We start from the raw sequence: 197,649 nt of genomic DNA, 5'->3' as shown, positions 1-197,649 counted from the left end.
AATATATATACAGTAGTTTTGCCGGTTTTGCCGGTCAATATCGGCTCCAGCTATCAATCTCCAGCACTGAAATAACTCCTTGATGTCACTGAAGGTCACCGTCGTCGGTGGCGAACCGTTTGCTGCTTTTGCGCGCAGCCCCTCTCCCGCGCGAGGTGGCGGATACGCAGCGCCTCGGCAATCGCTTGACACTGTACATTAATACAGTAAAACTATCGCCCGCGATCAGCATACAGAGGACAGAATATGTTTGTGGAACTGATTTATGACAAGCGCAATTTTGCCGGGCTGCCGGGCGCCAGAGAGACCATTCTTAACGAGCTGACCAAACGCATGCAGCGCATTTTTCCGGAGGCGGAAGTGCGGGTGAAGCCGATGATGACGCTCCCGGCGATCAACACCGACGCCAGCAAGCATGAAAAAGAGCTGATCAGCCGCACGGTGCAGGAGATGTTTGAAGAAGCGGATATGTGGCTCACTGAAGAGTGATGCCGCCCGTCGTTGGCGGCGCCCCCCTCTTTAAGAGCTTTCCCGGATGTGGCAGAGCCACGGGCAACAGTACAATAGCGGCGGTTGCAGACTGGCAATGCAACCTTCGCTCACCTGCTGGCTCTTGCATACGGCCAGCAGGTGAGCCTCCCCTCATCGCCTCACAGCGTCTCCGGCAGCGCCGCCATTATCCGATCCACCAGCTCGCGATGCTGATGCACCTTCCCGCATTTAACGATAACCTGCCTGGCGTTGTCATAGCCCGGCGCCCACAGACGGTTGTTGAGCAGAACGTCCTTGTAGACCGCGATCAGCGGTTTGTTCCACGCCGCCGCCATGTGCACCACCGAGGTGTCCGGGGAGATAATCAGCTCCGCCTGGGCAATCAGCGCCATCGCATGGTGCAACGTGTTAAATGGATTAACCACCACCTCCGGCGGCAGCGGGATGCGGATCTCGCGCCGGTGATCGAGCAGAATCACCGCGATCCCCGGATGGCGAGCCAGCAGCTTGTCGAGGAGTTCGGCCAGCTGCGTCTGGGAGAGACTCCGGTCGGCATGGCCGGCAAAAATATTAATCACTACCGCTTTTCCGCTCAGCGACGCCAGATACTGCGCCACCTCCTGCATAATCGGCCCGGGGATCGCCAGGTCGTAAGCATCCAGCCCGCAGGTGTCCAGTTTGAGATAGTCGGCGATCAACTCGAACGTTTTCGTCACGTGCCAGCGCTGGCAGTCAAAATCAAATGAGTGGGAGTAGTGCTTAATCGACGGCCATTTATTAAACCCGAGCACCGATTTCGCTTTTATTTGTCGGAAAAGCCGTAGACGATGCACGGGAATATCGAACAGCGAAGGGTCAATAATAATATCGTACTTATTATTAGCCAGTTCATTAATAACGTCGCGGGGAACGTTATGATTAAATTTTCGCAAAAAATCGGCGGACGTGACCGGGTCAGCTTCATAAATATGGCGGATCCGCGGGTTATAACGCATCACCTGGCTATTAGAGGTCGTCAGCAGGAAATCAACGATATAGCCTGACTGATGCAGGCATTTCACCAGCGCGGAATCCACAACCACATCGCCGACCGCCCCCTCATTGCGCATCAGTAAGACGGTTTTCGCGGACGACAAATCCACCGGCTGACGGCGTCGGCGATCCCAGAGCGCTTTCGCCACTCCCACCCGCAGGGCATTACGTACTTTCTTAGTAAAGTAATTTCGCCGTCTGTTGAGCTCCCTTATTTTATTAAACTTCTTGCGTGGGGAACCCTGCATGGTTGCATCGTGCATCATCCTAACCTCATTACGGCAATCATTAATATTCTGTGTCGTCCGATAAAGACTGAGCGAAATAAAAAAAGTTCGATTGAAAATGAAAATCATTCTTTTTTTTATTTACAAAACTCATCCAGCCCTGCGGGATTGCAACACAGCACTGTGAAGCAATAATGAGCGAATGATGAATTTCCCGGCCCACCGTTGGCAGGCTGGCGCAACAGCGCTAAGCTGGCTGCTTTATGCTGTCAGGAGGACGCTATGCTTGAAGCAGTAGAAGGTAATATCCACCAGCGACTGTGCGCGCTGCTCGACGAACACCAGGCGCGCTACCGGGTGATGGCGCACGACGCGGTCGGCCAGTGCGAAGCTGTCTCGGCGATCCGCGGCACCGCGCTTGGCCAGGGCGCGAAAGCGTTAGTCTGTAAAGTAAAAGGAAACGGCGTCAACCAGCATGTGCTGGCGATCCTCGCCGCCGATCAGCAGGCCGATCTGGCCAGCCTGGCCCGGCATATCGGCGGCAGCAAAGCCTCGCTGGCCAGTCCGGCGGAAGTGGAGGCGCTCACCGCCTGCGTGTTCGGCGCCATTCCCCCCTTCAGCTTCCATCCGGCGCTGCGCCTGCTGGCCGACCCGCTGCTGTTTGAGCGCTTTCCACAAATCGCCTTTAACGCCGGGCGCCTGGACCGGTCGATCATTCTCGATACCGAAGACTATTTACATATCGCCCGACCGGAGATCGCGACCTTTCGCCGTCTTAGCTAACCGGGCATCGGCCCTGATTTCCGCCGCATGGCGCAAAAATCCTGTTTATTCACGCCACGATGCGTAGAGTAAGCGGGATATTTTTTAGCTTTCTTTTTTTGGCAAGGACCTCTGTACATGTTTGATACCACCCTGTTGATCCTGCTGGGTCTGGCGGCGCTCGGCTTTATCAGCCATAACACCACCGTAGCGATCTCCATCCTCGTGCTGATTATCGTGCGCGTCACGCCGCTGAACGCCTTCTTTCCCTGGATTGAGAAACAGGGACTGACCGTCGGGATCATCATTCTGACTATCGGCGTGATGGCGCCCATCGCCAGCGGCACGCTGCCGCCGTCGACCCTGATCCACTCCTTTATGAACTGGAAATCACTGCTGGCGATTGCGGTCGGGGTGTTTGTTTCGTGGCTCGGCGGGCGCGGCGTCTCGCTGATGGGCTCCCAGCCGCAGCTGGTGGCCGGACTGCTGGTCGGTACGGTGCTCGGCGTCGCCCTGTTTCGCGGCGTCCCGGTCGGGCCGCTGATTGCTGCCGGGATCATCTCGTTGTTTATTGGGAAGTCGTAGCCAGGCTGCCGTGATAGCGGCCCGGCGTCTGTCCGAGCCCTTTCTTAAACATGGTGATGAAGGCGGTGGTGGAATCGTAGCCCAGCGCCTGGGCCGTCTGCTGCACCGTCTGCCCGCGGATCAGCTGCTGCAGCGCAAGGATCAGCTGCAGCTGATGGCGCCAGCGGCGAAAGCTCAGCCCCGTTTCACGCACTACCAGCCGCGCCAGATTGCGCTCGCTCATCGCGAACTCCGCCGCCCACTGGCTCAGGGTCTGCCAGCGCGCCGGATCCTCGGCCATCATCGTCACCATCTGACGAATTTTCGGGTGGTTCGATACCGGCAGTTGCAGGTGCTCCTGCGGCTGCCGGGGCAGCTCATCAAACAGCACCTGCACCAGCCGGGCCGTGGCGGGGGCGGCCAGCGACTCGCCGCCGCGTTCCGCCAGGGTGAGGATCAGCTCCCGCACCAGCGGGGAAATCTTTAACGTACAGCAGCGGTCCGGCATCGGCGCGGCGCCCGGCTCAATGAACAGGAAGCACACCTGGGCGCCGGGGGTGGCGCGGTTACTGTGGGAAAGCTGCCCCGGGACCCACACCGCATACTGCGGCGGCACCATCCACATCGCGTTCTCCACCTCGCAGGTCAAGGCGCCGTGCAGGGCGAGGATCAGCTGCCCCTTACGGTGGGAATGCGCCGGAATATACTGCTCCGCCTCCACCACCCGAATACGAAAGGCAATAGCCGATTCGTGGCCACTGTCCGGTTCATAACCATCCAGACCCAGTCCGATCATCATGTTGTCCGATATTAGCGATAATCTGTCATTTTAGCTTGATTTAAACAGGGGACAAAGTCGCTATCGTAACCCCCCTCGTTAGTTACCTTGAGAATGATATGTCTTCTGTGATCTCCTCCACCGGCCGCCGCCCCGCGCTGCTGATTGCCGGTATCCTGCTCATCGCCACCACCCTGCGCGTGGTCTTTACCGGCGCGGCGCCGCTGCTGGACGCGATTCGTAGCGACTATGGCCTGACCACCGCGCAGACCGGGCTGCTCACCACCCTGCCGCTGCTGGCCTTTGGCCTTGTCTCGCCGCTGGCGGCTGGGGTTGCCCGCCGGTTCGGCATGGAGCGCAGCCTGCTGCTGGCGATGCTGCTGATCTGCGCCGGCATTGCCCTGCGCTCCCTGCCCTCCGCTGCATGGCTGTTTATCGGCACGGCGGTGATCGGCTGCGGCATTGCGCTGGGTAACGTGCTGCTGCCCGGGCTGATTAAACGGGATTTCTCGCAGCATGTCGCCCGGATGACCGGCGCCTATTCCCTGACGATGGGCGGCGCGGCGGCGCTTGGCTCGGCGCTGGTGGTCCCCGTGGCGATGGCCGGATTCGGCTGGCGCGGGGCGCTGCTGCTGCTGATGATCTTCCCGCTGCTGGCGCTCGTCAGCTGGCTGCCGCAGTCCCGGCGTCAAGCGGAGGCGCCGCTGACCGGCTCAGGCGCCATGCATAACCGGGGGATCTGGCGGTCGGCGCTGGCCTGGCAGGTGACGCTGTTCCTCGGCATCAACTCGCTGGTCTATTACGTGATTATCGGCTGGCTACCGTCGATTCTGCAGAGTATGGGCTATAGCGAAGCGCAGGCCGGCTCGCTGCATGGCCTGCTGCAGCTGGCGACCGCCGCGCCCGGCCTGGCGATACCGCTGATCCTGCATCGGCTGCGCGACCAGCGCGGGATCGCGGTGCTGGTCGCCCTGATGTGCGCCATCAGCGCCGCCGGGCTGTGGCTGCTGCCAGGGCTGGCCATCGGCTGGACGCTGCTGTTCGGCTTTGGCTCCGGGGCCACGATGATCCTCGGCCTGACGTTTATCGGCCTGCGCGCCAGCTCGGCGCACCAGGCCGCGGCGCTGTCGGGGATGGCGCAGAGCGTCGGCTATCTGCTGGCCGCCTGCGGACCGCCGCTGATGGGCAGGATCCACGATGCCAATGGCGACTGGCATATTCCGCTGCTGGCGGTGGCGCTGATTTCGCTGGTGATGGCGGTCTGCGGCGCCCTCGCCGGGCGCGACCGGGAGATTCATCCCTGAAGATGACCGGCAGCGCCCGCTGCCGGTAGGGTTATTGTGCCGCGGCGCGCAGCAACGCCTGCACCAGCGGCGCAGGACGCCCGTCCAGCGCGTGGCGTTCATGTTGAAACAAGGTGGCGACAAAAAACGGGTGCGTCACCAGCTCGACGGCGCGGATCTCGCCCTCTTCATCCCAGCCGGTGACGCGCAGATCGCCCTGCTCCAGCTCCGCGGCAAACGCGCTATCCACCCCGTAGCGGCAGTGGTAGCCCTCTTCAATGCTCTCCCGACCATAGGCGCGGGCAATCAGCGTATTCGCCCGCAGCTCGACGACGGCAGAAGTCTCCACCAGCGAGCAGCTGAGGGGAGCGATCACCATCCGCCCTTCGCTGTCGGTTTCCGCATGACCCGCGTCCTGCCAGCCGAGCACGTTACGGGCGTATTCAATCACCGCATGCTGAAAGCCGCCGCAGGTGCCGAGGAAAGGAATGCTGTTTTCACGGGCATAGCGGATAGCGGCAAACGCGCCTTCCGGGTGACGATACGGGCTGCCGGGAACGACCCAGACGGCATCGTACTCCGCCAGCGCGTCGCCGGAGGCGATCGACGGGGTGGCGAGCCAGTCATATTTCACCGGCTGCTCCAGCACGGCGGCAGCATCGTCTATCGCCAGGGGAATGGCCTGATGGGCAACAATATCGGGGTGATAATCGCCGACGAGGGCGAGGCGTAAAGGGGTTTTCATAGCAGGTTCCTTATGTCTGGACGAGACGAGCAGCACAAGGCACGTCAGGATAGCGATCCCCTCCGCGGAACACAATCCTTATTTTCACCCCACCGCCGTGGCCGGTGGGTGAGGTATACTGGAGCAAGCGCAAAAGGGAGAAAGGATGAAAAGTAAGCTTTTGGTCAGCGCCTGCCTGATGGGATTCCAGGTGCGATATAACGGTAGCGAGAAAGCGCAGCTGGCGGCGACGCTGTCCCGCTGGCAGCAGGCGGATCGTCTGGTAATCCACTGCCCGGAGCTGGCGGCCGGTCTGCCGACGCCCCGCCTGCCGGCGGAGATCCTCGGCGGCGCCGGCGGCGATGTGCTTGCCGGACGGGCGCGGATCGTGGAAAGCGACGGCCGCGACGTCACGGGACATTATCAGCTGGCCGCCTGGCTGGCGCTCAGCGCCGCCCGGGAAGCGGGATGTCAGGCGGCATTACTCACCGACGGCAGCCCCACCTGCGGCAGTCAGTTTATCTATGACGGTTCCTTTCGCGGGCGGCGCAAAGCGGGCGCCGGCGTGGCCGCCGACCTGCTGCGCGCTCACGGCATCACGGTATTTTCCGACGGGCAGATCCCGCAGTTGCTCGCCTGGATGGTACAGAGGGAGCAGGATGATGATTCAATGTAAACGGGTGTACGATCCACAGGAAAGCAGCGACGGCTACCGGGTGCTGGTCGACCGTCTCTGGCCGCGGGGGATTAAAAAAGAGGTGCTGGCCTGTGATGAGTGGTGTAAAGAGTTAACGCCGTCCGCTGAGCTGCGGAAAGCCTTTCACGGCGAGGCGATCGATTTCGACCACTTCAGCCAGCGCTATCGTCAGGAGCTCGACGCCCATCGCGAAACGGGCCTGCGGCTGGCGGCGCTGGCGCAGCGCCAGCCGCTGACGCTGCTGTACGCCGCGAAGAACACCGAGCAGAATCATGCCCGGGTGCTGGCCGCCTGGCTGGCGGCCCTGCCGGTTACGATTTAGCCGGATGGTCCCGGCGCCATAGCGCCCACTCATCGAGGGTTTCGCCGCTGGGCAGCTTGCACTGGGTGCTGACGCCCTGCGGCGTTTGCACCGGCACCCGGGTGCCGCCGGATTGCTGACAGTAGACCGACGCGGGATTGGCCATGCCGATGGTTTTCGTCGGCGCGGTGGGCTGCGGCTGGGCGCAGCCGGCCAGCGCCAGGGGCAAAATAGCCAGTAACTTTTTCATCTTTTCTCCCTTTCTTCAATTCCCGGGGATTTTAGCCTGAATCTCCACGTTTTCTCCATCTTGCCTGCACTTTTCCCCCGTAGAGTAGCCCCTGTTCTCGAACTGACCAGAGAACAGATCATTCCATAATCAATGAGTTTTTCCCCGTCGCCCCCGACGGGGCTTTTTTTTGGGATTTAATAAATTGAAATAAAAGGATTTATTTCAAAAGTGTCCACATATCGACCACATTGACAAGAATAGCCCCCTTTACAGGGGGCTATTTTTATACCGCAAGACTAAGTTGACTGTTCCCGTAATGAGAAGCCGGGAAAGCGTCGCCGGGGATAAATCCAGGAGGCAAAGGATCTGCGCTGGTTGAGCGCTTCGTTACTCTGCGCTCTACGGTGTTAAGTGTCGTGAATGACTCGCTGCATTCAAGATTCTGGCATTGATGATATTGCCGGATGGTGAACTCGCTTAACCGGCGGCTGGTGCGGGTGCGGGCGTTTGCGCCGCAGTAGGGACAAACAAACATGATGATCTCCCATAGGGAGTTGAACTCACGGCTATTATGGCCGCTACTGTTCAGTTTCTGCAATCCAGTCGCTTATTTTCGCCTCAAGCTCCATTTTCGTGGTAAATCCGTTATCACCGATCACATGTTCCGCTCTGGCAATGATCCAATCCTGAGTATCAATTTCAGGCTTAAAGCCCGACACGGTCAGATGCATACCCGGATATAAATCGGCGCGGCCGCGCGCCAGGGTTATCGAAAACTGTGCCGCGCCTTTCTGGAGTTGTATCCATTTTGCCGCAGCTGCGCGCCTGGCCGCCGTTTCGTTCTGATAGGTTTTACGCAAAACATACACGTTACCTTCAGCGCCCTCCATGTAATCCCCCTCCGGCCGGCTGCTTTTCTCCTCAGCCTTTTTTCTGGCAGTATTTGTTTTGCGCTTAGTGACCTTGACCGGTTTTTTCTTGCCGAAATTAAGATCCAGCCAGTACGCCCGCACGCCGGTGTAAGCATCGCGATCGGCAATGCGGAACCTGTGACGATCTCCGCTGGCACGGGTTATCTCAGCCGATGGCAGCGCCCTACCAGATGCACTAACGCCGCCCCCAGGCAGGATAAACAGCAGACAGCCATTTTTCACGGTGGCAATGGCCCCCAACATCTCCGCCATGCGCGTTAAAAACGACATGTCGCTCTCTTCGGTCTGATCCGCATGGTCGATCTCAATGTCGATCAGGGCCTCGCTAATCATCGGCTTCAGGTCATAGCGCCGGGCAATGGCCGATACCACCCGCTCTACCGTCAAATCATGCCAGGACACCTCCCGCCTGACGTTCATCTCTTCGCGAAAATCAGCGCTGTGCGCGGTGATGTCGATAACATCCGGCGGCCCGCTATGCCCCACCTCGTCAACGGTGTAGAGACCTTTGTAAATCAACGCCTCACCCATCCAGCCGATGGACACCGCCAGCTCCGCACCACGTGGGGGTAAATCTGTTACCCCGTCAGAGTCATCTACTGACAGGGTTAGCTGGTCAGCATCAAAACCGTTGTTATCTGTAACAGATAACGAGGTGATGCGGTCGGCCAGTTCGGTCAGGGCAACCCCACCCAGCGTGATACTAAAATCCGGTGTCTTTACGACCTCACTTAATTTTTCTACATACGCTTCGGCTGCTGTTGTCAGCGTGTCTGCTATCGACATAACTCCCCCGTTTTATGCTGATGATTCCATGCCCGCGCGCGGGGCTGAATCCCTTTTTGTTGTCAGCGAACGGGCAGACCGGCAACCAGGCGACGCCAGCAGACTTAACGTTGAATATGGCCCTGAACTCAAAGAGCAACATGATGGTGAACTTATGTCTGAAACTCGTTTTCACGGCGTCCGCTCTCGCGAAAATACCGACCTACAGCAGGCAATCAATGACATTGATTCCAGTGTAATCGGTATTGTTGCTGTTGCTGATGACGCCGATCCGGAAACCTTCCCGCTCAATACGCCGGTTCTGCTGACACGGGTGCGTAACGTCCTCGGCAAGGCAGGTAAAACCGGGTCACTTTACAAAACCCTCAAAGCCATTTCCGATCAGTGCAGTCCGCGTGTTGTGATTGTCCGGGTGGAAGAGGCTTCCGGTAACGGCCCCAGCCAGTCTCAGGCCGTTATTGGCGGAACAGATGGCGACAGCTACACGGGAATATATGCCCTGCTGACAGCGGAAGCCAAAACCGGCTATCGGCCGCGCATCCTGGCGGTGCCGGACTACGACACCGAGGAAGTGACGTCACAACTTTGCGTGATTGCCCAGAATCTGCGGGCTTTTGTTTATGCCGGTTGCAACGGCTGCGCGACCATGGCGGAGGCTATCGCTTATCGCAAAACCTTCGCATACCGCGAGCTGATGCTGATCTGGCCGGACTTTATCGCTTACAACCCCCTGACGGATGATAACGAAACGTTTCCCGCCCCGGCTTACGCCTGCGGCCTGCGCGCCGCTATTGATAACAGCCAGGGCTGGCACAAATCGCTGTCGAATGTTGTGGTGAATAACGTTCTGGGTATTTCGAAAGATGTGTTCTGGGCATTGCAGGCAGAAGACAGCGACGCTAACGAGCTGAACAACAACGAAATCACGACGCTTATCAAGCGTGACGGTTTCCGCTTCTGGGGTAACCGCACCACGGACACCGAAACCTACACTTTTGAGGTGTTTACCCGTACCGCGCAGATCCTGGCGGACAGTATTGTGGAGGCGCAATTTACCTCTGTTGACAGCCCGCTCACTCCGGCCAACGTGAAAGATGTGGTAAGCGGCATCCGCTCTACTCTCAGCAAAAAAGTCACTGCCGGCCAGCTTATCGGCGCTGACTGCTGGTATGACACGCTGGACAACGGCACCACGGATTTGCGCCAGGGAAAACTGATTGTGCGCTATAGCTACAGCCCGGTCCCACCGCTTGAAGATCTGACGCTATACCAGACCTTTACTGATGATTTTTACGAACCGGCGTTCGCGTCGCTCGGGGGTGAATAATGGCTATTCCTCACAAACTGCGGCTTTTTAGCTGCTTTGTTAACGGCGACAACTATCTGGGAAAAGTGACCTCTTTCACTCGCCCCAAACTGTCACGAAAGATAGAGGACTATCAGGGTGGTGGCATGCTGGGTGCGGTCGGTGTTGATCTCGGCCTTGAGGCTGGAGCGCTGGATTCCACCATTGTATTTGGTGGTGTCATCAAAGCACTGTTTCTCGAATACGGGGCAGAAATTGACGGCACGCGGCTGCGCTTTGCGGGTGAATATTTCACTGATGGCGAAAGCCAGCTTGTCGAGGTGGAGCTGCGCGGGCGATTTACTGAACTCGACGGTGGAGACTCAAAACAGGGGGAAGACACGGAGGAAAGCTACACCTTTAAATCCACCTACTACAAATTCTCCATTGATGATCAGCCCATTATCGAAATCGATCTGCTGAATTTCATCTACAAAAAGAACGGTCAGAACATGTTCCCGGACCGCATCACCTCCGCCCTTGGCATGGGCAATTGATAACCTTTCAGAGGGTGGCGAAGATGCCGCCCGGAGATTTTAAACATGGCTAAAAAAACTAAAAACCTGTTCACGCTGATGCAGCCGGTAGTTCGTAAAGACAGTGAGATCGGTCAGGTGGAAATTACCGGCGCCATCAGTCAGGCAGGATCGCTGCGCGGCCTGAATCTTATCCGCGTTGCCAATATGGATGCAGACTCAATTGCCACGCTGTTGACGCGAGTCACCGCGCCTGCGCTGACACAAAAAGAAATCAACGAAATGCACACTCTGGACTTTATCGGGCTGGCAGAGCTTCTGGTCCCTTTCTTGAATCCGCCGGAGCCTGGAGCGTCGAACGTGGCGGAGACGGAGAGCGAGTAATCACCGTTGCGTTTGACCAGATCGACGATCTGGTTGCTGATATTGCCGTTATTTTTAACTGGCCGCCCTCTGAAGTTTTCGGCATGGATCTTGGCGAGGTGATAGCCTGGCGCAAGCGGGCGGCGCTTCGAAGTGGTGCCAGTGATGAAGAGTCTTGATATACGCGTTGCTTTCAGCGCGATCGACAGATTTACCCGCCCCGTTAATGCTGCCCGCCAGAGTGCGGGCGGCCTATCCGACTCCCTCAGAAAAACACAATCCACCCTGAAAGGGCTCGATAAGAGCAGTGCTACTTTTCAGCGAATGACCGCGGCCGTCGGCAAAACCGACCGTTCCATCTCACGTGCCCGTGCCCGCTTTGATGGCTTGTCAGAAGCACAACGTAAAAACGGAACGCTGACGGAAAAACAGCAAATACTGATGTCGCGACTGGGTGAGCGGCTTGATCGGTTGACCGCAAAACGTGTGACGGAAGTGGCCCGCCTTCGTGAAAGTGCATCAGCCCTGCGCCAGCATGGCGTCATGCTTTCCGGTAGTAGTGCCACCATCGGTAACGCGATACGCCGCACAGAACAATACAACCAATCCCTTGAACGGGAAAAACGGCAACTTGCTGCGGTCACTCAGGCTAGTAAACGTTACGAGGGTGCACAGCAGATGGCCGGAAAGTTGCGCTCTGGCGGTGCCATAGCATTAGGTACAGCAACCGCTGCCGGGTACGGCGCCGGACGCTTCCTGTCGCCTGCGGTTGGTTTTGATGAGGAAATGTCAAACGTTCAGGCGCTGACGCGGCTCGATAGAAGCGATTCACAGCTAGCCGCCCTGCGTGCTCAGGCAAAAAAACTCGGTGCTGAAACCGCCTTCACTACACGTGACGCCGCCAGCGGCCAGGCCTTTCTGGCAATGGCGGGCTTCACGCCAGATGCTATCCGTGCCGCACTGCCCGGCGTGCTCAATATGGCGCTGGCAGGCAGCATGGAACTGGGCGAAACGGCAGACATCGGCTCAAACATTCTTTCTCAGTTTTCCCTCGATGCCGGAGAAATGGACCGCGTCAGCGATGTGCTGACAGGTACATTTACCCGTACCAATACCACGCTTAGCAGCCTCGGCGAGACAATGAAAGTTGTCGGGCCGGTAGCGGCGGGACTTGGGATTAGCCTGGAAGAAGCCGCAGCCATGACTGGCACGCTGGCGCGCGTGGGTATTCGCGGTAGCGAGGCCGGTACGGCAATGCGTCGCTCCCTCTCCCGCCTGGCCTCCCCCACTACGGCAGCCAAAAAGGCGCTCAAAGAGCTGGGAGTGGAAACTGCCGACGCGAGCGGAAAGATGAGACGTCCGTTCGATATTCTTCTCGATCTACAAAAACGCGTTTCCCGCTTTGGCGAGGTGGATCAGGTTTCATTTTTCAAAGATATCGCCGGAGAAGAGGGTTTTACGAGCCTCCAGTCTTTGGTCAACGGCGCAGGTGATGGCTACCTCCAGTCACTCTATGAACAAATTGCAGAAGCACATAAAAATCAGGAGGCCTTCGCCGTCGCTAACAAGAAGAAAGACAACCTGGGCGGCGATTTGAAGGAGCTGGACAGCGCGTGGGAGGCGTTCCGCATTTCTGTGGCTGAGACAGTAGACGGCCCATTACGCAGGCTGACACAGGGGCTTAGCCGGGTTATTGGCACTATTCAAAGCTGGATAGAAGAAAACCCCAGACTTTCACGAACGTTGTTACTCGCCGGTGGTACTGCACTGGCATTAACCGCAGTAATTGGCGGTATGTCATTAGCTGCTGGTCTACTTTTAGGGCCGCTAGCGAAGCTCAGACTGGGGTTTGCGCTTCTGTCCGGCGGGAGAGGAATCGGAGGTACGGTATCAGCGTTCCGCATGTTGAGTGCTGCGGGCGGTAGCTCACTGGTAAAAATTAACGGATGGGGTGCTTTACTCAGCGGCCTGGTCGGACGCCTCGGCGTATTAACCAGATTGATGGTACCCCTGCGCGGTGCGTTACTTGGCGCCTTTACCTCTCCGGTGACTGCTATTGGCGCCCTGTCAAAAAGCATTGGCGGGCTGGCACTGCGGCTAACCGGGATCCCTGCTCTCTTCGGCATTGTGAAAGGCGGAATTGCGGCGCTGAGTGGCGGCTTATCAATGCTATTGAGCCCAATCGGCTTAGTGGGTGCTGCGTTTGTAGCGGCTGGGGTACTGATCTGGAAATACTGGGGATCAATTAAGGCCTTCTTTAGCGGTTTTTTTACAGGCGTCATCCAGGGGTTAGCGCCTGTTTATAACGCATTTTCCAGGCTGGCGCCCGTTTTCGGTGCCATGGGGGATGGCGTTAAAAACGTCTGGAACTGGTTTAAAAAAGTATTAACGCCCGTTGAGGAGAGTCGCGAGGCGCTAAACAAATGCGCCAGCGCCGGGCAGACTTTTGGCGAAGTCCTGGGGACCGCACTTAGCGTTCTGCTTTGGCCGCTTCAGAAGTTAATGGAAGGCGTCGGCTGGTTACTGGAGAAGCTCGATCTCATCCCCGATGGCATTGAAAGAGCCAGGTTGGAAGCGGCCAGACTCAGGGCTATTCCGGTTATGTGGGAATGGGATGAAAAATCCGGGCGCATGGTTAAAAGGGAGTGGCAATGGTCATCTGAAAAGCCTGCAAGCAAAGGCAGCGCCCCGCCGCCCAATGTGCTCGGGGGCAACTCTGGAACAGAGCGGCGGCTGGGCCAAATCGCGGATAACACCAAAGGCCTTTTAGATGAGGAAAAGCGCAAACGTATCGGGCCGGGTGACATTGTATTTAAAAATCTCCCTCCAGCCTTTGCTGTGCGTGGTGAATGGCAGGAATCTCGGCTTATTCGGCAACCTGTTAGTGCTCGTCCGGTTATTGCTGCCGGAGAGCCATTGATTAAGCAGGCACCCGCCTGGCAGGCAGTCCGCCGAAATGAAATCAAGCGCCCGGCAGCTTCGGTGCCGGCAGATGGTTTTTCTGGTGAGATTCACGTCCATTTGCATGGCATCAAGAGCGACAATCCGCGCGAGCTGGCTCGACTTGTCGGGGAGGCTGTCCGTACAGAGATGGATAAACAACAACGTGCTGCCCGGGGTTCGTTCCGGGATAGCGATTGACTGGAGGTAAAACTATGATGATGGTATTTGGGCTTTTTGTATTTGAACTCAGGACACTGCCCTATCAGCAATTACAGTTATCTCGTAACTGGCGGCACGTAAAGAATGACCGTGTGGGCCGGAGCGCAAAATGGCAATACATTGGTGCAGGCGAGAACCAGCTGACGCTTGGCGGGTTGCTGTACCCTGAAATCACCGGCGGTAACCTGTCGTTGGGTGCAGTCTCAACAATGGCCTACACAGGGCTGGCCTGGCCGCTGATTGATGGTGTCGGGTCTATCTACGGGATGTTTGTCATTACAGGATTGCAGGAGACGCATCAGGAGTTTGACCGCTATGGTAAGGCGAAAAAAATTGAGTTCACGCTTTCGTTGCAGAGGGTTGATGAGGATATCCGGGAGCGGCTGCAAAGTTCCTCTGTCAGCGAGCTGATGGCAACCATAAAGGATGGGGTTGAAACTGCGTTGAATTAAGCCCAGGTGAAGCTTGATGGCCAAACTTCTTAAGCAGCAGCAAGAACATTTATGCATGCCTTAGATAAGATTCGGCCTAATACATCCATAGCAAAGAGGTATAACACTAAGCCAAACATAATCTTACAACAGTTCCATACCCAAGCGGGGTGAAAAACTAAAAAAGTTGGAGAAATGCAACTAATGTTAAAAATAGTTAGTCTGGAAAGTCCTTTCGAGAGGAATCAAACTCAAGGACTCAGTAGGTAGCATTGAATCTAATGTTTTTTTTTCACTATACGTAAGGTATAATTTTACAACACAGCATACCTATAATCCTATCAATGATGCGTATATAAATCACTCAAAAGGAAATTTTATGTCCAGCTACTGCTTTTACTCTCAAGATGCATTAGCACTCGCTCAAAGTTCTGGGATCGATGTGCTTATCAATGATTATGCAGAGCAGCACAAAAAACAAACATACATTCTTTGCAGACCATTATCTAATGAGGATGTAATATATGATTACGATAAGGCAATAGCTGTATTTTCATCTGGAATAAAACCTTTTTTCATAGATATTGGCAACAATTTAGAATTATTTGAAGAATATCAGGAAGATTTTCTAGAGGATGTTTCATTCTTAGCTGAGAAATTCAAATATAGAGAAAAAATTGGTAGGAAAAAATCATGGCAAAGCCTATTCGTTTCACTTCCCATAGATGATCTTGACTTCAGTAAATTAGAAGTTGAAACTAAAGAAAGTCGAGTGATTGACCTAATAATTTCACTTATCGTTGGAAGTATTAATGATACCTCTAGAATAAATCTGGAAGCGAGTAACCTGTTAGATACAATTAAGTCTAAAATTATCTTATTTGACACCGATCAAACAAGATTTGTTTTCCAAAGTGGATTTGGGAAAAAAAGTGTAATTCAGGGATTAGCTGGTTCTGGTAAAACGGAGTTATTATTACATAAGTTGAAAGAAATCTATTCTAAAAATCCGGATTCTAAAATTGCCTTTACATGTTTCAATAAAATCCTCGCATCTACAATGAGAACAAGGATTCCTGAATTTTTCGATTTTATGCGAGTTGAAAAACAGATTGAATGGGGCACAAAACTTTTTTGCTTCAACTCTTGGGGTTTGACTAAAGATCCTCTCTCTGGAATGTATAGATACATTTGCCATTTTTATGAAATCCCATTTGGTGGTTTTGGAAACGGAGACTTTGACTTCCTTTGCAAGAAAGCCATTGCAGATATAAATAATAGCGGACGATCAGATAAAAAGGCTCTTGATTATATCTTTATCGATGAAAGTCAAGATTTCCCGCAAAGTTTCATTGATCTCTGTGAAATGGTAACATCTAAAAAGCTGTACGTTGCCGGAGATGTTTTTCAAAATATTTTCATGCCTATAAATGATAATGTAAATCGGGCCGATATCGTTCTTAAAAAATGTTATCGCACAGATCCAAAAAATTTAATGTTTTCACATGCTTTGGGAATGGGTCTTTATGAAGAGCCTGTTCTACGATGGTTAAAAGAGGCTGAGTGGGATTCTTGTGGCTATAAATACAACAAAATAGGCAATAGAGTTGAATTGTCAAGAGATCCGCTAAGGCGCTTTGAAGATATTCCAAAAGATTATAAAAGCACAACTCTACATTTAATGGAGAGGACCGATAATGGACCAGATAAAATAATTGAAATAATAAAAGATATTAAACACCGCAATCCTACCTTAGCAGAAGGCGATATAGCTGTTATATTCCTTGATTCCAGTGGATATATATATGATTACATTCAATCTCTAAAATTGAAAATTAAGCAACAACTTGGCTGGGATTCTAATATCTCACATGAAACAAAAGCCAAACAAGATGGTAAATTGTTCATTTCGAACATTAATAACGCTAAAGGTCTAGAGTTCCCTTTTGTAGTTTGTTTTGCCATGAAACTGGTTAAAAGATCAAACTTCCGAAATGCACTCTATACTATGATGGCACGGTCATTTCTCGAAAGCCATCTAGTTTTAAATGATGATAAAGAAAATCCATCGATGCCAACTATTCTTGAAGGCTTACATTTCCTAAATAACAATAATTACATGAATGTAAGACTACCCTCTGAAGAAGAAATAAGAAATCAAAAAGATTTCATTGTGTTGGATGAGTCTATTTCTATACCTAAACTAGTAAAAGCCTATTGCTCAGACAAGAGAGCATCACCTTTATTAATTGCCAAAATAATTGACAAGGTTGAAAGAATGATTTCAGAAGATGATGATGACGTTGATGGAGAATACATTAAGAGCCTGATTGGACTAGAATATGAAAGGAATAGAAAAAAATGAGCCAATATCTATTCAATAACATACCCGGCGAATATTTTGATAAATTTCGCCCTGTTAGAGATGTGTTTTCTAATTTAGAAAACCTCCTTGTGATTGCGGAAATCGTGAACACTTGCCATAGTTCATGGAATAAAAAAACAAATGATTTTGATTTACTAATAACAACTGGCACTCACAAAAGAATACTTATAAGAAAACCAGATGGTTTTTTTACAATGAACCTTCCCTTTCAGGTAATAGAGTTTGAAGAAAACATCAGCTTTAATTATGACGCCTATGGATTAGCAGTTAATGCCGAGTTCATTTCTAGATGCAGGAATGTTATTACAACTTGCGATAATGGATTCTTTTCTCACGAGGCAATAGCTGTTGATTTATGTGATAACTTTGATGGAGACATGCAACAAGCTATACATTACTCTGATGCAATTTCAGCCTTACTATTATTAGACCATGGATATTTTAGGTTTGATGATGATCCAATAAGGGTTAATGGTAAAATACATCCAAGATATCATTTCGATTTCTTCTGTAATAATTCAACAAATGTGAAGATTGGTTCTAATACTCGTATAGAAGATTCGTTTTTTTTGAACTTATTTGATGTTAATAAAGATCGACCTTATCTTGCTTAAATCATAGGCGCTCAATTGAGCGCCTATCTTATTTTATAATATTGATTATTAAAAAATCACTCGATAACCGCAAGCATAATATTAGCTGAATTCTATTATTATACTAATTAAAAAACATAGAATGTCACTTTCTATTGTGTGCTATATGTGAAAACTTTCAGGTTAAGTTTGTAAGGATACATGTCTGATACTAGCAGATATCGGCAAACACGGTCATTACTGACCGTGTTTTGTTATGCTGAGCGTATCCACATGCAGAGGCTAACATATTCGTTAGTCACATCAATCGACTCATTTGTGGATTCCGTTAAGCCCTTCATATCAGTGTAAGTCCCATCAGTGAGGGCTAGCGGACCGCTTTTCTGGTTATCTGTGCCGTGTGTCGTGTTTGGATCCCATGTAGCCCCCGGAGATCGGTCGCCAGACCGGTGCCAGTGCGGCGGGAGATTATTGGCTTCAATTTTGACCTTATGATTAGAAGTGAGATAAATGGACAGGGATAAGCGAGATAATTGTGGGATTCTGTGGCAGGTTCCAAGATTTATCGGGACGTGAGTGTAATTAATTTGCAAATACTGAAAAAAAACACGCCCCTATAATTTATTGCTTTATCGCCCATTCAAGTATGGATTCAGCATCCTTTTTCAAATCCTCAAGGATATGCTCTGGTGATAGCTTAGCGGCAATCTGTAGCGCTGATAGCTTTAGGCTTGCCAGCTCATATCGACTCCCTACATGAAGGCCCAAGATCTCCTCCCGATGCTTTATAGCATAACGGTTGATCGCGGACCTCGCGATTGGATAGCCTTTCTCTTCAAGCCAGAAAGTTAAATAATCAAAGTTACTAAAGTTGGTTCTGATCAATACGTCATTCAGTTCCTGACGAATTTCCGGTGGTAACTTATCTACAGCAGTCGTTCTAGCCATATTTTATCCCATTATACTGCGGTTGATATGAAAAAAAGGGCAGAAATTCTGCCCATAATTTTACTCGTTATCGCCGAACGAAAACAGCTGTGGTTGGCGGTGAGCCATCACTTGTTTGTGTACACGGTGAATCAGTTTCCGTAGCCCCCGTTCAGTAATGCCGTATTTCGTACTTAACTCAGCCCAGTTATTCCCCCGGAACTCTTCATAAATCTGCATATCACGCAGAGAGAGCTTATATGCGTAGTCACGAGGAAAGGTGAAGTTTTGCCCGCCAAAGTGAGATGCCAGAAAATCTGCCACAGCCAGCCCCAATTGTTCAGCCTGTTCGGATGATAAACCGTAATCAACGCCAGTCTCAGTAACGTGGTCGGCAACTTCAGACAGCAGTTTATGCCGCTTATGCTCCATTGGTGTTGTCATGGTGACCTCCAGAAATCACTTTGCGCCCTGCAGTTCTTCCAGAGCCTTGCGTTCGCGAGTCTGCCACTGCTTGAGTGTCTCAATCACACGGCTTGCTGCCGATGTATTGAGCCAGTCAAGGCGGCTGACGCCCGTAATGCGATGCACATAGACGTTGATTGCCCGTTCGGTGCGGTCGTGAATAAAACCTTCGTCAGCCATTTCCAGCCACAGTGCCCGGATTTTCTTCGACTGATCGTCGGTGGCCGTGAGCTTTTCTTTCTTCTGAGTCCGAACCTTAAACCCGATTTTTTTCATCGCATCGAGGATCTGGTTCAGTTGCCCAATATTCATTTCTCGCGTGGATTCAATGCCAGCGTAGGTATTCAGCAACTGGCGGTAAGTATCTTCATCCATGCGCAGCTCACGCTTTGCCACATGGATTATTTTAATCAGCTGGGTTCGTGTCATTTACCTGCCTCCTGAGTAACAAGGGGCGAATCCGGGGCATTGACCTTGCCCGGACCATGAGCCAGGGCAAGTGCTGCAATAACAATAACTGAACCGATGACTCCCAGCATGGCTGGTACAGGGCTTAGGTTATTTGCCGATAAAGACCCAGCCATGATAGCGAGTAAAAGGCCGATAATGGTTAAAATCAGTGCGCCAATAATCATTTTATCTCCATCAAAGTAAATTAAAAATGAATAAAACAATTAAAGCAGCAACTACAGTTCCCAGAATTAACCACCAGAACCCTTTTCGCTCTTGCGATGACTGAAAGCGGGAGGCTTCAGCTATAAGTTTTTTATTCATATATGTAAGTCCCTTACGGTTTATTAAAATAATCCAGGGCAGCGATAACGGTGTAATAACCGATAAACCCGACAGCAACCCAGATGACAAGGCAGCCCAGTACGCACAATAAAAGGATATTCCCGACAGTCAGCTTCATGACTTGTACTCCAGAGAAAGGGCAGAATCTTTACTGGATACGCCGTGATTTAAACGCGCTTTTAATCCCTCGTTAAACCCCGCTTCCGCTGCATCCTGATCACCCCGGCATTTTTTAGCTTCACGGGGTTTCAGATCGGATAATTCCTGCTCTTTCTTCATCTTCGCCAGAAAATTCGCCATCAATGTTTCTTCGCTTTCAGTCACTATAAATGGCTCTATCGCCTGATACGCGCCTTCAGCCCACCCTTCGCAGAACTGGTCTGCGCGGGCCGTTTTAGTGGAAGGCTTAATATTCTTACGCAGAGAGCTAATAAAGATACGGCGGGCTTTGACCATCTGGCGGGAAAGCACATCAAAGGCATAAGCGGCAATTTCCGGGCGCTCATCCGGACCATAAAAAATGACGGTATTTTGCTTCTGGCCGTTCATATAGTTGCGGCGGAAAGAGTAATAGCAGTTAACACCCATAGCACGGCAAATTAACTGGCCCAGAAACGTCATGTAACGGGGGATGCTTTGTGCATGGGATGGCGCACCTTTACTGGCCTTGCTGGTGATATCCATCAGATCGATATCATTCTGGCTCAGCTTGTGCTTACGCATCAATGCCTGCGCCTGATTGAGCGCAGTGGCCGCTTCATGAGAATTCGAACTGCGACGGGCCAGATTCAGAAGCTTTTTGATTTTTGCCAGGTACTTTTCAGTTTCATTTGTCATTTTCATCACCAGTCAGAGGTTGTAATTCAGCGGTGGGGACAAAAGCGTTATAGGAAAGTCCGCAGTGAGGGCATTTCAGAATCAGGTCGATACACCACGTACCATCAAAACTTTCCATAATGGTCGCTTGCTCAAAATCCAGATCATCGACCGGGTTGTCGCAACGTTTGCATAACAGAGACATTTATTCTTCCTCCCGCCAGACTTCCCCACAAATCAATAAAGCGCCCGGTGAACGCTCATGAATGACGTCTGCGACCAGCTCGCAGGACTGCTTATTCAGATAGATATCTTCAGTAACAGGCAGTGCGTCACAGGCATCTGTTCCGCAGGCTGATACCAGTAAAATAAAACCGGCTAATGTCAGCATAAATAGTCCTATTGCTAAATCCGGCGTGCAGAATCCCACGGCACTGACGCCGGATTAAAAAGAAATGGAGAAATAAATTAAATAGCAGCGATATCTAACGGTATATTAACCAGCTTCCCGGACTTATCTTTCTCCCGGAAATTAATATAGGTTTTGGACATGGCCACCTGCAGCGATTCCGATATCGCATCCATTGCCTTAATCCAGCGCTCATCCTGGATTTTTACCCTTCGCAGGGAGAGAATACGCCCGGTGTTAAGCTGTCCCTCTTTATCAACCTGGAAAGCATCGCTCACAATAGCCCGCAGGTTAACATTGGCATCTTTCGACCATTCAGTGACGCATTCATCAAACAGATCTTTAGCAATCTGTAGCTCCGGCCCGAACGTCAGCGTTTCCTGTACACGAATAGTGATTTGCTCGCTACCGTCAAAGCTGCTGAATGTCACATTACCCTTTGCGCCGCCGCGAGTTCTGCCATATTTTTCAGCCACAAGGTCAAGCCAGGCATAACATTCATCAAAGGCGCGACGTTTAAACTCGCTGAGTTCATCACGCTTTATCTTTGCAGCAGAAACCTGTTCCCGGACAAAACTGTCCATTGCCAGATCGTAATCAGAAATCTGGCTTATCGGAACCAGGCGACCTTTACGGTCTTTCATGTATTCGTCCTGATTAATTGTCGTCATAATATGACCTCAGTGTTTAATGTGATTTGCCGGAAGGCTGCAGATAATCAGCTGCAACCCGATATCCGCTCTGTTTCAGTTTGTTGAGAACAGATTCATTTACAACGGGCTTTAATGACTCAAGCGTCGCCAGCTCACTTTCACTCGCGTCTTTTGTATTTGCGCCGGTCATTTTGCAATAGATAAATCCTTCTGGCGTCAGCGCGATTAAAATCTCTATCTTTATTGCCATTATATTTTCCCTTCAGTGAAGTAATGACTCTGACCAGATAACCCTGCAACCATACATCTCAACTTCCCCCTGACGGTAACGCCCCTGATGGTCAATACCTGTCATGGTATAACCCGACTTTTTCCCCCTGAAATGACTGACGCACGGACTGTCGCGAGAAACACGAATAACCGGCTTTCCTGAATAAATCATGATGCTGGTGACAGGCGTATTCATTGCATTGAGTGCCGCAATGGCATTCATCAAATCAGCCAGCTGTTTATTAACGTTCGGTATTGTTTTCATTTAAACCGCCTTAATAACGTCGGCATTAACAACCGGAACACCGAGCTGCGCCGCCATATTCATGGCTGCAATCACCAGATTGCTGACCGCCAGAGGATATAACAGGCTGACAACCCCTCTGCGACCGCCGATATTGTTACTGAGGCGGGCACGGATAGCGTCGACAGCGGTGTTATCCAGCACATCAGTTATTGGTTTTCCGGCTCGTTCGAATTTGAACTTCAGAAAGCGCTCCAGCTCTGTGTCCAGCGGCAGCAGTTCAACTACTTCGCAGCGCTGAACTACCTCACGGACTTCCTGGTTGCGTTCAGACAGCTTCATCGCCAGTTCCGGCTGGCCAATCAGCACGATGGACAGCAGCTTTTTAAAGCCATGCTCCAGCTCAAAGAAGCGTTTCAGGTGCTTCAGCGTGGGCAGCGGCAGTGAATGTGCCTCCTCAATCACCAGAACGTGGCTGTAACCGGCGTTGCTGGAGTCCTTCAGTACGCGGTGTAACTGGCGAAAACGGGCCTCCTGACTGCGTTTGACGTTCTCCAGAGGCGCAATGGTGTTAATGATGGCTTCGGCGATGCTGGCCGCTTTCAGGGTCTTCCCTTTGTTGTCGTTGTCTTCCATCGCGATGATATAGGGCTCAATGACGATGACCGGCGCATTTTCGCGGTGAATACGCTCAATCAGGTCGCGGCGCAGCGTGCTTTTCCCCGCGCCGGATTCCCCGATAACCGCCATAAATCCGCCAAAACGGGCCGTCTGATACAGTGCCTCGCGGACATAGCGAATATCCGGCGTGGTGAACACGTCCTCTGAACTCTGCATGGCGTCATCCGCAAACGGGTCACGGAAAATACCGAATTGCTTTTTGGTGACTGGATTTAATACCTGTTTTGCCAGTAACATATTTTCGTCCTCTTCGTTATTTGCCTGTTGCGGGACGGAGGTACTGGCGGGTTCCGCCGTCAGTACCTCATCAAACGCCCGGGATAATTCCTCCCCGAGCCCGCGTGATGCCAGGAATGTCATAATATTCTGCCGCACTTCTTCAGGGCGACGCTTTGGCCAGATGCCGTGGTTAATCAGCTGTGAAACGGCGGGCTGCGAAACAGCTGCTGCTGCAGCGACTTCCGTCTGTTCAATACCGTGCTGCTTCATCAGGTCTTTCAATACCAGCATGGGTGCCTCCCGTTAATGGCCGTTAACGATGCTGAGCCGTGGCGCTTTGTTCCCGGCCAGCTCCTGCGCGATGGCGTCAATATCTTCTGCCGGAACGCCTTCCGGAAAGCGACTGACCAGCTGCGCGTAGTGTTCCGGGAACCAGTTATGGCCAGTTGCCGTCAGACGCTCACGCAGTAATTTAGCCGCCTCAACATGGGATAACGGACGCTGCTCGATGCGCGGGCCACGAACCTGACTTTCCTGGCCGCGTTTTGGCAGGTAGGTCGGGTGATCGTCGCGTTCAATATCGAGATATGGGTTGAAACGTCCCCCGAACGGCAGGGCTTTGCCTTTTCTCGCGGCCTCGGTTTCTTCTTTACTGGCCGTGCCGAAGACGTGCTGCTCAACTTCATCAAGATGCTGCTGAGCAACGGTCTGGGGCAGCGGTTTAAAGCTCTCACCGATAACCGGGGCATCAACAGCAAAGCCGTGTTCGTCTTTCTGCACCTCGTCAACCAGGAAGAACGATTTCAGACCATCCTCACCGGTCATCACCACCTGAGCCTGATCGTCCCGGTAGAGGTTGCGGGCAACCATCACCCGGTCATTCACACAGACACCCGGCACAGCGGAAACGTCGTACTGCCGCCCCCGGAAACGTACCCGGACAAAGCTGTCCACCTTACAGCAGACCGGCGCTGACACTGCTGCTTCCCGGCAGACCTCAACAGAGGGGGCCTTGACCAGCTGCTCTTCGGTGATCAGCAACCATTTATCCGTGCGGGCCATGCCGTAACGGCTGTGAATGGCCGTGCGGTTGAACTTCATCCGCCACAGACGCGCCAGGCGGTTCAGTTCGTCGATGCTCTCCACCCGACAGAAGCGCAGGCCATGTTCGAAATCCCGTTCGAGAATGTCACGGGCCTTTTCCACCGAGCCGGTGGCCCGGGCGTTGCGGGCTTTGTGCGCAATCAGCCTGATACCCAGCGCCTGGCACAGATTGCCCATCGTGGGGGACTTCAGGGCTGCGCCGGGGTCTGTGAACAGCACCTTCGGCACCCCGTGCAGCACGTCAGCGCCGCCGCGCTCCTGCATCATATTGATGAGCACCGAGGTGAAGTTCTCGGTGGTTTCGCCACCGAACCGGTACTCCAGGTAGATCCACCCGGTAGTGTGGTCGGTTCCTTCAAAAGACCAGACGCGATCATTGACGACTTTGGCCACGTTGGCAGGTTTATTTTTGTTGAACTCTTTCTCATCCATGATGCGCAGTCCGGTATCACCTTTAACCCCTTTGGCCGGGTTCTTGAGGTAATAAAGCACGCAGATAGACGCATCCAGCTGCCAGACGTGGTTCGGGTGGCGGCTGGCCAGCTGCACTGCCGGAGCCGGTGCCCGCAGCTGGTCAGGGTGCAGGCGGTACTGGCGCAGGGCGCGGATAATGGCGCTGGCCGACAGCGGCACAATCTCACCGGTGGTCTCATCAAGCCTGCCGCTGACGATCAGACCGTTATCGCGCAGGCTGTTGATGGCTTTTTCCACGCTGAGGGTACGTTTGCCCGTCCCGCGAATGGTTTCCATCAGAGTGCCGGAAATGGTCATCGCCTCCTCGCGGGTCAGCGCGGAATCACCGGCATCAGAGCGTTGTTTTCTCGGCTTCTGCAGGCGGACAGCATTCAGTTTTTTGAGCAATGTGGCACGTGACATACACAATTCCTCGCAGGCGGCCTGATACACCGCTTCTTTGTTGCCATGACCGGCTGCACTGGCCGCTTCAGCAATGGCAACGAGTCGCTGAGTAAGGACTGGATTCATAGTTATTGCCCTTATTTATTGTGATACCTTGAACTCTCTTCCTTTGAGGCAGGATGTTTAAATAATGAAAAGCAACGAATACGAGCAATTAAAGAAAGAAACCGACCACACGGACGACTGGGCGAGTGGGGTTTTTGTTGCATTGTTTGATGTACTAATGGCAATGGCGCATGAGCATCCTGAAGTCCTGAGCCGCCTTGAACCCCAGTGGAAAGAGGCATATGACGATTACAATCATGCTGTTCAGAACCGCCACGTAGGGCAGTCTGCCCGATTACTTGAGGCCCGAAAGATGCTTTATGGGATGCTGAAAACTCAGGGGGCATTTGATTTACATCGTCCTGATTAAGCAGACATTTACCATTAGCTCTGGTTGCAGCCTGCAGTAACTGGTTTGTTTTATTCGTCATCATGATTGCTGGCCTCTTGCTGTGCTTCTGTTACCCAGTCCGGTATCACGCTGGTCTCGCGGGCTTCCGGCAGGCTGAATTCCTGACGCAGCTCTTCAAACTGCGCCTGAAGGTCATCGAGCAGGCCCGCCATCATGCCGGTATGGTTGATGCCGGTGCGTTCGGTGTGCTCGGTCAGCGCGTTGAAACCGCTTTTAAGGTCAAAGAATGCGCTGAGAACCCCGCTTTTAAAGCCGGTGACTTCCGTCTCAAGCGCCACGCCTTCTTCGTCCGGGGTTTCAGTGGTGGTGCGGCGAACCAGACGGGACTTGAGTTCTTCTTTTTCATTGCGCATCGTGCCGAGTTCTTCCTTTTTCTCGGCCAGCATCTGGCGACTGATTTCAAGGTCGGTCTTCAGCTCTTCCTTCTCGCGAGCATGTTTGGCGATCATTTCTTCGGCCAGTTCAAGCAGCGCGGTTTTGTCGCCTTCTTTGGCCACTTCGATCAGGGCACTTTTCTGGTCTTCCGGCAGGCGACGGAACTGGCGCAGTTCGCGGTAGCCGATGCCCATGCGGGACATGGATTCAAGGGCTTCTTCGCCGAAGGCGGTAAGATTGGCAATATCTCTGTCTACTTGATCAACAGACCTGCCCAGCAAGCCGCAAAACTCTTCCCAAGTTCCAGATAGTTTTTCCGCACCGTGCGGATTTTTTGCATCCTTTAAATTCCGGTACAGCTTGTTTTCCTTAACAAAAGCCAGTTTAGAAGTCCGCACCGTGCGGGAAAAATCTTCGAAAGCACCCGCCATCTGAGCCTGACCAAGTAGCTGGTTCAGCAGGTCACGTTCGTCATTCATCTGGCTGCTGACCGTGGCTATCAGGTTCTGGGTGGCCTCAAGTTCTGGATTTAACGCGACGTCCGGTATTAGTTCAGCAGGTTGCGATTTGGTACGTGCCATTTGTGTCTTTCCTTAATTAGTGGCTACCAGAGACGATGCGCTGGTTCATCTCATCAATGCGGCCCTGAGCACGAGCCATTTCATTGCTGTGAGCAAGGGCAATTTGCAGAAGCTGAACGCTCAGAGCGAAACGACCATTGTCCAGCTTCTGGGCCAATCCTTCTTCAATAAGGGTATTGAGGGCGCGGTTGATATTGGCCGGTGATTCGTCCAGTGCTTTAGCAAGCTCGCTGTTGGAGCGGCCTGTTAGTGAGGCACCTTTAAGCGCCTTGAGCACCCGCAGGATGCGACCACCGGATGTGGATGTGATTACCTTGTTCATGTCACATACCTCTTTTCTATATACGAAACACTGTTACACTTATTGCAGGTATTTCAGGCTGCAACGTTGCCGGATTTGAGGCCCAACTTGACGGCGATCTCGTGCGATTTACCGTAGTTGGCTTTGGTCTGGCCGTTGAGAACCCGGTAGACCTCGTTCCGGGAGTAGCCATGCTCTTCAGCCCACTGGGTGAAAGTGACCCCTCGCTGGCGAAAGAGTGCTTTGACTTGTTCTGCAGTCATCGTTGTCCCCTTTATTGATGCAATGATGTTTGCCTTATGTGTGTTAGATTATTGCTCATTATTTTGAGCATATCAATGTCGAGATTCATTTTTATGAGCATTTCTGTGGGTGAGAGAGTGATTTCTATTCGAAAACAAGCTGGATTAAACCAGCGTGATTTTGCCGCTCGCCTGGGGATATCCAATGGAGGCATTAGCCAAATTGAAAATGGTAAAGCTATGCCTGGCGGAGATTTCCTCCTACGGATACATCAGGAGTTCGGCGTTGATATAACATGGTTGCTCACAGGAGTGAGCAATGATCATTCTGTAAAGGAGGTGCAGGCGATGTCTCCAGAAAAAAAAGAGTTACTGGATGCATTCGATGGGATGACACCAGAGCAACGGAGGGCGATTCTTGAGGTCGGCAAAGGGCTTGCACAACCAAAACCAAGCAAGTTCGCAAGCTAGTAATGAGAGTTTGGGAAAAGTAATGTGGTGAGCATTGCTGACTATCTGAAAAATAAAACGTCACCCGATAGTAATAATTGAGCTACGGGGATGTCTTTGGGGCTGATTTGCCCCACTAGCACAGCAAAGTAAGGAATAAATATGCGTTATCTCTGGGTTAGTGCAGTTGCTTTGGTTTTAGTGACTGGGTGTTCAACAAAGAATTATGGTCGACAAGGTGAACTTACTCAGTATGAGAAGGAGACTATGTCTTGCCGTGAAATAGAGTTAGAGGAAGCCAAAGTTCATGGTTTTCTGCAACATGTTGATAAAGAAAGTGAGTTCGATGGTCGTTCAGTTCTTTCCTTTTTGGGTGATTTTGGCATCGGCAATACTATGGAAAAAAATAGTGCTCTTGAGAGTGCAAATACCCGACTGTCACAACTGCAACTACTTAGGGTAAAAAATGGCTGTACTCCAGGTGTGTCCAAAACGCCCTCAAACGCATAGAACGCAGAGTAATTGAACTAGAGTCAGAATGGCCGATATCGGCCATTCTCTTCAGGATATGATTAGAAATTGCAGATAATTAGCTCTCGCTTGAGTTCAGCTTTACCCGTTGTCTGCAGGTTGTAGCGGATATCGACCGTCTGAATCCGTAGTCCGGCAAAGGTTTCCCTCATTTCCTCAATATCGTTCACCGATATAACCATTTTCCCGCTGATGGTGCGCGCCAGTTCCGCCATGCGCACATATTCCTCCAGCCCAAATTCAACGCCATACCCCTCAGTTTTCAGGTACGGTGGGTCACAGTAAAAAAGCGTATGTGGCCTGTCGTACCGCTTAATGCAGGTAGCCCAGTCAAGGTGCTCAATGGTGGTTCTGGAAAGTCGCAGGTGAGCCAGCGACAGTTCTTCTTCGATGCGCAGCAGGTTAAGGCGTGGTGCGCTGGTGGTAGTAGTGCCAAAGGTGTGATCGGCCACTTTGCCGCCAAACGCCTGTTTCTGCAGGTAGAAGAAGCGGGCCGCCCGTTGAATGTCGGTCAGTGTTTCTTCCGGGGTATCCTTCATCCAGCGGTATATCTGCCGACTGACCAGTGCCCACCTGAACTGCCGGACAAACTCATCAAGGTGATGCTTGATCACCCGGTACAGGTTAATCAGTTCTCCGTGGATATCGTTGATGACCTCTACCTTGCTGGGCTCTTTCATGAAGTAGAGCGCAGCTGCACCGCAGAACGGCTCCACGTAGCAGGTGTGTGACGGAAATAACGGAAGAATATGTCTGGCCAGGCGGCGTTTGCCCCCCATCCACGGTAATACTGGCAAAAACTGAGATTTCATATTCTGTAAGCCTTTTTCATTGAATGAAAATGCAGTAGGCTGAATCTGTCTCGCGAGACGGACTGAGCCATGATGTGACTCACAGGAATGCTCTGTGTGTTACTGGCCTGCAGGATGTTGACGCATCCCGCAGGCCGCTCTTTCTCCAGAAACGCTAACACTAAGAAAACAAGAATTAATCTGTCCGTGGACTAATAAACTCTGGGGGATTTGATGAGTAAATTTGAAGAGATTTGCGCAGCGTTTGATGAGTCACAAAAAAAATTTATTGTGTATCGCGCCCATTGTCATAAGTTCGCTCGTGATTTTGGAATGCGTTTTATCAGATACCTTGAGGTGCCTGAAGAAAACGTTGAATGGTTTAACCCTGATACTGTTGAGCCGTCCGAGGGTAGGGTCACTATACCAGGCGCTATGTATCTGGATGATGATACCTTCTGGCATTTTGGGGTGCGAATTACGGTATTTGATAAGCAAAAAAGTGATTTCAGACCACAAATTGAGATTGTTTTCATGGTGAGGAGACAATCGGATGGTGATTTCCAGGTTGCGGTTAAGCACATTGATAAAATCCATGACATTCAACCTGATAAGGATGCAAGCTATACCGTTTTTTTCAATGCATTACATAAAATAATACTGGCTCTTTACGAGGGCGATCTCGAAAATTTCCTCGCGTCCCAACAGCCTGTTAGACGTATTGGATTTATTTGACAAATCTGTAGACTTGAGAGGAGATATTAAAGATGAATGATAAATCAAAACAAAAACCATCTAATGGCAGGCCTCAAAGACCCTCCGGCCCAATAACAGAAAGCCATAAGGACAAGCGACCAACTGACTTTGGCGATATCCGTGATGGTATTGTAATATCGAACACATTCGCTCCACCGGACCCACTTCCAACAAAAGGGGATAAAAATGGAGGAAGCACAAGATAACATCACCAAAAAATGGCATCACTTGCTGTTTGATATCCGTCGTTCTGTAAGATATCACAACCGTCGTCGGGCGTTTTACGACAGGTTAGATCAAGTCAGCAATATGTTATCCGTGATGCTGGGTTCAACAGCCATTTACGGGGTACTCGAACAATCGTGGAAAACCGTGGCACTTGTTGCCCTTGGGTTGGTGACTGGTCTATCAGCTATTAATCTGGTGTTGGGGTCTTCTCAGAGGGCTCGACTTCACTTCGATCTGGCACGTCAATTTGTAGAGATCGAGAAGGCGATGATGAAAACCGAACCCTCGGAGGAAAACATTGCTGAATTCACAGATAAGCGCCTGACCATCGAAATGGATGAGCCACCGGTTCTCCGCGTGTTGGATGCGTTGTGTTATAACGAGCAGCTTCGTGCAATGAACTATCCGAAATCAGAAATGGTTAACATCGGCTGGTTCCAGCGTAAGATGGCTCCTTTTATTGACGTTCACAGCGATCAACTGAAGAAAATAGGTAATACACCTCAACAACAGAATTAACCTTCAGGAAGCCCGATATCTGTCGGGCTTTTTTCTGCCCGGGGGCAAATTACTCTGCACCCCATTCTGACACACACTATCTCCTGATCTATTTAGCCCACGGGCACATTCATCTTCAGGAGTCACCTCATGTCGTTACTTCACAAGGTCCGTCACCAGCGGCTGCGCAACTGGATCATCCTTGCCGTTGCGCTGCTGGCCGCTATTGCCGTCATTTCCCCGGAACAGCTCGGCGTCACGCTGTACAAGCTGTCGCTGGTTTCTATCGCCGCCATTCTCGGCTACCACCTTGATCGGGCACTGTTTCCCTATGCCAGCCCGGGGAGTTATCTGACTGAGAACTGGAAAACCCGAGAAGCGAAGAAGCGAAGCACCGGAAATAACAGCCATTCTGATGCCCCTCCACCACTACCTCACGGTTGCGAGGGAAGAGTGGAATTTCCGGTCTCGCACGGCTATGAGCTGATTTTTGCCGCCGTTCTGCTGCGACGGGCACTGATTGTCGCGGCGATTTGTATCGGCGTGACGATGGGGCTCTGACGATGATCCGACTCGCGCTGTCCCTCGTCCTGCTTTGCCTGCTGAGTGGTTGCCATCCGGTCTTTGCGGCCAGCATTCCGGTTGAGGCCCGGCAATACCAGCGCGAGCTGACCCGCAATGCCCGCGCTGTCTGGGGGCTCAACGCTCCGGTATCCACCTTCGCCGCCCAAATCCATCAGGAATCACAGTGGAACGCTCGCGCCCGTTCTCCGGTCGGAGCGCAGGGGCTGGCACAGTTTATGCCTGCCACCGCCAGCTGGATTGCCGGTATTTACCCCGACCAGTTGAAAAACCATCAGCCATACAACCCGTCGTGGGCCATGCGGGCGCTGGTACAGTACAACCGCTGGCACTGGCAGCGTATCCCGGGTACCGCCAGCGACTGTGACCGCATGGCTTTTGTGCTGTCGGCCTATAATGGCGGTCTGGGCTGGGTCCAGAAAGACCGGAAGCTGGCCACCAGTCGCGGGCTGGATGCCAGTCGTTACTGGAACCAGGTCGAAAAGGTGAATGCGGGCCGGAGCGCAGCCAACTTTCGCGAGAACCGGGGCTATCCCCTGAAAATCATCTACACCTGGCAACCGCGCTATCTGGCAGCGGGCTGGGGACCGGGAGAGTGCCATGACGTCGACTGAGTGGGTGAAAGTGTTCGCCCGTTATCTGTTGTGGGCAGCGCTGATACTGGGATCGGTCTGGTTTATCTGGCATCAGGGATACGAGCGCGGGGAAGCGGATGTGCGACTTGAGGTTGCGAATCAGAAGACTCAGCAGGCCGCCGACTCCCTGAATCAGTTTATCGACGGGGCCAGGCAACTGACTGCGCAGGCGAATCAGGCCAGCAGCTTACTGGCACAGCAAATTAACGCCCGCCAGCAGGCGGATGAAAAATCCACGGAGGCCATTCGTGAGGCTCTCAAAAAGAACGCTGCCAGCCGTGCTGGTTGCAGGTTTGATGCTGACGTCATGCAGGAACTCGCCGGAGCCCGTGAGAGAGCAGCAACAGCCGCTTCCTCGGGTCTTGCCCGCGAGGATGACCGTACCATGCCCTCGTCCGGTGTTTCCGGCAAGTAGCAGCATGGACGATCTCGCGGTGGCTCAGAAGCAGTTATATGACCAGTACGGCCTGTGCGCCGGTCAACTGGTTGAAGTCATCAAGTGTGCCCAGGAGGGTAACTGTGGGAATAAATGAACTGAGATTCGACTGGGCATTTTTGCAATGGGCAGTGATGGCGGTGGTCGGTGTCTATACCTGGCTGATTGGTCGCCAGTCCGCCAGTCAGAAGGAATTGCTGGAGCTGCGCACCCGCATCACCACCGTTGAGGCGCAGATTAAATCGGTGCCAACGCAGTCGCAAATCACCGAACTCATCGCAAAACTGAGCCGAACTGAAGCCCAGATGCACGGGATGCAGGAGCAGATAGCGGCCACCTATCGTCGTACTGAGAATATTGAAGCCTATCTGCTGCAGAAGAAATAACGGAGGACCCATGAACTTTGCCAGTTTTTTGCGTGAGGACCAGCGCCTCGTCATGCTGCGTTTTTTATCCGAAATGCCGAGCTACAGCTCCAACAGTTCCGTCATTTACCAGGCACTGACCCGCTATGGCCACGCCCCCAGCCGCGATCAGATTAAATCAGAGCTGCGCTGGCTTGAAGAGCAGGGTCTGGTGACAGTTGAAGATATCGGGACGGTGCTGGTTGCCCGCCTGACCGAACGCGGCGCTGATGTGGCTGCGGGTCGGGCGATTGTGCCTGGTGTGAAGCGTCCCGGCGCGGGGGGCTGATATGGGAAGAAAGTCCACGATTCACCGTCTGGAGCCTGACGTCCGCGCCCATATCGAGCGCCGTCTGCGGGAAGACCGTATGACGCTGGATGAGCTGCTGGCCGATATCCACGAGCACTTCCCGGGCGAGGATGCACCCAGCCGCAGTGCGCTGGGTCGTTATAAGCAGACGTTTGGCGAAATGGTCAGTCGCATGCGCGAGCAGGACCAGATGGCCCGCCTGCTGGTGAGTGAGCTGGGTGAGAATCCCGACGAACGCGCCGGTGCCCTGATGGTTCAGGCTGTCACCACGCTCACCACCCATGCCGCCTTTACCGCCCAACAGGAAGAAGATCCGGATATTGATACGGTGCGCCACCTTGCCCGGGCAGCAAAAGACGTCCTGCAGTCGCGTAAGGCCAGCCTCGATGAGCGCCGCGAGATTGAGCGTGCCGCCCGTGAGCGGCTGCTGCGCGAGCAGGAAGAGAATCTGAAAGAGACGGCCAGAGCGCAGGGACTCAGCGAAGACCAGGTGCAGTTCTGGCGTGAGCGCGTGCTGGGGATCAAGTGATGAAACCATTAGCGTCCACTATCCGTACCGTTGAATGGGATGAGCTTCCGGCGCGGGCCAGGGAAATCCCGTTCGGCTTCAACCCGTTTGCCGACGGCGTGCTGATGGCCCACCAGGTCGAATGCCTTAAGTATGACGTCTCTATTCTGGCTATCCCGAAAGGCCGTCGTACCGGCATCACCTTTGCCTGGGGGCTTAACTCGACCCTGATAGCCGGGGCGCAGAAAGCCGCTGGCGGCGACAACGTCTACTACATCGGTGATACCAAAGAGAAAGGGCTGGAATTCATCGGCTACGTGGCCAAGTTCGCCAGGGTCATCGCAGCACAGCAGGCACAGGACGTCTCTGCCATCGAGGAGTTTCTCTTCGAGGACCAGGACGAACAGGGCAACACCCGGATGATTGCGGCCTATCGGGTCCGCTTTGCCAGCGGGTTCCAGGTTGCTGCGCTCTCGTCCAGGCCAGCCAACATCCGTGGTCTGCAGGGCGTGGTGGTTATCGACGAAGCGGCATTCCACCAGGATGTACAGGGCGTACTGGATGCAGCGACGGCACTGCTTATCTGGGGCGGGCGTATCGTTATCATCAGTTCCCATAACGGCAAGAACAACCCGTTCTGTCAGTTCTGTAACGATATTGAAGCGGGCCGCTATGGCAATGACGCCGCCGTATTTACCGTGACCTTTGATGATGCTGTCGCCAATGGCCTGTTTGAGCGGGTCTGCGCGATGAAAGGCGAAGCGGCAACCGTCGAAGGGAAAAAGACCTGGTATAACCGCATCCGTAACGCCTATGGCCCGCGTAAAGCGGCGATGCGCGAGGAGTTGGACGCCATCCCGCGTGACGGTAACGGTATCTGTATTCCCGGTGTCTGGATCGAGCGGGCCATGCCGGAGGAACGGCCAGTCATACGTCTCGCGCTTGATGATGACTTTATCCATATGACCGAGGCAGAGCGCGCGTCATGGGGTAATGACTGGATTGACAGGGAGCTGCGCCCGGTGATGGCAGAGACTCTGAACCCGGAGCTGCGTCACGTGTTTGGTATGGACTTCGCCCGCCACCGTCACTTCTCCTCCATCGTACCGATGGCCATCATGCAGAACCTGTGTCGCGACGTTCCGTTCCTGCTGGAGCTGAACAACGTGCCCTCAGCGCTGCAGCAGCAGATTTTGTTCTGGATCATCGAGCATCTTCCCCGCCAGTCAGGCGGTGCGATGGATGCCACCGGACCGGGGATGGTACTGGCCGAGTATACCGCCGACCGCTATGGTCGCCCGCGCATCGCCGAGATTACCCTGAACCGCAAGTGGTACGGCTTCTGGATGCCGAAATTCACCGGTCTGTTTGAGGACTGCATGATCATTCTGCCACGCGATGAGAACACGGCGCAGGATCTGCGGGCAGTGGAAAATATCGATGGCGTGCCGATGGTGGCCAGTCTGGAGAAAAAAGACCTCAAAGACCCCGAACTGGTGCGTCACGGCGATACGGCGATTGCCGGTTGTCTGGCGAACTATGCCGCCCTGAATCTGGCCACTGAGATAGCATTTGAGTCCACCGGTGAGCGCGATATTTTCCGCGTGCTGTCAGGCTTCGGCGACAGCAGCAGCGCCGGTGAATTCACTGACACCGGGTTCGGTACCGTGCGTGGCATTAATGACTTTGGAGGATTCCTGTGAGTCGCAAAAAACAAAAAAGACAAATGCCATCAAAACCCTCATCCACACCGCGTCCTGAACTGGGGCGCGAGTTTGCCTCGACCGGTGACGGGCGCGATATCACCCGCCCGTGGATTGGTGCGCTGGCATTATCCGATGACAGCGTTCTGCAGCATCGCGGCGCACCTGACCTGAAGATTTACCGCGAGGTACTGAGTGACGATGAGGTCAAGTCAGCCTTCAGCCAGCGGCAGGATGCGCTGATATCCCGTGAGATTAAGGTCGAGGCCGGAGGCGAGCGCCCAGTGGATATCGAGGCGGCAGACGCCATGCGCCAGCAGATAGACGCGCTGGGCTTCGACCGCATCACCCGTCTGATGCACTATGGCGTGTTCTATGGCTATGCGGTGTCAGAGCTGATTTATGGTGTCCGGGATAATTTACTGTGGATTGACGACATTAAGGTCCGCGACCGTCGCCGCTTCCGTTTCAGCCCGAAAGGCGAACTGCGCCTGCTGACCCCACAGAACATGATGGCCGGTGAGCCCTGCGAGGGGCCGTACTTCTGGTCATTTTCCACCGGCGCAGATCATGATGATGAACCCTACGGTCTGGGGCTGGCGCACTGGCTGTACTGGCCGACGTTCTTCAAGCGCAACGATATCAAGTTCTGGCTGATTTTCCTGGACAAGTTCGGAATGCCGACCGTCGCCGGGAAACACCCCGAAGGGGCCACGCAGGAGCAGAAACGTAACCTGCTGGCGCTGACCCGGGCCATCTCTACCGACAGCGGCGTCATTATGCCCGAGGGGATGAGCGTCGAACTGATGTCTGCTGCCCGTTCCGGTGCAGCTGACTATCAGGCGATGTACAACGCGATGAATGAGGCCATCCGCCGCGTGACGGTGGGGCAGATATCCAGCTCAGGTGGTGCGGCAAAAGGTATCGGTGGTAACGAGTCCCTGCAGGACAAGGTGCTGGACTCCATCGTCAAGGCCGATGCGGATGTTATCTGCGAGTCCTGGAACCGGGGGCCGGGGAAATGGTTTACCGAGTTTAATTTCCCCGATGCCGCAGTGCCGGTGGTGTCCCGCGTCTTCGAAGAGGCGGAAGACCTGAAAGACCGGTCCGAACGTGACAAAACCATCAGCGAGAGCACCGGCTATCGCCCGACGCTGGCTTACGTCAAAGAGACCTATGGTGGCGAGTGGGAGCCGAAGCCTGAGCCGGTATCCGTTCCCCGGGGCGCTGCGCCATCGTCATTTGCGGAGCATGACCCGGACCATAACGATACCGCCACGCTGATGGCCGGTCGCCTCAACACCGAACTGCGACCGGTCATGGATGGCTGGATCAATCAGATAAAAGCGCTGGTCGACTCTGCGGAGACCGCCGACGAGCTGCGTGACGGCCTGACGGCGCTGATACCTGAGATGTCGCTTGATGACTATGCCCGTATTCTGGGCGAAGCCATGTCCGCTGCCGCCCTGGCAGGACGTAACGATCTGCTGGAGGAAATGAATGGCCGGTAACGTCAGCTATGGCTCGCTGCCGTTCAGCGAGCAGATCGCCTTCTTCCGTCGCAAGTTCAGCACGAAGACCGATGCCTGGACAGATGTCTATGGCTCCGCGCATGACAATGAGTTTATGGTTGCCGGAGCCAGCCGGGATGCCCTGCTGGCAGACCTGCGTACCGCAGTCGAGAAAAGTCTTGACGGTGGTACGCTGGAAACCTTCCGCAAGGATTTTGCGGCCATCGTTGCGCGATATGGCTGGAGTTATAACGGCGGCTTTGAGTGGCGCTCCCGCACCATTTACGAGACGAACCTGCGCAGCGCTTACATGGCCGGACGCTACCAGCAGCTGATGGACATGCGCGACACCCATCCGTACTGGGAGTATGTCCACAGCGATGCGGTGGAGCATCCCCGCCAGGAGCATCTGGGCTGGAACGGTATGGTGCTGCGGGCAGATGACCCGTGGTGGATTTACCATTTCCCGATCAATGCCTGGGGCTGTCAGTGCAGTGTGATTGCCCGCACCGAAGACGACCTGCGACGCATGGGCAAAGACGGCCCGGATACTGCGCCCCCGATTAAATTCATGGCCCGCGTGATTGGTCAGCGCAGCCCGGGTGGCCCGAGGACCGTTATTGTGCCGGAGGGGATTGACCCGGGCTTTGAGCATACCCCGGGCCGCAGCCGGTATTTCAGCGAGGTGCCCCCACCCCGGGGCAGTAACCCGGTCGGTGACGGACCATTCACGCCGGTGGCGGAATCGCCAGCCACAGCGGCACCGTTGCCAGCGCCCCGTCCGGCTCCGGTGCCTGAAGGCGATACTGATGCGGTGGACACCTTCCTGCAACTGTTTGGCGCGACCGCTGATCGCGATGCAGCGTTCCGGGACCCGACAGGCCAGCGCATTGCCATTGGCAGCGACATGTTCACATCGCCGAACGGTCAGGGCCAGATACCGCTGACACTGGCGCAGGCACTTCAGCTGGCCGAGGCTGTCCGTCACCCCGATGAAATATGGGCGCAGATTGTCTGGGAAGAACAGCAGTCGCTGGTGAGGCGCTATTACCTGGCACGCCTGCAGCAGGAAGGTGAAGCGGACCCACTGTCGGTGGTGTTCGCGACCGGGCGCGATGGCTGGGCCGGGAATATTTCAACTGATGATACGCTGCTGCAGTCCCTGCGACAGGGTATCAGCCTGTGGTCGCGGGAGGACTGACGATGTCGGGTGTGACGCTGACGTTTGATGCTCAGGATGCGCTGAACCGACTGTGGGATGCACGGACCGAAATGATGCGCCCGGCACCGCTGCTGCGTTCAATGGGAGAGCGCCTGCTGGAGTTTCACCAGCAGCGTTTCACGGAGCAGACATCGCCGGAGGGCGTACCGTGGCAGGAGCTGTCGGCCCGGTACCGGAAACATAAGCGGAAAAATGCGGACAAGGTTCTCACCCGCGACGGTTATCTGCATAACACCCTGCGCTGGCAGGTGAATGCTGATGAACTGCTGTTCGGTACGAACCGGGTCTATGGTGCCATTCACCAGTTTGGCGGGACCATCGAAATCGCCGCCCGCAGTCAGCAGGCGTATTACCGGCAGAAGAAAAACGGCAAGGTTGCCAGTCAGTTCGTCCGTAAGTCGAAATCAAACTACTCACAGTGGCACACCATTCCGGCCTACAAAATCACGATCCCCGCCAGAAAGTGGCTGGGTGTGTCGAAAGCGGAAGGGGAAACCCTTATCGATATGGCAAAAAACTACCTGCAGGGGGCGTTTAACTGATGTCGCCGTCAGACGCCCTGTAACGCGTTCTGGTGGTCGCCAGGCTACGATGACGCAATCCACGCTGGCGACCCGTATTATAATACGTTTTAATACGGTTCCCGGCCCTTTTCCTCCCCTGCGCTGGCCCTCAGTTTTACCTTCCGTCCCGTTTTATCTGTCCGTGGGCAGATTACCCCCTGAGCACGTTTCGTCATGATGTCGCCATAACCCCTGACAACCAGAATGACGACAGCCATGACGACGAGCACAGCTAAAGCGACACTTGCGGTTTTTGCCCCCGGCACCCACACCGCGATGGATGGCCGGACCATCACGTTCACCCCTGAAGACTGCATTGATCTGGCCAACAGCTACGATCCTTCAGTATCGGAAGCCCCTTTTGTCATCGGGCACCCGAGCCTGACCGCTCCGGCGTATGGCTGGGCGGAACGCCTTGAATACCGTGACGGCATCGTCTACGCCGCGCCGCGTCAGGTGAATCCGGCCTTCGCAGAAGCCTTCAACGCGGGCAGCTACAAAAAACGCTCCCTCTCTATTTATCAGCCTGACAGCCCCGGCAACCCGAAACCTGGTCATTTCTATGCCCGCCACGTGGGTTTTCTGGGGGCCGTCCCTCCTGGCGTCAAAGGGCTCCCTGATGCGCAGTTCGCAGAGGCCAGCGGCGATAACGGCCCGCTGGAGTTCGCGTTGCCGTGGGAAGCCGACAATCTGGCCAGCCTGTTTCAGTCGATTCGCGACTGGGTGATTCAGGAGACAACCATCGAGCAGGCCGATTCCATCATTCCTCAGTGGCGTATCCAGTCGATTCTGGACTCGGCCACCGATGAACGTAAGTCAATCTCACCACTGGCATATGCCGAGGAGAATAATGTGGATCCGAACCAAACGCCCACCGTTACGGCGGAGGAGCTCGCCCGGCGCGAAACAGCGCTGGCAGAGCGTGAAGAGAAACTACGCAAGGATGAAGAAGCCGCAAAACAACGCGATGCGAAGGTGCGCCGCGACGCGGTTGTCAGCTATGCAGACGGGCTGGTTAAAGCGGGATCTATCCTGCCACGCCAGAAGAATACTGTGGTTGAGGTACTGCTTTGCCTTGACTCCACACCGCTGTCTTTTGCTGATGGCGACGCCACGGTGAACAAAACTCCGGAAGAGCTGCTGCGTGATGTGCTGAGCCAGAAGCCCAAAGTGATGGACTTCAGCGAAAAAACCGGCACGGCTGATGCTCCGGTCGATTTCGCCGACGCTTCCGCGCTGGCCACTGCCGCACAGAACTATCAGGCAGAGCAGGCTAAACAGGGTCGCACCATCTCCATGACGGACGCCGTTAACCACGTGAAGAAAGGAGCCCAGCAATGAATATTCCGGGTCTGATTACCTGCCATAAGGCAGAAGTGGCACTGGCTGCGCGTCGTATGGTCACGCATGGAACGGTGCCGGACGAAATCACTCTGGCCGTCGATGGCAGCAAGCTGATTATCGGTGTCACCACCCTCGTTGCTGCCAGCGTCGGTGAACCCGCTGATGTGGTTCGCAGCCAACTGACCCCGGTCATCTATGGTGGTGATGTTGTCGCCGGTGACCCGCTGACGGCTGATGCTGACGGTCGTGCAATTCCGGCTACAGCGGGTCAGTTCTATCTCGGCTTTGCGGAGTATGACGGTGCCGAAGACGATCTCGGTTCTGTCTGGATTGCTCCAGGCAAACTTCCGGCCGCCAGTGGCGGTTGACAGCTAAACCGGCAGCAGCATCAGGAGAACACTATGTCGCGTATTGTACTGACCCTCGACCAGATACGGAGTCTTTACTCTTTTGCTGAGGGTGAAGGACAGCCCGCTTACATCATCACCGACGGAAGCATCCCGGCTTTTGAAGCTGACGATGGCTCGGTGGTTCCCGAATATACCGGCCTGATTGTTTATTCCGAATCAGAGCAAAGCGGCGTACTGCAGTTAGCTGACCAGTAACCGGCCATTTAACGTTTATGGCCGGTTTATCCGGCCCTTTTCAGGAGTTCAAGAGTATGTCCAAAGCACCGTTTCCCATTGACCCCCACCTGACGGCGATTGCCATCGGGTACCGTAACCTCTCCCTGATTGCCGACAGCGTGTTACCGCGCGTGCCGGTTGGGAAAGCAGAATTTAAATGGTGGAAGTTCGATCTCGGTCAGGGCTTCACCGTACCGACCACCACCGTCGGACGGACGTCGCAACCCAATCAGATTGAGTTTGATGCAGAGGATGAGACCTCCTCGACCAACGATTACGCCCTTGATGCACCGGTTCCGCAGTCCGATATCGACAATGCTCCGGCCAATTACGATCCACTGGGCCGTGCGACCGAGCGCGTGTCCGATATCATCATGCTCGACCGCGAAGTTCGCACCAGTAAAGAGGTGTTTAACGCGGCCAATTACCCTGTGGGTAATAAAGAAAATCTGGCTGCTGCTGACCAGTGGGACAACGACGCGAGCAAACCGATTAAGAAAATTGTCACTGCGCTCGACAAGATGATCATGCGTCCGAACGTGGCAGTACTGGGACGCTCTACGGCAACAGCCCTGCGTCAGAACCCGTCGGTCGTGAAAGCCTATAACGGCACACTGGGCGAAGATGGCCTGGTACCGCTGGACTTCCTTCGCGGCCTGCTGGAACTCGACGAAATCGTCGTCGGTTCGGCGTTCGTCAATATCGCCCGACCGGGCCAGAAGCCTGTACTGGTGCGTGCCTGGGCCAACCATGCCGCCTTTATCTACCGTAATCTGCTGGCTGATACCCAGGGTGGCGTGACCTTCGGCTTTACCGCGCAGTTTGGCTCCCGTGTCTCCGGTTCTATTCCTGATCCGGACATGGGTATGCGCGGTGGCCAGCGCGTCCGTGTCGGTGAGTCAGTGCGCGAGCTGATTGTTGCTCCAGACTGCGGCTACTTCTTCCAGAATGCCGTATCGGCATAAGCGGAGGCGAGTGATGGCCGTGACCTGGTATATCTCCCTTGCTGAACTGGCTGACCGCCCGGGCGCGGTCGAGCTGTCTCAGGTGACTCAGCTTCCGGGCAAGCCTCCGGCCCGACCGGAGCTGCTGGATGCGGTATTGCGTGGGGAAGAGACCACGTCATGGCCTCCTGCTGAAGTGGCGGTGGCCCTTGAGGTGGTGGAGCGCATTGGCGGGGCGGTGGAGGAAGCCCAGAACCTCATTGATGGTTATCTCCGTCAGCGCGGTTACACCCTGCCGCTGGTGAAGGTCCACCCAATTCTGAGCAGCTGGGGCCGCTCAGTTGTCCGCTACAAACTGCATCAGCATCGTATTTCTGATGAACGGACAGACCCTATCGTCCGTGATTACCGCGATGCAATGAAACTGATGGAGCAGCTGGCCAACGGCAAATTCAGCCTCGGCGCAACCGATACGCAGAAACCCGCTGGCGGTCCGCCGATGGTGGATGGCCCCGGTCGCACGTTCAGCATGGACTCACTGAGGGATTTCGGAAAATGAGCAGCGAACCGTTTTCCATCAGTCTGATCGTCGAGCGCCTGCACCCACTGACGCCGTCCCCGCTGAGCTTCCTTGGCACCATCGTCGAATACAGCCAGGTGACGGAGTTATCCGGTTTTGCGGTCCCCGGGGCGTATGTGCTGATGGGGCCTGAGCGCGGCGTTCCGGGGAACGGGAGTCGGGCACAGGTTGCCGAGGCGGTCTTCGGCGTGGCCGTTGCCGTGCGCAACTATGGCCAGGGTGCAGACGGTCTGACCCATGAAATCAGCCCGCTGGTAGGCCAGATACGCGACCAGCTGATTGGCTGGGTGCCCGGCAAGCTCGCGACCACCGGTATCCAGTGGCTCAAGGGCGACATTCTGGACTATGACGGCGGTACCCTGCTCTGGATGGATACCTTCCAGGTCAATCATGTTATCGGAGGCAGACGATGCCCGACGTAAAACTCCTGCAGCCGCATACCCATCAGGGTAAGCGCTTTGCAGCCGGTGAAACCATCACCGTGACCGAAGCCGAAGAAGTCTGGCTCCGGGACCATCAACTTATCGGGGTTGCCACTCCGGTCGTCAGCGACACTCAGGGCAACCGTGGCAAAAGCAAACAACAGGAGCCGGAAGACAATGGCACAGCTTGAAACCTACTACTACGGCCAGGGGAAAGTGTTTCTGGCCCGTCGTCTGGCTAACGGCAAGCCCGGTGCATTCCGCTGGGTTGGCGATGTATCGGCCTTATCGCTGGCGCTGACGGTTGAGCGTCTTAACCACAAAGAGAGTTATTCCGGACGCCGGGGCACGGTGCGCAGCTTTGTCACCAACCAGGACGGTACGCTGACGTCAACGTGGCACGATCTGGCCCCGGAGAATCTGGCCGTGGTGCTGTACGGTGAGCAGGTTGTGATCCCCGCAGGCACCATCACCGGCGAACTTCTTCCGGCAGGTATTGCGGCGGGTGAACGCTACATTCTGGACCATCAGCGCGTCAGTGACGTGGTTATCGGTACTCTGGTGGAAGGGACCGACTATGAAGTGGATTATACCTACGGGGCGATCACCTTCCTGACCGCTCAGGCAACGGCACCGTCCGTGAATTATGAGTATGCAGGTTCGGTCAACACCACACTGTTCACGCAGCAGCCGGAAGATTTTTACCTGCGTTTCGAGGGGATCAACCTTGCCGAAGGCGGTGCGGCGAAGATTCTGGAGCTTTACAAAATCTCCTTCTCCCCGGCCTCAGCGCTGGCGCTGATTCAGGGCGATACCTCGCTGGCCGGGCTGGAAACCACCTCCACCGTGCTGTACGACAATGCCCGCCCGGACGACCCGACCATCGGTCGCTTTGGCCGCGTCATTGATGTTGCGGAGCCTGTAGCATGAGCAAGCAGAAACCCGCCGATACCGAAGACGAGCTGAGCGTGCTGCTCTCGACCCGCAATATCACCATTGCGGGCCGGGGGCTGGTTATCCGCGAATACACCCTGATGGACATGCTGCAGCTGGGCGACAAGCTTGATGCGCTCACCCACAGTCTTGCAGAGGTCATGCAGACACCGTGGCCACCGCTGGAAGAGGTTGAATCCGTGCTGCGAAAGCATGCAGGAGATATCCCGGAACTCATTGCCTGTACCGTAGAACAACCTATCCCGTGGGTGGCGCTGCTGCCCGCCGGTGAGGGGCAGACTCTGATGGACTGGTGGTGGACCCAGAACCGCCGTTTTTTTATGAACGCTGTCGTCCGGCTGGAAACCATCAGGGCAACACGGGCGAAATTGTCGGCTTCGGCAGCATCTTCGCAACCCTCATCCGGGCCGGACACGACCCGGGCAGGCTCGGAACCTACACCCTCCGCCAGTTGACGCTGTATTACAGCGAAGCGCTACGGCAACACCGGCAGGCGTGCATTGACCGCGTATTTGACGTCAATGCCGCATTTGCCGGTGGCAATACCGCCACCCAGCGGGTGAATGCCCTGAAATCCTGATCGGGGCTTTTTCTTCCTTTATATACAGGTGCGTCATGGCCGATAACTCCACCCTCAATTTAATGCTGAAAATCCGCGCCGACCTCGCGGATGCCAGCCGTGCCCTGCAGGGGCTGGCCGGAGATGTGGAAGACGTTGGCTCTGCAGCAACAACCAGCTCGCAGAAACTCAGTACCACTGCCCGGGCACAGGATAGCGTCGCCGAATCAGCACGTAGCCACGCTCAGGCAGAACAGAGCGCCGCCGCCGCTGCGTCACAGACCGGCGATGCGGCCCAGCAGGCGGCGACAGATTATGCCGGTTATCAGGCAGCAATCGCCCGTACCCGGGCCGAGATGGGCTCGCTCCAGAATGGTATGGACGGCACCACGGCAGATATTGATACCCAGCGTGCTGCGCTGAGCGCCCTGGTCAACCGTATCGATCCAGTCGTCGCCGCCTATGGCCGACTGGATGACATGCAGGAGCAGCTGAGTGCATTCCGTGGCGCGGGTCTCGTTGGTGATGATGATTTCGAGCAGTATTCCTCGCGTCTGAACGAACTGCGCCTGCAGGTGGAAAAATCCGCTCATGCCGCGTCCGATGCCGGGCGCAAGGAAGCGGCTGCAGCCCGGGAAGCCGCTCAGGCTGAAGCACAGGCTGCGGCCACTAAAGAACAGTTCATCAACCGGCTGCGCGAGCAGGCCGAGACCATGAACCTGACCACCGCCGAGCTGCTGCAGTATAAAGCGGCACAGCTTGGCATTTCGGCGGAAGCTGCGCCGTTTATCCAGAAGATTACCGACCAGAACGCCGCCATGAACAAAGGTGGCATCAGCGCCGGTCAGTATGCTCAGGCCATGCGCTACCTGCCAATGCAGATAACCGACGTCGTCACCTCGCTGGCCAGCGGAATGCCGGTATGGCTCGTGGCCATTCAGCAAGGCGGGCAAATCAAGGACTCGTTTGGGGGCGTGGGCAACACCTTTAAAGCGCTTCTGAGTATCATCACCCCCGCCCGTTTAGCGATGGGAGGGCTGGCTGGTATTGTTGCTGCTGTGGGCATTGCAGCTGTTTCGGCGATGAATGACCAGGATGAATTAAACCGCTCGATCCAGAAAACCGGCAACTATGCCGGTGTGACCTCCGGCGAACTGGAGCAGATGGCGCAGCAAGGTGGCCAGTTGCGCGGTAATTACAGTCAGGTACGCGATATCCTGAATGGTCTGGTCAGTAGCGGCCGCTTTACCGGCGAAACGCTGACCTCTGTGGCCCAGGCTGCGACGTTGATGGCAGAGCTGTCCGGCGACTCGGCTGATCAGGTTGTGTCAAACTTCCTGAAGATGAGCGACAGCGCAACCACGTGGGCCGCCAACACCAACCAGCAATATCATTTTCTGGATCTGGAGACTTATCAGCGCATCCAGAGCCTGGAAGACCAGGGGAGAAAAGAAGAAGCGATAGAAGTCGCATCTCAGGCATTTAAGAAGGCAAGCGAAGAACGCCTTCGCACAATGGAGCAACAGCTCAACCGGGCTGCGAGAGCATGGAATAATGTAAAAATTGCGGCCACTGGCGCATGGGAATCGTTTAAAGATAAAGCCGGTGGTGCTCTTGGTTTGGATGTTCCGGCTGACGAACTGACAGATAAAATTAAGGAATTAGAAGCCAAAATTGCAGCTGCGGGTAGTGATACTGAGGTTGCCATGCAGCCTCGTGAATACCAGGAGTCAGTGAAGCGATACAAAGAGGATCTGGCTGTACTGAAGGAAAAGCAACAGGCTGAAGAAAAAGCCATTGCAGTCGAAGCAAAGCGCAAACAAACCGATGCCGAGAGCATTGCTGCAGCCGAGAAACTCCAGAAACTCTGGAAAGGCAACCGCTCCGAGATTGAAAAAGAAGCAGATGCGGTAGAAGAAACCCGTAAGAACTATGAAACGTTATGGAAGAGCGCCAGCGGTCGGGACATGCTCCAGTCCCGTGGCGTCACTTCCACCGACGGTAAAAACTTTTCCGGCGGTCAGTGGGATACCGACACAAAAGCGCTGGATAAATCTGGCCAGAAGGCGGAGCAGTACAACAAACAGCTGCAGCAGACGCTGAACCAGAAAAAAGCCATCACCGAGCTGGACCGCGTCGAGGCTGAAATCCGCAACGGCACGCTCTCAAGTGCGACCAAAGCACAACAGGATGAAGCCCGGGCGCTGGCCAAAAAAATTGACGCGGCCAACGCGGCCAATAAGGCGACAAAAGAAGGACAGTCGCTGGCCAAGCAGCAGGAAACCTCGAATAAAAACTTCGTCAAACAGCTTGAGGATCAGGCCGCAAAACGCACTCAGGGTGCCGCAGCGACCCGCGCCCAGGAGATTGCCACCCGCAACCTGACCGCCGAGCAACGTCGCCAGGCGGAAGCAGCCAACGCCGCCATCACCGCCCAGGAGTTTAAGGGGCAGAACCTCCAGCTGCAGCTGGAATACATGCGCGATACCGGCGACACCGCTGGCGCATCAATGCTCGAGCTACAGAATCGCGTATCTGACCTGCGCCGCGAGTTTGAAGCCAGCGGCAACACCGAAGGTCTGAACTGGCTCGATAAGCTGCTGCCGGTCGCTGAAACCAAAATCCGCGTCGATGACCTCAAAAAGCAGCTCGACGACCTGTTCACCTGGCAGTCCCAGCAGGAAACCAGCATTCAGGCGCAGGTTCAGGGTGGTCTGCTTAATGAGATTCAGGGGCGGCAGCGCCTCGTTCAGCTTCACCAGGAAGTTGGCGACAAAATCAAGGGCTACCTCCCGCAGCTGAAAGAGATGGCCACCGCCCCCGGTGAAGCCGGTGACAAAATCCGGGAGATGATCCGCCAACTTGAAGAAGAACTCGGCAAGCTAAATCAGGCGGGTAATGAGCTGACTCAGGCATTCCGCGACGGTCTGCAGAGCGGTATCGAAAGCTCTCTGATGGGGCTGGCCAAAGGCACCATGAACCTGCGTGATGCGGTGAAAAACCTCGCCCTCACCATCATTAACAGCATGGCACAGCTGGCGGCACAGCAGCTGGCGCAGATGGCGACGTCCAGCCTGATGGGAGCTTCAGGTGGTATGGGCGGACTGATGGCCAGCGTCTTTGCCGCCGATGGCGGTCAGGTTCGCGGTCCGGGCAGCACCACGTCCGACTCCATTCCGGCGATGCTCTCCGACCAGGAGTTTGTGACCCGCGCCGCTGTGGTTCAGCAGCCTGGTGCGCTGGACTTTCTGCACGCCTTTAACCGCCACGGTATGGCTGCGGTTGAAGGCTGGCTCCCGCGCGTTCGTCATGCCACCGGTGGTCTGGCGGGCATCCCCGCGCAGAATATGCCGGTCCCGACCTCCGTGCCTGAAACCGCGATGGCCACACCCGCCGCTGCGTCGCAGCAGCCCATCAGCCTGCAGCAGCAACTGGTGCTGGACCCGTCCGAGGTTTATACCGCCGGAGCGCAGACGCTGGCTGGCCAGCGCCAGTTCACCACGTCGCTCAAGGCGCAGGTGCCGACCCTGAAACAATGGCTGGGGCTGAATAAATGACAACGATATTTCCCTGGCTGGCAGATCCCGACTGGTCCCGTGGCGTGACTGAGACACTGGAGTGGAAGACCGAGGTACTGCAGTCGCCAACCGGTGCTGAGCAGCGGATTTCCCGTCGACTTTCACCGCGCCGGACGTTTGAGTTCACGGTAATGCTGTATGACACCGCCCGCCAGCGCTTCGAGCATATGCTCTGGCAGGGCTGCGCAGGTACCTGGGCCATGCCGGTTTATCCGGATGTTTACGCGCTGCCGGCAGCGGTGTCCAGTGGCGCGACCGCGCTCTCCATTCCGACCGCCGGGCGTGACTTTACCGTCGGCGGAACGGTGTTGCTGAAAACCGATGAGTCCTCTGATGCAACCAGCCGGATGGCCACCATTGCCGGTATAACCGGGGATACCCTGCAGCTGGGCTCTCCGCTGACCGACAGCTGGCCTGCGGGCTCGCTGGTTTATCCGGTACGCCCGGCAGTGCTGACGGAGCCGCCGTCGCTGTCACGTATCACCGATACCGCGACGACCGCGCAGGTGCGCTTCCGCATCGCAGAGCACAATGCCTTCAGCGATGCGCCGGTGCTCACACAGTACCGTGGCCACCCGGTGCTCGAGTCCGAAACCGACTGGGGTGAATCGGTCAGCGGGAGCTATCAGCCTCTGATCCGTGAGCTGGATAACGGCAGTAGCATGCCTCTTCGCATTGATACTGCAGGTCGTCCGTTCTGGCGGCAGACGCACAACTGGTTCACCACCAATCGTCCGGCACAGACTTCCCTGCGTCAGCTTCTGTGGTACCTACGGGGGCGTCAGCGCCCGATATGGGTGCCGGGGCAGACACTGGACTTTTCCCCGACGTCCGCCATCAGCGGCAATGCTGTTGATGTTGTCGAGGCAGGCTTTACTGAACTGGGCATCCGCCCGGGTCGCCGCGATATCTGCATTCTGCTAACGGATGGCTCCCGGCATTATCGCCGCATCACCGCAGTCAGTCTGGTCAGCGGTGCGGAGCGTCTTGCACTTGACGGCGACGCCATTTCAGCAGGCCAGCACCAGATTGTTTCCATTTCCCTGATGACCCTGGCTCGCCAGGACGCCGACAGCGTGTCCTGGGAGCATGCGACCGACGCCGACGGCGTGGCCCGGATTGCCACCACTTTTACCGGAGTACGTGATGAGCTGGAGTGAGTTTGAATATTCCGTGGCCGATGGCCAGCCGCTGACGCTGTATGAGTTCCGGCTGGGCGACAGCCTGTTCTGGCGTTATAGCAACGCCGACAAAGATATCGACTTTGCCGGTCAGGTCTGGGAGGCACAGGCCATCAGCAACAGCGGCCTCAGTTCCGGCAGCGGTGACGGAATGGATATCACTGTTCCGGCCAGTAATCCGGTGGCGCTACTGTTTCGTGCCACACCACCCTCGCGCACCGTCAGGGTGCGGGTCATACGCTGGCACGCGACGGATTCCTCCGGCGAGTTTCGCGTCGTCTGGATCGGGGAGATCAGCAGCGTCAAACGTGAGCAGATTGAATCCTGCAAGCTGATCACCATCAGCCTGGCCAGCACGTTTACACGGGTCGGACTCCGTCTCACCTGGGGGCGTCAGTGCCCGTATGCGCTGTACGACCATAACTGCCGTGTTGATCCTCTCCGATTTGCGGTCAGCGGTGTGGTGGTCACCGCCCTTGATGGCTCCTCCATTACCGCAAGCCTGCCAGCCGGGCTGGCCAGTGACTGGTTCTCGGGCGGTTACATTGAGTTTGACCGCAGTGGCTATACCGAGCGGCGCGGCCTGCGTGCGCAGAACGGAAACACGCTGCATCTGTTTGGCGGCACAGCCGGTCTGCAGGTCGGGCAGTCCGTCACGCTGTACCCGGGTTGCGACCGCACGATCGCAACCTGTGACAGCAAGTTTTCCAACCATCTCAACTACGGTGGCCAGCCGCATATGCCGGGTAAGTCGCCGTATACCATCATCAAACTGTTTTAGGAGGGATATGCCATGTGGTGGGTTGTAGCGAAATATGTGGCGATTCTGGTCGCATCGTATGTCCTCAACACGGCCTTAGCACCCAAGCAAAAAAACTCCACGCCGGAAGCGGCCACCGAGGACGACTGGAACATGCCCATGCCCGATGAGGGCACACCGCAGTGCGTCTTCTTTGGTGACTGCTGGACGGCGGACTGGTTCGTGCTCGGGTACGGCAATTATCGCTATCAGGCCATCAAAAAATAACGGAGGCGCTATGTGGATCACGATGGAACATATTCGCGCAGGTGGCGGCTGTGCATGGGGGCTGCGGACCTTCTTTTCCCGCTATAACCTCGACCTGCAGGCGTTCATCCGTGACGGCGGGATTGATTCAGACCAGCTGGCCGGAACCGGCGACGCGCTGGCGATTCAGATCGTCGAACTGGCGCAACAGACTCAGAAAGAAGCGGGAGCATAAATGGGCGGTAAAGGTTCAAAAAAAGTCACCGTTGGCTATCGCTATTCCTGGGATGTACAGGCGGGGCTGGGGCGCGGTCCGGTTAACGAAATTGTGTCGATCATGGCCGATAAAAAGACGGTCTTTGCCGGTACGCCGGGGCAGATTTCATCCAGCACCTCGGTGTACATCGACAAACCCGGTTTGTTCGGCGGCGATGATACCGGTGGTGAGGGTGGCATACAGGGTCAACTGGATATCATGATGGGCGAACCGGATCAGGTGCCACCGGCATCGCTCCTGAAGTTGCTGACGGGGTTAGTGCCGGGGTTCCGTGGCGTGGTGACCACCTTCTTCAGTGGCCTGGTCAGTTGCTACAGCGCCAGCCCCAAACCGTGGTTATACCGGGTTCGCCGTACAACAAAAGGCTGGGACGGTGATGTCTGGTACCCTGAGAAAGCCACCATCATGCTGGAGAACAGCGAGGCACAGCTTGATGATGAAGCTGATCTCCTTTCGGAGCAGCTCGCCAACCTCCGGGCCATTCATGCCATGAACCCGGCCCACATCCTTGTGGAATGTGCCACTAACCGCGACTGGGGACGCCAGCTGACGCTCGCAGATGATCTGAACCTCGATAGCTACCGTGTCGCCGCCGACACACTGTTTGATGAAGGTTTTGGCCTGTGCTTTCGCTACAACCGCCAAGATGGCCTGGACACGTTTGTGCAGCAGATCCTCGACCACGTGGGCGCGGTGCAGTATGCCGACCTCGAAACCGGCAAACTGACCCTGAAGCTGCTGCGCGGGGATTACCGTGTCGATGACCTGCCGCTCTTCACTTACGATAACGGCATTATCGCCGTTCAGGATGACGACAGCGCCAGCACCACGTCGAATCCGAATGAGATTGTCGTGACCTGGAATGACCCCGTTACAAATGCTGATGGCGAGGTCCGGGCGCAGAACCTCGGGGCGATACAGAATACCGGACTCAACAGCAGTTCGGTCGAGTACAAAGCGATCCCCACACATTCACTTGCCGCCCGCGTAGCCCAGCGAGACCTGGAGACGGCCCAGTCAGAACTGACCCGCCTGGTCATCCAGTTTGACCGGCGCGGGGGTATTCTGCGCCCGGGTGATGTTTTTCGCGTCCGGTTGCCCGACCGCAATATCGACAATATGGTGCTGCGCGTGGGGAAAATAGAGGAAGGCGACACCGGCGTCCTGACGCTGACTGTGGTTCAGGATGTTTTTGGCCTCCCATCCACCTCTTACAGCTCCGGGCAACAGGACAGCGGCTGGACACCGCCGGATAAATCCGCCCGACCTGTCACCATTCAGCGGCTGATTGAGCTGCCTTATGCTGTTCTGGCCGGGACCGTCAGCGAGGCTGAGCTGAACTATCTGAAACCTGAATCCGGCTATCCTGGCGTGATGGCCATCGCACCAACCTCACTCAGCATCAACTATCAACTGCAGACCCGCGCAGCGGGAGCCACGTTCGCCGACCGTGGCCAGGGTGACTGGACGCCATCAGGAACGCTGACGGCTCCCGTCGGGCGACTCGATACCGTCCTGCATGTCAACATGGCCATCTTCCCGACCGTTGGTGATGGTTTGATGGTTAATGATGAAATCATGCGTGTGGACGCGGTCGATATTCCTGCTGGCACCCTCGCGGTCGGGCGTGGTTGCATGGACTCCCTGCCGTCAGGGCATTTTGCAGGGGACCGCTGCTGGGCGTATCAGGATGCGCTGGACTCGGACGGGCTGGAATACCTGTCCGGTGAAACGGTTGAGGCTCGTTTGCTCACCCGGACCAGCACGGAGACGCTGGGGGAATCAGCTGCTCCGGTGGCGGCGCTGACCATAACCGGGCGTCAGGCCCGACCGTATTTGCCCGGGAATATCCGTGTGAATGGCGTGCTGTATCCCGATGTGGCGGCCAGCGCAGATAACTTTACTCTGGCATTCTCTCATCGTGATCGCCTGCTGCAGGCCGACCGCCTGATTGACTGTACCGAAAACAGCATCGGCCCCGAACCCGGAACAGAGTATGTGGTGAAACTGATTGCTCAGAGCACCGGGAGCGAGGTCTGGTCGTTGGCCACCAGTGACGCCAGCATCCCGATCCCCTATGTCACCGGTGATGATGATGCTGATGTGCATACTCTGACGCTGCAGAGCCGCCGTGATGGACTGATGTCGCTTTATACATTCGGGACGGGACTGCCTTCAGGTCGTTATAAGGCGTTCCCGCTCACCGTCACCCTGTCCCTGACTATTGTTGATGGTAGCGACTGGGCCACGGTAACGCCGGAAGATACCACTTCTGGTGCAGTGCCAGAGCTGCACGCTATTGCTGATGCTGCCGGAGTCACGGCCTGGTATCCACCCGACCTGTTGGCCAGCAGTCTTTCCATTCCAGGCGATGATATTGAATGGCCAGCCGGTACCTGGCCAACGTCGCCGTGGTCGTTCGGCCCCCATCCGGTGCTGGCCATCGCGCAGTGGACTGAAACCAGCGGGCCACTGACCGTGCTGGCGCTGGAAGGAGATGCCTCTGCGCTGCTGCTGGATTCCGTAACCGGGTCAGCCGCAGCTATCGAATGGGATGCCGGTATTTATCTCGCAGAAACGGATATCACTATTTTCACGGCAGGCGGTCCCGTTTTGAACGAGGGCATAATTTCCCTGGAACTGACTGAACGGAGTATCGGGCCATGAGGGAAAACTATTATTATGGTCAGGGTAAGGTGTTCCTGGCACCCAGAGATAATAAACGCGCATTCCGTTGGGTCGGCGATGTTTCATCATTGAAAATAGCGTTTTCGTATGAGCAACAAATAACAAAAGCATCACGTGGCGGACAGCTCTATCAGAATCAGCGAATCATTACCGGAGCCAGCGGCTCTATCAGTTCAACCTGGCATAATTTCTCGGTTGAAAATCTGGCGCTGTTATTGGGTGCTCAACCGGTGGATGAACCGTTTTCATTTAATGAGCAGTTCGCCGTACCTGATGGAGTGGTTAAAGGGGATATTATCGCGCTGCCCCATACCACGGTTTTTAACGTCAATATTAATGGGCTGGAACGTAATTCCGATTATGTTGTTGACCGCCAGTTCGGCACGATTGAGTTTCTGGTGTCCCCTGAATCGACAGGTCTTGTTGTTGCTTACGAGCACCTGTTTAACCAGTGGTTACCGTTTTTCTCAGCGAAAACGCAGGAGTTTTATTTGCGTTTTCAGGGAGTGAATATTGCTGAGGATTCAGATCCTGTACTGCTGGAACTGTACAGAGTTTCTGTTGATCCCCTGGCGACATTAGAAATGATTAGTAGCGGCACGGACATCGCAGTCATGGATATGACCTCGCTGATCCTTCCTGATTTTAATCAGCAGACAGGAGAGGCTTTCAGCTATTTCGGGCGGATGCAGGTTGTTGCTCCGCAGTCACCGCAACCACCGCAAATCGCCCTGACTTATGATGGTCGGGCCAATTATGACGGGCAATATCAATACCGAGGTAAGTAGTATGTCAAATCTGCAGGAAACTCCTGTCTGGGTAAGTGGTATCTACCAGCTTACTGAAGAGACCCCGGTACTCGGTAAGCAGGATGATGTCCCGGGGGATGGCCCGGCAAATCTTCAGGCGCAACAGCTTGCTAATCGTACCCAATATTTAAAAGCAATGATGGAATCTATTGCTGACTGGAAAGAGTATACATTTTATAAAACAGAATCTGATCCTGATGGCACTATTGCAGGGGTTCAGGGGACTGAGAGCGGAAAGGTTTTCCGGGTTGCTCAGGGTATTGCTGAAGTTATTTCATTCAAATATTACCTGAACGATTCAGGCACTCCAAGGTTAATTGCATGGTTGATTGGACAGGGCTCTATTTCCAACAACATTCGCATTTACTCTTCTGATATTAAAGCGAAGCAAGATGTAGATGCAGGAAATATCCTTGCCGGTGCTTATTGCTGGATTGTTAGTTCTTCTGATTCCATTCTTGCAGATGAGTTTATTAACGACGCAGGGGCATTGCAGCCCACTGGACGAAAAATTCCAACACATGAAGCTATTGAGGCAATTCGTGAACTTATCAAAAAATTGTCTACCATCGCCTTGGTTGATGACAATTTTTTCCCTTTTTTCGTGGATGGGACAGGAAATGTACCTGTGTACTGGGATAATGGTTTCGCTGTTTCCCGCATTGCCACATCGTTGTATCAGATGATTTATGCTGATGTTCACGCACGCCTGGGGGATGCACTGAATAAGCAGGTAACAGGGGTTTCCCCAGGTTTTTTCCCGTTATTCACTGACAGCGCCGGTAATGTTCCTGTGTACTGGGATGGCGGACTGTGCGCATCAGCAATATCAACAGGGCTGCTGGAAAAAATATGGGCTTACATCAATACAATTATTGCTGATGCCCTGAATTTAAAAGTTACGGGTATCTCGCCTGGATTTGTCCCTGGGATGACTGACGGTGCAGGGAATGTGCTGTTCTGGTTCCAGAATGGTGAGCTGGATGCAGGCGGTATTGGTCCAAACATTGGCGGATCGCTAGCCAGATTGTACCAGCGCCGGATGTATACCGCCGCTTATAGCATTCCGCTACATACTGACGGTCGAACCCTTTGGCGCTGGAAAGCGAAGAAAGCACAGCTCAAAGCAGGCCTGGCAGTCCGTCCACACTTCATGCTGACGGGGGACAGCTGGACGCAAAATAACGAACTTGCAACCGCTATTGCGGGAATACTGCACGCGGATTACGGCGATGCTGGTTTAGGCTGGCGTACCGTTAACTATGGTGCCGCGCGGGACGGTTCAAATATTTTCCGCTCCGCCGGGTGGGACCTGTACGACTCGTCACCGACCAGCGGAGCGCCGCTTTATGGCTGCGGTATTGATGGGCAAACCATTAATACGACGACAAACACCGCCTATTTCAATGTGACTAACGTGCGCTGTACTGATTGCCGGATTTACTATCAGGACCTGAACGGCAAGTTTCAGTACGGTTACGACGTTGGCGGCGTCACGCAGTGGACTGAAGTTATCTGCGGGAATTCCGGCACGACCAAATCAGTGCTGCTGACGGGAATGCCGGATGAGGTCCGAACTATCTATGTTAAAACCGATGGCAACGCCGGACGTGTTGCTATCCACGGATTCTATCTCTGGCGCAGTGGCGTGGCAGGCTGTGTGATGAGCAAAGCGGGTAATGCGGGGATTCTGGCGGACCAGTTCCTGTTGTTCTCAGACAAAATAGCGGAGTACCTGAGCACAATGCAGCCAGACGTCATTTGCATCGTGATCGGGAATAACGATTACCGAATTTCAGAATCGACAGCCACATTCCGTACTGCTCTGCAAACCTATATGGCTTCTTGTCGCTCAGTATTGCCGGACGTCGGCTTTATTCTGATGGCACCACCGCGAACAAACGGGACGGCAGTCACTCCCCTTGTGGATTTCCGCGACGTGATGTTCGACCTCTCGCAGACACTGAATGTTGAGTTCTTCAGTATTTACGACCTGTTTGATACCTGGACTGAGATGAACAGCCTGGGCTGTTTTGTTGACAATCTGCACCCCAGTGCTACAGGCAGCAACCTGATCGCATCCACTTTGAATACCGCACAGATTAAAGGCTGAATGAATTATGACAAATGATATCTACATTCCAAAACTCGGTGACGTCGTTATTCCGGGCACACATCCCAAAATCGGCCATTTTATGCAGCCTGACTTGCCTGTCACTGCAGGGTTAAAAGCGATGTACATCCACGGCGGTTCGGTTGATCTGAGCATCAGAAACCGGGCTGATAATTCAGCACCACTGACCCTGGTCGGCTCACCCGAGATTGCCAGCGGATTTGGGGCGGTATGTGGTTTTGGAAAATGTTTTGATACTGGAAAAGTTTCCACAAAAAACCAGACTCACATCGTGATCTGCAAACCGGTAAAGCCGACGGCGGCCACCGAGACCCAGCAGGCTTTTATGATGGGGAATTACAGCTATTCCGGTGCGCCTGCAGTCTACCGTGGTGACGGGCTCGCTTTTCTGTTCTCCGGGCAAAGTCTGTATGGAGCGTTCGTAGAAGACAATGGTGCTACACCGTTGAACATGATCAACTACTACAGCGCAGCATATGACACATCGAAGTGGGCAGCTTTCGTGGAACTGGTTGATGGTGATAACGGTATAGCGAGGATTGCCGCCCGGCAAGGAGGATCTCTTAACTGGCAAAACTCAAAGGCTCTGACCAACAGGACGGCATACACCGACCGGACTATTCGTATCGGGTCACATCATGCACCTGCTGCCTATCCTGCCGGTGCCAATATTACTATGGGGCTTGAACTCATATTCGATGTTGCATTGACTCAGGCACAAGTCGCATCAGTACTAGACAGCGTTAGCGCGTATCTCAGTACAGCCTGGGGAATAACCGAACTATAGTTTCTGACGAATTGCAGTTTTTAATAGAAAACTGCAATTCCTTTTCATCCACTGTAAAAGACATTCTCTGCATTTATCGCGCATCCACATCTGCATTTATCGCGCCCGGCATCAACCTTATTACTGCCGCCGGTCACACCATAATGAGAGCCAATCCTAACAACCCTATTCGCAAAGGTTTCGCTTAAGTCAGTCCATGTCTGCCAGGGGAACCGCTCCGCTGGACTTTGCTCGCCAGAGACAACAATTCCGACATAAAAAATGGCGTCAACAATTGCCTTATAGGCCGCTCCGTCGCTGTTGAGTCCCAGCGCCTTAAGGGCTTCGGATGTATCGCTCAGATCGGAAAGATTATTTTCTTTCTGAAGTGCACCGGTGATCCGCGAGTCATCCCCCGCAGCTACCGTTCCCGTCTCGGTGCCCACGTCCCGCGTGGCTGAGTTTCCCAGCTCCAGATTTTCCCGGGCCTCTTCTGTATCGTTTAAATCAGCAAGATTTTGTGCTCGCCGCAGATAACGTTTATCGCCCGTTTCCAGCGTGATAGTGGCAAGTGTCGGATCGATAACGAGCTGCACATTTGAGCTGTGCGTCAGCGTCAACACCAGCGTCAGAATGATCTCTTTGATAATGGAATCCGATTGCGCCGGGAGGTATGTCGCCGGGTATGTGCCGTAAGCGATGAGCGTACCCTTAGCGCTGACCAGCCCCGCTTCTCTGAGCGTTTTACCCGGATAATCCTGACAGTTGATAACGATCTGCCCGCTGATAAACCCCTCATAGCTTGAATCAGAGTCAAAGGTTTCACGGCCAAACTGTCCAAAAAGCGCCGTCACCGCCGCCAGCTCATCGGGATCGGTCGGCAATGTCACGCCGCCACCATCGCCGATCAGCACGGAGGTAATATCCACCACCTCCCCCGCCTGATACGCGGCCTCGATTTCGGCGGCGCCCGCCGTAGTTAGTGTCAGTCCCGTGGCCATTATACCTCCTCACTTTTTGTTTCTGGCTCAATGCCGTACACGCTGGCAAGTTGATCATAAAAATCATCACTCACGGTCTTGCGGTCAGCATCGATATCGCCTTCATCAAGATAAATCACACCAGCGATCTGAAGCCGGTTCAGGTGTTCCAGGAAAAACGCATCGGTCTGACAAAAGTCGATCAGGCTTTTTAATTGATTGAATGTTTTCATAGTTTGTTCGTTATCCAGTTGCCGGGTAAATCGTCGTAATCGTCCAGGCCCGCACAGGCATAAAACGCGTAATAGTGCGCGGTGACGTTCGGCACTTTGCCCATAAATACCAGGCCTTTGCCGGCGAGTAATGCGCAGCTCCTGAATATTGCCGTTGTGGTGACAATCTCCGGGTAACTCGCAAGATTAAATATCGTGTTAACGTCGCTGTGTAATGACGCGCAGCCGTCAAACAGATAACCCACCGTCGTTACCGCCGTGGTGTTGAGTAATCCCGCCCCGACGACTTCCAGCGCACTGCATTCCGAAAAGACATTCGTGAATACCGTGGCACTTATGCTGGCGGCAAAAAGACCGGCTGGCACTGAGCGCAGGTTTTTACAGCCCCTGAAAGTCTGGCCGTAAGAGGTCACCAGCGGGTTGCCGCTGAACAGGTTTTCCGGTATTTCCTCCACGCCGGTATTCTGGAACGTGGCGCCAAACGAGGTAATAAGCGAGCAGGACGCGAACAGCGTCGGCGGAATATTTACCAGTGAGGTGCAACCGTAAAACGTCGATCCGGCGCCGGACAGAAGAATGTTGTTTTTCAGCAAATCGCCGGGCAATAACGCCAGTGAGGTGCAGCCCGAGAATGTCAGCGTTAACGAAGTGAGATTGATGCAACCATCAAGCAGGCCGGATGGTAGCGAGATGAGTGCAGTACAATCCCGGAAAGTCGATCCCATGCCTTTCAAGGACACCATGTCGCTGAATAGCTCTTTTGGCAGTTCAACCAGCGCGGAGCACTTGTCGAATAAGAAATCGACGGCTGTCACTTTGGCGCAACCGGCAAACATATCTCCCGCGAGAGAAACCAGAGAGCGGCAACCTGAAAACGTATAGCCCAGGCTGGTTAACGCGCTACATCCCCGAAAAGCGCCGTCCCCCACAGAAACCAGCGAAGTACAGTTTACAAAAGCGTATGTGAATGTCGTGACCAGCGCTTTAACAGCAAAAGCATCTGCATCAATTTTCGTGAGCGATCCACAGTTAGCAAAAGCGTATGAGAAAGTGGTGACTTTCGCGCAGTCAGTAAAAGACGGGAGCGCCGTCAGGCTGCTGCACCCATAAAACGTACTGGCAAAGGTCGTCACCTCTACGCAGCCGCTGAAAATATCTTTCGCTACAGTTTCAAGAGAGCGGCAGCTGTAAAATGCAGAAGCGAATGTCTGCGCCTGGCTGCACCCGGCAAATAAACCCGCGCCGACCGTTTTCAGCGAACTGCAACCAGAAAAGACCGTGCCGAAATAGGTCACTTTCGACAGACCAGCAAACAGACCGGCAGGAACAGAAAGAAGCTGCGAACAGCCAGTGAATGCACCGCCAAAATGATTCGCTTCAGAACATGTTTTAAACAGGTTGGCGGGAATTGCCGTCAGTGCCGTGCAATTCTGGAATACGCCGGTGAATGCGCCGCCCGGAACATCCGCAAACATATCAGCAGGCAAGACAAGAAGATTTTTACACGCCCTGAAGCTATAAGAGAATGTCCCTGCTGAACCGCATCCTGTAAATATTCCCGTGCCGATATTTGCAAGCATTGAGCAACCATCAAACGCGTAACTGAAATTCACCGCAGATACACAGCTGTGGAACAGATTATTGCCGATACTGATCAGGCCGGTGCAGCCTGCAAATACCGATGAGAAGTCGATCGCATCGGGCTGGTTTGCAAATAGCCCCGATGGAACCTCTGTAAGCGATGTACACCCTCTGAATGCGTCTGAAAAATCCTCTATCTTCATGCGAGAAAACAACGATGCCGGAATACCTGTAAGCGACGAGCAGTGGGTAAAAATATTTTTGCAGTTATTCACGTTTGGCAAATCGTCAAATGCTCCGGCACGAATAGCCATTAATCCGGTGGTATCCAAAGCGAACCCTGAAAGATGACCTCTTTCCCCTGTAACACTAATCAATTCCACAACAGGGTTCAGTTTCGAAGAATAATTAGATAAACGGCTGCGCAGACAGGCAGTTTCCGTGTTCTTAACCGTGATGGTGTATTCCTTTCCCTGTACTAATTCACGTGTAGGAATAACCCAACCTGAAGCTTCACTGGCGGGATCGAAACGGTAATCCCGGCTGTCAATGCCGTCGCCATAGTCAACCGTGAAACCCTCGTCCATATGAGCAAAGAATATTGGCCTGGTTGCACTGTCGATGCGGGTAATGAACTTCATTACCGCGACCACTTTTATGCTTATCACCGCACTGACGCCATTAGTCGTCGTAACGGTGACCGAACAGGTACCTCGCTTCATGCCCGTAACCAGAATATCGCCGTTTACTATCCGGACGGTCGCGATTGTTTGATCCGATGTAGTTACCGTAAAGGTTTTATCTTCCGCGTATTCGGGGAGAATTGTCACCGTGACCGTTTCCGCGTCACCGGGGGCCAGATTCAGCTCGTAGCGGGATAAAACCACCTGCAACGGGACAAAGCGCGGCGTGATTTTCTCCGTGGCGTACATGTAACCGGCCGCATACGAGGTTCCCTGAAGTCGGCCAAATACATGAACGGAAAACCAGCTGCGCAGATTCCTGGCGCGCAGCACCGCCAGTTTTAGATCCTGCTGGTCGTATTCCGTCACCGGCAAATCGTTCTGATACACGTTCAGGCGAAAGGTATACGGATCCCCTTTCGGGTTCTGATTGAACCATTCAACAATATCCGTCCCGAAAGGACTGTCCACCAGGGCATGACGGACGGCGGCGACCGTACCACGATGGCGGTGGATGTAGTGGGCGCGCTTGATCGCATCGCGTTTCTTTTGTTCTGACCAGTTAATATTCCAGGTATCAACCTGATATTCCCACGCCAGCCACGGCAGCAGCGCCAGCGGGCAACTGTCCGGATCTTTAACCCAACGGATCAGATATACAGGCAACCTTTCCAGCGCTGCGGCGCTGGCTCTGTCGATGGCCCGCTCCACGGCGGTGGCGTTGGGGGGCAGAATGCTGGCGGGATAATTAGCGGTCATGGTCCATCACCACAAGATTGATTTTAACGGAGGTGCAATGCGGGGCTTCGCCCATCGTCGCAACGACGTCGGCGACGGGTGAATGCAAATCGACGGTGACAACGCCGTCCTGATGCAGCGCCCCGTCTATGCCTGACCGTGCAGCGGTGGCGTTGATAAGATGCACAGAGGCAGTGTATTCGTTCAGTGCTGCGGTGGCTTTTTCCAGCACCGTGGCGGTGTCCACGCCATAAGGGACGTAAATATCAGCAACCACCTGATAACTCACAATCACAGCGGAGCGGACATAATCAGCCACATAATCCGTAATCGGACGCACGTCTTCCGGGTTTACCGCTGACAGGACTTTATCAAGCAGCGCCTGCGGGGCAGTCCCATCTCCGGTACGTGACAGCACGTAGAGAAAAACTCGTCCTTCCTGGTTATGGGTTTCAGGGCCATAGGCGCGCACATCGAGCACATCCGCATCCGCACCTCGCGCAAAATAGTGATAGGCATTTCTGGCGCCCGCCGTGCTCAGGCGAGCCCATGAGAGCAGCGTGCGGCCGCGCAGCTCTTCGTCGCTTTCATATACTGCGTCCGTCTCGTCGGTGGCTTCGGTAATCAGCAGGCGTTCAGTGTCAAAATTCCCGGCGACCTGATCGAGATCCGCCCCCAGGGCGCTCGAAAGCAGCACCGCGCGCACGGCTTCATTGATACGTTGCAGCAGATGGATCTCGCGATAGGTGAAGGCTTGGGCCAGTGCCGCCATCGGTTCAGATTCCAGCAGCAGCGCAGCAGACACAGAAGCCTGAAGTTCCACAGGCATGGCCGCCACGATAAGCGCCCGGATATCAGCCAGCACCGTTTCAAAATCGGGCACCTCGACGATATCAGGCTGTGGGATCTGAGATAAATCGACGGACGTTTGCACACTAGCTCCTTAGCCTGATGGTGTTACTGGTTTCTGTCATGGTTTCCGTGATAGTGCCGGTCAGTTCAGCAGTCACCGCGCCTGTTTCTGAAAACACCACATTGACGGTGGTCAGACTGATCCGCGGCTCCCACTGCGCCAGCGCAATAGCGGTGGCGCCCATCAGTTGCATGCGGGTGACGGTGTTCTGTGGCGCATCGAGTAAATCAGGTACCACACTGCCAAAGTCCCGGCGCATCACACGGGAGCCTGTTGGCGTGGTGAGGATTTTTGTCACGGACTGCCAGAGCTGATCGTGATCGGTCAGCGCGCCGGTGCCTTCCGGGTTCATCCCGGTATAACTGGCTGTCATTGCGGACCTCCCGTGGTACTCCCGCCAGACTGCACGCCACCGTGTTTATGTTCATGTACGGTGATCCCGTTTGACTGCAACACGCCGCCGGAGTGGATCACATCACCGGCCATCGTGCCACCGTGGGTCAGCTCGAAAGTGCGCGTTTTGAGGTGGTTTGTGCATTCCACCTCCGGCGTGTCCAGCGTGACGCGGGTTTCGGCCTGGATATGCGCGGTATTAATGCCGGTTACGGCCAGCGCTCCGGCATCGGCGGCGGCGTCGTAATGCAGGCGCGCGCCATCCGGTGCGGTGATGCTTATTTCCAGCAGGCTGCTGCCCGTTGGCGGGTTATCTGCGTTGTATGCAGAGCCAATCACAAACGCGTTTTCAGGGTTGCCACCCGGACAACCGATCCAGACCTGCTCCCCTATCGAGGGCGGCAGCCAGATGCTGAATGCCCCTGCGCGGGTGACGTTCCAGCGGATCCAGGTGGTCAGCAACCTGCCGGAGCGAACGCGCACCGCTTTCTTATCGGCGCTGATTTGTTCCACGACGCCCAGACGCAGAATGTTTTCCAGCAGGCGCATCAGCTCAGCATTCATGACGCACCGCCCAGACTGCTGATAACGGCGTTTTCCGTAGCGATCAGGTCTGCCGGAGTCATGCCCAGCAGTTCGCGCGCTGGGTACTGCGCGTAAGCTCCCGGGCCAACCTCGTCTTTGAGGCCGTACTGGTGAATACGGGCAATGCGCGCGGCGATGCCATCAAATCCTACGGTGACGCCGCCCGCGTCCGGTCTGACTTTCATAAAACGCAGGGTGCGCAGGCGGGTAAACATCGGCGCTTTTTTTGTCTCTGTCTGCATCGCTGATTGCGTTTTGATTTCCAGATAGCGCTCGATATCGGCCCGGTAGAAGGTGCGTATACCGCTGCGTTTCTCATCAAAGCCCGTGATTGTCCGGCCATATTTACCGCGCCCGCCCCGCCAGTTTTTCAGCGCCCGGACCTCATTATTCCAGACGAACTTGATCCCCTGCTGGGTGCGGTAAACTTTGCGGCGGCGTACCGCGTAGCCGCTGCCGTCCGGGTTTTTCTGCGACGCGATACGGCGCTGCTGACTGCGGCGCACTGCCAGGCCAATTTTGCGCGCGGTACGGGTGCGCCCCGCCGGGCTGACGCCGTCGAGAATGTCCTGAAAGACCTGATCCAGCTCGCTGAACATCCGATCGCTCACGCTCCGGCCTCCTGAAGCATGCCTTCAAATACCAGCCCCCAACCAGAGGCGTGAGGGACCAGCACGCACGGGCGCGGCTCCGGCAAATGCTCGGCATACGGCACGCCGTTTTCATCCAGTTGCACCAGTACCCGCTGACGCACCGGCAGCTCAAACATCAGATCGGCGGTGTCGTCGTTGTTAATCAGCGTGGTGAATTTAATCTGCTGGTTTTTATCCGGGTTCAGCAGCAGATCGGGCTGATTAAACCAGAGCCAGGCCATCAGCGGCAGCGTGAAGTCGTCAATGCTCCCGGCGTAGTTCATGACGAACAGCACCAGAGAATAGCGATACATGAAAGACGGTGTTTCACCGGTGGTTTCAATGCCACCCTCTTCAACAAACACCGTCCAGGCTTCCGGGTTCGCCCGGCACCAGGTATTTGCTTTCTCTATTGCGGCGCGGAGTGTGTTTATCTTCAGCATTTATGGCTCCTTTCGGGTGTTCTGGCGCAGACTGTCCCACTGGCGGATCGCCGCTTTGTCAGCATTGCAGGCATCAAGCGCATCCATCAGCCTGTCGCTGAATATCGCCACCGCGCCCCAGGTCACTGGCTTATCCAGCGCCGGGCGTGGCGTCTCTTCGGTCAGGCTCTCCGGGACGGGTTCACGGACCAACTGAATGACCGGCGCGGGCGGCGCGTTTTTGCAGGCTACGACTGACAGCGTCAGGCACAGGAGTAACAGCGCACGTGTCACCATTGAACGCGGCCTGCATTGCTTCACGTCGTCGCTCCCCTTCTGCATTACGCTGTTGCTCACGGACTTTCACCTCTGCCAGTAACTTATGGGTTTGTATGGCGGTCGCTTTCACTTCCTGGATAACCTGGTCGTAACCGGTCGCCGTTTCGGTCAGCAACTTGTTGCGGGTCCTGGCCTCGCTCAGCTGGTCGGTCTGCCACCAGACAGCAGCCAGAAGGACAAGCATCACAATCACACTGCCCGCCCTCATGACGGCGTACTCAGGCCCAGCAGGCACCAGGCTTTAAAATCATTGCGCCGGTTAACCAGGCCGGCGGAGCGCTTACCGCCCACATTGACGAAATCAGTCAGCCTGTTGCACATCTGCGGCCATTGTCTGGCCTGGGCATGCTTCCAGATCGTGGTCCTCTGCTTGCGTCCGTTTTTATCGGTGAACCACATCAGCCCGGTGCAGCCCAGATTCAGGGCGGCATCCGTCATGGCCTCAAAGGTGAGCTGGGGCATGTCGGCGCCGTGGAAATTGTTATTGATGCAGTTTTCAGCCCGTTGCAAATCGTTAACCCAGCGCCGCGCTATTTCCTGGTTGCTGTATTCGCGGTTTTCCACGCCGCCCGTGGAGCCGACACCAATGGTCAGAGCGCCCGCCGTGCAGTAATAAGGCGTGCTGCGGCAGTCCTCCCAACCGGCAATTTTCTGCTGCCCTTCTTTCGATGTTCTGACGCTCCCGGGCGCTAGCGAAATACCCAGAGCCACAATCACCGCAATCGAACATTTTTTGATGATGTTCTTCATGTCGGGTTATCCCCGTGCAGTTGCTCCAGCAGCTGCCGCTCGCGGTCCGAAAGGTTGCGGGTTTCCGCCTGGTGGAGAATCTGCTCTATCAAATCGTTACGGCGCTGGCTGGCCTGCTCAATGCGGCGGCGGTGAATCGCCAGCCGGACGGCGGAAACAATCCCCAGAAGAAGGCCAGCCAGCGCCAGTTTTTCGCTGACGGTCATGACGCCTACGCCGGTCACCAGGGCGGATGTTGCAAACGCAAAATATTCGTTAATACGATCCAGAGTCATTCCCATAACTGGACGGTTACCCGTTCCACCTCGCTGGTTATCACGGGCATCTCGATCTCCTGCCCGGCATTCAAAAATATCTGGTTGCTCAGTCCCGGATTGGCTTCGAGCACCTTCTCCGTGACACCTGCGGTTTTGCCGTAATGACGCCAGCAGAGCTGATCAACCGTGTCATTTTGCAACGCCCTGACTTTCATCAGAACAGCTCCGCATAAATACGGGCTTCTTCCCGAATGTCCGCGATACTCCAGCGCCCGTCCCGCCATAGATCGTCGATCTGCCTGTCCAGGGCCTCCGCATCCTTGTCGCCCTTTGGCGTGGTGCCGACGTCCCTGTAACCTTCCAGTACGCTGGCGCGCGTGAAGGAGTAGACCGCGCGTCGGAAGCGATAAACTTTTGCGCTTTCGCCGTTAATCTGCTCGACAGGTTCACCGGCGGAAGTCAGCAGTACAGAAGCCAGTGACTCCGCGCCTTCCGCTTCCCTTTGCTTGCGCCAGTCCTTCAACTGATCCGCGACATGCAGCGCGGCCTCCGTTGCCATATGCATTAATCGGGATGTTGTAATGTCACCGGCGATGCGGGCAGCCAGGCGCAGATCGTGGAGTTTTACCGTCGGCCAGAAAGTTCCGATGGCAATCTGTGCGCCGCCGTCGTCCACGTCTGTCACATCACTTTCAGCAGGTCTGACGGGGCGCTGTGCGATAAAACTCATCGTCGTTTCTCCGGTAGGTCAGGCGGTGGGCGTCCGGTAAAAAGACCGCATTACGGGCAGATCGCCGGGCGCGCCGCCTGTGGCGCGGGGCCAGTTCATTACGCTCAGGCGTTTACTTTGTGGCGGTTTTCGTTGTCTTTTTTGCCGCCGTTTTGCGGGTGGCTTTTTGAGTGCCGGCCGCCGTTTTCGTCTGCTTGCGTGTTCGTGTGGCTTTTTCTGCTGCGGATGTTTCGGGTGCCGCTGCATCTCTGAATGAAGTCTCATCTTCCGCATAACCTCCCGCCGCGCTGATCTGCGGTGCCTTCTTCAGGGTGCTGACCAGAGAGGCGATCTCCCGTTTCACACCTGCACCCGGGTTCAGGCTCATGGCTTCCCGGAAGAGTTTCAGCGCTTCGCCTTTCGTTTCCGCGTCTTCCGTGTCACGGCGGCAAAATGCCCTCACCTTGCACAGCTTCGCGCGGACCTCATCCGGCATATCACTGTCAGCCACAATTTCGGCCAGCTCGTCCAGCATGGCGATATAGCCTGACAAATCGGCTCCGGCGTCCGTGGTGGCGAGGTTAAGAATGGGATTGCAGATTTCCTCGGTCAGCACCGTGGGTGCCGGGCGGCGATAGTTGTCATCCGGCATGCTCAGGCCATGCTTAACGACATAGCGCCCGATGCGCAGCGCCAGTGCATAGTCGGAGCAGTCCACCGCCCAAACCATCAGCGTAGTGATAACCGAATCGGCGCGTCCGCTGTCGCCCTCGATAGTTCCGTCAATCCATCCCTGAAACTCAGGAAGGATGCTGGCCTTTACAGCAGCCTTCGCCTGGCGGGACTGGATCTGGCTCAGCGAGGATTTATGCATATGCAGGCGAAAGAGGATCTGCTCATGCGCGGTGCGCGTCTCCGCGTCACGCTCATCACTGATGCCCCGCCTCTCTGCCATAACCTTCTGAAAGTGTCTTTGTGCCGGTGTCAGCATGCGTTCATTCTCCTGGGCGGGCTTGCTGCCCGCCATGTGATGGGGATTATCAGGCGAATGTCACGCCATCGATCATGGCAATCATGCCGTACTCTTCAATGACATAGTCATCATTGCTGGACTGGTAAGTCGCCACGCGGTTGTAGTGCGGCTCCTCCCGGATAGAGCGACGCAGGGAGCCTTTCTGGTAGTACACAGAGAGGTTTTTCAGGTTAGTGATGAGCACGACATCTTCAGGAATGCCCGGGACAAAGACCGTCGGCAGACCGCCGATCTTTTCCTGGCTGACAATGAGCTGCGCGGCCAGCAGTTCGGTATTCGGATTGGTCTGGCTGAGCGCGTTCACTTTCGGCAGGTTCACTTTCAGCAGCAGATCGGACGAGAGCACAGTCACCAGGCCGGGAGCGCGGCGGAACCAGGGATCCATAAGGCTGTGACGCGCATCAAGCACGGCGGCATCAATATTGCCGTAGGTGCCTGACGCAATTACCGCGTTATTCTCATCACGGGAGGTCAGCGTGATACCCGGCATAATGCGCTGCGGCGCTTCATTGCGGATTTTTTGCAGCCAGCCAACGCCGCAATCCTGCAATAACGGGTAGGTCGTGCGGTCGGAGTTTTCAGAGTAATGCGTGCCATTAAAGCCAATCATCTGGCGATCCAACCCCAGCTGACGAGCCATAGCATTACTGATTAATGACTGAAATTCAGGGTGACCGGCCCACGCGTCCAGCTCCGCATACGAAAGCGCATAGTCATAGTTGGTTTTGCGGCAGTGGTAGTTCTGCGGCTCTTTGTTATGGTTCGGTGCAGGGTTACGGCGATTGGTGCCGTCCGAGCTGTTATTAGTGCTCGCCATCGGTCCCTTACTGCCAATTTTTACTTTCTGCCCTTCCTGCTCTTTAACCCCAAAGTGGTTAACCAGCTTCATGAAGTCATCCGACTCCATGGCGGCCTGTTCCAGTTTTTGCTGGATAGTCGGATCGACGCTGAAACGATTGGCAACGGCTGAGGGTGAGACACCGTTCAGATGTGCCTGGCGCACAATGTACTTATCAAATAGTTCGCGGGTCTGGTTTTCCATGGTTACCTCTTAGAAGTCTGCAAGCTGCGCGCTGCTGTTGCCGGTTGCCGCCGGTCGTGCGCTGTAATTTTCTGCGGGCTGGAGCTGAAGCTGACCGCGCAGCTCGTTAAGTTCACTGGTCAGTTGCTGAATGGTGGCTTTATCCTGTTGGCGTTCCTGTTCCAGGGCTCTGAACCGGTCAATCTGGTCTGCCTGAGATTGAGCAACGGCTTCAACAACCTGATGCAACTGACTGAAACGCTGATCGTCGGTTTTCTGGCCTTTGCCAAGGATGCCCATCACTCGGTTGAACCAGTTGACGCCCTCCTCGCTGCGATGAGCTGCCAATTCGATCACTTCAGCTTCAAGCGCATCAGAGAACAGCGGCGCCTCGATCTGCTGGTTATTGAAGGCCATCACCTGCGCGCGCTGCTGCGCGGCAAATTTAAGGCGCTCAGTCCCCAGACTTGCCGGGGTGTCCGTCATCGCCAGGCCGACCACATACGCCTTACCGTTAAGGGCAAACTGCGGATGCAGCTCAATACTGGAATAGATTTTTTTTCCTTCATCGGTGAGCTGCTTCATTCGTGCCGAAGCGTCGATCTCGGCATAGAGCGCCGTACGACCGGCCAGCGGCCCTTCGGTGATATCCTCCGCGCTTAAAGCAACAACATCCCCCATGGCGCCAAAATTGCTATCAGGAAGCATGGAGAGATAGTGCTCCACGTTCACGCGGGCGCCGTAAACGGCCGGGTTGTAGCTCGCCGCCGCATCGCGGAGGTGCTGCGGCTGGATCTCGCGCCCGTCAACGGTAGCGCCGGAAACCGCAACGCGAAACTTTTTGCGGGCGGGTTTAGTCGTGCTGGCCATGTCGTTTTATCCTGTTGATTAATGTCAGTCGCTGCATCATCGCAGAGCCTGAAAGCCCGGCGCCACGCGGTTTTGTTGTCGGAGAACGGCCAGACCTGAAAGCCCGAGCCGCGAGGATCGCGCGCAGGTAATCTCCCTGCTCAAAAGGGGGAAGTGATGATTCAGGATGCGTTTATTCGATTGAGGGCAAAGCAGCTCTACTGGCAGGGTTACCCGCCCGCCGAAATTTCGCGACTCATGGGTATCAACTCAAACACGGTTTATTCGTGGAAAAAGCGCGACGCATGGGATGACACAACGCCCATCAAACGGGTGACGCAATCCATTGATACCCGTCTCTGCCAGTTGAGCGCGAAAGACAATAAAACCAGTGGCGATTTCAAAGAGATTGATCTGTTAACCCGGCAGTTGAAAAAGCTAGATACCGGGCAGGCCTCCACTATCAGCGGCGTAAAAAAAACCAGTCGTCGCAAGAAGAAAAACCACTTCTCCGAGGAGCAGATCGAGGCGTTGCGCTTAAAAATTCTCGACTCTCTCGCATGGCATCAGCGCGGCTGGTACGAACAACGAGATCAGCGTAACCGGATGATCCTCAAATCACGGCAGATTGGCGCTACCTGGTACTTTGCCCGCGAGGCATTGCTGGGCGCACTGAGAACAGACGTTAAGCACGACTACCAGCGCAACCAAATCTTTCTGTCAGCATCACGAAAGCAGGCGCTACAGTTCCGCAACTTCATCCGCAAAGCGGCTGAAGAGGTGGACGTCGAACTTAAAGGCGGCGAGCAAATCACGCTGTCAAACGGCGCAGAGCTGCATTTTCTCGGTACGTCGGCGGCGACGGCGCAGTCGTACACCGGCCACCTGCGATTTGATGAGTTTTTCTGGACAGGAAACTTTATCAACCTGCGTAAGGTCGCCGGCGCCATGGCAACACTTAAAGGCTTAACGCGTACTTACTTCTCTACTCCATCCAGCGAAAGCCATGAAGCCTATCAGTTCTGGACCGGCGATCGATGGAATGCGAAACGGCCTAAAGCGCAGCGCGTTGACTTTGACGTGTCCTGGAAGAAAACCCATAGCGGCGTGCTTTACCCGGACAAAACGTGGCGGCAAATCGTCACTATTCAGGATGCTATCAATAACGGCTGGGACTACACCGACATTGATGAAATCCGGGACGAAAACAGCCCTGATGAATTTGAAAACCTGTACATGTGCGAGTTCGTCAAAGACGGCGAAAGCGCGTTCAATCTTAGCCAGTTACTGGGGTGCGGCGCTGACGGGTATGACGACTGGCCCGACTGGAAACCGTTCGCCAGTCGCCCTATGGGCCAACGTGAAGTGTGGCTGGGCTACGACGCCAACGGCGGCAGCGGCAATGGTGATGCCGGTGCTCTGTCCGTGACGGTCCCTCCCCTTGTGGCTGGCGGTCGGTTTCGCACGGTTGAATTGAAGCAACTGCGAGGGCTGGAGTTTGAGCAGCAGGCGGCGGTCATCAAAGAGGCTGCCGAGCGCTACAACGTCACTCACATCGCCATCGACGGACAAGGCGTCGGGGAGGCGGTCTGGCAGATTGTTAAAAACTGGTTCCCGGCGGCTATTTGCTACCAGATGAGCCTCTCTTCCAAGCGCGCCCTTGTCCTCAAAATGTTGCAGGTCATCCGCGCCGGCCGCTGGGAATATGACCGCAGCGAGCAGGGCCTGGTGAGAGCCTTTAACGCTGTTCGCAAAGTTGTTACGCCCGGCGGTTTCATCACTTACGAAACTGACCGATCGCGCGGCGTAAGCCATGGTGATATGGCGTGGGCAACCATGCTTTCGATTATTAATGAACCGTTGGGCCAGGAAAGTGGCGGCGGTGGTTTCGCAATGGGATGGTAACTGTGAAAAAGAAATACGGTAAAAAGCCGATAGCCAGCACCGCCGGTTCTGACATTGCGGAGTCACTGAAGGCCGATCCCGCGTTGACAGCGTTCAGCTTTGATGGCCCTTATCCCGTGCGTGATATGGCCGATTTGCTGGACAATCTCTATTGCCTGGATAACGGGCGATACTATGAAACACCGGTAGATTTTTATGGGCTGGCTAAAGCTCCGCGCCAGAGCGCCTGGCATGAGTCTGCCCTGTACTTCAAACGTAATGTGCTCACCGGCTGTTTTATCCCGCACAAGCTGCTCAACCGTCAAACCTTCTCAGCCTTCGCGCTGGACTGGTTCACGTTTGGCAATGCCTACCTTGAACTACCGCGCAATCGCCTGGGCGGGCTACTTCCCTTCCGGCATTCACTGGCGAAATACACCCGGCGTGGGAGTACGGATCTCGATCAATACTGGTTCATCCGGCGCTGGAAAGAGGAACACTCGTTTAAACCGGGTTCAGTGTGTCACGTTCTAAATCCTGACATTAATCAGGAGGTCTACGGCATGCCCGAATATATGGCAGCGCTGCTGGCGGCCAGTTTGTCACACTCCGCTGATATGTTCCGCAAGCTGTATTACGACAACGGCTCCCACGCGGGATGCATTGTCTATATCGGCGCGGGACAAATTGACGATAAAAGCATGAAAACAGTCAAAGAAACGTTGACCGGCGCTCGCGGGAAAGGGGCATTTAAAAACGTACTGCTGCATGCGCCAGGAGGCGGCAAGGATGGCGTTCAGATCCTGCCGTTTCAACAGATCACGGCGAAAGATGAGTTTATCAACATTAAGAACGCCACCAGGGACGACATACTCGCGGCGCACCGTATCCCACCGCAGCTGATGGGCGCCATGCCAGCAGGAAATGGATCGTTTGGGGATATCGAGAAGGCCGCACGGGTCTACGCTATCAACGAGCTGACGCCAGTAATGGAGGCTCTGAAGGTGGTCAACGAGTGGCTAGGAGAAGAGGTGATCCGTTTCAACCCATATGCGTTGCTTACCCCTGAGAAATAACCGCCAAAAAAATTCAGTTTCTTTAAACAACATCAGCCATCTATACCAGGCCAGCGTTTTCGCTGGCCTCATCTTTACTGCTTAAAGAATCCCGCATCAGCGCCCCTCTGCGCGTCGCTGCTTTTTGCCTGCGCGAGAGGCATGCCTCTACCTAAAATCACCGCTCACCGTGACTCAGAACCCGTGAAATTGCGTATTCTTCCGCCTTCCCTACCCTGACCCGTTTGCGGGGGCTTGCCCCCCGTCACCTGCGCGCAGCTACCCTTCCATTTTTCGTGCATATACCAAACCGGCCTCAGACCGCACCTTGCATGGGCCTAAAAAGGAAAAAGTATATCAAAAAAATTGTGCAAATCTGCGCACTATTGTGCAAGAAAGAAAAAGACGAGGAACGGCCAACATGACCACAACTGGCTACACTGCACGTGAGCCCCTCAGCAGCCCGCTGGCAGGGGCTTTTCTAGTGTCTCAACCCAATACCCGATACGACGCAGATAATACCGACCCAATCCCTCTCTGTGCAGTGTTAATAAAAAAGCCTCAAACATGAGGCTTTTTGATGGATAATCAAGTTCTGACAGGTATAGTTGCTTGAGGCTGAATGGGTGCCAAGATCTGGTTATAACTTCGTAATATATCGTTATACAGATCCGGATGTTTATTTGCAGTTATCGTAAGTATCAATGCATATTTAATTTTCTCAGCTTTATTACCTTGTATCGCCCCTCCGCCTTGCCTCGCATTATAATGAATATCGAATACAGGTTTATTTAGAGAAGTGCCACGCATACTTTTTGATGCATGTAGCACTGTCTCCCACTTGCCCATATCAGAGCGACGCTCCTGCTCATTGGCATATTTTTTTAGTTCAAAAAAACCTTTGGTGTCAGCATTCTGAGCACCTTGTTTTTTCTTACTCTCATCAGGTCGGAACGATATTTCGAGTCCTGCTTTTGTGTAAGATGCTGAATCCTGAGGATCAACAGAAGTTGAAAAACAAAAGGTTGCAGTTAGGTTCACCATACCATTAAGACCGCCATCTGGTATTGGTAATGCTGCCCTCAGGTATTTGCCAGGTTTCAATTCTCCTTGATACACGATTCTGGCTACTCCATTGGGACTTACAATTATATCATTAATATTTTCAGGTAGTTTTCCCCAACCAACTTCTGCATGAGAATAATCTTTTTGAGAACATGAATGAATCATAAGCGCTTTGATCGCCAATGTTGTTAGATCTCCACCTAAAAGAGCTTTGATTCCAACCGCTGTACGTAATGCATATGGAGCGGCAAAACTTGTACCCATTTGAGGTGCGATTACTGGATTTGTATCGTCAGTTAGAACGTGAAAATATTCACGCTCTTCACCACCGAAAGTAACTAAGTCAGGTTTAATAACTCCAGGGCTTCTTCCAGGCCCCATAGCACTATATGAGGATCGCGCCCATTTGTTAGAGTCTGTAGAATTGGCTGCACCAATAGAAAGACCATTCACTGAGTCAGCAGGTACTTGAATTCTAGCATTGCCAGACTCTTTATCCATCTCACCATTATTTCCTACAGCGATTGTCATCAGCGTTTCACCATCGCTGAGCAGATCATCGATCACAGAAGTCCATGCATGAACTTCTGAATCCTCAATAGGCAAATTAGGCCCTAAACTTAAGTTAATGAATTGATACTGTCTAGAAAGAAGAACCTCTTCAATCAACCCTAGAGTTCTATAAAGTTCAAGAGGATGTTCATTACAGATGTCGGCATCTAAAACCCTCAAGTGATCAACATAAGAATATGGTCGAGGGGCCATGGTTCTGGCTTTTAAGGGGCCAAAAAGAAACGCTGATGTTACTGCGAGGCCATGCTGTAACGCATCGCTATCATCCGAAGCACCATCATCCATAACTCGATATGAATTAAGCCATTTCTGTATTGAGTGTTGTTTAGGCAGACCACCATCTAAAATAGCTACTCTTAAATCACTTACAGGTGGATCGCTGGGTAATAATGTTTGAATTTTAACACCCGAGGCTCTTTGTATTGGACGAATACCGCGCAGGGGAGGTACGGGGCGAATTACCCTAACAAATGTAAATAAGGATAAAGTCTCGATTTTTTCTTGACCGCACTGAACGGGGACAAACCAAAGATTACCCGCCGTAAAAGAAAGCTCTGAGTAAAGAGTAATGCCATTATCTTCGGCATAACCCATAAACGCTGATTGAACTAGGTCACTATTGTTACTCGGTAAAAGATGTATGCCAACCTCGAAGAACTCGCCGGCTTCCCTATTGCTAAAGGGGACTATTCTTTCTTCTGGCTTATAAGCAGAAAACATTTCAATTCGTGCGAAGTCTATCGCTTCGTCACTACCATCGTCTAAAGACTGTACCCATGGAATTATATTTTTGAAAGAAGAGCGTTTACCCGCCACAAAAATTTGGGTAGTTGGAAACTCTGTCACTTCGGTTTTGCGTTTCCAACCGTCAGGCTTAATTTTAACAGTCTTACTTCCTATTGATTGCAGGTTATTTTCCCGGAGTAAAGTATCCGGAAAAAAAGAACGAGCAATATAACTAGGGTTAAGTGTTAAAGTAGCTACAGCAAAATCATTTGGGCAAGCAACAGCTGGCAAATCATCCAAATCAGATGTTGCTTGTTCAACTTGAGGTATTAATCTCTGCTTTGCTTCAGCAAAAGTGTAAACCTCTGATTTATCCATTCCGCGTCGAGGGCCAACAACAGCACTTGCCAGCAATTCACCGCGACCTATTAAAAAATTAGTAGCCATTACCGTTCCTTTTATGCAACTGTGCCCTCAGAGGCACGATGTTTACGGATAGTATCTCGACTAACCCCGGTAATATCTGAGATAGAATGCTGTGAGAGCTTTGTCTCTTTACTGAGGCTTAAAGCCACCTCCAGCTTCTCAGTACGTTCCAATAGAGAAATCCTACTTTTTATAAACTCTTCAATTAATTCCTGATCAGATGCAATCCCTAATGCCACTGCTCTACGGAATTTATTTACTTCTTTTTCAATGTTGCTAAATGATTCATTTTTAAACGTTAAGGTCAAAATATCAACCCAGCGTGAAAACATTGCAAAATCAGGCCCTGAAAACCTTCTTAACGCATCAGAAATACTTGCAGCATCTGGTTTCTCGAAGTTAACTATCATATCGAAGCGGCGCCATAATGCAGGATCGATCAACTCCTCGTGATTTGTGGCCGCCAACAATAAAGAATTTGTCGGCCATTCATCAACTTCCTGTAAGATGACTGTTACTAGTCTCTTGAGTTCACCAATGTCAGAGTCGTCGCTACGTTTTTTAGCTATCGAATCAATTTCATCAAGTAATAATACGCATGGTTTTTTCTTTGCGTAATCTAATGCTGCTCGCAAATTATTACCGCTTTTGCCAAGATAACTACTCATAACAGCAGTTAAATCAAGGATATAAAATGGCACATTGAGTTGTTTTGCCAACCAAGCTGCCGTTAAAGTTTTGCCCACCCCTGGAGGACCTACGAAAATTGCAGATCGCGTCGGTGACAATCCCAAGTCGTTTAACCGTTGGATACTTTTGCGCTCGAGTATGAGCCTGTCTAATACCGATTCATTTTTTTCCGAAAGTACAGGTTTTTCAAGTTCATCTTTCAGAACTGGCGTCTTCAGTAGACTTAATCGCGATTCATCATCCACAGGCAAAGGCTGTGGGGAAACTGTGTGCGTGGGGCTAGATGCCTTACGCAAGCTGTTGTGGCTGTTCGCAGGTTTCGAACGCAAGTATTGATCAAGCTGAGCCGCCAATTCAGGTGATGAGTCACGATACTTACGAACTAAACGAGCGACATACAACCTAACATCATCATATTGTTCGGCTATCACCAGCCTAACCAGCTGGGCTAAATCAGACTGAATGCCGCTTAAATCGCCCATGGGAATCACAACCTCCTGATATACAACAAAAAAATAAAAACACATTCCGGACTATTTTAATAGTATTGCACTTATCATCCGAACATGAAAGCGTAATCCTATATAAAATCACAGTATGATTTGTGAATCACACTTCCCTAGCCGCCTGACGCCAACGGTTAATCAGAGTGTCCGCCTTGTGCTTCGCTAGAGTTTTTCGCCAGTGTATGTCCACCCCCGTAACTAACAGCTCACCAGTAACCGGATGTGCGCGATATACCGTATCCAGCACCGTCACTTCATTGCCGCGTGCCAGCTGTAAGGTCTGCGGTTTACTGATCAGCACCTTCTTCATTTTCGCCCATGACTGAACTAAGCCCGCCAGTCCGGCGATTTCCGGTGATAAAACCTGCTCTCTCCGCCTAATTTCCTGGGCGGCCTTGAGATAGCTTTCTGCCCTGCGGGTGTCATATTCGGTACAGTCGCCGACGGTAATGCTGTACGCCAGCGCCTCAAACTCATCGGCGGGGGATTTATGCCGCTGCTGTTTGTGGGTATGGATACCTCCCAACACTTGTTTTCGCTGTTCGCGTGTTAACTGACCAATCTCGAACTGTTCAGGCTCTTCCCGCTCATCTGGCACTGTCATTAATGGCGGTGAACCGGGATGCTGATTTGTTCGTTTTTTAACCTCGGGACAGTTATTGACACGAGTCCAAGGGGCGACGGGGTCGCCCTGGGCGGCGCTTTCAGCGCCTGGGTTAGCGGGAGCCTTCTTCACCATCTTCCAGGTATGGACATGCGTGCATATTTTGTTTTCCTTACCGGTGATTGGCGACCAAATGCCATAAATACGAATCCCGTGATCGCCATAGGTTCCTGGTTCGACTGTCGGCTCGTAGGCGGTATGAATGAGGTAATTTTTGCGGGGAACAAGTACACCGCCCTGCTTCATGATGTAAGTGGCAAAACAGCCAACATCAGCAGCTGCGAGCACAGCGTCCAGTTTTGGATCCATAAGTACCGGAGCACCCGGTTTGCTGGTTTTCATTGCACGAGATGCCCACGCAGCGACAAACTCAACGCTATCGCGAAGTAATTTCCTTGTATCCTTGCTGACGGTATCACCCAGACCACGCCCATCGATGTTTTTACGGATGTACTTTGCAATGTAACTGGCCGGGGTTTCCTTACGTGGGTCGGATGGGCTGGTAATGTTGAGGACATGGCACAGTCACCGCGCATTTCTACTATCAATTTCAAGTTCTTAATACAGGCCATCATCTCGTTACGGCGTTGTGCTGGGTTGCTACGACGCCACAGTTCGCGGCGCATTTTATAATTAATGGGGGAAGCATCATTATCATCACGTTGAAATCCACGGTTTCCTGAGTGATCTCCCCCCAACGGGGCTTTTTTCCCGCCGTGTCGACAAGTATTCCCCAGACAGATGTGATAAATTTAAAAATATCACTGTTTACTCGACGCTGATGTCCGTTTGCAGCCCAATATGCTGGGGTGACGTTTGGCGTGCTGGAGCTGTATTATTCATGTCAGATTTTATTCTTGCCCGGGTGTCGCAAACCCTCGCTACGGAACAGTCCCTGGAAACCCTGGTTCGCCAGCTGCTGGAGATGCTGGAGGCGGTGACGCGAATGGAGTCCACCTACCTTACCCGCATCGATATCAACGCCCAGCGGCAGCAGATCATGTTCGCCCACAACAGTAGCGAAATGCAGATCCCGGAAGGATTTTCCGTCCCCTGGGATGAATCTCTGTGCAAACGCGCCCTTGAGGATCAGTGTACGTTTAGCAATGACGTCGCCCGTCGCTGGCACTCCTGCATCGCCGCCCAGGAGCTGGGGATCGCCACCTTTTTAAGCATTCCTGTGCGCCTGGCCGACGGCTCTCTGTTCGGCACCCTCTGCGCCACCAGCCGGCAACAACAGCCTTATGACCTTGAAGGTGAACAGGTTATGGGCCTGTTCGCGAAGCTCATTTCCCACTACGTGGAAAAAGACACCCTGGTGCAACAGCTGCAGGCGGCAAACGTCGCGCTGGAGCTGCACTCGTCGACCGATGAGCTCACCCAGCTCCCTAATCGCCGCGCGCTGTTTAAGCAGCTGGCGCTACGCTTTGCCTCCGCCCGCGCTCAGCAGCAACAGGTCGCGCTCATTTTTATCGATCTCGACGGTTTCAAAGCCATTAACGATCGATTCGGTCATCCGTGCGGCGACAGCTTTCTGGTGCAGGTCGGCGAACGACTCACCGCCGTCGCGCGCCGTGAAGATATCGTTGGCCGCCTTGGCGGCGATGAGTTTTTGATCGTCGGTAGCGCCCAGCCGCCCGCGGCGCAGCAGGCGTATGTCACCACCCTGCGCCAGGCCCTGTGCGGCGTCTACTTCCTCGGCGAACAGCGTATCAACTATGAGGGCGCCAGCTTCGGGGTGGTCATCTGCGATCCGCAGAGTATCGATGTTGAAGCGGCCTTACGCGCTGCCGATGAGGCGATGTATCAGGATAAAAAGTCTCGTCGGCAGGAGAATTTTATTCATATTGACTAAAGTCACGCGATATCCAGTATCATGCTGGGCATCATTCGTGGGTACAGGGACACTATCATGAAATTGGGTATTCTTTTCCCGGTGGCGATCTTTATCATCGCCGTCGTCTTTCTCGGCTGGTTTTTTGTCGGCGGCTATGCGGCGCCGGGCGGAGCATAATGAAAAAAAGCACCATTATTATGCTGGTTGTCGCCATCGTGGCGGTGGCCGGCGCCCAGTTCGGCTGGTGGTGATCGCCGCGGCGATATTGCGGAGTTGTCCTATCCCATCAATAAGTTAACGCTTTACACTCACGTTATCCGCCGCGGCATTCTCGGCCCCGGGGAAAGTAAAATAGCGGGAGAAGTAAGGATGAAAAAACCGATCGTGTTACCGTTGATTATTGCGCTGTGCACGCTGTTATCGGGATGCATTGTTGACGATGGCTATCACCACCATCGCCATCACCACCATCATCACTATCATGACGATGATTAATGCTTCACGCTGTTGATGAGCCGATAAAACAGGGCGAACTTTGGTTCGCCCATTGACGCTTAATCCTGACGCTCGTCGCCGAGGAAAATAAAGCCGAGCGGAATAGCGAAGAGCGCGGTAAAGACGATGCTGTAAACCGTCACCATCGCCCCCTGCAGGAAGAACATGGACGTCGTCCACTCCGAGTACGGCATATTGTACTCGCTCACCACGCCGCCAAAGGTCGCCCGTCCCACCACCGCCAGCGCGATAGCAAACACCGCCGCGAGCGACAGACAGTATTTTTTGCAGTTTTTATTGCTGAGGAGTTTTTGCAGAATCATCCGGGCTTCCTTTTTGCTGAGCGATAAACGGCTGTATATGTAACACCAATGCAATAAAAAATGAAGGGTTTTTGTTACAGGGCAGAATAAGAGGCGGCGGGCCGGTCTGTGGGTAACCGGCCCGTGGGGATCAGGACTGCAGGGTAGCCAGGCGCGCGGCGAACCCAACGAAAACCAGGCCAATCAGGCTGTTGCCAAGTTTGGCCAGCTTCTTGCGGGTTTTGACGTAGCGGGTGACAAACGAGCCGGAGAGGATCAAAAAGCTCATATAGCAGAAGCTTATCACCTCGAGGGTCAGCGCCAGAATAAAGAACGCCACCCCGGGTGCTTTGGCGTTGACGTCGATAAACTGCACGAAAAACGACACATAAAACAGAATCGCTTTCGGGTTGGTCAGGCTCAGTGTCAGGGAGCGCTTGAGGATTGCGCTCGCCGGCTCTGCGCTGGCGTCGGCCTGGCCGTCACGCTGGGTCAGCACCGCATAGAGCATTTTGCCCCCCAGCCACAGCAGGTAAATCGCCCCGAGGTAACGGACGACGTTAAACAGCACCGGCGTGGTCTTAATCAGCGTCGCCACGCCGGCAAAGGCCAGAAACATCAGCACCGCGTCGCCAATAAAGACGCCCGCCGCCGCCAGATAGCCTTTCTTTACGCCGTGGGCAATGCCCGTCTTCAGCACAAAAAACGTATTAGGGCCAGGGACGAGGATGATAAAGACCGCCCCGACCAGGTAGGTCAAATAATTCAGAACACCAAACTCAGCGAACACTCTGCACTCCTTCGCGCACGACTAAAACATGATCCGGCTCACGTTACCCCAACTGTCGGGATTTTGAAAGCGCAGCCTGTGCGGGAAGGTTAATAGACGGAGGGTTCACCCAGCGGGCGGGTTTTAAAACGGCGATGCACCCACAGATACTGCTCGGGGGCGCGCAGGATCTCGCGCTCAATCACCTTGTTGATATAGCCGGCGGCAATCTGCTTATCCTCACCCGGATAGTCATTCATCACTTCGCTAATGTGTAGGCTGTAGCCCTGGCGATCCAGCTTGCGCACCATGCTGATGCTCAGCATTTTTGCCCCCGATAAACGGGAAAGCACATAGGTGCCGTTGGTGGTAGCCGCCTGCGGGACGGAGAAAAACGGCGCAAACACGCTGCCCTTGGGGCCGTAATCCTGGTCCGGAGCAAACCAGACGGCTTCGCCTGATTTTAAGGCATGTACCAGGCCGGTCAGGTTGTTGCGATCGATCATCGCTTTGTTCGAGCGCAGGCGACCGCGGGTTTGCACCCACTCCATCAGCGGACTGTTGTGCGGACGATAGGTGGCCATCATTGGACGACACAGCCCCATGGCGCGCCCGCCCAGCTCCAGCGACATAAAGTGTACGCCGACGACCATTACCCCTTTCCCGCCGCTAAGCGCATGATTAAGGTTGGCAAAGCCCTCGACATCAAACCATTTTTTAACCCGCTCATCGCTCCAGAACCAGGCCATGCCGGTTTCGATCAGTCCCATTCCCAGCGACATAAAGTTTTGATCGATGAGGGTCTCGCGCGCCGCCGGCGACATCTCCGGGAAGCAGAGCTCAATATTGCGCCGGGCGATATGTTCGCGGCGTTTGAGAAAGCGTCGGGAAAGACGACCCGCGCTGGTGCCGATAAAATGCAGCAGCGGATAAGGCAGTTGCACGATCAACCAGAGAATGCCGAGCCCGAACCAGGTCAGCCAGTTGCGCGGGTGTAAAAGTTGTTTATGAAATACGCAGGCCATGATTTTTCCTGTAAACATTAATTATGTGGTAACGCTTAAGGAAAACAGAGTCCATTTATCATCATTAGGCGGTACGTACAGCAAGTTCGACAATACTAATCCGGCGAAATTCCTTCCGGCAAGTAAAAAACTGCGTGCTGACAAAAAAACATAATTGCGGCACAAATGTTACTAAATGTAAACTTAAATCTCGCGACCCTTTTAATATATTCATCATGTATATCATTTTCACGCTAATCATCCGCGTTACTAGCAGAAAAAACCGAATTCTTCATCGGGGGCGCCCTGCCTGCGGGGAGATGTCGTCCGCTAAGCCGCGCGGCCAGCGGCGTGGCGCATCGCGTCGCGTCGTCATTTGTGGGCGTGATAATTAAAGCGCGCGCGCCGTGGAATGTATCATGTTTAATCTATCAGCATAAGGAAGATTAAATTCGCCTTAAGACAATAATTAAGAATAGGCTTATTTAAGCCTGCTTTAAAAATACTCGTCTTTCCCTGCGGAGGCATTTTAATGGCGCCCTCGCCGGCTGCTAAAAAAATATTTCTTTACGCCTCGCGCATAAAAACAGGCGGGGTGAATGACGGACAATGATCCGCCGCCGGTTTGCACTCGCGTCGGGTGATTGAGAGAACAACGCGGCCAGGGCGCGAACCACGCCCTGGCCGTAGAGGATCAATAGGTGTGGAAGTATTGCTGGATCAGCTGCGGATTTTTCGTCTGCGTCAGCGCCGTCATCAGCAGAATACGCGCTTTCGCCGGGTTGAGTGAATCGGCCACCAGCCCTGGCTGGCTGTCGTCCGGGGGCACCACGCCGCTGCCGGTGCGGGAGGCGCGCACCACCACGATACCCGCCTGCTGCGCTTTTTTAATACCAGCGGCGCTACGTACCGATACAGAACCCGCCCCCGTGCCGGCGTAAATAATACCGTCGGCATGATGGGCGATCGCCGCATCGTACATATACTCCGGGTCGTCCTGGTAACCATAGATGATCACCACTTTCGGCAGAGCCTTCAGCTGACGCACATCGAAGACCGAGCGCAGGGTATGAATTTTATCCACCCGCGTTTCAAACTGGGGTTTTCCCCCCACCACGACGCCAAGATAACCCTCCTCCGGCGCCCGGAAAGTATCCAGCGAGGTGGCATTGGTTTTGGTGACGAAGCGCGCCGCGCCGATGCGGTCGTTAAGCACCACCATGACCCCGCGCCCGCGGGCATCCGGGTCGGCGGCGACGGTGACGGCTTCCAGCAGGTTCATCGGCCCGTCGGCGCTGATCGCCGTCGCCGGACGCATCGCGGCGGTAAAGACCACCGGTTTATTGCTTTTCACCGTCAGATTGAGGAAATAAGGGGTTTCATCGAGGGTGTCGGTGCCATGAGTGATCACCACGCCATCGACATCATCCCGGGCTAATAACGCATTCACCCGCTTCGAGAGCTGCAGAATAATATCGCTGGTCATATTCTCACTGCCGATATTCGCCACCTGCTCACCTTCGACGTGGGCGATTTTACTTATTTCCGGCACGGCGTTAATCAGCGTCTGCACGCCAATTGCCCCGGCTTTATAGCCCGTCGTCTGGGTATTACTGGCCGCCGAGCCGGCAATCGTCCCACCGGTGGCTAAAATGACAATATGCGGTAAGCGCGTCTCGCTAAACGCCAGGCTGCTCATCGTCAGTAACGCAATGGCAAGTAATGCTCTAAAATTCATACAAGTCACTCCCTTCATAGACATTAATCAAACTTACGCTTGCTTAATGCAAAGGGCTTGCCAGAATTGATATCTTTTACGGGGGGTAAATGGTTAACTATCAGACAATAATAAGGTTCTCGCATCAACATCGCCCAAATCTGGTGCATGACTGGATCTGAACCGGGCAGGCGCCATGAACCCATACATTATGAGTTTTTACCCTTTCAGCAACACACAACACGCATTGGGATCAGATTATCGACACTTCCGTCACCCCCGAGGTCATTTATGCCCGCCGGGTGACGCGAACGGAGAACAGAAATGCGTATTGCCCTGAAGTCAGCCCTGATGCTGACCACCAACGTCATTCAGATCATTAACCCTGATCTGCACCGGCATATGCAACGAACGGCCTTAATCGCCCTGACGCTGGCGCAAAGGTTGGGGCTGCCTGCCGAGCGGCAGCAGACCATCTTTTGCGCCGCGCTGCTGCACGATATCGGCGTACTGGGTGATAGACGCACCATTCATTCGCTGGATGCCATCGATAATATTCACGATCCGCATCAGCGCCAGGGGGCGGCGATGCTCGAGGGGTTAGCCACCTTCCGGCCCATCGTCCCCTTTATTCGCGACCACCACTTTAGCCCGGAGCACCGCGGCAGCCGCGAACAGCATATTGTCTATTTCGCCGATGCCTTTGAACGGCTGCTGCCGGCGGATAGCCGCGTGACCGCCTGGCCCACGCGGGCAGTGGTGGAGCAGTTCGTCACCCTGCACCGGGAGATCGATCCGTTACTCTGCGATACCCTGTGCGAGGTCGCTGAAAATGCGAGCTTCTGGCAGCACCTGCATCCCGGGCATATTCAACGGCTGCTGGAAATTATTGCCCCCATCAACACGCTGTATCTGGATATTGACGGTCTGAAAGATGTCTGCCTGCTGATTGCCAAAATTGTCGACACCTACAGCAGCTTTACCGCCAGCCACAGTATTATGGTGGGGGAAATCGCCCGCCAGCTTGCCCACTGGATGCAGCTGCCGGAGCCCATCTGCCAGCAAATACAGGTTGCCGGCTATCTGCACGACATTGGTAAGGTTTATATCCCTCTTTCTATTCTGGAAAAAGAGGGGGAGCTGGATGACGACGAGCTGAGCCAGGTACGCGAGCACAGCTACATGACCGGGGATCTCCTTAGCGACTACAGCGAGCTTGGCGACATTATCAACTGGGCCTCGAATCATCATGAAAAACTGGACGGCAGCGGCTACCCTCTGCATCTCGAAAAGGATCACCTGACCCTCGCCGACCGCATTATCTCCATCGCCGATATTTTCACCGCCCTGACCGAAGATCGCCCTTATCGTAAAGGGATGGCCTGGCAGGAGGCCTTACAGATTATGGAAACGGATGTTATAAATGGCGCTCTGGATCGCGATGTCTTTCTCGTTTTGCGCCACCATGCGGAAACGCTACACGCCATCATTCTTCAGACCCTCGAACACCCCCGCAGCGAGCACCGTCCCTGAAGCGGACCGCCGTCGTGACGGGGACGGGTTCTATAATTAAAACAGCTTCATCTGCATGCAAGGAAACACAGGGTGAGAATCGCCACCATCACCAACTGGGCCTACGGGATCACCGTCGGCCTGACGCTGGCCTCCGGGAGCGCCATGCTCATGGCCTCCAGCGCCGACCGCGTCGAACGCCAGGCGGTACAGCAGCGCCAGGTCTTTGATACCCTCTCCGACAAGGTGGAAAACGACGCCTGGGCGCTGTCTGACCTCGCCCGGCTATACGTGGTTAAGCCCTCTCCGGAGACGCTGGAGCAGTACCAGCAGCTGCAGCGGACCGACAAAAACATTGAGCTGCGGCTGGCCAGATTGAAAGATAACGGCGCCAGCCGCGAGGAGCTGGCGCTGCTGCATGATGGCCTGCAGATTGCCGCTGAACTGCAGGATGAACAACAGGCCGCCCTGGCGCATGTCGCCCACGGCGATGCGCCAGCGGCCATCGCCGTGCTATACGGCAATGCATACGAGACCGAGCTGGAACGCATGCAGACGCTGATCGATCGCTTCCGCCAGATGCTCGAAAATCGCGCCGCCGTCGCCATTGACCAGGCCACCGAACGCTCGCGGATCTGGCGCACCCTGTCGGAAATCATGGTCGGCCTGACCGCGCTGATGTTTTTGTTCGTCCTCGGCTTTATTCTCAAGCGGCGGGTGCTCTACCCGGTGGTTCGCCTGAGCGACGTGGTGCAGCGTCTCGCCTCCCAGGACTATGCGGTGGAGACGCCGCAGTTTACTCAGGTGGATGAGATTGGCGATATGGCCCAGGCCATCCGCATTTTTCGCGAGAACGGCCTGGCCCGCCAGCAGCTGGAGCAGCAGCGCGACGCTGACTGGGCGATCCGCGAACTGCTGGCGCGCATGACCCAGCGTCTGCAGGGCTGTGAAACCATTGAGGATGTGATTAAGGTGGCGGAACTGTTTGCGCCGAATATCGCCCCGACGATCCCCGGGAAACTGTATATTCTGGATACCGACCCCTGGCAGATGCGCTGCGTGGCGCAGTGGCTGGCGCCCGCCGGGGAGACGACGCCCTTTTCACCCGACGACTGTTGGGCGATACGTCGGGGACTCAGCCATCCGCCGGTGCAGGGCGAACCCGATATCACCTGCTATCATCTGCCGGAGGCGCACGCCGGCCAGTCGCTCTGCGTACCGCTCATCGCCCAGGGCGAAGCCATCGGGCTGTTGACCTTTCAGAACGTTACCGCCAGTGACGCTCCTTCCCGGGCCTACCTTGAGCTGATGGCGGAAGCGCTGGGCCTGGCGCTGGCCAATCAGCGCTTACGCAGCGCCCTACTGGAAAAAGCGCTGTTCGATTCCCTGACCGGCCTGCGTAATCGCCATCATCTTGACGAAGCGCTGCATTCACAGATGGCGCTGGCGGTCCATACCCACACCCCGCTGAGCTGTCTGATGATCGACATCGATCATTTTAAAGCCATCAATGACCGCTACGGCCACGAGGCCGGGGATCTGGTGATTAAGAGCGTCGCCACCATCGTGCAGCGCGCGGTGCGCGATATCGGCACGGCTTTCCGCTACGGCGGCGAAGAGTTTCTGGTGCTGCTCCCCGGCCTTGACGAAGCCGAGGCGCACCAGTGCGCCAGCGAGATCTATACCCAGGTGCACGCGATGACGCTGCGCGATGGTCTGACCGAGATAGGCCAGGTGGATGTGTCGATTGGCATCGCCAGCTACCCGCAGCACACCCAAAGCGACAGCCTGCTGCGCGCGGCGGACGCCGCGCTGTACCGGGCGAAAGAGCTGGGCCGCTCAAGGATTGTCAGCTTTGGCCGCCTGAAGACCAGCTAACCGGATGATTGCTCGGTCGCATTGAGCAGCGAGATAACTTTCCGCACCACCGCCGAACGGATATGGCGGTGGTAAACTATGCTCAGCTCACTCTCCGCCAGCCGGTCCTGAAGATCGATATACACCACGTTATCGAGGCGTAAGGCCCGCGCCGAGACCGGAACCAGGGCCACCCCGACCCCGGCGGAGACCAGACTAATCATCGAGGTGACGTCGTTAATCCGCTGCGCCACCTGCGGCGTAAAGCCCGCGACGCGGCAGGCGTCAATAAACACCTGCTCCAGCCCGGTGCCCTGCGGATCGTCAAGCGAGATCCAGTTATCCGCGCGCAATGAGGCCAGATTGAGCGCCCCCACGCCCGCCAGCGGATGCTGTTGATAGAGCGCCAGGCAGAGCTTTTCCCGCACAAACGGCCTGACCACCAGCGCCTCCGGCGGCGAGGCCAGCGGCGCGCGGATGATGGCGATATCCAGGCGCAGATCCAGCAGCGCTTCGTAGAGCATTTGCACATCGCCATGCACCAGCGACAGCTCAATCCCCGGCCAGTCGGCGCGCAGCTCGCGCAGCAGCCCCGGCAGTTTACTGTCGTACATCGCGCTGGAGACATACCCCAGATGCAGCCTTCCCTGCTCGCCCCGCGCGGTGCGCTGGGCGTCCAGTGCCGCCTGGTCGACCATCTCCAGCGCCAGCCGCGTCTTCTGCCAAAAGGCCTCGCCCGCGGCGGTCAGGGTCAGACGGCGGTTGGCGCGGGAGAAGAGCACCACCCCCAGACGCTGCTCGAGCTGTTTAATCTGCTGGCTGAGGGCGGGCTGGGCGATATGTAACCGCTCCGCCGCCCGGTGCATATGTAACTCTTCGGCAACGACCACAAAATGGCGTAACGCTCGCAAGGACATGCCGGACTCCATAGGTTTTATTGATAACAAAAATCTTATCAATAACGCATGAATGATGCAATTGATAACCATTAGCCTGCGAAGCATACTGTGCGCATCGACACGCTAAGGAGAACATCATGACCGCACCGATTCAGGATCTGCGCGACGCCATCGCGCTGCTGCAACAGCATGACAATCAATACCTCGAAACCAATCATCCGGTGGACCCTAACGCCGAGCTGGCCGGCGTCTATCGTCATATCGGCGCCGGCGGCACCGTGAAGCGCCCCACCCGCATTGGCCCGGCGATGATGTTTAACAATATTAAAGGCTATCCGCATTCACGCATTCTGGTGGGCATGCACGCCAGCCGCCAGCGGGCGGCGCTGCTGCTGGGCTGCGAAGCTTCGCAGCTGGCGCTGGAGGTGGGTAAAGCGGTGAAAACACCGGTTGCGCCGGTGGTGGTTCCGGCCGGCAGCGCCCCCTGTCAGGAGCAGGTTTTTCTGGCCGACGATCCGGACTTTGATTTGCGCACCCTGCTCCCGGCGCCCACCAACACCCCGATCGACGCCGGCCCCTTCTTCTGCCTGGGCCTGGCGCTGGCCAGCGATCCTGACGACGCCTCGCTCACCGACGTCACCATCCACCGCTTGTGCGTGCAGGGCCGGGATGAGCTGTCGATGTTTCTTGCCGCCGGCCGCCATATCGAAGTGTTTCGCCAGAAAGCCGAGGCTGCCGGCAAACCGCTGCCGATAACCATCAATATGGGTCTCGATCCGGCCATCTATATTGGCGCCTGCTTCGAAGCCCCTACCACGCCGTTTGGCTATAACGAACTGGGCGTCGCCGGCGCGCTGCGTCAGCGCCCGGTGGAGCTGGTGCAGGGCGTCAGCGTCCCGGAGAAAGCCATCGCCCGCGCCGAGATCGTCATTGAAGGCGAACTGCTGCCCGGCGTGCGCGTCAGAGAAGATCAACACACCAACAGCGGCCACGCGATGCCGGAATTTCCCGGCTACTGCGGCGGCGCCAACCCGTCGCTGCCGGTGATCAAAGTCAAAGCGGTAACCATGCGGCACAATGCCATCCTGCAGACGCTGGTGGGACCGGGGGAAGAACATACCACCCTCGCCGGGCTGCCGACCGAAGCCAGTATCTGGAATGCCGTCGAGGCCGCCATCCCGGGCTTTTTACAAAACGTCTACGCCCACACCGCGGGCGGCGGTAAATTTCTGGGGATCCTGCAGGTGAAAAAACGTCAGCCCGCCGACGAAGGACGTCAGGGACAGGCTGCGCTGCTGGCGCTGGCGACCTATTCCGAACTAAAAAACATCATTCTGGTTGATGAGGATGTCGATATCTTTGACAGCGACGATATCCTGTGGGCGATGACCACCCGTATGCAGGGGGATGTCAGCATCACCACCCTCCCCGGTATCCGCGGTCACCAGCTCGATCCTTCCCAGACGCCGGAATACAGTCCGTCGATCCGCGGGGAAGGTATCAGCTGCAAGACGATTTTTGACTGCACAGTTCCCTGGGCGCTGAAAGCGCACTTTGAGCGTGCGCCGTTTGCCGATGTCGACCCGCGTCCGTTTGCCCCGGAGTATTTTGCCCGTCTGGAAAACGGCCACGGTCAGTAAGTCAGTCAAGCGGGGCGACAGGCGCCGGACACGCGGCGTCTGTCGTCCGATGCAGCGCCATCCGGAGCGGATGGCGAAGGCGGGTTAGTTGATCGCCGCGGCGAGGTCTTTTTTCACCTGCTCACGCTGCTCGGCGGTCAGCACCTGGCTGACGTCGAAGTAGTATTTCACGCGATAATAGCGCACCTGCTGATCCAGTTGGCTAAAGGCAGCCAGCTGCTGTTTGACTTTGGCTTCATCCCATTTCCCGGAGTGAATCACGTCGGCCAGGGCGCCGTCCTGATAGCCGCTGATTTTAATCTGGCTCACACTGTTTTCGAAGCCCTGACGCAGCGCCTGGATTTTGGCGACCTGATCCTCACTCAGCTTCAGGTGCTGGACGACCGGGTCCTGCGAGACAGACGGCACGTCAGCCGAGGTCGACGCCTGGCTGGCGGCGGTGAAGCAGGTGGTCAGCGCAATGGCGATCAGGGTGTTACGCAAGCGTGTATTCACAATGAGTTATCCTTCAGGCAAGTAAAAGAGACTGGATTATCATCGCGGGAATAAAGACTATCTGTAACAAAGCATTCGTTTAAAACTGGATAAGAAAAGAATGGCAGGTAACCGAAACCTGGCCCCGGCGGGCGCTCAGCAGCAAAGAAAGATATATTCATCCTTCCAGTAACGGCCCTGACCAATGATATCCCCGGCCGCAGTGATGAGCCGTTTTTGCTTTTCGGTTTCGATCCCCTCCACAATCACATGCCCGGTCAGGGTATGAATAGCCTGTAACAGCCCGGGCAAAGCGGGATCATTTTCTTTGTCCCAGAAATAGTCTTTATCCACTTTGACGCAATCAAAGCGAAATCGCTCCAGCAGCCGGAACGTCGTTCGTCCGCGACCAAAGTCATCCAGCCAGACCGGGCAAAGCGCCGCCAGCGTGCTCAGCGCCGTCAGTTCACGGCCAGCGATAAATTCATGAAAATTCTCATTTATTTCCAGAGCAATGTATTTACAGGAGCGCAGAAAATCACAGAGATAGCGGTCGGTCAGAATAAAATGGCTTAATAAATCATCAATATTTAGAGAGATCGGCTTATTATCGACCTGGGAAAAATCAAATACGGAAAGCAACTCGATTTGTCGGGTAAATAGTGCAAGTTTATCGCTTTCGGTGAGCGTGGAGAAAGAAAACGTGGGCGCTGAGGTGTTATTTTGTGCGGGTGCTATAATGTCTTTAGTGAGCAATTCCCACGAGTGGTAGCCGCCACCATCGCTAATAGCGGGCTCCAGAACGAAGCGATAAGAGGTATTTTTCACGTTTTCTTTAACCATTTAAAAAATACCAGAAATAAGAAAGGGTTAAAGCATGTCATATATTTCCCGCTAACAAAAATAGTTTAAAATGATCGATAAGAAACATTCGATAGCTAAAAGCTATCAAGATATAATTTATTGATCGGTAAAGTGAATTAATATAAATTTGCCCCCGCTGTCAGACCCGCGTAAATCACAATTAAAATATCGTTTCAAACCAGCCAGTTACAAGATAACCCCGCCGCCAGGCATGGCGACTTCATGCTTTTTCCCTGCAGGATAAAAAGCATGATGTAATAAAAACGAAAAAAACAAGCCGCCAATTTTGTCATATTGTTATGCCGAAGATGAATAACGCATCACCCGGCACGCCCCGCCGGCCATGCCTTCTGCGGGCGATAAATCAGGCAGCCGGGTCAACGAAACGTCATATTTTCCCGCTACCTTACTGGCAGAAAAGGCGAAGCGGGAAAAGGGAAGTGAAAAGAATATACGTGGTTCCGCTGGCGCTGATGCTGATCATGCTCAGCGTCAGCGCGTGGCGGGAACCGGCTCCGCGGCATGCCGCCAGAGGGCTGTGCGTCTGGTTTGATGGCGCAATGGTCGACTGCCTGCAGAGGCAGCGGCTGGGCGAAGCGAGACCCGCTCACGCGCTGGTCAGACGATAAACCGGTACCCGCCGGGTGGTATTGAACAGATTGTCGCTGACCTCCACCTCCTCAGTGACAATAGCCATACCGGACCGGCGCAGCTGGGCAATGTCCGCCGCCACCCGCTGACTGCCGAACCAGAACAGGGCATCAAGCGCGGTAACCGGCAGGCCGGCGATTAATGCCTGGCGGAGTCGATCCCGGGCAGGTTTAATCTCCCGGGCGATCTGCTGGTACGGCGCCGCCGTCAGGCCCGTCGCTTCGACGCGACGAATGCGGTTTGTCAGGTGGTAATGAAAGCTCTCCGGTACAGCCTGTAAATCCTGCTTCAAACTGTAGACGCAGCCGTAACGTTTGCCGTTGAAAACGGCGGCTTTACGGCTGAGCTGCAGCGTCTCGCGGACGTCGGCGATCAGCTGCGGCGCGCGGACCAGCAGCAGGCGAAAAGGCAGCTCGAAGCTGGTGACATAGTCGACGTTCAATAACGCAATGCGCAGGCGCTCCTCTGCCCCGGCCTGCAGCTGACGGCACTCCTGATAGACTTCGCGCCACTGCTCCCGCAGCCGCGACGTTTCACCGGCTTCGGTAAACTGGTATTTTTCAATATCGTAATCAACTCTCCCGGCCACCGCGCATTCCTTCCTGAATCAGTCCCGGCGTTATACTATCATCCTCCGGCGCTGTACCCTACGCCGAGCGCCGTCGCTGCTGTCGGTTATTTACGATAAAGATAACGGGTGATGACCACATCAAGAACAAACAGCAGGAAAATAACGCTGCTTAACCACAATAAGCCTGCGAATAAATCAAGTAATTGCATCGTTGTTCCCTCGCCGTTGGCCATAAAAAATAAAGCCCCATCACCATAAAGTAGTTAAGAACTACCTTATCAGCCACAGAATAAAAATTATTTAGCGATATGAAATCCCGAGCCCTTGCAGGTTCATTTTACTGACATCAAATTGTCATCAAACAATGTCTATCATCAGCCGACGCCACAGGATTGTTCCTGCCGTCATGGTATCGCCGGCAAACGCGCGACCGCACGGTTTAACAACACGGAATAATATCGCCCTACCCCACTCTTACTGTCATTGCATAATCTTATATCAGGCCCCATTGCCATTCTGCTGAATAATCCGGAAAGCGCGATAAGTCATAAACGCCCTGCTGATTGGTTGACCATGGAGAAATACGATGCCCAGCGAAAAAGCCCGCAGCCTTGACCATTTCTATGAATTACTGGCGACAGGACAACATCAGAAAATTGAACTCGATTTCGACGTCGCCGCGGACGATTTTTTTAAAATCGCCACCGAGTTTGGCGACATTGGCGCGAGGATCACCCGGCTGAATGAGCGATTTATTATTAAGATCAAGTCGCCGAAAGCCTAAGTCCCTGCCCGCCCTCTCTGGCGGGCGTCAGGCCAGCGGTCGTCGCCCGTCCCTTTTTCTTAACGAGTGCCGGTCTGCCGTTCGGCAAAATAGTGCGCCGGCGTCGTCCCCATCGTTTTTTTAAACAGGGTAATGAAAGCATTCACCGACTCATACCCCAGCTTAGCCGCCACGTTTTGTACCGAAACGCCGCTGGCCAGCTCCTGCAGGGCAATAATCAGATGAAGCTGCTGGCGCCAGCGTCCGAAGGTGAGGCCGGTCTCCCGCCGCATCAGGCGCGCCAGGGAGCGTTCACTCAGCGCCAGACGTTTCGCCCACACCGGCAGGGTACTGCGATCGTCAGGATGACTCACCAGCCTGTCGGCCATGGCGCGTATTTTGGGGTGCGCTGAGACGGGCAGATTCAGGCGCTGCGCCGGCATGGTCGCCAGCTCGTCAAGGGTCACCCGGGTCAGTCTCCCGGCATGGCTATCCGCCGCGTAGTACGCCCCTTCGCGGGTGAGCCGCCCCACCAGCTCATGGATCAGGGGAGAGAGCGCCAGCGCGCAGCAGCTGTCGGGCAGCGCCGCCGCCCCGGGTTCAATAAACAGGTAGTTGAGGCGCGCGTTCCAGGTGGCGGTCACACTGTGGGCAATACCGCCAGGGATCCATACCGCGCAGCGAGGCGGCACGATCCACAGGTTATTTTCCGCCCGACAACGCACCGCGCCATACAGCACGATAATCAGTTGTCCTTTGCGATGGCTATGCACCGGCACTTCGGCTTCATACTCGACAAAATCAAGATGACGCGCGACGGCCGGGCAGGAAGACGCGTCCGGATCGTACAGCGTATTGGCAAAAGGTGATGGCATACGGTTGGCAAGATTCAGGTATTTTTTGACAGAATAGAGTATTTCTCCGCAAGCGCAAGCCGGCAATAATCGGCGGCATGAACATCATCCTCTTTCGTCAGGCCCGCTGGCTATGGGCCGCAGGCGCCGTCGCGCGCCGTTTCATGCCGCAAACACCCTCAGCCACGCTGCGCAGCGATGGCCAGGCGGTGATCTATGCCGCGAAGAGTTTCGCTGCGGCGATGCTGGCTTACTATCTCGCGCTCTCCATCGGTCTGCAGCGGCCTTCCTGGGCCATCATCACCGTCTATATCGTCTCGCAGACCTCGGCGGGCGCCTCGTTGAGCCGTAGCGTCTATCGGCTGGTCGGGACCGTCGTCGGCGCGGCGGCCACCGTGATCATCGTGCCCACCTTCGTTAACCAGCCGATCCTGTGCAGCGTCGTGCTGGCCCTGTGGATCGCGGGTAGCCTCTGCCTGTCCCTGCTTGAACGCACGCCGCGCGGGTACGCCTTCCTGCTGGCGGGCTACACCGCGAGCCTGATTGGCTTTCCCGCCGTCTCCGCGCCCGGGACGATCTTTGACCTCGCCGTCACCCGGGTGGAAGAGATCGCCATCGGTATCTTATGCGCCGGCCTGATCCATCGCTTCGTGCTGCCGGTGCGCATCGCCGGGCGGTTTAACAGCACGCTGGCACAGACGCTGGCAACCGCCCGCCAGCGGATCGCCGATACGCTGGCAGGCAAGCCGGTGGCGGCGGAAACGCTGCGGCTGGCGCTGAGCCTGCAGTTTCTCCAGGGCATTAACCACCACCTGCCCTGGGATGACGGACTGTCTGTCCCTCACCGCCAGGCGAGAAAAGCGATCCACGACCGGCTGGCGCGACTGTTGATCGTCAATGGCGAATTGTATGACCGTTTACAGCGGAGCGGGCCGCCACCTGACGACCTGCAGGCGCTGCTGGCGGAGGCAGAGGCCTGGCTGACAGGCCCGCAAGCCGCCAGGTCGGCGCCCTCGGCAGACGGACTTCTCTCCCGCTGCGAGCGGCTCATCGTCCGGTACGCTGCTGACGCGCAGACCATGGACGAGGCGCTGCGGCTCAGCCTGGCGCGCCATCTGGCGGAAGCCATCCGCCTCCTGCAGGAGAGCGAGCGGCTGGCGAAGGCGGTTTATCGTCGGCGGTCGCCTGCCCTGCCCCCCGACGCCGGCGCGGCGAAGGGTTATGTTTTCCATCGCGATCCGCTCAGCGCCCTGCGGACTTCCTTCGGCGCCTTCGTCATCATCCTTAGCGGCTGCCTGATCTGGATAGGATCCGCCTGGCCCGATGGCGGCACCGCGGTCTCGATCCTCGGGGTCTGCTGTAGCCTGTTCGCCAGCTTCGACGCGCCGGCGGCGCATCTGGTGAAATACCTGATCGGCTGCGTGTGGGGCGTGCTGTTCAGCCTGCTCTACAGCTTCGTCCTGCTGCCGCAGGTGAACGAATTTGCGCTGCTGGCGGCGGTGCTCGCCCCGGTCTATCTGCTGGCCGGCTCGCTGCAGGCGCGGCCAGCCACCACCTTTATGGCGATGGGCATCACCCTGACGCTGCCGATATTGTGCGAGTTGGGGGCCAGCTACCGCGGCGACTTCGCGACGGCGATCAATACCGCGCTCGCGCTGTTTATCGCCGTCGGTTATGCGGCGTTTGGTATGCGCCTGCTGCAAACCGTGCAGGCGGAAACCGCTATCCGTCGTCTGCTGACGCTGTGCCAGCGCGATATCCGCCGCGCCGCTCGCGGCCGGCTGGCGCACAATGCCCACCGCTGGACCAACCTGATGATCGACCGTACCGCATTACTGCTGCCCCGCCTGCCGCAGAGCGGACCGGCAGCCGGTCAGTTGCTTGACACGATGCTGCGCGATATTCGTACCGGTCTCGCCGTGATCCATCTGCGCCGTCGCTATCAGCAGGCGGACAGTGCGTCGGCGGACGCAGTGCAAGCGCTGCTGGACGCGCTGAACCCGCAGCCGGACATAACGGCCCTGGAGCAACCGGTCAATGCGCTGCTGGCCCAGGCTTTACCGGCGACCGATGCCGCCTCGCGCGAACGCGCGGAAGCGCTCATCGCGCTGTATTGCGCCTTACACCTGCCTGAGGAGAGCCAGAACCATGCGTGACCTCGCGCTGGGCGGGGTATTTTTCCCCGGCCTGCTGATTGTCGGCCTTATCGCCCTGCTCGCTACACTGTTGCTGCAACCGCTTATCTTCTCCGCCCGCGGCCCGGGTCGCCTGCCGTGCCGGCCGCTGTGGGGGCTGTCCCTTTTTATCGCGCTTTTCTTCCTGCTCCTGCAGGGCGTTCACACGCTGGGGTTATCCGTATGACACTGTATCTGACACTTCTGGGCCGCTATGCCCTGACCTTAGGCGCCGTCGCCGCCGCCGCGCTACTGGCTTTCATTTTCTGGAAACAGGAGGCGCAGACGCCCTGGACCCGCGATGGCCGGATGCGGGCCGACGTGGTGCAGATCGCCCCCAATGTCTCGGGGCCGGTGGCCAGCGTGGCGGTGAAAGACAACCAGTGGGTCAATCGGGGAGAGGTACTCTATACCATCGATCCGCGCTGGCTGAAGCTGGCGGTCAGCAGCGCCCAGGCGGAGGTGGAAGCCCGACGCCAGGAGATGGCGATGCGCCAGGATGCCGCCAGACGTCGGGCGCAGATCCAGGGCGTCATCTCCAGCGAAGATCTGAAACAGACCAACAGCGCGGCCAGCGTCGCGGCCGCTAACTACCAGGGCGCGCTGGCGGCACTGGCGCTGGCGCAGCTGAATGTAGCGCATGCCACCGTGCGGGCGCCGGTATCCGGCTACGTGACCCATCTCCGGCTGCGCCCCGGCGACTATGCCACCGCCGGGGTGACGACAGTCGCCATTATCGATGGTCAGAGCTTCTGGGTGGTGGGGTATTTTGAAGAGACCCGTCTGCGCCACATCCACATTGGCGATACCGCGCACATCACGCTGATGGGCTATGACCCGGTTATTACCGGCCATGTGGAGAGCATCGGGCACGGGATCGGCGATACCAATGATGAAACCGGCGCCCTGGGCCTGCCGCAGGTCGAGCCAACGTTCAGCTGGGTGCGGCTGGCGCAGCGTGTGCCGGTGCGTATCCATATCGATACCCTGCCCGCGGGGGTGGAACGGGTCGCCGGTCTGTCCGCGACCATTTCGGTCATCCCTGACCGGACGGCGCGGCGCGCCGGTCAATCATCAGTAGCCGACTTGCTGTCCTCTCAGTGATAGCCTTCGCTGCCGGACACTTTGCCGCGAAAGACGTAATAGCTCCAGGCGGTATACATCAGGATCACCGGGATGATCAGCAGCGCCCCCGGCAGCATAAATACCTGGCTGGAGGGCGGCGCGGCGGCATCCCACAGGGAGATGTGCGGCGGAATAATGTTCGGCCAGACGCTGATCCCCAGCCCGCTGAAGCCGAGGAATATCAGGCCCAGCGTCAGGATAAAGGGACGAGCGTGGCTGGCGGGGCGCGCGCTCAGGCGCCAGATCCACAGGCTCAGGGTCAGCACCAGGATCGGCACCGGCACGAACCAGAAGAAATTGGGCAGCGTAAACCAGCGTTCCGCCACGTAGCGCCAGCCCAACGGCGTCCAGACGCTGACCACCGCGATCACCACCATCAGCGCCAGCAGCACCTTGCGGGTCAGCTCGCGCATCCGCTGCTGCAGCGCGCCTTCGCTTTTCATGATGAGCCAGGTGGTGCCCAACAGCAGATAGGCCACCACCAGCCCCAGACCGCAGAACAGGTTAAAGGGGGTAAGCCAGTCCAGCGTCGAGCCGGCGAAGCGGCGGTCGGCTACCGCAAAGCCGTTGATAAAGGCGCCGACGACAATCCCCTGGCTGAAGGTCGCCAGCAGCGAGCCGCCGGCGAAGGCATAGTCCCAGAAGGTGCGATGCGAGGGAACCGCTTTAAAACGAAACTCAAACGCCACGCCGCGGAAAATCAGGCCGATGAGCATCGCCGTCAGCGGGATAACCAGCGCATCGGTGATCACCGCGTAAGCCAGCGGAAACGCGCCGAACAGCCCTGCCCCGCCGAGCACCAGCCAGGTCTCGTTACCATCCCAGACGGGCGCCACGCTGTTAACCATCACATCGCGCTCTTCGGCGTCATGCACCACGCTGAACAGCATCCCGATGCCTAAATCGAAACCATCCATCACGATATACATCAACGTGGCGAAGACAATGATGACAAACCAAATCACCGAGATATCGATGCTCATGATGCGTTCTCCTCATCCCGCACCGGCTCTGCCGCCGAGAGCGGACGCGCCGGGGTGCCTGCGGTTTGCGAGGTCAGCTCCGTCACCGGCTGCGGCCCTTTTTTGATAAGCCGGAAGATATAGTAATACCCCACGCCAAACACCGCGCAGTAGACCACGATAAACACCAGCAGGCTGATAGCCATCTGCAGCGTACTGTGCAACGACACCGCGTCCCGGGTGCGCAGCAAACCGTAGATCACCCACGGCTGACGGCCCATCTCGGTGGTCACCCACCCGGCGACCAGCGCAATAAGACCGGCGGGCCCCATACAGAGCGCAAACCACTGGAAGGGACGCGAATGGTACAGCCGCCGCCGATAGCGCAGCCAGGCGCTGCAGATCCCTAAGGCGATCATCAACACGCCCATCCCAACCATGATACGGAACGACCAGAACACGGCGGGCGAATAGGGCCGGTCCTCTTTCGGGAAATCTTTCAGGGCCGGCACCTGCTTATGCAGGCTGTGGGTGAGGATCAGGCTGCCCAGCGCCGGGATCTCCAGGCCATAGCGGGTCCGCTCCTCTTCCATATCCGGCAGGCCAAACAGCAGCAGCGGGGTGGCCTCGCCCGGCCGGTTTTCCCAGTGTCCTTCAATCGCCGCAATCTTCGCCGGCTGATGCTCAAGGGTGTTAAGGCCATGCATATCCCCCACCACCGCCTGGATGGGCGCCACCAGCAGCGCCATCCACATCGCCATCGACAGCATTTTGCGGATGGCCGGCGAGTCGTTGCCGCGCAGCAGATGCCAGGCGGCGGAGGCCCCGACGAACATGGCGCTGCTGAGGAACGCGGCGATCGCCATATGGAACAAGCGATACGGGAATGAGGGGTTAAAGATAATCGCCAGCCAGTCCTGCGGGATAAGGTGGCCATTTTCGAGGGTAAAACCCTGCGGCGTCTGCATCCAGCTATTGGAGGCGAGGATCCAGAAGGTGGAGACCAGGGTGCCAAGGGCTACCATGCAGGTGGTAAAAAAATGCAGCGCCGGCGGCACCTTGCTCCAGCCGAACAGCATCACGCCGAGGAATCCCGCTTCGAGGAAGAAGGCGGTCAGCACTTCATACAGCAGCAGCGGGCCGGTAATACTGCCGGCAAACTGGGAGAATCCGCTCCAGTTGGTGCCGAACTGATAGGACATGACTAATCCGGAAACCACGCCCATGCCAAAATTGACGGCGAAAATTTTCAGCCAGAAGTTGTAGAGCGAGCGCCAGACGTTATCCCGGGTTCGCAGCCACATCCCTTCCAGCACCACAAGGTAGCTGGCAAGGCCGATGGTGATGGCCGGAAACAGAATATGGAAGGAAACGGTAAAGGCAAATTGCAGTCGGGCCAGATGAAACGCGTCAAATTCAAACATAATCCGCACCCATCATTATGAAACGCCCCGGCCGCAGCCGGGGCTTATGCGAACATCACTTAGCCGATGATGACGTGTTTTGCTTACCGGCGCCCAGTTCAGCGCCGGTCAATGGATCACCCTGCGGGTCAGACTCTGTTCGCTTCAGCATCGCTTTGCACAGCGCTTCCTGCTCCGGCGTCAGGCCGACAGAGGCGCTGCCATCTCCGCCATCCACGGCCGGCTGCGGATCCTTGACATAATCGAAGTGTTTGTCACTGTTCCAGCTGCCGCGTACTTCTCCACCTTCAGACATATTGTAGTAGGTGTTCGCGTACTCGCTAATGGGCGGCAGTTTGCCCGGCGGATAGTTGTTGCGAATTGACTGCAGCGCCTTCTCAAAAGAGAGCTGATGCGCCGCTTCGCGGGTCATCAGGAACGCCAGCGCGTCTTTTACGCCGGGATCGTCGGTCACGTTGATCAGCCGTTCATAGACGATCTTCGCCCTCGCCTCCGCCGCGACGTTCGACCGCAGGTCGGCGGTGGGTTCGCCGATAGTATCAATGTAGGCCGCCGTCCACGGCACGCCCGCCGAATTGGTCAGCGGGGTACCGCCGCCGTACAGTAACGACGTAATATGGCTGTCGTTGCCGTTGGCGGTGAGCGAACGATAGAGTTCCGCCTCGCTCTCGGTGCCCTCCGCCAGCGCCCCTTTGGCGCCTTTATTTAGCATGCCGACCAGGGTGCCAATAATCTCCAGATGGCTCAGCTCCTCTGTCGCGATATCCATCAGCATGTCTTTGCGGCCGGGATCGTCATCGCTTAATCCCTGAGTGAAATAACGACACGCGGCGGCCAGCTCGCCCTGAGGGCCGCCAAACTGTTCGAGCAGTAAATTCGCGAGCCCCGGATTGGGTTCAGCAACGCGCACGGTATACTGCAGTTGTTTCACATGACGAAACATAGGCCTGCCTCCTGGTTATTTTTTCGCTTCTACGCCGTCAGCATCTGAACGCAGGAGAAATTGCTCCGTGGTCTGAGGAATATGTTTGATCAGCCAGTCGGCCATGGCCTGCTCTTCCGCCAGGATGGCCTCAATGGCCGGAATGGAAGCGGTATCGCCCGCTTTTTCAGCCGCCGCCAGCAGAGAGGTATAGCAGGCGATCTCAAACTGCTCGAAGACGTACCCGCTGATCGAGCCTTTGACTATTTCATCGGAAGGAAACATCCCGCCGATGGACTGGCCGAGAGCCGCCATTTTACTCATCGAATCTTTAATCACCGAGCGCGAAATCTCGTTGCGGTCGAGGATCTCTTCCAGCACGGTAATTTGCCGTTTGGTCTCATTAATATGCTGTTCGATTCTGGCACGGAGATCCGGATAATTATCGATACGGCCAGCCATTGATTCCAGCATGGATTCTGCCTGTTTTTCCATGGCATGCGCATCTCGTAGCCAGTCATGATAATGTTCAATGTGATTCATCGTGATTTCCTCGTGTCAGGGAGCGTTTATTTTTCTGCTTTTTTATTAATATTACCTACCGCCAGGTCGGTTAATTTCACATCGGTTTGTTTTTCTTCTTCCAGGGTTTCGGCCAGCAGTTTGACCGCTTTTTTATAACCCAGCTGTTCCGCCAGGGTCACCAGGGTACCGTAACTGGCAATTTCGTAATGCTCTACCTTTTGCGCAGCGGCAATTAACGCGGCATCACGTACTTCATTTTTTTCCGTGCTCTCAACGACTTCATTGGCCTCTTCAATTAATCCTTCCATGGCCACGCATTTCATGCGTTTGATTTTCAGACCGGATTCCTGCTCAACGATCTGGTCGATACGTTCAATCTGGCCCTGGGTTTCTTCAAGATGAGCATTGAACGCCGCGCTGAGTTTTTCACTGGACGCCGCTCTGGCCAGTTTAGCCAGCCCGCGGGTTAATTGTTTCTCTGCGCTGTAGGTATCTGAGAGCAGGTGAATAAATACATCTTCAATGCTTTTCATATTCATAGAAATACCTTCCGGAGTCAGAAAATAACTGCGAGTCTGTGACAGACTCGCAGGAGATACTTTCACTTCAGGGTGCAAGGAAAAGGATAATCAGGAATTATCAGACTTGCGGCCACCGCCGTGGCTGTTTTGTCCGCCTTTTTTACCCGCTTCGGACGCACGCTGCGGATCATTTTTAAAGTTCCCGCCGCTGTGCTGACCACCTTTACGACCTGCTTCAGAAGCTTTTTCACGATCTTCAGCAAAATTACCGGAACCACCACGATGCTCTGCCATATTTTCACCTCATGTATATCGGTTATGTCAGTACGATACGAAAATATTCCGTATCACTCGTCGTTCGATATTTAAATCTAGCGGGTAATGCTGGTTAGTCAAATTATTATCCGGTGCTTTCGATGTCTTTTAGCAGCAATTCGGAATAATTCTACAAAACACATCAAAAACAACCAGACGGCACATTTCGGCTAACTTACTGTGTTCAGGGAAATAATGCATAGAGACCACCCATGCGGCAAAGAATTATTTATACCGGCGGGTAACTCCCGTTGGGTTATATAACGAAGCGGCAGTATTGCCTGTAGCCCGACTAAAATTAGGAATTTTTCTTGTTTTTAAGGAAAAAAAAGCCGCTGGGGAAGCGGCTGGAAAAATAAAATGGAGCGAATATCATGCCCGATTAAGCCTGGCATATTCAGGAGAAACAGGCAAATAACGCCAATAAATAAGCGAAGCGTGGAATATATTCAGCGACTGGAATATCACGCAGTTCCATTATTAGTACTCTACGCTTTATTTTCACGGTGGTTTATCGGCGGCAATAGCGTCAGGTCACTTTGCCTTTGCGCCTGATGCGATCAGCCATTCTCTCCAGGAGAAGACTCTATGAAAGCACTCACTTATCATGGCCCCCATCATGTCAGCGTTGACACCATGCCCGACCCGGCCCTTGAGGCGCCGGACGATATTATTCTGCGCGTCACGGCGACGGCGATCTGCGGTTCCGATCTGCACCTTTACCGCGGAAAGATCCCCGGCACGCACCATGGTGATATTTTCGGCCATGAATTTATGGGGGAAGTGGTGGACGCCGGTTCGGACGTCACCGCGGTTCGTAAAGGCGATCGGGTGGTTATCCCGTTTGTCATTGCCTGCGGAGACTGCTTCTTTTGTCGCCTGCAGCAATATGCCGCCTGCGAAAGCACCAATAGCGGCCAGGGGGCGACGCTCAATCGCAAAGGTATTTCGCCACCCGCTGCGCTGTTTGGCTATAGTGATTTGTACGGCGGGATCCCCGGCGGCCAGGCAGAATATGTGCGAGTTCCCAAAGCCAATACCGGCCCGTTTAAAGTGCCGGACACCTTACCCGATGAAAAGGTGCTGTTTCTGTCGGATATTCTGCCCACCGCCTGGCAGGCGGTAAAAAACGCCGAGGTCAAACCCGGCAGCAGCGTGGCTATTTTTGGCGCCGGCCCGGTTGGCCTGCTGTGCGCCTCCTGCGCCAGGCTCAATGGCGCAGAGCAGATATTCATCATTGATCATAACGATTACCGACTCGACTTCGCGCAGCAGCGCTATGGCGCGATCCCGATAAACTTCGACCACCATGACGACCCGGCGCAGTGGATTATCGACAACACCGCCGGCCATCGCGGCGTCGACGCGGTGATTGACGCCGTCGGCTTCGAGGCGAAAGGCAGCCTCACAGAAACCGTCCTCAGCACCCTGAAAATCGAGGGCAGCAGCGGGAAAGCGCTGCGCCAGTGCATCGCCGCCGTGCGCCGCGGCGGCATCGTCAGCGTGCCCGGGGTTTACGCCGGTTTCATTCACGGATTTATGTTTGGCGATGCCTTTGATAAGGGGCTGACCTTCAAAATGGGGCAAACCCACGTCCATGCCTGGTTGCCGGATCTGCTGGCGCTAATTGAGCAAGGGTTGCTCACCCCGGAGGAGATTATCACGCACCATATGCCGCTGGAGGAGGCCGCGCGCGGCTATCAGATCTTTGAGAAGCGTGAAGAGGCATGCCGCAAAGTGATCCTCGTGCCGGGGATGCAGCCCGGAAAGGCAACGCTTTGAGGCGGAGGTTACCGCAGCGAAACCCTTCGGCGGCCAGTGCGGGCCGTGATATAAAAACAGCATCCGCTGGCCCGCCGTGGCGGATACCGCCATTAACCACAGGAGAAGGTCATGCTCGAGTTACGCCCGAATTGCGAATGCTGTGATAAAGATCTGCCGCCAGACTCACCCGAAGCGTTTATCTGTTCGTTCGAGTGTACCTTTTGCCAGGACTGCATGACGGCCCGGCTGAACGGCCATTGCCCGAACTGCGGCGGCGAGCTGGTGCGGCGCCCGGTGCGTCCCGAAGAGGCGCTCCGGCGTCACCCCGCCTCCACCCTGCGTCGCCCTACGCAGTAAAACCGGATGAGCAGGCGTCGCAAACGGGAGCCCTCAGGCTCCCTTTCTTCACCCTTATTTCTCTGCCGAAAAGCGCCACTCTGCGGCGGTCGACAGCGTCACAAAGGGCCCCGCAAGGGTGACATTGTGATGGCCAATGATGTCAGGCGCTGATAAACGTTCGTTATCCATGGTTGAGTGCGCATCCGAGATTAACACCGTCCGTAATCCCAGCGCCGATGCCGCTCGGCAGGTTGTGTCCACGCAGAATTCGGTTTTCATCCCGGCAATAACCAGCTGTTTTACTCCGGCCTGGGCGAGCTGATGCTCAAGGTCAGTTTGCTGGAAACAGGAGGGGTATTTTTTAATCAAAACGATATCCCGCTCGCAGTTAACCCCCATCTCAGGCAGCAGTTGGGTTAATGGACTTTGCGCGGAGAACGGAGAGTCGTCAGGTCCGGTATGGCGGGCAAAGAAGACTGGCACCTCAGCCTGTCTCGCTTTTTCAATCAGCAGGCAAACGTTCGCCAGAAGCGCATCGGCCTGATACGGGGAAACCGGGCCACGGAAAAGCCCCTGCTGCATATCGATAATTAACAGGGCATGTTCAGATGAAATCATGATGGGTCTCCATTCAGTCTGTCACGAACGGAGAAGACGCTCCCCGTCCACATTGGCGGGGAGTGAGGATCTGTTTGTCAGGAGCCGGTCACAGATACGCCCACAACACCGCAGGTTACGGTGGTGGTGGTGACGGTGGTGGTTGGCTGCACTGACGTAATCATTATCTGACCTTCACTTATTCTTTACAGAAAAAACATAAGCGCCATTAAAACGGCTCTTTTCTTATAGCATTGAGCTGAGACGGATTGCAATTTATGCCTGAACAACGCAGCCGCTTTACGCAACCATTAACGGCTTACAATATAGGCGCGAAGGGTTTCGCCTGCTGAAAGAATATGTTTCACGGTATATGCCCGAGCCTCCTGCGGATTATTTTGCTGGCAGGCCATCAGGATCTGCTGATGCTCATCCTGGAATTTCAGCGTATCCGACAGCCGTCTGTTCTGAAAAAGCTCATATCTTTCAATCTGCTCGCGCAATTCACCGATCATCTTCAACAGGCGCTGATTGTTACACTTCCGATACAGCAGTTCATGAAACTCCCGGTTATACCTCCCCTGCTGCTCGGGTTCAGAAGCGCTGCTCAGCAGCTGATGCACCAGCTCTGCCCGGGCAAGCGTTTCCGGGTCCATATTCTTCAGGCTATGAAAAATGGCTTCACCTTCCAGGAGTGCCCGCAGCTGATAAATTTCATCGACATCTGCGGCCGTCAGCGTTTTCACCACCGCGCCGCGATTTCTGTAAATCTCAACCAGACCTTCGCGCTCAAGCTGCTGTATCGCTTCTCTCATTGGGATACGGCTGACAGAAAACTGGCAGGCCAGGTCGCGCTCCACAAGCCGGTCGCCATCTCGCAATGCCCCCTTGTTGATTAAGATTTTTAACTCACTGGCAAGGATGTCGGCGGTCGAACGGGTAGCAGCGTTCATTTGGCTCTCTTTACATCATTCATAAATGGTATACCATTATGCCATTCTAGCCAACGTTATGACAACCTTGCGATTCTACCTGCGGCTTCGTTCAGGCAATGCACCTGGACGATACCGCAGTGAAGAAATTCATCCCTCTCTAGAGAAAGGCAAACCAATGGAACATGCTTATACCAGTCACATCACATGGACCGGCAATCAGGGCACGGGTACCTCGGGTTACAAGGCTTATGCCCGAACCTGGGATATCGCGGTAAAGGGAAAAGAACCCATTCATTGTTCAAATGATCCATTACTGGGCGGCGATCCCGGCAAAATGAACCCAGAAGATCTCCTGCTCTCTTCTCTCTCTGCCTGTCACATGCTGTGGTACTTACATCTGGCCTCAGATGCCGGCATTACGGTCATGGAATATCAGGACTCGCCGGTGGCAACGGGCGAAGTATTAAAAGGGGGCGCGGGTCGCTTTATTTCTGCTACCCTCAGGCCGAAAATCACCGTATTACCAGGTACCGATCTCGACGCCGCCGCGGCCATTCATCAGCAGATCCATCACGTCTGTTTTATCGCCCGCTCGGTCAATTTCCCGGTCAGCTACCAGCCTGAATTTATTATCTTTAACGCAGAGTAACTCGTTTCTGGCGCGGTCATCCGGCGCTCAGGAAATGTGGCTGGGGTATCCAACCTCAGCCACATTTCGCTGCACACCGAAGCATCCTGCTCTGGCCGTCATTAGACTGCAGGGAAATTCACCACGGAGCAGACTTATGATTGCGGTACTTTTTGAGGCCGACGCCTTACCGGAAGCACAGGAAAGATATCTTCAGCTGGCGGCCGGGCTGACGCCTTTGCTTTCAGACACGCCGGGGTTTATCGCCATCGAGCGTTTTCAGAGCCTGAATTCACCCGGCAAAATCCTTTCGTTATCCTGGTGGGAAGATGAAGCATCGGTGGCCAACTGGCAGCAAAATGAGCGGCATCTGGCTGCCCAGCGCGAAGGCAAAGCATCGATTTTTTCATATTACAGAATACGCGTTGCCCGCGTGTTCCGGGATTACTCATCGGATCGGGGAGCACAGCCAGATGTATGATATTCACGTCATTCTCAGCAACACGCCGGGCTCGCTTGGCGCAATGGGTATAGCGCTGGGCAACAACGGTGTGGGACTCGAAGGTGGTGGGGTATTCACCACGCCTGATGCCGGACATGCGCATTTTCTGGTAGCAGACGGTGAGACAGCCCGCAGGGTGCTGACCGAGGCCGGATTTACAGTCAGCGATGTATGCCGCCCTCTGATACGCAAGTTACCCCAGGAACGACCCGGGGAACTGGGAGACATTGCCGACACCCTGGCCCGCAACGGTATTAATATTCTGGTACAGTACAGCGACCACCGTAACCGGCTCATTCTCCTTACCGATGATGACACCCGGGCAGCGGAAGTGACCAAAAAATGGGCCATACTTTCTGAATGAATCTCCTGAAAACGCAGCAAGACAGTGAGCCAGAGGCGGCGCTGGAAACCGCGATGGCGATGGTGGCCTCAGCCCTCTCTGACCCGTCAAGGGTGAGTATTCTCTGCGCGCTGATGGACGGGCGCGCATGGACGGCGACCGAGCTCAGCACGGTCGCCGAGGTCTCCGCCTCCACCACCAGCGGACATCTTGCCCGGCTGCTCAGCAACGGGCTGGTGGTGTGTCTCGCGCAGGGGCGCCACCGCTATTACCGCCTGGCGGGCCCGCATATCGCCGGGCTGCTGGAAAACCTGATGGGCGTCTCAATGCAGGCGCATAAGGCGCTGGCCACCAGCACGCCGGTTACGCTTCGCTACGCCCGCACCTGCTACGACCATCTGGCGGGCGAACTGGCGGTGAATATTTATGAGTTTATGCTGCGGCAGAAATGGCTGACGGCCGATGGGCAGTCCCTGACGTCAGCCGGTAAAACCCAGCTTGAAAGCTTGGGCGCAGTACTTAACGCTCGACCGCGACGTAAGCCTTGCTGCCCCTGTCTTGACTGGAGCGAAAGACGTTTTCATCTGGGAGGCGACGCCGGATCGGCGCTGATGGCGCTGTTTGAGCAGAAAGGATGGATCACCCGCACGCCGGGATATCAGGAAGTGCAAGTGACGGATAGCGGCAGAGCGGCGCTGTCCCGGCTGTTTAATCTGAAGGTGAACGGATAGCCTGAGTTTAGGCTACATCATATTTTCGCCGAACAACGCCGGTTTAAGCCGGTCGGGCCATCAGTATGGCCCCTGGCGTTCAATCCATTCCCACTCGCGATCTCGCGGTAAACTGAGCTATCCCTGTCACGAGGTGCATGGCTTTGATGGACATTGTGTTGCGGGAAATCGGCGATGGCACCGCGCAGCGAGCGCCCGGCAAAATAACGGCCTGCATGCGATAAAAAAACGGGAGCCCATCGGCTCCCGCTCTTACTTAATCCACCAACGGGATTACATGTTCGCGATAATCGCGTCGCCAAACTCTGAACATTTCAGCAGTTTAGCGCCTTCCATCAGACGTTCGAAGTCATAGGTCACGGTCTTGGCGGCGATAGCGCCTTCCATGCCTTTGACGATCAGGTCTGCGGCTTCGAACCACTGCATGTGGCGCAGCATCATCTCTGCGGACAGGATGATGGAGCCCGGGTTCACTTTGTCCTGGCCTGCATACTTCGGCGCAGTACCGTGAGTCGCTTCGAACAGCGCGCACTCGTCGCCGATGTTGGCGCCCGGGGCGATACCGATACCGCCAACCTGTGCCGCCAGCGCGTCAGAGATGTAGTCGCCGTTGAGGTTCATACAGGCGATAACGTCGTATTCCGCCGGACGCAGCAGGATCTGCTGCAGGAAGGCATCGGCGATCACGTCTTTTACCACGATCTCTTTGCCGGTGTTCGGGTTCTTGATTTTCACCCACGGGCCGCCGTCGATCAGCTCGCCGCCGAACTCTTCGCGAGCCAGCTGGTAGCCCCAGTCTTTGAACGCGCCTTCGGTGAACTTCATGATGTTGCCTTTGTGAACGATGGTCACAGAGTCACGATCGTTGGTGATCGCATACTCAATGGCTGCACGAACCAGGCGTTTGGTGCCTTCTTCAGAGCACGGCTTGATGCCGATGCCGCAATGTTCCGGGAAGCGAATTTTCTTCACGCCCATCTCATCGCGCAGGAATTTGATCACTTTGTCTGCTTCAGCAGAGTCGGCTTTCCACTCGATGCCGGCATAGATATCTTCGGAGTTTTCACGGAAGATAACCATGTCGGTCAGTTCCGGGTGCTTAACCGGGCTCGGGGTGCCCTGGTAGTAACGTACCGGACGCAGGCAAACGTAGAGATCCAGCTCCTGACGCAGCGCCACGTTCAGGGAACGAATGCCGCCGCCGACTGGGGTCGTCAGAGGACCTTTGATAGCAACGCGGTAGTCACGAATCAGATCGAGGGTTTCAGCTGGCAGCCAGACATCCTGGCCATAGACGTGGGTCGATTTCTCACCGGTGTAAACTTCCATCCAGGAAATTTTACGCTCGCCCTTATAGGCTTTCTCAACGGCGGCATCAACCACTTTCAGCATCGCTGGGGTAACGTCAACGCCGATACCGTCACCTTCAATGAACGGGATAATCGGATTATGAGGGACGTTCAGTTTGCCGTTTTGCAGGGTGATTTTTTGACCTTCCGCCGGAACTACTACTTTGCTTTCCATTAACCTCTCCTTCGAGCGCTTCTGGTTCTGCTCTTCCCTCTTCACGCGAGCCTGGTGTTGGCTGAGTCGGCCAGCTTCGGAGTACCGGGTCTTCCCGCTAACCGGAGCTATCGCGTCCGTGTCGCCTTCCTGCCTGTGTTGCGAATCGGTTTGAGCAATTTTTTGTTAATAATTTGTAATGAGCATGTCAATACTACCTGAATGTTTGCGTCCATGAAAGGCATTCGTAATTAGGCTATAATGCGGCAATTGATAGAGCCTGAAAATACCATGCAGAAAACTTCATTTAGAAAACATCGCGTTGAGCGATTCAGCACACAACAAGTCACCAGACAACGTAAAGAACGCCAGCCAAAAACTGTGATCTTGTTCAATAAACCCTATGATGTGTTGCCGCAATTTACCGACGAGGCCGGGCGCAGCACGCTGAAAGATTTTATTCCCGTGGCGGGCGTCTACGCCGCAGGTCGTCTTGACCGCGACAGCGAAGGGCTGCTGGTGCTGACCAACGATGGCGCGCTGCAGGCGAAGCTGACCCAGCCGGGTAAACGCACCGGCAAGATCTACTACGTCCAGGTGGAAGGCGAACCCACGCCCGAGGCGCTGGCCGCTTTGCGCGACGGCGTCACCCTCAACGATGGCCCCACCCTGCCTGCCGGCGTAGAACTTGTGGAGGAGCCCGCCTGGCTGTGGCCGCGCAACCCGCCGATTCGTGAGCGCAAATCGATCCCCACCCGCTGGCTGAAGATCACGCTCTACGAGGGACGCAACCGTCAGGTGCGCCGGATGACCGCCCACGTCGGCTTCCCTACCCTGCGGCTGATCCGCTACGCCATGGGCGGCTACACCCTCGACGGGCTGGCCAACGGCGACTGGCGCAAAGCCGAATAACCGAAAAGGAAAAGCGATGTTTAAACCTCATGTCACTGTTGCCTGCGTGGTTCACGCCCAGGATAAATTTCTCATCGTCGAAGAGACCATTAACGGCAAAGCATTGTGGAACCAGCCGGCGGGCCATCTCGAGGCCAATGAAACGCTGCTGCAGGCCGCCGAACGTGAACTGTGGGAAGAGACAGGCATTCGCGCCACGCCGCAGCACTTCATCCGCATGCATCAGTGGCTGGCCCCCGATAACACCCCGTTTCTGCGCTTCCTGTTCGCCATCGAACTTAGCGATCTGTGCGCCACTGAACCGCACGACAGCGATATCGATCGCTGCCTGTGGCTCAGTGCTGAGGAAATTCTTAACGCGCCAAACCTGCGCTCGCCGCTGGTTGCCGAAAGCATTCGCTGCTACCTGCAGGACCCGCGCCAGCCGCTGTCGCTGATTGGCGCATTTAACTGGCCGTTCACAGGGGGTGAATGAACGGTGAGCGCGTGCTAGAATACGCCGCCTCGAAGTTCAATGTAGCGAGTATTTCCATGTCAGAAAGCCAGAAAAAAGTGATCGTCGGCATGTCCGGCGGCGTCGACTCCTCGGTCTCCGCGTACCTGCTGCTGCAGCAAGGGTATAAGGTGGAAGGCCTGTTCATGAAGAACTGGGAGGAAGACGACGGCGAGGAATACTGCACCGCCGCCGCCGACCTTGCCGATGCGCAAGCGGTCTGCGATAAGCTGGGCATTGAACTGCACACCGTTAACTTTGCCGCCGAATATTGGGATAACGTCTTTGAGCTCTTCCTGGAAGAGTACAAAGCCGGCCGCACGCCGAACCCGGATATTCTGTGCAATAAAGAGATCAAATTTAAAGCCTTCCTCGAGTTTGCCGCCGAAGACCTCGGCGCCGACTACATCGCCACCGGGCACTATGTCCGCCGCGCCGATGTCGACGGTAAAAGCCAGCTGCTGCGCGGTCTCGACGGCAACAAAGATCAGAGCTACTTCCTTTATACCCTCAGCCACGAGCAGATTGCCCAGAGCCTGTTCCCGGTGGGTGAGCTGGAAAAACCGCAGGTGCGTAAGATCGCCGAAGAGCTGGATCTGATCACCGCGAAGAAAAAAGATTCCACCGGCATCTGCTTTATCGGCGAGCGTAAATTCCGCGATTTCCTTGGCCGCTATCTGCCGGCGCAGCCGGGCAAAATCCTCACCGTCGACGGCGAGGAGATCGGCACCCATCAGGGGCTGATGTACCATACCCTGGGCCAGCGTAAAGGACTGGGTATCGGCGGCACCAAAGAGGGTAGCGAAGACCCATGGTACGTGGTCGATAAAGACGTGGAGAATAATATTCTTATCGTCGCCCAGGGCCATGACCACCCGCGCCTGATGTCCGTCGGCCTGATTGCCCAACAGCTGCACTGGGTTGACCGTGAACCGCTGCAGGGCACCCTGCGCTGCACGGTGAAAACCCGCTATCGCCAGACCGATATCCCCTGCACCGTTACCGCGCTGGATGAAGACCGTATCGAAGTCCGCTTCGATGAGCCGGTCGCGGCGGTGACCCCGGGCCAGTCCGCCGTGTTCTATTTGGGTGAAGTGTGCCTCGGCGGCGGAATTATTGAACAACGACTGCCTCTGCAGTCCTGAACGCGCGTTATTTCCGCCGGGACGAACCGCCCCGGCGGCTGACAAGGAGTATGTGTGGCGAAGAATTACTATGACATCACCCTGGCGCTGGCTGGCGTTTGCCAGGCGGCGCGACTGGTTCAGCAACTGGCGCATCAGGGACATTGCGACAGCGATGCCCTGCATGTGTCGCTGAACAGCATCATCGACCTCGATCCCGAGTCGACGCTGGCGGTGTTCGGTGGCAGTGAAGCCAATCTTCGCCTCGGCCTTGAAACGCTGCTCGGGGTGCTCAATACCAGCAGCCGTCAGGGCCTCAATGCGGAACTGACCCGCTATACCCTGAGCCTGATGGTGCTGGAGCGCAAGCTCGCCGCCAGTAAAGGGGCGATGGACACGCTCGGCAACCGCATCGCCGGCCTGCACCGTCAGCTGGAGCACTTTGACCTGCAGTCCGAAACGCTGCTCAGCGCCATGGCGGGCATCTATGTCGATGTGATAAGCCCGCTGGGCCCGCGTATTCAGGTGACCGGCTCCCCTGCCGTGCTGCAAAGCCCGCAGGTGCAGGCGAAAGTTCGCTCAGCGCTGCTGGCGGGGATTCGCGCCGCGGTGCTCTGGCATCAGGTGGGCGGCGGACGTCTGCAGCTTATGTTTTCCCGTAATCGTCTGGTTAACCAGGCAAAGCAAATTCTTGCTCATTTAACCCCGGAGTTGTGATCTATGGAATTATCCTCACTGACCGCCGTTTCCCCTGTAGACGGCCGCTACGGCGATAAAGTCAGCGCGCTGCGCGGTATCTTCAGCGAATTCGGTTTGCTGAAATTCCGCGTTCAGGTGGAAGTACGTTGGCTGCAAAAACTGGCCGCCCACGCAGCGATCAAGGAAGTTCCTGCTTTTGCTGCCGACGCAAACGGTTTCCTTGACAAAATCGTCGCCGATTTCAGCGTCGAAGACGCCGAGCGCATCAAAACCATCGAGCGCACCACTAACCACGACGTGAAAGCGGTAGAGTACTTTCTGAAAGAGAAAGTCGCTGACGTCGCCGAACTGCACGCCGTGTCGGAGTTTATTCACTTCGCCTGTACGTCCGAAGATATCAATAACCTCTCCCACGCGCTGATGCTGAAAACCGCCCGCGACGAAGTGGTTCTGCCTTACTGGCGCAAGCTGATTGACGCGGTAAAAGATCTGGCGACCCAGTACCGCGATGTACCGCTGCTCTCCCGTACCCACGGCCAGCCGGCGACGCCGTCCACCATGGGTAAAGAGATGGCGAACGTCGCCTACCGTATGGAGCGCCAGTACCGTCAGCTGAACCAGGTGGAAATCCTCGGTAAAATCAACGGCGCGGTGGGTAACTACAACGCCCACATCGCCGCCTACCCGGAAGTCGACTGGCATCAGTTCAGCGAAGAGTTTGTCACTTCGCTGGGCATTCAGTGGAACCCGTACACCACGCAGATCGAGCCGCATGACTATATCGCTGAGCTGTTTGACTGCATCGCGCGCTTCAACACCATTCTGATCGACTTCGATCGCGACGTGTGGGGCTACATCGCGCTCAACCACTTCAAACAGAAGACCATCGCCGGGGAAATCGGCTCCTCCACCATGCCGCACAAGGTGAACCCGATTGACTTCGAAAACTCCGAAGGCAACCTCGGCCTGGCCAATGCGGTCATGCAGCACCTGGCCAGCAAACTGCCGGTTTCCCGCTGGCAGCGCGACCTGACCGACTCCACCGTCCTGCGTAACCTCGGCGTGGGCATCGGCTATGCGCTCATCGCCTATCAGTCCACCCTCAAAGGGATCAGCAAGCTGGAGCTGAACCAGGATCGCCTGCTGGACGAACTGGATCACAACTGGGAAGTACTGGCTGAGCCGATCCAGACCGTGATGCGTCGTTACGGTATCGAAAAACCGTACGAGAAGCTGAAAGAGCTGACCCGCGGCAAACGCGTTGACGCGGAAGGGATGAAGCAGTTTATTGACAGCCTCGCCCTGCCGGAAGAGGAAAAAGTGCGTCTCAAAGCGATGACCCCGGCCAACTATATCGGTCGGGCAACCACCATGGTTGACGAGCTGAAGTAATCGCCCTGCCCCTCTTTCCGCCGGAAAGAGGGGCGTTTTATCGCCGGAAGGCGATCAGATCCAGACGTCGTTCACCGCCGTCCGCTCGCCGCCCTCGTGGCCGGTATTCAGCACCCCGCGCGGTTCAATCAGCAGCAGCTTCGCTTCCATCTCCGCCGAGGTCTTATGTTCCACCCCGCGCGGCACGACGATCATATCCCCGGCCTTCACCAGCACATGTCCGTCGCGGAAGTCCACGCGCAATACCCCCTCCACCACCATCAGCGTCTCATCGGTTTCCGGATGGCTGTGCCAGATAAAGTCGCCGGCGATGCGCACGATCTTGAACTGATAGTCGTTCATTTCGGCCACCACTTTGGGCTGCCATTGTTCGCTGAACAGGGAAAATTTATGAGCAAGATTAACGAGTTGATACATAGGCTGTCTCCTTGTGATAAAGGCAGTCAGCATAGTTCGCCGCGCCGCGGTCACGCTTGAACGATTGTGCAACCTGCGCCGCCTTAGCCGCGGATCGCCCGCAGCCAGCGCCCCGGAGAGAGGCCAAAGCGGCTGATAAACTGGCGCGTCATGTGGCTCTGGTCGGCAAAGCCCGCCTCGGCGGCAATATCCACCAGACGCTCCCCGGCGCGCATCCGCTGGCGACAAAAATCGAGCCGGCGCATCATGACGTAACGCCACGGACTGGTGCCATACAGCGTTCTGAAATCGCGGCTCAGGCTCCAGCGGTCCCGGCCGCTGACCTGCGACAGGATGTCGAGGGTCATATCCTGCATAAAACAGGCATGGATATACTCCCGGGCCCTCTCCGCCGCCTGATAATCAAACGCCTGGCGACGGGAACGCTGCCCGCCGACCACGGCCAGGGTCTGCGCCAGGTCGTACAGGACGTCCTCTTCCTCCAGCGGCTCGAAGGTAGCCGTGACCGCTTTCAACAACGGTTGCGCGGCGCGACGTAGCCGTGGATCCGCCGACAAGCCGCCGGGGATAAACGGCAATGGCCTGCCGCCGAGTATCTTCTGGATCAGCGCGGGTTCGATATAGGCCATGCGGTAGTGAAACCCCGCCTCGGTGCCCGCCTCGCCATCGTGTATTTCGTCCGGGTGAAGGACCATCGTCCCGCCGGGCAGACTGTGCTGTAGCCCGCCGCGATAGTGAAAGCTCTGCACGCCGGCGATCGTCTGGCCGATGGCGTAGGTGTCATGCCGGTGCGGCTCATAGCCGTGGCCGCCGAAGAAGGCTTCGATGCGCTCCGTCCGACTGGGCGACTGCGCCAGCCTGACCCAGTCCGCGCTCTGCTGCTGAGACATAATGGATAACCTGCGGCGTCATTGAGGGATAATTCCAGCACTATTACACAAAAAATTAACATCACCAACCCGCCGCTGCCCGCGCCCTGCCGCTGGGCGTTTGCTGAAATTACGCATAGAATGAAGGAGTTCCATGCCCGTGCGCAAAAGGCGCCGCCCAACGCCGACCTGCCCGGCGATGCTGCACGCCGTTTGTATAAAAAGCTTTATTTAACAGCTGTTTATATTTTGCGTATATAATAAGCGTCAGACTACTTTCGAAATTGCAAGGGAGAACAGCCATGCGCGTACTCGTGGTTGAGGATAATGCCCTGCTGCGTCACCACCTCAAAGTTCAGCTACAGGAGCTGGGCCATCAGGTCGATGCCGCAGAGGATGCCAAGGAAGCGGATTACTATCTGGGCGAACATCTCCCGGATATCGCCATCGTCGATCTCGGTCTGCCGGACGAAGATGGATTATCGTTGATCCGCCGCTGGCGCAGCCACGACGTGTCACTGCCGGTGCTGGTGCTGACCGCCCGCGAAGGTTGGCAGGATAAAGTCGAAGTGCTGAGCGCCGGGGCGGATGATTACGTCACCAAGCCTTTCCATATTGAAGAGGTTGCCGCCCGCATGCAGGCGCTGCTGCGCCGCAATAGCGGCCTGGCCTCGCAGGTGATCTCTCTGCCGCCGTTCCAGGTCGACCTCTCCCGGCGCGAGCTGTCGGTGAACGACCAGCCGATCAAGCTGACGGCTTTTGAGTACACCATTATGGAAACCCTGATCCGCAATCGCGGCAAAGTGGTCAGTAAGGATTCGCTGATGCTCCAGCTTTACCCGGATGCCGAACTGCGTGAAAGCCATACCATCGACGTGCTGATGGGCCGGCTGCGTAAGAAAATTCAGGCTGTATACCCGCAGGACGTCATCACTACGGTGCGCGGCCAGGGCTATCTGTTCGAACTGCGCTGATGAAGGGACTGTTGCGGCATATTTTCCCGCTGTCGTTACGGGTTCGCTTCCTGCTGGCGACCGCCGGGGTGGTGCTGGTGCTCTCCCTGGCTTATGGCATGGTGGCGCTGGTGGGCTACAGCGTCAGCTTCGATAAAACCACCTTCCGTCTGCTGCGCGGCGAGAGCAATCTCTTTTATATGCTGGCCAAATGGGAGAACGGCGCCATTGACGTCGATATCCCGGAAAATCTGAATATGGAAAGCCCGACGGTGACCCTTATTTACGATAAGAAGGGCAAACTGCTGTGGGCGCAGCGCGATGTTCCCTGGCTGACAAAACGCATTCAACCGGATTGGCTGAAACGCAATGGCTTCCATGAAATTGAAGCCGATGTCGACAGCAGCAGTATGCTGTTGCGCAATAACCATGAGGTTCAGGAACAGCTGGACGCCATCCGCGAACAGGGCGACGATTCGGAGATGACCCACTCGGTGGCGATCAACTTCTACCCGGCCACCAGCAAAATGCCCCAGCTCAGTATCGTGGTGGTCGACACGATCCCGGTGGAGCTTAAGCGCAGCTATATGGTGTGGAGCTGGTTTATCTACGTGCTGGCCGCCAACCTGTTGCTGGTGATCCCCCTCCTGTGGGTCGCCGCCTGGTGGAGCCTGCGCCCCATCGAGTCGCTGGCCAAAGAGGTGCGCGAACTGGAGGAACATCACCGCGAGAAGCTCAATCCCAACACCACCCGCGAGCTGACCCGGCTGGTCAGCAACCTTAACCGGCTGGTTCGCAGCGAGCGTGAACGCTATGACAAATACCGCACCACCCTCACCGATCTTACCCACAGCCTGAAAACGCCGCTGGCGGTGATGCAGAGCACGTTGCGCTCGCTGCGCGGCGAGAAGATCAGCGTCGACGAGGCGGAGCCGGTGATGCTGGAGCAGATCAGCCGTATTTCGCAGCAGATTGGTTACTATCTGCATCGCGCCAGCATGCGCAGCGGCGGCACCTTGCTGAGCCGGGAGCTGCACCCGATCGCCCCCCTGCTCGACAGCCTGACCTCCGCCCTCAATAAGGTTTATCAGCGCAAGGGGGTCAATATCTCGCTCGACATCTCGCCGGAGATCAGTTTTGTCGGCGAGCAGAACGATTTTATGGAAGTGATGGGTAACGTTCTCGATAACGCCTGTAAGTACTGTCTGGAGTTCGTGGAGGTTTCCGTGCGCCAGACCACCGACAGCCATCTGCACATTCTGGTGGAAGACGACGGGCCGGGGATCCCGCCGAGCCAGCGCCGCGCGGTCTTCGACCGCGGTCAGCGGGCGGATACTCTGCGTCCCGGCCAGGGGGTGGGGCTCTCCGTCGCCCGGGAAATCGTCGAACAATATGACGGGGAGATCATCGCCGGCGAGAGCCTGCTCGGCGGCGCCTGCATGGAGGTGGTGTTTGGCCGCCAGCTGATGGAAGACAAAGAGAGTTAATCGTTGAGTTTTTTCACGGCGCCTGCATCGCCGGGGCGCCGCATCCGTTATAATCCCTGTCAGACACCTGCAGTGGAATATCAATATGGATTATCAATTAACGCTTAACTGGCCCGACTTTATCGAACGCTACTGGCAAAAACGGCCGGTGGTATTGAAGCGCGGCTTCGCCAATTTTATCGACCCGCTGAGCCCGGACGAACTGGCTGGACTGGCCATGGAGAGCGAGGTCGATAGCCGCCTTGTCAGCCATCAGGATGGAAAATGGCAGGTCAGTCACGGTCCCTTCGAAAGCTACGATCACCTGAGCGAAAACAACTGGTCCCTGCTGGTACAGGCGGTTAACCACTGGCATGAGCCGTCGGCGGCGCTGATGCACCCGTTCCGCGCCCTGCCGGACTGGCGTATCGACGACCTGATGATCTCCTTCTCCGTACCGGGCGGCGGCGTCGGCCCGCATCTGGATCAGTATGATGTGTTTATCATCCAGGGCACTGGCCGTCGGCGCTGGCGCGTCGGGGAAAAAGTGCCGATGAAACAGCACTGCCCGCATCCGGACCTGCTGCAGGTTGACCCCTTCGAGGCGATCATCGATGAAGAGATGGAGCCGGGCGATATTCTCTATATTCCGCCAGGATTCCCGCATGAGGGATATTCGCTGGAAAATTCGCTGAACTATTCGGTCGGCTATCGCGCGCCGAATGCCCGCGAGCTGTTCAGCGGCTTTGCCGACTACGTTCTCCAGCGCGAACTGGGCAGCCAGCGCTACGCCGATCCGGACGTGCCCTCCCGCGACCATCCGGCGGATATTTTACCGGCCGAACTCGACCGCCTGCGCGAGATGATGCTGGGGCTGATTAACCAACCGGAGCACTTTAAGCAGTGGTTCGGCGAGTTTATCACTCAGTCGCGTCATGAGCTCGACGTCGCGCCGCCGGAGCCGCCGTATCAGCCCGATGAAATTTACGATGCTCTGCAGCAGGGCGATACCCTGGAACGCTTGGGCGGCCTGCGGGTGCTGCGCATTGACGGCGAGGTGTTCGTCAATGGCGAGAAGATCAACTCTCCGCACCGCCCGGCGCTGGACGCCTTAGCCACCCACCTGACGCTGCGCGCCGACCATTTTGGCGATGCGCTGGAAGATCCCTCTTTCCTCGCCATGCTGGCGGCGCTGGTCAACAGCGGCTACTGGTTCTTTGGCGACTGAGTGCCATCCTGCCCGGCGGCGCTGCGCTTGCCGGGCCTACGGGTTCCGCAGTCACCGGTTGGACTGTAGGCCGGATAAGGCGTTAGCCGCCATCCGGCATAAAGACAAGTACCCGCTCTGCTGTTGACCGCCCGGCGGCGCTGCGCTTGCCGGGCCTACGGGGTCTGCGGTCACCTGTTGGACCGTAGGCCGGATAAGGCGTTAGCCGCCATCCGGCACGAAGACAAGTACCCGCTCTGCTGTTGACCGCCCGGCGGCGCTGCGCTTGCCGGGCCTACGGGTTCCGCGGCCACCGGTTGGACCGTAGGTTGGATAAGGCGCAGCCGACATCCGGCATAAAGACGAGTAACCGCTCTGCTGTTGACCGCCCGGCGGCGCTGCGCTTGCCGGGCCTACGGTTTCCGCGGTCACCTGTTGGACCGTAGGCCGGATAAGGCGTTAGCCGCCATCCGGCACGAAGACAGGCACCCGCTCTGCTGTTGACCGCCCGGCGGCGCTGCGCTTGCCGGGCCTACGGGTTCCGCAGTCACCGGTTGGACTGTAGGCCGGATAAGGCGCAGCCGCCATCCGGCGTCTTGTCCGACTCGCGGCCCTACCGGGCTGCCTGAGAAGATTAATGCCCTTTTCGTGCCGCCGTCAGCTCGGCGATACGCACGATCACCTGCACCGCTTTCTCCATCCCTTCTAGGGTGACAAACTCATGTTTGCCGTGATAGTTGTAGCCGCCGGTAAACAGGTTCGGGCATGGCAGTCCCATAAACGAGAGCTGCGCGCCGTCGGTACCGCCGCGGATCGGCTTCATCTGCGGTTCGATATCGCAGTCCACCATGGCCTGGCGGGCAATATCGACCACGTGCGGATGGGCGATCACCTGCTCATGCATGTTGTAATAACTGTCCTCGATCACCAGCTCGATATAGCAGTCCGGGTGCAGCCCCTTGCCCACCTTTTTGGCGATCTCCATCATCTTGCGCTTGCGCGCCTCGAAGTGCTTACGGTCAAAATCGCGGATGATGTAGTGCATCTCGGCCCGATCGACGCTGCCTTTGATGCTGGTGAGATGATAAAAGCCTTCATAGCCTTCGGTGGTCTCCGGCGCCTCGTCGGCCGGCACTTCGGCATGAATCCGCGCGGCCAGCGACAGCGCGTTGACCATCACCCCTTTCGCGGTGCCGGGGTGCACGTTGTTGCCGACGATCTTAATGGTCACCGAGGCGGCATTGAAGTTTTCAAACTCCAGTTCGCCGACCCCGCCGCCGTCAACGGTATAGGCCCAGCGGGCGTCAAAGGCCTCGACGTCGAAATGTTTCGCCCCTTTTCCGACCTCTTCATCGGGGGTGAAGGCCACGCGGATATCGCCGTGGGGGATATTTTTCGCCTGCAGGGTCGCCAGCGCGGTCATGATCTCGGCGATGCCGGCCTTATCGTCCGCCCCCAGCAGCGTTTTCCCGTCGGTGGTGATCAGCGTCTGCCCCAAAAGCTGATGGAGAACCGGGAACATCACCGGGGAGAGCACCTCATCGCCGATACCCAGCGCAATATCGCCGCCGCGATAGTTTTCGACAATCTGCGGGTTAACGTTTTTGCCGCTGAAATCCGGGGAGGTGTCAACGTGAGAGATAAAGCCGATGGCCGGGATATCGCCCTCGACGTTGGCGGGCAGGGTTCCCATTACCGTCCCTTTTTCACTCAGCGTTACCTTGACCAGTCCCATTTCTTCCAGCTGCGCCTGCAACAGGCGTAACAGCTTCCACTGCCCTTCCGTGCTGGGGACCTGACGAACGCCAGGCTTCGACTGCGTGTCCAAAGAAACGTACTGCAAAAAACGCTCAAGCAATTTATCCATGTAGCCACCCTCTTCTTTTGTGACAACATTATTGATAAGCCAGAAAAGACAAATATTGCGTCAGGTCATTCTTAGCCCGTAAAGCGAAATTTAATAACGGAACCGACGTTATGGTGTAAAGGTAGACTATGCAGGCGTATCAAGGATTGGCGATTACCCTCGTTTGCCGTAGAATGCTGGCCCTTATTAAAAACGTGCAACCCCAAAGGTGGTTAATCACAAACCCCGCAGCGGTCGGAAGTTTCCGTTGCGTCTACATGGGACAGAGTCAAAAATTGAATATACAACCGCGTTCGCGTTCGCCGCTGGTGCAACTGGCGGGAATTCGCAAAAGCTTTGATGGTAAAACGGTCATCGATAACCTTAACCTGACCATCAACAATGGTGAGTTTCTCACCCTGCTTGGCCCCTCTGGCTGCGGTAAAACCACCGTTCTGCGCCTTATCGCCGGCCTGGAAAACGTCGACAGCGGACGGATCCATCTCGAAGATCACGATATCACTCATGTTCCGGCGGAAAACCGCCACGTTAATACCGTATTCCAAAGCTACGCCCTGTTTCCGCATATGACGGTGTTCGAGAACGTCGCCTTCGGCCTGCGGATGCAGAAAACCCCGGCGGCGGAAATCACTCCGCGGGTGATGGATGCCTTAAAGATGGTGCAGCTGGAGGCGTTTGCCCAGCGCAAACCGCACCAGCTCTCCGGCGGCCAGCAGCAGCGCGTGGCCATCGCCCGCGCGGTGGTCAACAAACCGCGCCTGCTGCTGCTCGATGAGTCCCTTTCGGCGCTGGATTACAAGCTGCGCAAGCAGATGCAGAACGAACTGAAAGCGCTGCAGCGTAAGCTCGGCATCACCTTCGTCTTCGTCACTCACGACCAGGAAGAGGCCCTGACCATGTCCGATCGCATCGTGGTGATGCGTGATGGCAAAATCGAACAGGACGGCACCCCGCGCGAGATCTACGAAGAGCCAAAGAACCTGTTCGTCGCCAGCTTTATCGGCGAGATCAATATCTTCGACGCCACGGTCATTGAACGCCTCGACGAACAGCGCGTGCGGGCCAGCGTGGAAGGGCGTGAATGCAACATCACCGTCAATTTTGCGGTGGAGGCCGGCCAGCGTCTGCATGTCCTGCTGCGCCCGGAAGATCTGCGCGTCGATGAGATCCACCACAACAGCGACGCCGACGGCCTGATCGGCTATGTGCGCGAGCGCAACTATAAGGGCATGACCCTCGAGTCGGTGGTGGAGCTGGAAAACGGCAAAATGGTGATGGTCAGCGAATTCTTTAACGAAGACGACCCGGATTTCGACCACTCTCTTGACCAGAAAATGTCTATCAATTGGGTGGAGAGCTGGGAGGTGGTGCTGGCCGATGAAGAACACCAGTAAATTCCAGAATGTGGTGATCGCCACCATCGTCGGTTGGCTGGTGCTGTTTGTCTTTCTGCCCAACCTGATGATCATCGCCACCAGCTTCCTGACCCGCGACGACGCTAACTTCGTCAAGCTGGTCTTCACGCTGGATAACTACTCGCGGTTGCTGGATCCGCTTTATTACGACGTGCTGCTGCATTCGCTGAACATGGCGCTGCTGGCGACCCTCGCCTGCCTGGCGCTGGGCTACCCGTTTGCGTGGTTCCTTGCCCGGCTGCCGCAGAAGGTGCGGCCTCTGCTGCTGTTCCTGCTGATCGTTCCCTTCTGGACCAACTCGTTGATCCGCATCTACGGGCTGAAGATTTTCCTCAGCACCAAAGGCTACCTGAACGAGTTTCTCCTGTGGCTGGGAGTGATCGACACGCCGATACGCATTATGTTCACCCCGTCGGCGGTGATTATCGGCCTGGTGTACATCCTGCTGCCGTTTATGGTGATGCCGCTCTACTCCAGCATTGAGAAACTGGATCGGCCGCTGCTGGAAGCGGCGAAAGATCTCGGCGCCAGCAAGCTGCAGACGTTTATCCGCATCATCATTCCGCTGACCATGCCGGGGATCATCGCCGGCTGCCTGCTGGTCATGTTGCCGGCGATGGGGCTGTTCTACGTTTCCGACCTGATGGGCGGCGCCAAGAACCTGCTGATCGGCAATGTGATAAAGAGCCAGTTCCTCAATATTCGCGACTGGCCGTTCGGCGCGGCAACCAGCATTACCTTAACCCTGGTGATGGGCCTGATGCTGTTGATTTACTGGCGCGCGGCGCGCCTGCTGAATAAAAAGGTGGAGCTGGAATGATCGGTCGACTGCTGCGCGGCGGCTTTATGACCGCCATCTACGCGTATCTCTACATCCCTATTATTATTCTGATCGTTAACTCGTTTAACCGGTCGCGTTTCGGCATCAACTGGCAGGGGTTCACCACCGACTGGTATAGTCTGCTGATGAACAACGATAGCCTGCTGCAGGCCGCCCAGCACTCGCTGACCATGGCGGTGCTGTCGGCGACCTTCGCCACCCTTATCGGCTCGCTAACCGCCGTGGCGCTGTACCGCTACCGTTTTCGCGGCAAACCGTTCGTTAGCGGCATGCTGTTTGTGGTGATGATGTCGCCCGATATTGTCATGGCCATCTCCCTGCTGGTGCTGTTTATGCTGATTGGCGTCCAGCTTGGCTTCTGGTCGCTGCTGTTTTCGCATATCACCTTTTGCCTGCCGTTTGTGGTGGTCACCGTTTACTCCCGGCTGAAAGGCTTTGATGTGCGGATGCTGGAGGCGGCGAAAGATCTGGGCGCCAGCGAGATGACCATCCTGCGCAAAATTATCCTGCCGCTGGCCCTGCCGGCGGTGGCGGCCGGGTGGCTGCTGAGCTTCACGCTGTCGATGGATGACGTGGTGGTCTCCTCGTTCGTCACCGGTCCGGGGTATGAAATCCTGCCGCTGAAGATCTATTCGATGGTCAAGGTCGGCGTTTCGCCAGAGGTGAACGCTCTGGCAACGATACTGTTGGTTCTGTCGCTGGTGATGGTCATCGCCAGTCAGTTAATTGCACGTGATAAAACTCAGGGGACGTTAAAATGAAAAAATGGTCACGCCACCTGCTCGCGGCGGGCGCTCTGGCAATCGGCATGAGCGCCGCCCACGCGGACGACAGCAAAACGCTCTACTTCTACAACTGGACCGAATATGTGCCACCGGGCCTGCTGGAGCAATTCACCAAAGAGACCGGCATCAAGGTTATCTACTCGACCTACGAGTCGAACGAAACCATGTACGCCAAGCTCAAGACCTATAAAGACGGGGCGTACGACCTGGTCGTCCCGTCGACCTACTTCGTCGACAAGATGCGTAAAGAAGGCATGCTGCAGAAGATCGATAAGAGCAAGCTGACTAACTTCAGCAACCTCGATCCGCAGATGCTGAACAAACCGTTCGACCCGAATAACGACTACTCCATCCCCTACATCTGGGGGGCGACGGCCATCGGCGTCAACAGCGACGCTATCGATCCGAAAACCGTCACCAGCTGGGCCGACCTGTGGAAGCCGGAATACAAAAGCAGCCTGCTGCTGACCGACGACGCGCGCGAAGTGTTCCAGATAGCGCTGCGTAAGCTGGGCTATTCCGGCAACACTACCGACCCGAAAGAGATTGAAGCCGCCTATAACGAGCTGAAAAAACTGATGCCCAACGTCGCGGCGTTTAACTCCGATAACCCGGCGAACCCGTATATGGAAGGCGAAGTGAACCTCGGCATGGTATGGAACGGTTCGGCTTACGTCGCCCGCCAGGCCGGTACGCCGCTGGAAGTGATCTGGCCGAAAGAAGGCGGCATCTTCTGGATGGACAGCCTGTCGATCCCGGCAAATGCGAAAAACGTCGACGGCGCGCTGAAGCTGATTAACTTCCTGCTACGCCCGGATGTCGCCAAACAGGTCGCGGAAACCATCGGCTACCCCACGCCAAACCTGGCGGCGCGCAAAATGCTCAGCCCGGCCGTGGCCAACGATAAATCGCTCTATCCGGACGCCGCCACCATCGAGAAAGGCGAATGGCAAAATGACGTCGGCAGCGCCAGCGCTATTTATGAAGAGTATTACCAGAAGCTGAAAGCGGGCCGCTAATCCCGCCGGGCGGAACCGCGGTTCCGCCCTTTTTTTGCTCTCACTTTAGCCCCTCAGCGCGCGCCAGAGGATCGCCGGCAGCTTGCGCCAGCGCGGCCGATGGTAAAAATCCACTAGCCGCTGCGCCACCGCTTCCTGCCCCCGGTGAGTAATAAACCAGGGCGGCAGGGGCATCAGCGTCAGTTCGCCATGCCACAGACTGCGCGGAAACGGCCGAAACGGCGCCTCAATCACCGTGCGCTCGGTTTTCTCCAGCATAAAGCTATTATGCACCTTGCCCCGCCCGCTCTGAATATCGTCGAGCCTGTGGCCGGGAAACGCCCCCCACGGGCAGGGAGCTAACAGGAAGGCCACCCCGCTCCAGCAGTTGATCGCCACCGTGCCATAGCGCAGCTCGGCGATCAGCGCGTTAAAACGCTTACGCCCAATCGCCTTGCGGGTGCGCGGGTGGATCACAATATTGGCCCCCAGCGTGCCCTGCAGCCGCTGATTGGCATAGCCGATCGCCTGGCGCAAAAAGCTTTCCGCGCTGTCGGCCTCAAGGCGGGTGATCGACAGCCCCGGGCCAAAGACCTCCTGCTGGCAGAAGTCCGGATCATCCTCGGTGTTCGCCACAATCAACGGCAGCGCGTCGCCGCGGGCTATCTCCAGCGGCTGACGGGCGCGCAGGCGAAAGTCAGTCAGCCGGTTTTCCGCGCCGGGGTAATAGTCCGGACGGGTATTGGCGGCGATCAGCCGGTACAGCTGACTAAGCAGGGCCGACGCCGGCTCCCAGCCCTGCTGCAGGATCAGCACCTGGCTGGCCACGCAGTTAAACCCGCCATTGTTCATCTTCTGCGTCGCCAGCTGCTGCGCCTGAAAAGCGATATCCGCCTCGCTCCACGGACCGGGGACGATAATGGTAGGGCTGACGCCGCCCAGCTCCGAGGTCACCCGACGCGGGTTCAGCGGCGTCCCGGCGGCCCGACGCTGGCGAGCCGCCTCACCATCGCCCCAGACGATAGCGTCATGGCTCTCCCGCGAGCCGGTGATATGGATCTCATCGACAGCGGGATGGGTGGTCAGCCACGCCCCCGCCTGGGCGTCGCCGGTGATGATGCGGAGCGCATCCATGGCGATCAGCGGCGCCAGAGCCTGAGCCAGCAGATCGTGCAGATAATCATTCACCGGGTTGAGCTTCAGCAGGCAGACTTGATTTTCAATAAACAGTTTGTGTAATACGTCCAGCGGCGCGATAGAGGCCACATTCCCGGCGCCGAGCACCAGCGCCAGCTTGCCCTGCCGCGCGGCCGGCGGGATATCGTATGCGGCTGCCGCGCAGCGATCGAGATTGGCCCGGGTGACCCCCGGCTGCATCCAAATTTCAGCGCGAACACCAGACAGCAACAGTCGATCCCAGAGCGTGCCGGGCACCACCCGCAGCGCCAGGCGGCCGTCCGCCAGCGTCCGCAGCGGGATCCGCCGGAGAAAGGTTTTCTCCTCCAGCTGCTCCAGGGTGGCGATAAGCCCGTTGCAGCCGACCATCAGCGCGCAGGGGCCTGCCAGCCACTCTTCGCCCGTCAGCGGATCGCCTGGCGGTAGTCCTTTGGCCCTCGCCGCCGCCTCCACCCACGCAGGAGCAATTGAAGCCAGGGCATCCTTGATCTGGCGCAGGAGCGCCAGACGACGATTCACTGAGGTCTCCGCCCAGCGCTGGCGCGCCGCCGACAAGGCGTGCAGCGCTGCGTCATACTGAGAGCAGGTCGTCAGACCGGGTCGCGCGTGGCTCATTTTCCCTCACTCATTAAAATCTCTCCATAGGCCTGGCGCAGCTGATTCTTGAGCACCTTGCCCGTGGCGCTGACCGGTAGCGCATCGACAAATATCACCCGGTCCGGGATCTGCCATTTGGGCACCCGTTTCTCAAACCAGGCCAGCAGATCGCTCTCTTCCACTTCGCCCCCTTCCACGCGAACGCACAGCAGCACCGGCCGCTCGTCCCAGCGCGGGTGGCGGGCGGCGATGGCCGCCGCGCTGCGCACCGCCTGATGCGCGATGGCGATATTCTCCAGCTCAACGGTGGAGATCCACTCGCCGCCGGACTTGATGATATCCTTTGCCCGATCGCTGATCACCAGATAACCATTGGCGTCGAGCGTACCGATATCGCCGGTATCAAACCAGCCTGCCGCGGTCAGGGCGCTTTCGTCCTGACCATAGTACTGCTCCACCACCCAGTGCCCTCTGACCTGCAGATATCCCTGACTTTGACCGTCCATCGGCAGTGGGTCGCCCTCGACATCCACCACCTGTAGCTCGATGCCAAAAATAGGCCGCCCCTGACCGGTACGCTGTTTTTGCTGCTCCGGCGCCGGGAGTGCGTCATGTTTGCTCAACAGCGTGTTAATGGTGCCGATGGGCGATGTTTCGGTCATTCCCCAGGCGTGGATCAGCGTAATGCCGTAATCGTGCTGAAAGGCCTCCATCATCGACGGCGGCAGCGCGGAGCCCCCGACAAACGCACGTTTAAAATCAGGCAGCCGCATGTCCGACCGCCGCATCGCCGCCAACAGACCGGCCCAGATCACCGGCACGCCGAACGCCACCGTCACCTTCTCGGCGGCCAGCAGCTGCAGCAGGCTGTCGCCATCGAGGTGCGGCCCCGGTAGCACCAGCCGCGCGCCGACCATGGCGGCGATAAACGGCGTCCCCCACGCGTTGACATGGAACATCGGCACCACCGGCAACAGGCTATCCCTGGCCGAGATCCCGGCGGCGTCCGGCTGATTGCCGCTCAGGGCATGCAGGACCAGCGAACGATGGGTATTCAACACCCCTTTCGGTCGGCCGGTGGTCCCCGAGGTGTAGCAGAGCGAGGCCGGCGTCAGTTCATTGAGCGGCGGCCAGCGATAGTCTGCCATCCCCTGCTGCAACAGTTCGTCAAAAAACAGCAATGAGGGCAGCTGGCTGAGCGCCGCTTCGCTGCAGGGCGCCATCAGCACGACGTGTTTCACCGTCGGCAGCTGCGGCAGGAGCTGCGCCACCAGCGGCAAAAAGGTCTGGTCAAAGAACAGCACCTCGTCGGCAGCGTCGTTGAGGATATACCGCAGATGGTCAACCGACAGCCGCGGATTGACGGTGTGCGTCACCCAGCCGCCGGAGGCGACGGCAAAATAGATCTCCAGGTGGCGGCGATTGTTCCATGCGAGGGTGGCGCAGCGGGCGCCCGGCGGCAGCCCCAGCGACGCCAGCGCCGATGCCAGCCGCTGAGCGCGGCTGGCCACTTCCCCCCAGCTGCTGCGCTCCTTCTCCCCGCCGGCCCCCACCGAGACGATCTCCGTCTCGCTGTGGTATTGCGCCGCATGGCTGAGCAGCGCGGTGGTAGTGAGATCCTGATAAATCATCGGTGACGGCATGGCGGGGTCTCCTTTACAGACTTCCGGGCGGGGGAACAGGGTCGCGGCGCGAACGTGCGGACGCCTATTGAATCTGGTCTACATTTGCCGGTCTGCACAAAAAAACGTACGGAAATCAGCGGTCACGCACAAAATTATCGCGGGTAATCGCTCAGAAAGGAGAAGCCGAGAATGATATGATGAAGGGCATTGCCCGGCGCCGGTCCGGGCGATATCGCCAGAGCGACCGCCGGGGACTGACGATAGCCTGGAGTACGTGATGCGCGCTTCAGAGGAAAGCGGCTCAGCGTCGCCCATCCTCGGGCTGGCCTTTGTCCTTCCCTTTTTCGGCTCGCCGTTGCACAAAATCTTCAATGATGCTGAAGAGCCCGTTGAGGGGTTTCCACAGCACCACCAGCAGCAGCATGGGGCCGTATACCCGCACACCGCCCGTCGCGACCTGACCGGTAAACAGCAGGGCTAAGCCATCCAGCAGCAGGCACAACGCGCTGCCGGTGCCGATCAACAGGCACAGCAGGAAGAGGATCGGTCGGCTATCGGCGTATTCAGGTAGCGCACGCTGGCTCCAGATGCCGACGATAATGGACGCGATCAAGGCGATCGATGCAATGACGAGGGGATGATGCATGGTCTGACTCCTGTCATGACGTGACATCCTTGTCAACAGCGCTGCCGGAAGCGGTGGGCGTCGCCCTGACCCCCGGCAGGCTGATTCAGTTTACAGCGCGTTTTCCTGCAGCAGCTTATCGATAAAGGCGGGTACCACTTCGCTTGCCAGCCCGTAGTGCTTTTCGGCAAACTCGCTGCCCACCTGGCTGGGCTCGAGGTTCAGTTCAACGGTATGGGCGCCGTGCAGTCGCGCCTCGTGCACAAAGCCGGCCGCCGGATAGACGTGGCCGGAGGTGCCGATGGCGATAAAAATATCCGCTTCGGCCAGCGCGCTGTAGATCTCGTCCATCCCCAGCGGCATTTCGCCAAACCAGACCACGTGCGGACGCAGCGCCGCCGGGAACTGGCAGCAGTGGCATTTGTCCTCTGCGGTGACGTCCCCGGTCCACTCCAGCACCTGGCCGCTCCACGAACAGCGCACCTTCAGCAGCTCGCCGTGCATATGGATCACCCGGCGGTTGCCGGCGCGTTCATGCAGATTATCGATATTCTGGGTGACCAGCAGAAAATGGTCGCCCAGCAGATCCTCCAGACGCGCCAGCGCCAGATGTGCCGCGTTCGGCGCGATCTCCGGACTCTGCAGCTGACGACGGCGGGCGTTGTAGAACGCCTGCACCAGCGCCGGGTCGCGGGCGAAGCCTTCCGGCGTCGCCACATCTTCCACCCGATGCTCTTCCCACAGGCCATCGGCCGCGCGGAAAGTTTTGATCCCCGACTCCGCCGATATGCCCGCGCCGGTTAACACCACCACTCTCGGTTTGGCCATCGCTTCAGGCTTCATCCTGTCCTCCCTAAAGAAAATCCGCTGACGCAGACGGTCACGCAACTGACGTTTATTGCGACGAAAACGGCTCAATCGATGTAAACGGCGCGACTGCATAGCTACCTCTGTGGTTAATGGCTCAGATGAAGGAAGGCCGCACCGCGCATTCCCCCGGCATCGCCGTGGCGCGCGCGCTCAATGCGCGGTACCCTGGCGACCGGCAGAAGATGGCGCGGCAATCGCTGCGCCAGCCCTTCGCTAATGGCCGTAAAGTTAGATAATCCACCGCCGAGCACCAGCAAATCCGGGTCGACAATGGTCAGTATATTTCCCAGACACACCGCCAGCAGATCGAGATAGCGCTCTACATGCGCCTGGGCGCGCGGATCGTGCTGCTGCCACTGCGCCACAATCTCCGGCGAGGTAAGCGGTTGCTGATAAAAATGTTCATACAGCCAGGCGAAACCGCGGCCGGAGAGATAATTTTCAATGCAGCCCAGCTGGCCGCAGCCGCAGCGAAGCAGCGGAAAATCATGCCCGACCACCTCCAGGGCATCCACCGGCAGACGAATATGACCAAACTCGCCGGTGATATAGCTATGTCCGGTAATCGATTTACCGTTCAACACCAGGCCGCCGCCCACGCCGGTGCCGAGGATCAGCCCCATCACCAGCGGGTATTGCGTAAACTCATCGTCCCACGCTTCCGACAGCGCGAAGCAGTTGGCGTCATTATCGAGGCGCACATCGCGCCCCAGTCGCGCGCTGAGGTCGGCGCGCAGCGGCCGGCCGCTGGCGGCAGGCACGTTAGCGGCATACAGCGTGCCGTCCGCCGTTTCCGGCATCCCCGGGATACCGATCCCAACCGTCCCCTGCCGGTCGAAGCGCGCATCGGCCTCGCGGACCAGCGCCTCCACCGCCTGGAGAAAATCCTCATAACTGCTTTTCGGCGTGGCGACGCGTTTTTCCCACTGCAGCCGCCGCTCCTGATTAAATACGCCCAGCGCTATCTTGCTGCCGCCAATGTCAAATCCATAGTACATTTCAGCAATTCCTCTTGTGTCGTCAGCCAGGCCGACGATGACGATAAATTACTGGCCACTCAGCACCCTCGCCGGGTCGATACGGCTGGCGCGGCGGGCGGGATACCAGCTGGCCAGCAAACTCAGCAACAGTGCTGTCACCAGCACATAAAAGACGTCCAGCCAGTGCAGTTCAGACGGCAGGAAGTCAATAAAATAGATGTCGCCGGAGAGGAATTTATGCCCAATCAGGTATTCGATGCCGTTGATGATTGACGTCAGATTCAACGCGCAGATCACGCCGATCACCACCCCGAACAGGCTGCCTACCGATCCGGCTAATAAACCATACCACACGAAAATCGCGCGAATTAAGCCGTCTTTTGCGCCAAGCGTGCGCAGCACCGCAATATCGCCGCTTTTGTCTTTGACCGCCATCACCAGCGTCGAGACGATGTTAAAGCAGGCCACGCCGATCACCAGTACCATCGCCAGGTACATAATGGCGCGGATCATCTGGATATCGCGATACATATAGCCGTAGGTGCCAATCCAGCTCTTGATGTAGACGTAGCTGTTGGTCACCTCGCCGGCGTCGCGCACCAGCTTGTTAGCATGGAAAACGTCGGTGACCTTGATGGCGATGCCGGTCACGCTGCCGCCCATCTCCAGGTACTGCTGCGCATCCTGCATCGGAATCATGGCAAAACTATGATCGAGCTGGCCGCTCAGCTGTAAAATACCGGTCACATGCAGCCTGACGCGTTTCGGCTGCAGCAGTTGATGGTCGGCGTCGGCGTTAGGGATCATGATCGACACCCAGTCCCCCTGCTTCACGTGCAGGGCATCGGCGACGCCTTTACCCAGAATCACCTGCTGTTCGCCGGCCTTGAAGCCGGCCCACGCGTTATTCTGCACAAAGGTGGGCAGCGCGCTGAGCCGGGTTTCCTGCTGCGGGTCGACCCCTTTCACCTGGATGGCGCGCATATTGCTGCCGCTCTCCACCAGGCCGGTGAAGTTAATATAGGGCGCCGCCGCGACAATCCCCTTCACCTTCTGCACCTTCGCCAGCGCCTCCTGCCAGTTATTCCACGGCTGGTTCACGGGTTCGATTTCACCGTGCGGCACCACCGCCAGCACGCGGTGGTTCAGCTCGCGCTCAAAGCCGTTCATCGCGCTGAGACCGACGATCAGCACCGCCACCCCCAGCGCAATACCGATGGTGGAGATCACCGAGATCAGCGACACCATGCCGCCGCGCCGCCGGCCGCGGCTGAAACGCAATGCAATTAATAACGATAACGGAGAGGCCATTACTCGGCCCCCATCAGGGTCAGGTCGGCGGTCAGGCGGCCATCGCGCATCTCCAGCTGGCGGCTCATCCGCTTCGCCAGCTGCAGGTCGTGGGTCACCACCAGAAACGCGGTGCGCTGCGCGAGGTTCAGTTCGCCCAGCAGCTGGAAGATGCTGTCCGCGTTGCGGGCGTCGAGGTTACCGGTCGGCTCATCCGCCAATACCAGCCGCGGTTTGTTCACCAGCGCGCGGGCAATCGCCACCCGCTGGCGTTCGCCGCCGGAGAGCTCCGACGGACGGTGATGGCTGCGGTGTTCAAGCCCGACCGCCTGCAGCATCGCTTTCGCCTGACGTTCAATGTCCGCCGGCTTCTTTTTGCCAATCAGCAGCGGCATCGCCACGTTTTCCAGCGCGCTAAAGTCCGGCAGCAGATGGTGGAACTGATAGATAAAGCCCAGCTCGCGGTTACGCAGGTCGGCGCGCGCGGCGGTGGAAAGCTTACTCATCGGCTGACCGGAGAAAATCACATCGCCAGAGGTGGGCGTATCCAGGCCGCCGAGCAGATGCAGCAGCGTACTTTTGCCAGAGCCGGAGGTGCCGACGATGGCCATCATCTCGCCTTCACCAATGCTGAAGCTGACATTGTGCAGGACATCGGTTTGCACATTGCCTTCCTGATAGCGTTTGCACAGGTTGTCGCATTGCAGCAGGATCTTATTCATAACGTAAAGCCTCAGCGGGTTGAGTGGCGGCAGCGCGCCAGGAAGGGTACAACGTAGACAACAATGCCAGCGCCATCGCCACCAGGGCGATCACGACGACCTGCAGCGGCTCAATCGCCACCGGCAGCGCCGCGCCGTCAAGGAAGGCGCCGATGATCGGCATTAAATTATTCAACTGGCTGGCCAGCAGCGCGCCAAGTACGGCTCCCAGCAGCGCGCCGACGATCCCGGCGCTGGCGCCCTGCACCATAAAGACGGCCATAATCTGTCGCGGCGTCAGCCCCTGGGTCTGCAGGATCGCCACTTCGCCCTGCTTCTCCATCACCATCATCCCCAGCGAGGTAATAATATTGAAGGCCGCGACGGCGACGATCAGGCTGAGCAGCAGGCCCATCATATTTTTCTCCATACGCACCGCCTGGAACAGTTCGCCCTTGCGCTCGCGCCAGTCTTGCCACTGGGTGCCCGACGGCAGCGTCTGCTGGCTGAGGGTATCCACTTGCAGTGGTTTATCCAGCCACAGGCGCCAGCCGGTGATATTCCCCAGCGGGTAGCGCATTAAACGGGAAGCATCGTCGATGTTGGTCAGCATCTGATAACCATCGACTTCGCTGTTGGCGGCGAAGGTGCCGATGACTGTAAACAGACGCTGGCTCGGCACGCGCCCCATCGGCGTAAACTGGCTGGCGGAGGGGACCATCACGCGAATTTTATCGCCGCGATTCACCCCCAGCTGGCCCGCCAGCTGCTCGCCGAGAATCACGTTATATTTGCCCGCCTGCAGATCGCTCTGTTTGACGTTCACCAGGTACGGTGTCAGGGGATCGTTCTGCGCCGGGTCGATGCCCAGCATCACACCGACCGCCACGCTGCGCGCGCTCTGCAGCACCACGTCGCCGGTGGTGATTGGCGCCACGCGGGTGACGCCCTGGAGTTTCGCCTCGCGCTCCGGCAGCTGTTGGGGATTCACCGAACCCTGTTTGGCGCTAAGAATGGCCTGGGGCATCAGCCCCAGGATGTTGTTTTGCAGTTCGCGTTCAAAGCCGTTCATCACCGACAGGACCGTCACCAGCGCCATGACGCCGAGGGTAATACCGATGGTGGAAAGCCAGGAGACGAAACGACCGAAGCGGTCGGCTGCGCGCCCGCGCATATAGCGCAGGCCGATAAAGAGTGCGGCAGGTTGGTACATGTCATCCATCTGGTTGCTGATAGCCGATTCCCGAGTATATAAGCGATTAGGGGCAGCGTAAATGACTGATACCTGACGACTTTATTAGCAATAATCCTAAAAATCAAGCAAATACAAACGGATAGATAAGTACTTACTTATTAATCTTTACGCTTATCGACAGCGCTGACCTTTCTTCACTCAACACGCAATGGCAATTCGGGTTGGCGAATCCAGACCAATCGCGGATAATCTCACTATTGAATATCAGCGAGTTGCCCTCCATATCGGCAGAGCGAATCCCTAAGAGACCATGAAACCGTCTATGCCTGAACAATATCGATACTCATTGCCGGTGAAAGCCGGTGACCAGCGCCAGCTTGGCGAGTTGACCGGCGCAGCCTGCGCCACCCTGGTGGCGGAGATGGCCGAACGCCACAAGGGTCCGGTGGTGCTGGTGGCGCCTGACATGCAAAACGCGCTGCGTCTGAACGACGAGATCAGGCAGTTCACCGACAGCCTGGTGATGGGGCTGGCGGACTGGGAAACGCTCCCTTACGACAGCTTCTCGCCGCATCAGGACATCATCTCCTCCCGTCTTGCCACCCTTTACCAGTTACCCACTATGCAGCGCGGCGTGCTGATCGTCCCGGTCAGCACGCTGATGCAGCGCGTCTGTCCGCACAGCTTCCTTCACGGCCACGCGCTGGTGATGAAAAAGGGTCAGCGCCTGTCGCGCGATGCGCTGCGCGACCAGCTCGAGGGGGCCGGCTACCGCCATGTCGATCAGGTGAAGGAGCATGGCGAATACGCCACCCGCGGCGCGCTGCTCGACCTGTTCCCGATGGGCAGCGACCAGCCCTACCGCCTCGATTTCTTTGACGATGAAATCGACAGCCTGCGCCTGTTCGACGTCGACAGCCAGCGCACGCTGGAGGAAGTGGCGGCCATTAACCTGCTGCCGGCGCACGAATTCCCCACCGACCAGACCGCCATCGAGCTGTTCCGCAGTCAGTGGCGCGACCGCTTTGAGGTGAAGCGCGACGCCGAGCATATCTATCAGCAGGTCAGTAAAGGGACGCTGCCTGCCGGTATCGAATACTGGCAGCCGCTGTTCTTCAGCGAGCCGCTGCCGCCGTTATTTAGCTATTTCCCGGCCAGCACGCTGATCGTCAACACCGGCGATCTCGAGGCCAGCGCGGAGCGTTTCCAGAATGAAGCCCGCGCCCGCTTTGAAAACCGCGGCGTCGATCCGATGCGCCCGCTCCTGCCGCCGGAACTGCTGTGGCTGCGCAGCGATGAGCTGTTCAGCGAACTGAAAAAATGGCCGCGCGTTCAGCTGAAAACCGAGCGCCTGGCCGAAAAAGCAGCGAATACCAACCTGGGCTACCAGACGCTGCCGGACCTCGCCGTCCAGGCGCAAAACAAAGCGCCGCTGGATAATCTGCGCCGCTTCCTCGACGCGTTTGCCGGTCCGGTGATTTTCTCCGTTGAAAGCGAGGGTCGCCGGGAAGCGCTGAGCGAAATGCTGGCGCGGATCAAAATTGCGCCGAAACACCTGCTGCGCCTGGAGGAAGCCACCGGCAACGGGCGCTATCTGATGATTGGCGCCGCCGAGCACGGGTTTATCGACAGTCAGCGCGGCCTGGCGCTGATTTGCGAGAGCGACCTGCTCGGCGAGCGCGTAGCGCGCCGTCGTCAGGATTCCCGTCGCACCATTAACCCTGACACGCTAATTCGCAACCTTGCCGAACTGCATATCGGCCAGCCGGTCGTTCACCTGGAACACGGCGTGGGACGCTATGCGGGGATGACCACCCTGGAGGCGGGCGGCATCACCGGCGAATACCTGATGCTGACCTACGCCAACGATGCCAAATTATACGTTCCGGTCTCCTCGCTGCATCTTATCAGTCGCTACGCCGGCGGAGCGGAAGAGAACGCGCCCCTGCACAAGCTGGGCGGCGATGCCTGGACCCGGGCGCGGCAAAAAGCGGCCGAGAAGGTACGCGACGTAGCGGCCGAACTGCTGGATATCTACGCCCAGCGCGCGGCGAAAGCCGGGTTTGCCTTTAAACACGACCGCGAACAGTATCAGCTGTTCTGCGACGGTTTCCCGTTTGAAACCACGCCGGATCAGGCGCAGGCGATCAACGCCGTCCTCAGCGATATGTGCCAGCCGCTGGCCATGGACCGCCTGGTGTGTGGCGATGTGGGCTTCGGCAAGACCGAAGTGGCCATGCGCGCCGCCTTCCTCGCGGTGGAGAACCACAAACAGGTGGCGGTACTGGTGCCGACCACCCTGCTGGCTCAGCAGCACTATGACAACTTCCGCGATCGTTTCGCCAACTGGCCGGTACGCATCGAAATGCTCTCCCGCTTCCGCAGCGCTAAAGAGCAGGCGCAGATCCTCGAGCAGGCCGCGGAAGGCAAAATCGATATCTTGATCGGCACCCATAAGCTGCTGCAGAGCGAGGTGAAGCTGCGCGATCTGGGGCTGCTGATTGTCGACGAAGAGCACCGGTTTGGCGTGCGGCATAAAGAGCGCATCAAAGCGATGCGCGCCGATGTCGATATCCTGACCCTCACCGCCACGCCGATCCCGCGAACGCTGAACATGGCGATGAGCGGGATGCGGGATCTGTCGATCATCGCCACGCCGCCGGCGCGCCGCCTGGCGGTAAAGACCTTCGTTCGCGAATACGATGCGCTGGTCGTGCGCGAGGCGATCCTGCGTGAAACGCTGCGCGGCGGTCAGGTTTACTATCTGTTTAATGACGTCGAGAACATCCAGAAAGCCGCCGACAAGCTGGCGGAGCTGGTGCCTGAGGCGCGGATCGCCATCGGCCACGGTCAGATGCGGGAGCGCGAGCTGGAGCGGGTGATGAATGACTTCCATCACCAGCGCTTCAATGTGCTGGTGTGCACCACCATCATCGAAACCGGGATCGACATTCCCACCGCCAACACCATCATTATCGAACGCGCCGACCACTTTGGCCTCGCCCAGCTGCACCAGCTGCGCGGCCGCGTTGGCCGCTCCCATCACCAGGCCTATGCCTGGCTGCTGACGCCGCATCCGAAGGCGATGACCACCGATGCGCAAAAGCGCCTCGAAGCCATTGCCTCGCTGGAAGATCTTGGCGCAGGCTTTGCGCTGGCGACCCACGATCTGGAGATCCGCGGCGCCGGGGAGCTGCTGGGCGAAGATCAGAGCGGTCAGATGGAGACCATCGGCTTCTCCCTGTATATGGAGCTGCTGGAGAATGCGGTAGATGCCCTGAAAGCCGGGCGCGAGCCGTCGCTGGAAGATCTCACCAGCCAGCAGACGGAAGTCGAACTGCGCATGCCTTCCCTGCTGCCTGATGATTTCATCCCCGACGTCAATACTCGTCTGTCGTTCTATAAGCGCATTGCCAGCGCCAAAAACGAACAGGATCTCGAGGAGATCAAAGTCGAGCTGATCGATCGTTTTGGCCGCCTGCCCGACGCCGCCCGCAATCTGCTGGATATCGCCCGTCTGCGTCAGCAAGCGCAGAAGCTGGGGATCCGTAAGCTGGAGAGCAATGAAAAAGGCGGCGTGATCGAATTTAACGAGAAAAACAACGTCAATCCGGTGTGGTTGATCGGCCTGCTGCAGAAGCAGCCGCAGCACTTCCGCCTGGACGGGCCGACGCGCCTGAAGTTCATGCAGGATCTCGAGGAGCGAAAGACGCGGATGGATTGGGTTCGCCAGTTCATGCGCCAGCTGGAAGAGAACGCCGTCGCCTGATCGCGGGGGAGATACGGCCGGTACGCCGTATCTCCCTTTTCACATATCTGGCAATCTTTACAAACATTTTGCAATCCGCCTGGATTTCCCCACACAGACTCACGCCATAATCTCATCTCCTTTTTCATATAAAAATAACCAGTTATATATTTTGGAGTTATGGTAATGAGAAACCGTTTCCCCCTGGCGCTGGCGCTGGTCGCGCTGGTTGCCGCGCTGGCGCTGCCTGCGCGCGCTAACACCTGGCCCCTTCCCCCGCCGGGCAGCCGGCTGGTGGGGCAAAATCAGTTCCATGTGGTGCAGGATAACGGCGGTTCGCTGGAGGCGATTGCCAAAAAGTACAATGTCGGCTTTCTGGCCCTGCTGCAGGCCAATCCCGGGGTAGACCCCTATGTTCCGCGCGCCGGCAGCGTGCTGACTATCCCCCTGCAGACGCTGCTGCCCGATGCGCCGCGCGAAGGGCTGGTGATCAACCTTGCCGAACTGCGCCTCTACTATTATCCGCCGGGCAAGAATGAAGTGACCGTCTACCCGATCGGCATCGGCCAACTGGGCGGAACCACCATCACACCGACGATGGTCACCACCGTGTCCGACAAGCGGGCTAATCCGACCTGGACGCCAACCGCTAACATTCGCGCGCGCTACAAAGCGATGGGGATTGAGCTGCCGGCGGTGGTGCCTGCCGGTCCTGACAACCCGATGGGCCATCACGCTATCCGCCTTGCCGCCTATGGCGGAGTCTATCTCCTGCACGGCACCAATGCCGATTTCGGCATCGGCATGCGCGTCAGCTCCGGCTGTATTCGTCTGCGCGACAACGATATCAAGGCGCTGTACAACGCGATCTCGCCGGGCACGAAGGTGAATATTATCAACACGCCGATTAAGGCGTCGGTGGAGCCGGACGGCCGCCGTCTGGTCGAAATCCACCAGCCGCTGTCTGAGCATATCGATGACGACCCGCAGACGCTGCCTATTACGCTTAACGCGGCCATGAAGGCGTTCAAACAGGCGCCGCAGACCGACGGTACGGTAATGGAGCGCGCGATGAATTACCGCTCGGGCATGCCCATTGACGTTACCCGTCATGCCGACCCTGGTCCGCAGTCGCTGTAACCTCACGCTGCAGAAAACAAAAAACCCGCCTGACGGCGGGTTTTTTGTTGGCAAGGGTCAAACAGGGGTACAACAGGGTCTTACTCATCGCTGACCGGTGAAGGGGGCCGGGCAGCGACGCATCGGGTTTACTTGTAGATAACCGCGGTACCGTGAAGAGTATTCGGACCAGTTACCGAAGTAATACGGTATGAGGTGGCGCCCATTTCATCCGCTTTCTGCGCCAGCTGGTCTTCCAGCGACCCCAGGTTAGTCCCTGCGGACGCAGAGATGGTGCCCACTTTATGCTGGCCGGCTGGGGTGGACTGCACCTCAACAGCGGCAAAGCTGGCGAAAGAGAGGGAGCTAAGCACGGCGGCAATAGCCAGAGTATTAACGGTTTTCATGATTATTATACCTATGCAGATGAATTTTATAGTAGGGTCGTAAGCATTAACTTAACGATCGATAGGTAAATAATAATGTGATCTAAGTCACACGTCAACGCATTTTTATAACGATCGTTTAACTATTTATAAAATGCTTAATTTTCATACGCATATGAATTATTTATTTTTGAACCAACAGCGCTGGCCCCGGCGATCGTTTATTTTTATAATGGCCATTCACCAAACCAACATAGGTACAACGGCATCATGACAACTGACGTTCAAAGTTGCGCCAAAAAAAGCCGTGGCCGACCGAAGGTGTTCGACAGGGATGCGGCGCTGGACAAAGCCATGACACTCTTCTGGCAGCACGGCTATGAGGCGACCTCGCTCGCCGATCTGGTCGAGGCGACAGGAGCAAAAGCCCCCACCCTGTATGCGGAATTTGTGAATAAAGAAGGACTGTTCCGCGCAGTATTGGATCGTTACATTTCGCGCTTTGCCGCGAAGCACGAAGCCGTGCTGTTTGCTGAGGGAAAAACCGTCGATCGGGCGTTGCGCGACTACTTCACCGCGGTCGCCACCTGCTTTACCAGCAAAGAGACGCCGGCCGGCTGCTTTATCATCAATACCTCCGCCGCGCTGGCCGCCTCCTCGACGGATATCGCCAACACCATCAAATCCCGCCATGCGATGCAGGAGCAGGCGCTAACCCAGTTTCTGCAGCAGCGGCAAGCGCAGGGCGAACTGCCTGCGGGCCGCGACGTGGCGCAGCTCGCGCAGTTTCTCAACTGTGTCCTGCAGGGGATGTCCATCAGCGCACGGGAAGGCGCCGATTTCGACAAACTGATGCAAATCACTGACACCACTCTCCGTCTCTGGCCGCTGGTCCTCGAGTCCTGATGCGCCCCGCTTCCGGCGGTATTCTGCCGCCGGAACCGCCCGCCGTTTCGCTTTACCCCTACAAAATAGATTGATTTTTATTACCTTTTCTCGCGCAAGATAAACGCAAATGATATTGATTGCGATATTCATTATGTGCAAAATCCTTTTTTGAGTTTTTCCAGATGTTTCGCATTGTAACGAATACCGGCCGACGCCGGCCCATAACAACGACAAAGCAACTTGCTCATAAAAGGAATGGATATGAAAAAGCGCCTCTGGGTGCTCCACCCTCTGCTGCTGGCCAGCGCGCTGCCTGCGCTGGCGGCTCAGTCTGATGAAGACAGCATCATCGTTAGCGCGAACCGCACCCACCGCACCGTGGCCGAGATGGCCCAAACCACCTGGGTCATTGAGGGCCAGGAGATTGAGCAGCAGGTCCAGGGCGGGAAAGAGTTCAAAGACGTGCTGGCGCAGCTGATCCCGGGCATCGATGTCAGCAGCCAGGGGCGCACCAATTACGGGATGAACATGCGCGGGCGCGCCATCGTCGTGCTGATTGACGGCGTCCGGCTCAACTCCTCACGCACCGACAGTCGCCAGCTCGACGCCATCGATCCGTTCAACATCGAACATATCGAAGTGATCTCCGGGGCGACCTCACTGTACGGCGGCGGCAGTACCGGCGGACTTATCAACATCGTCACCAAAAAAGGGCAGCAGGATCGGCAGGTCGATCTTGAGGTGGGCAGCAAGAGCGGGTTTGCCAACAGCAACGATCATGATGAGCGCGTCGCGGCGGCCGTCAGCGGCGGGACAGACCACGCGTCCGGGCGTTTATCGGTAGCCTATCAGCGTTTCGGCGGCTGGTACGATGGCAACAACGATGCGCTGCTCCTCGATAACACCCAAACGGGGCTCCAGCACTCCGACCGTCTGGACGTCATGGGAACGGGGACGATCGAGATCGACGACAACCGCCAGCTGCAGCTGGTCACCCAGTATTATAAAAGCCAGGGCGATGATGACTATGGCCTGTGGCTCGGAAAGAATATGTCCGCGGTGACCAGCGGCGGCAAAGCGTACACCACCGATGGGCTCAATTCCGATCGTATCCCCGGCACCGAGCGCCATCTGATCAGCCTCCAGTACGCCGATGCCGACTTCTTCGGTCAGAATCTGGTGAGCCAGGTGTACTATCGCGATGAATCCCTCACCTTCTATCCGTTCCCGACGCTCAGCAAAGGCCAGGTCAGCAGTTTCTCCTCGTCGCAGCAGGATACCGATCAGTATGGGGCAAAGCTGACCCTGAACAGTCAGCCGCTGGCGGGCTGGGATCTCACCTGGGGTCTCGACGCCGATCATGAGACCTTCAATGCCAATCAGATGTTCTTCGATCTGCAACAATCGCTGGCTTCCGGCGGGCTGCACAACGAATCGATCTATACCACCGGCCGCTACCCGGGATACAGCATCTCCAACGTCGCGCCGTTCCTGCAGTCAAGCTACGATCTGAACGACATCTTTACCATCAGCGGCGGGGTTCGCTACCAGTGGACCGAAAACCGGGTTGACGACTTTGTCGGCTACGCCCAGCAACAGGATATCGCCAACGGCAAAGCGCGCTCCGCCGACGCCATCAAAGGCGGCAAAACCGATTATGACAACTTCCTGTTTAACGCCGGGATCGTCGCCCATCTGACCGAGCGTCAACAGACCTGGTTTAACTTCTCGCAGGGCGTTGAGCTGCCGGATCCGGGTAAATACTATGGCATCGGGAAATACGGCGCCGCGGTCAATGGTCATCTGCCGCTGCTCTCCAGCGTCAACGTCGATGACTCGCCGCTGCAGGGGATCAAAGTTAACTCGTATGAGCTGGGCTGGCGCTACACCGGCGATAACCTGCGCACCCAACTGGCGGCGTATTACTCGACTTCGGATAAAACCATCGTGGTCAACCGTACCGACATGACCATCGATGTTCAGTCCGACAAGCGGCGTATTTACGGTGTTGAGGGAGCGGTCGATTACTTTATTCCGGACAGCGACTGGAGCGTCGGCGGCAACTTCAACGTGCTGAAATCACAGGTGCAGACCGATGGCCGCTGGCAAAAATGGGACGTCACCCTCGCCTCGCCGTCCAAAGCCACCGCCTGGGTAGGCTGGGCGCCGGATCCGTGGAGCCTGCGCGTGCAGAGCCAGCAGGTGTTTGACCTCAGCGACGCCGCCGGCAACAAGCTGGAAGGCTATAATACCGTCGATTTTATCGGCAGTTACGCGCTGCCGGTGGGGAAACTGACCTTCAGTATCGAAAACCTGCTTAACGAAGATTATGTCACCATCTGGGGCCAGCGCGCGCCGCTGCTCTACAGCCCAACCTACGGCAGCTCGTCGCTGTATGAATATAAAGGCCGTGGCCGTACCTTCGGTCTGAATTACGCGTTAACTTTCTGACAAAAAAAGCCCCTCAGCCTGAGCGATTGAGGGGCTAATCATTACACAAATCTGTTTTTAGATTTTGTTGTTCAGGACCAGCTGGCCGTTGTTGTCCAGCGGGATCTGGCTGCCAGGATCGTGATCCATACGGATTTTCCCCTGCTGATCGCCTATCTTATAGGTCACATCGTAGCCCAGCATTTTGTCGGATTTGTCATACACCGTTTTGCAGCGCTGCTGCGTGGTGGTGTAGGTGTCGTTATCCTGCATCGCGCCCTGGATCTGGTTACCGGCATAGCCGCCGCCCAGCGCGCCCACCACCGTCGCCACGCTGCGTCCGTGACCGCCGCCGAACTGGTGGCCAATCACCCCGCCCGCCACCGCGCCCAGCACGGAACCGGCGATGCGGTTTTCATCCTGTACCGGACGACGATGGGTCACGGTGACATTACGGCATTCCTGGCGCGGCGTTTTCACGGTTTCTTTAATCGGTGTACTGGAGACCACTTGCGCATACTGCGGGCCGCGATCTAACACGTTGAGACCAGCGACAGCTGCAACGCCCAGCGCGGCAGCCACGCCTATCCCTATACCCGCCAACATAGATTTATTCACGGGAGATCCTCCTTTGTTGCTGTTGATACAATTTTGCAACCGGACCCGGGAAGGCGCAAATCAGATAGCGGATGAAAAGTGCGAGAATTCGCTGCAAATCAAAGGGATTCAGAGGATTCCGAGCGGGATCGCCGCCGGTTCAGCAGAAGAGCCCGGAGGCGCCGCCAGGGCGCGCTCCGGGTCGCGATAGCGATTAGTGCAGCTTGAGACGCGGGCGAATGATGCGGTTGATGCGACCAACCAGCATCATCAGGCCGGTTTTGAAATAGCCGTGCAGGGCGATCTGGTGCATACGGTACAGGGAGATGTACACGAAGCGCGCAATGCGCCCTTCCACCATCATCGAGCCGCGCATCAGGTTGCCCATCAGGCTGCCGACGGTGGAGTAATTGGACAGCGACACCAGCGAGCCATGGTCTTTATAGGTATACGCCTTCAGCGGTTTGCCTTTCATCTGCGCGAGGATGTTATTCAGCGCGCAGGTGGCCATCTGGTGCGCCGCCTGAGCACGCGGTGGCACAAACCCGCCTTCCGGACGGGCGCAGGAGGCGCAGTCGCCGATGGCGAAAATATCCGCGTCGCGGGTGGTCTGCAGCGTCGGCTCAACCACCAGCTGATTGATACGGTTGGTTTCCAGGCCGCCGATCTCTTTCATGAAATCTGGCGCTTTGATCCCGGCCGCCCAGACCATCAGATCCGCTTCAATATATTCGCCATCTTTGGTGTGCAGGCCGCCCGCATCGGCGCTGGTGACCATGGTCTGCGTCAGCACCCGTACGCCCAGCTTGGTCAGCTCATTGTGCGCCGCGCCGGAAATGCGCGGCGGCAGCGCAGGCAGAATGCGTTCGCCCGCTTCGACCAGCGTGACGTTCAGCGCTTCGTTGGTCAGCCCTTTGTAACCGTAGCTGTGCAGCTGTTTCACGGCATTATGCAACTCAGCGGAGAGTTCCACGCCGGTGGCGCCGCCGCCGACGATGGCAATGTTCACTTTACCGTTAGCGCCGAGGTTCGCGGAGTACTTAAGGAACAGGTTGAGCATCTCCTGATGGAAACGACGCGCCTGATGCGGGTTGTCGAGGAAAATGCAGTTCTCTTTCACCCCAGGGGTGTTAAAGTCATTCGAGGTACTGCCCAGCGCCATCACCAGCGTGTCGTACGGCAGTTTACGCTCAGCCACCAGCAGCTCGCCTTTTTCATTGCGCAGCTCGCCGAGGGTGATGGTCTTCCCTTCGCGATTGATATCGACCACCGACCCCAGCTGGAACTGGAAGCCGTGGTTGCGGGCATGGGCCAGATAGCTCAGCGCATCAACGCCTTCATCCAGAGAACCGGTGGCCACTTCGTGCAGCAGCGGCTTCCACAGATGGCTGTGGTTACGGTCCACCAGGGTGATTTTCGCTTTCTTATGGCGCCCTAACTTTTTCCCCAGCTGAGTTGCCAGTTCCAGTCCGCCTGCGCCGCCACCCACAATTACGATTTTTTTCAATGGCGTAGTCATGTGTACCCCTAAAATTATTAACCAATTGTTAAATAAAAGTTATTAAAATAGCCTTTATTTAACAACAAGTTACGTCAATGAAACCATTCAGCACTGTCGAGAATACCATGAACGGTGCATTGGTCATACCAAAATTGATGTGCATCAAGTTTTGTCGCGTATTTTTTCAGCGAAACCAATAAGTGTAGACATGAAAAAACCCGCGCGGTGAACCCGGCGCGGGTTTGGAGACAGGGGAAAAAGGCTTAACCGAGGGTTTTAAACGCTTTCAGCCGCTGCAGGTGCGGCGAGATGTTTTTAAACTTATGGGTCTGCTCTTCATCCCAGATAATTTCATAATAGTGGTGCAGAAGGTCGGCGGAACGCTGGCTGTCCAGCGCTTCGTCCTGCCGGGAAAGCACCACCAGGCAGCGATCGCGGTTCTTCTCGCGAAAGTTGGTCACGCACTTGGTGGCGATGTCAGCATACTCTTCCGGTCGGTCGATTTTGCCTTCCATATTCTCATGCGGAAACAGGTTAGGATTGAACACCGCCTGACGAATATCGCACAGGAAACCAATCCGCTCAGCCCAGTAACCGCCGAGTCCAACGCCGCAGATCAGCGGCCGGTCATCGGCGGTAAGCTGCAGCATTTTATCGACCTCTTTCAGCAAATGCTGCATGTCGTGCTTGGGGTGGCGCGTGCTGTAGCTTATCAACCGCACGTCAGGGTCAATAAACTGCAACTGCATCACCTTCTCGTGGTTACCGGGGCTGTTCGAGTCAAAACCGTGTAAATAGATAATCATCGCATCCTCACCAGACAACAACGCCCCGCAGAGCGTTACGCGGACTTCGCCTCTTGCCAGCGCGCATGAAGCTGCTCCAGCTGGGCACTCACCGTTTTCCAACGGGCTGAATCCCTTAACTCCTGACGGGAAAAGGAACCTTTATGATACAATTTCGTAACACGCTCTGCTTTGATCGGCGACAGGTTATCCAGCACACTGACCGCGCCCTTACGATTATTGCAGACCAGTATCATATCGCAACCGGCGTCGAGCGATGCCTGGCCGCGTTCGGCATAGCTGCCCATGATCGCCGCCCCTTCCATCGACAGATCGTCGGAGAAAATCACCCCGTCGAAGCCCAGCTCGCCGCGCAACACCGTCTTCAGCCAGTACGCTGAACCGCTGGCCGGGCGCGGATCGAGCTCCGGATAAATCACATGCGCCGGCATAATGGCATCCAGACGCTGCTCGGCGATAAGGCTTTTGAATATCGCCATATCGTGGTCGCGGATGACCGATGCCGGACGCGGATCGAACGGGGTTTCTTTGTGCGAATCGGCAGTCACCGCCCCGTGTCCCGGGAAGTGTTTGCCGGTGGTTTTCATGCCCGCAGCGTGCATGCCGTCAATGAAGTGACGCGCCATCGTCAGCGCTTTCTGCGGATTTTCATGATAAGAACGTTCGCCGATCGCGGCGCTGATATGGCCGACGTCCAGCACCGGCGCAAAGCTAATATCGATGTCCATGGCGATCATTTCGCTGGCCATTAGCCAGCCGGCCTCGGCGGCCAGTTTGCCCCCCTCTTCCATCCCCAGCAGCGCGGCGAAAGACTGGGCCGCCGGTAAACGGGTAAAGCCTTCGCGGAAACGCTGAACGCGTCCCCCTTCCTGATCGACCGCCACCACCAGATGGTTACGGGAGGCTTCGCGGATCTGGCGCACCAGCTCCCGCAGCTGCGCCGGATCGTGATAATTTCGGGTGAAGAGGATCAACCCTCCCACCAGCGGATGCGCCAGAATCTCTCGCTCTTCCGCATCCAGTTCATACCCTTCAACATCCAACATCACTGGGCCCACACTGACCTCTCTTATCCTTTGCGTTCGTTGTCTAACTGACACCATGTTTCATCTGCCAGCGTGATAAATTGCCGATCCCCGCTCTGCCGCCAGCGCATTTCATACCAGCCCGCCATCAGCAGCAGTACCCACGGACGCCAGCGCGCCACCTGCCGCCATAGCTGCTGCGGGTCGATGGCTGCCCGCCGGGCATACGCCGTCACCAGCTGGCGGCGCTCGCCCGGGGCGATCCATACGGCGGCCAGCTCCAGCGCGATATCGCCATCGCCGGCATATTCCCAGTCGATCAGCTTCAGACCGGCGTCGCTGTGGATAATATTGCCGGCATGGACGTCCATATGCAGCGGCGCCAGCCGCAGAGGACGAGGCTCGCCCCGGCGGCACAGCCGCTGATGCCAGCGTAGCCAGCGCGGCGTGTGCCGGGCCGGATCGCTCCTCTGCCAGTACTGCGCCAGCAGCGGCCCGAGACTCACATGCCAGCCAAACCGCGGTTGCTGATGCAAATCATACAATAAGGCAGACAGCTGCGGGCAGTCAGGTAACTCGCTTTTCACCTCACCCGCGCAATACTCCACCACCATCCAGCAGGGCGAGTAAAACAGGGGGTTGGGCGCCAGCCTGGCAGGCAGCCGGCGCAGCGCGCGATACTGACGGCGAAAATAACAGGCAGCGGCAGACGGGTCGTGCGGCTGACGCAGCACTCGTCGCCGGTCGCCGTCGCTGATAATCACACTGCCGCCGCTGAGGCCGGTCTGGCTCAGCGAGGCGACAGGATGATAGTGGGGAAAGAAGCGCGACAAGAGCTCGTCGCGCGTTAGCTTATTGTTGCTGAACAGCACCTTTACCTGACCAGATAATCTCGCCGGTTTGCACCAGCATCAACTGCATCTTCAGCTCAGGCGCGTTGACGTTGCCGGTGGCATTGGAGTAAAGCACATACTGCGCGCCCACGTTGCGGGCGATACCCATGGCTTTGCTGCGGCTGCCGAGGCTGTCCTGCGGCGACAGGCCCAACTGCTGCTTGGCGACCGCCAGCTGCTGCGGTGAAACAAGGGTAAATTTGCCGTTGCCCGCCAGCGCGTTGCGTAACGCGGTGGTAGCTTCTCCGGCATTCAGCGAACCGTTGGTGCGGTTGTTCACGCTGTCAACCAGCAGAATACTGCCGGCATTGACCCCGCCCGCCTGCAGCATCTGTCCCACCATCGGCTGCACCGCGCCGTTCCAGTCATAATGACGCACGCGCGGCGCCGGCTGACCCGACTGCTGATCCTGATGCTCAATCGGTCCTGGCTGCGACGGGACGGATGGCACCGCCGGTACCGTCGGCACCGTGGGCTGCGGCTGCGCAGGCTGCTGCGGCTGCGGTTTGGCCTCTTCTACCGGCGCGGGCTGCTCACGCAGCCCCGCACAGCCTGCGAGGATTATCGCCAGTGCTGTGATTAACGCATAGCGACACATTTTCATCATTATAATTACCCCTTACAGATAAAGATAAAGGCGGGCCTTATGCGCCCCCAGGATATTGGCGCTGCCATACAACGTCACCGAGGAGCGAGCCGGAACCACGATGGTGCGCGGCGCCTCCAGAGGGTGCATCTCCAGCCCTCGGGCGTCATACCAGAAAAAACGATAATGCACGGTGACCGGCTGTTGGCGCTCGTTATACAGCGTAGAGGAGGCGGTGGCCTGGATCTCCGTCGCCACGACGACAGGCTCGCTGGCGCTGATCCCGGCGGCCAGCACGCTCGACTCCATCACCAGCGCCTGCTGGTCAGAAACCGGGATCTCCGGATGTGAACTACATCCGGCCAGCAGCCCCGCCGCCAGACACGCGCCCAAAAGGGTCCTGAGCATGACGTTAGCCTTTGTGCGCCAGCATCGGACCCAGCGGACGACCGCCCAGCAGATGCATATGGATATGGTAAACTTCCTGGCCGCCGTGACGGTTGCAGTTGACGATCAACCGGTAGCCATCGTCGGCGAGGCCTTCATCGCGGGCAATCTTCGCCGCGACGGTCATCATCCGGCCCAGGGCCAGTTCATGTTCAATGGTAACGTCATTTACGGTAGGAATCAGAACGTTCGGGACAATCAGAATGTGGGTGGGCGCCTGCGGGGAGATGTCGCGAAAAGCGGTCACAAGCTCATCCTGATAAACCATATCCGACGGGATCTCCCGGCGAATGATTTTGCTGAAAATCGTTTCTTCTGCCATGACTGATTCCTTATTAGTTTTATCCCGTACGCTGGCCTGCTTCTGCAGATAAACGCGGACGCACAGGTTACGGTAAGAGTATGAGCGACATCCTCCCTCTCTTTCAACCTGAAAGCTCTTTTTCTTATTCAACTATAGACTTAGCTGCTGAGGGAATAAGCATTTGGCGGACAGTTTGCGGGGTTATCGCCTCTGGAAGGCCGATCTGGTGACGTAAAAAAGGCAGCCAGTTGGCTGCCTTAGTCTCCCCGATACTACGTCTTAACTGTTACGGATGTACTCATCCATTTCAGTTTTCAGGTTATCGGACTTGGTACCGAAGATGGCCTGTACGCCAGAACCTGCCACTACCACGCCAGCGGCGCCCAGTTTTTTCAGGCCAGCCTGGTCAACTTTCGCTACATCCGCCACGCTAACACGCAGACGAGTAATACATGCGTCGAGGTTGGTGATGTTCTCTTTACCGCCGAAAGCGGCGACCAGAGCCGGAGCCATCTCGCTGGTTGCGCCAGCCTTGCTCTCTTCGGTGGTATCTTCACGACCCGGGGTTTTCAGATCCAGGGCTTTAATCAGCACGCGGAAAATGACGTAGTACACGATCGCATAGCAGATACCAACGATCGGGAACAGCCACAGCTTGCTGCTGTTACCGGACAGCACGATAAAGTCGATCAGGCCGTGAGAGAACGAGGTACCGTCACGCATACCCAGCAGGATACAGATCGGGAACGCCAGACCCGCCAGGATGGCATGGATAACGTACAGGATCGGCGCCACGAACATGAACGAGAACTCGATCGGCTCGGTGATACCGGTCAGGAACGAGGTCAGCGCGGCGGAGATCATGATACCGCCCACTTTGGCGCGGTTTTCCGGTTTAGCAGAGTGCCAAATCGCGATAGCCGCTGCCGGCAGACCGTACATTTTGAACAGGAAGCCGCCAGACAGTTTGCCCGCAGTCGGGTCGCCTGCCATGTAGCGCGGGATATCGCCGTGGAATACCTGACCCGCCGCGTTGGTGTATTCGCCGATCTGCATCTGGAAAGGAACGTTCCAGATGTGGTGCAGACCAAACGGCACCAGGCAACGCTCGATGAAACCGTAGATACCAAACGCCACCACCGGGTTCTGATAAGCAGCCCACTGGGAGAAGGTCTGGATCGCGGAACCGATCGGCGGCCAAATGAAGGAGAGGATCACGCCGGTGAAGATAGCGGCCAGACCAGAGATAATCGGTACAAAGCGCTTGCCCGCAAAGAAGCCGAGATATTCTGGCAGCTTGATGCGATAGAAGCGGTTGAACATGTACGCGGCGATAGCACCGGAGATAATACCGCCAAGCACGCCGGTATCAGCCAGGTGTTTTGCCGCAATCTCGTCAGCAGGTAAATGCAGCACCAGCGGCGCAACCACCGCCATGGTTTTCACCATGATGCCGTAAGCTACGACTGCAGCCAGTGCGGATACACCGTCGTTATTGGTGAAGCCGAGGGCCACACCGATAGCGAAGATCAGCGGCATGTTGGCGAAAACAGAACCGCCTGCTTCTGCCATGACGTGGGAGACCACGGCTGGCAGCCAGCTGAAGTTTGCGGAACCGACGCCCAGCAGGATACCTGCGATAGGCAGTACGGATACCGGCAGCATCAGCGATTTACCGACCTTCTGCAGGTTAGCAAATGCATTCTTAAACATAATTGAGAGTGCTCCTGAGTATTTGGTACTTTTTTACGTTTTCACGCATTGGCCCGGGGGGAGAACCGCGCCGTGGACAGGACATCTAAGCGCCCTTTATTTATTACACAGAGTAAAATAATTAACGGGATGATTGTTTGACGGCTATCACGTTTCAATCAGCCTTCCGGTAAAAATTTACATCAGCTTACATAAGTTGTATCCAGATGTTGCCAAAAAACCTTCACCGCCACTTTTGTGGCGGTGAACTTTACTCGCTTTGGCTATTAATTACGAGCCTTAAAATAATAAGCAGATCAAGCAGGTTGCAAGCGGGCGGGGTCAATGTGGAACAGCGTGGCAAAATTGTCGGTGGTCTGCTGAGCCAGTTGCTCCAGCGACACCCCCTTCAGTACCGCCATGTATTCAGCAACGTCACGAACCATCGCCGGCTGGTTCTCTTTGCCGCGATGGGGTACCGGCGCCAGGTACGGCGAATCGGTCTCCACCAGCAGACGATCCAGCGGAACATAGCGCGCCGCATCGCGCAGTTGCTCGGCGTTACGGAAAGTGACGATACCGGAAAACGAGATATAGAACCCCATGTCGAGCAGCTTACCCGCCGTCTCCCTGTCCTCAGTGAAACAGTGTAGTACGCCTCCGCAATCCGTCACCTTTTCTTCACGTAAAATGGCCAGGGTATCGGCGCGAGCGTCACGGGTATGCACGATCACTGGCTTATTCAGCTCCCGGCCGATGCGGATATGGTCACGGAATGAGGTTTGCTGCTGGGCTTTGGTTTCCGGGGTATAAAAATAATCCAGCCCGGTCTCTCCCATCGCGACGACGCCCTCTTCCGCCGCCAGCGTGCGCAGCGTCTCCACCTCGTAGGGCTCGTCCTGGTTTAACGGGTGCACGCCACAGGAGAAAACGACATTGTCACGCCTCCCTACCAGCTCGCGCATACTGCGGTAGCCAGGCAGCGTCGTGGCGACCGCCAGGCAAAATTTCACATCGCGCGCGGCCGCTTTTGCCAGCACGTCATCGACGTTTTTGTGCAGAGTTTGATAATCCAGACCATCAAGATGGCAGTGGGAGTCGACTAAAAACATAATGTCTCACTCAGAGGTGGGAGACGGGTAAAACCGTCCCGGGTTGCAGGTAATGTTCCCAGCGCAGCAGGCGCTCGGTGAGCAGCAGTTCGCGGTTGACGCCGACGACGTTCAGCAATTGCTCGCGGCAGGTACAGACGTCATGGGCAATCGCCTGCAGCCGGGAGGCGGGCAGACTATGCGCCAACTGATCCAGCAGCGGCCAGACATCCGGATTACTCACCAGGGCAATTCCCTGCTGTCGTTTTTGCGCATCGACCAGCAGCGATGCCAGCCAGTTCAGGCGAACCGCCGCCTGTTCATGATTGAGTATCGGCAGCAGCGCCAGCCAGTCACCGCTCGCCAGCGTGGTCGCCAGCGCCTGACACAGCTGCTGTCGCGCCGTCCACTGCGGCTCCTTAAGCAGCTCAAGCGCGGCGGCCGGCGCGCTGGCGCACAGACGTAACGCGGTCAGCAGCGCCTCCTGCGGCAGGTTCACCTCACGCTCCAGCCAGGCCAGGGCATAAGATTCCGTCGGCGGCGACAGGTGGTGCAGGCGGCAGCGACTGCGCAGAGTGGTCAGCAGACACGCCGGCTCCTCGCAGGCGAGGAAGAACCAGGTATTTTCCGGCGGCTCCTCCAGCGTTTTCAGCAACGCGTTGGCGGCGGCATCGGTCAGCAAGGCGGCATCGCTAATCCATACCACCTTCGCCCCACCGAGGCGCGCGCGCTCATAGAGCTTGTCGTTGACATCGCGCACCGCGTCAATACCCAGCGCGCTCTTGCCTTTCTCGGGGCTCAGCGGGTAGTAATCGGGGTGCGTACCGGCCTGCATCAGCTGGCAGCTGTGGCAGTGACCGCAGCTTTTATGCCCTTCGGGCTGGCGGCACATCAGGAAGCGGCACAGCGCATACATCAACGCCTCGCCGCCCATCCCGCTCCGGGATTGTAACAGTAAGGCGTGGTGGCCTCGTCCGGCCTGATAGCTACCGACCAGTTGCTCGAACGAGGGGCGCAGCCACGGATACCATTTCATGCCGGTTGCTCCGCCATCCACTGGACGATCGTGGCGCGAATATCGCGCGCGACGGCATCCAGCGGCTGCGTCGCGTCCACCGTGCGGATAGAAGGATCCGCCGCGGCCAGCTCAAGGTAGCGCGCGCGGGTACGATTGAAGAAGTTCATGGACTCCTGCTCAATGCGATCCAGTTCGCCGCGGGCGCGGGCGCGCCGCAGGCCCACTTCCGGCGTGACGTCGAGGTACAGCGTCAAATTGGGGCGAAAATCGCCGAGAACGGCGTCACGCAGCGTCGCCAGCATCGTGCGGTCAATCCCCCTGCCGCCGCCCTGATAGGCCTGAGTGGAGAGATCGTGACGATCGCCGATCACCCACTGGCCGCGAGCCAGAGCAGGCTTAATCACGGTCTCCACCAGCTGGACGCGCGCCGCGTAAAACATCAGCACTTCCGCTTTATCGTTAATCACTTCATCGCCCGTGGACTGGATATCCAGCACCAGGCTACGCAGTTTTTCGGCAAGGATTGTGCCCCCCGGCTCACGGGTAAACACCATATCGTGAATACCTGCCGACTGCAGCGTCTCCACCACCAGTTGACGTGCGGTGGTCTTCCCGGCGCCCTCCAGCCCCTCGATGACGATATAGTTACTGCGCATTTTTTTCCTTAAGTACTTTCAGATAGTCCTGCACCGCGCGGTTATGGCTGACCAGGTTTGTGGTAAACGTATGGCCCCCTTTCCCGTCGGCGACAAAATAGAGGTATGGCGTTTTCGCCGGATGGGCGGCCGCCTTCAGCGACGCTTCGCCCGGCACCGCAATAGGGCCTGGCGGCAGGCCGCTGATGGTATAGGTATTGTACGCGGTCGGCGTCTCCAGATCCTTACGCGTTAACTTACCATTATACCCTTCTCCCATCCCGTAGATCACCGTTGGATCAGTCTGTAAACGCATGCCGATGCGCAGGCGGTTGATAAACACCGACGCGACGCGATCGCGCTCTTCCGCCACCGCGGTCTCTTTCTCAATAATCGAGGCCATGGTCAACAGCTGATTCTGATCGTCATAGGGCAGATTATCCATCCGTCCTTCCCAGACCTTCGCCACTTCGGTGACCATTTTCTGATGCGCGCGCTTGAGGATGGCGATGTCGCTGGTATTGGCGGTGTACATCCAGGTATCCGGCCAGAACCAACCTTCCACCCAGTCGGCGTGGTCAAGACCTAGAGCCTTAGCCACCGTCGCGTAGCTATCGTCTTCAAGCGTGTGCTTCACGTAGGGGGCATCGCGCAGCTGACGAAGGTAGTCGCTGACGCGCATGCCTTCGACAAAGCGCAGCGGAAACTGCGCCTCTTTGCCGCTGGCCAGCAGCTGCAGCATTTCGCGTACCGTCATTTGCGGCGTGAAGCGATAGGTCCCGGCTTTGAAGTGAGACAGCTCAGGCTCCATCCGCAGCAGCCACTGGAACACGCGCGGACGATTGATCACCTTCTCGCGATAGAGATCCTGCCCCAGCGCCAGCCGGCCGGTGCCGGCTTCGAGGGTAAAGATGGTCTCTTCTTTAATCAGCAGCTTGCTGTCCGCCAGCTGGCGTACCTTCCACATTCCTGCCGCCGCGGCGATGCCCAACAGCACGACCAGCAACAGGATAAAACGTAACATTTTCTTCATACTAACCAGACAGCTCACACAAAGGGGCTAAAAAATGGTAAAGCTCGCGAGAGGACCAGACGGTCTCCTCCCAGCGACGAACCGGCACCAGCGGCATAAGCGCATTGCAGATCAGCACTTCATCGGCCTCCCGCAACGTCTCGGGACGCGCTGTCACTTCGACAACGCGAAACGTCGATGGTGCCAGCTGCGCGATACAACGCTGCCGCATTATGCCGTTGACCCCGGCATAATCGAGTCGCGGAGTAAAGACATCCCGTCCCTGACGCCAGAATAAATTCGCGGCACAGCATTCCGTAAGCCACCCGTCACTGTCAAGGACCAGCGCCTCATCGGCGTCCGTCTGTTCAAGATGAGAGCGGATCAGCACCTGCTCCAGACGGTTAAGATGCTTCAGACCGGCCAGACAGGGGTTGCGCCCCAGGGTCACCGGGCTTCGGGTCAGGGTAATGCCCTCCTCCCGCCAGCGCGCGTAGTGCGCCGGAAGCGAAGAGACGCTCAGAATGCGGGTGGGCGACGCGCAGCCCGCCGTGCTGTATCCCCTCCCCCCGACGCCGCGGGTGAGGACCACCTTAAGCACACCCTGGGCGTGCGGCCGAGCCAGACGCTGCATCTCGTCGCTCAACGTCAGCCAGTCGTCAAATGGGATGCGTAATTTTTCGCAGGTCGTCTGCAAACGCTGCAGATGGGCGTCCAGTAACGCAACCTGCCCGTGCTGTATACGGGCGGTGGTAAAACAACCGTCGCCAAACTGGACGGCGCGATCGTTCGCCGCCAGCGTGTCCTGTTCAACGCCATTTATCAAGAACATAAAGGACTCCTTTTCACAGGTCGGTGAGTGTCTCAGGACACGGAGCAGAGGACAAGCGGAGAAAGCCGAATAAAAAAGGCCCGACGAACGGGCCTTTTGTTAAAGCAGTACCGGGGCAAGCCCTGTCACACTTTTTTGAAGATCAGCGAACCGTTAGTGCCGCCGAAGCCGAAGGAGTTGCACAGGGTGTACTCCATACCGGAAACCTGACGCGCTTCGTGCGGAACGAAGTCGAGGTCGCAGCCCTCATCCGGGTTGTCGAGGTTGATCGTCGGCGGAACCGCCTGATCCCGCAGCGCCAAGATAGAGTAAATCGACTCTACCGCCCCTGCCGCGCCCAGCAGATGCCCGGTCATGGATTTGGTGGAGCTCACCAGTACGCGGCTCGCCGCATCGCCGAAGACAGACTTAACCGCCTGCGCTTCCGCTTTATCGCCAGCCGGCGTCGAGGTGCCGTGGGCATTGACGTAGCCGATCTGGCCCGGTTCGATACCCGCATCGCGAATGGCATTCACCATCGCCAGCGCGGCGCCCGCGCCATCTTCCGGCGGTGACGTCATGTGGTAAGCATCGCTGCTCATGCCGAAGCCGACGATCTCGGCGTAGATTTTCGCGCCGCGTTTTTTCGCATGCTCGTACTCTTCCAGCACCACCATGCCCGCGCCGTCGCCCAGCACGAAGCCGTCGCGATCTTTATCCCACGGACGGCTTGCCGCCTGCGGGTTGTCATTGCGCGTGGAGAGCGCCCGCGCTGCGCCAAAGCCGCCCACGCCAAGCGGGGTACTGGCTTTTTCCGCACCGCCTGCCACCATCGCATCGGCATCGCCATAGGCGATGATGCGCGCAGCCTGACCGATGTTGTGCACGCCTGAAGTACAGGCGGTCGCGATGGAGATACTTGGTCCACGCAGACCAAACATGATGGTCAGATGCCCGGCCACCATGTTAACAATTGTGGAGGGAACGAAGAATGGGCTGATCTTACGCGGTCCGCCGTTGACCAGCGAACTGTGGTTTTCTTCGATCAAGCCGAGGCCGCCAATACCGGAGCCGATCGCGGCGCCAATACGGGTAGCATTCTCTTCCGTCACTTCAAGGCCAGAATCCTGCATGGCCTGAACGCCAGCGACAATTCCATATTGAATGAAGGCATCCATCTTGCGCTGCTCTTTGCGCGAGATGATGTCATCACAGTTAAAATCCTTTACTAAGCCAGCAAATTTCGTTGCATAGGCGCTAGTATCGAAATGGTCGATCAGGCTGATGCCACTCTGACCGGCAAGGAGAGCTTTCCAGGTAGACTCTACGGTATTGCCGACAGGAGACAACATGCCCAGTCCGGTCACAACTACACGACGCTTAGACACGTTTGTCCTCCAGGGAGGGAAAATAGATTCTTGTGGGACAAAAAAAAGATAAAACTCAGGCGGTCGAATGACCGCCTGGAGATGTTCACTTACGCCTGGTGGCCGTTGATGTAATCAATGGCAGCCTGAACGGTGGTGATTTTCTCAGCTTCTTCGTCCGGAATCTCAGTATCAAACTCTTCTTCCAGAGCCATTACCAGCTCAACGGTGTCAAGAGAATCAGCGCCCAGGTCTTCAACGAAGGAAGCATTGTTGGTAACTTCTTCCTGCTTAACGCCCAGCTGCTCGCCGATAATTTTCTTAACGCGTTCTTCGATAGTGCTCATACTCTTAAATTTCCTATCAAAACTCGCTTTCGCGATGGTTTTCGTAGTGTATAAAATGTTGAAAAATTTGCAACTAAATCCCGGCAGGTCTTACCACGATTTTGCGCTATTTTGAGGCCGTTTGCCCTAAGAACGCAAATCTTTTCGCACAAAACCGCACACAGAACCGTGCGAAGTGCGCGGTTCCTGAACGTTTTGCACAAATCTCGGTCAGACCATGTACATTCCGCCGTTGACGTGCAGGGTTTCACCAGTGATGTAACTTGCTTCGTCAGAGGCTAAAAATGCCACCGCGCTGGCGATTTCATTTGGGGTGCCAAGGCGCCCCGCAGGAACTGCCGCCAGCGTACCCGCACGCTGCTCATCGGTCAGCGCACGCGTCATGTCCGTTTCAATAAAGCCCGGAGCAACAACGTTTACAGTAATACCGCGTGACGCAACTTCACGCGCCAGTGATTTACTGAAGCCGATCAGACCCGCTTTCGCCGCAGCGTAGTTGGCCTGACCCGCATTTCCCATGGTACCAACCACAGAACCGATAGTGATAATACGTCCATGACGCTTTTTCATCATAGCGCGCATTACCGCTTTTGACAGACGGAAAACCGATGACAGGTTGGTTTCGATAATATCGTTCCACTCGTCATCTTTCATGCGCATTAACAGGTTGTCGCGAGTGATCCCGGCATTATTCACCAGGATATCCACTTCGCCAAACTCTGCGCGCACATTTTCCAGAACAGATTCAATAGATGCCGGGTCGGTCACATTCAACATCAGACCTTTACCGTTGGCGCCTAAATAGTCGCTGATCGCCTGCGCGCCGCTTTCGCTGGTCGCAGTACCGATAACTTTCGCGCCGCGGGCGACGAGCGTTTCAGCGATGGCGCGGCCAATACCGCGGCTTGCACCGGTAACCAGCGCGATTTTTCCTTCAAAACTCATGGTTTTCCTCTTTTATTGCTCAAGCGCCGCAGACATCGCCGCCGGCTCGTTAAGCGCGGAAGCGGTCAGGGTGTCAACAATACGTTTGGTCAGGCCGGTGAGGACTTTACCCGGGCCAACCTCATACAGATGCGTGACGCCCTGAGCAGCCATAAACTCAACGGTTTTGGTCCACTGAACCGGGCTATACAGCTGGCGTACCAGCGCATCGCGAATGGCGTCCGGCGCGGTTTCGCACTTCACGTCGACGTTATTTACCACCGGAATCGTCGGCGCGTTGAAGGTGATGTTCTGCAGCTCAAGCGCCAGTTTTTCCGCAGCGGGCTTCATCAGCGCACAGTGGGAGGGCACGCTCACCGGCAGCGGCAGCGCGCGTTTAGCGCCCGCGGCTTTACAGGCGACGCCTGCGCGTTCGACGGCCTCTTTGTGACCGGCGATAACCACCTGTCCCGGGGAATTGTAGTTCACCGGAGAGACGACCTGCCCTTCGGCCGACTCTTCACAGGCTTTGGCGATAGCCGCGTCGTCCAGACCGATAATCGCTGACATGGCGCCGGTACCTTCCGGTACGGCTTCCTGCATGAATTTGCCACGCAGTTCAACCAGGCGAACGGCGTCAGCGAAAGCGATAACGCCCGCGCAAACCAGCGCGGAGTATTCGCCAAGGCTGTGGCCTGCCAACAGCGCCGGCACTTTGCCGCCCTGCTGCTGCCAGACGCGGTACAGCGCCACGGAGGCGGTCAGCAGCGCCGGCTGGGTCTGCCAGGTCTTATTCAGTTCTTCTGCCGGGCCCTGTTGCGTCAGCGCCCACAGATCGTAACCCAACGCTGCGGAAGCTTCACCGAAGGTCTCTTCAATGACCGGCCAGGTCGCCGCCATATCGGCCAGCATGCCTACGGCCTGAGAGCCCTGTCCCGGGAACACAAAAGCAAATTGCGTCATGTTTAAATCCTTATACTAAAAACGAACCAGCGCGGAACCCCAGGTGAAACCGCCACCAAAGGCTTCCAGCAAAATCAGCTGCCCACGTTGAATGCGGCCATCGCGGACGGCCTCATCCAGCGCGCAAGGGACTGACGCCGCGGAGGTGTTGCCATGGCGGTCGAGGGTCACTACGACGTTATCCATCGACATGCCCAGTTTCTTCGCCGTCGCGCTGATGATCCGCAGGTTTGCCTGATGCGGCACCAGCCAGTCCAGCGCTGAACGTTCAAGATTATTCGCGGCCAGCGTCTCATCAACGATATGCGCTAACTCGGTGACCGCCACTTTGAAGACTTCATTACCGGCCATCGTCAGATAGATCGGATTTTCCGGATCGACGCGATCGGCGTTCGGCAGGGTCAGCAGTTCGCCATAGCTACCGTCAGCATGCAGATGCGTCGAGATAATGCCAGGCTCTTCGGAGGCGCCCAGCACCACCGCGCCGGCGCCATCGCCGAAAATAATAATCGTCCCGCGATCGGCCGGATCGCAGGTGCGCGCCAGCACATCAGCGCCAACGACCAGCGCATAATCCACCGCGCCGTTTTTCACATACTGATCGGCGACGCTCAGCGCATAGGTGAAACCGGCGCAGGCGGCCGCGACGTCAAACGCCGGGCAGCCTTTGACGCCCAGCATAGACTGAATCTGGCAAGCCGAACTCGGAAACGCGTGCGTGCCGGAGGTGGTCGCAACGATGATCAGACCAATTTGCTCCGCGGACACGCCCGCCATCGCCAGCGCCTGCTTTGCGGCTTCAAAGCCCATCGTAGCAACTGTTTCATGCGCTGCGGCAATACGACGCTCACGGATACCTGTGCGGGTGACAATCCACTCGTCAGAGGTCTCTACCATTTTTTCCAGGTCGGCGTTTGTACGCACTTGCTCGGGCAGATAGCTGCCGGTACCAATAATCTTCGTATACATGTACGCTCAGTCACTCTTGGGTAATATACCCGCCTCGTTCAACCGCCGCGGCGTCAGTGGTGTCCATTCGTCCCGCTTTGCTGTCGGGCGTTCACGTCACTGTCGCTTTCCGGCAGCTCGAAACCAGCTGGGTATAAAGATTCCAGGCGCGCGGCGATCCGTTGAGGAATTTGCCGCTGCACCGCCTGCACTGCCTGCTCTATCGCGACGCTAAAGGCGCGCTGATTGGCAGCACCATGACTCTTGATCACGGAACCGCGCAATCCTAACAGACAGGCGCCATTATACTGGTCGGGGTTGAGGTGACTGAATCGCCTCGCCAGGCTTTTTTGTAACCAACGTTTTAGTAACAGCAGCCACCACGACCGTTTTTTGCCCTCTCCCTGAGATTTCAGCAGTGAAAGGAACATTCTGACAACACCTTCCATGGTTTTTAATGTGACGTTGCCCGTGAATCCGTCACAAACCAGCACATCGGTTTTTCCGGTCAACAGTTCATTGGCTTCAAGATAGCCGATGTAGTTGAGGGAAGGCAGCGTTTTGAGCACTGCGGCAGCATCGCGGATGCTGCTGAGGCCTTTCATCTCTTCTTCGCCGATGTTCAGCAAGGCGACGCGTGGATTGGCAATGCCGACCACCTCTTCCGCCAGTACCGCGCCCATCACCGCGAACTGCACCAGCATCGTGCTGTCGCAGTCGACGTTGGCGCCGAGATCCAGCACCACGGTTTTGCCCTTCTGCTGGTGCGGCAAAACCGTCACCAGCGCCGGCCGCTCAATACCTTCAATCGGTTTGAGCAGCAGTTTCGCCAGGCCCATCAGCGCGCCGGTGTTGCCGGCGCTAACGCAGGCTTCCGCCCGCCCTTCTTTCACAAGCTCCAGCGCCACGCGCATTGAGCTTCCGCGACTGCTGCGGATAGCCTGTGCGGGTCGCGCATCACTGGCAATAACTGACTGCGCAGGAATAATCTGCAGACGCGAACGTTGTTCGAAGTCAGCTTTGGCGAGTAATGGCGTGATGGCGTCGGGATCGCCGACTAAAAGAAGTGTGAGTTGCGAATTAGAGTTCAGTGCCTGCAGTGCTGCAGGCACTGTCACGGATGGGCCGAAATCGCCCCCCATGACATCTAACGCCAGGGTTAGACGTGTCAAGGTATCGTCGCTGCCCGGTTCGGTGATTCCCCAGTTGCCCGGGGAGTCCTCACTAAGCTTCATCACGCTGGCACCCGCGAATTTTCACGCTGCAGACGCAACAATCCGGGCATTGACGCTTCTGGTTACCGGGTTAACCGAGTGTCCAGGTACGCACACGCCCGCCATGGCCTGCAACGGGAAATCCTGCGAGTATCGCGTGATTACTTAGCGATAACCTTGCGACCGCGGTAGAAACCGTCGGCAGTGATGTGGTGACGCAGGTGTTTCTCACCAGAAGTTTTGTCTACAGACAGGCTGGTGACTGCGGTCAGCGCGTCATGGGAACGACGCATGCCACGTTTGGAACGGGTTGGTTTATTCTGTTGTACGGCCATGGACCTTACTCCTCAATTACTTACGCTTTAAGCTGGCTAATACGGCAAATGGGTTTGGTTTTTGTGCCTCTTCAGGCAGTTCACCAAAGACCATGTCCGCGTCGGACACTTCACAGTGTTCAGAATCATGCACCGGAACTACGGGCAGGGAGAGGATAATTTCATCCTCGACCATTGCCTGCAGGTCGATTTCACCGAATTCGTTAACCTCAATCGGCTCATACGCTTCCGGTAGTGCTTCGGCCTGTTCGTCATTTCTGACGGGGCTAAAACAATACGTGGTGTGGACGTGATGGGAGAACGGTTTCCCGCAACGCTGGCATTCGAGGGTTACCGTTACCTTCGCATCGCCTGTAATGACGGCGAGACGCTGGTTATCGATAGCGAACGACATGCTGCATTCCACATCGCTGTCCACGCTGACTACAGAATCGGCTACACGTTCAACCTGATCGCGGGCATAGATGCCTTCGTAATCAAGGCGTTTTTGAGCCGTGCGTACCGGATCAAGAGTCAGGGGTAATTTTACCTTTTGCATAGGGCGCGCATATTAACTTTGTAATGTCATAGAGTCAAAGAAAAAGGCAGCCTCAGGTTGCCTTTTGCCATTTATTCGCACACATTGCGGCGCATAGTTTAAGATGATGCTCTGCGAAGCGCTATATGTGGATGAAAAAATATGTCTGAACTTATCCTGGCGTCAACCTCTCCCTGGCGGCGCATGCTGCTGGAAAAACTGGGATTACCGTTTGAATGCGCGGCGCCTGACGTCGACGAAACGCCCCGTCCTGAAGAATCCGCGCGTCAGCTTGTCACCCGGCTGGCGCAGGCCAAAGCGCAGAGCCTGGCCTCGCGCTACCCCAATCACCTTATTATAGGCTCCGATCAGGTTTGCGTACTGGACGGTGAGATCACCGGTAAACCGCACACCGAGGAAAATGCCCGCAGGCAGTTGAGAAAGGCCAGCGGGTCAATCGTCACCTTTTATACCGGCCTGGCGCTGTATAACTCCGCCAGCGGTCATCTGCAAACCGAATGCGAGCCCTTTGACGTCCACTTCCGCCATCTCAGCGATAAAGAGATCGAAGGCTATGTGCGCAAAGAGAACCCGCTGCAGTGCGCCGGGAGTTTCAAGAGCGAGGGGTTAGGCATTATGCTGTTCGAACGGCTGGAAGGCCGCGACCCGAATACGCTGGTCGGGTTACCCTTAATCGCGCTGTGTCAGATGCTGCGCCGCGAAAACGACAACCCACTGTTAGGCTAAGGCAAAAAAAACGGCGGAACTGATTCCGCCGTTGCGCTTATTTGCTCTTCCGTAGCACCTGTAAACAGTGCTTCAGCTGGTTATCCAGCGGCGCCTCAACGCGCATCACCTCCCCGCTCCCCGGGTGGGTAAACTTCAGCGCAGCAGCGTGGAGGAACAGGCGGTTTAAGCCGGTACCAGAGAGTTGCTTATCAAATTCGCGGTCGCCATAGCGGTCGTCAAAGGCGATAGGATGGCCGGCATACTGGGTATGAACGCGAATCTGATGGGTGCGCCCGGTGACCGGACTGCAGCGCACCAGCGTGGCGAATTCATAACGCTCTTCCACTTTAAAGCGCGTCTCTGACGGCTTGCCTTCCTGACTCACGCGGACAATTCGCTCCCCGCTCTGCAGAATGTTCTTCAACAGCGGGGCCTGCACTACTTTGGTATGCGACTGCCACTGGCCGCGCACCAGCGCCAGATAGTCTTTCTGCATGCCTTTATCGCGCAGCTGCTCGTGCAGCGAACGCAGCGCCGAGCGCTTTTTCGCCACCAGCAGCACGCCTGAAGTATCGCGGTCGAGTCGATGCACCAGCTCAAGGAAGCGCGCCTCCGGGCGCAGGGCGCGCAACCCTTCAATCACCCCGAAGCTCAGGCCGCTGCCGCCATGTACCGCAGTGCCGGAAGGCTTATTGAGGACCAGAATATGATCGTCTTCATAGAGGATCACCTCAGAGAGCGCCGCGACTTTCTGCAGATGCGGCGATACCGCCTCTTCTTCACGCTCCGCCACGCGCACCGGCGGGATACGGACTTCATCGCCCGCTTCCAGCTTATACTCCGGCTTCACGCGTTTTTTATTCACCCGCACCTCGCCTTTACGCAGGATGCGATAAATCATGCTCTTCGGTACGCCTTTCAATTGCGTACGCAAAAAGTTGTCGATACGTTGCCCCGCTTCATCAGCAGCAATGGCAACCATTTTTACGGTTGGGGTCTCAGTTTTCATGGTGCGCGATTCTAAATAGCCGGACGCATTAGCGCCACTCATTTTTATATGCTTATATTTATCATTATCCTGTTTTCACGGTTTGCCTGACCGCCATATTGTTTGTTATTAGAACAATCTGTATGGGCAGGTGATAAAACTGTGAGTAACCGGGTGATAAAAGGTGAAAGTCAACTTGCTATAACAAGGTTAGCAATGGAATAATGAGACCGTTTTCCGTATTGCATCTTGTTAGAACAAGACATTAGCGGAATGACCAATTTTGTCTGACCGATCGCCCACGCAGCAATGGCGTAAGACGTTGTGATCTTTCAGACAGTTAGCGGGCTGCGGGTTGCAGTCCTTACCGGTACAGGCTCTATGGATTTCAAGTCGCAGGAAGGCGTCAACTCCGGGACTCCCGGGAGCTCATCTGGATCAGCCGATCGAGGTGAGCAGGTTAAGCCATCATGCCTGCAACGCGAAAGACGACGAGTATAAATGGAATATTCTCTGGTGATACATCCCAGGCTGTTCCCCTGAATAATTGCGCTGTGTTTCCGTTTGAAACACAGGCGACCGACACTCTGCGCCTCTTAAGCGCGCGACAACCGTGAGGTTGGCGACGTGAACCAGACACGAGGCCATCGGTTTTCCCCCGGAAAGGCATTACTCTGCCCGCAGCTTAGTCGTCAATGTAAGAATAATGAGTAAGTTACGATGAAAAGAATGTTAATCAACGCAACTCAGCAGGAAGAGTTGCGCGTCGCCCTTGTTGATGGGCAGCGCCTGTACGACCTGGATATCGAAAGCCCCGGGCACGAACAGAAAAAAGCGAACATCTACAAAGGCAAAATCACCCGCATTGAACCCAGCCTTGAAGCCGCGTTTGTTGATTACGGCGCCGAGCGTCATGGTTTCCTCCCCCTCAAAGAAATCGCCCGCGAATACTTCCCCGCCAACTACAATGCGCATGGTCGTCCTAATATCAAAGACGTACTGCGTGAAGGTCAGGAAGTTATCGTGCAGATTGATAAAGAAGAACGCGGCAACAAAGGCGCTGCGCTCACCACCTTTATCAGCCTGGCGGGCAGCTATCTGGTACTGATGCCGAACAACCCGCGCGCGGGGGGAATTTCCCGCCGTATCGAGGGCGACGACCGTACCGAACTGAAAGAAGCGCTGGCGAGCCTGGAGCTTCCGGACGGCATGGGCCTTATCGTTCGCACCGCTGGCGTCGGCAAATCCGCCGAAGCCCTGCAGTGGGACCTGAGCTTCCGTCTGAAACACTGGGAAGCGATTCAGAAAGCCGCGGAAAGCCGTCCGGCGCCGTTCCTGATCCACCAGGAAAGCAACGTCATTGTCCGCGCCTTCCGTGACTACCTGCGCCAGGATATCGGCGAAATCCTGATCGATAACCCGAAAGTGCTTGAGCTGGCGCGCCAGCATATCGCCGCGCTGGGTCGTCCGGATTTCAGCAGCAAAATCAAACTGTACACCGGTGAAATCCCGCTGTTCAGCCATTACCAGATCGAATCCCAGATTGAATCCGCCTTCCAGCGTGAAGTCCGTCTGCCGTCCGGTGGTTCTATCGTCATCGACAGCACTGAAGCGCTGACCGCTATCGATATCAACTCCGCCCGCGCTACCCGCGGCGGCGATATCGAAGAGACGGCGTTCAACACCAACCTCGAAGCGGCTGACGAGATTGCCCGCCAGCTGCGTCTGCGCGACCTCGGCGGCCTGATCGTTATCGACTTTATCGATATGACTCCGGTTCGCCACCAGCGCGCCGTGGAGAACCGTCTGCGCGAAGCCGTCCGTCAGGACCGGGCGCGCATTCAGATCAGCCATATCTCGCGCTTCGGCCTGCTGGAGATGTCCCGCCAGCGCCTGAGTCCGTCGCTGGGCGAATCCAGCCACCACGTCTGCCCGCGCTGCTCCGGCACCGGCACCGTGCGTGATAACGAATCGCTGTCGCTCTCTATTCTGCGTCTGATTGAAGAAGAAGCGCTGAAAGAGAACACCAAAGAAGTTCATGCCATCGTTCCGGTACCGATCGCCTCCTATCTGCTGAACGAAAAACGTGCCGCGGTGAGCGCTATCGAATCTCGTCAGGGCGATGTGCGCGTGATCATCGTGCCAAACGACGAAATGCAGACGCCGCACTACTCCGTCCTGCGCGTGCGCAAAGGTGAAGAGACTTCAACGCTGAGCTACCTGCTGCCGAAGCTGCATGAAGAAGAGATGGCGCTGCCGGGCGACGATGAGCCGGCAGAACGGAAACGTCCGGAACAACCGGCCCTCGCCGCTTTTGTCATGCCTGACGCGCCGCCGGCCCCGATGCTCGAAGAGCCAGCCGCCGCGCCTGTCGCCGCAGCGACCCCGGTCGCGGCCGCCGCACCGGCGCAGCCTGGCCTGCTCTCGCGCTTCTTCATCGCGCTGAAGAATATCTTCTCTGGCGCCGAAGAGGCCAAACCGGCTGAAGTTCAGGTCGAGAAAAAAGCGGAAGAAAAACCAGAGCGTCAGCAGGAGCGCCGTAAACCGCGCGCCAACAACCGCCGCGATCGCAACGACCGTCGTGACAATCGCGACAATCGCGACAATCGTGATAACCGCGACAACCGTGATAACCGCGACGCGCGTGCCGAGAATAACGAAGGCCGTGAACCGCGCGAATCGCGTGAAGAGAACCGTCGCAACCGTCGCGAGAAGCCGTCGCAGAACGTGGAAGCCCGTGATGTTCGCCAGACCTCAGGTGACGACGCGGAAAAAGCGAAATCTCGTGACGAGCAGCAGCCGCGCCGCGAACGCACCCGCCGCCGCAATGACGACAAACGTCAGGCGCAGCAGGAAGCCAAAGCGCAGACACGCGAAGAGCCGGTAGTGCAGGAGACGGAGCAGGAAGAGCGTGTGCAGACCCTGCCGCGTCGTAAACCGCGCCAGCTGGCACAGAAAGTACGCGTCGAGTCCGCTGTCGTTGAGCAGGTTGCCGAGATCGTGCCAGAAGCCGTAGTGGCGGAAGTTATCGCTCCGCGCAGCGAGCCGGTGAAAGCCGAGCTGCCAGCAGTCGTGGAGAGCGTGGCGGACCAGGACGAAAATGGCGAATCCCGTGAAGCGAACGGTATGCCGCGTCGTTCACGTCGTTCCCCGCGTCACCTGCGCGTCAGCGGTCAGCGTCGTCGTCGCTATCGTGACGAACGCTATCCGACCCAGTCGCCAATGCCGCTGACCGTGGCCTGCGCATCGCCGGAGATGGCTTCCGGTAAAGTCTGGATCCGCTACCCGGTGGTTCGTCCGCAGGACCAGCAGCCGGAAGAGGTTCAGGTTCAGGACGACAACGTCGTGGAAACTGTCGCGGCCGTCGCGGCCCCGGTTGCCGTCGTTGAAACCGTTACCGCTGCGCCGGTCACAGTCGAGCCGGCAACCATGGAGCCGGTTACCGCTGAGCCTGTGGTCGTCGAGCCGGTCGCGGCCGCCGAGCCGGTGGTCGTTGATGCTGCGGAAGTTGTCGCGCCAGCAGCCGTCGAGCCTGCGCCGCAGGAGCTGGTCACCGAAGCGCCGGCTGTCGAAGCGCCTCAGGCTATCGCGCCAGTGACGATCGACGCCGAGCCGGTGGTGGTAGAACCTGAAGTGGTGGAAACGGCGCCTGTCGTTGAAGCGCCAGTGGAAACCATCGCCCCGGCGGCGGAAACCGCGGTTGAAGCACCGGTTGTCGAAGCAGCGCCTGTCGAGCCGGTCAAAGCCGAGCCACCGGTGAGCAAGCCGGTAGTGGTGGCGAGTCATCGCCATGCCACCGCGCCAATGACCCGTGCGCCAGCGCCGGACTATGTCCCGGAAGCACCGCGCCACAGCACCTGGGTGCGGCCGCCATTCGCCTTTGAAGGTAAAGGCGCCGCCGGCGGTCATAGCGCGACCCATAAAGCCACCGCTGAACCGACCCGCCCACAGCCCGTCGAGTAAGCGTGCTAAATAAAAAAAACCGGCCTCCTGGCCGGTTTTTTTTATGCGCTTTGCGGAGGCTGCATGCCGGCGAGGTCCGGCATGATCTCCCGCATCAGGTCGAGGAACTTACGCAGCCGCGTCGGATAATAGCGCGCCCAGGGATAGACCAGATGGACCGGCAGCGAGGCGGGACGCCACTGCGGGAACAGCTCTGTCAACCTTCCGGCGGCAAGATCCTCCGCCACCGTCCAGCTGGACACCATCGCCACCCCCAGACCCGCCAGCGCGGTATTGCGCGCGACGTACAGGCTGTCGGTGCTCAGACAGGGGGTAATCGCCGTGGAGACGATCTGCCCGCTTACCTGATGTCGGAGCCGTACCTCATGCTGATAAAAGGTGTTAATGGCGATCCACGGCAGGCCGGATAATGCCTCCAGCGAGGTTAACGGCGGGTACTTCGCCAGCAGTTCAGGAGAGGCCACCACGCAGCGCGGCACTTCCGCCAGCAGCACGGAGACCGTGGCCGGATCCACCTCCGCCCCCACGCGGATGGCGCAGTCGATATTATCGCTGAGAAAGTCGACAGTATTATCATTCAGCATCCACTCCACCGACAGCTGCGGATGACGCTGGAGAAAGGCGACCAGCGGCCCCAGCAGCTGCTGCTGGCCAAAAGCGTGCGGTGCCCTCACCCGCAGCACCCCTACCGGCCGATCGTCGGCAATACGCAGGTCATCTTCCAGCGCCAGCCAGGCATCCACCAGCTGGCGAGCGTGACGGTAGCAGCGTTCGCCATCGTCAGTGAGCTTCATCGCATGGGTGGTACGCAGGATCAGCTTGACCCCCAGCAGCCCTTCAAGGGACTGCAGGCGGCGGCTGACGGTCGCCTGAGTGGTATCCATCTGCCCCGCCGCGGCGGAGAGCGATCCGGTCTCCACAATGCGGATATAAGTGCGCATTAGCTCAATGCGGTCTATACGCTCCTGTCTTTTCATTCTTCTTTTGCCTATACGTGCTACGTATAACCGTTTTACCACCAGCCCGGCTACCGCGCCAGCCGCATTCAGGGAAAAATAGCCCCATCGCATACACGAGGCACTGATCATGACACCGACTTCTCTTTCCGCCCGCGACGCAGGCTGGATTATCTTCATTCTCGCGCTCGGCGCTGGCTTTAGCGTCGCCTCTATCTACTACGCGCAGCCGCTGCTGCCGTTGATGGGCGCCAATCTCCACCTGACGGTAGAAGGTATGGGTCTGGTCCCTACCCTGACGCAGGCGGGTTATGCGCTCGGCATTCTGTTCCTGCTTCCGCTCGGCGACCGCCACGATCGCCGTCGGCTGATCCTGGTGAAAAGCGCGCTGCTGGCACTCCTGCTGCTGCTGTGCAGCCTCACCGGCCAGCTCAGCTCACTGCTGGTGGTTAGTCTGCTGATCGGTATGGCGGCGACCATGGCGCAGGATATCGTCCCGGCGGCGGCGATCCTCGCCCCGGCGGGCAAGCAGGGAAAAATGGTGGGCACGGTGATGACCGGGCTGCTGCTGGGGATCCTGCTTTCCCGGACGGTCAGCGGCGTGGTGGGCGCAGTGTTCGGCTGGCGGGTGATGTATCAGGCGGCGGCGGTCAGCGTGGCGCTGATTGGCCTGGTGATGTGGCGGGTGCTGCCGCGCTTCGCCATTCACTCGACGCTGAGCTATCCGCAGCTGATGGCCTCGATGGCGCATCTCTGGCAGCGTTACCCGGCGCTACGCCGCGCTGCGCTGGCTCAGGGGGCGCTCTCTGTCGCCTTCAGCGCCTTCTGGTCGACGCTGGCGGTGATGCTCTCCGAACACTATCACATGGGCAGCGCGGTAGCGGGCGGCTTTGGTATCGCCGGGGCCGCCGGGGCGCTGGCCGCGCCGCTGGCCGGCGGACTGGCCGATAAATTTGGCGCCGGTAAAGTGACGCAAATGGGGGCGGCGCTGGTCACCGTCTCCTTCGCCCTGATGTTTATACTGCCGCTGCTGCCACTGCATGGACAGCTGGCGCTGATTGCCCTGTCGGCGATTGGCTTCGACCTTGGCCTGCAGTCAAGCCTGGTGGCGCATCAGAACCTGGTGTATGGCCTTGAGCCACAGGCCCGCGGCCGCCTGAACGCTCTGCTGTTTACCGTGGTCTTCATTGGGATGTCGCTGGGGTCGGTGCTGGGCAGCAAGCTTTACGTACTGGCCGGCTGGAACGGGGTGGTTACCCTGGCGGTGGTCAGCGGGGCGATCGCCCTGGCGATCCGCTTGCTGGAGAATGCCCGTATCGTTGCAGCCGAACGCCGCGCATCATAAAAAAAACCCGCTTCGCCTGAGGCGAAGCGGGTTCATCAATTCCCATTCAAGCGCTTACGCTGTACGACGGGCAAACTCTTTCACGCGGAAGCCCAGCAGCAGCAGCGTGGCGAAATAAGCCACCACTCCGGCGATCACCACCACCAGCAGACGCATCAGACGGAACGGCATCGTCCCCAGCGACCACTCCGGCATGAGATGCATGACGCCCAGCAGCGCCGCGGCCATGACCAGCACCGCAGCAATCAGACGCAGCAGGAAGGCCAGCCAGCCCGGTTGGGGGGTGAAAATTTTCTGTTTACGCAACTGCCAGTAAAGCAGCGCAGCGTTCAGGCAGGCCGCCAGGCCGATGGACAGCGACAGACCCGCATGCTTCAGCGGGCCGATAAACGCCAGGTTCATCACCTGGGTCATAATCAGGGTGACAATGGCAATCTTGACCGGGGTCTTGATGTCCTGACGGGAATAGAAACCCGGCGCCAGCACCTTCACCACGATAAGCCCCATGAGCCCCACGGAATAAGCCACCAGCGCGCGCTGGGTCATCGCCGCATCAAAGGCGCTAAATTTGCCGTACTGGAACAGGGCCACGGTCAGCGGTTTAGCGAGGATCCCCAGCGCTACCGCGCTCGGCAGCGCCAGCAGGAAGCAGAGACGCAGCCCCCAGTCCATCAGCCGGCAATACTCGTCATGATTACCGCTGGCGAAACTTTTTGACAGCGAGGGCAGCAGGATAGTGCCGAGCGCCACCCCCAGAACACCGGACGGAAACTCCATCAGGCGGTCAGCATAGTACATCCACGACACCGATCCCGACACGAGAAACGAAGCGAAGATGGTATTGATGATAAGGGAGATCTGGCTTACCGACACGCCGAGGATCGCCGGGCCCATCTGCTTCACCACCCGCATCGCGCCGGCATTTTTCAGATTGATGCGCGGCAGGACCAGCATGCCAATCTTCTTCAGGTGCGGCAGCTGGTAGGCCAGCTGCAGCACGCCGCCGACCGTGACAGCCCAGGCCAGCGCCAGCACCGGCGGATGGAAGTACGGCGCGGCAAACAGCGCAAAGCCAATCATGCTGACGTTAAGGAACGTCGGCGCAAAGGCCGGCACCGAGAAGCGGTTCCAGGTATTGAGGATCGCCCCCACCAGCGAGGCCAGGGAGATCAGCAAAATATAGGGGAAGGTAATGCGCAGCAATTGGGTGGTCAGCGCAAATTTATCGGCGGTATCAGCAAACCCGGGGGCGGTGATGGTGATCACCCACGGCGCCGCCAGCATCCCGATAACGGTGACGATCGCCAGGGCCAGGGTCAGCAATCCGGAGACATACGAGACAAACACCCGGGTGGCATCTTCGCCCTGCTTGCTTTTATATTCGGCAAGGATCGGCACAAACGCCTGCGAGAAGGCGCCTTCGGCAAAAATACGCCGCAGCAGATTAGGCAGTTTGAAGGCGACGAAAAAGGCGTCGGTCGCCATCCCGGCGCCAAAAATGCGCGCCACAATCGCATCGCGGGCAAAGCCCAGCACGCGCGAAAACATGGTCATCGAACTGACGGCCGCCAGTGATTTTAAAAGGTTCATTACGCTGTTATTCCAAACCCTGGAGTAAAACGCCCGCAAATGCGGGCGCTGGAAAGTGGCGATAGTCTACCGGGTTCAACATGAATTACTACTGTCAGTTGTTACAACGGATTATTCGCTGATGGCGTCGCGCCAGAGTTTGTCGACCACCCGCTGAGCCAGCAGCGCCTGTTCGCCTGAAGTTTCAGGAACGGTCTGATTTTGCACGCATTCGATAAAATGGCGCGCGCAGCCGACAAAGCCGCGCTGCTCCAGGGTGGTTTGCCAGCCGGCGACCGGGCGCTGGACCACGCCGTGACCGCACTCTTCCTGCCATTCGCGCATCTCGCTGACGGCATATAGCCCGCCATCCGTCACCGCCTGCACCCACTCGCGCTGGCTGCCTGCGCGGCGGTGCATGCTGGTGGTGACCTGCAGCCGGGGCGAACTGAACTGGTGTTCGGCATAGAGCATCTCGCCCTGCGGAGTGATCTGTAGCGCGCCACCGCGCAGACGCGCCTGACCGTCGGCCAGCCATAGCGCGGTATCCACCACGTGTAGATAGTCATCAAGCAGGGTAAAGCGCAGATCGTTGCCCACGCTATCGCTGCGGTGCTTATCCATCCGCAGCGAGGCCGCCTCGCCCAGCCGTCCCTTCAGCTCCCGGTAGAGCGGTGCGAAGCGGCGATTGAAACCGACCATCAGCGTCAGACGCCGCCGCGCCGCCAGCTCGACCAGCATCTCCGCCTCACTCAGCTTGTCCGCCAGCGGTTTGTCCACGCAAACATGAACCCCGGCATTCAGCAAATGTTTCACCACTTCATAATGTGAAGCCGTCGACGTATGGACAAAAACCGCATCGCACTGCGCCGCCAGAGCATCCAGTGATTCAGCGTAGGGGATCCGCCAGGTTTCGCAGACCCGCAGCGCCTTCTCTTTTCCCGGCGACCAGGCCGCCTGCAGCGTCCAGCTTTCCGCCGCCCCCAGCACCGGCAGCCACGCTTTCTGCGCAATGCCGCCTAAGCCAACCATTCCGATGCGCAATCTTGTCCCCACGTTTTAGTCCCCCAGATGGTGTAACAGCGAATCGAGGCGCGCTTTCAGCTCCGCCACCTCGCCTTCCAGCGCTTCAACCCTGGCTCGCAGATCGTCATCCTCTTCCAGCGGCGCGAGTGCTTCCACCGTCGTGATCAGCGTATCCATCTCGTCGCAAAACAGATGCATATAGCGGCTTTCCCGTTTTCCCGGCTCCCGGGGCAGACGGGCGACGAAGGGACCATCTTCGCGGGTCGCCAGCCCTTCCAGCACGCTTTCCACTTCCGCCATGTCGCTGAACTCATGCATCCGCTGCGCCCGACTGCGTAATTCACCCGGCGTCTGGGCGCCGCGCAGCAGCAGCGTCGTCACCACCGCCACCTCGCCGGCGCTGAGCTTCAGATCGCCAAATTCGGAGTTGCAAAAGCGCTGCTCATACTTGGTTACCCGATTGCCGAATCCGCTGACCGTGCGCAGATAGTGGCGTTTCACCAGGGTATCCAGCAGCGTCTGGACCTCGCCTTCGCTCAGCGACATCACCGGCTCGCGGTTGGTTTTCTGATTGCAGGCGGTCACGACGGCGTTCACCGACAGCGGATACTGCTCGGGCGTGGTGACCTGCTTTTCCAGCAGACAGCCAATGACGCGCGCTTCATGCGCGGTTAACTGATATTTCATCCTCTCTCCTTAACGTCCCGCTGACCAGTCCGGCGTCGTTAGCGCCGTCAATACATGGTCACGCCACTGCCCGTCGATCAGCAGGTAATCTTTGGCGTAACCCTCTTTTTCAAACCCCAACCGCGCCAGCAGCGCGCCGCTGCGCTGATTATGCGGCATATAGTTGGCCATAATGCGATGAATATGCTGCGTACGCTGCATATAGCGAATCGCCGACGTCAGCGCTTCAAACATCAGCCCCTGCCCCTGCCACTTCTCGCCAATAGAGTAGCCGAGATAGCAGGCATGGAATGATCCACGCACCACGTTGGAAAAGTTCGCCACGCCGACGATCTCCTTTTCCTCCGGATCGAGCAGCGCGAAATAAAAAGCAGACCCCTGTTTATGAAACTCGGCGATCATCGACAGACGCGCCTGCCATCCGGAAGGATAGCAGTGGCTGTCGTCACGAACCGGCTCCCAGGGTTTTAAGAACGCCTTATTCTCGGCGTAATAATCGGCCAGACGCCAGGCGTCACGATCGTGAACCAGGCGCACCACCAGCCGGTCCGTCGTCAAACGCACCTTCGGCACGTTACTGCGATAGCCAAACATTTCCTTTTCAGTCCCCCTGACTTCATTCTTGCTGCCTTCACTATACCTGTCCTGCGCGACGGTGTGAAAACAGCAACATACCATTTTCTGCGCCATCTCCTCTTTTCGATGAATAGCCTCAATCGAACTTGCATTTTGATAAAAAAATATTGTCGCAAGGGCGCTGGGAAAAGCAGCAGATTGCCCGCAGAATATCCACGCTTATCTCTATTTTTCCCTGGAGGGGAAATGTCCCGCGTCTCGCAGGCAAGGAGCCTGGGTAAATATTTCCTGTTAGTCGATAACATGCTGGTCGTGTTGGGCTTTTTTGTCGTCTTCCCGCTGATTTCCATCCGCTTTGTCGATCAGATGGGCTGGGCGGCGCTGATGGTCGGCATCGCGCTCGGCCTGCGCCAGTTGGTGCAGCAGGGATTAGGTATCTTTGGCGGCGCTATCGCCGACCGCTTCGGCGCCAAACCGATGATCGTCACCGGTATGCTGATGCGCGCCGGCGGCTTCGCGGCGATGGCCGTCGCCCATGAGCCGTGGGTGCTGTGGTTCTCGTGCATACTTTCCGGGCTCGGCGGCACGCTGTTCGATCCGCCGCGGGCGGCGCTGGTGGTTAAGCTGGTGCGCCCGCATCAGCGCGGCCGCTTTTTCTCCATCCTGATGATGCAGGATAGCGCCGGCGCGGTGATTGGCGCGCTGCTGGGCAGCTGGCTGCTGCAGTATGATTTCCGCCTGGTGTGCAGCGCCGGCGCCGCGCTGTTTATCGCCTGCGCGGCATTTAACGCCTGGTATCTGCCGGCATGGAAGCTCTCGACGGTGAAAACGCCGATCCGCGAGGGGCTGGGCCGGGTGCTGCGGGACAAGCGCTTCGTCACCTATGTCCTGACGCTGACGGGCTATTACATGCTGGCGGTGCAGGTGATGCTGATGCTGCCGATCATGGTGAATGACATCGCCGGCTCGCCGGCCGCCGTGAAGTGGATGTACGCCATCGAAGCCACCATTTCGCTGACCCTGCTCTATCCCATTGCCCGCTGGAGCGAAAAACGTTTTCGCCTTGAGCACCGGCTGATGGCCGGTCTGCTGGTGATGACTCTGGCCATGCTCCCCATCGGCATGACCAGCAGTTTGCAACAGCTGTTTACCCTGATCTGCCTGTTTTACATCGGCTCCATCATTGCCGAACCCGCCCGGGAGACGCTGGGCGCCTCGCTGGCGGACGCCCGGGCGCGCGGCAGCTATATGGGCTTCAGCCGCCTGGGGCTCGCCTTTGGCGGCGCGCTGGGATATGCGGGCGGCGGCTGGCTGTTCGATGCCGGTAAGGCCGCGGGTCAGCCCGAGCTGCCGTGGCTGATGCTCGGGGCCATCGGGGTTATCACCTTCCTGGCGCTGTGGTGGCAGTTTAGTCCGAAACGCTCTGCCTCCGGCATGCTGGAGCCGCGGACCTGATGCGCGCGGCGGCGGTTTCTCCTGCTTTCAGCCTATTCTGCTGGTATCGAGGGTGCTGACAGGTCATGATGCTTTGTGTCAGGATGAATGAAGATATGAGCCAGAGGACCCCCATGAAAAAGATTTTGATCGCCGCCGCGCTGATTGTCAGCGGCCTGCTGAGCGGCTGTAATCAGCTGACCCAATACACAGTAAGCGAGCAGGAGATTAACCAGGCCCTGCAGAAGCGAAACCATTTTGCCAAAGATATTGGTCTGAAAGGCGTTGCCGACGCCCATATCGAACTGCAGAACCTCACCAGCGCCATCGGGCGCGAGGAGCCGGGCAAAGTCACGCTGACCGGGATCGCTAACGTCGACCTGAACTCCCTGTTCGGCACGCAGAAAGCGACGATCGATCTGAAGCTCAAAGCGCTGCCAACCTTTGACAGAGAGAAAGGCGCCATCTTCCTGCAGGAAATGGAGGTGGTGGATGCCAAAGTGGCGCCCGAGAAACTGCAGTCGGTCATTCAGGCCCTGCTCCCCTATCTGAATCAGTCGCTGCGCAGTTACTTCAGCCAGCAGCCTGCCTATGTCCTGCGTGAGGACGCCAGCACCGGTGAAGCGCTGGCGAAGAAATACGCCAAAGGCATAGAGGTGAAGCCGGGCGAGATTGTCATCCCCTTTACCAATTAATCTCCAGGGCGCCGCGGCGCCCTCATTTTTTTACGGAAATGAGTGCAAAGGAAAACGTTTACGCTTATCCTTAGTGCCCGGCAAAAAACAGCCCTGATGACTGAACCTATTAGCCGGAGCCTTCCATGACAGCACAATCCCAGGTATTGAAAATCCGCCGCCCAGACGACTGGCATATCCATCTGCGTGATGACGATATGCTGAAAACCGTCGTGCCTTATACCAGTGAGTTTTATGGCCGGGCGATCGTGATGCCGAATCTGGTGCCGCCTGTCACCACCGTCGCGGCGGCTATCGCCTATCGCCAGCGCATTATGGACGCCGTCCCGGCCGGGCACGATTTTACCCCGCTGATGACCTGCTATCTGACAGACTCCCTCGACCCGGCGGAGCTGGAGCGCGGCTTTAACGAAGGCGTGTTCACCGCCGCCAAGCTTTACCCGGCCAATGCCACCACCAACTCCAGCCACGGCGTCACCAGCACCGACGCCATTATGCCGGTGCTGGAGCGGATGGAAAAACTGGGGATGCCGCTGCTGGTACATGGCGAAGTCACCCACGCCGAGATTGATATTTTCGACCGCGAAGCGCGCTTTATTGAAACCGTGATGGAGCCGCTGCGCCAGCGCCTGCCCGGCCTGAAGGTGGTCTTTGAGCATATCACCACCAAAGATGCCGCCGAGTATGTGCGTGACGGCAATGAACTGCTGGCGGCCACTATCACCCCGCAGCATCTGATGTTCAACCGTAACCATATGCTGGTCGGCGGTATTCGTCCTCACTTGTACTGCCTGCCGGTACTCAAACGCAATATTCATCAGCAGGCACTGCGCGAACTGGTCGCCAGCGGCTTTAGCCGCGTCTTCCTTGGCACCGACTCAGCACCGCACGCCCGCCATCGTAAGGAAGCCAGCTGCGGCTGCGCCGGCTGCTTCAACGCCCCGACCGCCCTCGGCAGCTACGCCACCGTGTTTGAAGAAATGAACGCTCTGCAGCACTTTGAGGCCTTCTGCTCGCTGAACGGCCCGCGCTTTTACGGTCTGCCGGTCAATGAAAGCTATGTTGAACTGGTGCGTGAAGAGACGACCGTCGTCGACAGTATTGCGTTGCCCAATGACACCCTGGTGCCGTTCCTGGCAGGTGAAACCGTCCGCTGGACCATGAAGCGATAAAAAACGCGGCCCCCTGTTGTCAATGCTCACCAGATACTGTATAAACAACCAGTATCAAACACAGGGGGCAATTATGCGCATTGAAGTCTCTATCGCCAAAACGACCGCCTTACCCAACGGCGCGCTGGAAGCGCTGAATAACGAACTCTCTCGCCGTATCGCCGAACAGTTCCCGGCCATCGACAGCCAGGTGAGCGTCCGCTACGCCACGGGCAATCAGCTCTCGGTGTTCGGCGGCCTGAAAGAAGATAAAGACCGGATAAGCGAAATCCTGCAAGAAACCTGGGAAAGCGCGGACGACTGGTTTGTCCACGATCTCTCCTGAAGCATGGCGGGATCCAGTTACTCTGGTTTGCTCCCTCATTGTGCTTTTCTTTGCCGGGTCGCCCCGGCTTTTTTATCCTCTTCTCATGTTCAGAATATTCCTGATTATTCTGCTTAATATCGACTAAAATGGCCGTTTTGCACGCTTATCTTGAGTAAAAAAGCGGCAAAACAAGAAAATCATGCTGCCTTTCATTTAATTTCTCGAGTTTATTCTTGATCCCTGATATAATTAACTTGCTTCAAAAAACATGCATTAAACCTCGAGAATTGTTGTCTTTTAACATATGAATAAGGGGTTATGATGGAAAAAAATAATGAAGTCATTCAGACCCATCCCCTCGTCGGATGGGACATCAGCACCGTTGATAGCTACGATGCGCTGATGTTGCGCCTGCACTACCAGAACCCCGCTCAAGAAAACAGTCATGATGCTGAGATAGGCCAGACGCTATGGCTAACGACGGACGTCGCACGTCAGTTTATTTCAATCCTGGAAGCAGGCATTGCGAAAATTGAATCTGGCGAATACCAGGAAAACGAGTACCGCAGACATTAACGCGGCACGCGGAATGACTTAACAATAAGCTTAACAGGCACCTGCGGGTGCCTGAATTATTTTCGGGCTTGTATAAGCACAGGGAGTTAATTACCCTGCTAACAAGGCAATTACCCGGAACTCACCATGCAATACGATCTTATCATTATCGGCAGCGGCTCCGTCGGCGCCGCCGCTGGCTATTATGCGCGTCGTGCCGGACTCAATGTTCTGATGACCGATGCCTATCAGCCTCCTCACCAGGAAGGCAGCCATCACGGCAGCAGCCGTCTTATCCGTCACGCCTATGGCGAAGGTGAAAAATATGTTCCGCTGGTGCTGCGCGCCCAGCAGCTGTGGGATGAACTGGCCGAGATCAGTGGCGAAGCCGTGTTTGAACGCACCGGCGTCATAAACCTCGGCCCTGCCAGCTCCCCTTTCCTCGCCAACGTTGCCGCCAGCGCCCGTGCGTTCCAGCTTGAGGTGGAAGAGCTGGATGCCCAGGCCGTGATGCAGCGCTGGCCGGAGATACGCCTCCCCGATGACTATCGGGCGATTTTTGAACCCGCTTCCGGCGTACTGCGCAGCGAACTGGCCGTGGAAACCTGGATCCGTCTGGCGCGGGAAGCAGGCTGCGCGCAGCTATTTAACTGCCCGGTCTCGGCTATTCATCACCATGCAGATGGGGTCACCATCGATACCCTCGACGGTGAATATCATGGTAAAAAGCTGCTGGTCAGCGCCGGGACCTGGGTCACCCGCCTGCTTCCGGACCTCCCCATCCAGCCGGTACGCAAGGTGTTCGCCTGGTACCAGGCCGATGGCCGTTACAGCAGCAAGAATCACTTCCCGGCCTTCACCGGCGAGTTGCCCAACGGCGATCAATACTACGGTTTCCCGGCGGAAGATAACGAGCTGAAGATTGGCAAGCATAACGGCGGTCAGCCGATCTCCATGCCGCAGGAGCGAGTGGCGTTTGGCGCTGTCGCCAGCGATGGCTCCGAATCGTTTCCGTTTTTGCGTAACGTCCTGCCCGGGATCGGCGGCTGCCTGCACGGCGCCTCCTGTACCTACGATAATACCGTTGATGAAGACTTTATTATCGATACGTTACCCGGCAGACCAGACACGCTGCTCATCACCGGTCTGAGCGGGCACGGCTTTAAGTTTGCCCCAGTGCTGGGGGAAATTGCCAGTCAGTTTGCTCAGGGCGAAACTTCGAGCTTCAACCTGGCGCCCTTCTCGCTGGCGCGCTTTAACGCGTAATGGAATGCGGCACTTTTGCCGTCGGGCAAAAAAACGGCCTCTGTCGAGGCCGTTAGTGATTGAGAGCGGTTATGCGTCGCCTGTTTAATTTGCTGGTCAATAACGTCCGCGAGCACTTTATGATCTACCTGGCGCTCTGGCTGCTGCTGGCGATCATCGATCTTGTCTGGTTATGGTTTTTCTGACGGCTCAGGATCGAGGATCCCGAGTTTGGTGTTCAGCCGGCCACGGGATTTATTAAAGATTTTATTGCCGTTTTCACGCCCGGCGCGCAGCTGACGCTGCTCCTCTTCCGGCAGCTTATGCTCTTCCATGCAGGCTTCGCTACAGCAGCCGGCAAACTTCTCGGCACAGCTCGGGCACTGGATAAACAACAGATGGCAGCCATCATTCAGGCAGTTGGTATGGGTGTCGCACGGCGCGCCGCACTGATGGCAGTGCGCGATAACGTCATTGGAGATCCGCTCGCCCATCCGTTCATCAAAGACAAAGTTTTTGCCAATGAAACGCACCGGCAGCCCCTGCTCACGGGCGCGGCGGGCGTACTCAATGATGCCACCCTCGATGTGCCAGACCTTATTGAAGCCGTTATGCTTCATCCAGGCGCTGGCTTTTTCACAGCGAATACCGCCGGTGCAATACATGACAATTTTCTTGTCTTTATGGTCCTGCATCATTTCAACGGCTTTCGGCAACTGGTCGCGGAAGGTATCCGCTGGGATCTCCATCGCGTTTTCGAAATGGCCCACCTCATATTCATAGTGGTTGCGCATATCGATAAACACGGCATCCGGATCGTCAAGCATCGCGTTGACCTCCGCCGCCTTGAGATAATCTCCGACGTTGGAGGCGTCGAAAGAGGGATCGTCGATGCCGTCGGCAACGATGCGGTCGCGCACTTTCAGACGTAGCACCCAGAACGATTTACCGTCGTCCTCGAGAGCGATATTGAAACGCAGCCCCGCCAGCGCCGGATCGAAACCATTGAGAAACTCACGCAGGGCTTCAACGTTGCTTTCCGGCACGCTGATTTGCGCGTTGATCCCTTCCCGGGCCAGATAGATGCGGCCAAAGACTTTCAACTGGGTTAAGGCAACCCACAGCGCATCGCGGGTCGCTTGCGGATCGACAATGGTGAAATATTTATAGAACGAGATCGTCGTGCGCGGCTCGGTTTCAGCCAGCATTTGCGCCTTTAACGTCTCATTTGAAATGCGGTTGTGTAACACTGGCATGGTGTACCTGCTCGACATAGAAATGAGGAAATAAACGGCGGGCATGATATAGCAAAGCTTATTAATTTACATCCCTACATTTTACGCTACATTTTTCTCACCGGTCGCCCCCCACTTAACAAAACGATGTGGCTGTCGCCGCCTTTGGCTGGCCGGTAAAAAAATGCGATAATATAAGATGTTGCTCACTGATACGGGTATGAAATGACTCATTTGCCTAAATTTTCTCCGGCGCTGCTGCATCCGCGCTATTGGCTGCTGTGGCTGGGTATCGGCCTGCTGTGGCTGGTTGTCCAACTGCCCTACCCGCTGATCTACCGCCTCGGGAACGCCATCGGCCGGCTGGCCATGCGATTTATGAAGCGCCGGGCGAAGATCGCCTATCGCAACCTTGAGCTCTGCTTCCCCGAGAAAAGCGAGCAGGAACGTCACCGGATGGTGGTGATGAACTTTGAATCGGTGGGTATGGGGCTGATGGAGACCGGGATGGCCTGGTTCTGGCCGGTTCGCCGTATCGCCCGCTGGACCGACACCATCGGCTTTGAGCATGTTCGCGATGTGCAGGCGCAGCAGCGCGGCATTCTGCTGATCGGCATTCACTTCCTGACACTGGAAATGGGCGCGCGGATGTTCGGTATGAACGAGCCGGGGATTGGCGTCTATCGTCCCAACGATAACCCGGTCATCGACTGGCTGCAGACCTGGGGCCGACTGCGCTCCAACAAGGACATGATCGACCGCAAGGATCTGAAAGGTATGATCCGCGCGCTGAAAAAAGGCGACGTGGTGTGGTACGCGCCAGATCATGATTACGGCCCGACCGCCAGCGTCTTCGCCCCACTGTTTGCCGTAGACCAGGCGGCGACCACCTCCGGCACCTGGATGCTGGCGAAAATGTCCAAAGCCTGCATCGTGCCCTTTGTTCCACGCCGTAAACCGGACGGTAAAGGTTATGAACTGATTATCCTGCCGCCAGAGTGCTCCCCGCCGCTGGACGACGCGGAAACCACCGCTGCGTGGATGAATAAGATCGTAGAGCAGTGCATTATGATGGCCCCGGAACAGTATATGTGGCTCCATCGCCGCTTTAAAACCCGCCCCGAGGGGATGCCCTCCCGCTACTGAACCTCTTTCCCGGCCGCGCGCCTCCCGGCCGGGAATCCCCAGCGCTCAGGCTTTACGCTCTGCTTTAGCTTTAAAAGCTCTCCTCCATTGCGGCATTTATTTCCCAGGCGCATAATTAGCAGGCTCATATTTTCTCTTAATTTGACCTGCCGCGCAGGCCAGTGGAACCCTATGTCGTCTGCTGATACCCCCATTAACTGGAAACGAAACCTGACCGTCACCTGGCTTGGCTGCTTTTTAACCGGCGCCGCCTTCAGCCTGGTCATGCCCTTTCTGCCGCTCTACGTCGAACAACTCGGCGTCACCGGGCATAGCGCCCTCAACATGTGGTCCGGGCTGGTCTTTAGCATCACTTTTCTCTTCTCCGCCATCGCCTCGCCGTTCTGGGGCGGACTTGCTGACCGCAAGGGACGTAAAATCATGCTGCTGCGTTCAGCCCTCGGGATGGCCATCGTCATGATGTTGATGGGGCTGGCGCAGAATATCTGGCAGTTTCTGCTACTGCGCGCGCTGCTCGGCCTGCTGGGGGGCTTTATTCCCAATGCCAACGCCCTGATTGCCACCCAGATCCCGCGCCATAAAAGCGGCTGGGCGCTGGGCACGCTGTCAACCGGCGCGGTAAGCGGCGCCCTGCTCGGCCCGCTGGCGGGTGGCTTCCTGGCCGACCACTGGGGCCTGCGTACTGTCTTCTTTATGACCGCGGCGGTGCTGTTTATCTGCTTCCTGTTTACCCTGTTTTTAATCCGTGAAAATTTTGTCCCGATCGCCAAAAAAGAGATGCTCAGCGCGAAGGCGGTGTTCTCCTCGCTGCAGAATCCGAAACTGGTGCTCAGCCTGTTTGTCACCTCGCTGATCATCCAGGTCGCCACCGGCTCCATTGCGCCGATCCTGACGCTTTACGTGCGCGATCTGGCGGGTAACGTCAGCAATATCGCCTTTATCAGCGGGATGATCGCCTCGGTGCCGGGCATTGCCGCCCTGATGAGCGCCCCTCGTCTGGGCAAACTGGGGGATCGTATCGGACCGGAAAAAATCCTCATCGTGGCGCTGATTATCTCGGTGCTGTTGCTGATCCCGATGTCGTTCGTCCAGACCCCGCTGCAGTTAGGTATCCTGCGATTCCTGCTCGGCGCCGCGGACGGCGCGCTGCTGCCGGCGGTGCAAACCCTGCTGGTGTATAACTCCACCAGCCAGATCTCCGGGCGGATCTTCAGCTATAACCAGTCATTTCGTGATATTGGCAACGTCACCGGCCCCCTGATCGGCGCCTCGGTTTCCGCCAACTACGGCTTTCGCGCCGTCTTCCTTGTCACCGCAGGAGTGGTGTTGTTTAACGCGATCTATTCGACCCTCAGCCTGCGCCGGCCAGCCGCGGACGCCTCGCAGCCCGACCGCCATTCAGTAAATTAACGTCCAGAGGGGCTCAGCCCCTTGACGCTTTGCCTGGCGCCTTCTATAGATTGAATCGTGTTCAATTCATATTCTTCTCAGGAGATTCGCTATGCCAAAGGATTCGATGTTCTATGCTACGCTCGAAGAAGCTATTGATGCAGCACGTGAAGAATTTCTCGCCAACAACCCTGACAGCGATGAAGAGAGCGCTAACGTTGAGCAGCTCAATATTCAAAAGTATGTGCTGCAGGATGGCGATATCGCCTGGCAGGCCGAATTTTTTGCTGACGAAGAGGAACAAGGCGAATGCTTACCGATGCTCAGCGGCGAAGCCGCGCAGAGCGTCTTCGATGGGGATTATGATGAGATAGAGCTGCGTCAGGAGTGGCTGGAGGAAAATACGCTCCATGAGTGGGATGAAGGTGAATTCCAGCTCGAGCCCTCGCTGGACACCGAAGAGGGACAGACGGCGGCCGACGAGTGGGACGAGCGTTAATCAGTTATAGGGCCCGTGGCTGGCGTCCAGCGGCAGCAGCAGCGTATCGAAAACCAGCGAGAACGGCAGGTCCAGAATGGTGAGATAGCGCCATCCTGAATCGCGAACGTCCCACTGCACGCCCGGGTAATATTGATTGCCATGCCCCTGCCCGGGCACCGTCCGGCTAATAATGCTGCCGCAGCCGCTAAGCAGCAGCGCCATGGCAATGATAGGTAGTATTCGCATCCACAACCTCGTGTTTCAGATAAAAAAATACCGGCATCGCTGCCGGTATTTTCCTTAACGTACGGCTTATTTCGTTTTCAGCGCCAGCGGGTTAAGCGCCAGCTGCTGATAGGCGTTCACCCACGAAGAGTATTTCTCCGGCGCGGCCCATACGCGATAGTGCAGACGCGACATGGTTACCGGGTCGCTCAACAGCACCAGTCGACGATCGCGGTTCAGCTTATCCGGCGTTTCATTCAGCGCCTGCTCGACATGGCGCTCGCGGGCGATCTCCAGGATATGACCCTGACGGTGGCGCGCGGTGGCCATCGCGGTCGCGAGGGCGTTAAACGACGGGTTAAACACCGCGTGCATAAAGCCATCGTCCAGCGAACGCTGACGGTTCAGCGTCAGGTACGCATCGGTATCCTTGAGCACCTGCGGCGGCGAATACTCTTCCGGGATCAGGAACAGCTTCCAGCGCTTGGTGCGCAGGCCCACGGTCGCCCGGCTGGAGATCGCCGACACGAACGGCGACAGGATCAGCGATACGACAATCGGCGCCAGCCAGAACAGGAAGCGCAGATCCAGCCATGCCATTCCGACCGCCCATACCAGCCCCAGCAGCAGCTGCGAGCCGTGACGCATAAAGGCTTCTCCCCACGGCGTGGAGTCATCATCACGCTGCGGCGAATTCCACACCACTTCCCAGCCGAGGAAGGCGCTGACCACGAAGACGGTGTGGAACAGCATGCGCACCGGCGCCAGCAGGACCGAGAACAGGACCTCCAGCAGCAGGGAAAGCGTCACGCGGATAAATCCACCGTACTCCTTCGGCCCCTTACACCACACCAGGATGATACTCAGCAGCTTCGGCAGGAACAGCAGCACCATGGTCGAGGCGAACAGCGCAATAGCCAGCTCCGGACGCCACTGCGGCCACACCGGGAACAGCTGACGCGGCTGCAGGAAGTACTGCGGCTCGGTCAGGGCATGCACCACCTGCAACGCTGTCGACAGGGCAAGGAACATAAACCACAGCGGCGCCGACAGGTAGGACATCACGCCGGTAAGGAACACCGCCCGGTGAACCGGGTGCATCCCTCTCACGAGGAACAGGCGGAAGTTCATCAGGTTGCCCTGGCACCAGCGGCGGTCGCGTTTCAGCTCGTCCAGCAGGTTCGGCGGCAGCTCTTCATAGGAGCCCGGCAGATCGTAGGCAATCCACACGCCCCAGCCGGCGCGGCGCATCAGCGCGGCTTCAACGAAGTCGTGCGACAGAATCGACCCGGCAAAGTTGCCCTCGCCCGGCAGCGGCGCCAGCGCGCAGTGCTCAATGAACGGTTTCACGCGGATGATGGCGTTGTGTCCCCAGTAGTGGGACTCCCCCAGCTGCCAGAAGTGCAGACCCGCCGTAAACAACGGACCATACACCCGGGTGGCAAACTGCTGGCAACGCGCATACAGCGTGTCCATGCCCGAGGCGCGCGGGGATGACTGGATGATCCCGGCGTTCGGGTTCGCTTCCATCAGGCGCACCAGGCTGCTCAGACACTCTCCGGTCATCACCGAGTCAGCATCCAGCACCACCATGTAGCTATACTGGCTGCCCCAGCGGCGGCAGAAATCATCGATGTTGCCGCTCTTACGCTTCACGCGACGACGACGACGACGGTAGAAAATCTGCCCTTCGCCCTGTACTTCGGCAATCAGCTCCATCCACGCCTTTTGCTCAGCGACACAGATATCGGGGTTATAGCTGTCGCTGAGGATATAGACGTCGAAATGGGCGGCGTTGCCGGTGGCTTTCACCGACTCCCAGGTCGCCCGCAGCCCGGCGAACACGCGGTCAACGTCTTCGTTACAGATCGGCATAATAAGCGCCGTACGGTGCGCCGGGTTCAACGGTTCGTCACCGACCGTCGAGGCGGAAATACTGTACTTATCGCGACCGATCAACAGCTGCAGGAAGCCCATTAACGCGGTCCAGAAGCCGGCGGAAACCCAGCAGAACAGCACCGCGAAGAGGATCAGAATGCCGCTCTGCAACACGTACGGCAGCAGCTGCATGAACGAGACCCACAGGTTCTGCCCCACCATGTCGGCCGGGTTGATCAGCGCCCAGCCCTGATAAGGCAGAATGGTTTTCATGTACCAGGTCGCCACCACGGTCTGCGACAGCGTCAGCAGCAACAGGATATAGCGACGAATGGTGCCGACGGTACGCCATTTTTGCTCGCTCTCGCGCTCTTCTTGCGTCAGGCGGGAGAGATAGCGCGGCGTGACATCGCGTCCGCGCAGACGGTCCCAGAAGCGGCCAACCGGGTTGGTACGCCACGGGTCAGGGATCATCGAGGAGCGCTTGGCTTTCGGCATCGCATGCAGCTGGGTGCGGCCTTCATCATCCTTCACCAGCTGATCGCCAGACAGCGAATCCGGCCAGCTGTGCGCCAGCCGCGCCTTGACCGACCCCAGCGGGGAGTCGTCTTCGCGGGCGAAGGTCTGATGTTCGTCATCCAGGGCCTGATGAACGGCCTGCAGGCTGGTGTCCGGCAGCGCCGATTTCTCGGCGTCCGACAGCGGCAATGCGTCAATGTACTTCGTTATCTTATTCATTGGCAGGCAGCTGATAGCTCCAGGTTTCGCTCAACGTGTCATCGCCGTTAACCAGTGCGGCGCGCATTTCCGTCGTTTTCTTCGGATCTTTCACCTTCAAACGCAGGATCATTCGCCAGCCTTTGGTCACCGGATTGTAACGCACGGTATTTTCAACGATTTCAGCGTTATCGCCGGTGCTCGCCTGGGCGGCGACCGGGGTATCCGCCGGCAGTTTTTTCATATCGGCGCCGGTGAAGTCGACAATGAAAGCAATGGTGCCGTCCGGCTGGCGGATCAGGTTCGACTGCTTCACATCGCCGGTAGAGCGGCGGGTCTGCATAACGTACGCGTTATCCGGCGCATGCAGCTTGTCTTCATCGCGGCTGAAGGTGATGGTGTACTTGAAGTTCATCTCCTTGCCCGGCTCCGGCAGCTGATCCGGCGTCCAGTAAGTCACGATGTTATCGTTGGTTTCATCGTTGGTCGGGATTTCGACCAGTTCGATTTTCCCTTTGCCCCACTCCCCTTTCGGGGTGATCCAGGCGCTCGGGCGCAGGTCATAACGATCGTCAAGGTCCTCGAAGCGCGAGAACTGACGGCCGCGCTGCAGCAGGCCGAACCCTTGCGGGTTTTCCATCGCATAGCTGCTGACGGCCAGGTGTTTCGGGTTGTTCAGCGGACGCCAGATCCACTCGCCGTTGCCCGCCAGGATCGACAGACCATTGGAGTCGTGCAGCGCCGGACGATAGTTCAGCGCCGGAGAAGGCTGGTTGGAACCAAACAGGAACATACTGGTGAGCGGCGCCACGCCCAGTTTGCCCACTTTGTCACGCAGGTAAACTTTGGACTGGACATCCACCACGGTATCGCGTCCCGGCATGATTACAAAGCGATAAGCGCCGGTTGCCCGCGGCGAATCCAGCAGCGCATAGATAGTCAGACGCTTGTCGGTAGCTTTTGGACGCTCAATCCAGAACTCACGAAAACGCGGGAACTCTTCGCCGGAAGGCAGCGCGGTATCGATAGCCAGACCGCGCGCGGACAGACCGTATACCTGACCCTGACCCAGCACGCGGAAGTAGCTGGCACCGAGCATGCTGACGATTTCATCGTTCTTATCTTTGCTGTTGATCGGATACAGTACTTTGAAGCCGGCGAAACCAAGGTCTTTCACCGTGTCTTTATCGTGCTGAACGTTACCAAAGTTAAAATAGTCCGGGCTATATTTAATTTTGCGCACGCTGGTGGCCGTCACTTCATTGATGGTGACCGGCGTGTCGAAGTACATACCCTGATGGTAAAATTCAAGCTTGAATGGGGTTTTCTGGTTATTCCAGTAAGCTTTATCGTGATTAAACTGAATTTGCTGGTAGTCCGCGTATTTCATGTCGCGGAAAGCGGAGGGCAGGTTACTCTTTGGCGCTTCATAGCCTTTCCCGGCTAACGTTTTGGCCTCTTTTGCAACGTCATCAATGCTAAATGCCCATGCAGATGAAGTACACAGGGACAACATTACGGCTGCGCTTAACCAACGCATTTTCATCATCTGTGGTTTATGTTTCATATAAGTAAGCACTTCCCCCTTTGTGTGCTTAAATCGATCCGATCTATTTTAATGGAAACTCAGGCAATCCGACAACATAATCCCTGCTTTGTTCAGCGTAGCGGCGCAGGGAATAAACAGTTCGCAGTCCCGTTTGCACTTTGCGTGCTTATCCTGGAGACAGGTACCCCGAGTTCATGTAGGGTTGCTGATAATGTAAGCGTTATCATCTTGAGTGATAAGACGAATTATCTGAGATTGTCGTGAATCGTATGAATAATACTCCGGTACAGCGTGAATATTTTTTCGACAGCATCCGCGCCTGGCTGATGCTGCTGGGGATCCCTTTTCACATTTCGCTGATTTATTCCAGCCATAGCTGGCATGTCAACAGCGCAGAGCCCTCGTGGTGGCTGACGTTGTTTAATGATTTCATTCATGCCTTCCGCATGCAGGTCTTCTTCGTGATCTCCGGCTATTTCTCCTACATGCTGTTCCTGCGCTACCCGCTGAAAAAGTGGTGGAAAGTGCGCGTCGAACGGGTCGGTATTCCGATGCTCACCGCCATCCCGCTGCTGACGCTGCCGCAGTTTATTATGCTGCAGTACGTCAACGGCAAGGCGGAAAACTGGCACACCCTTTCGGGGTACGACAAATTCAACACCCTGGCGTGGGAGCTCATTTCCCACCTCTGGTTTTTGCTGGTCCTGGTGGTGCTGACCTCGCTGGGGGTGGTGCTGTTTAAATGGCTGACGCGCCGCCCGACTCCGGGCGCTCACGCATTCGGTGACACTGTCACCATGGGCCAGCTGACGATGATTTTCCTCGCGCTGGGGGTGCTTTACGCGCTGATCCGTCGGTCATTATTCGTGATCTACCCGCCCCTGCTGAGCAATGGTCTGTTTAACTTTGTGGTGATGCAGACGCTGTTCTATCTGCCCTTCTTTGTGCTGGGGGCGCAGACCTTTATTAACCCGCGCTTAAAGGCGATGTTCACCACCCCGTCGCCATGGTGTTGCGTGGCGTCACTGCTGGGATTCATCGCTTACCGCCTGAACCAGCAGTATGGATCTGGCGACGGTTGGATGTATGAAACGGAATCGGTGATCACCATGGTGCTGGGGCTGTGGATGGTGAATGTGATCTTCTCGCTCGGCCATCGCCTGCTGAATTTCCAGTCGGCGCGGGTGACCTACTTCGTCAATGCTTCGCTGTTCATTTACCTGGTGCACCATCCGCTGACGCTGCTGTACGGGGCGTGGATCACCCCGGCCATTAAGTCGAATACCTTAGGCTTTATTGGCGGGTTGGTTTTTGTGGTGGGGATTGCCCTGATCCTGTATGAAATTCATCTGCGTATTCCGCTGCTGCGTTTCCTGTTCTCCGGTAAACCCATGAGCAAACCGGCAAAAACCCCGGCCTCGGCCAGCTAACCTTTAGCCTTTGCGGCACGCCAGGCGTGCCGCGCTACGCTTGCTCATCAAACAGCCGATCGAAGATCATATTATACAGGGCTTCTAAATCCGCTTTATCGACCGGAGTGGAGGCGCTCAGCTCACAGCGGTAGGCTGCCCCCTCCGTCAGAACGGCGATGAGCTCTGAAGCAGCATTGCGTCGCGCATCGCTGAGACCGGGATGATAGCGCTGCGACAAACGGCCGCCCTCCTCTTTCAACCTCCGATCGGCCTGCACCAGGATTTCGCGCAAGCGTGGGTTACGCGAGGCTTCGGCATTGATTTCCATCAACAGATAATTGTCGCTTTTGGTGGCTGCCGAAGTCGGGATCCTGCCGGCCAGCACCGCCGCTTTGCGCGCCAGATTGTGGTTCTCATCGATCATCTCCCCGACCCTGGCGTTGACGATTTCGCTGACAATCGCTTCGATGATCGCTTCCTTGCTGGCAAAAATGCGATACAGCTGACCGACGCTCAGGCCCGCCTCGCGGGCGATATCAGCGACAGAGGCGCCATGCAATCCCTTTGTCGCAAAACATCTTTGCGCAGCGGCAACGATCTCCGCGCGGCGCGCCTGCTGCTTCTGCTGTACTTTTCCTTCCGACACCTGCTCCCTCCTGCAATCCATCATTCCTGTCAATACCGGCGGTTATCATAGCCTATTCTGCGGAATCAGGGGTATGCCGCCAGCAGGCGACGATAGATTGCCGCCGTTTCCTCGTCGAAACAGACGAACAGGACCCGTTCAAGCGGGTTATAGCGGGTGAGAAACGCGGTCACAGTGCGCACGGCGATCGCCGCCGCTTCCTCTTTCGGATAGCCATACACGCCGGTGCTGATCGCCGGAAACGCAATGGAGCGATAATTGTTTGCCGCCGCCAGCTGCAGGCTGTTTTTGTAGGCATCGGCCAGGGTTTGCGCCTCCATGCGGTCGCCGCCGTGCCAGACCGGGCCCACGGTGTGGATCACCGCGCTGGCGGGAAGATCGCCCGCCATCGTGATCACCGCATGACCAGGGGGACATTCGCCCTGCTGCTGCAACACTTGCTTGCAGGCCGCCAGCAGCGCGGGACCGGCCGCCCGGTGGATCGCGCCATCCACCCCGCCACCGCCCAGCAGCGAGGGGTTTGCCGCATTCACAATCACATCGACATCAAGCGTCGTAATATCGCCGAGAATTACTTCAGGTTGAACAGCCATTTCTCCTCCTGTCGGCATAGCGCGTAGATACGGCTTTCTGCCGATACTAGGGCATACCCGCCCCCGGGAGCAAGATTATCCCGCCGCGCCGGCGACAAGAAGGTAAAAAAAACAGGACCCTGAGGGTCCTGTTGCTATTATCGTCCCGCCGCTCAGGCGTTGTCATTGGCGAACGATTTATGCTTATCCGCACGGGCCGCCAGCCACAGGCCACTATTTTTCATGGCATAGCCAAAGACCAGGCCCAGCGCCAGAGAAGGGATAACCAGACGCCAGTCGCCGTCTGCCGCGAAGGTCGCGCAGGCGCCGATAAAGGTGCCGGGGACAAACGACAGCAACGTCTGTCGCGCCTGGATGCACATCAGAAAGGCCACGACGCCGGTCATCATATAGCTGAGGATCTGCAGCTGCGGGGCCAGCGCGCTACCGTGGATAATCACCAACGCCCAGACCACGCCGCTCATTACCGTACAGGAGGAGATGGCCAGACCTTTCAGACCGCCCTGCGGGCAGGCGAAATAGGCGGTACAGCCGAGGAAACCGGCCCAGCTCAGCAGGCCGAGGGCGACCGCCACCCATCCCCAAATCCCGGAGAGAATGCCCGTCGTTAATGCGATTGCGAAGAGTATGTTCATGGCGCGTATCCTAGCAGATACGCGCCGGAAGAATGCGATCTAAAACACACTATATGAATGAACCTAATTTCAGTTACATTAAAATAGTGACTTAAATCACATTTTATTGCTCATCTTCTTCCTGAAGCTCGTCCCACATCGCGGCGATGGCGTCGCGGGTCAACGGCGCCATCGTGCGCCAGAACGCTGTGTGCGCATGCGCTTCGACTTTCCCCAGCATTGTCCCGCACCACGGCAGGATATAGTCGGCAAACAGGCGCTCCAGCGTCTCGCTCTGCTCTTCTGTGGCATGATCCTCCAGCCAGGAGGCGGCCAGCAGCAGCGATCCGAGATGATCCGCCGGACCTTCTCCCGTCGGGATGCCATGCTCGCTCAGAAAAGCCCGGACCTCCGCTTCCGAGGAACCCTCCACCCACGCGCTGCGGTACGGCGGGACGCTGCAGGCTTCACCGACGAACAGCGCATTATAGTCCGTCGCCAGGGACTGCATTTCACAGCTTTTCTGTAGACGCGCCAGCAGCTCGTCCTGTTCCAGCGGCCAGCTGGCGGCCAGTTTGCCCTCGCGGATCAGGGTAAACAGCGGCACCAGCAGCGGGTCCTGCGGTTGACGGTAATACAGCGAACCCAGCACGCGGCAGAGGATTGAAAACTCGTTCATTCAGTTATTCCAGTTATACAAATTAAAGGTCAGCAAATTCCGGGATCGCCGGCATACCACACGACTCGAGGAAGTCGAGCAGGCGACGCGGAGAAACGTTGAGGATCCTCTCCTCCGGGAAATCGACAGCATCGAGGATCTTGCGGCATTCGGTAAACTCTCCGAGGGTAAACGCAGTGTGAGAGTCCGAGCCCAGCGCCACCCACCCTCCGGCGTCGCGCACCGCGGCGGCGATGGCCCGGCAGTTATCTTCACTGCCCACGCGCGATGAAACGAAAGAGGAGTTATTGATCTCCAGCGCCACCTGGTAATGGGCCGCCGCTTCGGCAATGGCCGGGATATCCACCGGGAATTTCGGATTACCCGGATGGCTAATCATATGCACTTTACCGCTGGCCATCGCGGCAATCATCGCCTGCGTATGGGTGGCGCTATCCTGCGGCGGAAACACCGGCTCGTGGAATCCGGCGATGATCAGATCGAGCGACGTCAACATCGGCCCGGAACAGTCGATCTCGCCTTCGATATTTTTAATATTCGACTCAATTCCGCGCAGGATCCCCACACCGTCCACCAGACGGGGCCAGATGCGCATATTAACGAAATGCCAGTAGTGCGGAGCATCCGCCATGTCCGGGCCGTGATCGGTAATGGCGAAGAGTTTGATCCCTTTACGCTTTGCTTCCGCAATATAATCGTGCAGGGTGCTGTAGGCGTGGGTGCTGGCGACGGTATGCATGTGCAGGTCAACGGGATACATCACATTCTCCTCTTCTGTTTGCCGCAAGAATAGCAGGAATCCGGGCGCTTGATTAGCAAAAACCCCGCCGTGGCGGGGTTTGCTTACCTTAATAACCGCGCTGACGATCGACCTGACCGCTAACCGGTTCCCCTCGCTCCAGGCGGCTAATGGTCCCGGCGATGTAGGCAATGGCCTCTATCGGGCGGGTGACTGCCGCCACGTGGGGAGTCATGGCCACCCGCGGGTGCGCCCAAAGCGGGCTCTCCTGGGGCAACGGTTCGCGACTGAAGACATCGAGCATTGCCCCTTTGAGCTTACCGCTGTTCAGCGCCGCCAGCAGATCTTCTTCAACGACATGCACGCCGCGGGCAAGGTTTAGGACATAGCTCTCATCCGGCAGCTGCGCCAGCAGCGTCTGGTTAATAATGCCGACGGTTTCAGCGGTGTTCGGCAGCAGGTTGATCAGCACGCGGGTCCCCTGCAGGAATGTGCCCAGCTCGGCCTGGCCGGCAAAGCTCTGCACCTGTGGCCAGGCTTTGCGGCTACGGCTCCAGACGCGAAGCGGGAATCCCCAGGGTTGCAGGCTTTCCGCCACCTTCGCCCCCAGCACGCCGGCGCCCATAATCCCGACGGTGAAATCGTCGGCAAGATACTCAGGCAACGGCTGCCAGCGGGACGCCAGCTTCTGCGCCTGATAGTCATCGAACCGGCGGAACCAGTGCAGAACCTGGCTCACCGCATACTCCTGCATCTGCCGTCCCATGCCGGTATCTTCAAGACGAAACAGCGGGATCGACAGGGGCAGCATATCCGGATGATCGCGCAGCTTACTGAGGATCGAATCCACCCCCGCCCCAAGGGCGAACACGGCCTTCAGCGCCCTGCCCTGCAGCATCTCTACCGGTGGATGCCAGACCAGGGCATAGTCCGCCGGCTGGTTATCGCCCGCTTTCCATTCGCGCACTCGCGCGCCGGGTAACTGCTTTTCCAGCTCTCGGATCCAGTATTGGGTATCAAAGGTCGGATGGTAAAAAATAATCTCCATAGGGGCTCCTGATAGCAAACGCCCGGGGCAGGTTAATGCTGGCGTCTTATTTTACTCATTGTTTTCTATTGGTTTGCCAGCATAGCAAATTTCCCCTTGTCGCAAAGTGAAAAGGGAGTGGCGACAAAAAAAACGGATTTCGCACGTTTAAGGAGCAAGTTGTTCGAAGTTTGTCTAAACGCGCTGATTTTGCAAAAAGTTGATTGACGGGCGATACGTATTTCCCTACATTAGCGCCCGTTCCCGACAACAACGGGAAAGACAATATGGTGAGGTGTCCGAGTGGCTGAAGGAGCACGCCTGGAAAGTGTGTATACGGCAACGTATCGGGGGTTCGAATCCCCCCCTCACCGCCATATTTTAAGAAGAGCTCGTACGCAAGTACGGGCTTTTTTTCGCATGTGGCTCCCGCCGGGGGGGATGAGAACCCCCGACCGGGGTTCGACAACTGGCAACGCCAGTTGGACAGACCGCGAGCCTGCGAGCGGGCTGCCCCGCAGGGGCGAGCGAAGCGAGTCAATCCCCCCCTCACCGCCATATTCGAGATGAGAGCCTGTACGCAAGTACGGGCTCTTTTCTTTTATATTCTCCGCTGGGGGGGACGCCCCCCGGGAAAAGCGAATCCCGAAGCTAATCCTCCTCCATTCGTTGATACTCTTCGCTGAGGTAATCCACCAGCGCTCTAACGGAGGGCAGCAGCCCGCGCCGGGAGGCAAATACCGCATGGATCACTTCCCGCCGCGGCTGCCACTCATCCAGTACCACCTCTAACTCCCCTGACGCCAGCTGATCGCGCACCATCAATAAAGGAAGCTGCACCACCCCCACGCCGGCTATCGCCGCCTCGCGCAGCGCCAGCATATCGGTGGTCACCATTCGCGGCGTGAAATACACCTCCGCCCTTGCCCCTTCAGGCCCGGTAAGCTGCCATTTATGCTGATGCTTGTTCGCCCCCAGGCTGAGCCCCGGCCAGTCGCTCAGCTCAGACGGCGCCTGCGGGCGTCCGAGCCGGGAAATCAGCTGCGAACTGGCCACCAGCCGGTGCCCGCGGTCCGCCAGCACGCGCATCACCAGGTCGCTGTCCTCGATTGGCCGGGGACGGACGCGGATCGCCACATCAATGCCCTCACCGACCACATCCACCCGGCGGTTGGTCGCCTCAAGATGCAATGTTACCCCGGGATAGCGCGCCATAAATCGCGCCAGCATCGGTCCGATATGGACATGCAGCAAGGTGACCGGACAGGTGATCCTGACGCTGCCGCGCGGCTCGGCGCGCAGCGTGTCGACCGCCTGCTGCGCCGCCTCGGCCTCAATCAGCATCGCTTTGCAATGCTGGTAAAAGGTCTGCCCGACCTCGGTGACCGCGAACTGGCGAGTGGTTCGCTGAATCAAACGCACGCCCAACCGCTCCTCGAGTTGCGCAATACGGCGGCTGAGCTTGGATTTCGGCTGGTCAAGCGCTCGCCCCGCCGCGGCGAAACCGCCATGGTCCACGACCTGGACAAACCAAGCGAAGTCATTGAGATCCTGCATCCTTCCTCCATTGTTCCATTTTTGGAACAGTATAAGTCATTTTTGCTTACTACCGCACACGTCGTCCCGGATATAAGCTTATTCACATCAGATACCGATACACAGGAGAAAGCCATGAAACAGATTACAGGAGTCTACACCGCGCCTGCACAGCATTGGGTAGGCGACGGCTTCCCGGTTCGTTCGATGTTTTCCTATCAGACGCACGGCCAGCAGTTGAGCCCCTTCTTACTGCTCGACTATGCCGGGCCGTACACCTTCCCGGCAGGCAGCGATAAACGCGGCGTCGGTGAGCATCCGCATCGCGGATTCGAAACCGTCACTATCGTCTACGCCGGTGAAGTAGAGCATCGTGACTCCACCGGACGCGGCGGGGTGATCGGCCCAGGCGACGTGCAATGGATGACGGCCGGCGCCGGGATCCTGCACGAAGAGTTCCACTCGGAGGCCTTCACCCGCAGCGGCGGCGAGCTGAAGATGATCCAGCTGTGGGTCAACCTGCCCGCCAAAGACAAAATGACGGCCCCCGGCTACCAGAGCATTACCGCCGGGACAATCCCCACCGCCGCGCTGGTGAATGGCGCCGGACAGGTTCGGGTTATTGCCGGCCAGTATGACGACGTCAGCGGCCCGGCCCATACCTTCTCACCGCTTAACGTGTGGGATCTGCAGCTGAATCAGGGGCACGACCTCACGCTGCGCCAGCCGGAAGGCTGGAGTACTGCGCTGGTGGTACTGGAAGGGGAAGTGATCATCAACGGTTCCGAATCCGCCCGCGAAGGCCAGCTCGCCGTCCTGAGCCAGGCAGGAGACGCACTGCACCTGGAGGCGACCGCCCAGGCAAAAGTTCTGCTGATGGCCGGCGAACCGCTGCAGGAGCCGATTGTGGGCTATGGCCCCTTTGTCATGAATAACAAAACACAGATCGCAGAAGCCGTTCGCGATTTTAACAGCGGCCGCTTTGGCCAAATCTAACTCATTGAGGTGAATACTATGTCTACTCCCGCTAACTTTAACGGTGCTCGTCCGGTGATTGATGTCAACGATACCGCCATGCTGTTGATTGACCACCAGAGCGGCCTGTTCCAGACCGTCGGCGATATGCCGATGCCAGAGCTGCGCGCTCGCGCCGCCGCGCTGGCGAAGATGGCCTCGCTTGCCGGGATCCCGGTGATCACCACCGCTTCCGTGCCGCAGGGGCCGAACGGTCCGCTGATCCCGGAGATTCATGAGAACGCGCCGCATGCGAAATACATCGCCCGTAAAGGCGAGATCAACGCCTGGGATAACCCGGAATTCGTCGCCGCGGTGAAAGCGACCGGTCGCAAAACGCTGATTATCGCCGGGACCATCACCAGCGTCTGCATGGCCTTCCCGGCGATTGCCGCCGTCGCCGACGGTTATAAAGTGTTTGCCGTGATTGACGCTTCCGGCACCTACAGCAAAATGGCGCAGGAGATCACCCTGGCTCGCGTGGTACAGGCCGGCGTAGTGCCGATGGATACCGCCGCCGTCGCCTCTGAGCTGCAGCGTACCTGGAATCGCCCGGACGCCGCAGAATGGGCGGAGGTGTACACCAAAGTCTTCCCGGCCTACCAGCTGCTGATCGAAAGCTACAGCAAAGCGCAGGACGTCGTGAAGAATAACGAACAGCTTGATTCCCAGCGCTAAAACGCCTGCCCCGCTACGTCGCAGCGGGGCGTTGTTCATTGCGTGAGCGGTCGGTAAAGAAAGAAGAAATTATGCTTGACCGTTTAAACGCAACTCCCTATAGTAGCGCCCCGTTGCCCACCCAAGGTGAGCAGCAAGACAATATGGTGAGGTGTCCGAGTGGCTGAAGGAGCACGCCTGGAAAGTGTGTATACGGCAACGTATCGGGGGTTCGAATCCCCCCCTCACCGCCATATTCAAGATGAGAGCCTGTACGCAAGTACGGGCTCTTTTCTTTTATATTCTCCGCCGGGGGGGATGAGAACCCCCGACCGGGGTTCGACAACTGGCAACGCCAGTTGGACAGACCGCGAGCCTGCGAGCGGGCTGCCCCGCAGGGGCGAGCGAAGCGAGTCAATCCCCCCCTCACCGCCATATTCGAGATGAGAGCCTGTACGCAAGTACGGGCTCTTTTCTTTTATATTCTCCACGGGGGGGATGAGAACCCCCGACCGGGGTTCGACAACTGGCGCAGCCAGTTGGACAGACCGTGAGCCCGCGAGCGGGCTGCCCCGCAGGGGCGAGCGAAGCGAGTCAATCCCCCCTCACCGCCATATTCAAGATGAGGGCCTGTACGCAAGTACGGGCTCTTTTCTTTTATATTCTCCGCTGGGGGGGATGAGAACCCCCGACCGGGGTTCGACAACTGGCAACGCCAGTTGGACAGACCGCGAGCCTGCGAGCGGGCTGCCCCACAGGGGCGAGCGAAGCGAGTCAATCCCCCCCTCACCGCCATATTTTAAGAAGAGCTCGTACGCAAGTACGGGCTTTTTTTTCGCATGTGGCACCCGCCGGGGGGGATGAGAACCCCCGACCGGGGTTCGACAACTGGCGCAACCACCTGGACAGAACGAAAAAGACAATCCGAATGAAACTATCTCACTTCACGTCACTGGGATTTGTTAAGCAAAAATAAAACCAGATTCGCCATATCCTCTGCATAGGTATCATAGTCATCTTGCGCGAGTGATGCATTGTTAATATGATATTTCCCTGAAACATAAAAAGAAGGCGTACCACTTACTTTCATTTTTTCGACCAGATTGTCCTGTCTGGCAATTAAAGCTTTTACCATAAAATTACTTTGCATTTCGGCATATTTCTCGGACGTAATGCCAAGTTGATTAAATACCTTAACAATATCAGCTGTCGTTTTAATATCACGCTTAACCTGTAAGCCTTCAAACAATAACTTTTCCACCTTGCCATCTACCCCAGCATATTGTGCTACGGCCCATGCTTCTGTTAATGCTGGTCCTAAAGGTCCCATCTGGCTGACATGGTATTTTTCCAGTTTCATATCGGCGGGCAGGCGCTTTCTGATAGCTGTATCAACATTGATGCGCTCTGCAAACGCATAACAAGGTCCGCAGTAGAAGGAAAAAAACTCAACCAGCTGCGGCGGTTGCTTAACAGTAGAATTAATGACAGTGAAGTTTTTCCCTGCCTGATAATCTTTACTATAAGCAGCAGATGACAACCCCACCATCAAAATAGTAATTAATAACTTGATAACTTTCCCATGTACGACCATAGTGCTTCCCTTACAAGTATCCATACAATTAAATGAGTAAAACGGCGTAAGACGAAGGAAATTATTAGAAAGGCGCTTATGTATAGCAAAGCAGATATTCTTGTATTACAGAGAAGAAATTCTATCACCTACAGCGATGGATCCCTCAAAACAGAAAGTTTATCCGCACTTCAGACTGTCGCAAAGATCAAAACAACAAAGCCCGGGCTAGCCCGGGCCTTGCTCACAGTATGACGCTCAATAATAGGCTTTCAGCGTCCGCTGGCAGAGGGCTGAGCGCACGCAGTCATCGGTGGTGAAACGCACGATGCCGATCATCTCGTCTTCCTCAAAACGCGCCAGCGCATCACTTAGGCCAGATCTCACACCAGAGGGCAAGTCGCACTGGGTGATATCGCCATTGACGATGACCGTCACGTTCTCCCCGAGGCGGGTTAAAAACATCTTCATTTGCGCTGCGGTCACGTTCTGGGCCTCGTCCAGAATCACCACCGCATTTTCAAAGGTACGTCCGCGCATATAGGCGAACGGCGCGATTTCCACCTTGCCGATTTCCGGACGCAGGCAGTACTGCATAAAGGAAGCCCCCAACCTTTTGACCAGCACGTCGTAAACCGGTCGGAAATAGGGCGCGAACTTCTCGGCGATATCTCCCGGTAAGAAGCCGAGATCTTCGTCGGCCTGCAGAACGGGACGGGTAACAATAATTCTGTCCACATCCTTATGGATCAGCGCTTCCGCTGCCTTCGCCGCACTAATCCAGGTCTTGCCGCATCCGGCTTCGCCGGTGGCGAAAATCAGCTGTTTATTGTCGATGGCATTTAGATAATGCGCCTGAGCCTCATTGCGCGCCTCAATTGGGGAAGTATCACGGCTGTCCCGCGCCATGCCAATTGCTTCTACGCCACTCATTTGCACAAGCGATGTGACCGATTCTTCTTCACGCTGCTTATGACTGCGTGAATCCCGTCTCAGCACACGTTTTGCTTCACGACGAGCTTTGATCACTGCTTTTTGTCTTCCCATGGATAGCACCTTGCGTTGTAGGTTTACATCACACGCGTCAACATCGACGCGACTATGCGCACGAACGATTGAGGTTTGGCTTCCTTGTAAGCCATTGCTTGCCGGTAGAACTGACAACGAGTCGCGGCTACGCGCACCGCGTACCCTGCCAAGGTGATAATAATTCGAAGCGGAGGGAGAAAGAGTGAGAAAATCGCTGCCGGAAGCGGGGCTTCCGTGCTGAAGAGTACGGTCTGTGGTTTTACGTTGTCCGGTACGGGACCTTACCATTCGCGATCTCCATAGTGAAACGTCACACTGCCGGGAACTACCGCGTATGTAATAAGTACATCAAAAAAGATTCTTAATGCAACTTATTTTTCACAATGACGCAACAAATAGTTCTTAAGCAAGTGTAGGAGACTATCGGTCATTTGTATTACAGAAATATAACACATGGCAGGAAATATAAGAAAAATGAGAAAAACAGCAGAAAACGCCCTGCCCTTGCGGACAGGGTCGGTATCAGGCCTGCAGCAGCGTCTGTCCCAGGTAGTGCTTGTCATCCACTACGCCGGGTAAAACAAAGAAGTAGCCCCCGCCAATGGGTTTGACGTACTCCTCCAGCGCCTCGCCGTTAAGCCGTTTCTGCACCGTCAGAAAACCCTTTTCCAGATCGTGCTGATAGCAAACGAACAACAGCCCCATATCCAGTTGCCCGGCGTTAGTGACGCCCAGCGAATAGCTGTAGCCGCGGCGCATCATCAGGCTGGACTGGGTTTCCGGCGTGCGAGGATTGGCCAGACGAATATGGCTATCCAGCGCGATCGTCTCGCCGCCAGGATCGTTGCTGTAATCCGGGGTATCGTGCTCGTTTTTCATCCCCAGCGGCGCTCCGGTGTGTTTGTCGCGGCCAAAGA

The 197,649-nt window shown here is 56.7% G+C and carries 220 protein-coding genes, 2 tRNA genes, 2 other RNA genes and 3 pseudogenes (1 of these 227 cut by a window edge); 107 read left to right on the top strand and 120 right to left on the bottom strand.

The genetic code is table 11. The features are described 5' to 3' along the window. Positions 1–246 precede the first annotated feature (246 nt). Positions 247–489, top strand: a complete 243-nt coding sequence (locus tag ACOI6Z_RS16655; protein ID WP_004203750.1) for a DinI family protein — start codon at positions 247–249, stop codon at positions 487–489. A gap of 161 nt (positions 490–650) precedes the next feature. Here ACOI6Z_RS16655 and ACOI6Z_RS16650 read toward each other — a convergent pair whose 3' ends face one another. Further along, positions 651–1,787 (bottom strand): glycosyltransferase family 9 protein, encoded by a 1,137-nt coding sequence (locus ACOI6Z_RS16650; protein WP_072096653.1) that lies wholly within the window; start codon positions 1,785–1,787, stop codon positions 651–653. On the opposite strand from ACOI6Z_RS16650, the pseudogene ACOI6Z_RS16645 reads away from it, so the two are divergent. The 3 genes and pseudogenes from ACOI6Z_RS16645 (at position 1,782) to ACOI6Z_RS16635 (ending at position 3,098) form a co-directional block, all read left to right on the top strand. After that, positions 1,782–1,938 (top strand): annotated as a pseudogene (locus ACOI6Z_RS16645) (hypothetical protein). The gene ACOI6Z_RS16650 and the pseudogene ACOI6Z_RS16645 overlap by 6 nt on opposite strands. 95 nt (positions 1,939–2,033) lie before the next feature. Next, positions 2,034–2,534: a YbaK/prolyl-tRNA synthetase associated domain-containing protein gene (locus ACOI6Z_RS16640; RefSeq protein WP_050533957.1), complete on the top strand. Its 501-nt coding sequence runs from the start codon at positions 2,034–2,036 to the stop codon at positions 2,532–2,534. Positions 2,535–2,651: 117 nt separating this feature from the next. Next, positions 2,652–3,098 carry a DUF441 domain-containing protein gene (locus ACOI6Z_RS16635; protein ID WP_044522266.1) on the top strand — a complete coding sequence of 149 codons (447 nt, stop codon included), beginning with the start codon at positions 2,652–2,654 and terminating at the stop codon, positions 3,096–3,098. Here ACOI6Z_RS16635 and ACOI6Z_RS16630 read toward each other — a convergent pair. Continuing rightward, positions 3,082–3,876, bottom strand: a complete 795-nt coding sequence (locus ACOI6Z_RS16630) for an AraC family transcriptional regulator (protein ID WP_072096654.1) — start codon at positions 3,874–3,876, stop codon at positions 3,082–3,084. The two genes, ACOI6Z_RS16635 and ACOI6Z_RS16630, sit on opposite strands and share 17 nt — an antisense overlap. Before the next feature lie 107 nt (positions 3,877–3,983). Here ACOI6Z_RS16630 and ACOI6Z_RS16625 point away from each other — a divergent pair, with 107 nt between their 5' ends. After that, positions 3,984–5,159, top strand: coding sequence for a CynX/NimT family MFS transporter (locus ACOI6Z_RS16625; RefSeq protein WP_072096660.1), 1,176 nt, complete (start codon positions 3,984–3,986; stop codon positions 5,157–5,159). 31 nt (positions 5,160–5,190) lie between these two features. Here the strand turns inward: ACOI6Z_RS16625 and ACOI6Z_RS16620 are convergent, their stop codons facing one another. Further along, complete coding sequence (locus ACOI6Z_RS16620) at positions 5,191–5,883, bottom strand: CTP synthase (protein WP_032452478.1); 693 nt, start codon at positions 5,881–5,883, stop codon at positions 5,191–5,193. Positions 5,884–6,028: 145 nt separating this feature from the next. Between ACOI6Z_RS16620 and ACOI6Z_RS16615 the strand changes: the two genes are divergently transcribed. Together ACOI6Z_RS16615 and ACOI6Z_RS16610 are read left to right on the top strand one after the other, a co-directional pair. Beyond that, a complete protein-coding gene (locus ACOI6Z_RS16615; protein ID WP_048297281.1) occupies positions 6,029–6,538 on the top strand; it encodes a DUF523 domain-containing protein in 510 nt (169 codons plus the stop codon). 4 nt (positions 6,539–6,542) lie between these two features. Further along, a complete protein-coding gene (locus ACOI6Z_RS16610; RefSeq protein ID WP_074186182.1) occupies positions 6,543–6,881 on the top strand; it encodes a DUF488 domain-containing protein in 339 nt (112 codons plus the stop codon). On the opposite strand, the gene ACOI6Z_RS16605 is transcribed toward ACOI6Z_RS16610, so the two are convergent. From ACOI6Z_RS16605 to ACOI6Z_RS16595, 3 genes are all read right to left on the bottom strand, one after another. Further along, the gene (locus tag ACOI6Z_RS16605) at positions 6,871–7,110 is read right to left on the bottom strand and encodes a DUF333 domain-containing protein (RefSeq protein WP_023289245.1); all 240 of its coding nucleotides are present in this window, start codon (positions 7,108–7,110) and stop codon (positions 6,871–6,873) included. The two genes, ACOI6Z_RS16610 and ACOI6Z_RS16605, sit on opposite strands and share 11 nt — an antisense overlap. A gap of 265 nt (positions 7,111–7,375) precedes the next feature. Beyond that, positions 7,376–7,627: an ogr/Delta-like zinc finger family protein gene (locus tag ACOI6Z_RS16600; RefSeq protein ID WP_004213128.1), complete on the bottom strand. Its 252-nt coding sequence runs from the start codon at positions 7,625–7,627 to the stop codon at positions 7,376–7,378. 43 nt (positions 7,628–7,670) lie between these two features. Then, complete coding sequence (locus ACOI6Z_RS16595; protein WP_009486470.1) at positions 7,671–8,810, bottom strand: phage late control D family protein; 1,140 nt, start codon at positions 8,808–8,810, stop codon at positions 7,671–7,673. A gap of 154 nt (positions 8,811–8,964) precedes the next feature. Here ACOI6Z_RS16595 and ACOI6Z_RS16590 point away from each other — a divergent pair, with 154 nt between their 5' ends. From ACOI6Z_RS16590 to ACOI6Z_RS16555, 8 genes are all read left to right on the top strand, one after another. Then, the gene (locus ACOI6Z_RS16590) at positions 8,965–10,137 is read left to right on the top strand and encodes a phage tail sheath subtilisin-like domain-containing protein (RefSeq protein ID WP_420687453.1); all 1,173 of its coding nucleotides are present in this window, start codon (positions 8,965–8,967) and stop codon (positions 10,135–10,137) included. Next, a complete protein-coding gene (locus ACOI6Z_RS16585) occupies positions 10,137–10,652 on the top strand; it encodes a phage major tail tube protein (RefSeq protein WP_009486472.1) in 516 nt (171 codons plus the stop codon). The genes ACOI6Z_RS16590 and ACOI6Z_RS16585 overlap by 1 nt, the downstream gene beginning before the upstream one ends. Positions 10,653–10,697: 45 nt before the next feature. Next, on the top strand, positions 10,698–11,015 hold the full coding sequence (locus ACOI6Z_RS16580; RefSeq protein WP_004131585.1) for a hypothetical protein: 318 nt from the start codon (positions 10,698–10,700) through the stop codon (positions 11,013–11,015). Further along, positions 11,015–11,173, top strand: a complete 159-nt coding sequence (locus tag ACOI6Z_RS16575) for a GpE family phage tail protein (protein ID WP_032440702.1) — start codon at positions 11,015–11,017, stop codon at positions 11,171–11,173. Before ACOI6Z_RS16580 ends, ACOI6Z_RS16575 begins: the two co-directional genes overlap by 1 nt. Continuing rightward, entirely contained in the window at positions 11,160–14,135 is a 2,976-nt protein-coding gene (locus ACOI6Z_RS16570) for a phage tail tape measure protein (protein WP_196612536.1), read from the top strand. Before ACOI6Z_RS16575 ends, ACOI6Z_RS16570 begins: the two co-directional genes overlap by 14 nt. Before the next feature lie 14 nt (positions 14,136–14,149). Next, on the top strand, positions 14,150–14,608 hold the full coding sequence (locus tag ACOI6Z_RS16565; protein ID WP_009486474.1) for a phage tail protein: 459 nt from the start codon (positions 14,150–14,152) through the stop codon (positions 14,606–14,608). A gap of 358 nt (positions 14,609–14,966) precedes the next feature. Continuing rightward, on the top strand, positions 14,967–16,952 hold the full coding sequence (locus ACOI6Z_RS16560; RefSeq protein ID WP_009486475.1) for a DEAD/DEAH box helicase: 1,986 nt from the start codon (positions 14,967–14,969) through the stop codon (positions 16,950–16,952). After that, entirely contained in the window at positions 16,949–17,587 is a 639-nt protein-coding gene (locus tag ACOI6Z_RS16555) for a hypothetical protein (RefSeq protein WP_009486476.1), read from the top strand. Before ACOI6Z_RS16560 ends, ACOI6Z_RS16555 begins: the two co-directional genes overlap by 4 nt. Positions 17,588–17,820: 233 nt before the next feature. Here the strand turns inward: ACOI6Z_RS16555 and ACOI6Z_RS16550 are convergent. From ACOI6Z_RS16550 to ACOI6Z_RS16480, 15 genes and pseudogenes are all read right to left on the bottom strand, one after another. Further along, positions 17,821–18,063: pseudogene (locus ACOI6Z_RS16550) on the bottom strand (phage tail protein); the annotation flags it as partial. A 124-nt stretch (positions 18,064–18,187) separates the two neighbouring features. Further along, positions 18,188–18,514 (bottom strand): phage protein Gp27 family protein, encoded by a 327-nt coding sequence (locus tag ACOI6Z_RS16545; RefSeq protein WP_073550143.1) that lies wholly within the window; start codon positions 18,512–18,514, stop codon positions 18,188–18,190. 60 nt (positions 18,515–18,574) lie between these two features. Continuing rightward, positions 18,575–18,937: a Mor transcription activator family protein gene (locus tag ACOI6Z_RS16540; protein ID WP_025712890.1), complete on the bottom strand. Its 363-nt coding sequence runs from the start codon at positions 18,935–18,937 to the stop codon at positions 18,575–18,577. A 15-nt stretch (positions 18,938–18,952) separates the two neighbouring features. Beyond that, positions 18,953–19,387: a gp16 family protein gene (locus tag ACOI6Z_RS16535; RefSeq protein WP_058911350.1), complete on the bottom strand. Its 435-nt coding sequence runs from the start codon at positions 19,385–19,387 to the stop codon at positions 18,953–18,955. Beyond that, positions 19,384–19,593, bottom strand: coding sequence for a hypothetical protein (locus tag ACOI6Z_RS16530; protein WP_073550141.1), 210 nt, complete (start codon positions 19,591–19,593; stop codon positions 19,384–19,386). Before ACOI6Z_RS16530 ends, ACOI6Z_RS16535 begins: the two co-directional genes overlap by 4 nt. A 10-nt stretch (positions 19,594–19,603) precedes the next feature. Further along, complete coding sequence (locus ACOI6Z_RS16525; RefSeq protein ID WP_254901997.1) at positions 19,604–19,732, bottom strand: hypothetical protein; 129 nt, start codon at positions 19,730–19,732, stop codon at positions 19,604–19,606. Between the two features lie 13 nt (positions 19,733–19,745). After that, complete coding sequence (locus ACOI6Z_RS16520; protein ID WP_254901998.1) at positions 19,746–19,871, bottom strand: hypothetical protein; 126 nt, start codon at positions 19,869–19,871, stop codon at positions 19,746–19,748. Next, positions 19,868–20,590 (bottom strand): DUF2786 domain-containing protein, encoded by a 723-nt coding sequence (locus ACOI6Z_RS16515; RefSeq protein ID WP_073550139.1) that lies wholly within the window; start codon positions 20,588–20,590, stop codon positions 19,868–19,870. Before ACOI6Z_RS16515 ends, ACOI6Z_RS16520 begins: the two co-directional genes overlap by 4 nt. Beyond that, on the bottom strand, positions 20,580–20,774 hold the full coding sequence (locus ACOI6Z_RS16510; RefSeq protein ID WP_032742822.1) for a hypothetical protein: 195 nt from the start codon (positions 20,772–20,774) through the stop codon (positions 20,580–20,582). The genes ACOI6Z_RS16515 and ACOI6Z_RS16510 overlap by 11 nt, the downstream gene beginning before the upstream one ends. Further along, positions 20,775–20,960: a hypothetical protein gene (locus tag ACOI6Z_RS16505; RefSeq protein ID WP_025712886.1), complete on the bottom strand. Its 186-nt coding sequence runs from the start codon at positions 20,958–20,960 to the stop codon at positions 20,775–20,777. A gap of 77 nt (positions 20,961–21,037) precedes the next feature. Next, positions 21,038–21,622, bottom strand: coding sequence for a DUF3164 family protein (locus tag ACOI6Z_RS16500; protein ID WP_227502559.1), 585 nt, complete (start codon positions 21,620–21,622; stop codon positions 21,038–21,040). 43 nt (positions 21,623–21,665) lie between these two features. Then, positions 21,666–21,881: a hypothetical protein gene (locus tag ACOI6Z_RS16495; protein ID WP_032742824.1), complete on the bottom strand. Its 216-nt coding sequence runs from the start codon at positions 21,879–21,881 to the stop codon at positions 21,666–21,668. A 12-nt stretch (positions 21,882–21,893) separates the two neighbouring features. Beyond that, on the bottom strand, positions 21,894–22,166 hold the full coding sequence (locus ACOI6Z_RS16490; RefSeq protein ID WP_032742827.1) for a hypothetical protein: 273 nt from the start codon (positions 22,164–22,166) through the stop codon (positions 21,894–21,896). Further along, entirely contained in the window at positions 22,167–23,336 is a 1,170-nt protein-coding gene (locus tag ACOI6Z_RS16485; RefSeq protein WP_073550137.1) for an ExeA family protein, read from the bottom strand. A 12-nt stretch (positions 23,337–23,348) separates the two neighbouring features. After that, positions 23,349–25,133, bottom strand: coding sequence for a DDE-type integrase/transposase/recombinase (locus tag ACOI6Z_RS16480; RefSeq protein WP_073550135.1), 1,785 nt, complete (start codon positions 25,131–25,133; stop codon positions 23,349–23,351). A gap of 64 nt (positions 25,134–25,197) precedes the next feature. Between ACOI6Z_RS16480 and ACOI6Z_RS16475 the strand changes: the two genes are divergently transcribed. After that, positions 25,198–25,482 carry a hypothetical protein gene (locus tag ACOI6Z_RS16475; protein WP_073550133.1) on the top strand — a complete coding sequence of 95 codons (285 nt, stop codon included), beginning with the start codon at positions 25,198–25,200 and terminating at the stop codon, positions 25,480–25,482. Positions 25,483–25,532: 50 nt separating this feature from the next. Here ACOI6Z_RS16475 and ACOI6Z_RS16470 read toward each other — a convergent pair whose 3' ends face one another. From ACOI6Z_RS16470 to ACOI6Z_RS16460, 3 genes are read right to left on the bottom strand one after another with little or no spacing between them, the layout of a single operon-like run. Then, a complete protein-coding gene (locus tag ACOI6Z_RS16470) occupies positions 25,533–26,480 on the bottom strand; it encodes a hypothetical protein (RefSeq protein ID WP_073550131.1) in 948 nt (315 codons plus the stop codon). Positions 26,481–26,496: 16 nt separating this feature from the next. Beyond that, entirely contained in the window at positions 26,497–26,802 is a 306-nt protein-coding gene (locus ACOI6Z_RS16465) for a helix-turn-helix domain-containing protein (protein WP_032742833.1), read from the bottom strand. Between the two features lie 53 nt (positions 26,803–26,855). Beyond that, the gene (locus ACOI6Z_RS16460; protein ID WP_032742834.1) at positions 26,856–27,044 is read right to left on the bottom strand and encodes a DNA-binding protein; all 189 of its coding nucleotides are present in this window, start codon (positions 27,042–27,044) and stop codon (positions 26,856–26,858) included. A 93-nt stretch (positions 27,045–27,137) separates the two neighbouring features. Here ACOI6Z_RS16460 and ACOI6Z_RS16455 point away from each other — a divergent pair, with 93 nt between their 5' ends. Next, positions 27,138–27,494, top strand: a complete 357-nt coding sequence (locus tag ACOI6Z_RS16455) for a helix-turn-helix domain-containing protein (RefSeq protein ID WP_025712876.1) — start codon at positions 27,138–27,140, stop codon at positions 27,492–27,494. Positions 27,495–27,635: 141 nt separating this feature from the next. Further along, positions 27,636–27,983 carry a hypothetical protein gene (locus ACOI6Z_RS16450; protein WP_073550129.1) on the top strand — a complete coding sequence of 116 codons (348 nt, stop codon included), beginning with the start codon at positions 27,636–27,638 and terminating at the stop codon, positions 27,981–27,983. Between the two features lie 62 nt (positions 27,984–28,045). Here the strand turns inward: ACOI6Z_RS16450 and ACOI6Z_RS16445 are convergent, their stop codons facing one another. Further along, a complete protein-coding gene (locus tag ACOI6Z_RS16445) occupies positions 28,046–28,816 on the bottom strand; it encodes a DNA adenine methylase (RefSeq protein WP_073550127.1) in 771 nt (256 codons plus the stop codon). Positions 28,817–29,029: 213 nt separating this feature from the next. Between ACOI6Z_RS16445 and ACOI6Z_RS16440 the strand changes: the two genes are divergently transcribed. From ACOI6Z_RS16440 to ACOI6Z_RS16285, 32 genes are all read left to right on the top strand, one after another. After that, a complete protein-coding gene (locus tag ACOI6Z_RS16440) occupies positions 29,030–29,530 on the top strand; it encodes a hypothetical protein (protein ID WP_073550125.1) in 501 nt (166 codons plus the stop codon). A 32-nt stretch (positions 29,531–29,562) separates the two neighbouring features. Beyond that, the gene (locus ACOI6Z_RS16435; protein ID WP_177945189.1) at positions 29,563–29,757 is read left to right on the top strand and encodes a hypothetical protein; all 195 of its coding nucleotides are present in this window, start codon (positions 29,563–29,565) and stop codon (positions 29,755–29,757) included. After that, positions 29,738–30,298: a hypothetical protein gene (locus ACOI6Z_RS16430; protein ID WP_032742842.1), complete on the top strand. Its 561-nt coding sequence runs from the start codon at positions 29,738–29,740 to the stop codon at positions 30,296–30,298. The genes ACOI6Z_RS16435 and ACOI6Z_RS16430 overlap by 20 nt, the downstream gene beginning before the upstream one ends. Before the next feature lie 129 nt (positions 30,299–30,427). Further along, positions 30,428–30,838, top strand: coding sequence for a putative holin (locus tag ACOI6Z_RS16425; protein WP_073550123.1), 411 nt, complete (start codon positions 30,428–30,430; stop codon positions 30,836–30,838). A gap of 2 nt (positions 30,839–30,840) precedes the next feature. Then, positions 30,841–31,473: a transglycosylase SLT domain-containing protein gene (locus tag ACOI6Z_RS16420; RefSeq protein WP_073550121.1), complete on the top strand. Its 633-nt coding sequence runs from the start codon at positions 30,841–30,843 to the stop codon at positions 31,471–31,473. Then, the gene (locus ACOI6Z_RS16415; protein ID WP_073550119.1) at positions 31,460–31,909 is read left to right on the top strand and encodes a hypothetical protein; all 450 of its coding nucleotides are present in this window, start codon (positions 31,460–31,462) and stop codon (positions 31,907–31,909) included. The genes ACOI6Z_RS16420 and ACOI6Z_RS16415 overlap by 14 nt, the downstream gene beginning before the upstream one ends. Continuing rightward, positions 31,824–32,027: a hypothetical protein gene (locus ACOI6Z_RS16410; RefSeq protein ID WP_419144187.1), complete on the top strand. Its 204-nt coding sequence runs from the start codon at positions 31,824–31,826 to the stop codon at positions 32,025–32,027. The genes ACOI6Z_RS16415 and ACOI6Z_RS16410 overlap by 86 nt, the downstream gene beginning before the upstream one ends. Further along, positions 32,014–32,316 carry a DUF2730 family protein gene (locus ACOI6Z_RS16405; RefSeq protein WP_032742847.1) on the top strand — a complete coding sequence of 101 codons (303 nt, stop codon included), beginning with the start codon at positions 32,014–32,016 and terminating at the stop codon, positions 32,314–32,316. Before ACOI6Z_RS16410 ends, ACOI6Z_RS16405 begins: the two co-directional genes overlap by 14 nt. Before the next feature lie 10 nt (positions 32,317–32,326). Beyond that, complete coding sequence (locus ACOI6Z_RS16400; RefSeq protein ID WP_016808585.1) at positions 32,327–32,623, top strand: hypothetical protein; 297 nt, start codon at positions 32,327–32,329, stop codon at positions 32,621–32,623. Between the two features lies 1 nt (position 32,624). Continuing rightward, positions 32,625–33,173, top strand: coding sequence for a phage protein Gp27 family protein (locus ACOI6Z_RS16395; RefSeq protein ID WP_016808584.1), 549 nt, complete (start codon positions 32,625–32,627; stop codon positions 33,171–33,173). Beyond that, entirely contained in the window at positions 33,173–34,855 is a 1,683-nt protein-coding gene (locus ACOI6Z_RS16390) for a hypothetical protein (protein WP_073550117.1), read from the top strand. The genes ACOI6Z_RS16395 and ACOI6Z_RS16390 overlap by 1 nt, the downstream gene beginning before the upstream one ends. A gap of 23 nt (positions 34,856–34,878) precedes the next feature. After that, positions 34,879–36,366, top strand: coding sequence for a DUF935 domain-containing protein (locus ACOI6Z_RS16385; protein ID WP_073550115.1), 1,488 nt, complete (start codon positions 34,879–34,881; stop codon positions 36,364–36,366). Further along, entirely contained in the window at positions 36,356–37,567 is a 1,212-nt protein-coding gene (locus ACOI6Z_RS16380; RefSeq protein WP_073550113.1) for a PBECR2 nuclease fold domain-containing protein, read from the top strand. The genes ACOI6Z_RS16385 and ACOI6Z_RS16380 overlap by 11 nt, the downstream gene beginning before the upstream one ends. A gap of 2 nt (positions 37,568–37,569) precedes the next feature. Next, a complete protein-coding gene (locus ACOI6Z_RS16375; protein ID WP_073550111.1) occupies positions 37,570–38,130 on the top strand; it encodes a phage virion morphogenesis protein in 561 nt (186 codons plus the stop codon). 237 nt (positions 38,131–38,367) lie between these two features. Beyond that, positions 38,368–39,492: a hypothetical protein gene (locus ACOI6Z_RS16370; RefSeq protein ID WP_073550109.1), complete on the top strand. Its 1,125-nt coding sequence runs from the start codon at positions 38,368–38,370 to the stop codon at positions 39,490–39,492. Further along, positions 39,489–39,863: a DUF2190 family protein gene (locus ACOI6Z_RS16365; protein WP_065782785.1), complete on the top strand. Its 375-nt coding sequence runs from the start codon at positions 39,489–39,491 to the stop codon at positions 39,861–39,863. The genes ACOI6Z_RS16370 and ACOI6Z_RS16365 overlap by 4 nt, the downstream gene beginning before the upstream one ends. Before the next feature lie 33 nt (positions 39,864–39,896). Beyond that, positions 39,897–40,100: a hypothetical protein gene (locus ACOI6Z_RS16360; RefSeq protein WP_073550107.1), complete on the top strand. Its 204-nt coding sequence runs from the start codon at positions 39,897–39,899 to the stop codon at positions 40,098–40,100. A gap of 56 nt (positions 40,101–40,156) precedes the next feature. Further along, positions 40,157–41,086 carry a phage capsid protein gene (locus ACOI6Z_RS16355; protein ID WP_073550105.1) on the top strand — a complete coding sequence of 310 codons (930 nt, stop codon included), beginning with the start codon at positions 40,157–40,159 and terminating at the stop codon, positions 41,084–41,086. Between the two features lie 13 nt (positions 41,087–41,099). Beyond that, entirely contained in the window at positions 41,100–41,624 is a 525-nt protein-coding gene (locus ACOI6Z_RS16350) for a gp436 family protein (RefSeq protein WP_016808576.1), read from the top strand. Further along, positions 41,621–42,067 (top strand): phage tail terminator protein, encoded by a 447-nt coding sequence (locus tag ACOI6Z_RS16345; protein ID WP_073550103.1) that lies wholly within the window; start codon positions 41,621–41,623, stop codon positions 42,065–42,067. The genes ACOI6Z_RS16350 and ACOI6Z_RS16345 overlap by 4 nt, the downstream gene beginning before the upstream one ends. Next, positions 42,055–42,258, top strand: a complete 204-nt coding sequence (locus tag ACOI6Z_RS16340; protein ID WP_025712861.1) for a DUF7210 family protein — start codon at positions 42,055–42,057, stop codon at positions 42,256–42,258. Before ACOI6Z_RS16345 ends, ACOI6Z_RS16340 begins: the two co-directional genes overlap by 13 nt. Further along, on the top strand, positions 42,245–42,997 hold the full coding sequence (locus ACOI6Z_RS16335) for a hypothetical protein (protein WP_073550101.1): 753 nt from the start codon (positions 42,245–42,247) through the stop codon (positions 42,995–42,997). Before ACOI6Z_RS16340 ends, ACOI6Z_RS16335 begins: the two co-directional genes overlap by 14 nt. Beyond that, the gene (locus ACOI6Z_RS16330; protein ID WP_073550099.1) at positions 42,994–43,476 is read left to right on the top strand and encodes a DUF6631 family protein; all 483 of its coding nucleotides are present in this window, start codon (positions 42,994–42,996) and stop codon (positions 43,474–43,476) included. Before ACOI6Z_RS16335 ends, ACOI6Z_RS16330 begins: the two co-directional genes overlap by 4 nt. 160 nt (positions 43,477–43,636) lie before the next feature. Continuing rightward, positions 43,637–47,137: a phage tail length tape measure family protein gene (locus ACOI6Z_RS16325; protein ID WP_073550097.1), complete on the top strand. Its 3,501-nt coding sequence runs from the start codon at positions 43,637–43,639 to the stop codon at positions 47,135–47,137. Further along, the gene (locus tag ACOI6Z_RS16320) at positions 47,134–48,318 is read left to right on the top strand and encodes a hypothetical protein (protein ID WP_073550095.1); all 1,185 of its coding nucleotides are present in this window, start codon (positions 47,134–47,136) and stop codon (positions 48,316–48,318) included. The genes ACOI6Z_RS16325 and ACOI6Z_RS16320 overlap by 4 nt, the downstream gene beginning before the upstream one ends. Then, on the top strand, positions 48,305–49,120 hold the full coding sequence (locus tag ACOI6Z_RS16315) for a phage BR0599 family protein (protein ID WP_073550093.1): 816 nt from the start codon (positions 48,305–48,307) through the stop codon (positions 49,118–49,120). The genes ACOI6Z_RS16320 and ACOI6Z_RS16315 overlap by 14 nt, the downstream gene beginning before the upstream one ends. A 12-nt stretch (positions 49,121–49,132) precedes the next feature. Further along, positions 49,133–49,366, top strand: a complete 234-nt coding sequence (locus ACOI6Z_RS16310; protein ID WP_065810896.1) for a hypothetical protein — start codon at positions 49,133–49,135, stop codon at positions 49,364–49,366. A 10-nt stretch (positions 49,367–49,376) separates the two neighbouring features. Beyond that, complete coding sequence (locus ACOI6Z_RS16305; RefSeq protein WP_016808567.1) at positions 49,377–49,580, top strand: hypothetical protein; 204 nt, start codon at positions 49,377–49,379, stop codon at positions 49,578–49,580. After that, the gene (locus ACOI6Z_RS16300) at positions 49,581–52,289 is read left to right on the top strand and encodes a phage tail protein (protein ID WP_073550091.1); all 2,709 of its coding nucleotides are present in this window, start codon (positions 49,581–49,583) and stop codon (positions 52,287–52,289) included. After that, a complete protein-coding gene (locus tag ACOI6Z_RS16295; protein ID WP_073550089.1) occupies positions 52,286–53,098 on the top strand; it encodes a hypothetical protein in 813 nt (270 codons plus the stop codon). The genes ACOI6Z_RS16300 and ACOI6Z_RS16295 overlap by 4 nt, the downstream gene beginning before the upstream one ends. A gap of 1 nt (position 53,099) precedes the next feature. Further along, positions 53,100–55,232: an SGNH/GDSL hydrolase family protein gene (locus tag ACOI6Z_RS16290; protein ID WP_073550087.1), complete on the top strand. Its 2,133-nt coding sequence runs from the start codon at positions 53,100–53,102 to the stop codon at positions 55,230–55,232. A gap of 7 nt (positions 55,233–55,239) precedes the next feature. Then, positions 55,240–56,040 carry a hypothetical protein gene (locus ACOI6Z_RS16285; protein ID WP_073550085.1) on the top strand — a complete coding sequence of 267 codons (801 nt, stop codon included), beginning with the start codon at positions 55,240–55,242 and terminating at the stop codon, positions 56,038–56,040. A gap of 44 nt (positions 56,041–56,084) precedes the next feature. Here ACOI6Z_RS16285 and ACOI6Z_RS16280 read toward each other — a convergent pair whose 3' ends face one another. From ACOI6Z_RS16280 to ACOI6Z_RS16200, 17 genes are all read right to left on the bottom strand, one after another. Next, positions 56,085–57,020, bottom strand: coding sequence for a phage tail protein (locus tag ACOI6Z_RS16280; RefSeq protein ID WP_420687452.1), 936 nt, complete (start codon positions 57,018–57,020; stop codon positions 56,085–56,087). Next, positions 57,020–57,232, bottom strand: coding sequence for a hypothetical protein (locus tag ACOI6Z_RS16275; RefSeq protein WP_009486478.1), 213 nt, complete (start codon positions 57,230–57,232; stop codon positions 57,020–57,022). The genes ACOI6Z_RS16280 and ACOI6Z_RS16275 overlap by 1 nt, the downstream gene beginning before the upstream one ends. Beyond that, positions 57,229–60,255 carry a phage tail protein I gene (locus tag ACOI6Z_RS16270; protein WP_196612535.1) on the bottom strand — a complete coding sequence of 1,009 codons (3,027 nt, stop codon included), beginning with the start codon at positions 60,253–60,255 and terminating at the stop codon, positions 57,229–57,231. Before ACOI6Z_RS16270 ends, ACOI6Z_RS16275 begins: the two co-directional genes overlap by 4 nt. Next, positions 60,245–61,168: a baseplate assembly protein gene (locus tag ACOI6Z_RS16265; protein ID WP_087850813.1), complete on the bottom strand. Its 924-nt coding sequence runs from the start codon at positions 61,166–61,168 to the stop codon at positions 60,245–60,247. Before ACOI6Z_RS16265 ends, ACOI6Z_RS16270 begins: the two co-directional genes overlap by 11 nt. Before the next feature lies 1 nt (position 61,169). Beyond that, positions 61,170–61,520 (bottom strand): GPW/gp25 family protein, encoded by a 351-nt coding sequence (locus ACOI6Z_RS16260; protein WP_004131573.1) that lies wholly within the window; start codon positions 61,518–61,520, stop codon positions 61,170–61,172. Further along, positions 61,517–62,104: a phage baseplate assembly protein V gene (locus tag ACOI6Z_RS16255; protein WP_075648447.1), complete on the bottom strand. Its 588-nt coding sequence runs from the start codon at positions 62,102–62,104 to the stop codon at positions 61,517–61,519. The genes ACOI6Z_RS16260 and ACOI6Z_RS16255 overlap by 4 nt, the downstream gene beginning before the upstream one ends. Continuing rightward, positions 62,101–62,736, bottom strand: a complete 636-nt coding sequence (locus ACOI6Z_RS16250; protein ID WP_075648449.1) for a phage virion morphogenesis protein — start codon at positions 62,734–62,736, stop codon at positions 62,101–62,103. The genes ACOI6Z_RS16255 and ACOI6Z_RS16250 overlap by 4 nt, the downstream gene beginning before the upstream one ends. Beyond that, positions 62,733–63,200 carry a phage tail protein gene (locus ACOI6Z_RS16245; RefSeq protein WP_075648451.1) on the bottom strand — a complete coding sequence of 156 codons (468 nt, stop codon included), beginning with the start codon at positions 63,198–63,200 and terminating at the stop codon, positions 62,733–62,735. The genes ACOI6Z_RS16250 and ACOI6Z_RS16245 overlap by 4 nt, the downstream gene beginning before the upstream one ends. Beyond that, positions 63,201–63,392 (bottom strand): hypothetical protein, encoded by a 192-nt coding sequence (gene lysC / locus ACOI6Z_RS16240; protein ID WP_064175406.1) that lies wholly within the window; start codon positions 63,390–63,392, stop codon positions 63,201–63,203. After that, the gene (locus ACOI6Z_RS16235) at positions 63,382–63,702 is read right to left on the bottom strand and encodes a DUF2570 domain-containing protein (protein WP_236947986.1); all 321 of its coding nucleotides are present in this window, start codon (positions 63,700–63,702) and stop codon (positions 63,382–63,384) included. Before ACOI6Z_RS16235 ends, lysC begins: the two co-directional genes overlap by 11 nt. Positions 63,703–63,722: 20 nt before the next feature. Next, positions 63,723–64,268 (bottom strand): lysozyme, encoded by a 546-nt coding sequence (locus ACOI6Z_RS16230; RefSeq protein WP_064175405.1) that lies wholly within the window; start codon positions 64,266–64,268, stop codon positions 63,723–63,725. Beyond that, a complete protein-coding gene (locus ACOI6Z_RS16225; RefSeq protein WP_064175404.1) occupies positions 64,265–64,549 on the bottom strand; it encodes a hypothetical protein in 285 nt (94 codons plus the stop codon). Before ACOI6Z_RS16225 ends, ACOI6Z_RS16230 begins: the two co-directional genes overlap by 4 nt. After that, complete coding sequence (locus ACOI6Z_RS16220) at positions 64,540–64,740, bottom strand: tail protein X (protein ID WP_004131559.1); 201 nt, start codon at positions 64,738–64,740, stop codon at positions 64,540–64,542. The genes ACOI6Z_RS16225 and ACOI6Z_RS16220 overlap by 10 nt, the downstream gene beginning before the upstream one ends. Further along, positions 64,740–65,255 (bottom strand): head completion/stabilization protein, encoded by a 516-nt coding sequence (locus ACOI6Z_RS16215; protein ID WP_023339940.1) that lies wholly within the window; start codon positions 65,253–65,255, stop codon positions 64,740–64,742. The genes ACOI6Z_RS16220 and ACOI6Z_RS16215 overlap by 1 nt, the downstream gene beginning before the upstream one ends. Before the next feature lie 112 nt (positions 65,256–65,367). Further along, positions 65,368–66,225: a phage terminase small subunit gene (gene gpM / locus ACOI6Z_RS16210; protein ID WP_075648453.1), complete on the bottom strand. Its 858-nt coding sequence runs from the start codon at positions 66,223–66,225 to the stop codon at positions 65,368–65,370. A gap of 49 nt (positions 66,226–66,274) precedes the next feature. Continuing rightward, positions 66,275–67,309, bottom strand: coding sequence for a phage major capsid protein, P2 family (locus tag ACOI6Z_RS16205; RefSeq protein ID WP_004213107.1), 1,035 nt, complete (start codon positions 67,307–67,309; stop codon positions 66,275–66,277). Positions 67,310–67,318: 9 nt separating this feature from the next. Next, positions 67,319–68,158 (bottom strand): GPO family capsid scaffolding protein, encoded by an 840-nt coding sequence (locus tag ACOI6Z_RS16200; RefSeq protein WP_009486488.1) that lies wholly within the window; start codon positions 68,156–68,158, stop codon positions 67,319–67,321. A 156-nt stretch (positions 68,159–68,314) separates the two neighbouring features. Between ACOI6Z_RS16200 and ACOI6Z_RS16195 the strand changes: the two genes are divergently transcribed. Together ACOI6Z_RS16195 and ACOI6Z_RS16190 are read left to right on the top strand one after the other, a co-directional pair. Further along, positions 68,315–70,042, top strand: a complete 1,728-nt coding sequence (locus ACOI6Z_RS16195; RefSeq protein ID WP_009486489.1) for a terminase large subunit domain-containing protein — start codon at positions 68,315–68,317, stop codon at positions 70,040–70,042. Continuing rightward, positions 70,036–71,097 (top strand): phage portal protein, encoded by a 1,062-nt coding sequence (locus ACOI6Z_RS16190; protein WP_009486490.1) that lies wholly within the window; start codon positions 70,036–70,038, stop codon positions 71,095–71,097. The genes ACOI6Z_RS16195 and ACOI6Z_RS16190 overlap by 7 nt, the downstream gene beginning before the upstream one ends. A gap of 567 nt (positions 71,098–71,664) precedes the next feature. Here the strand turns inward: ACOI6Z_RS16190 and ACOI6Z_RS16185 are convergent. From ACOI6Z_RS16185 to ACOI6Z_RS16175, 3 genes and pseudogenes are all read right to left on the bottom strand, one after another. Further along, positions 71,665–73,887, bottom strand: a complete 2,223-nt coding sequence (locus ACOI6Z_RS16185; RefSeq protein WP_420687451.1) for a S8 family peptidase — start codon at positions 73,885–73,887, stop codon at positions 71,665–71,667. A gap of 11 nt (positions 73,888–73,898) precedes the next feature. After that, entirely contained in the window at positions 73,899–75,038 is a 1,140-nt protein-coding gene (locus ACOI6Z_RS16180) for an AAA family ATPase (RefSeq protein ID WP_004213102.1), read from the bottom strand. Positions 75,039–75,711: 673 nt separating this feature from the next. Next, a pseudogene (locus tag ACOI6Z_RS16175) lies at positions 75,712–76,056 on the bottom strand (replication endonuclease); the annotation flags it as partial. Positions 76,057–76,567: 511 nt separating this feature from the next. Between ACOI6Z_RS16175 and ACOI6Z_RS16170 the strand changes: the two are divergent. The 4 genes from ACOI6Z_RS16170 to ACOI6Z_RS16155 all read left to right on the top strand — a co-directional run bounded on the left by ACOI6Z_RS16170 (position 76,568) and on the right by ACOI6Z_RS16155 (position 78,058). Beyond that, positions 76,568–77,581, top strand: coding sequence for a sensor domain-containing diguanylate cyclase (locus ACOI6Z_RS16170; protein ID WP_065812101.1), 1,014 nt, complete (start codon positions 76,568–76,570; stop codon positions 77,579–77,581). A 57-nt stretch (positions 77,582–77,638) separates the two neighbouring features. Continuing rightward, positions 77,639–77,740, top strand: a complete 102-nt coding sequence (locus ACOI6Z_RS16165; RefSeq protein WP_004150782.1) for a YoaK family small membrane protein — start codon at positions 77,639–77,641, stop codon at positions 77,738–77,740. Beyond that, positions 77,740–77,814, top strand: a complete 75-nt coding sequence (gene yoaJ / locus ACOI6Z_RS16160) for a protein YoaJ (RefSeq protein ID WP_137910537.1) — start codon at positions 77,740–77,742, stop codon at positions 77,812–77,814. The genes ACOI6Z_RS16165 and yoaJ overlap by 1 nt, the downstream gene beginning before the upstream one ends. A gap of 118 nt (positions 77,815–77,932) precedes the next feature. Then, positions 77,933–78,058: a hypothetical protein gene (locus tag ACOI6Z_RS16155; protein ID WP_004203733.1), complete on the top strand. Its 126-nt coding sequence runs from the start codon at positions 77,933–77,935 to the stop codon at positions 78,056–78,058. 59 nt (positions 78,059–78,117) lie between these two features. Here the strand turns inward: ACOI6Z_RS16155 and ACOI6Z_RS16150 are convergent, their stop codons facing one another. The 4 genes from ACOI6Z_RS16150 to fraE all read right to left on the bottom strand — a co-directional run bounded on the left by ACOI6Z_RS16150 (position 78,118) and on the right by fraE (position 81,871). After that, complete coding sequence (locus ACOI6Z_RS16150; protein WP_004203731.1) at positions 78,118–78,381, bottom strand: DUF2534 family protein; 264 nt, start codon at positions 78,379–78,381, stop codon at positions 78,118–78,120. Between the two features lie 130 nt (positions 78,382–78,511). After that, positions 78,512–79,150: a leucine efflux protein LeuE gene (gene leuE / locus ACOI6Z_RS16145; protein ID WP_004203730.1), complete on the bottom strand. Its 639-nt coding sequence runs from the start codon at positions 79,148–79,150 to the stop codon at positions 78,512–78,514. Between the two features lie 89 nt (positions 79,151–79,239). Continuing rightward, positions 79,240–80,154: a kdo(2)-lipid IV(A) palmitoleoyltransferase gene (gene lpxP / locus ACOI6Z_RS16140; RefSeq protein WP_023289231.1), complete on the bottom strand. Its 915-nt coding sequence runs from the start codon at positions 80,152–80,154 to the stop codon at positions 79,240–79,242. Between the two features lie 673 nt (positions 80,155–80,827). Then, positions 80,828–81,871, bottom strand: coding sequence for a fructose-asparagine asparaginase (fraE, locus tag ACOI6Z_RS16135; protein WP_044522254.1), 1,044 nt, complete (start codon positions 81,869–81,871; stop codon positions 80,828–80,830). A gap of 303 nt (positions 81,872–82,174) precedes the next feature. Here fraE and ACOI6Z_RS16130 point away from each other — a divergent pair, with 303 nt between their 5' ends. Together ACOI6Z_RS16130 and ACOI6Z_RS16125 are read left to right on the top strand one after the other, a co-directional pair. Then, a complete protein-coding gene (locus ACOI6Z_RS16130; protein ID WP_023289229.1) occupies positions 82,175–83,383 on the top strand; it encodes an HD domain-containing phosphohydrolase in 1,209 nt (402 codons plus the stop codon). Positions 83,384–83,455: 72 nt separating this feature from the next. Continuing rightward, positions 83,456–85,240, top strand: a complete 1,785-nt coding sequence (locus ACOI6Z_RS16125; protein WP_065812102.1) for a diguanylate cyclase — start codon at positions 83,456–83,458, stop codon at positions 85,238–85,240. Here ACOI6Z_RS16125 and ACOI6Z_RS16120 read toward each other — a convergent pair. Then, positions 85,237–86,136 (bottom strand): LysR substrate-binding domain-containing protein, encoded by a 900-nt coding sequence (locus tag ACOI6Z_RS16120; RefSeq protein WP_065812103.1) that lies wholly within the window; start codon positions 86,134–86,136, stop codon positions 85,237–85,239. The two genes, ACOI6Z_RS16125 and ACOI6Z_RS16120, sit on opposite strands and share 4 nt — an antisense overlap. A gap of 119 nt (positions 86,137–86,255) precedes the next feature. Here ACOI6Z_RS16120 and ACOI6Z_RS16115 point away from each other — a divergent pair, with 119 nt between their 5' ends. Then, entirely contained in the window at positions 86,256–87,758 is a 1,503-nt protein-coding gene (locus ACOI6Z_RS16115) for a UbiD family decarboxylase (protein ID WP_023289226.1), read from the top strand. An 84-nt stretch (positions 87,759–87,842) separates the two neighbouring features. Here ACOI6Z_RS16115 and ACOI6Z_RS16110 read toward each other — a convergent pair whose 3' ends face one another. The 4 genes from ACOI6Z_RS16110 to ACOI6Z_RS16095 all read right to left on the bottom strand — a co-directional run bounded on the left by ACOI6Z_RS16110 (position 87,843) and on the right by ACOI6Z_RS16095 (position 90,336). Then, positions 87,843–88,253, bottom strand: a complete 411-nt coding sequence (locus ACOI6Z_RS16110) for a Spy/CpxP family protein refolding chaperone (RefSeq protein ID WP_023289225.1) — start codon at positions 88,251–88,253, stop codon at positions 87,843–87,845. Positions 88,254–88,388: 135 nt separating this feature from the next. Then, entirely contained in the window at positions 88,389–89,075 is a 687-nt protein-coding gene (locus ACOI6Z_RS16105) for an EAL domain-containing protein (RefSeq protein ID WP_050533960.1), read from the bottom strand. A gap of 427 nt (positions 89,076–89,502) precedes the next feature. Further along, positions 89,503–89,658 (bottom strand): hypothetical protein, encoded by a 156-nt coding sequence (locus tag ACOI6Z_RS16100; RefSeq protein ID WP_048298651.1) that lies wholly within the window; start codon positions 89,656–89,658, stop codon positions 89,503–89,505. A 45-nt stretch (positions 89,659–89,703) separates the two neighbouring features. Further along, positions 89,704–90,336 (bottom strand): helix-turn-helix domain-containing protein, encoded by a 633-nt coding sequence (locus ACOI6Z_RS16095; protein WP_023289223.1) that lies wholly within the window; start codon positions 90,334–90,336, stop codon positions 89,704–89,706. A gap of 568 nt (positions 90,337–90,904) precedes the next feature. Between ACOI6Z_RS16095 and ACOI6Z_RS16090 the strand changes: the two genes are divergently transcribed. Beyond that, positions 90,905–91,102 carry a hypothetical protein gene (locus tag ACOI6Z_RS16090; RefSeq protein WP_023289222.1) on the top strand — a complete coding sequence of 66 codons (198 nt, stop codon included), beginning with the start codon at positions 90,905–90,907 and terminating at the stop codon, positions 91,100–91,102. A gap of 59 nt (positions 91,103–91,161) precedes the next feature. On the opposite strand, the gene ACOI6Z_RS16085 is transcribed toward ACOI6Z_RS16090, so the two are convergent. Beyond that, a complete protein-coding gene (locus ACOI6Z_RS16085; protein WP_064154849.1) occupies positions 91,162–91,956 on the bottom strand; it encodes an AraC family transcriptional regulator in 795 nt (264 codons plus the stop codon). Positions 91,957–92,033: 77 nt separating this feature from the next. On the opposite strand from ACOI6Z_RS16085, the gene ACOI6Z_RS16080 reads away from it, so the two are divergent. The 3 genes from ACOI6Z_RS16080 to ACOI6Z_RS16070 are packed head-to-tail and all read left to right on the top strand — an operon-like array spanning position 92,034 to position 95,213. Then, on the top strand, positions 92,034–94,091 hold the full coding sequence (locus tag ACOI6Z_RS16080) for an FUSC family protein (RefSeq protein WP_065812104.1): 2,058 nt from the start codon (positions 92,034–92,036) through the stop codon (positions 94,089–94,091). Continuing rightward, complete coding sequence (locus ACOI6Z_RS16075; RefSeq protein WP_023289219.1) at positions 94,084–94,296, top strand: DUF1656 domain-containing protein; 213 nt, start codon at positions 94,084–94,086, stop codon at positions 94,294–94,296. The genes ACOI6Z_RS16080 and ACOI6Z_RS16075 overlap by 8 nt, the downstream gene beginning before the upstream one ends. After that, entirely contained in the window at positions 94,293–95,213 is a 921-nt protein-coding gene (locus ACOI6Z_RS16070; RefSeq protein WP_023289218.1) for an HlyD family secretion protein, read from the top strand. Before ACOI6Z_RS16075 ends, ACOI6Z_RS16070 begins: the two co-directional genes overlap by 4 nt. Here the strand turns inward: ACOI6Z_RS16070 and cydB are convergent. The 6 genes from cydB to ACOI6Z_RS16040 all read right to left on the bottom strand — a co-directional run bounded on the left by cydB (position 95,207) and on the right by ACOI6Z_RS16040 (position 99,882). Then, positions 95,207–96,217 (bottom strand): cytochrome d ubiquinol oxidase subunit II, encoded by a 1,011-nt coding sequence (gene cydB / locus ACOI6Z_RS16065; protein WP_023289217.1) that lies wholly within the window; start codon positions 96,215–96,217, stop codon positions 95,207–95,209. The genes ACOI6Z_RS16070 and cydB overlap by 7 nt on opposite strands. Continuing rightward, positions 96,214–97,620 carry a cytochrome ubiquinol oxidase subunit I gene (locus ACOI6Z_RS16060; protein ID WP_023289216.1) on the bottom strand — a complete coding sequence of 469 codons (1,407 nt, stop codon included), beginning with the start codon at positions 97,618–97,620 and terminating at the stop codon, positions 96,214–96,216. Before ACOI6Z_RS16060 ends, cydB begins: the two co-directional genes overlap by 4 nt. Positions 97,621–97,675: 55 nt before the next feature. Further along, positions 97,676–98,563 carry a manganese catalase family protein gene (locus ACOI6Z_RS16055; RefSeq protein ID WP_023289215.1) on the bottom strand — a complete coding sequence of 296 codons (888 nt, stop codon included), beginning with the start codon at positions 98,561–98,563 and terminating at the stop codon, positions 97,676–97,678. A gap of 15 nt (positions 98,564–98,578) precedes the next feature. Continuing rightward, a complete protein-coding gene (locus tag ACOI6Z_RS16050; protein ID WP_023289214.1) occupies positions 98,579–99,085 on the bottom strand; it encodes a ferritin-like domain-containing protein in 507 nt (168 codons plus the stop codon). Between the two features lie 26 nt (positions 99,086–99,111). Then, positions 99,112–99,606: a ferritin-like domain-containing protein gene (locus tag ACOI6Z_RS16045; RefSeq protein WP_023289213.1), complete on the bottom strand. Its 495-nt coding sequence runs from the start codon at positions 99,604–99,606 to the stop codon at positions 99,112–99,114. Between the two features lie 90 nt (positions 99,607–99,696). Beyond that, entirely contained in the window at positions 99,697–99,882 is a 186-nt protein-coding gene (locus ACOI6Z_RS16040) for a general stress protein (RefSeq protein ID WP_004150795.1), read from the bottom strand. A 609-nt stretch (positions 99,883–100,491) separates the two neighbouring features. On the opposite strand from ACOI6Z_RS16040, the gene ACOI6Z_RS16035 reads away from it, so the two are divergent. Together ACOI6Z_RS16035 and ACOI6Z_RS16030 are read left to right on the top strand one after the other, a co-directional pair. Then, positions 100,492–101,685, top strand: coding sequence for a zinc-dependent alcohol dehydrogenase (locus ACOI6Z_RS16035; protein ID WP_023289212.1), 1,194 nt, complete (start codon positions 100,492–100,494; stop codon positions 101,683–101,685). 111 nt (positions 101,686–101,796) lie between these two features. Then, positions 101,797–102,024, top strand: a complete 228-nt coding sequence (locus tag ACOI6Z_RS16030) for a DUF1272 domain-containing protein (protein ID WP_044522234.1) — start codon at positions 101,797–101,799, stop codon at positions 102,022–102,024. A 54-nt stretch (positions 102,025–102,078) separates the two neighbouring features. On the opposite strand, the gene ACOI6Z_RS16025 is transcribed toward ACOI6Z_RS16030, so the two are convergent. Together ACOI6Z_RS16025 and ACOI6Z_RS16020 are read right to left on the bottom strand one after the other, a co-directional pair. After that, positions 102,079–102,624: a cysteine hydrolase family protein gene (locus ACOI6Z_RS16025; RefSeq protein ID WP_023289210.1), complete on the bottom strand. Its 546-nt coding sequence runs from the start codon at positions 102,622–102,624 to the stop codon at positions 102,079–102,081. Positions 102,625–102,914: 290 nt separating this feature from the next. Then, a complete protein-coding gene (locus ACOI6Z_RS16020) occupies positions 102,915–103,556 on the bottom strand; it encodes a GntR family transcriptional regulator (protein WP_420687450.1) in 642 nt (213 codons plus the stop codon). 157 nt (positions 103,557–103,713) lie between these two features. Here ACOI6Z_RS16020 and ACOI6Z_RS16015 point away from each other — a divergent pair, with 157 nt between their 5' ends. From ACOI6Z_RS16015 to ACOI6Z_RS16000, 4 genes are all read left to right on the top strand, one after another. Beyond that, positions 103,714–104,187 (top strand): OsmC family protein, encoded by a 474-nt coding sequence (locus ACOI6Z_RS16015; protein WP_023289207.1) that lies wholly within the window; start codon positions 103,714–103,716, stop codon positions 104,185–104,187. A gap of 136 nt (positions 104,188–104,323) precedes the next feature. Then, entirely contained in the window at positions 104,324–104,647 is a 324-nt protein-coding gene (locus tag ACOI6Z_RS16010; RefSeq protein WP_004203706.1) for an antibiotic biosynthesis monooxygenase family protein, read from the top strand. Next, positions 104,640–105,032 carry an amino acid-binding protein gene (locus ACOI6Z_RS16005; protein ID WP_032452460.1) on the top strand — a complete coding sequence of 131 codons (393 nt, stop codon included), beginning with the start codon at positions 104,640–104,642 and terminating at the stop codon, positions 105,030–105,032. Before ACOI6Z_RS16010 ends, ACOI6Z_RS16005 begins: the two co-directional genes overlap by 8 nt. Further along, entirely contained in the window at positions 105,029–105,742 is a 714-nt protein-coding gene (locus ACOI6Z_RS16000) for an ArsR/SmtB family transcription factor (protein WP_065812105.1), read from the top strand. Before ACOI6Z_RS16005 ends, ACOI6Z_RS16000 begins: the two co-directional genes overlap by 4 nt. Before the next feature lie 273 nt (positions 105,743–106,015). On the opposite strand, the gene icd is transcribed toward ACOI6Z_RS16000, so the two are convergent. Beyond that, on the bottom strand, positions 106,016–107,266 hold the full coding sequence (gene icd / locus ACOI6Z_RS15995) for an NADP-dependent isocitrate dehydrogenase (protein ID WP_023289166.1): 1,251 nt from the start codon (positions 107,264–107,266) through the stop codon (positions 106,016–106,018). A gap of 240 nt (positions 107,267–107,506) precedes the next feature. Here icd and rluE point away from each other — a divergent pair, with 240 nt between their 5' ends. The 5 genes from rluE to purB are packed head-to-tail and all read left to right on the top strand — an operon-like array spanning position 107,507 to position 111,865. Continuing rightward, the gene (gene rluE / locus ACOI6Z_RS15990) at positions 107,507–108,157 is read left to right on the top strand and encodes a 23S rRNA pseudouridine(2457) synthase RluE (protein ID WP_032452457.1); all 651 of its coding nucleotides are present in this window, start codon (positions 107,507–107,509) and stop codon (positions 108,155–108,157) included. 16 nt (positions 108,158–108,173) lie between these two features. Then, complete coding sequence (locus tag ACOI6Z_RS15985; protein ID WP_004150802.1) at positions 108,174–108,632, top strand: NUDIX hydrolase; 459 nt, start codon at positions 108,174–108,176, stop codon at positions 108,630–108,632. Positions 108,633–108,688: 56 nt separating this feature from the next. Beyond that, on the top strand, positions 108,689–109,795 hold the full coding sequence (gene mnmA / locus ACOI6Z_RS15980; RefSeq protein ID WP_012542211.1) for a tRNA 2-thiouridine(34) synthase MnmA: 1,107 nt from the start codon (positions 108,689–108,691) through the stop codon (positions 109,793–109,795). Positions 109,796–109,849: 54 nt separating this feature from the next. Then, a complete protein-coding gene (hflD, locus tag ACOI6Z_RS15975; RefSeq protein ID WP_004140557.1) occupies positions 109,850–110,491 on the top strand; it encodes a high frequency lysogenization protein HflD in 642 nt (213 codons plus the stop codon). A gap of 3 nt (positions 110,492–110,494) precedes the next feature. Continuing rightward, entirely contained in the window at positions 110,495–111,865 is a 1,371-nt protein-coding gene (gene purB, locus ACOI6Z_RS15970) for an adenylosuccinate lyase (protein ID WP_004176557.1), read from the top strand. Positions 111,866–111,919: 54 nt separating this feature from the next. Here the strand turns inward: purB and ACOI6Z_RS15965 are convergent, their stop codons facing one another. Next, the gene (locus tag ACOI6Z_RS15965) at positions 111,920–112,282 is read right to left on the bottom strand and encodes a cupin domain-containing protein (RefSeq protein WP_065812106.1); all 363 of its coding nucleotides are present in this window, start codon (positions 112,280–112,282) and stop codon (positions 111,920–111,922) included. Positions 112,283–112,365: 83 nt separating this feature from the next. Then, positions 112,366–113,172 carry an AraC family transcriptional regulator gene (locus ACOI6Z_RS15960; RefSeq protein ID WP_048334710.1) on the bottom strand — a complete coding sequence of 269 codons (807 nt, stop codon included), beginning with the start codon at positions 113,170–113,172 and terminating at the stop codon, positions 112,366–112,368. A gap of 21 nt (positions 113,173–113,193) precedes the next feature. Here ACOI6Z_RS15960 and ACOI6Z_RS15955 point away from each other — a divergent pair, with 21 nt between their 5' ends. The 4 genes from ACOI6Z_RS15955 (at position 113,194) to ACOI6Z_RS15940 (ending at position 116,798) form a co-directional block, all read left to right on the top strand. Continuing rightward, positions 113,194–113,412 carry a hypothetical protein gene (locus ACOI6Z_RS15955; protein ID WP_123822730.1) on the top strand — a complete coding sequence of 73 codons (219 nt, stop codon included), beginning with the start codon at positions 113,194–113,196 and terminating at the stop codon, positions 113,410–113,412. Positions 113,413–113,453: 41 nt separating this feature from the next. Next, positions 113,454–114,125, top strand: coding sequence for a two-component system response regulator PhoP (gene phoP / locus ACOI6Z_RS15950; protein WP_065812107.1), 672 nt, complete (start codon positions 113,454–113,456; stop codon positions 114,123–114,125). Continuing rightward, positions 114,125–115,591, top strand: coding sequence for a two-component system sensor histidine kinase PhoQ (gene phoQ / locus ACOI6Z_RS15945; RefSeq protein WP_065812108.1), 1,467 nt, complete (start codon positions 114,125–114,127; stop codon positions 115,589–115,591). The genes phoP and phoQ overlap by 1 nt, the downstream gene beginning before the upstream one ends. Before the next feature lie 85 nt (positions 115,592–115,676). Continuing rightward, positions 115,677–116,798 (top strand): cupin domain-containing protein, encoded by a 1,122-nt coding sequence (locus ACOI6Z_RS15940; protein WP_004206634.1) that lies wholly within the window; start codon positions 115,677–115,679, stop codon positions 116,796–116,798. 613 nt (positions 116,799–117,411) lie between these two features. On the opposite strand, the gene pepT is transcribed toward ACOI6Z_RS15940, so the two are convergent. After that, positions 117,412–118,644: a peptidase T gene (gene pepT / locus ACOI6Z_RS15935; RefSeq protein ID WP_023289160.1), complete on the bottom strand. Its 1,233-nt coding sequence runs from the start codon at positions 118,642–118,644 to the stop codon at positions 117,412–117,414. Positions 118,645–118,901: 257 nt separating this feature from the next. Between pepT and potA the strand changes: the two genes are divergently transcribed. The 4 genes from potA to potD are packed head-to-tail and all read left to right on the top strand — an operon-like array spanning position 118,902 to position 122,704. After that, a complete protein-coding gene (potA, locus tag ACOI6Z_RS15930) occupies positions 118,902–120,038 on the top strand; it encodes a spermidine/putrescine ABC transporter ATP-binding protein PotA (RefSeq protein WP_017898964.1) in 1,137 nt (378 codons plus the stop codon). Then, on the top strand, positions 120,022–120,879 hold the full coding sequence (gene potB / locus ACOI6Z_RS15925; protein ID WP_004150812.1) for a spermidine/putrescine ABC transporter permease PotB: 858 nt from the start codon (positions 120,022–120,024) through the stop codon (positions 120,877–120,879). The genes potA and potB overlap by 17 nt, the downstream gene beginning before the upstream one ends. Further along, positions 120,876–121,661 (top strand): spermidine/putrescine ABC transporter permease PotC, encoded by a 786-nt coding sequence (gene potC / locus ACOI6Z_RS15920; protein ID WP_004150813.1) that lies wholly within the window; start codon positions 120,876–120,878, stop codon positions 121,659–121,661. The genes potB and potC overlap by 4 nt, the downstream gene beginning before the upstream one ends. Further along, positions 121,658–122,704, top strand: a complete 1,047-nt coding sequence (potD, locus tag ACOI6Z_RS15915; RefSeq protein ID WP_023289157.1) for a spermidine/putrescine ABC transporter substrate-binding protein PotD — start codon at positions 121,658–121,660, stop codon at positions 122,702–122,704. Before potC ends, potD begins: the two co-directional genes overlap by 4 nt. Before the next feature lie 45 nt (positions 122,705–122,749). Here potD and ACOI6Z_RS15910 read toward each other — a convergent pair whose 3' ends face one another. The 9 genes from ACOI6Z_RS15910 to ACOI6Z_RS15870 all read right to left on the bottom strand — a co-directional run bounded on the left by ACOI6Z_RS15910 (position 122,750) and on the right by ACOI6Z_RS15870 (position 132,025). Beyond that, a complete protein-coding gene (locus ACOI6Z_RS15910; RefSeq protein WP_232689815.1) occupies positions 122,750–124,474 on the bottom strand; it encodes an aldehyde dehydrogenase family protein in 1,725 nt (574 codons plus the stop codon). After that, positions 124,471–126,099: a long-chain fatty acid--CoA ligase gene (locus tag ACOI6Z_RS15905; protein WP_048334699.1), complete on the bottom strand. Its 1,629-nt coding sequence runs from the start codon at positions 126,097–126,099 to the stop codon at positions 124,471–124,473. The genes ACOI6Z_RS15910 and ACOI6Z_RS15905 overlap by 4 nt, the downstream gene beginning before the upstream one ends. Positions 126,100–126,382: 283 nt before the next feature. After that, positions 126,383–126,727 (bottom strand): hypothetical protein, encoded by a 345-nt coding sequence (locus tag ACOI6Z_RS15900; protein ID WP_044522101.1) that lies wholly within the window; start codon positions 126,725–126,727, stop codon positions 126,383–126,385. 90 nt (positions 126,728–126,817) lie between these two features. Then, positions 126,818–127,648, bottom strand: coding sequence for a Sir2 family NAD+-dependent deacetylase (cobB, locus tag ACOI6Z_RS15895; RefSeq protein WP_017898959.1), 831 nt, complete (start codon positions 127,646–127,648; stop codon positions 126,818–126,820). 14 nt (positions 127,649–127,662) lie between these two features. Further along, positions 127,663–128,574, bottom strand: a complete 912-nt coding sequence (nagK, locus tag ACOI6Z_RS15890) for an N-acetylglucosamine kinase (RefSeq protein WP_420687449.1) — start codon at positions 128,572–128,574, stop codon at positions 127,663–127,665. Positions 128,575–128,622: 48 nt separating this feature from the next. After that, entirely contained in the window at positions 128,623–129,867 is a 1,245-nt protein-coding gene (gene lolE / locus ACOI6Z_RS15885; RefSeq protein ID WP_023289152.1) for a lipoprotein-releasing ABC transporter permease subunit LolE, read from the bottom strand. After that, positions 129,867–130,568, bottom strand: a complete 702-nt coding sequence (lolD, locus tag ACOI6Z_RS15880; protein ID WP_065812111.1) for a lipoprotein-releasing ABC transporter ATP-binding protein LolD — start codon at positions 130,566–130,568, stop codon at positions 129,867–129,869. Before lolD ends, lolE begins: the two co-directional genes overlap by 1 nt. After that, positions 130,561–131,760, bottom strand: a complete 1,200-nt coding sequence (lolC, locus tag ACOI6Z_RS15875; RefSeq protein ID WP_023289151.1) for a lipoprotein-releasing ABC transporter permease subunit LolC — start codon at positions 131,758–131,760, stop codon at positions 130,561–130,563. Before lolC ends, lolD begins: the two co-directional genes overlap by 8 nt. A 133-nt stretch (positions 131,761–131,893) precedes the next feature. Beyond that, on the bottom strand, positions 131,894–132,025 hold the full coding sequence (locus ACOI6Z_RS15870) for a hypothetical protein (RefSeq protein WP_060592440.1): 132 nt from the start codon (positions 132,023–132,025) through the stop codon (positions 131,894–131,896). 39 nt (positions 132,026–132,064) lie between these two features. Here ACOI6Z_RS15870 and mfd point away from each other — a divergent pair, with 39 nt between their 5' ends. Beyond that, entirely contained in the window at positions 132,065–135,511 is a 3,447-nt protein-coding gene (gene mfd / locus ACOI6Z_RS15865; protein WP_420687448.1) for a transcription-repair coupling factor, read from the top strand. 165 nt (positions 135,512–135,676) lie between these two features. Next, positions 135,677–136,630 (top strand): L,D-transpeptidase LdtC, encoded by a 954-nt coding sequence (gene ldtC, locus ACOI6Z_RS15860; RefSeq protein WP_023289149.1) that lies wholly within the window; start codon positions 135,677–135,679, stop codon positions 136,628–136,630. Between the two features lie 128 nt (positions 136,631–136,758). Here ldtC and bhsA read toward each other — a convergent pair whose 3' ends face one another. Further along, a complete protein-coding gene (gene bhsA / locus ACOI6Z_RS15855) occupies positions 136,759–137,016 on the bottom strand; it encodes a multiple stress resistance protein BhsA (RefSeq protein WP_002900788.1) in 258 nt (85 codons plus the stop codon). Between the two features lie 133 nt (positions 137,017–137,149). Here bhsA and ACOI6Z_RS15850 point away from each other — a divergent pair, with 133 nt between their 5' ends. Both ACOI6Z_RS15850 and ACOI6Z_RS15845 read left to right on the top strand, forming a co-directional pair. After that, a complete protein-coding gene (locus ACOI6Z_RS15850) occupies positions 137,150–137,269 on the top strand; it encodes a hypothetical protein (protein WP_044522093.1) in 120 nt (39 codons plus the stop codon). Then, positions 137,266–137,901 (top strand): TetR/AcrR family transcriptional regulator, encoded by a 636-nt coding sequence (locus ACOI6Z_RS15845; RefSeq protein ID WP_023289148.1) that lies wholly within the window; start codon positions 137,266–137,268, stop codon positions 137,899–137,901. Before ACOI6Z_RS15850 ends, ACOI6Z_RS15845 begins: the two co-directional genes overlap by 4 nt. Positions 137,902–137,959: 58 nt before the next feature. On the opposite strand, the gene ACOI6Z_RS15840 is transcribed toward ACOI6Z_RS15845, so the two are convergent. Next, positions 137,960–138,076 carry a hypothetical protein gene (locus ACOI6Z_RS15840; RefSeq protein ID WP_004147940.1) on the bottom strand — a complete coding sequence of 39 codons (117 nt, stop codon included), beginning with the start codon at positions 138,074–138,076 and terminating at the stop codon, positions 137,960–137,962. Positions 138,077–138,144: 68 nt separating this feature from the next. On the opposite strand from ACOI6Z_RS15840, the gene ACOI6Z_RS15835 reads away from it, so the two are divergent. Continuing rightward, positions 138,145–140,334, top strand: a complete 2,190-nt coding sequence (locus ACOI6Z_RS15835; RefSeq protein WP_420687447.1) for a TonB-dependent siderophore receptor — start codon at positions 138,145–138,147, stop codon at positions 140,332–140,334. A 57-nt stretch (positions 140,335–140,391) separates the two neighbouring features. On the opposite strand, the gene ACOI6Z_RS15830 is transcribed toward ACOI6Z_RS15835, so the two are convergent. The 22 genes from ACOI6Z_RS15830 to yceD form a co-directional block, all read right to left on the bottom strand. Then, entirely contained in the window at positions 140,392–140,931 is a 540-nt protein-coding gene (locus ACOI6Z_RS15830) for a glycine zipper 2TM domain-containing protein (protein WP_002900781.1), read from the bottom strand. A gap of 193 nt (positions 140,932–141,124) precedes the next feature. Then, a complete protein-coding gene (locus ACOI6Z_RS15825; protein WP_008805997.1) occupies positions 141,125–142,429 on the bottom strand; it encodes an NAD(P)/FAD-dependent oxidoreductase in 1,305 nt (434 codons plus the stop codon). Positions 142,430–142,674: 245 nt separating this feature from the next. After that, complete coding sequence (ycfP, locus tag ACOI6Z_RS15820) at positions 142,675–143,217, bottom strand: alpha/beta hydrolase YcfP (RefSeq protein ID WP_002900775.1); 543 nt, start codon at positions 143,215–143,217, stop codon at positions 142,675–142,677. 35 nt (positions 143,218–143,252) lie between these two features. Further along, complete coding sequence (gene nagZ / locus ACOI6Z_RS15815) at positions 143,253–144,263, bottom strand: beta-N-acetylhexosaminidase (protein WP_072422053.1); 1,011 nt, start codon at positions 144,261–144,263, stop codon at positions 143,253–143,255. 23 nt (positions 144,264–144,286) lie between these two features. Next, positions 144,287–145,114 carry a thiamine kinase gene (thiK, locus tag ACOI6Z_RS15810; protein ID WP_420687446.1) on the bottom strand — a complete coding sequence of 276 codons (828 nt, stop codon included), beginning with the start codon at positions 145,112–145,114 and terminating at the stop codon, positions 144,287–144,289. Beyond that, complete coding sequence (gene lpoB / locus ACOI6Z_RS15805) at positions 145,095–145,733, bottom strand: penicillin-binding protein activator LpoB (protein ID WP_420687455.1); 639 nt, start codon at positions 145,731–145,733, stop codon at positions 145,095–145,097. Before lpoB ends, thiK begins: the two co-directional genes overlap by 20 nt. Positions 145,734–145,754: 21 nt before the next feature. Continuing rightward, positions 145,755–146,129, bottom strand: coding sequence for a YcfL family protein (locus ACOI6Z_RS15800; protein WP_004204572.1), 375 nt, complete (start codon positions 146,127–146,129; stop codon positions 145,755–145,757). A 4-nt stretch (positions 146,130–146,133) separates the two neighbouring features. Beyond that, positions 146,134–146,490, bottom strand: coding sequence for a purine nucleoside phosphoramidase (gene hinT, locus ACOI6Z_RS15795; protein ID WP_044522087.1), 357 nt, complete (start codon positions 146,488–146,490; stop codon positions 146,134–146,136). Between the two features lie 261 nt (positions 146,491–146,751). Continuing rightward, on the bottom strand, positions 146,752–148,185 hold the full coding sequence (gene ptsG, locus ACOI6Z_RS15790) for a PTS glucose transporter subunit IIBC (protein WP_002900680.1): 1,434 nt from the start codon (positions 148,183–148,185) through the stop codon (positions 146,752–146,754). A gap of 296 nt (positions 148,186–148,481) precedes the next feature. Further along, on the bottom strand, positions 148,482–149,276 hold the full coding sequence (locus ACOI6Z_RS15785; protein WP_032452441.1) for a metal-dependent hydrolase: 795 nt from the start codon (positions 149,274–149,276) through the stop codon (positions 148,482–148,484). A 10-nt stretch (positions 149,277–149,286) separates the two neighbouring features. Further along, complete coding sequence (holB, locus tag ACOI6Z_RS15780; protein ID WP_044522085.1) at positions 149,287–150,291, bottom strand: DNA polymerase III subunit delta'; 1,005 nt, start codon at positions 150,289–150,291, stop codon at positions 149,287–149,289. Next, positions 150,288–150,929: a dTMP kinase gene (tmk, locus tag ACOI6Z_RS15775; protein ID WP_023289141.1), complete on the bottom strand. Its 642-nt coding sequence runs from the start codon at positions 150,927–150,929 to the stop codon at positions 150,288–150,290. The genes holB and tmk overlap by 4 nt, the downstream gene beginning before the upstream one ends. Next, positions 150,919–151,941 carry a cell division protein YceG gene (yceG, locus tag ACOI6Z_RS15770; protein ID WP_023289140.1) on the bottom strand — a complete coding sequence of 341 codons (1,023 nt, stop codon included), beginning with the start codon at positions 151,939–151,941 and terminating at the stop codon, positions 150,919–150,921. The genes tmk and yceG overlap by 11 nt, the downstream gene beginning before the upstream one ends. 1 nt (position 151,942) lies before the next feature. Then, positions 151,943–152,752 (bottom strand): aminodeoxychorismate lyase, encoded by an 810-nt coding sequence (pabC, locus tag ACOI6Z_RS15765; protein ID WP_044522082.1) that lies wholly within the window; start codon positions 152,750–152,752, stop codon positions 151,943–151,945. A 125-nt stretch (positions 152,753–152,877) separates the two neighbouring features. Next, a complete protein-coding gene (fabF, locus tag ACOI6Z_RS15760) occupies positions 152,878–154,119 on the bottom strand; it encodes a beta-ketoacyl-ACP synthase II (protein ID WP_002900666.1) in 1,242 nt (413 codons plus the stop codon). Between the two features lie 89 nt (positions 154,120–154,208). Further along, positions 154,209–154,445, bottom strand: a complete 237-nt coding sequence (gene acpP, locus ACOI6Z_RS15755; protein ID WP_000103754.1) for an acyl carrier protein — start codon at positions 154,443–154,445, stop codon at positions 154,209–154,211. A gap of 210 nt (positions 154,446–154,655) precedes the next feature. Next, positions 154,656–155,390, bottom strand: coding sequence for a 3-oxoacyl-ACP reductase FabG (gene fabG, locus ACOI6Z_RS15750; RefSeq protein ID WP_002899294.1), 735 nt, complete (start codon positions 155,388–155,390; stop codon positions 154,656–154,658). A 12-nt stretch (positions 155,391–155,402) separates the two neighbouring features. Further along, positions 155,403–156,332, bottom strand: coding sequence for an ACP S-malonyltransferase (gene fabD, locus ACOI6Z_RS15745; RefSeq protein ID WP_065812113.1), 930 nt, complete (start codon positions 156,330–156,332; stop codon positions 155,403–155,405). 15 nt (positions 156,333–156,347) lie between these two features. Beyond that, positions 156,348–157,301 (bottom strand): beta-ketoacyl-ACP synthase III, encoded by a 954-nt coding sequence (locus ACOI6Z_RS15740; RefSeq protein ID WP_002899288.1) that lies wholly within the window; start codon positions 157,299–157,301, stop codon positions 156,348–156,350. A gap of 53 nt (positions 157,302–157,354) precedes the next feature. Beyond that, on the bottom strand, positions 157,355–158,452 hold the full coding sequence (plsX, locus tag ACOI6Z_RS15735) for a phosphate acyltransferase PlsX (protein ID WP_201785712.1): 1,098 nt from the start codon (positions 158,450–158,452) through the stop codon (positions 157,355–157,357). A gap of 203 nt (positions 158,453–158,655) precedes the next feature. Then, positions 158,656–158,829: a 50S ribosomal protein L32 gene (rpmF, locus tag ACOI6Z_RS15730; RefSeq protein WP_000290724.1), complete on the bottom strand. Its 174-nt coding sequence runs from the start codon at positions 158,827–158,829 to the stop codon at positions 158,656–158,658. 16 nt (positions 158,830–158,845) lie between these two features. After that, a complete protein-coding gene (yceD, locus tag ACOI6Z_RS15725; protein WP_017900733.1) occupies positions 158,846–159,367 on the bottom strand; it encodes a 23S rRNA accumulation protein YceD in 522 nt (173 codons plus the stop codon). Between the two features lie 141 nt (positions 159,368–159,508). On the opposite strand from yceD, the gene ACOI6Z_RS15720 reads away from it, so the two are divergent. Then, the gene (locus ACOI6Z_RS15720) at positions 159,509–160,093 is read left to right on the top strand and encodes a Maf family protein (RefSeq protein ID WP_065812114.1); all 585 of its coding nucleotides are present in this window, start codon (positions 159,509–159,511) and stop codon (positions 160,091–160,093) included. 37 nt (positions 160,094–160,130) lie between these two features. On the opposite strand, the gene rluC is transcribed toward ACOI6Z_RS15720, so the two are convergent. Beyond that, positions 160,131–161,084, bottom strand: coding sequence for a 23S rRNA pseudouridine(955/2504/2580) synthase RluC (gene rluC / locus ACOI6Z_RS15715; protein WP_012542245.1), 954 nt, complete (start codon positions 161,082–161,084; stop codon positions 160,131–160,133). A 699-nt stretch (positions 161,085–161,783) separates the two neighbouring features. Here rluC and rne point away from each other — a divergent pair. Further along, complete coding sequence (rne, locus tag ACOI6Z_RS15710; protein WP_420687445.1) at positions 161,784–165,026, top strand: ribonuclease E; 3,243 nt, start codon at positions 161,784–161,786, stop codon at positions 165,024–165,026. 41 nt (positions 165,027–165,067) lie between these two features. On the opposite strand, the gene ACOI6Z_RS15705 is transcribed toward rne, so the two are convergent. Then, positions 165,068–166,096: a LysR family transcriptional regulator gene (locus ACOI6Z_RS15705; protein WP_072096710.1), complete on the bottom strand. Its 1,029-nt coding sequence runs from the start codon at positions 166,094–166,096 to the stop codon at positions 165,068–165,070. A 16-nt stretch (positions 166,097–166,112) separates the two neighbouring features. On the opposite strand from ACOI6Z_RS15705, the gene ACOI6Z_RS15700 reads away from it, so the two are divergent. Next, positions 166,113–167,327, top strand: a complete 1,215-nt coding sequence (locus ACOI6Z_RS15700) for an MFS transporter (protein ID WP_023289132.1) — start codon at positions 166,113–166,115, stop codon at positions 167,325–167,327. Between the two features lie 54 nt (positions 167,328–167,381). On the opposite strand, the gene murJ is transcribed toward ACOI6Z_RS15700, so the two are convergent. The 4 genes from murJ to rimJ form a co-directional block, all read right to left on the bottom strand. Next, positions 167,382–168,917, bottom strand: a complete 1,536-nt coding sequence (gene murJ, locus ACOI6Z_RS15695) for a murein biosynthesis integral membrane protein MurJ (RefSeq protein WP_044522073.1) — start codon at positions 168,915–168,917, stop codon at positions 167,382–167,384. A 111-nt stretch (positions 168,918–169,028) separates the two neighbouring features. Beyond that, the gene (locus ACOI6Z_RS15690) at positions 169,029–169,940 is read right to left on the bottom strand and encodes a Gfo/Idh/MocA family protein (RefSeq protein ID WP_072422056.1); all 912 of its coding nucleotides are present in this window, start codon (positions 169,938–169,940) and stop codon (positions 169,029–169,031) included. Positions 169,941–169,955: 15 nt separating this feature from the next. Beyond that, the gene (locus ACOI6Z_RS15685) at positions 169,956–170,609 is read right to left on the bottom strand and encodes a YceH family protein (RefSeq protein WP_023289129.1); all 654 of its coding nucleotides are present in this window, start codon (positions 170,607–170,609) and stop codon (positions 169,956–169,958) included. A gap of 9 nt (positions 170,610–170,618) precedes the next feature. Continuing rightward, positions 170,619–171,203, bottom strand: a complete 585-nt coding sequence (rimJ, locus tag ACOI6Z_RS15680; protein ID WP_017900738.1) for a ribosomal protein S5-alanine N-acetyltransferase — start codon at positions 171,201–171,203, stop codon at positions 170,619–170,621. 228 nt (positions 171,204–171,431) lie between these two features. On the opposite strand from rimJ, the gene mdtH reads away from it, so the two are divergent. From mdtH to ACOI6Z_RS15645, 7 genes are all read left to right on the top strand, one after another. After that, positions 171,432–172,640: a multidrug efflux MFS transporter MdtH gene (gene mdtH, locus ACOI6Z_RS15675; protein WP_023289127.1), complete on the top strand. Its 1,209-nt coding sequence runs from the start codon at positions 171,432–171,434 to the stop codon at positions 172,638–172,640. 113 nt (positions 172,641–172,753) lie between these two features. Next, on the top strand, positions 172,754–173,314 hold the full coding sequence (locus tag ACOI6Z_RS15670; RefSeq protein ID WP_004204546.1) for a lipoprotein: 561 nt from the start codon (positions 172,754–172,756) through the stop codon (positions 173,312–173,314). A 125-nt stretch (positions 173,315–173,439) separates the two neighbouring features. Next, positions 173,440–174,486, top strand: coding sequence for a dihydroorotase (gene pyrC / locus ACOI6Z_RS15665; protein ID WP_023289126.1), 1,047 nt, complete (start codon positions 173,440–173,442; stop codon positions 174,484–174,486). Positions 174,487–174,559: 73 nt separating this feature from the next. Beyond that, positions 174,560–174,811 (top strand): DNA damage-inducible protein I, encoded by a 252-nt coding sequence (gene dinI, locus ACOI6Z_RS15660; protein ID WP_023289125.1) that lies wholly within the window; start codon positions 174,560–174,562, stop codon positions 174,809–174,811. A 303-nt stretch (positions 174,812–175,114) separates the two neighbouring features. Next, positions 175,115–175,369 carry a biofilm formation regulator BssS gene (gene bssS / locus ACOI6Z_RS15655; protein ID WP_023289124.1) on the top strand — a complete coding sequence of 85 codons (255 nt, stop codon included), beginning with the start codon at positions 175,115–175,117 and terminating at the stop codon, positions 175,367–175,369. A 126-nt stretch (positions 175,370–175,495) separates the two neighbouring features. After that, complete coding sequence (gene solA, locus ACOI6Z_RS15650; RefSeq protein WP_065812115.1) at positions 175,496–176,614, top strand: N-methyl-L-tryptophan oxidase; 1,119 nt, start codon at positions 175,496–175,498, stop codon at positions 176,612–176,614. Positions 176,615–176,685: 71 nt separating this feature from the next. Then, positions 176,686–176,799, top strand: a complete 114-nt coding sequence (locus tag ACOI6Z_RS15645; protein ID WP_004204539.1) for a DUF2770 family protein — start codon at positions 176,686–176,688, stop codon at positions 176,797–176,799. Here ACOI6Z_RS15645 and ACOI6Z_RS15640 read toward each other — a convergent pair. After that, positions 176,785–177,849, bottom strand: coding sequence for a rhodanese-related sulfurtransferase (locus tag ACOI6Z_RS15640; protein WP_048297228.1), 1,065 nt, complete (start codon positions 177,847–177,849; stop codon positions 176,785–176,787). The genes ACOI6Z_RS15645 and ACOI6Z_RS15640 overlap by 15 nt on opposite strands. A 204-nt stretch (positions 177,850–178,053) precedes the next feature. Here ACOI6Z_RS15640 and ACOI6Z_RS15635 point away from each other — a divergent pair, with 204 nt between their 5' ends. From ACOI6Z_RS15635 to ACOI6Z_RS15625, 3 genes are all read left to right on the top strand, one after another. Continuing rightward, positions 178,054–178,974, top strand: a complete 921-nt coding sequence (locus ACOI6Z_RS15635) for a Kdo(2)-lipid IV(A) acyltransferase (RefSeq protein WP_048297227.1) — start codon at positions 178,054–178,056, stop codon at positions 178,972–178,974. A 171-nt stretch (positions 178,975–179,145) separates the two neighbouring features. Continuing rightward, positions 179,146–180,384 (top strand): multidrug efflux MFS transporter MdtG, encoded by a 1,239-nt coding sequence (gene mdtG / locus ACOI6Z_RS15630; RefSeq protein WP_032452427.1) that lies wholly within the window; start codon positions 179,146–179,148, stop codon positions 180,382–180,384. Between the two features lie 91 nt (positions 180,385–180,475). Next, positions 180,476–180,862: a MysB family protein gene (locus ACOI6Z_RS15625; RefSeq protein WP_002898981.1), complete on the top strand. Its 387-nt coding sequence runs from the start codon at positions 180,476–180,478 to the stop codon at positions 180,860–180,862. On the opposite strand, the gene ACOI6Z_RS15620 is transcribed toward ACOI6Z_RS15625, so the two are convergent. The 3 genes from ACOI6Z_RS15620 to mdoG form a co-directional block, all read right to left on the bottom strand. Beyond that, positions 180,863–181,090, bottom strand: a complete 228-nt coding sequence (locus ACOI6Z_RS15620; protein ID WP_004204534.1) for a YceK/YidQ family lipoprotein — start codon at positions 181,088–181,090, stop codon at positions 180,863–180,865. 66 nt (positions 181,091–181,156) lie between these two features. Then, the gene (mdoH, locus tag ACOI6Z_RS15615; RefSeq protein WP_032452426.1) at positions 181,157–183,685 is read right to left on the bottom strand and encodes a glucans biosynthesis glucosyltransferase MdoH; all 2,529 of its coding nucleotides are present in this window, start codon (positions 183,683–183,685) and stop codon (positions 181,157–181,159) included. Continuing rightward, positions 183,678–185,231 carry a glucans biosynthesis protein MdoG gene (gene mdoG / locus ACOI6Z_RS15610; RefSeq protein WP_004140751.1) on the bottom strand — a complete coding sequence of 518 codons (1,554 nt, stop codon included), beginning with the start codon at positions 185,229–185,231 and terminating at the stop codon, positions 183,678–183,680. Before mdoG ends, mdoH begins: the two co-directional genes overlap by 8 nt. Before the next feature lie 251 nt (positions 185,232–185,482). Here mdoG and mdoC point away from each other — a divergent pair, with 251 nt between their 5' ends. Continuing rightward, positions 185,483–186,643: a glucans biosynthesis protein MdoC gene (mdoC, locus tag ACOI6Z_RS15605; RefSeq protein WP_065812117.1), complete on the top strand. Its 1,161-nt coding sequence runs from the start codon at positions 185,483–185,485 to the stop codon at positions 186,641–186,643. Positions 186,644–186,677: 34 nt separating this feature from the next. Here the strand turns inward: mdoC and ACOI6Z_RS15600 are convergent, their stop codons facing one another. The 6 genes from ACOI6Z_RS15600 to ghrA form a co-directional block, all read right to left on the bottom strand. Continuing rightward, a complete protein-coding gene (locus ACOI6Z_RS15600; RefSeq protein WP_044522059.1) occupies positions 186,678–187,271 on the bottom strand; it encodes a TetR/AcrR family transcriptional regulator in 594 nt (197 codons plus the stop codon). A gap of 65 nt (positions 187,272–187,336) precedes the next feature. Next, positions 187,337–187,864 (bottom strand): O-acetyl-ADP-ribose deacetylase, encoded by a 528-nt coding sequence (gene ymdB, locus ACOI6Z_RS15595; protein ID WP_023289115.1) that lies wholly within the window; start codon positions 187,862–187,864, stop codon positions 187,337–187,339. Positions 187,865–188,016: 152 nt separating this feature from the next. Beyond that, complete coding sequence (locus tag ACOI6Z_RS15590; protein ID WP_044522057.1) at positions 188,017–188,499, bottom strand: DUF1097 domain-containing protein; 483 nt, start codon at positions 188,497–188,499, stop codon at positions 188,017–188,019. A 103-nt stretch (positions 188,500–188,602) separates the two neighbouring features. Further along, positions 188,603–189,157, bottom strand: a complete 555-nt coding sequence (locus ACOI6Z_RS15585; protein WP_023289113.1) for a TorD/DmsD family molecular chaperone — start codon at positions 189,155–189,157, stop codon at positions 188,603–188,605. A 22-nt stretch (positions 189,158–189,179) separates the two neighbouring features. Continuing rightward, positions 189,180–189,917: a phosphatase gene (locus ACOI6Z_RS15580; RefSeq protein WP_065812118.1), complete on the bottom strand. Its 738-nt coding sequence runs from the start codon at positions 189,915–189,917 to the stop codon at positions 189,180–189,182. An 88-nt stretch (positions 189,918–190,005) separates the two neighbouring features. Then, positions 190,006–190,944, bottom strand: coding sequence for a glyoxylate/hydroxypyruvate reductase GhrA (ghrA, locus tag ACOI6Z_RS15575; protein ID WP_110243584.1), 939 nt, complete (start codon positions 190,942–190,944; stop codon positions 190,006–190,008). Between the two features lie 268 nt (positions 190,945–191,212). On the opposite strand from ghrA, the gene ACOI6Z_RS15570 reads away from it, so the two are divergent. After that, positions 191,213–191,300: transfer RNA gene (locus ACOI6Z_RS15570), tRNA-Ser, on the top strand. A 274-nt stretch (positions 191,301–191,574) separates the two neighbouring features. Here the strand turns inward: ACOI6Z_RS15570 and ACOI6Z_RS15565 are convergent. After that, complete coding sequence (locus tag ACOI6Z_RS15565; RefSeq protein ID WP_023289111.1) at positions 191,575–192,480, bottom strand: LysR family transcriptional regulator; 906 nt, start codon at positions 192,478–192,480, stop codon at positions 191,575–191,577. Positions 192,481–192,594: 114 nt separating this feature from the next. Between ACOI6Z_RS15565 and ACOI6Z_RS15560 the strand changes: the two genes are divergently transcribed. From ACOI6Z_RS15560 to ACOI6Z_RS15540, 5 genes are all read left to right on the top strand, one after another. Beyond that, complete coding sequence (locus ACOI6Z_RS15560) at positions 192,595–193,455, top strand: pirin family protein (RefSeq protein ID WP_065812120.1); 861 nt, start codon at positions 192,595–192,597, stop codon at positions 193,453–193,455. An 18-nt stretch (positions 193,456–193,473) separates the two neighbouring features. Beyond that, entirely contained in the window at positions 193,474–194,151 is a 678-nt protein-coding gene (locus tag ACOI6Z_RS15555; protein ID WP_002898927.1) for an isochorismatase family protein, read from the top strand. Between the two features lie 145 nt (positions 194,152–194,296). Continuing rightward, positions 194,297–194,384: transfer RNA gene (locus tag ACOI6Z_RS15550), tRNA-Ser, on the top strand. A 43-nt stretch (positions 194,385–194,427) separates the two neighbouring features. Next, a non-coding RNA gene (locus ACOI6Z_RS15545) (RtT sRNA) lies at positions 194,428–194,565 on the top strand. Between the two features lie 42 nt (positions 194,566–194,607). Beyond that, positions 194,608–194,744: non-coding RNA, RtT sRNA (locus ACOI6Z_RS15540), on the top strand. A 335-nt stretch (positions 194,745–195,079) separates the two neighbouring features. Here the strand turns inward: ACOI6Z_RS15540 and ACOI6Z_RS15535 are convergent. The 3 genes from ACOI6Z_RS15535 to efeB all read right to left on the bottom strand — a co-directional run. Beyond that, a complete protein-coding gene (locus tag ACOI6Z_RS15535; RefSeq protein ID WP_023289109.1) occupies positions 195,080–195,724 on the bottom strand; it encodes a DsbA family protein in 645 nt (214 codons plus the stop codon). Positions 195,725–195,961: 237 nt separating this feature from the next. Next, positions 195,962–196,750 carry a phosphate starvation-inducible protein PhoH gene (gene phoH, locus ACOI6Z_RS15530; protein ID WP_002898923.1) on the bottom strand — a complete coding sequence of 263 codons (789 nt, stop codon included), beginning with the start codon at positions 196,748–196,750 and terminating at the stop codon, positions 195,962–195,964. Positions 196,751–197,254: 504 nt separating this feature from the next. Continuing rightward, positions 197,255–197,649, bottom strand: partial view of an iron uptake transporter deferrochelatase/peroxidase subunit gene (efeB, locus tag ACOI6Z_RS15525; protein WP_065812121.1) — the end only. 889 nt of this gene lie beyond the right edge of the window; 395 of the gene's 1,284 nt are visible here — the last part of the coding sequence; its start codon lies beyond the right edge, outside the window; it ends in the stop codon at positions 197,255–197,257.

Source organism: Klebsiella sp. C239 (genome assembly GCF_048822715.1).
Classification (GTDB): Bacteria; Pseudomonadota; Gammaproteobacteria; order Enterobacterales; family Enterobacteriaceae; genus Klebsiella; species Klebsiella quasipneumoniae.
The sequence above is the reverse complement of the archived record's forward strand: the minus strand, read 5'-3'. Positions and strand labels throughout refer to the sequence as shown.

Coding starts and splice junctions, on each gene's coding strand:
- ACOI6Z_RS15670 (WP_004204546.1), top strand. CDS start 172,754: ATGAAAAAGATTTTGATCGCCGCCGCGCTGATTGTCAGCGGCCTGCTG.
- ACOI6Z_RS16045 (WP_023289213.1), bottom strand. CDS start 99,606: ATGAATATGAAAAGCATTGAAGATGTATTTATTCACCTGCTCTCAGAT.
- ACOI6Z_RS15900 (WP_044522101.1), bottom strand. CDS start 126,727: ATGCATCATCCCCTCGTCATTGCATCGATCGCCTTGATCGCGTCCATT.
- phoP (WP_065812107.1), top strand. CDS start 113,454: ATGCGCGTACTCGTGGTTGAGGATAATGCCCTGCTGCGTCACCACCTC.
- ACOI6Z_RS16465 (WP_032742833.1), bottom strand. CDS start 26,802: ATGAACAAGGTAATCACATCCACATCCGGTGGTCGCATCCTGCGGGTG.
- ACOI6Z_RS15720 (WP_065812114.1), top strand. CDS start 159,509: ATGTCTGAACTTATCCTGGCGTCAACCTCTCCCTGGCGGCGCATGCTG.
- fraE (WP_044522254.1), bottom strand. CDS start 81,871: ATGAATTTTAGAGCATTACTTGCCATTGCGTTACTGACGATGAGCAGC.
- ACOI6Z_RS16325 (WP_073550097.1), top strand. CDS start 43,637: ATGGCCGATAACTCCACCCTCAATTTAATGCTGAAAATCCGCGCCGAC.
- ACOI6Z_RS16640 (WP_050533957.1), top strand. CDS start 2,034: ATGCTTGAAGCAGTAGAAGGTAATATCCACCAGCGACTGTGCGCGCTG.
- ACOI6Z_RS16470 (WP_073550131.1), bottom strand. CDS start 26,480: ATGGCACGTACCAAATCGCAACCTGCTGAACTAATACCGGACGTCGCG.
- ghrA (WP_110243584.1), bottom strand. CDS start 190,944: ATGGAGATTATTTTTTACCATCCGACCTTTGATACCCAATACTGGATC.
- ACOI6Z_RS16150 (WP_004203731.1), bottom strand. CDS start 78,381: ATGATTCTGCAAAAACTCCTCAGCAATAAAAACTGCAAAAAATACTGT.
- ACOI6Z_RS16300 (WP_073550091.1), top strand. CDS start 49,581: ATGGGCGGTAAAGGTTCAAAAAAAGTCACCGTTGGCTATCGCTATTCC.
- cydB (WP_023289217.1), bottom strand. CDS start 96,217: ATGAGCATCGATATCTCGGTGATTTGGTTTGTCATCATTGTCTTCGCC.
- ACOI6Z_RS15870 (WP_060592440.1), bottom strand. CDS start 132,025: ATGGAGGGCAACTCGCTGATATTCAATAGTGAGATTATCCGCGATTGG.
- ACOI6Z_RS16595 (WP_009486470.1), bottom strand. CDS start 8,810: ATGTCGATAGCAGACACGCTGACAACAGCAGCCGAAGCGTATGTAGAA.
- ACOI6Z_RS16630 (WP_072096654.1), bottom strand. CDS start 3,876: ATGATGATCGGACTGGGTCTGGATGGTTATGAACCGGACAGTGGCCAC.
- potC (WP_004150813.1), top strand. CDS start 120,876: ATGATCGGTCGACTGCTGCGCGGCGGCTTTATGACCGCCATCTACGCG.
- ycfP (WP_002900775.1), bottom strand. CDS start 143,217: ATGATTATCTATTTACACGGTTTTGACTCGAACAGCCCCGGTAACCAC.
- ACOI6Z_RS16070 (WP_023289218.1), top strand. CDS start 94,293: ATGACACTGTATCTGACACTTCTGGGCCGCTATGCCCTGACCTTAGGC.
- ACOI6Z_RS16305 (WP_016808567.1), top strand. CDS start 49,377: ATGTGGATCACGATGGAACATATTCGCGCAGGTGGCGGCTGTGCATGG.
- ACOI6Z_RS16525 (WP_254901997.1), bottom strand. CDS start 19,732: ATGAATAAAAAACTTATAGCTGAAGCCTCCCGCTTTCAGTCATCGCAA.
- ACOI6Z_RS15620 (WP_004204534.1), bottom strand. CDS start 181,090: ATGCGAATACTACCTATCATTGCCATGGCGCTGCTGCTTAGCGGCTGC.
- ACOI6Z_RS16345 (WP_073550103.1), top strand. CDS start 41,621: ATGAGCAGCGAACCGTTTTCCATCAGTCTGATCGTCGAGCGCCTGCAC.
- ACOI6Z_RS16055 (WP_023289215.1), bottom strand. CDS start 98,563: ATGTTTCGTCATGTGAAACAACTGCAGTATACCGTGCGCGTTGCTGAA.
- potB (WP_004150812.1), top strand. CDS start 120,022: ATGAAGAACACCAGTAAATTCCAGAATGTGGTGATCGCCACCATCGTC.
- ACOI6Z_RS16475 (WP_073550133.1), top strand. CDS start 25,198: ATGAAAAGCAACGAATACGAGCAATTAAAGAAAGAAACCGACCACACG.
- lolE (WP_023289152.1), bottom strand. CDS start 129,867: ATGGCCTCTCCGTTATCGTTATTAATTGCATTGCGTTTCAGCCGCGGC.
- mfd (WP_420687448.1), top strand. CDS start 132,065: ATGCCTGAACAATATCGATACTCATTGCCGGTGAAAGCCGGTGACCAG.
- ACOI6Z_RS15645 (WP_004204539.1), top strand. CDS start 176,686: ATGCGTCGCCTGTTTAATTTGCTGGTCAATAACGTCCGCGAGCACTTT.
- pyrC (WP_023289126.1), top strand. CDS start 173,440: ATGACAGCACAATCCCAGGTATTGAAAATCCGCCGCCCAGACGACTGG.
- ACOI6Z_RS16245 (WP_075648451.1), bottom strand. CDS start 63,200: ATGCTGAAGATAAACACACTCCGCGCCGCAATAGAGAAAGCAAATACC.
- ACOI6Z_RS16350 (WP_016808576.1), top strand. CDS start 41,100: ATGGCCGTGACCTGGTATATCTCCCTTGCTGAACTGGCTGACCGCCCG.
- ACOI6Z_RS16400 (WP_016808585.1), top strand. CDS start 32,327: ATGAACTTTGCCAGTTTTTTGCGTGAGGACCAGCGCCTCGTCATGCTG.
- ACOI6Z_RS15590 (WP_044522057.1), bottom strand. CDS start 188,499: ATGAACATACTCTTCGCAATCGCATTAACGACGGGCATTCTCTCCGGG.
- ACOI6Z_RS16340 (WP_025712861.1), top strand. CDS start 42,055: ATGCCCGACGTAAAACTCCTGCAGCCGCATACCCATCAGGGTAAGCGC.
- ACOI6Z_RS16215 (WP_023339940.1), bottom strand. CDS start 65,255: ATGAGTTTTATCGCACAGCGCCCCGTCAGACCTGCTGAAAGTGATGTG.
- ACOI6Z_RS15580 (WP_065812118.1), bottom strand. CDS start 189,917: ATGTATCCCGTTGACCTGCACATGCATACCGTCGCCAGCACCCACGCC.
- ACOI6Z_RS16570 (WP_196612536.1), top strand. CDS start 11,160: ATGAAGAGTCTTGATATACGCGTTGCTTTCAGCGCGATCGACAGATTT.
- ACOI6Z_RS16370 (WP_073550109.1), top strand. CDS start 38,368: ATGACGACGAGCACAGCTAAAGCGACACTTGCGGTTTTTGCCCCCGGC.
- purB (WP_004176557.1), top strand. CDS start 110,495: ATGGAATTATCCTCACTGACCGCCGTTTCCCCTGTAGACGGCCGCTAC.
- lolC (WP_023289151.1), bottom strand. CDS start 131,760: ATGTACCAACCTGCCGCACTCTTTATCGGCCTGCGCTATATGCGCGGG.
- ACOI6Z_RS16155 (WP_004203733.1), top strand. CDS start 77,933: ATGAAAAAACCGATCGTGTTACCGTTGATTATTGCGCTGTGCACGCTG.
- ACOI6Z_RS16495 (WP_032742824.1), bottom strand. CDS start 21,881: ATGGCAATAAAGATAGAGATTTTAATCGCGCTGACGCCAGAAGGATTT.
- bssS (WP_023289124.1), top strand. CDS start 175,115: ATGGAAAAAAATAATGAAGTCATTCAGACCCATCCCCTCGTCGGATGG.
- ACOI6Z_RS15835 (WP_420687447.1), top strand. CDS start 138,145: ATGAAAAAGCGCCTCTGGGTGCTCCACCCTCTGCTGCTGGCCAGCGCG.
- potA (WP_017898964.1), top strand. CDS start 118,902: ATGGGACAGAGTCAAAAATTGAATATACAACCGCGTTCGCGTTCGCCG.
- ACOI6Z_RS16440 (WP_073550125.1), top strand. CDS start 29,030: ATGAGTAAATTTGAAGAGATTTGCGCAGCGTTTGATGAGTCACAAAAA.
- bhsA (WP_002900788.1), bottom strand. CDS start 137,016: ATGAAAACCGTTAATACTCTGGCTATTGCCGCCGTGCTTAGCTCCCTC.
- ACOI6Z_RS16225 (WP_064175404.1), bottom strand. CDS start 64,549: ATGGGAATGACTCTGGATCGTATTAACGAATATTTTGCGTTTGCAACA.
- ACOI6Z_RS15555 (WP_002898927.1), top strand. CDS start 193,474: ATGTCTACTCCCGCTAACTTTAACGGTGCTCGTCCGGTGATTGATGTC.
- ACOI6Z_RS15640 (WP_048297228.1), bottom strand. CDS start 177,849: ATGCCAGTGTTACACAACCGCATTTCAAATGAGACGTTAAAGGCGCAA.
- ACOI6Z_RS16385 (WP_073550115.1), top strand. CDS start 34,879: ATGCCATCAAAACCCTCATCCACACCGCGTCCTGAACTGGGGCGCGAG.
- ACOI6Z_RS16365 (WP_065782785.1), top strand. CDS start 39,489: ATGAATATTCCGGGTCTGATTACCTGCCATAAGGCAGAAGTGGCACTG.
- ACOI6Z_RS16355 (WP_073550105.1), top strand. CDS start 40,157: ATGTCCAAAGCACCGTTTCCCATTGACCCCCACCTGACGGCGATTGCC.
- ACOI6Z_RS16530 (WP_073550141.1), bottom strand. CDS start 19,593: ATGATTATTGGCGCACTGATTTTAACCATTATCGGCCTTTTACTCGCT.
- ACOI6Z_RS16025 (WP_023289210.1), bottom strand. CDS start 102,624: ATGATTTCATCTGAACATGCCCTGTTAATTATCGATATGCAGCAGGGG.
- ACOI6Z_RS16600 (WP_004213128.1), bottom strand. CDS start 7,627: ATGTTTGTTTGTCCCTACTGCGGCGCAAACGCCCGCACCCGCACCAGC.
- mnmA (WP_012542211.1), top strand. CDS start 108,689: ATGTCAGAAAGCCAGAAAAAAGTGATCGTCGGCATGTCCGGCGGCGTC.
- ACOI6Z_RS16280 (WP_420687452.1), bottom strand. CDS start 57,020: ATGGCCACGGGACTGACACTAACTACGGCGGGCGCCGCCGAAATCGAG.
- ACOI6Z_RS16000 (WP_065812105.1), top strand. CDS start 105,029: ATGAATCTCCTGAAAACGCAGCAAGACAGTGAGCCAGAGGCGGCGCTG.
- ACOI6Z_RS15535 (WP_023289109.1), bottom strand. CDS start 195,724: ATGGTCGTACATGGGAAAGTTATCAAGTTATTAATTACTATTTTGATG.
- ACOI6Z_RS15625 (WP_002898981.1), top strand. CDS start 180,476: ATGCCAAAGGATTCGATGTTCTATGCTACGCTCGAAGAAGCTATTGAT.
- potD (WP_023289157.1), top strand. CDS start 121,658: ATGAAAAAATGGTCACGCCACCTGCTCGCGGCGGGCGCTCTGGCAATC.
- ACOI6Z_RS16455 (WP_025712876.1), top strand. CDS start 27,138: ATGAGCATTTCTGTGGGTGAGAGAGTGATTTCTATTCGAAAACAAGCT.
- ACOI6Z_RS16105 (WP_050533960.1), bottom strand. CDS start 89,075: ATGGTTAAAGAAAACGTGAAAAATACCTCTTATCGCTTCGTTCTGGAG.
- ACOI6Z_RS16285 (WP_073550085.1), top strand. CDS start 55,240: ATGACAAATGATATCTACATTCCAAAACTCGGTGACGTCGTTATTCCG.
- rluE (WP_032452457.1), top strand. CDS start 107,507: ATGCGGCAATTGATAGAGCCTGAAAATACCATGCAGAAAACTTCATTT.
- ACOI6Z_RS16590 (WP_420687453.1), top strand. CDS start 8,965: ATGTCTGAAACTCGTTTTCACGGCGTCCGCTCTCGCGAAAATACCGAC.
- ACOI6Z_RS15985 (WP_004150802.1), top strand. CDS start 108,174: ATGTTTAAACCTCATGTCACTGTTGCCTGCGTGGTTCACGCCCAGGAT.
- phoQ (WP_065812108.1), top strand. CDS start 114,125: ATGAAGGGACTGTTGCGGCATATTTTCCCGCTGTCGTTACGGGTTCGC.
- ACOI6Z_RS15905 (WP_048334699.1), bottom strand. CDS start 126,099: ATGCCGTCACCGATGATTTATCAGGATCTCACTACCACCGCGCTGCTC.
- ACOI6Z_RS16290 (WP_073550087.1), top strand. CDS start 53,100: ATGTCAAATCTGCAGGAAACTCCTGTCTGGGTAAGTGGTATCTACCAG.
- ACOI6Z_RS16650 (WP_072096653.1), bottom strand. CDS start 1,787: ATGCACGATGCAACCATGCAGGGTTCCCCACGCAAGAAGTTTAATAAA.
- ACOI6Z_RS16200 (WP_009486488.1), bottom strand. CDS start 68,158: ATGGCCAGCACGACTAAACCCGCCCGCAAAAAGTTTCGCGTTGCGGTT.
- ACOI6Z_RS15685 (WP_023289129.1), bottom strand. CDS start 170,609: ATGAAATATCAGTTAACCGCGCATGAAGCGCGCGTCATTGGCTGTCTG.
- ACOI6Z_RS16555 (WP_009486476.1), top strand. CDS start 16,949: ATGAGCCAATATCTATTCAATAACATACCCGGCGAATATTTTGATAAA.
- ACOI6Z_RS16620 (WP_032452478.1), bottom strand. CDS start 5,883: ATGAAAACCCCTTTACGCCTCGCCCTCGTCGGCGATTATCACCCCGAT.
- ACOI6Z_RS16030 (WP_044522234.1), top strand. CDS start 101,797: ATGCTCGAGTTACGCCCGAATTGCGAATGCTGTGATAAAGATCTGCCG.
- mdtG (WP_032452427.1), top strand. CDS start 179,146: ATGTCGTCTGCTGATACCCCCATTAACTGGAAACGAAACCTGACCGTC.
- ACOI6Z_RS16585 (WP_009486472.1), top strand. CDS start 10,137: ATGGCTATTCCTCACAAACTGCGGCTTTTTAGCTGCTTTGTTAACGGC.
- acpP (WP_000103754.1), bottom strand. CDS start 154,445: ATGAGCACTATCGAAGAACGCGTTAAGAAAATTATCGGCGAGCAGCTG.
- ACOI6Z_RS16060 (WP_023289216.1), bottom strand. CDS start 97,620: ATGTTTGAATTTGACGCGTTTCATCTGGCCCGACTGCAATTTGCCTTT.
- pepT (WP_023289160.1), bottom strand. CDS start 118,644: ATGGATAAATTGCTTGAGCGTTTTTTGCAGTACGTTTCTTTGGACACG.
- lolD (WP_065812111.1), bottom strand. CDS start 130,568: ATGAATAAGATCCTGCTGCAATGCGACAACCTGTGCAAACGCTATCAG.
- ACOI6Z_RS16035 (WP_023289212.1), top strand. CDS start 100,492: ATGAAAGCACTCACTTATCATGGCCCCCATCATGTCAGCGTTGACACC.
- ACOI6Z_RS16115 (WP_023289226.1), top strand. CDS start 86,256: ATGACCGCACCGATTCAGGATCTGCGCGACGCCATCGCGCTGCTGCAA.
- ACOI6Z_RS16310 (WP_065810896.1), top strand. CDS start 49,133: ATGTGGTGGGTTGTAGCGAAATATGTGGCGATTCTGGTCGCATCGTAT.
- ACOI6Z_RS16580 (WP_004131585.1), top strand. CDS start 10,698: ATGGCTAAAAAAACTAAAAACCTGTTCACGCTGATGCAGCCGGTAGTT.
- ACOI6Z_RS16420 (WP_073550121.1), top strand. CDS start 30,841: ATGATCCGACTCGCGCTGTCCCTCGTCCTGCTTTGCCTGCTGAGTGGT.
- ACOI6Z_RS16010 (WP_004203706.1), top strand. CDS start 104,324: ATGATTGCGGTACTTTTTGAGGCCGACGCCTTACCGGAAGCACAGGAA.
- yceG (WP_023289140.1), bottom strand. CDS start 151,941: ATGAAGAAAATGTTACGTTTTATCCTGTTGCTGGTCGTGCTGTTGGGC.
- ACOI6Z_RS15840 (WP_004147940.1), bottom strand. CDS start 138,076: ATGCGAAACATCTGGAAAAACTCAAAAAAGGATTTTGCACATAATGAA.
- ymdB (WP_023289115.1), bottom strand. CDS start 187,864: ATGGCTGTTCAACCTGAAGTAATTCTCGGCGATATTACGACGCTTGAT.
- ACOI6Z_RS16275 (WP_009486478.1), bottom strand. CDS start 57,232: ATGAAAACATTCAATCAATTAAAAAGCCTGATCGACTTTTGTCAGACC.
- ACOI6Z_RS16255 (WP_075648447.1), bottom strand. CDS start 62,104: ATGAATGCTGAGCTGATGCGCCTGCTGGAAAACATTCTGCGTCTGGGC.
- ACOI6Z_RS16050 (WP_023289214.1), bottom strand. CDS start 99,085: ATGAATCACATTGAACATTATCATGACTGGCTACGAGATGCGCATGCC.
- ACOI6Z_RS16235 (WP_236947986.1), bottom strand. CDS start 63,702: ATGCTTGTCCTTCTGGCTGCTGTCTGGTGGCAGACCGACCAGCTGAGC.
- ACOI6Z_RS16535 (WP_058911350.1), bottom strand. CDS start 19,387: ATGACACGAACCCAGCTGATTAAAATAATCCATGTGGCAAAGCGTGAG.
- ACOI6Z_RS16520 (WP_254901998.1), bottom strand. CDS start 19,871: ATGAAGCTGACTGTCGGGAATATCCTTTTATTGTGCGTACTGGGCTGC.
- lpoB (WP_420687455.1), bottom strand. CDS start 145,733: ATGTGTCGCTATGCGTTAATCACAGCACTGGCGATAATCCTCGCAGGC.
- ACOI6Z_RS16360 (WP_073550107.1), top strand. CDS start 39,897: ATGTCGCGTATTGTACTGACCCTCGACCAGATACGGAGTCTTTACTCT.
- dinI (WP_023289125.1), top strand. CDS start 174,560: ATGCGCATTGAAGTCTCTATCGCCAAAACGACCGCCTTACCCAACGGC.
- ACOI6Z_RS15850 (WP_044522093.1), top strand. CDS start 137,150: ATGCTTAATTTTCATACGCATATGAATTATTTATTTTTGAACCAACAG.
- ACOI6Z_RS16435 (WP_177945189.1), top strand. CDS start 29,563: ATGAATGATAAATCAAAACAAAAACCATCTAATGGCAGGCCTCAAAGA.
- ACOI6Z_RS15800 (WP_004204572.1), bottom strand. CDS start 146,129: ATGCTCAGGACCCTTTTGGGCGCGTGTCTGGCGGCGGGGCTGCTGGCC.
- mdoH (WP_032452426.1), bottom strand. CDS start 183,685: ATGAATAAGATAACGAAGTACATTGACGCATTGCCGCTGTCGGACGCC.
- ACOI6Z_RS16220 (WP_004131559.1), bottom strand. CDS start 64,740: ATGAAAGTCAGGGCGTTGCAAAATGACACGGTTGATCAGCTCTGCTGG.
- ACOI6Z_RS16320 (WP_073550095.1), top strand. CDS start 47,134: ATGACAACGATATTTCCCTGGCTGGCAGATCCCGACTGGTCCCGTGGC.
- nagZ (WP_072422053.1), bottom strand. CDS start 144,263: ATGTTGGATGTTGAAGGGTATGAACTGGATGCGGAAGAGCGAGAGATT.
- fabG (WP_002899294.1), bottom strand. CDS start 155,390: ATGAGTTTTGAAGGAAAAATCGCGCTGGTTACCGGTGCAAGCCGCGGT.
- murJ (WP_044522073.1), bottom strand. CDS start 168,917: ATGAACCTTTTAAAATCACTGGCGGCCGTCAGTTCGATGACCATGTTT.
- ACOI6Z_RS16395 (WP_016808584.1), top strand. CDS start 32,625: ATGGGAAGAAAGTCCACGATTCACCGTCTGGAGCCTGACGTCCGCGCC.
- ACOI6Z_RS16375 (WP_073550111.1), top strand. CDS start 37,570: ATGTCGGGTGTGACGCTGACGTTTGATGCTCAGGATGCGCTGAACCGA.
- ACOI6Z_RS16165 (WP_004150782.1), top strand. CDS start 77,639: ATGAAATTGGGTATTCTTTTCCCGGTGGCGATCTTTATCATCGCCGTC.
- rluC (WP_012542245.1), bottom strand. CDS start 161,084: ATGAAAACTGAGACCCCAACCGTAAAAATGGTTGCCATTGCTGCTGAT.
- ACOI6Z_RS15565 (WP_023289111.1), bottom strand. CDS start 192,480: ATGCAGGATCTCAATGACTTCGCTTGGTTTGTCCAGGTCGTGGACCAT.
- ACOI6Z_RS16485 (WP_073550137.1), bottom strand. CDS start 23,336: ATGCTGGTATTGAAAGACCTGATGAAGCAGCACGGTATTGAACAGACG.
- rne (WP_420687445.1), top strand. CDS start 161,784: ATGAAAAGAATGTTAATCAACGCAACTCAGCAGGAAGAGTTGCGCGTC.
- ACOI6Z_RS16655 (WP_004203750.1), top strand. CDS start 247: ATGTTTGTGGAACTGATTTATGACAAGCGCAATTTTGCCGGGCTGCCG.
- ACOI6Z_RS15705 (WP_072096710.1), bottom strand. CDS start 166,096: ATGCGATGGGGCTATTTTTCCCTGAATGCGGCTGGCGCGGTAGCCGGG.
- ACOI6Z_RS15965 (WP_065812106.1), bottom strand. CDS start 112,282: ATGTATCAACTCGTTAATCTTGCTCATAAATTTTCCCTGTTCAGCGAA.
- ACOI6Z_RS16075 (WP_023289219.1), top strand. CDS start 94,084: ATGCGTGACCTCGCGCTGGGCGGGGTATTTTTCCCCGGCCTGCTGATT.
- ACOI6Z_RS16330 (WP_073550099.1), top strand. CDS start 42,994: ATGAGCAAGCAGAAACCCGCCGATACCGAAGACGAGCTGAGCGTGCTG.
- ACOI6Z_RS16335 (WP_073550101.1), top strand. CDS start 42,245: ATGGCACAGCTTGAAACCTACTACTACGGCCAGGGGAAAGTGTTTCTG.
- ACOI6Z_RS16500 (WP_227502559.1), bottom strand. CDS start 21,622: ATGAAAGACCGTAAAGGTCGCCTGGTTCCGATAAGCCAGATTTCTGAT.
- rimJ (WP_017900738.1), bottom strand. CDS start 171,203: ATGTTTGGCTATCGCAGTAACGTGCCGAAGGTGCGTTTGACGACGGAC.
- rpmF (WP_000290724.1), bottom strand. CDS start 158,829: ATGGCCGTACAACAGAATAAACCAACCCGTTCCAAACGTGGCATGCGT.
- ACOI6Z_RS16270 (WP_196612535.1), bottom strand. CDS start 60,255: ATGACCGCTAATTATCCCGCCAGCATTCTGCCCCCCAACGCCACCGCC.
- nagK (WP_420687449.1), bottom strand. CDS start 128,574: ATGTACTATGGATTTGACATTGGCGGCAGCAAGATAGCGCTGGGCGTA.
- phoH (WP_002898923.1), bottom strand. CDS start 196,750: ATGGGAAGACAAAAAGCAGTGATCAAAGCTCGTCGTGAAGCAAAACGT.
- ACOI6Z_RS15585 (WP_023289113.1), bottom strand. CDS start 189,157: ATGAACGAGTTTTCAATCCTCTGCCGCGTGCTGGGTTCGCTGTATTAC.
- ACOI6Z_RS16510 (WP_032742822.1), bottom strand. CDS start 20,774: ATGTCTCTGTTATGCAAACGTTGCGACAACCCGGTCGATGATCTGGAT.
- ACOI6Z_RS16130 (WP_023289229.1), top strand. CDS start 82,175: ATGCGTATTGCCCTGAAGTCAGCCCTGATGCTGACCACCAACGTCATT.
- ACOI6Z_RS16540 (WP_025712890.1), bottom strand. CDS start 18,937: ATGACAACACCAATGGAGCATAAGCGGCATAAACTGCTGTCTGAAGTT.
- ACOI6Z_RS16480 (WP_073550135.1), bottom strand. CDS start 25,133: ATGAATCCAGTCCTTACTCAGCGACTCGTTGCCATTGCTGAAGCGGCC.
- ptsG (WP_002900680.1), bottom strand. CDS start 148,185: ATGTTTAAGAATGCATTTGCTAACCTGCAGAAGGTCGGTAAATCGCTG.
- ACOI6Z_RS15635 (WP_048297227.1), top strand. CDS start 178,054: ATGACTCATTTGCCTAAATTTTCTCCGGCGCTGCTGCATCCGCGCTAT.
- ACOI6Z_RS16425 (WP_073550123.1), top strand. CDS start 30,428: ATGTCGTTACTTCACAAGGTCCGTCACCAGCGGCTGCGCAACTGGATC.
- ACOI6Z_RS16180 (WP_004213102.1), bottom strand. CDS start 75,038: ATGGGCGATTTAAGCGGCATTCAGTCTGATTTAGCCCAGCTGGTTAGG.
- ACOI6Z_RS16295 (WP_073550089.1), top strand. CDS start 52,286: ATGAGGGAAAACTATTATTATGGTCAGGGTAAGGTGTTCCTGGCACCC.
- ACOI6Z_RS16040 (WP_004150795.1), bottom strand. CDS start 99,882: ATGGCAGAGCATCGTGGTGGTTCCGGTAATTTTGCTGAAGATCGTGAA.
- ACOI6Z_RS15825 (WP_008805997.1), bottom strand. CDS start 142,429: ATGACTACGCCATTGAAAAAAATCGTAATTGTGGGTGGCGGCGCAGGC.
- ACOI6Z_RS15700 (WP_023289132.1), top strand. CDS start 166,113: ATGACACCGACTTCTCTTTCCGCCCGCGACGCAGGCTGGATTATCTTC.
- ACOI6Z_RS16170 (WP_065812101.1), top strand. CDS start 76,568: ATGTCAGATTTTATTCTTGCCCGGGTGTCGCAAACCCTCGCTACGGAA.
- ACOI6Z_RS16315 (WP_073550093.1), top strand. CDS start 48,305: ATGAGCTGGAGTGAGTTTGAATATTCCGTGGCCGATGGCCAGCCGCTG.
- ACOI6Z_RS16490 (WP_032742827.1), bottom strand. CDS start 22,166: ATGAAAACAATACCGAACGTTAATAAACAGCTGGCTGATTTGATGAAT.
- hinT (WP_044522087.1), bottom strand. CDS start 146,490: ATGGCAGAAGAAACGATTTTCAGCAAAATCATTCGCCGGGAGATCCCG.
- ACOI6Z_RS16635 (WP_044522266.1), top strand. CDS start 2,652: ATGTTTGATACCACCCTGTTGATCCTGCTGGGTCTGGCGGCGCTCGGC.
- ACOI6Z_RS16545 (WP_073550143.1), bottom strand. CDS start 18,514: ATGGCTAGAACGACTGCTGTAGATAAGTTACCACCGGAAATTCGTCAG.
- pabC (WP_044522082.1), bottom strand. CDS start 152,752: ATGTTCTTGATAAATGGCGTTGAACAGGACACGCTGGCGGCGAACGAT.
- ACOI6Z_RS16195 (WP_009486489.1), top strand. CDS start 68,315: ATGATTCAGGATGCGTTTATTCGATTGAGGGCAAAGCAGCTCTACTGG.
- ACOI6Z_RS16445 (WP_073550127.1), bottom strand. CDS start 28,816: ATGAAATCTCAGTTTTTGCCAGTATTACCGTGGATGGGGGGCAAACGC.
- ACOI6Z_RS15740 (WP_002899288.1), bottom strand. CDS start 157,301: ATGTATACGAAGATTATTGGTACCGGCAGCTATCTGCCCGAGCAAGTG.
- ACOI6Z_RS15960 (WP_048334710.1), bottom strand. CDS start 113,172: ATGTCTCAGCAGCAGAGCGCGGACTGGGTCAGGCTGGCGCAGTCGCCC.
- ACOI6Z_RS15560 (WP_065812120.1), top strand. CDS start 192,595: ATGAAACAGATTACAGGAGTCTACACCGCGCCTGCACAGCATTGGGTA.
- ACOI6Z_RS16205 (WP_004213107.1), bottom strand. CDS start 67,309: ATGGAAAACCAGACCCGCGAACTATTTGATAAGTACATTGTGCGCCAG.
- mdtH (WP_023289127.1), top strand. CDS start 171,432: ATGTCCCGCGTCTCGCAGGCAAGGAGCCTGGGTAAATATTTCCTGTTA.
- ACOI6Z_RS16090 (WP_023289222.1), top strand. CDS start 90,905: ATGCCCAGCGAAAAAGCCCGCAGCCTTGACCATTTCTATGAATTACTG.
- mdoG (WP_004140751.1), bottom strand. CDS start 185,231: ATGAAACATAAACCACAGATGATGAAAATGCGTTGGTTAAGCGCAGCC.
- ACOI6Z_RS16080 (WP_065812104.1), top strand. CDS start 92,034: ATGAACATCATCCTCTTTCGTCAGGCCCGCTGGCTATGGGCCGCAGGC.
- ACOI6Z_RS16120 (WP_065812103.1), bottom strand. CDS start 86,136: ATGTCCTTGCGAGCGTTACGCCATTTTGTGGTCGTTGCCGAAGAGTTA.
- ldtC (WP_023289149.1), top strand. CDS start 135,677: ATGAGAAACCGTTTCCCCCTGGCGCTGGCGCTGGTCGCGCTGGTTGCC.
- ACOI6Z_RS16565 (WP_009486474.1), top strand. CDS start 14,150: ATGATGATGGTATTTGGGCTTTTTGTATTTGAACTCAGGACACTGCCC.
- ACOI6Z_RS16560 (WP_009486475.1), top strand. CDS start 14,967: ATGTCCAGCTACTGCTTTTACTCTCAAGATGCATTAGCACTCGCTCAA.
- ACOI6Z_RS16505 (WP_025712886.1), bottom strand. CDS start 20,960: ATGCTGACATTAGCCGGTTTTATTTTACTGGTATCAGCCTGCGGAACA.
- lpxP (WP_023289231.1), bottom strand. CDS start 80,154: ATGGCCTGCGTATTTCATAAACAACTTTTACACCCGCGCAACTGGCTG.
- ACOI6Z_RS16190 (WP_009486490.1), top strand. CDS start 70,036: ATGGTAACTGTGAAAAAGAAATACGGTAAAAAGCCGATAGCCAGCACC.
- ACOI6Z_RS16230 (WP_064175405.1), bottom strand. CDS start 64,268: ATGAAGAACATCATCAAAAAATGTTCGATTGCGGTGATTGTGGCTCTG.
- ACOI6Z_RS16260 (WP_004131573.1), bottom strand. CDS start 61,520: ATGACAGCCAGTTATACCGGGATGAACCCGGAAGGCACCGGCGCGCTG.
- ACOI6Z_RS16515 (WP_073550139.1), bottom strand. CDS start 20,590: ATGACAAATGAAACTGAAAAGTACCTGGCAAAAATCAAAAAGCTTCTG.
- fabD (WP_065812113.1), bottom strand. CDS start 156,332: ATGACGCAATTTGCTTTTGTGTTCCCGGGACAGGGCTCTCAGGCCGTA.
- cobB (WP_017898959.1), bottom strand. CDS start 127,648: ATGCAGTCGCGCCGTTTACATCGATTGAGCCGTTTTCGTCGCAATAAA.
- ACOI6Z_RS16460 (WP_032742834.1), bottom strand. CDS start 27,044: ATGACTGCAGAACAAGTCAAAGCACTCTTTCGCCAGCGAGGGGTCACT.
- tmk (WP_023289141.1), bottom strand. CDS start 150,929: ATGCGCAGTAACTATATCGTCATCGAGGGGCTGGAGGGCGCCGGGAAG.
- ACOI6Z_RS16380 (WP_073550113.1), top strand. CDS start 36,356: ATGGCCGGTAACGTCAGCTATGGCTCGCTGCCGTTCAGCGAGCAGATC.
- holB (WP_044522085.1), bottom strand. CDS start 150,291: ATGAAATGGTATCCGTGGCTGCGCCCCTCGTTCGAGCAACTGGTCGGT.
- ACOI6Z_RS15845 (WP_023289148.1), top strand. CDS start 137,266: ATGACAACTGACGTTCAAAGTTGCGCCAAAAAAAGCCGTGGCCGACCG.
- ACOI6Z_RS16615 (WP_048297281.1), top strand. CDS start 6,029: ATGAAAAGTAAGCTTTTGGTCAGCGCCTGCCTGATGGGATTCCAGGTG.
- ACOI6Z_RS16390 (WP_073550117.1), top strand. CDS start 33,173: ATGAAACCATTAGCGTCCACTATCCGTACCGTTGAATGGGATGAGCTT.
- ACOI6Z_RS16015 (WP_023289207.1), top strand. CDS start 103,714: ATGGAACATGCTTATACCAGTCACATCACATGGACCGGCAATCAGGGC.
- ACOI6Z_RS16085 (WP_064154849.1), bottom strand. CDS start 91,956: ATGCCATCACCTTTTGCCAATACGCTGTACGATCCGGACGCGTCTTCC.
- ACOI6Z_RS16185 (WP_420687451.1), bottom strand. CDS start 73,887: ATGGCTACTAATTTTTTAATAGGTCGCGGTGAATTGCTGGCAAGTGCT.
- solA (WP_065812115.1), top strand. CDS start 175,496: ATGCAATACGATCTTATCATTATCGGCAGCGGCTCCGTCGGCGCCGCC.
- gpM (WP_075648453.1), bottom strand. CDS start 66,225: ATGCTGACACCGGCACAAAGACACTTTCAGAAGGTTATGGCAGAGAGG.
- yceD (WP_017900733.1), bottom strand. CDS start 159,367: ATGCAAAAGGTAAAATTACCCCTGACTCTTGATCCGGTACGCACGGCT.
- ACOI6Z_RS16450 (WP_073550129.1), top strand. CDS start 27,636: ATGCGTTATCTCTGGGTTAGTGCAGTTGCTTTGGTTTTAGTGACTGGG.
- ACOI6Z_RS16005 (WP_032452460.1), top strand. CDS start 104,640: ATGTATGATATTCACGTCATTCTCAGCAACACGCCGGGCTCGCTTGGC.
- icd (WP_023289166.1), bottom strand. CDS start 107,266: ATGGAAAGCAAAGTAGTAGTTCCGGCGGAAGGTCAAAAAATCACCCTG.
- ACOI6Z_RS15940 (WP_004206634.1), top strand. CDS start 115,677: ATGGATTATCAATTAACGCTTAACTGGCCCGACTTTATCGAACGCTAC.
- ACOI6Z_RS16415 (WP_073550119.1), top strand. CDS start 31,460: ATGACGTCGACTGAGTGGGTGAAAGTGTTCGCCCGTTATCTGTTGTGG.
- mdoC (WP_065812117.1), top strand. CDS start 185,483: ATGAATAATACTCCGGTACAGCGTGAATATTTTTTCGACAGCATCCGC.
- ACOI6Z_RS16020 (WP_420687450.1), bottom strand. CDS start 103,556: ATGAACGCTGCTACCCGTTCGACCGCCGACATCCTTGCCAGTGAGTTA.
- ACOI6Z_RS15910 (WP_232689815.1), bottom strand. CDS start 124,474: ATGAGCCACGCGCGACCCGGTCTGACGACCTGCTCTCAGTATGACGCA.
- ACOI6Z_RS16605 (WP_023289245.1), bottom strand. CDS start 7,110: ATGAAAAAGTTACTGGCTATTTTGCCCCTGGCGCTGGCCGGCTGCGCC.
- ACOI6Z_RS15785 (WP_032452441.1), bottom strand. CDS start 149,276: ATGTTTTTAGTCGACTCCCACTGCCATCTTGATGGTCTGGATTATCAA.
- ACOI6Z_RS16430 (WP_032742842.1), top strand. CDS start 29,738: ATGGAGGAAGCACAAGATAACATCACCAAAAAATGGCATCACTTGCTG.